196 protein-coding genes, 1 tRNA gene and 3 pseudogenes (2 of these 200 running past the window's edge) are annotated in these 229,809 nt (G+C 66.7%); 88 read left to right on the forward strand and 112 right to left on the reverse strand.

The annotated features are described in order from the left end of the window. Positions 1-1,013 carry the 3' portion of a catalase gene (locus ACL58G_RS00530; RefSeq protein WP_440964605.1) on the forward strand. The gene continues 442 nt to the left of window position 1, outside the view, so 1,013 of the gene's 1,455 nt are visible here — the last part of the coding sequence; its start codon lies beyond the left edge, outside the window; the stop codon is at positions 1,011-1,013. 3 nt (positions 1,014-1,016) lie between these two features. Here ACL58G_RS00530 and ACL58G_RS00535 read toward each other — a convergent pair whose 3' ends face one another. Continuing rightward, positions 1,017-1,712 (reverse strand): alpha/beta fold hydrolase, encoded by a 696-nt coding sequence (locus ACL58G_RS00535; protein WP_413386455.1) that lies wholly within the window; start codon positions 1,710-1,712, stop codon positions 1,017-1,019. A 135-nt stretch (positions 1,713-1,847) separates the two neighbouring features. Here ACL58G_RS00535 and ACL58G_RS00540 point away from each other — a divergent pair, with 135 nt between their 5' ends. From ACL58G_RS00540 to ACL58G_RS00570, 7 genes and pseudogenes are all read left to right on the forward strand, one after another. After that, positions 1,848-3,554, forward strand: a complete 1,707-nt coding sequence (locus ACL58G_RS00540) for a methyl-accepting chemotaxis protein (RefSeq protein ID WP_440964606.1) — start codon at positions 1,848-1,850, stop codon at positions 3,552-3,554. A gap of 78 nt (positions 3,555-3,632) precedes the next feature. Further along, on the forward strand, positions 3,633-4,118 hold the full coding sequence (locus tag ACL58G_RS00545; protein WP_056129259.1) for an acyl-CoA thioesterase: 486 nt from the start codon (positions 3,633-3,635) through the stop codon (positions 4,116-4,118). Positions 4,119-4,154: 36 nt separating this feature from the next. Continuing rightward, a tRNA-Phe gene (locus ACL58G_RS00550) sits at positions 4,155-4,230 on the forward strand. Between the two features lie 67 nt (positions 4,231-4,297). Next, positions 4,298-4,642 (forward strand): zinc ribbon domain-containing protein YjdM, encoded by a 345-nt coding sequence (locus ACL58G_RS00555; protein ID WP_440964607.1) that lies wholly within the window; start codon positions 4,298-4,300, stop codon positions 4,640-4,642. Positions 4,643-4,747: 105 nt separating this feature from the next. Then, on the forward strand, positions 4,748-6,427 hold the full coding sequence (locus ACL58G_RS00560) for a GH39 family glycosyl hydrolase (protein ID WP_440964608.1): 1,680 nt from the start codon (positions 4,748-4,750) through the stop codon (positions 6,425-6,427). A gap of 253 nt (positions 6,428-6,680) precedes the next feature. Next, positions 6,681-6,971, forward strand: a pseudogene (locus ACL58G_RS00565) (lipid A hydroxylase LpxO); the annotation flags it as partial. Between the two features lie 64 nt (positions 6,972-7,035). Continuing rightward, a complete protein-coding gene (locus ACL58G_RS00570; RefSeq protein ID WP_440964609.1) occupies positions 7,036-7,767 on the forward strand; it encodes an HAD family hydrolase in 732 nt (243 codons plus the stop codon). On the opposite strand, the gene ACL58G_RS00575 is transcribed toward ACL58G_RS00570, so the two are convergent. Together ACL58G_RS00575 and ACL58G_RS00580 are read right to left on the reverse strand one after the other, a co-directional pair. Next, positions 7,736-8,203 (reverse strand): hypothetical protein, encoded by a 468-nt coding sequence (locus ACL58G_RS00575; RefSeq protein WP_440964610.1) that lies wholly within the window; start codon positions 8,201-8,203, stop codon positions 7,736-7,738. The two genes, ACL58G_RS00570 and ACL58G_RS00575, sit on opposite strands and share 32 nt — an antisense overlap. After that, complete coding sequence (locus ACL58G_RS00580) at positions 8,196-9,356, reverse strand: MGDG synthase family glycosyltransferase (RefSeq protein WP_440967932.1); 1,161 nt, start codon at positions 9,354-9,356, stop codon at positions 8,196-8,198. Before ACL58G_RS00580 ends, ACL58G_RS00575 begins: the two co-directional genes overlap by 8 nt. Before the next feature lie 129 nt (positions 9,357-9,485). Between ACL58G_RS00580 and ACL58G_RS00585 the strand changes: the two genes are divergently transcribed. Then, positions 9,486-9,926: a hypothetical protein gene (locus ACL58G_RS00585; RefSeq protein ID WP_413386447.1), complete on the forward strand. Its 441-nt coding sequence runs from the start codon at positions 9,486-9,488 to the stop codon at positions 9,924-9,926. A 95-nt stretch (positions 9,927-10,021) separates the two neighbouring features. Here ACL58G_RS00585 and ACL58G_RS00590 read toward each other — a convergent pair whose 3' ends face one another. Together ACL58G_RS00590 and ACL58G_RS00595 are read right to left on the reverse strand one after the other, a co-directional pair. After that, a complete protein-coding gene (locus ACL58G_RS00590; protein WP_440964611.1) occupies positions 10,022-13,174 on the reverse strand; it encodes a S8 family serine peptidase in 3,153 nt (1,050 codons plus the stop codon). 18 nt (positions 13,175-13,192) lie between these two features. Then, the gene (locus tag ACL58G_RS00595) at positions 13,193-13,975 is read right to left on the reverse strand and encodes an NF038120 family PEP-CTERM protein (RefSeq protein WP_440964612.1); all 783 of its coding nucleotides are present in this window, start codon (positions 13,973-13,975) and stop codon (positions 13,193-13,195) included. A gap of 494 nt (positions 13,976-14,469) precedes the next feature. Here ACL58G_RS00595 and ACL58G_RS00600 point away from each other — a divergent pair, with 494 nt between their 5' ends. After that, on the forward strand, positions 14,470-16,950 hold the full coding sequence (locus tag ACL58G_RS00600; RefSeq protein ID WP_440964613.1) for an O-linked N-acetylglucosamine transferase, SPINDLY family protein: 2,481 nt from the start codon (positions 14,470-14,472) through the stop codon (positions 16,948-16,950). Here the strand turns inward: ACL58G_RS00600 and ACL58G_RS00605 are convergent, their stop codons facing one another. Continuing rightward, positions 16,951-17,535 carry a GNAT family N-acetyltransferase gene (locus ACL58G_RS00605; protein WP_440964614.1) on the reverse strand — a complete coding sequence of 195 codons (585 nt, stop codon included), beginning with the start codon at positions 17,533-17,535 and terminating at the stop codon, positions 16,951-16,953. A 224-nt stretch (positions 17,536-17,759) separates the two neighbouring features. On the opposite strand from ACL58G_RS00605, the gene ACL58G_RS00610 reads away from it, so the two are divergent. Genes ACL58G_RS00610 through ACL58G_RS00655 form a run of 10 tightly spaced genes read left to right on the forward strand, consistent with a single transcriptional unit; the run spans position 17,760 to position 27,218 of the window. Then, a complete protein-coding gene (locus ACL58G_RS00610; protein WP_440964615.1) occupies positions 17,760-19,064 on the forward strand; it encodes a bifunctional glycosyltransferase/class I SAM-dependent methyltransferase in 1,305 nt (434 codons plus the stop codon). Between the two features lie 23 nt (positions 19,065-19,087). Further along, positions 19,088-19,984 (forward strand): WxcM-like domain-containing protein, encoded by an 897-nt coding sequence (locus ACL58G_RS00615; RefSeq protein WP_413386435.1) that lies wholly within the window; start codon positions 19,088-19,090, stop codon positions 19,982-19,984. Further along, on the forward strand, positions 19,981-21,090 hold the full coding sequence (locus tag ACL58G_RS00620) for a DegT/DnrJ/EryC1/StrS family aminotransferase (protein WP_440964616.1): 1,110 nt from the start codon (positions 19,981-19,983) through the stop codon (positions 21,088-21,090). Before ACL58G_RS00615 ends, ACL58G_RS00620 begins: the two co-directional genes overlap by 4 nt. A 51-nt stretch (positions 21,091-21,141) precedes the next feature. Continuing rightward, on the forward strand, positions 21,142-22,020 hold the full coding sequence (locus ACL58G_RS00625; protein ID WP_440964617.1) for a glycosyltransferase family 2 protein: 879 nt from the start codon (positions 21,142-21,144) through the stop codon (positions 22,018-22,020). Next, positions 22,017-22,781 (forward strand): hypothetical protein, encoded by a 765-nt coding sequence (locus tag ACL58G_RS00630; RefSeq protein ID WP_440964618.1) that lies wholly within the window; start codon positions 22,017-22,019, stop codon positions 22,779-22,781. Before ACL58G_RS00625 ends, ACL58G_RS00630 begins: the two co-directional genes overlap by 4 nt. Positions 22,782-22,798: 17 nt before the next feature. Further along, a complete protein-coding gene (gene rfbF / locus ACL58G_RS00635; RefSeq protein ID WP_056129205.1) occupies positions 22,799-23,572 on the forward strand; it encodes a glucose-1-phosphate cytidylyltransferase in 774 nt (257 codons plus the stop codon). After that, positions 23,533-24,675, forward strand: a complete 1,143-nt coding sequence (gene rfbG, locus ACL58G_RS00640) for a CDP-glucose 4,6-dehydratase (RefSeq protein ID WP_413386427.1) — start codon at positions 23,533-23,535, stop codon at positions 24,673-24,675. Before rfbF ends, rfbG begins: the two co-directional genes overlap by 40 nt. Next, positions 24,663-25,079: a polysaccharide biosynthesis C-terminal domain-containing protein gene (locus ACL58G_RS00645; protein WP_440964619.1), complete on the forward strand. Its 417-nt coding sequence runs from the start codon at positions 24,663-24,665 to the stop codon at positions 25,077-25,079. The genes rfbG and ACL58G_RS00645 overlap by 13 nt, the downstream gene beginning before the upstream one ends. Further along, on the forward strand, positions 25,076-25,954 hold the full coding sequence (locus tag ACL58G_RS00650) for an SDR family oxidoreductase (protein ID WP_440964620.1): 879 nt from the start codon (positions 25,076-25,078) through the stop codon (positions 25,952-25,954). The genes ACL58G_RS00645 and ACL58G_RS00650 overlap by 4 nt, the downstream gene beginning before the upstream one ends. Position 25,955: 1 nt before the next feature. Further along, entirely contained in the window at positions 25,956-27,218 is a 1,263-nt protein-coding gene (locus ACL58G_RS00655; protein WP_413339411.1) for a protoporphyrinogen/coproporphyrinogen oxidase, read from the forward strand. Between the two features lie 24 nt (positions 27,219-27,242). Here ACL58G_RS00655 and ACL58G_RS00660 read toward each other — a convergent pair whose 3' ends face one another. The 3 genes from ACL58G_RS00660 to ACL58G_RS00670 form a co-directional block, all read right to left on the reverse strand. Next, positions 27,243-28,574 carry an HlyD family type I secretion periplasmic adaptor subunit gene (locus ACL58G_RS00660; RefSeq protein WP_440964621.1) on the reverse strand — a complete coding sequence of 444 codons (1,332 nt, stop codon included), beginning with the start codon at positions 28,572-28,574 and terminating at the stop codon, positions 27,243-27,245. Further along, on the reverse strand, positions 28,571-30,679 hold the full coding sequence (locus tag ACL58G_RS00665) for a peptidase domain-containing ABC transporter (RefSeq protein WP_440964622.1): 2,109 nt from the start codon (positions 30,677-30,679) through the stop codon (positions 28,571-28,573). The genes ACL58G_RS00660 and ACL58G_RS00665 overlap by 4 nt, the downstream gene beginning before the upstream one ends. A 236-nt stretch (positions 30,680-30,915) precedes the next feature. After that, positions 30,916-38,370 carry a beta strand repeat-containing protein gene (locus tag ACL58G_RS00670; protein WP_440964623.1) on the reverse strand — a complete coding sequence of 2,485 codons (7,455 nt, stop codon included), beginning with the start codon at positions 38,368-38,370 and terminating at the stop codon, positions 30,916-30,918. Positions 38,371-38,806: 436 nt separating this feature from the next. Here ACL58G_RS00670 and ACL58G_RS00675 point away from each other — a divergent pair, with 436 nt between their 5' ends. Both ACL58G_RS00675 and ACL58G_RS00680 read left to right on the forward strand, forming a co-directional pair. Next, the gene (locus ACL58G_RS00675; RefSeq protein ID WP_440964624.1) at positions 38,807-39,376 is read left to right on the forward strand and encodes a lipocalin family protein; all 570 of its coding nucleotides are present in this window, start codon (positions 38,807-38,809) and stop codon (positions 39,374-39,376) included. A gap of 93 nt (positions 39,377-39,469) precedes the next feature. Next, the gene (locus tag ACL58G_RS00680) at positions 39,470-40,375 is read left to right on the forward strand and encodes a helix-turn-helix domain-containing protein (RefSeq protein ID WP_413386413.1); all 906 of its coding nucleotides are present in this window, start codon (positions 39,470-39,472) and stop codon (positions 40,373-40,375) included. 303 nt (positions 40,376-40,678) lie between these two features. On the opposite strand, the gene ACL58G_RS00685 is transcribed toward ACL58G_RS00680, so the two are convergent. The 3 genes from ACL58G_RS00685 to ACL58G_RS00695 all read right to left on the reverse strand — a co-directional run bounded on the left by ACL58G_RS00685 (position 40,679) and on the right by ACL58G_RS00695 (position 42,886). After that, on the reverse strand, positions 40,679-41,227 hold the full coding sequence (locus ACL58G_RS00685; RefSeq protein ID WP_440964625.1) for a DUF2058 domain-containing protein: 549 nt from the start codon (positions 41,225-41,227) through the stop codon (positions 40,679-40,681). A gap of 70 nt (positions 41,228-41,297) precedes the next feature. Next, the gene (locus ACL58G_RS00690) at positions 41,298-42,461 is read right to left on the reverse strand and encodes an extracellular catalytic domain type 1 short-chain-length polyhydroxyalkanoate depolymerase (RefSeq protein WP_440964626.1); all 1,164 of its coding nucleotides are present in this window, start codon (positions 42,459-42,461) and stop codon (positions 41,298-41,300) included. An 8-nt stretch (positions 42,462-42,469) separates the two neighbouring features. Next, a complete protein-coding gene (locus ACL58G_RS00695) occupies positions 42,470-42,886 on the reverse strand; it encodes a CopG family transcriptional regulator (protein WP_413346532.1) in 417 nt (138 codons plus the stop codon). A gap of 175 nt (positions 42,887-43,061) precedes the next feature. Here ACL58G_RS00695 and infA point away from each other — a divergent pair, with 175 nt between their 5' ends. After that, positions 43,062-43,325, forward strand: a complete 264-nt coding sequence (gene infA, locus ACL58G_RS00700) for a translation initiation factor IF-1 (RefSeq protein ID WP_413345493.1) — start codon at positions 43,062-43,064, stop codon at positions 43,323-43,325. 2 nt (positions 43,326-43,327) lie between these two features. On the opposite strand, the gene ACL58G_RS00705 is transcribed toward infA, so the two are convergent. The 4 genes from ACL58G_RS00705 to ACL58G_RS00720 form a co-directional block, all read right to left on the reverse strand. After that, complete coding sequence (locus ACL58G_RS00705) at positions 43,328-44,614, reverse strand: MFS transporter (RefSeq protein ID WP_440964627.1); 1,287 nt, start codon at positions 44,612-44,614, stop codon at positions 43,328-43,330. Continuing rightward, on the reverse strand, positions 44,607-46,979 hold the full coding sequence (locus tag ACL58G_RS00710; protein WP_440964628.1) for a family 20 glycosylhydrolase: 2,373 nt from the start codon (positions 46,977-46,979) through the stop codon (positions 44,607-44,609). Before ACL58G_RS00710 ends, ACL58G_RS00705 begins: the two co-directional genes overlap by 8 nt. A 41-nt stretch (positions 46,980-47,020) precedes the next feature. Beyond that, on the reverse strand, positions 47,021-49,654 hold the full coding sequence (locus ACL58G_RS00715) for a TonB-dependent receptor (protein WP_440964629.1): 2,634 nt from the start codon (positions 49,652-49,654) through the stop codon (positions 47,021-47,023). A gap of 132 nt (positions 49,655-49,786) precedes the next feature. Continuing rightward, positions 49,787-49,987, reverse strand: a complete 201-nt coding sequence (locus tag ACL58G_RS00720) for a DUF2905 domain-containing protein (RefSeq protein WP_371765055.1) — start codon at positions 49,985-49,987, stop codon at positions 49,787-49,789. 115 nt (positions 49,988-50,102) lie between these two features. Between ACL58G_RS00720 and ACL58G_RS00725 the strand changes: the two genes are divergently transcribed. Further along, the gene (locus ACL58G_RS00725; RefSeq protein WP_440964630.1) at positions 50,103-50,570 is read left to right on the forward strand and encodes a host attachment protein; all 468 of its coding nucleotides are present in this window, start codon (positions 50,103-50,105) and stop codon (positions 50,568-50,570) included. 1 nt (position 50,571) lies between these two features. On the opposite strand, the gene ACL58G_RS00730 is transcribed toward ACL58G_RS00725, so the two are convergent. Together ACL58G_RS00730 and ACL58G_RS00735 are read right to left on the reverse strand one after the other, a co-directional pair. Continuing rightward, complete coding sequence (locus ACL58G_RS00730) at positions 50,572-52,179, reverse strand: methyl-accepting chemotaxis protein (RefSeq protein ID WP_440964631.1); 1,608 nt, start codon at positions 52,177-52,179, stop codon at positions 50,572-50,574. A 260-nt stretch (positions 52,180-52,439) separates the two neighbouring features. Next, positions 52,440-54,077, reverse strand: a complete 1,638-nt coding sequence (locus ACL58G_RS00735) for a methyl-accepting chemotaxis protein (protein WP_440964632.1) — start codon at positions 54,075-54,077, stop codon at positions 52,440-52,442. 265 nt (positions 54,078-54,342) lie between these two features. On the opposite strand from ACL58G_RS00735, the gene ACL58G_RS00740 reads away from it, so the two are divergent. The 3 genes from ACL58G_RS00740 to uvsE all read left to right on the forward strand — a co-directional run bounded on the left by ACL58G_RS00740 (position 54,343) and on the right by uvsE (position 58,997). Continuing rightward, positions 54,343-55,545, forward strand: a complete 1,203-nt coding sequence (locus ACL58G_RS00740; RefSeq protein WP_440964633.1) for an ABC transporter substrate-binding protein — start codon at positions 54,343-54,345, stop codon at positions 55,543-55,545. Position 55,546: 1 nt separating this feature from the next. Beyond that, positions 55,547-58,006, forward strand: coding sequence for an ATP-binding protein (locus tag ACL58G_RS00745; RefSeq protein WP_440964634.1), 2,460 nt, complete (start codon positions 55,547-55,549; stop codon positions 58,004-58,006). A gap of 85 nt (positions 58,007-58,091) precedes the next feature. Beyond that, entirely contained in the window at positions 58,092-58,997 is a 906-nt protein-coding gene (gene uvsE, locus ACL58G_RS00750) for a UV DNA damage repair endonuclease UvsE (RefSeq protein WP_440964635.1), read from the forward strand. A 148-nt stretch (positions 58,998-59,145) separates the two neighbouring features. Here uvsE and ACL58G_RS00755 read toward each other — a convergent pair whose 3' ends face one another. Continuing rightward, a complete protein-coding gene (locus ACL58G_RS00755) occupies positions 59,146-60,135 on the reverse strand; it encodes an aldo/keto reductase (RefSeq protein ID WP_440964636.1) in 990 nt (329 codons plus the stop codon). Between the two features lie 202 nt (positions 60,136-60,337). Between ACL58G_RS00755 and ACL58G_RS00760 the strand changes: the two genes are divergently transcribed. After that, the gene (locus ACL58G_RS00760; protein ID WP_440964637.1) at positions 60,338-61,267 is read left to right on the forward strand and encodes a bestrophin family protein; all 930 of its coding nucleotides are present in this window, start codon (positions 60,338-60,340) and stop codon (positions 61,265-61,267) included. Between the two features lie 29 nt (positions 61,268-61,296). Further along, positions 61,297-62,799, forward strand: a complete 1,503-nt coding sequence (locus ACL58G_RS00765; protein WP_440964638.1) for an acetyl-CoA hydrolase/transferase family protein — start codon at positions 61,297-61,299, stop codon at positions 62,797-62,799. A gap of 4 nt (positions 62,800-62,803) precedes the next feature. Here ACL58G_RS00765 and ACL58G_RS00770 read toward each other — a convergent pair whose 3' ends face one another. From ACL58G_RS00770 to ACL58G_RS00780, 3 genes are all read right to left on the reverse strand, one after another. After that, a complete protein-coding gene (locus ACL58G_RS00770) occupies positions 62,804-64,771 on the reverse strand; it encodes a sialate O-acetylesterase (RefSeq protein WP_440964639.1) in 1,968 nt (655 codons plus the stop codon). Between the two features lie 139 nt (positions 64,772-64,910). Next, entirely contained in the window at positions 64,911-65,573 is a 663-nt protein-coding gene (locus ACL58G_RS00775) for a hypothetical protein (protein ID WP_413386381.1), read from the reverse strand. Positions 65,574-65,704: 131 nt separating this feature from the next. After that, entirely contained in the window at positions 65,705-66,904 is a 1,200-nt protein-coding gene (locus ACL58G_RS00780) for a serine hydrolase domain-containing protein (protein ID WP_440964640.1), read from the reverse strand. A 115-nt stretch (positions 66,905-67,019) separates the two neighbouring features. On the opposite strand from ACL58G_RS00780, the gene ACL58G_RS00785 reads away from it, so the two are divergent. Both ACL58G_RS00785 and ACL58G_RS00790 read left to right on the forward strand, forming a co-directional pair. Continuing rightward, positions 67,020-68,036, forward strand: coding sequence for an LLM class flavin-dependent oxidoreductase (locus ACL58G_RS00785; RefSeq protein WP_440964641.1), 1,017 nt, complete (start codon positions 67,020-67,022; stop codon positions 68,034-68,036). Between the two features lie 58 nt (positions 68,037-68,094). Further along, a complete protein-coding gene (locus ACL58G_RS00790) occupies positions 68,095-68,367 on the forward strand; it encodes a hypothetical protein (RefSeq protein WP_413386375.1) in 273 nt (90 codons plus the stop codon). A 130-nt stretch (positions 68,368-68,497) separates the two neighbouring features. On the opposite strand, the gene ACL58G_RS00795 is transcribed toward ACL58G_RS00790, so the two are convergent. Next, the gene (locus tag ACL58G_RS00795) at positions 68,498-69,088 is read right to left on the reverse strand and encodes an isochorismatase family protein (protein WP_440964642.1); all 591 of its coding nucleotides are present in this window, start codon (positions 69,086-69,088) and stop codon (positions 68,498-68,500) included. A gap of 81 nt (positions 69,089-69,169) precedes the next feature. Here ACL58G_RS00795 and ACL58G_RS00800 point away from each other — a divergent pair, with 81 nt between their 5' ends. Then, the gene (locus tag ACL58G_RS00800; RefSeq protein ID WP_440964643.1) at positions 69,170-70,831 is read left to right on the forward strand and encodes a M1 family metallopeptidase; all 1,662 of its coding nucleotides are present in this window, start codon (positions 69,170-69,172) and stop codon (positions 70,829-70,831) included. Positions 70,832-70,875: 44 nt separating this feature from the next. Here ACL58G_RS00800 and ACL58G_RS00805 read toward each other — a convergent pair whose 3' ends face one another. Beyond that, positions 70,876-73,635: a M16 family metallopeptidase gene (locus tag ACL58G_RS00805; RefSeq protein WP_440964644.1), complete on the reverse strand. Its 2,760-nt coding sequence runs from the start codon at positions 73,633-73,635 to the stop codon at positions 70,876-70,878. 155 nt (positions 73,636-73,790) lie between these two features. Between ACL58G_RS00805 and ACL58G_RS00810 the strand changes: the two genes are divergently transcribed. From ACL58G_RS00810 to ACL58G_RS00910, 21 genes are all read left to right on the forward strand, one after another. Beyond that, positions 73,791-74,354, forward strand: coding sequence for a DUF882 domain-containing protein (locus tag ACL58G_RS00810; protein WP_413338866.1), 564 nt, complete (start codon positions 73,791-73,793; stop codon positions 74,352-74,354). A gap of 2 nt (positions 74,355-74,356) precedes the next feature. Beyond that, a complete protein-coding gene (locus tag ACL58G_RS00815; RefSeq protein WP_440964645.1) occupies positions 74,357-75,169 on the forward strand; it encodes a hypothetical protein in 813 nt (270 codons plus the stop codon). Then, complete coding sequence (locus ACL58G_RS00820; RefSeq protein ID WP_440964646.1) at positions 75,166-75,480, forward strand: hypothetical protein; 315 nt, start codon at positions 75,166-75,168, stop codon at positions 75,478-75,480. Before ACL58G_RS00815 ends, ACL58G_RS00820 begins: the two co-directional genes overlap by 4 nt. A 66-nt stretch (positions 75,481-75,546) precedes the next feature. Continuing rightward, on the forward strand, positions 75,547-76,281 hold the full coding sequence (locus ACL58G_RS00825) for a GntR family transcriptional regulator (RefSeq protein WP_413386361.1): 735 nt from the start codon (positions 75,547-75,549) through the stop codon (positions 76,279-76,281). Positions 76,282-76,524: 243 nt separating this feature from the next. Further along, the gene (locus ACL58G_RS00830; RefSeq protein WP_440964647.1) at positions 76,525-78,261 is read left to right on the forward strand and encodes a fumarate reductase/succinate dehydrogenase flavoprotein subunit; all 1,737 of its coding nucleotides are present in this window, start codon (positions 76,525-76,527) and stop codon (positions 78,259-78,261) included. 147 nt (positions 78,262-78,408) lie between these two features. Beyond that, the gene (locus ACL58G_RS00835; RefSeq protein WP_056448502.1) at positions 78,409-78,642 is read left to right on the forward strand and encodes a 4Fe-4S dicluster domain-containing protein; all 234 of its coding nucleotides are present in this window, start codon (positions 78,409-78,411) and stop codon (positions 78,640-78,642) included. 14 nt (positions 78,643-78,656) lie between these two features. Further along, positions 78,657-79,607: a HEAT repeat domain-containing protein gene (locus ACL58G_RS00840; protein ID WP_440964648.1), complete on the forward strand. Its 951-nt coding sequence runs from the start codon at positions 78,657-78,659 to the stop codon at positions 79,605-79,607. Further along, entirely contained in the window at positions 79,604-79,933 is a 330-nt protein-coding gene (gene fdxA, locus ACL58G_RS00845) for a ferredoxin FdxA (protein WP_440964649.1), read from the forward strand. The genes ACL58G_RS00840 and fdxA overlap by 4 nt, the downstream gene beginning before the upstream one ends. A gap of 53 nt (positions 79,934-79,986) precedes the next feature. Further along, complete coding sequence (locus ACL58G_RS00850) at positions 79,987-81,402, forward strand: ABC transporter substrate-binding protein (protein ID WP_440964650.1); 1,416 nt, start codon at positions 79,987-79,989, stop codon at positions 81,400-81,402. A 2-nt stretch (positions 81,403-81,404) separates the two neighbouring features. Beyond that, positions 81,405-82,349, forward strand: coding sequence for an ABC transporter permease (locus tag ACL58G_RS00855; protein ID WP_440964651.1), 945 nt, complete (start codon positions 81,405-81,407; stop codon positions 82,347-82,349). Further along, positions 82,346-83,218 carry an ABC transporter ATP-binding protein gene (locus tag ACL58G_RS00860; protein ID WP_440964652.1) on the forward strand — a complete coding sequence of 291 codons (873 nt, stop codon included), beginning with the start codon at positions 82,346-82,348 and terminating at the stop codon, positions 83,216-83,218. Before ACL58G_RS00855 ends, ACL58G_RS00860 begins: the two co-directional genes overlap by 4 nt. Next, complete coding sequence (locus ACL58G_RS00865; protein ID WP_413338888.1) at positions 83,208-83,558, forward strand: DUF971 domain-containing protein; 351 nt, start codon at positions 83,208-83,210, stop codon at positions 83,556-83,558. The genes ACL58G_RS00860 and ACL58G_RS00865 overlap by 11 nt, the downstream gene beginning before the upstream one ends. After that, positions 83,551-84,324: a ferredoxin--NADP reductase gene (locus tag ACL58G_RS00870; RefSeq protein ID WP_413386349.1), complete on the forward strand. Its 774-nt coding sequence runs from the start codon at positions 83,551-83,553 to the stop codon at positions 84,322-84,324. Before ACL58G_RS00865 ends, ACL58G_RS00870 begins: the two co-directional genes overlap by 8 nt. Positions 84,325-84,335: 11 nt before the next feature. After that, positions 84,336-85,085 carry an electron transfer flavoprotein subunit beta/FixA family protein gene (locus ACL58G_RS00875; RefSeq protein WP_413386347.1) on the forward strand — a complete coding sequence of 250 codons (750 nt, stop codon included), beginning with the start codon at positions 84,336-84,338 and terminating at the stop codon, positions 85,083-85,085. 17 nt (positions 85,086-85,102) lie between these two features. Continuing rightward, a complete protein-coding gene (locus ACL58G_RS00880; RefSeq protein WP_440964653.1) occupies positions 85,103-86,068 on the forward strand; it encodes an electron transfer flavoprotein subunit alpha/FixB family protein in 966 nt (321 codons plus the stop codon). A gap of 13 nt (positions 86,069-86,081) precedes the next feature. Further along, positions 86,082-86,834: a sulfite exporter TauE/SafE family protein gene (locus ACL58G_RS00885; protein WP_440964654.1), complete on the forward strand. Its 753-nt coding sequence runs from the start codon at positions 86,082-86,084 to the stop codon at positions 86,832-86,834. 43 nt (positions 86,835-86,877) lie between these two features. Next, on the forward strand, positions 86,878-88,179 hold the full coding sequence (locus ACL58G_RS00890; protein WP_440964655.1) for a M20/M25/M40 family metallo-hydrolase: 1,302 nt from the start codon (positions 86,878-86,880) through the stop codon (positions 88,177-88,179). A 55-nt stretch (positions 88,180-88,234) separates the two neighbouring features. Next, a complete protein-coding gene (locus ACL58G_RS00895; protein ID WP_413344604.1) occupies positions 88,235-88,678 on the forward strand; it encodes a thioesterase family protein in 444 nt (147 codons plus the stop codon). 64 nt (positions 88,679-88,742) lie between these two features. After that, the gene (locus tag ACL58G_RS00900) at positions 88,743-89,318 is read left to right on the forward strand and encodes an RNA polymerase sigma factor (RefSeq protein ID WP_440964656.1); all 576 of its coding nucleotides are present in this window, start codon (positions 88,743-88,745) and stop codon (positions 89,316-89,318) included. Between the two features lie 13 nt (positions 89,319-89,331). Beyond that, positions 89,332-89,814 (forward strand): hypothetical protein, encoded by a 483-nt coding sequence (locus ACL58G_RS00905; protein WP_413386336.1) that lies wholly within the window; start codon positions 89,332-89,334, stop codon positions 89,812-89,814. A 13-nt stretch (positions 89,815-89,827) separates the two neighbouring features. After that, the gene (locus ACL58G_RS00910) at positions 89,828-90,832 is read left to right on the forward strand and encodes a hypothetical protein (protein WP_440964657.1); all 1,005 of its coding nucleotides are present in this window, start codon (positions 89,828-89,830) and stop codon (positions 90,830-90,832) included. 13 nt (positions 90,833-90,845) lie between these two features. Here ACL58G_RS00910 and ACL58G_RS00915 read toward each other — a convergent pair whose 3' ends face one another. Beyond that, a complete protein-coding gene (locus tag ACL58G_RS00915) occupies positions 90,846-91,331 on the reverse strand; it encodes a DUF3016 domain-containing protein (protein WP_082577578.1) in 486 nt (161 codons plus the stop codon). Positions 91,332-91,525: 194 nt separating this feature from the next. Between ACL58G_RS00915 and ACL58G_RS00920 the strand changes: the two genes are divergently transcribed. From ACL58G_RS00920 to ACL58G_RS00930, 3 genes are all read left to right on the forward strand, one after another. Further along, entirely contained in the window at positions 91,526-92,263 is a 738-nt protein-coding gene (locus tag ACL58G_RS00920; RefSeq protein ID WP_440964658.1) for a DNA-formamidopyrimidine glycosylase family protein, read from the forward strand. Positions 92,264-92,409: 146 nt separating this feature from the next. After that, positions 92,410-93,915, forward strand: a complete 1,506-nt coding sequence (locus tag ACL58G_RS00925) for an HD domain-containing phosphohydrolase (protein ID WP_413343832.1) — start codon at positions 92,410-92,412, stop codon at positions 93,913-93,915. Between the two features lie 88 nt (positions 93,916-94,003). Next, the gene (locus ACL58G_RS00930) at positions 94,004-96,208 is read left to right on the forward strand and encodes an ATP-binding protein (RefSeq protein WP_440964659.1); all 2,205 of its coding nucleotides are present in this window, start codon (positions 94,004-94,006) and stop codon (positions 96,206-96,208) included. Positions 96,209-96,211: 3 nt separating this feature from the next. On the opposite strand, the gene ACL58G_RS00935 is transcribed toward ACL58G_RS00930, so the two are convergent. Continuing rightward, a complete protein-coding gene (locus ACL58G_RS00935; protein WP_413386328.1) occupies positions 96,212-96,544 on the reverse strand; it encodes a hypothetical protein in 333 nt (110 codons plus the stop codon). Positions 96,545-96,756: 212 nt separating this feature from the next. Here ACL58G_RS00935 and ACL58G_RS00940 point away from each other — a divergent pair, with 212 nt between their 5' ends. Together ACL58G_RS00940 and ACL58G_RS00945 are read left to right on the forward strand one after the other, a co-directional pair. Then, positions 96,757-97,149, forward strand: coding sequence for a PPC domain-containing DNA-binding protein (locus tag ACL58G_RS00940; RefSeq protein ID WP_091664613.1), 393 nt, complete (start codon positions 96,757-96,759; stop codon positions 97,147-97,149). 72 nt (positions 97,150-97,221) lie between these two features. Then, on the forward strand, positions 97,222-99,030 hold the full coding sequence (locus tag ACL58G_RS00945; RefSeq protein ID WP_440964660.1) for an ABC transporter ATP-binding protein/permease: 1,809 nt from the start codon (positions 97,222-97,224) through the stop codon (positions 99,028-99,030). A 3-nt stretch (positions 99,031-99,033) separates the two neighbouring features. Here the strand turns inward: ACL58G_RS00945 and ACL58G_RS00950 are convergent, their stop codons facing one another. Next, positions 99,034-100,434 carry a PLP-dependent aminotransferase family protein gene (locus ACL58G_RS00950; RefSeq protein ID WP_440964661.1) on the reverse strand — a complete coding sequence of 467 codons (1,401 nt, stop codon included), beginning with the start codon at positions 100,432-100,434 and terminating at the stop codon, positions 99,034-99,036. A gap of 71 nt (positions 100,435-100,505) precedes the next feature. On the opposite strand from ACL58G_RS00950, the gene ACL58G_RS00955 reads away from it, so the two are divergent. Beyond that, positions 100,506-100,742, forward strand: coding sequence for a hypothetical protein (locus ACL58G_RS00955; RefSeq protein ID WP_413338781.1), 237 nt, complete (start codon positions 100,506-100,508; stop codon positions 100,740-100,742). Positions 100,743-100,799: 57 nt separating this feature from the next. Then, positions 100,800-101,912 carry a DegT/DnrJ/EryC1/StrS family aminotransferase gene (locus ACL58G_RS00960; RefSeq protein WP_440964662.1) on the forward strand — a complete coding sequence of 371 codons (1,113 nt, stop codon included), beginning with the start codon at positions 100,800-100,802 and terminating at the stop codon, positions 101,910-101,912. Here ACL58G_RS00960 and ACL58G_RS00965 read toward each other — a convergent pair whose 3' ends face one another. The 10 genes from ACL58G_RS00965 to ACL58G_RS01010 all read right to left on the reverse strand — a co-directional run bounded on the left by ACL58G_RS00965 (position 101,913) and on the right by ACL58G_RS01010 (position 113,327). Continuing rightward, a complete protein-coding gene (locus ACL58G_RS00965; RefSeq protein ID WP_413386323.1) occupies positions 101,913-103,868 on the reverse strand; it encodes a GAF domain-containing sensor histidine kinase in 1,956 nt (651 codons plus the stop codon). A gap of 183 nt (positions 103,869-104,051) precedes the next feature. Continuing rightward, entirely contained in the window at positions 104,052-104,543 is a 492-nt protein-coding gene (locus tag ACL58G_RS00970) for a hypothetical protein (RefSeq protein ID WP_413386322.1), read from the reverse strand. An 87-nt stretch (positions 104,544-104,630) separates the two neighbouring features. Continuing rightward, positions 104,631-104,810, reverse strand: a complete 180-nt coding sequence (locus tag ACL58G_RS00975; RefSeq protein ID WP_440964663.1) for a hypothetical protein — start codon at positions 104,808-104,810, stop codon at positions 104,631-104,633. 85 nt (positions 104,811-104,895) lie between these two features. Continuing rightward, positions 104,896-106,122 (reverse strand): glycolate oxidase subunit GlcF, encoded by a 1,227-nt coding sequence (glcF, locus tag ACL58G_RS00980; RefSeq protein WP_440964664.1) that lies wholly within the window; start codon positions 106,120-106,122, stop codon positions 104,896-104,898. A gap of 2 nt (positions 106,123-106,124) precedes the next feature. Beyond that, entirely contained in the window at positions 106,125-107,183 is a 1,059-nt protein-coding gene (gene glcE, locus ACL58G_RS00985; RefSeq protein WP_440964665.1) for a glycolate oxidase subunit GlcE, read from the reverse strand. 2 nt (positions 107,184-107,185) lie between these two features. Then, positions 107,186-108,685, reverse strand: coding sequence for an FAD-linked oxidase C-terminal domain-containing protein (locus ACL58G_RS00990; RefSeq protein WP_440964667.1), 1,500 nt, complete (start codon positions 108,683-108,685; stop codon positions 107,186-107,188). After that, positions 108,682-110,349: an L-lactate permease gene (locus tag ACL58G_RS00995; protein WP_440964669.1), complete on the reverse strand. Its 1,668-nt coding sequence runs from the start codon at positions 110,347-110,349 to the stop codon at positions 108,682-108,684. Before ACL58G_RS00995 ends, ACL58G_RS00990 begins: the two co-directional genes overlap by 4 nt. Before the next feature lie 106 nt (positions 110,350-110,455). Next, positions 110,456-111,901, reverse strand: a complete 1,446-nt coding sequence (locus ACL58G_RS01000) for a LutB/LldF family L-lactate oxidation iron-sulfur protein (protein WP_440964670.1) — start codon at positions 111,899-111,901, stop codon at positions 110,456-110,458. After that, entirely contained in the window at positions 111,898-112,575 is a 678-nt protein-coding gene (locus tag ACL58G_RS01005) for a LutC/YkgG family protein (protein ID WP_440964672.1), read from the reverse strand. Before ACL58G_RS01005 ends, ACL58G_RS01000 begins: the two co-directional genes overlap by 4 nt. Then, positions 112,572-113,327: a (Fe-S)-binding protein gene (locus ACL58G_RS01010; protein WP_413386314.1), complete on the reverse strand. Its 756-nt coding sequence runs from the start codon at positions 113,325-113,327 to the stop codon at positions 112,572-112,574. Before ACL58G_RS01010 ends, ACL58G_RS01005 begins: the two co-directional genes overlap by 4 nt. A 100-nt stretch (positions 113,328-113,427) precedes the next feature. On the opposite strand from ACL58G_RS01010, the gene ACL58G_RS01015 reads away from it, so the two are divergent. Further along, entirely contained in the window at positions 113,428-114,120 is a 693-nt protein-coding gene (locus ACL58G_RS01015; protein ID WP_413342197.1) for a FadR/GntR family transcriptional regulator, read from the forward strand. A gap of 145 nt (positions 114,121-114,265) precedes the next feature. After that, the gene (locus tag ACL58G_RS01020) at positions 114,266-114,637 is read left to right on the forward strand and encodes a hypothetical protein (RefSeq protein WP_413386313.1); all 372 of its coding nucleotides are present in this window, start codon (positions 114,266-114,268) and stop codon (positions 114,635-114,637) included. Positions 114,638-114,691: 54 nt separating this feature from the next. Here ACL58G_RS01020 and ACL58G_RS01025 read toward each other — a convergent pair whose 3' ends face one another. Together ACL58G_RS01025 and queC are read right to left on the reverse strand one after the other, a co-directional pair. Then, the gene (locus ACL58G_RS01025) at positions 114,692-115,435 is read right to left on the reverse strand and encodes a metallophosphoesterase family protein (RefSeq protein ID WP_440964674.1); all 744 of its coding nucleotides are present in this window, start codon (positions 115,433-115,435) and stop codon (positions 114,692-114,694) included. Between the two features lies 1 nt (position 115,436). Then, a complete protein-coding gene (gene queC, locus ACL58G_RS01030; protein ID WP_413386311.1) occupies positions 115,437-116,150 on the reverse strand; it encodes a 7-cyano-7-deazaguanine synthase QueC in 714 nt (237 codons plus the stop codon). Between the two features lie 94 nt (positions 116,151-116,244). Between queC and ACL58G_RS01035 the strand changes: the two genes are divergently transcribed. Together ACL58G_RS01035 and ACL58G_RS01040 are read left to right on the forward strand one after the other, a co-directional pair. Continuing rightward, positions 116,245-118,125 carry an autotransporter assembly complex protein TamA gene (locus tag ACL58G_RS01035; RefSeq protein ID WP_440964676.1) on the forward strand — a complete coding sequence of 627 codons (1,881 nt, stop codon included), beginning with the start codon at positions 116,245-116,247 and terminating at the stop codon, positions 118,123-118,125. Next, a complete protein-coding gene (locus tag ACL58G_RS01040) occupies positions 118,125-122,597 on the forward strand; it encodes a translocation/assembly module TamB domain-containing protein (RefSeq protein WP_440964678.1) in 4,473 nt (1,490 codons plus the stop codon). The genes ACL58G_RS01035 and ACL58G_RS01040 overlap by 1 nt, the downstream gene beginning before the upstream one ends. A 73-nt stretch (positions 122,598-122,670) precedes the next feature. Here the strand turns inward: ACL58G_RS01040 and ACL58G_RS01045 are convergent, their stop codons facing one another. From ACL58G_RS01045 to ACL58G_RS01060, 4 genes are all read right to left on the reverse strand, one after another. Beyond that, positions 122,671-123,093, reverse strand: a complete 423-nt coding sequence (locus ACL58G_RS01045) for a DUF1801 domain-containing protein (protein WP_440964680.1) — start codon at positions 123,091-123,093, stop codon at positions 122,671-122,673. Between the two features lie 15 nt (positions 123,094-123,108). Continuing rightward, on the reverse strand, positions 123,109-123,522 hold the full coding sequence (locus ACL58G_RS01050) for an SRPBCC family protein (protein WP_056126802.1): 414 nt from the start codon (positions 123,520-123,522) through the stop codon (positions 123,109-123,111). Beyond that, the gene (locus tag ACL58G_RS01055; protein ID WP_025511203.1) at positions 123,519-123,842 is read right to left on the reverse strand and encodes an ArsR/SmtB family transcription factor; all 324 of its coding nucleotides are present in this window, start codon (positions 123,840-123,842) and stop codon (positions 123,519-123,521) included. Before ACL58G_RS01055 ends, ACL58G_RS01050 begins: the two co-directional genes overlap by 4 nt. Positions 123,843-123,911: 69 nt before the next feature. Further along, positions 123,912-124,895, reverse strand: a complete 984-nt coding sequence (locus tag ACL58G_RS01060) for a quinone oxidoreductase family protein (RefSeq protein ID WP_440964683.1) — start codon at positions 124,893-124,895, stop codon at positions 123,912-123,914. Positions 124,896-124,972: 77 nt separating this feature from the next. Here ACL58G_RS01060 and ACL58G_RS01065 point away from each other — a divergent pair, with 77 nt between their 5' ends. Next, positions 124,973-125,854 (forward strand): LysR family transcriptional regulator, encoded by an 882-nt coding sequence (locus tag ACL58G_RS01065; protein WP_440964685.1) that lies wholly within the window; start codon positions 124,973-124,975, stop codon positions 125,852-125,854. Here the strand turns inward: ACL58G_RS01065 and ACL58G_RS01070 are convergent. Continuing rightward, a complete protein-coding gene (locus ACL58G_RS01070) occupies positions 125,851-126,039 on the reverse strand; it encodes a hypothetical protein (protein ID WP_413341096.1) in 189 nt (62 codons plus the stop codon). The genes ACL58G_RS01065 and ACL58G_RS01070 overlap by 4 nt on opposite strands. Positions 126,040-126,143: 104 nt before the next feature. On the opposite strand from ACL58G_RS01070, the gene ACL58G_RS01075 reads away from it, so the two are divergent. From ACL58G_RS01075 to ACL58G_RS01085, 3 genes are all read left to right on the forward strand, one after another. Further along, on the forward strand, positions 126,144-126,647 hold the full coding sequence (locus ACL58G_RS01075; protein WP_413341097.1) for a hypothetical protein: 504 nt from the start codon (positions 126,144-126,146) through the stop codon (positions 126,645-126,647). Positions 126,648-126,657: 10 nt separating this feature from the next. Continuing rightward, entirely contained in the window at positions 126,658-127,170 is a 513-nt protein-coding gene (locus ACL58G_RS01080) for a hypothetical protein (protein ID WP_413341098.1), read from the forward strand. A gap of 112 nt (positions 127,171-127,282) precedes the next feature. Then, entirely contained in the window at positions 127,283-128,269 is a 987-nt protein-coding gene (locus tag ACL58G_RS01085) for a DUF535 family protein (protein WP_440964687.1), read from the forward strand. Positions 128,270-128,277: 8 nt separating this feature from the next. On the opposite strand, the gene ACL58G_RS01090 is transcribed toward ACL58G_RS01085, so the two are convergent. The 3 genes from ACL58G_RS01090 to ACL58G_RS01100 are packed head-to-tail and all read right to left on the reverse strand — an operon-like array spanning position 128,278 to position 133,195. Then, positions 128,278-131,106, reverse strand: a complete 2,829-nt coding sequence (locus ACL58G_RS01090; RefSeq protein WP_440964688.1) for an ATP-binding protein — start codon at positions 131,104-131,106, stop codon at positions 128,278-128,280. A gap of 9 nt (positions 131,107-131,115) precedes the next feature. Further along, complete coding sequence (locus ACL58G_RS01095) at positions 131,116-131,817, reverse strand: hypothetical protein (RefSeq protein ID WP_413341104.1); 702 nt, start codon at positions 131,815-131,817, stop codon at positions 131,116-131,118. Then, positions 131,810-133,195 carry a hypothetical protein gene (locus tag ACL58G_RS01100; RefSeq protein ID WP_440964690.1) on the reverse strand — a complete coding sequence of 462 codons (1,386 nt, stop codon included), beginning with the start codon at positions 133,193-133,195 and terminating at the stop codon, positions 131,810-131,812. The genes ACL58G_RS01095 and ACL58G_RS01100 overlap by 8 nt, the downstream gene beginning before the upstream one ends. 249 nt (positions 133,196-133,444) lie before the next feature. Between ACL58G_RS01100 and ACL58G_RS01105 the strand changes: the two genes are divergently transcribed. Together ACL58G_RS01105 and ACL58G_RS01110 are read left to right on the forward strand one after the other, a co-directional pair. Beyond that, entirely contained in the window at positions 133,445-133,888 is a 444-nt protein-coding gene (locus tag ACL58G_RS01105) for a hypothetical protein (protein ID WP_440964692.1), read from the forward strand. A 104-nt stretch (positions 133,889-133,992) separates the two neighbouring features. Next, complete coding sequence (locus ACL58G_RS01110) at positions 133,993-135,096, forward strand: AI-2E family transporter (RefSeq protein WP_413386298.1); 1,104 nt, start codon at positions 133,993-133,995, stop codon at positions 135,094-135,096. Positions 135,097-135,113: 17 nt separating this feature from the next. On the opposite strand, the pseudogene pdxR (ACL58G_RS01115) reads toward ACL58G_RS01110, so the two are convergent. Next, positions 135,114-136,550 (reverse strand): annotated as a pseudogene (gene pdxR, locus ACL58G_RS01115) (MocR-like pyridoxine biosynthesis transcription factor PdxR); the annotation flags it as partial. Positions 136,551-136,639: 89 nt separating this feature from the next. Between pdxR (ACL58G_RS01115) and ACL58G_RS01120 the strand changes: the two are divergent. Further along, on the forward strand, positions 136,640-137,278 hold the full coding sequence (locus tag ACL58G_RS01120) for a pyridoxamine 5'-phosphate oxidase family protein (RefSeq protein ID WP_440964694.1): 639 nt from the start codon (positions 136,640-136,642) through the stop codon (positions 137,276-137,278). On the opposite strand, the gene ACL58G_RS01125 is transcribed toward ACL58G_RS01120, so the two are convergent. Further along, complete coding sequence (locus ACL58G_RS01125; RefSeq protein WP_440964696.1) at positions 137,268-138,026, reverse strand: DUF3108 domain-containing protein; 759 nt, start codon at positions 138,024-138,026, stop codon at positions 137,268-137,270. The two genes, ACL58G_RS01120 and ACL58G_RS01125, sit on opposite strands and share 11 nt — an antisense overlap. 3 nt (positions 138,027-138,029) lie before the next feature. Then, complete coding sequence (locus ACL58G_RS01130; protein ID WP_440964697.1) at positions 138,030-139,181, reverse strand: DUF3108 domain-containing protein; 1,152 nt, start codon at positions 139,179-139,181, stop codon at positions 138,030-138,032. A gap of 126 nt (positions 139,182-139,307) precedes the next feature. On the opposite strand from ACL58G_RS01130, the gene ACL58G_RS01135 reads away from it, so the two are divergent. After that, positions 139,308-140,087: a PhaM family polyhydroxyalkanoate granule multifunctional regulatory protein gene (locus tag ACL58G_RS01135; RefSeq protein WP_440964699.1), complete on the forward strand. Its 780-nt coding sequence runs from the start codon at positions 139,308-139,310 to the stop codon at positions 140,085-140,087. A 15-nt stretch (positions 140,088-140,102) separates the two neighbouring features. Here ACL58G_RS01135 and ACL58G_RS01140 read toward each other — a convergent pair whose 3' ends face one another. The 6 genes from ACL58G_RS01140 to ACL58G_RS01165 form a co-directional block, all read right to left on the reverse strand. Continuing rightward, positions 140,103-142,205 carry a molybdopterin cofactor-binding domain-containing protein gene (locus ACL58G_RS01140; protein ID WP_440964701.1) on the reverse strand — a complete coding sequence of 701 codons (2,103 nt, stop codon included), beginning with the start codon at positions 142,203-142,205 and terminating at the stop codon, positions 140,103-140,105. Between the two features lie 96 nt (positions 142,206-142,301). Then, the gene (locus ACL58G_RS01145; RefSeq protein WP_413386291.1) at positions 142,302-142,919 is read right to left on the reverse strand and encodes a CPBP family glutamic-type intramembrane protease; all 618 of its coding nucleotides are present in this window, start codon (positions 142,917-142,919) and stop codon (positions 142,302-142,304) included. A 114-nt stretch (positions 142,920-143,033) separates the two neighbouring features. After that, positions 143,034-144,701, reverse strand: coding sequence for a tetratricopeptide repeat protein (locus tag ACL58G_RS01150; RefSeq protein ID WP_440964704.1), 1,668 nt, complete (start codon positions 144,699-144,701; stop codon positions 143,034-143,036). After that, the gene (locus tag ACL58G_RS01155) at positions 144,698-145,408 is read right to left on the reverse strand and encodes a sensor histidine kinase (protein ID WP_371765122.1); all 711 of its coding nucleotides are present in this window, start codon (positions 145,406-145,408) and stop codon (positions 144,698-144,700) included. Before ACL58G_RS01155 ends, ACL58G_RS01150 begins: the two co-directional genes overlap by 4 nt. Positions 145,409-145,478: 70 nt before the next feature. Beyond that, a complete protein-coding gene (gene mnmC / locus ACL58G_RS01160) occupies positions 145,479-147,140 on the reverse strand; it encodes an FAD-dependent 5-carboxymethylaminomethyl-2-thiouridine(34) oxidoreductase MnmC (RefSeq protein ID WP_440964706.1) in 1,662 nt (553 codons plus the stop codon). Positions 147,141-147,144: 4 nt separating this feature from the next. Beyond that, entirely contained in the window at positions 147,145-147,708 is a 564-nt protein-coding gene (locus tag ACL58G_RS01165) for a DNA-3-methyladenine glycosylase I (protein ID WP_413386288.1), read from the reverse strand. 68 nt (positions 147,709-147,776) lie between these two features. Here ACL58G_RS01165 and ACL58G_RS01170 point away from each other — a divergent pair, with 68 nt between their 5' ends. The 5 genes and pseudogenes from ACL58G_RS01170 (at position 147,777) to ACL58G_RS01190 (ending at position 152,136) form a co-directional block, all read left to right on the forward strand. Continuing rightward, the gene (locus tag ACL58G_RS01170; RefSeq protein WP_440964708.1) at positions 147,777-148,787 is read left to right on the forward strand and encodes a serine/threonine-protein kinase; all 1,011 of its coding nucleotides are present in this window, start codon (positions 147,777-147,779) and stop codon (positions 148,785-148,787) included. Further along, positions 148,784-149,296, forward strand: a pseudogene (locus tag ACL58G_RS01175) (GAF domain-containing protein); the annotation flags it as partial. The gene ACL58G_RS01170 and the pseudogene ACL58G_RS01175, both read left to right, overlap by 4 nt. 106 nt (positions 149,297-149,402) lie before the next feature. After that, on the forward strand, positions 149,403-149,939 hold the full coding sequence (locus ACL58G_RS01180) for a hypothetical protein (protein WP_440964710.1): 537 nt from the start codon (positions 149,403-149,405) through the stop codon (positions 149,937-149,939). Positions 149,940-150,004: 65 nt separating this feature from the next. Next, positions 150,005-150,829, forward strand: coding sequence for a PP2C family protein-serine/threonine phosphatase (locus ACL58G_RS01185; protein WP_440964712.1), 825 nt, complete (start codon positions 150,005-150,007; stop codon positions 150,827-150,829). A 119-nt stretch (positions 150,830-150,948) separates the two neighbouring features. Next, entirely contained in the window at positions 150,949-152,136 is a 1,188-nt protein-coding gene (locus ACL58G_RS01190; protein ID WP_440964714.1) for a PEP-CTERM sorting domain-containing protein, read from the forward strand. A gap of 9 nt (positions 152,137-152,145) precedes the next feature. On the opposite strand, the gene arr is transcribed toward ACL58G_RS01190, so the two are convergent. After that, on the reverse strand, positions 152,146-152,601 hold the full coding sequence (gene arr / locus ACL58G_RS01195; RefSeq protein ID WP_413337776.1) for an NAD(+)--rifampin ADP-ribosyltransferase: 456 nt from the start codon (positions 152,599-152,601) through the stop codon (positions 152,146-152,148). A 384-nt stretch (positions 152,602-152,985) separates the two neighbouring features. Between arr and ACL58G_RS01200 the strand changes: the two genes are divergently transcribed. Further along, a complete protein-coding gene (locus ACL58G_RS01200; RefSeq protein ID WP_440964715.1) occupies positions 152,986-153,645 on the forward strand; it encodes a glutathione S-transferase family protein in 660 nt (219 codons plus the stop codon). 19 nt (positions 153,646-153,664) lie between these two features. Here ACL58G_RS01200 and ACL58G_RS01205 read toward each other — a convergent pair whose 3' ends face one another. Together ACL58G_RS01205 and ACL58G_RS01210 are read right to left on the reverse strand one after the other, a co-directional pair. After that, positions 153,665-154,585 carry an MBL fold metallo-hydrolase gene (locus ACL58G_RS01205; RefSeq protein WP_413337778.1) on the reverse strand — a complete coding sequence of 307 codons (921 nt, stop codon included), beginning with the start codon at positions 154,583-154,585 and terminating at the stop codon, positions 153,665-153,667. A 115-nt stretch (positions 154,586-154,700) separates the two neighbouring features. Beyond that, the gene (locus ACL58G_RS01210; protein ID WP_440964717.1) at positions 154,701-156,614 is read right to left on the reverse strand and encodes a glycoside hydrolase family 2 protein; all 1,914 of its coding nucleotides are present in this window, start codon (positions 156,612-156,614) and stop codon (positions 154,701-154,703) included. 163 nt (positions 156,615-156,777) lie between these two features. On the opposite strand from ACL58G_RS01210, the gene ACL58G_RS01215 reads away from it, so the two are divergent. The 3 genes from ACL58G_RS01215 (at position 156,778) to ACL58G_RS01225 (ending at position 161,266) form a co-directional block, all read left to right on the forward strand. Next, complete coding sequence (locus tag ACL58G_RS01215; RefSeq protein WP_440964719.1) at positions 156,778-158,052, forward strand: putative Na+/H+ antiporter; 1,275 nt, start codon at positions 156,778-156,780, stop codon at positions 158,050-158,052. Between the two features lie 23 nt (positions 158,053-158,075). Next, entirely contained in the window at positions 158,076-159,551 is a 1,476-nt protein-coding gene (locus ACL58G_RS01220; RefSeq protein WP_440964721.1) for an alanine/glycine:cation symporter family protein, read from the forward strand. Positions 159,552-159,649: 98 nt separating this feature from the next. Then, on the forward strand, positions 159,650-161,266 hold the full coding sequence (locus ACL58G_RS01225) for an ATP-binding protein (RefSeq protein WP_440964723.1): 1,617 nt from the start codon (positions 159,650-159,652) through the stop codon (positions 161,264-161,266). On the opposite strand, the gene ACL58G_RS01230 is transcribed toward ACL58G_RS01225, so the two are convergent. Next, positions 161,241-162,707, reverse strand: a complete 1,467-nt coding sequence (locus ACL58G_RS01230) for an FAD-binding oxidoreductase (protein ID WP_413386278.1) — start codon at positions 162,705-162,707, stop codon at positions 161,241-161,243. The genes ACL58G_RS01225 and ACL58G_RS01230 overlap by 26 nt on opposite strands. 169 nt (positions 162,708-162,876) lie before the next feature. Between ACL58G_RS01230 and ACL58G_RS01235 the strand changes: the two genes are divergently transcribed. Further along, positions 162,877-164,010, forward strand: a complete 1,134-nt coding sequence (locus tag ACL58G_RS01235; protein WP_440964724.1) for a choice-of-anchor Q domain-containing protein — start codon at positions 162,877-162,879, stop codon at positions 164,008-164,010. A gap of 9 nt (positions 164,011-164,019) precedes the next feature. Here the strand turns inward: ACL58G_RS01235 and ACL58G_RS01240 are convergent, their stop codons facing one another. From ACL58G_RS01240 to ACL58G_RS01370, 27 genes are all read right to left on the reverse strand, one after another. Next, on the reverse strand, positions 164,020-164,529 hold the full coding sequence (locus tag ACL58G_RS01240) for a nuclear transport factor 2 family protein (protein WP_413386276.1): 510 nt from the start codon (positions 164,527-164,529) through the stop codon (positions 164,020-164,022). A 25-nt stretch (positions 164,530-164,554) separates the two neighbouring features. After that, positions 164,555-165,193, reverse strand: a complete 639-nt coding sequence (locus ACL58G_RS01245; protein WP_413386275.1) for a DUF3313 family protein — start codon at positions 165,191-165,193, stop codon at positions 164,555-164,557. Between the two features lie 97 nt (positions 165,194-165,290). Then, on the reverse strand, positions 165,291-165,908 hold the full coding sequence (tagF, locus tag ACL58G_RS01250) for a type VI secretion system-associated protein TagF (protein ID WP_440964727.1): 618 nt from the start codon (positions 165,906-165,908) through the stop codon (positions 165,291-165,293). Continuing rightward, positions 165,905-169,429, reverse strand: a complete 3,525-nt coding sequence (tssM, locus tag ACL58G_RS01255; RefSeq protein ID WP_413386273.1) for a type VI secretion system membrane subunit TssM — start codon at positions 169,427-169,429, stop codon at positions 165,905-165,907. Before tssM ends, tagF begins: the two co-directional genes overlap by 4 nt. A 19-nt stretch (positions 169,430-169,448) precedes the next feature. Continuing rightward, complete coding sequence (locus ACL58G_RS01260) at positions 169,449-170,756, reverse strand: DotU family type VI secretion system protein (RefSeq protein ID WP_413386272.1); 1,308 nt, start codon at positions 170,754-170,756, stop codon at positions 169,449-169,451. Positions 170,757-170,777: 21 nt separating this feature from the next. Continuing rightward, positions 170,778-172,109 carry a type VI secretion system baseplate subunit TssK gene (gene tssK, locus ACL58G_RS01265; protein WP_413386271.1) on the reverse strand — a complete coding sequence of 444 codons (1,332 nt, stop codon included), beginning with the start codon at positions 172,107-172,109 and terminating at the stop codon, positions 170,778-170,780. A gap of 36 nt (positions 172,110-172,145) precedes the next feature. Further along, positions 172,146-173,633: a type VI secretion system-associated FHA domain protein TagH gene (gene tagH, locus ACL58G_RS01270; protein ID WP_440964730.1), complete on the reverse strand. Its 1,488-nt coding sequence runs from the start codon at positions 173,631-173,633 to the stop codon at positions 172,146-172,148. Between the two features lie 44 nt (positions 173,634-173,677). Then, positions 173,678-175,153 (reverse strand): serine/threonine-protein kinase, encoded by a 1,476-nt coding sequence (locus tag ACL58G_RS01275; protein ID WP_440964732.1) that lies wholly within the window; start codon positions 175,151-175,153, stop codon positions 173,678-173,680. Between the two features lie 14 nt (positions 175,154-175,167). After that, complete coding sequence (locus ACL58G_RS01280; RefSeq protein ID WP_413338463.1) at positions 175,168-176,046, reverse strand: c-type heme family protein; 879 nt, start codon at positions 176,044-176,046, stop codon at positions 175,168-175,170. Positions 176,047-176,083: 37 nt separating this feature from the next. Next, positions 176,084-176,908: a hypothetical protein gene (locus tag ACL58G_RS01285; protein WP_440964734.1), complete on the reverse strand. Its 825-nt coding sequence runs from the start codon at positions 176,906-176,908 to the stop codon at positions 176,084-176,086. A 7-nt stretch (positions 176,909-176,915) separates the two neighbouring features. Then, positions 176,916-178,886, reverse strand: coding sequence for a type VI secretion system Vgr family protein (locus tag ACL58G_RS01290; RefSeq protein WP_440964735.1), 1,971 nt, complete (start codon positions 178,884-178,886; stop codon positions 176,916-176,918). A gap of 19 nt (positions 178,887-178,905) precedes the next feature. Then, on the reverse strand, positions 178,906-179,295 hold the full coding sequence (locus tag ACL58G_RS01295) for a DUF4280 domain-containing protein (protein WP_056126754.1): 390 nt from the start codon (positions 179,293-179,295) through the stop codon (positions 178,906-178,908). Positions 179,296-179,305: 10 nt separating this feature from the next. Then, a complete protein-coding gene (locus ACL58G_RS01300) occupies positions 179,306-180,307 on the reverse strand; it encodes a hypothetical protein (RefSeq protein ID WP_440964737.1) in 1,002 nt (333 codons plus the stop codon). 33 nt (positions 180,308-180,340) lie between these two features. Further along, positions 180,341-181,351, reverse strand: a complete 1,011-nt coding sequence (locus ACL58G_RS01305; protein ID WP_413386264.1) for a hypothetical protein — start codon at positions 181,349-181,351, stop codon at positions 180,341-180,343. Positions 181,352-181,398: 47 nt separating this feature from the next. Beyond that, positions 181,399-184,101, reverse strand: a complete 2,703-nt coding sequence (tssH, locus tag ACL58G_RS01310) for a type VI secretion system ATPase TssH (protein ID WP_440964740.1) — start codon at positions 184,099-184,101, stop codon at positions 181,399-181,401. A gap of 19 nt (positions 184,102-184,120) precedes the next feature. Further along, on the reverse strand, positions 184,121-185,128 hold the full coding sequence (gene tssG, locus ACL58G_RS01315; protein WP_413386262.1) for a type VI secretion system baseplate subunit TssG: 1,008 nt from the start codon (positions 185,126-185,128) through the stop codon (positions 184,121-184,123). Then, the gene (tssF, locus tag ACL58G_RS01320) at positions 185,113-187,008 is read right to left on the reverse strand and encodes a type VI secretion system baseplate subunit TssF (protein WP_440964741.1); all 1,896 of its coding nucleotides are present in this window, start codon (positions 187,006-187,008) and stop codon (positions 185,113-185,115) included. Before tssF ends, tssG begins: the two co-directional genes overlap by 16 nt. Next, positions 187,005-187,511, reverse strand: a complete 507-nt coding sequence (gene tssE / locus ACL58G_RS01325) for a type VI secretion system baseplate subunit TssE (protein ID WP_413386260.1) — start codon at positions 187,509-187,511, stop codon at positions 187,005-187,007. Before tssE ends, tssF begins: the two co-directional genes overlap by 4 nt. Then, positions 187,504-188,283, reverse strand: coding sequence for a type VI secretion system accessory protein TagJ (locus ACL58G_RS01330; RefSeq protein WP_440964742.1), 780 nt, complete (start codon positions 188,281-188,283; stop codon positions 187,504-187,506). The genes tssE and ACL58G_RS01330 overlap by 8 nt, the downstream gene beginning before the upstream one ends. Before the next feature lie 171 nt (positions 188,284-188,454). Then, complete coding sequence (locus ACL58G_RS01335; protein WP_413386258.1) at positions 188,455-188,946, reverse strand: Hcp family type VI secretion system effector; 492 nt, start codon at positions 188,944-188,946, stop codon at positions 188,455-188,457. 73 nt (positions 188,947-189,019) lie between these two features. Then, complete coding sequence (gene tssC / locus ACL58G_RS01340) at positions 189,020-190,507, reverse strand: type VI secretion system contractile sheath large subunit (RefSeq protein ID WP_371765161.1); 1,488 nt, start codon at positions 190,505-190,507, stop codon at positions 189,020-189,022. 19 nt (positions 190,508-190,526) lie between these two features. Then, entirely contained in the window at positions 190,527-191,027 is a 501-nt protein-coding gene (tssB, locus tag ACL58G_RS01345; RefSeq protein WP_371765162.1) for a type VI secretion system contractile sheath small subunit, read from the reverse strand. Between the two features lie 37 nt (positions 191,028-191,064). Then, positions 191,065-192,126: a type VI secretion system protein TssA gene (gene tssA, locus ACL58G_RS01350; RefSeq protein WP_440964745.1), complete on the reverse strand. Its 1,062-nt coding sequence runs from the start codon at positions 192,124-192,126 to the stop codon at positions 191,065-191,067. A gap of 306 nt (positions 192,127-192,432) precedes the next feature. Next, positions 192,433-192,777 (reverse strand): hypothetical protein, encoded by a 345-nt coding sequence (locus ACL58G_RS01355; RefSeq protein WP_440964747.1) that lies wholly within the window; start codon positions 192,775-192,777, stop codon positions 192,433-192,435. Then, the gene (gene ctaD, locus ACL58G_RS01360) at positions 192,777-195,254 is read right to left on the reverse strand and encodes a cytochrome c oxidase subunit I (protein ID WP_440964748.1); all 2,478 of its coding nucleotides are present in this window, start codon (positions 195,252-195,254) and stop codon (positions 192,777-192,779) included. The genes ACL58G_RS01355 and ctaD overlap by 1 nt, the downstream gene beginning before the upstream one ends. Next, positions 195,251-196,180 carry a cytochrome c oxidase subunit II gene (locus tag ACL58G_RS01365; protein ID WP_440964750.1) on the reverse strand — a complete coding sequence of 310 codons (930 nt, stop codon included), beginning with the start codon at positions 196,178-196,180 and terminating at the stop codon, positions 195,251-195,253. Before ACL58G_RS01365 ends, ctaD begins: the two co-directional genes overlap by 4 nt. Next, on the reverse strand, positions 196,177-196,566 hold the full coding sequence (locus ACL58G_RS01370) for a c-type cytochrome (RefSeq protein ID WP_440964751.1): 390 nt from the start codon (positions 196,564-196,566) through the stop codon (positions 196,177-196,179). The genes ACL58G_RS01365 and ACL58G_RS01370 overlap by 4 nt, the downstream gene beginning before the upstream one ends. A gap of 83 nt (positions 196,567-196,649) precedes the next feature. Between ACL58G_RS01370 and ACL58G_RS01375 the strand changes: the two genes are divergently transcribed. Next, the gene (locus ACL58G_RS01375) at positions 196,650-197,189 is read left to right on the forward strand and encodes a c-type cytochrome (protein WP_413386251.1); all 540 of its coding nucleotides are present in this window, start codon (positions 196,650-196,652) and stop codon (positions 197,187-197,189) included. Then, positions 197,186-197,554, forward strand: a complete 369-nt coding sequence (locus ACL58G_RS01380) for a c-type cytochrome (protein ID WP_413386250.1) — start codon at positions 197,186-197,188, stop codon at positions 197,552-197,554. The genes ACL58G_RS01375 and ACL58G_RS01380 overlap by 4 nt, the downstream gene beginning before the upstream one ends. Before the next feature lie 27 nt (positions 197,555-197,581). Here the strand turns inward: ACL58G_RS01380 and pdxR (ACL58G_RS01385) are convergent, their stop codons facing one another. Continuing rightward, positions 197,582-199,057, reverse strand: coding sequence for a MocR-like pyridoxine biosynthesis transcription factor PdxR (gene pdxR, locus ACL58G_RS01385; protein ID WP_440964753.1), 1,476 nt, complete (start codon positions 199,055-199,057; stop codon positions 197,582-197,584). A 102-nt stretch (positions 199,058-199,159) separates the two neighbouring features. Here pdxR (ACL58G_RS01385) and ACL58G_RS01390 point away from each other — a divergent pair, with 102 nt between their 5' ends. Together ACL58G_RS01390 and ACL58G_RS01395 are read left to right on the forward strand one after the other, a co-directional pair. Beyond that, on the forward strand, positions 199,160-199,624 hold the full coding sequence (locus ACL58G_RS01390) for an OsmC family protein (RefSeq protein WP_440964754.1): 465 nt from the start codon (positions 199,160-199,162) through the stop codon (positions 199,622-199,624). Further along, positions 199,624-200,199, forward strand: coding sequence for an FMN-binding negative transcriptional regulator (locus ACL58G_RS01395; RefSeq protein WP_440964755.1), 576 nt, complete (start codon positions 199,624-199,626; stop codon positions 200,197-200,199). The genes ACL58G_RS01390 and ACL58G_RS01395 overlap by 1 nt, the downstream gene beginning before the upstream one ends. Before the next feature lie 24 nt (positions 200,200-200,223). Here the strand turns inward: ACL58G_RS01395 and ACL58G_RS01400 are convergent, their stop codons facing one another. The 3 genes from ACL58G_RS01400 to ACL58G_RS01410 form a co-directional block, all read right to left on the reverse strand. Beyond that, on the reverse strand, positions 200,224-200,997 hold the full coding sequence (locus ACL58G_RS01400) for a DUF4142 domain-containing protein (RefSeq protein ID WP_440964757.1): 774 nt from the start codon (positions 200,995-200,997) through the stop codon (positions 200,224-200,226). Positions 200,998-201,331: 334 nt separating this feature from the next. Continuing rightward, positions 201,332-202,522 carry an IS4 family transposase gene (locus tag ACL58G_RS01405; RefSeq protein WP_440964759.1) on the reverse strand — a complete coding sequence of 397 codons (1,191 nt, stop codon included), beginning with the start codon at positions 202,520-202,522 and terminating at the stop codon, positions 201,332-201,334. 167 nt (positions 202,523-202,689) lie between these two features. Next, the gene (locus ACL58G_RS01410) at positions 202,690-204,333 is read right to left on the reverse strand and encodes an acid phosphatase (RefSeq protein WP_413386244.1); all 1,644 of its coding nucleotides are present in this window, start codon (positions 204,331-204,333) and stop codon (positions 202,690-202,692) included. 199 nt (positions 204,334-204,532) lie between these two features. Between ACL58G_RS01410 and ACL58G_RS01415 the strand changes: the two genes are divergently transcribed. After that, the gene (locus tag ACL58G_RS01415; protein ID WP_440964761.1) at positions 204,533-205,915 is read left to right on the forward strand and encodes a S41 family peptidase; all 1,383 of its coding nucleotides are present in this window, start codon (positions 204,533-204,535) and stop codon (positions 205,913-205,915) included. A 112-nt stretch (positions 205,916-206,027) separates the two neighbouring features. Here ACL58G_RS01415 and ACL58G_RS01420 read toward each other — a convergent pair whose 3' ends face one another. Then, positions 206,028-207,548, reverse strand: a complete 1,521-nt coding sequence (locus ACL58G_RS01420; RefSeq protein ID WP_440964763.1) for a CYTH and CHAD domain-containing protein — start codon at positions 207,546-207,548, stop codon at positions 206,028-206,030. A 201-nt stretch (positions 207,549-207,749) separates the two neighbouring features. On the opposite strand from ACL58G_RS01420, the gene ACL58G_RS01425 reads away from it, so the two are divergent. Then, positions 207,750-208,046, forward strand: coding sequence for a hypothetical protein (locus ACL58G_RS01425; RefSeq protein WP_440964765.1), 297 nt, complete (start codon positions 207,750-207,752; stop codon positions 208,044-208,046). Positions 208,047-208,067: 21 nt separating this feature from the next. Here the strand turns inward: ACL58G_RS01425 and ACL58G_RS01430 are convergent, their stop codons facing one another. The 20 genes from ACL58G_RS01430 to ssuD all read right to left on the reverse strand — a co-directional run. Further along, positions 208,068-209,006, reverse strand: coding sequence for a hydroxymethylglutaryl-CoA lyase (locus tag ACL58G_RS01430; RefSeq protein WP_440964766.1), 939 nt, complete (start codon positions 209,004-209,006; stop codon positions 208,068-208,070). After that, entirely contained in the window at positions 209,003-210,214 is a 1,212-nt protein-coding gene (locus tag ACL58G_RS01435) for a CaiB/BaiF CoA transferase family protein (protein ID WP_440964768.1), read from the reverse strand. The genes ACL58G_RS01430 and ACL58G_RS01435 overlap by 4 nt, the downstream gene beginning before the upstream one ends. Before the next feature lie 16 nt (positions 210,215-210,230). Continuing rightward, positions 210,231-211,508, reverse strand: coding sequence for an MFS transporter (locus ACL58G_RS01440; RefSeq protein WP_440967934.1), 1,278 nt, complete (start codon positions 211,506-211,508; stop codon positions 210,231-210,233). Between the two features lie 192 nt (positions 211,509-211,700). Then, a complete protein-coding gene (locus ACL58G_RS01445) occupies positions 211,701-212,597 on the reverse strand; it encodes a LysR substrate-binding domain-containing protein (protein WP_056126732.1) in 897 nt (298 codons plus the stop codon). A gap of 242 nt (positions 212,598-212,839) precedes the next feature. Beyond that, complete coding sequence (locus ACL58G_RS01450) at positions 212,840-213,763, reverse strand: hypothetical protein (protein WP_440964770.1); 924 nt, start codon at positions 213,761-213,763, stop codon at positions 212,840-212,842. A gap of 20 nt (positions 213,764-213,783) precedes the next feature. Then, positions 213,784-215,691, reverse strand: coding sequence for an ORC-CDC6 family AAA ATPase (locus tag ACL58G_RS01455; RefSeq protein WP_440964771.1), 1,908 nt, complete (start codon positions 215,689-215,691; stop codon positions 213,784-213,786). Then, positions 215,688-216,941, reverse strand: coding sequence for a metallophosphoesterase family protein (locus ACL58G_RS01460; RefSeq protein WP_440964772.1), 1,254 nt, complete (start codon positions 216,939-216,941; stop codon positions 215,688-215,690). The genes ACL58G_RS01455 and ACL58G_RS01460 overlap by 4 nt, the downstream gene beginning before the upstream one ends. 26 nt (positions 216,942-216,967) lie before the next feature. Next, positions 216,968-217,777 (reverse strand): DNA adenine methylase, encoded by an 810-nt coding sequence (locus tag ACL58G_RS01465; protein ID WP_440964774.1) that lies wholly within the window; start codon positions 217,775-217,777, stop codon positions 216,968-216,970. A gap of 127 nt (positions 217,778-217,904) precedes the next feature. After that, positions 217,905-218,678: an enoyl-CoA hydratase gene (locus ACL58G_RS01470; RefSeq protein WP_440964776.1), complete on the reverse strand. Its 774-nt coding sequence runs from the start codon at positions 218,676-218,678 to the stop codon at positions 217,905-217,907. A gap of 72 nt (positions 218,679-218,750) precedes the next feature. Continuing rightward, a complete protein-coding gene (locus tag ACL58G_RS01475; protein WP_440964778.1) occupies positions 218,751-219,947 on the reverse strand; it encodes an acetyl-CoA C-acyltransferase in 1,197 nt (398 codons plus the stop codon). Positions 219,948-219,975: 28 nt separating this feature from the next. After that, positions 219,976-222,393: a 3-hydroxyacyl-CoA dehydrogenase/enoyl-CoA hydratase family protein gene (locus tag ACL58G_RS01480; RefSeq protein ID WP_440964780.1), complete on the reverse strand. Its 2,418-nt coding sequence runs from the start codon at positions 222,391-222,393 to the stop codon at positions 219,976-219,978. A gap of 71 nt (positions 222,394-222,464) precedes the next feature. Further along, the gene (locus ACL58G_RS01485) at positions 222,465-224,255 is read right to left on the reverse strand and encodes an acyl-CoA dehydrogenase C-terminal domain-containing protein (protein WP_413340883.1); all 1,791 of its coding nucleotides are present in this window, start codon (positions 224,253-224,255) and stop codon (positions 222,465-222,467) included. Positions 224,256-224,290: 35 nt separating this feature from the next. Continuing rightward, positions 224,291-224,920 (reverse strand): TetR/AcrR family transcriptional regulator, encoded by a 630-nt coding sequence (locus tag ACL58G_RS01490; protein ID WP_413340892.1) that lies wholly within the window; start codon positions 224,918-224,920, stop codon positions 224,291-224,293. Positions 224,921-225,191: 271 nt separating this feature from the next. After that, positions 225,192-225,575: an RNA-binding S4 domain-containing protein gene (locus ACL58G_RS01495; RefSeq protein WP_413340884.1), complete on the reverse strand. Its 384-nt coding sequence runs from the start codon at positions 225,573-225,575 to the stop codon at positions 225,192-225,194. Between the two features lie 12 nt (positions 225,576-225,587). Further along, positions 225,588-226,748, reverse strand: a complete 1,161-nt coding sequence (clsB, locus tag ACL58G_RS01500; protein WP_440964782.1) for a cardiolipin synthase ClsB — start codon at positions 226,746-226,748, stop codon at positions 225,588-225,590. A 2-nt stretch (positions 226,749-226,750) separates the two neighbouring features. Beyond that, positions 226,751-227,578, reverse strand: a complete 828-nt coding sequence (locus tag ACL58G_RS01505; protein WP_440964783.1) for an endonuclease/exonuclease/phosphatase family protein — start codon at positions 227,576-227,578, stop codon at positions 226,751-226,753. Between the two features lie 107 nt (positions 227,579-227,685). After that, complete coding sequence (locus ACL58G_RS01510) at positions 227,686-227,877, reverse strand: hypothetical protein (RefSeq protein WP_413340889.1); 192 nt, start codon at positions 227,875-227,877, stop codon at positions 227,686-227,688. A 202-nt stretch (positions 227,878-228,079) separates the two neighbouring features. Further along, positions 228,080-228,820 (reverse strand): ATP-binding cassette domain-containing protein, encoded by a 741-nt coding sequence (locus ACL58G_RS01515; protein ID WP_440964785.1) that lies wholly within the window; start codon positions 228,818-228,820, stop codon positions 228,080-228,082. A 6-nt stretch (positions 228,821-228,826) separates the two neighbouring features. Further along, positions 228,827-229,645: an aliphatic sulfonate ABC transporter permease SsuC gene (ssuC, locus tag ACL58G_RS01520; RefSeq protein WP_440967937.1), complete on the reverse strand. Its 819-nt coding sequence runs from the start codon at positions 229,643-229,645 to the stop codon at positions 228,827-228,829. Next, on the reverse strand, positions 229,645-229,809 hold the final stretch of the coding sequence (ssuD, locus tag ACL58G_RS01525) for an FMNH2-dependent alkanesulfonate monooxygenase (RefSeq protein WP_440964786.1). Its footprint extends 987 nt past the window's final position; the window shows 165 of its 1,152 coding nt (coding positions 988-1,152); its start codon lies off the right edge, out of view; the stop codon is at positions 229,645-229,647. The genes ssuC and ssuD overlap by 1 nt, the downstream gene beginning before the upstream one ends.

Genomic DNA, 229,809 nt, shown 5'->3' on the forward strand with positions numbered 1-229,809 from the left:
ATCCGCAGACGAACCTGAAATCCGCACAGAACGTATGGGACTTCTGGAGCAAGGCGCCGGAGAGCCTGCACCAGGTGACGATCCTGTTCTCGGACCGCGGCACGCCGGACGGCTACCGCCACATGGACGGCTTCGGCAGCCACACCTACAGCCTGATCAACGACGCGGGCGAGCGCGTGTGGGTCAAGTGGCACTTCAAGACGCTGCAGGGCATCAAGAACCTGACGGCGGCGGAAGCCCAGCGCCTGGCCGGCGTCGACCCGGACTATGCGCAGCGCGACCTGTTCAACGCGATCGCAACAGGCGACTACCCGCGCTGGAGCGTGGAAATCCAGGTGATGGACGACGCCCGGCGCGCCGCCTGGGAAGCGCAGACCGGCTGGGATGCGTTCGACCTGACCAAGGTGTGGCCGCAGGGCGAATTCCCGCGCATCCCCGTCGGCATCCTGGAACTGAACCGCAATCCGGACAACTACCACGCCGACGTCGAGCAGGCCGCCCTGTCGCCGTCGAACATCGTGCCGGGCCTGGGCTACAGCCCGGACAAGATGCTGCAGGCACGCCTGTTCGCCTACCACGACGCCCAGCTGTACCGCGTCGGCACGAACCATCAGCACCTGCCGGTGAACCGTCCGCGCTGCCCGTTCCACAACCAGCAGCGCGACGGCGCGATGGCCGTCGCGAACGGCGGCGCGGCGCCGAACTACGATCCGGTGCATGCGGACGTCCCGGCCGTCGGCGGCTTCGGCCACGGCGACGCCGGCTGGCCGGTGGAAGGCAACGCGGGCCGCTACGACACCCGCGCCACCGACGACCACTTCACGCAGGCGGGCAACCTGTTCCGCCTGCTCACGGAAGAAGGCAAGCGCAACCTGATCGCCAACATCGCCGGGTCCCTGTCCAATGCGGACGCCGCCACGCAGGATCGCCAGATCGGGCATTTCCTGAAAGCCGACACGGCGTACGGCCAGGGCGTGGCGGACGCGATCCGCGCGCTGCGGAACCCGGCGTAAGCGTCAGCCTTCCGCCTGCGCGGCCAGCCAGGGCACGATGACGTCGAGCAGGCGCTGCGGCGCCTCGAGCGGGATCATATGCCCCGTGTCCGCGATGACGGCCAGCGTCGCGCCGGGAATGGCGGCCGTCATCTCCTGCGCTTCCGCCAGGCTGCGCAGCTGGTCGTTTTCCGCCGCCACGACGAGCGTCGGGCAGCGGATCTCGCTTGACCGTTCGAGGTCGCCCGGCCGGTCCAGCAGCGACTGGCGCCGGAACACGTCGCCGCCGAGGCGCATGCCCATCGCGCGGATCCGCTCGATCAGCGCGTCGTTGTCGCGCTGCTTCGGGTGCAGCGACGTGGCGACGGCCGTGCGACTGAGGCCGCTGAAGGCGATGGACGGCGCCGCGTTGCCGATCGCGCCCTTGCGCTGCTGCAGCGCGGCCGTGTCGCCGCGGGTGGACGTCGAGATCAGCACGAGCGCGCGCACGCGCTCCGGCGCCCGGCGTGCGATCGCGCGCGCGACGTAGCCGCCCATCGAAAAACCCACGAGCAGGAAAGTCGGCGGCGCTGTCGCGAGGACGCGGTGCGCCATCGCCTCGACCGACGTGTCGTGGCGCAGGTCGGCATGGACGACGGGACCGAAGCGCGCCAGCGCCGGCACCATGTCGTCCCATAACGTTTCATCGGCCATGAAGCCGGGAACAAGAAGGATAGCCATGCCGCCATCCTAGCCGATTTCACCCGCGCCGGATGGGCATGCCATCTATCCGGCACTGTCCTGAGTCGCCTCAAGGCGGACCGGCCCCGTTGCGATTTTCATTGACTCTTGTTGCCTGGAAACCCAAGGAGTCTTATGAAATCCATCGCCACCATCAGCGTGCGCAACCAGCTCAGGTTCGCGTTCGCCGTCGTCATCGTGCTGTCGTTCCTCGCGACGGCCATCGCCATCTGGCGCCTGCAGGTCCTGTCGGACGACACCCAGGCGCTCACGCAGCGTCCGCTCGTCAAGGAGCGGCTGATTTCCGGCTGGCTGCTGAACACGTCGGTCGCCGCCAAGCGCACCGGGGCCATCGCCCGCTCCGCCGATCCGGAACTCGCGACGTACTACGCCGCCGAAACGCAGGATTCGACGACGCGCACCACCGCGCTGCAGAAGCAGGTCGGCGACCTGCTCGGCACGCCGGAAGAACGCGCCGTGTTCGAGCGGATCGGCACGGCGCGCCAGCGCTACATCGTCACGCGCGACCGCGTGATGGGGCTCAAGAAGGCGGGCAACGATGCCGAGGCCCGCAAGGTCTTCGACGACGAATTCGTGCCCGCCGTGACCGCATACCTCGGCCAGGTCAAGGCGCTGCTGGAGCTGCAGCAGAAAGAGATCGATACCCGCGTCGCCATCGTGCTCGCGTCCGCGGACCGCAGCAGCCACGTCCTCACCGCGCTGTGCCTCGCCACGCTCGTCTTCAGCATCGTCGCCGGCACGTTGTGCGCGCGCGTCCTGTTCCGGCGCCTGGGCGGCGAGCCGGCCCGCGCCGCGCAGGTGGCGGCCGAGATCGCGGGCGGCAACCTGTGCGTGGCCGTGCCGGTGGTCGCCGGCGACAAGGACAGCCTGATGGCCGCCCTCGAGCGCATGCGCGCGAGCCTCGCCGGCATCGTCGCGGACGTGCGCGCGGGCACCGGCACGATCGTCGCCGCCGCCACGACGATGGCCGGCGAGGCGCAGGACCTGTCGCACCGCACGGAAAGCCAGGCGCAGGCGCTGGAAGAGACGGCGTCGTCGATGGAAGAACTGACGCAGGCGGTCGGCCAGAACGCGACGAGCGCCGAGGAAGCCAACCGCATGGCCGGCGACGCCGCGCGCGTGGCGCAGCAGGGCGGCGCGATGGTCGGGCAACTGGTCGACACGATGGGCGCGATCAACGCGTCGTCCGCGCGCATCGTCGACATCATCGCCGTCATCGACGGCATCGCCTTCCAGACCAATATCCTGGCCCTGAACGCCGCGGTGGAAGCTGCGCGCGCCGGCGAGCAGGGGCGCGGCTTCGCCGTCGTCGCCGCCGAGGTGCGTGCCCTCGCCCAGCGCTCGGGCGCCGCCGCGAAGGAGATCAAGGACCTGATCGACGCCTCCACCCAGCGCGTGGCCGACGGCGCGACCCTGGCGGGGCAAGCCGGCCAGACGATGCGCGACATCGTCGACAGCATCGGCCGCGTCACCGGCATCATGAACGAGATCGTCGCCTCCAGCCGCGAACAGGCCAGCGGGATCGGCCAGGTCAACCAGGCCATCGTGCAGATGGACGGCGTGACGCAGCAGAACGCGGCCCTCGTCGAGGAATCGGCGGCCGCGACGCGGGCGATGCATGAACAGGCGCAGGCGCTGGCCGGGCTGGTGGAAGTGTTCCGGGTCCAGGCGAAGTCCCAGGCGGCGCCGAAACCGGCGCTGCCGCCGGCACGCCACGCGGCGCCCGCCGCCGCGCCCGCGCCCGCGGCCCGGCCGGCACGGAAACCCGCCACCGTCCGCAAGACCCCTGCCACGGTGGAGGCGGACTGGGAAGAGTTCTGACCAAAGGATAGGGGTTGTTGCCGCAACCGGGTTTCTCAGGCAACATCCTCCCTATTCTTCATCTTTACGCTCGACGCCATGAACCTGCCCGCCCACCAACTCACCATGACGGTCCTGATGACGCCGGATACCGCGAACTTTTCCGGTAACGTGCACGGCGGGAACATCCTGAAACTGCTCGACCAGGTGGCCTACGCCTGCGCCAGCCGCTATGCCGGCACCTATGTCGTGACGATGAGCGTCGACCAGGTGACGTTCCGCCAGCCCATCCACGTGGGCGAGCTGGTGACGTTCCTGGCCGCCGTGAACTACACGGGCCGCACGTCGATGGAAATCGGCATCAAGGTCGTGGCCGAGGACATCCGCACGCAGCAGGTGCGCCATGTGAACAGCTGCTTCTTCACGATGGTGGCCGTGGGTGACGACAAGCAGCCCGTCCCCGTGCCGCCGCTGCGCCCGTTCGGGCCGGACGAGCTGCGCCGCCACAAGGAAGCGAAGGCCCGCAAGGAGCTGCGCCTGGCACTCGACCGCCAGCATGAGGAACGTGCCGCGGCAAAAAATTAGGGTTTTTTGTTAACCCGTGCTATACTGCGCCGCCTTGGCCTGGTAGCTCAGTTGGTAGAGCAGAGGATTGAAAATCCTTGTGTCGGTGGTTCGATTCCGCCCCGGGCCACCAAGAATTCCAGCAACGCCAACCCCCGCGGTTGGCGTTTTGCATTCCACTGTCCCTTTCGCACACTGCCATGACGACCTTGCCTCCCTGCCCCACCTGCGGTTCCGCGCTGACCTACGAAGACGGCATGGGCAACTACGTCTGCCCGGAATGCGCGCACGAATGGCCCGTCAAGGCCGACGCGGCGGCGGAAGAGACGGCCCGCGTGTGGCGCGATGCGGCCGGCAACGTGCTGCAGGACGGCGACACCGTCACCGTCATCAAGGACCTGAAACTGAAGGGCGGCGGCGGCGTCGTCAAGCAGGGCACCAAGGTCAAGAACATCCGCCTCGTCGACGGCGACCACGACATCGACTGCAAGATCGACGGCTTCGGCGCGATGAGCCTGAAGTCGGAATTTGTCCGCAAGAGCTGAGCGGGCGATATCCGATCCGGTATCGACACCGGAAAAACCGTCATTGGACGGCCATCGTGGATCGGCCTAGCATCATCCCATCGGACCGATCCCACGAGAACAACAATGAAGAGACACCTCGCCGCCCTCCTCCTCGCGGCCTGCGCGCCGCTGCACGCCGCCGAACCTTCCACGCCACAGCCGGTCAGGCTGGCCATCGACGCCACGCAGGCCAAGGGCCCCATGACGCCCATCTGGGCCTGGTTCGGCTACGACGAACCGAACTACACGACGGCGCCCAACGGTAAAAAGCTGCTGAGCGACATCGCCGCGCTGAGCCCCGTCCCCGTGTACGTCCGCGCGCACAACCTCATGACGTCGGGCGACGGCAGCTACGCGCTCAAGTGGGGCTCGACGAACATGTACACCGAAGACAAGGACGGCAAGCCGGTCTACGACTGGACCATCATCGACGGCATCTTCGACACGTACATCGAACGCGGCATGAAGCCGCTGGCGCAGATCGGCTTCATGCCGGAAGCGCTGTCGCAGCGCCCGCAGCCCTACCGCCACCACTGGAAGCCGGGCACGCCCTACAAGGAGATCATGACGGGCTGGGCCACGCCGCCGAAGGATTACGCCAAGTGGTCCGAGCTGGTCTACCAGTGGGTGAAGCACAGCGTGGCGCGCTACGGGCAGAAGGAAGTCGAGAGCTGGTACTGGGAAGTGTGGAACGAGCCGGACGGCCTGTACCTGATCGCGCCGGACACGAAGCGCGAGTACTTCAAGATGTACGATTACGCCGCCGATGCCGTGAAACGCGCGCTGCCGACGGCGCGCATCGGCGGCCCGCACACGGCCGGCGCGGGCCGCTTCATGGACGACTTCCTGCAGCACTGCCTGCACGAGACCAATTACGCGACCGGCAAGACCGGTACGCCGCTGGACTTCGTCGCGTTCCACGCCAAGGGCGCGCCGAAGGTCGTCGACGGCATCGTGCGGATGGGCATGGACGCGCACTTCCGCCACCTCGACGAAGGCTTCGCGCTCGTCGAAAAATATCCGGAACTGAAAAACATCCCCGTCATCATCGGCGAATCCGATCCGGAAGGCTGCGCCGCCTGCGGCATGCAGACCAACCCGGAAAACGCCTACCGCAACGGCACGCTGTACGCCAGCTACACGGCCGCGTCGATCGCGCGCGAGTACGACCTGGCCGCACGGCGCGGCGTGAACCTGATCGGCGCGGTGAACTGGTCGTTCGAATTCGAAGACCAGCCGTGGTTCGCGGGCTTCCGCGACCTGGCGACCAACGGCGTCAACAAGCCGGTGCTGAACGTGTTCCGCATGCTCGGCAAGATGCGCGGCGAGCGCGTGGCGGTGACGGGCGACCGCGCCTACGACGCGGCCCGCATCCAGGCCGCCGGCGTGCGCGGCGCGCGCACCGACATCGATGCACTGGCGGCGAAGGACGCGCACAGCGTGTCCGTCCTGGTCTGGAATTACCACGACGACGACATCATCGACGCCGGCTCGCCCGTCGAACTGCGGATCGCCGGCATTCCCGCCAAACGGGTGCAAATGCGCCACTACCGCATCGACCAGGAGCACAGCAATTCGTACGCCGCGTGGAAGCGCATGGGCTCGCCCGCGCATCCGACGCCGGCGCAGGTGGCGGCGCTGCAGAAGGCGAGCGAACTCGCGGAGCTCGCGCCCGCGTCGACGCTGCAGACGACGGACGGCACGGCGACGGTCAGGATGCAGTTGCCGAGGCAGGCGGTGTCGCTGGTGACGCTGACTTACTGAATCACCGGCGCGGGACGGTGGGCACAGCGTCGGATCGCGCCCGCCGTGTCCGTAACACGCGCTCGCGTACAGCGCCGTCGTCGACACGGCGAAACAATCGAATGACGCCACCTTGGCCGTACGAGCAGAACGCCCAGCTCAGGATTGCGCGTGTCGATCGCGCGCCTTCTCACTGCGGAGTCCGCCGATGCCGCTGGATCGTCCTGCTGCTGTTCGTCGCCAGCGCGGTGGTCGCGCACCTGCGCGGCCGCGTGCGGCCAACCGGACGGTGCACGACCGCATCATCCTGTTCTGCGACGTCGAACGGCCGCTGAAATACCGCTGGGCGCAGGCCGTCAGCCGCGCGGTTGGCGGCTTCATCCTGCGCGCGTCGGCGGCGCCGAACGAGACCGGCGACCGCACGGGCGGCCTGAACCGCGCCTTCCGCTACCTGTACGCGCTGCGCCGGTTCGGCAAGCGGTGGAAAGCCTGGAGCCGCACCGTCTACTACGCCTTCAAATGGTTCCTGTTCGGCGCGCTCGCGTTCGTGCTGTTCTGGCGCTGATCCGTCATACGCCGGTAACATGCTGGCGAGTATGATGAGGCAACGGAATCCGGCCACGACGCACATGTACAAATCCAGGAAACGCCTGCTGATCCTCGACGCGGACGGCACCACCATCGACGCCTTTTCCGCCATCGAAGCGGCCTTTTCGCGGCACGGGCTGGACATCGGCGACGAAGCCCGGTTCCAGAAGCGCCACAACCTGTTCAAGTACCTGGGCGGGCTGAAGGAATTCCCGTCGATCATCAAGAAGAATTTGCGCAAGAACAGCCGGGCCAGGCTCGTCGACAGCCTCACGGAGGTCTATCGCCAGGAAGCGACGATGTACGAAGGGATTCCCGACCTCGTGCGGGAACTGGTCGCCGCACCGGACGTCGTCGTCGGCATGGTCACGCGCAACATCACGAACGAGCCGCTGGAGACGCTGCGCCAGCTGTTCCAGCGCCACGACATCGACATCAATGCGCTCGACTTCCTCGTCCACATCCCGCTCTCGGAAAAGAAGACGAGCCAGTTCCGCGCGATCCGCGAACAATTCGGCATCAATCCGGCGCGCGCCTACGTGTGCGGCGACGAGCACAAGGATTTCACTGCCGCGATCGGCTCGGGCATGCACCCGTTCATGGTGTCGTACGGCTTCGAGGACTACGACCGGCTCACGGAGAAATTCGAGATTCCCCACGAGCTGATCTCGCGTACGTCCGGCGAACTGTGCCAGCGCATCCGTCATGCGCTCGACCTGGGCAAGGGCCGAGGCGGACCGGTCAGTACGCGTACCAGAGCAGCAGCGCGCTGACGACGCCGAACATCCAGTAATCGACGGGCGCGCCCGCGAACCAGCGCTTGTGCCAGGGAACCAGTTCGCGCTTGAAGCGGCGCCAGCCGAAAGCAGGATTGACGACGAACCACAGCCAGTCCTCGACGATCCAGAACAGCATCACGGCGCCCAGCGCGCGTGCTTCCAGCTGCAACGACCACTGGCCCATGAAGGCCAGCGGGAAGTGAAAAATGACGCCGATGAAGGAAAACATCCACGCGTGGTAGCCGGTCAACGCGCGGCCGCCCCAGAAGATGTCGAGCAGCGGATGCTCTTCGATGCGCCAGGTGGGCAGGTTCGCGGCCCAGCCGGCCTCGCCTTCGATCTCGACTTCGACGCGGGCAAAAAAATAAGCGGCAACGACGATGGCGGCCAGCGTCGCGACGAACTGGCCGGCATGGGAAAGTTCAAACACAGGCATCGATGGGTTCGGTCTGCTTCAGGATGGCCGCCAGCACGGCGCTCGCGGCATGGGGACGGCCCAGCGCGAGGGCGCGGGTACGCATGGTGTCGAGTTCGGCCGGATGGGCCATCAGGTAGCGCACGCGGTATTCCAGCGACGGCGCATCGAACGCTTTCATCGCGGCGCCATGTTCGAGCAGGAAATTGGCATTGCGTTCTTCTTGCCCGGGAATCGATGCATTCACGATCATGGGCAGGCCCAGCGCCAGGCACTCCGCCGTCGTGGCGCCGCCCGGCTTCGTGATGGCCACGTCGGCGCAGGCCATCAGGCGCTCGACCTTGTCCGTAAAACCCTGCGGCACGAGCCGGCCCGGGTACGCGGCCGCCAGGCGTTGCAACGCCGCCAGTTCCGCGGCATTGCGGCCCGCCAGCGCGATCAACTGGAAATTGCCGGGGATCGCCAGCAGGCGCTGCGCCAGCGTGGACAGGCCGCCCAGCCCCGCGCCGCCGCCCATCAACAGGAAGGTCATGCGGCCGGGATCGATGCCGAGTTCGCGTGCACACGCGGTGCGGTCCGGCCGGCACATAAAAGCCGGCATGACCGGGATGCCGGTGACGTGGATGCCGTCGCGCGCGATGCCGTGTTTTTCCATCAGGAACGCCACTTCGTCGTTGCCCGCGCAATAGCCGGCCATGTGCCGGTGCACCCACATGCGGTGCAGGTCGAAGTCCGTCACCTGCACCCACACGGGGCAGCGCAGCATGCCATCGGCAACCTCGCGCGACAGGATCTCGGCCGGCAGGAAATGCGTGCAGACGATGGCATCCGGGCGCAGCTCGGCGATTTTCGCCAGCAGCGGCGCGCAGTCGCGCCGTTCGATGCGGCGCCGCAGCCGGTGCGCCCAGCCGTCCGGCGCGGCCGTGTTGGTGGTGTCGTAGACCCAGCTCCACACGGCGGGCGCGCGCCGCACGAGCGTGATGTAGAGGTCGGCGTAGACCTGGCGCAGGCGCGGCGTCGCGTAGGCCGTCGCGTCCAGGTGGATGACCTCGGCGATGCCGGGGACGGCGCACGCGGCGGCACGGATCGCCTCGGCCGCGCGCGTATGGCCGGCGCCCGCCGGCACGCTCAGCACGAGGATGCGCTTGCCCGCCCTGCCTTCGTCCATCCAACGCCCACCCATCGCGCTCGCCTCGCCGTGCATATTGATGAGGGCAATGTAGCGGTTGAATATGACGGTGCCGTGACGACGCGTGCGCCTCTTGCCAAGCGCGGCGGTGCACGCGATCATGGGCCCATGAACCCGCTCAACCTACCCCGCACCCTTGCCCGCGTGGCCGGCCTGGCCCTATTGCTCGCGAGCAGCGCCTGCCGCAGCGATGCGCCGCAGGTCCCCTCCACCGCCACGGGCAGCGCGCCCCTGCTGGCACGCATCGAGGCCGAGCGCGGCGCTGCCGCCTGCGACACGGACGATCAATGCCACACGATCGGCGTGGGCCACAAGGCCTGCGGCGGTCCCGAGCGCTACCTCGCGTGGTCTAGCAAGAACAACGACGGCACGCGCCTGCGCGCGCTCGTGGCCGAACACGCGGCCGCGCGCCAGGCCGAGGACAGCAAGAAAGGCATGATGTCGACCTGCTCCGTCGTCCCCGATCCGGGCGCGACGTGCGCCGCCGGCCAGTGCGTGCTGCGCGCCACGAACAACGGTCCCGGCGGGATGGCACCCGTCGCCCGCTGATACTTCATCACGAACGACAAAGGCCGCGGCATGCACCGCGGCCTTTGTCTTTCGGGCCGCTTGTGGCGGCCCATAGTCGAGCTGTAACCCGACGATTACTCGACCTTCGCCTGCTTGTTGCCGGCGTTCTGGAACAGCGGGATCGGATCCGTCGTGTCGACTTCGACGATCGTCGTGCCGACCGTGGCGCCGCCGGTCACGTAGGCGACCGAACCCAGGTGACGCTTGCCGGTCGCGAGACCGGACCACGACAGCGCCACCGATGCCGTGCCGCCCAGGGCGACCTGGGACGGTGCGACGGCCCTGAAGTTGCCGCCGGTGACGCCCGGGCTCAGCACCCAGGTCGACAGCTTGTACGTGGCGCTGCCACCGACCGGATCGTAGCCGACGACGCACACCTTGTACTCGCCTGCCGGCGGGTTGGCCAGCGTGACCATTTCGTTGGCCGTCTGGCCGCCGCTGGTGCCGACGACGGTCGTGCCGCGTGCCACCACCAGGTCCAGGTCGGACAGGCCGTTGCCGGTGCCGACCGTGTCGCTGTCGTACAGCGCGAAGCGGGCGGTCGTCGTGCCGGCCGGGATGGTGACGGTATGCACGTTCACGCCCGTGCCGCCGCCGCCCGTGCAGACGCTGTTGGCCGTGTTCGTCGCCGTGACGACCGTCGAGCTGAACTCGGTGGCCGGGATCAGGCCGGCCTTGGCGAGGGACAGCGAGCCGGCGTAGCCGGTACCGATGGTGACGACCTTGGTGCCGGACGTCGCTTCGCTCTGCACCGTGGCCGGCACGGCGATCGTCGAGGCGCGCGCCGTCAGCGGGCTGCGCACGGTGTGCGTGCCGTCGCTCCAGGTCAGCTTGCCGTACACCCACGTGTTCATCGGCGCGCTGGTGCGGGTCAGCTTGACGGTGTACGTGGCGCTGGCGCCCGGCGCCAGGTTCAGCGTGGCCGGCTGCACGTCGACCGAGTAGCCAGGCAGCGTGGTGCTGACGTTGTACGTCGCCGCGCTGCCGCCCACGTTCTTCACCGTGCGGGTCAGCGTCTGGATGCCCAGCACGTTGGCGGCCGTCAGCGACGGCAGGTTCAGGTTGTACGGCTGGATCGAGCCGACGGCGGGGCAGGTGCCCGGGCTGAACACGTTGGTGATGCCGAGGCCGCACAGGAAGCGCGCGTAGTCGATCGTCGCCAGGTCGTACACGAGGCCCGGATCGACGGCGACGGACGGCGCCACATGGCCGGCGCCCTGGCCCCACGGCAGCGTGCCGGTCGTGCGGGCCGTGCTGTCCCACGACACCGGACCGTTCAGGCCGTCGTTGAAGGTGTCGTACGCGGTCGTCATCAGGGCCGACTTGATCATCGCCGGGCTCCAGTCCGGATGGCGCTGTTTCAGCAGCGCGGCGATGCCGGCCACGTGCGGCGACGCCATCGAGGTGCCGGTGTAGAACGCGAAGTCCTTCGACGGCGCCGGTGCGCCCGCGGCGACCGCGTCGCGCTGGGCCTTGGTCAGGTCGGCGCTGACGGCCGCCAGGATGTCCGTGCCCGGCGCGGTCACGTCCGGCTTCATGATGTTGGCGTTGGCCACGTTCGGGCCGCGCGACGAGCTGCTGTTCATCTGCGGTGCCACGATGTTCGGATCGACGATGCCGCGCAGGTTGTTCAGCGCCGCGGTGGCGCCCGGGGTCGAGGCATAGTAATCCTTGACCTTCTGGCCGTCCGCGGCCGTGATGTGCACGGTCGAGATCGAGTGCGCCTGGTTCAGGATCGTCGCCGCGCTGGTCGGCGTGTTGGCGATGATGACGCCGACGGCGCCGGCCGTCTTGCCGTTCGCGCTCTTGTTGACGAGCACGTTGCTGCCGCGGTCGCAGACGAGGATCTTGCCCGTCACCTTGGCCGGGTCGAGGTACGTGGTCGGACCGTCGGCCGGCCCGAAGCACAGGTTCAGGCTCGGGTCGGCCGGATCGACGCCCGCCAGGCCGGCATCCTTGGCGAGGATCAGCGGCGACGACGGCGTGTTGGCATTGCCGGACGCGCCGGTGACGGTCACGCCGTTGCCCAGCGCGACGTCGCCCGCATAGGTGCGGTTGTGCGTCGAGTTGCCAACGGTGGTGAGCCACGGGCTGATGTGGGCGACCGGTGCCGTCGCCGGACCGGAGTTGCCGGCCGATGCCGCCACGAACACGCCCGCCGCGGCCGCGCCGAGGAAGGCGACTTCGGTCGGTTCGTTGAACGCGCCGCCGCCGGCGTTCGGGCCGATCGAGAAGTTGATGACGTTCACGCCATCCTTCACCGCCTGTTCGATCGCGGCCACGCTGTTCGAGGTGGCGCAGCCGTTCAGGCCGGTGCCGCCGTCGGTCCAGCAGACTTTATAGGCGGCGATGCGGGCGCGCGGCGCCATGCCGGTGATCTTGCCGAGGGACACGCCGCTGGCACTGGCATTCACGTGCGCGTTGCCGCCGGCCGTGCTGGCCGTGTGGTCGCCGTGGCCGCCGTGGCCTTCCGCGCCGGCAACCGAGTCGCGCGCCGACAAAAATTCGGTCCAGTGCAAGGTCTGCGTCGGCTGCTTGAAGTAGCGCGCGCCGATCAGCTTGTTGTTGCAATCGGTGACGGCGAAGCCTTCGCCGACCTGGCAGATGCCCTTCCAGGATGCCGGCGGGGCATCGTAGGCGAGCTTGGTGCCGTCGCGGCTCGGATTGCCGTTCGCGTCGACGCGGTCGGCGAAGCTGTCGTGCTCCGGCCAGATGCCGCCGTCGACGATACCGATGATGATGCCTTCGCCGGCCTTGTCCTGGCCGCCGAGCTGGTCCCACAGGCCGCCCGGTTTATCGAGGCCGAGGAACGTCGGGGTATAGCTCGTGTCGAGCTGCAGGATCGAGTCGGCCGAGATGCTGGCGACGCCCGGGTTCTTCTTCAGCGCGCGGACCTCGGCGTCGGTCAGCATGGCCGAGAAGCCGTTGAAGACGACCTTGTATTCGTTGGTGACCTGGGCCTTGTTGACGGTGGACAGGACATCCGCCTGCTTCGTCTCCAGGTAGGTGATGTAGTTCTGGACGCTCGTCGCGTCGACGTTCAGGCGCTGGCCGGTGGCCGGCTTGGTCGCCGTCAGGCCGCTGACGCCGCCGTCATAGGTGGCGACCGGCTTGTCGGCCAGCTGGACGATGTACGAGCGGCGGACTTCGCCGTCGGCATAGGCGTGGGTGGCCGCCGCGACGGTCAGCGCGAACAGGACGGCCGAAGTGATGGGACGCAGTTTCATGGTCGATACCTCGGCGGCTTAAGCGTTGTTGGACGAAGGAGCGGATTTGCGGCGGCGCCCCAGGAGCGCGCCCATGCCCAGGCCGATCAGCGCGAGGCTGCCCGGCTCCGGCACTTCGGCCAGTGCGAGGTTGTCGATGGCGAACTGCGCCTGGTAGATCGACGGATCGGAATTGTCGGCCGCGACGGTGCAGCCGCCGATGCCGTCGAACAGGCAGGCGTGGATCGTCAGGCTGGTCAGCTCGGCGTAGCCGAAGCCGGCCGGCAGCGTGGCGGTGTCGAACAGTGGGTTGCCATTGTTGTCGAGGCCCGGGAAGTCGAGCGCGTAGCCGAGCGTGCCGCCGTTCGCGAACGTGCCGGTCAGCAGCAGTTGGCCATACGAGAAATTCGGCAGGCCGCCGAACGGGGCGACGAAACCGAAGTCGAGGCGACGCAGACTGAACTTGCCGCCGTCGTCCTTCTTGATCGTGACGCCGCCGTCGTTCAGGCCCAGGTAGGAATGGCTCGTGTTGTTGGTCGGACAGCCGCCCAGCCAGCAGGAGGTCGGGTCCATGCCATTGACGAGCAGGCCGACGACGCCGCTCGTGCCGCCGTGATTGTCGATGGCTTGCAGCGTGTAGCCGGCCTCGCCGAGCGTGTCGCCGTCCACGTAGATGCCGTCGGGGCTCAGGGATTCGAAGTTCACCACGGATGCCATGGCAGGTGCCGTGCCCAGCAGTGCAAGCGCGGCGGCTGCACCCAGGACCAGTTTGTTCAGCCCGGATTGGGCAGGGGAAACGCAAGAAGTCGGATTGGTTGTCATGTCTCTCGCCTTGAAATGGAAGCACCGATGGGTATCGGGCCTACGTGTTTTTTTACCAACTACACGACTTTCAAATGTAGCAAGAAAACAATATTTATTCGTAAAAAATTATCCGAATTAACTATTGTGCTCAATGTTTGATATTGAACAAAATTTGGATTTCCCTATGAAAACAGCGATGTCGAAACGCAAGAAATTGTCGTTTTTTAATTACAATTCATTGCAAATAGAAAAATTGCTAGACATGCATTTTTTCTTGTGCTAACTCTTTTACAATGTATCCACTTGGAAATAGATTCCATATGTGCAACTGGATGTGGATACGCCTTTGCCAAGAACCATTTCAGTCCTTGCAAATGTTCATGCTTGATTGAAAACTTGGGTACAAACGGTTGATACCAGTTGGTTGCTCACGGGCCACAAACGTTCGCTGGAGACACTCCGACAGAGTATGATGACGCTTCCCCGAAGCAGACTCGAGAGACCTATCCAGGATGAATGTTCCCGCGCACACCGATGCTTTGTTCCGTCAGGCCGAACGCGGCGTGCTGCCGCTCGGTGAACTGTTCCAGGGTGCGCAGACGCTGGTCGAACTGGGCATGCAGCAGGAAGCCATCCGGTTGTACGCCACCTGGATCGAGCACACGGCCTCCCCGGCCGCGTATGCCGCCTGCTTCAACCTCGCCGTCGCGCGCGGCAACGTGGGCGACGATGCGGGCGCCGCCCGCGATTACCTGAAGGCGATCGAACTCGCCCCCGGCTTCGTCGAGGCGCGCCTGAATCTCGGCACGCTGTACGAGCGCATGAACCGGCCCGATGACGCGCTCGCCGCATGGCAAGGCATCCTCGCCGACATCCCGGACCTGGCCGCGAAACCGGCGCTGCACGTGCAGGCCCTGAACAACCTGGGCCGCCTGTGCGAGATCCGCAAGCGCCTGCCGGAAGCGCTGGACTATCTCACGCGCAGCCTCGAACTCGACCCGGACCAGCCCAAGGTCATCACCCACTGGGTGCACCTGCGCCAGAAGCTGTGCGTGTGGCCCGTCTACGAAGCGTTCGGCGCCGTCACGGTGGCAGAACTGCGCCGCCACACGTCGGCCCTCGCGATGCTGGGCGCGTCGCCGGATCCGGCCGAGCAGCTGGCCGCGTCGCTCAACTTCGTCGAGCGCAAGGTGCATGCGGCGCCCGAGCAGCTGGCGCCGCCCGAGGGCTATGCCCACAGGCGCATCCGCATCGGCTACCTGTCGTCCGACCTGTGCTCGCACGCGGTGTCGATCCTGACGGCCGAACTGTACGAGCTGCACGACCGCGCGCGCGTCGAGGTCTACGCGTTTTCCTGGAGCCGTGAAGACAATTCGCCGCTGCGCGCGCGCGTGGTCGGCGCGATGGACCACTACATCCGCATCGACCGCATGACGGACGAGGAAGCGGCGCGCTGCATCCGCTCGCACGAGATCGACATCCTCGTCGACCTGCACGGCCTCACGCTGGGCGCGCGCGCCGACATCCTCGGCTGGCGTCCCGCGCCCGTGCAGCTGACGTGGCTGGGCTTTCCCGGCCCGACGGCGGTACCCGGCATCGACTACGTGGTGGCCGACGACTTCGTGCTCCCGCCGGCGCTGGAACCGCATTTCACGGAACGGCCGCTGCGCATGCCGCACACGTTCCAGATCAACGACCGCCGCCGCGCCATCGGCCCCACGCCCACGCGCGCCGCGAACGGCCTGCCGGAAGGCGCGTTCGTGTTCTGCTCCTTCAACAGCAATTTCAAGGTCACGCCCGAGGTGTTCGACAGCTGGATGCGCATCCTGACGCAGGTGCCGGACAGCGTGCTGTGGATGGTGGCCGACAGCGACGCCACCCGCGCCAACCTCGTGCGCGAGGCCGAGGCGCGCGGCGTGGCAGGCAGCCGCCTGCTGTTCGCGGGGCGCGTGGCGCCGGCCGATTACCTGGCCCGCTTCCGCCTGGCCGACCTGTTCCTCGACACGAATCCGTTCAACGGCGGCACCACCGCGAGCGACGCCCTGTGGGCCGGCCTCCCGGTGCTGACGTGGGCCGGCCAGACCTTCTGCTCGCGCATGGCGGGCAGCCTGCTGCGCGCGGTCGGCCTGCCGGAACTCGTCACGCACGCGCTGGAAGACTACGAGGCGCTGGCCATCGCCCTCGGCAACGACCGCCCGCGCATGGACGCGCTGCGCGCGCGCCTCGCGGCCAACCGCGACGCGAGCCCGCTGTTCGACACGCCGCGCTTCGTGCGCGACTACGAAGACCTGCTGGCCACCGTCGTCCGGCGCCCGGCCGGCGTCGACCCCGTGGACGAGCCGACCATCGCCCGCCTGCAGGAAGTGCCGGCCCCCGCGCAACTGACCTTGCAGCAGGAGAGCATGCTGTCGCTGCTGCGTCCCGGCATGCACAGCATCGTCGAAGTGGGCGGCGCGACCCTGGCCCAGGCCTGGCGCGCACGCGCACCGAACTCGCACTATATCGCCATCAGCGCCGCCGGCGGCGCCGCCGGCGACTGGAGCACCGCCGCCATCGAGCGCGACGCCGAACAACTGACCGACGCCGACTGGCAGCAGCTGGCCGCCGCGCAGTGCTGGCTGTTCCCGGAGACGCTGGAACGCCTGCGCGACCCGTGGGCCTTCCTCGCGCGCCTGCGCCGCCAGGCGCTCGGCCCGGTGGAGCTGGTCGCATGCGTCAACAACGGCCAGCATTGGCTGCTGCAGACGCTGCTCGCCGCCGGCAACATGCCGGACCGGCGCAACCTGCACCTGTTCACGCGCGCAGCGCTCGCGGCGCTGCTGGCCGAACACGGCTTCACGCTCATCGCCATGACGACGGTGAACGCGCAACAGCCGCCGCCGGCCGTGCTGGACGCGATCCGCGCCCTGGCCGCGGCCAGCGGCGCCGATCCCGAACTGGCCGTGCAGGACGCCCTGCCCTACCAATACCTGGTGCGCGCCATCGCCGCCTGATCAGTCGAGCCGCACGACGTCGATCGGGTCCGGCAGGAAGCGGGCATAACGCCCCATCGACGCGACGATGGCATCGTGCGCCAGTTCGAAGCGGTACTCGACGTCGTCTTCCGCCACCCGTTGCGCGCCGAAGCGCTCGTGGAACGTCCAGACGCTGCGATTGTCCTTGCGGACCTCGAAATGCGCATTGCGAAAGCCGAGATGGTCGAGCGCATACCGGTAGACGATCAGCGCCGATTCGATCCCCACATAGGTAGGAGCACCGTCGGCGACGATCCAGCTCCCCCACGAAAAGCTGTCGCCGACGGCGTTGTATAGCCGCACGGTGCCGACCGGCTGGCCGGCACCGCCCGCCTCGTCCTTCAGGCAGATGATGAAATAAGCCTGGCTGCCGTCCGTCTTGTAGCGCTCGATCCAGGCGGCCTGCCTGGCCACGTCGGCGTCGACCGCCGACAGGTACGCCGCCTTTTTGGGATCGAGCCGCAACGACAGGATATAGGCCGCATCGGCGACCTCGACCTCGCGCAGCACGAGCTTGTTGCCGACCAGGCGGGCGGCGGGTTGGATGGTTGGTTGCGCGCTCATGACTCCCCGTATGAACTTGATGGACGAAGGCATGATTACACACAACAATCGCCATAGGAATGACATGGTTGCAATCAAATTGCCCTTCTGAAAACCAATCGCAAAATTGTGCCAACTATTGGTTGCTCACGGGCCACAAAATTTCGCTGGGAACAGGTCAACAGAGTATGATTACGCTTCCTTTGCGACCGGCAGGACGACGTTCGGCCTCTTCGAAACACACCATGCAAACGAATCAAATTCCCGTCATCACGGTGTCGTACAACTCGCCCGACCTGATCGAGGCGCTGCTGCGCACCTTCCGCCAGTTCTATTCGAACAAAGTGTACGTGATCGACGGCTCGCGTCCCGAGGTCGCGACGCAGATCGGTGCCATCGCCGCACGTTTCCCGGACGTCGAGTTCATCCCGTTCGGCTACAACATCCACCACGGTCCCGGCATGACCTGGGCCGTGCACAACCTGAACCTGCAAGGCCAGGCGCTGTTCCTCGATTCGGACGTCGAGATCGTCAAGGACGGCTTCCTCGAAACCCTGCAGGCCGAGCTGGAGCCGGGCATGTGGGGCGTCGGCAGCACCCAGCGCGTCAACGAGCGCGGGTACGACGAGCCTGACGACGGGCCCATCCACTACCTGCACCCGGCCTGCATGCTGGTCAACCTGGACGTGATGCGTCAATGGCCGCTGCCGATCAAGCACGGCGCGCCGAACATCCAGACGATGCTGGCGCTGAACCACAGCGGCAACGCCCACCTGTACAAGCACGTGCAATGGGTCCGCGAAGATTTCGAAGGCCGCACGACGCCGCACTACATCAAGCACCCGTGGCAGGGTACGGTCAAGCGCACGGGCGGCTACCACTACGACATGCCGGCGCCCGACGGCAGCGTCGATCCGTATCTGCTGCATTTCGTGCCCACCGACGCCGCCAAGGTGATCGACGTCGGCTGCGGCAACGGCCTGTTCGCCAAGGCCTACCGCGCCCGCCATCCGATCTGCCAGTACCTCGGCGTGGAACTCGATCCGCAACTGGCCGACCAGGCACGTCCGCATTGCGATTTCGTGTTCAACATGGACATCACGAAGCCGACCAGGCAGTTCGACACCTACGCGGCCGGCGCCGATTGCTGGATTCTCGGCGACGTGCTGACCAGCCTGCCCGATCCGTGGGCCCTGCTGCGCGACATCCGCCGCCGGAGCGCGCCGGGCACCCGCGTCGTCGTCTCGGTGCGCAACGCCCAACACTGGAGCGTGCAGGCCCGTCTCGCCGTCGGCGACCTGCATTACCGCGACGAGACGCCCGTGCGCCCGCACGACCTGCGCCTGTTCACGCGCGCCACCTTGCTCGACCTGCTGCGCCAGACCGGCTTCGAACTGGCCACCGGCTCGCCCGAGGTGCGCGACGAGCCGGCGCGCGAGCAGTGGCTGCCGGCGATCCGGGCGCTCGCCGCGGCCGGCGGCAACGATCCGGAGCAGGCGGCGCAGGACGCGCTGGCGTGGCAGTATGTGTGCGTCGCGACGCTCGTCTGAATCCAAACATGCAGGAGAATTCCATGTCCCGTTCCCTCTCCGCCCACGTCCATGACGGCGCCACCGTCGCCGCCGATGCGCAACTGGGCGACTTCGTCGTGGTCTACGCCGGCGCCGCGATCGGCGCCGGCTGCCGCGTGCGCGGCTTCACCCAGGTCTGGCCCGGCGTGCGGCTGCACGAGGGCGTCGACCTCGGTCCGGGCGTCACCATCGAGGCACCGGACGGGGACGGCAGCGACGTCGTGATCGGCGCCGGCACCCGCATCGGCGCCGGCGCCCTGCTGCACCGGGGCGTGCGCATCGGCCAGGGCGCCGAAGTCGTGGCCGGGGCCGTGGTCACCCATAACGTGCCGCCGTACGCGATCGTGGCCGGCGCGCCGGCACGCGTGGTCAACTACGTGCAGCAGGCCGAACGCAAGCCGGCGGCCGAGTGGCACACCATCACCACGCCGCCAAAAACGCCGTCGGCCGTGCGCCTCGGCGTCGGCGACGTGACGCTACACCGCTTCAAATACGTCGGCGATCCGCGCGGCGACCTGTCGGTCGGCGAGTTCATGCGTGAAATCCCGTTCATGCCGAAACGCTACTTCCTGGTCATGAACGTCCCCAACGACAAGACCCGCGGCGAACACGCGCACTACAAGTGCCACCAGTTCCTGGTCTGCGTGAAAGGCAGCTGTTCGGTGGTCGTCGACGACGTGGCATCCCGCTGCGAAGTGCGCCTCGACGCGCCGGACATCGGCCTGTACCTGCCGCCGATGACCTGGGGCATCCAGTACAAGTATTCGAGCGACGCCGTGATGATGGTGTTCGCGTCGGATTATTACGAAGCGGAAGACTACATCCGCGACTATGACGAATTCGTCGCCGCCAAACGCCGCATGGGCGACAGCGGCGCCCTTCCTGTGGAGCACGCATGAGTATTCCCTTCCTCGACCTGAAGGCCATCAACCTCGAGCAGGAAGACGCCATCGAACAGGCCATGCGGCGCGTGCTGCGGTCCGGCTGGTACGTCCTCGGCAAGGAAGTGGAAGCGTTCGAGCAAGCCTATGCCGCCTGGTGCGGTACGCGCCATGCCATCGGCGTGGCCAACGGGCTGGATGCGATCTTCCTCGTGCTCAAGGCATGGGGGGTAGGCCCGGGCGATGAAGTCATCGTTCCCAGCAATACCTATATCGCCACCTGGCTGGCCGCCTCGCATTGCGGCGCCACGCCGGTCCCGGTGGAGCCGGTGGCGGGCACGTACAACCTCGATCCGGCCCGCGTGGAAGCGGCCATCACGGCGCGTACCAGGGCCATCGTGCCGGTCCACCTGTACGGCCAGTGCGCCGACATGGCGCCGCTGATGGACATCGCACGCCGTCACAACCTGAAGGTCGTCGAGGACGGCGCCCAGGCGCACGGCGCGCGCTACCGCGGCCGGCGCGCTGGTACGCTGGGGCACGCCGCCGCGTTCAGCTTCTATCCCGGCAAGAACCTGGGCGCGCTGGGCGACGGCGGCGCGATCACGACCGACGACGACGCACTGGCACGGCAACTGCGCGCGCTGCGCAACTACGGCTCCCAGAAGAAATACCACAACGAATCCATCGGCTTCAATTCGCGCCTGGACGAGCTGCAGGCGGCGATCCTGTCGGCCAAGTTGCCCGTGCTGGACGACCAGAACGCCCGGCGGCGCGCGCTGGCGGCGATCTACGATGCCGAGCTGGCCGGCATCCCCGGCCTCGTCCTTCCCGTCGTGCCCGAGTGGGCCGAACCGGTGTGGCACCTGTACGTCGTGCGCCATGCACAGCGCGACGCGCTGGCCAAGGGGCTGGCCGAGGCCGGCATCGGCACGCTGGTGCATTACCCGATCGCACCGCACCTGCAGCCCGCCTACACCGATCTCGGCATGACCGAGGGCCGGTTCCCGATCGCCGAGGCCATCCATCGCGAGGTGCTCAGCCTCCCGATGGGGCCGACGATGACGGCGGCGCAGGCGGTCGAGGTCGCGCAGGCGGTACGGCGCATCGCCGCGGCGCTGTGAACGGCGCCATCGCGTACTTTTTCTCACGAACGACAACGAACTCCGATCTCCATGACGCTTCCCAAAGTCAGCATCGTCATCCCGTCGTACAAGCCGGAGCACTTCGAACAATGCCTGCGCTCGGCCGTCGGCCAGACCTACCCGAATATCGAAATCCTCGTCAGCGACAATTGCCCGACCGAGCAAATCCGCGATATCTGCGCACGCTTTCCCGAAGTAATCTACCAGCGCTGCTCGGTGATCCGCGGCGATAACATCCACGCCGCCTTCTTCTCGGGCAAGGGCACGTACATCAAGCCGCTGTTCGACGACGACATCCTGCATCCGTTCTGCGTCGAGCGCATGGTGGCCGCGATGACTGCGCATCCGCGCGTGCAGATGACGTTCTCGGCCTCGCAGGTCATCGACGCCAACAACCTGCGCGTCGAAACCCGCCGTGCGTTCGAGGCCAGCGGTTCGATGACGGGCCTGGAACTGCACCGCAGCATGGTCCTCGGCATGCGTAATTTCGTCGGCGAATTCTCCACGGTGATGTTCACCCGTCAGAAGCTGTGGGAAATCGGCCACCACCGGCTGTTCGCGCTGGCCGGCCACGACTGCACCCGCGGGCTGTCCGACGTGTCCGCGTACTGCAACCTGGTCGAAGGCGGCGACGTGTTCTACCTCGACGAGGAACTGAGCTACTTCCGCCGCGATCCGCGCCTGCAGTCGGAATCGAATCCGGCCGTGAACAAGAATTTCGGCTACTGCTTCTCCGACTACTTCGACCTGCTGCTCGCGTCGCATCGCCTGGGCGTCGTCGGCACGCAGGAGCTGCTGGACAAGCGCGACCAGGTGCACACCGCCTACCTGCAGCTGCGCGGGGTCTTCTTCCAGGTCGAGGAAGCCTGGCAGCGCTACGCCGCCTACACGGAGAGCCTGACCGCATGACGTCCCTGCCCCCCTTCTACTGCATCAGCCACAAGGACCCGGGCTGGCCCCTGCCGCCGTTCCTGACGCTCGTCGGCACCGGCGGCTATGTGCCGGAGCGCGGCATCGGCATGAGCGTGCACGCGCCGCAGCTGGCCTTCAAGAACATGAAGCTGGGCGAATACGCGGCCCTCTTCATGATCCGCCGCCTGCTGGAAGAAGCGCACGCCGACGGCTTCGTCGGCGTCTGCCATTACCGCCGCTACGCCCTGGTCGCCGAGATCGGCGAGCTGCGCGGTTTCAACTACCACGCGCACCCGAGCGAGCTGCGGGACCTGCCCATCGAAGCTTTCATCGGCGACGGCACGACCCCGATCATCTCGGCGCCCATCAATTTTCCCGGCACGGTCATGCAGCAGTACTCGGCGAACGCGGTCGGGCGCGACCTGCTGATGTTCTTCGGCGACGCGGTCGACTGCGGCGTGATCGACAGCGACGAGGCGATCAACTTCCTGTCCGGCACCAGCTTCATCACGGCGGGCAACGTGGGCTACATGCCGGTCGCGTGGTTCGTCGAGACGATGCGCCAGCTCGAAGAGGTGGTGGCGCGTTTCGCCCACAACCATTACGTCCGGCGCGAAGGCTACGAAGAACGTACGATGGGATTGTGCTGCGAACGCCTGCATGGCCTGCTGCTGCGCAAGAAGGCATTGGAATACGGTGCGGACAAGGTGATCACGCGTCCCCTGACGGTGCTGACCGAGACCGGTCGGCTGAACTGAAACGGCAAGGAGATCGGATGAAAGCAGTCATCCTCGCGGGCGGCCTCGGCACCCGCATCAGCGAAGAAACCTCGGTCAAACCGAAACCGATGGTGGAGATCGGCGGCAAGCCCATCCTCTGGCACATCATGAAGGGCTATTCCACGCACGGCGTGAACGATTTCGTGATCTGCTGCGGCTACAAGGGCTACGTGATCAAGGAGTACTTCGCCAACTATTTCCTGCACACGTCCGACGTCACGTTCGACATGCAGAACAACCGCATGGAAGTGCACACGCGCAGCGCCGAGCCATGGAAGGTGACCCTGGTGGACACCGGCGACGACACCTTGACGGGCGGCCGCCTGAAGCGCGTGCGCGACTACGTGCGCGACGAAGAGGCGTTCTGCTTCACCTACGGCGACGGCGTCTCGAACGTGAACGTCACGGAACTGATCGATTTCCACCGCGCCCACGGCAAGCTGGCCACGCTGACGTCCGTCCAGCCGCCGGGCCGCTTCGGCGCCCTCAACCTGCAGGGCGACGAGATCACCAGCTTCCAGGAAAAACCGCAGGGCGACGGCGCCTGGATCAACGGCGGCTTCTTCGTGCTCTCGCCGCAGGCCATCGACTACATCGACGGCGACGCCACCACGTGGGAGAAGCAGCCGATGGAAGGACTGGCGCGCGACGGCCAGATGCGGGCCTTCTTCCACCACGATTTCTGGCAGCCGATGGACACCTTGCGCGACAAGATGCACCTCGAAGAGCTGTGGAAATCCGGCCGCGCGCCCTGGAAGACCTGGGAGTGATCATGTTCGGCGACATCTACCGCAACAAGAAGGTCCTGGTCACGGGCCATACGGGCTTCAAGGGTTCCTGGCTCGTCATGTGGCTGCTCAAGCTGGGCGCGCGCGTCGCCGGCCTGTCCGACGGCATCCCGACCCAGCCCTCGATCTTCGAGGAGACCGGCCTGGCCGGGCATATCGAGCACCACCTGGGCGACGTGCGCGACCTGGCCGCCGTCCGGCGGGTCCTCGCCGATTTCCAGCCCGACTTCGTGTTCCACCTGGCCGCGCAGCCGATCGTCTCGACGTCGTACAGCGATCCCGTGGACACGATCACGACCAACGTCATCGGCACCACCAACGTGCTGGAAGCCCTGCGCCTGCACGACCGTCCCTGCGTCGCCGTGATGATCACGTCCGACAAGTGCTACGAGAACGTGGAGTGGCTGTGGGGCTACCGCGAGACCGACCATATCGGCGGGCGCGACATCTACAGCGGCTCGAAGGGCGCGGCCGAGGTGGTCATCCACGCCTACTACTGGTCGTTCTTCCGCGCGCCCGATTGCAAGGTGAGGCTGGCCAGCGGCCGCGCGGGCAACGTGATCGGCGGCGGCGACTGGGCCAAGGACCGCATCGTCGTCGACTGCATGCGCAACTGGTCGGAAGGCCGCAAGGTCGAGATCCGCAGCCCGCAGGCCACGCGGCCATGGCAGCACGTGCTGGAGCCGCTGTCGGGCTATCTCGCGCTGGGCGCGGCGCTGCACGAACGCCCGGAACTGTCGGGCGAAGCGTTCAACTTCGGACCGCGCGCGGAACAGAACCGCACCGTGCTGGAGCTGCTGGGCGACCTGTCGCGCCACTGGCAGTTCGCGAGTCCCGAACAGGCGTACGAGGTCACCGGCAATATCCCGTTCCACGAGGCGGGGCTGCTCAAGCTGAACTGCGACAAGGCCCTGTTCCACCTGCGCTGGGAAGCGAACCTGAACTACGAGACCTGCGTGCGCCTCGTCAGCGAATGGTATTACCGCTACTACCGCGAGCAGGCCGACATGCACGCGCTGACGCTCGCCCAGATCGGCGAATACGAAGCGCTGGCCGCGGCGCGGGGGCTGGCATGGACGCGCTGACGCCCTGCACGCTCACGCCGCTGGCGCGTATCGCCCACCCCAAAGGCGACGTGTACCACGCGATGAAGGCGACCGACCCGGGCTTCGCCGGCTTCGGCGAGGTCTATTTCACCACCGTTCATCCGGGCGTGACGAAAGGCTGGAAGCGGCATACGCGCATGACCATGAACCTCGTCGTCGTCGCGGGCAGCGTCACGTTCCACCTGCACGATGCCGGCACCGGCCGCACGGCCTCGCACACGCTGGGCGACGCCAGCTACGGCAGGCTCACGGTGCCGCCGGGCTGGTGGATGGCGTTCACCGGCACCGGCGACGGGACGAACCTGGTCTGCAACATGGCCAGCATCCCGCACGATCCGGCCGAGGCAGTCAACGTCGACCTGGCCGCGTACCCGCTCGCATGAAGATCCTGCTGACCGGCGCCCGCGGCCTCCTGGGAACGGCCATCGGCAAGGCGGCCGCCGCGCGCGGCTGGCACTGCGCGCCGCTGGCACGTCCCGCGCTGCCGGACGCCCCGGCCTACCTGCCCGCCGAACTCGCCGCCGGCTGGGATCTCGTGATCCATGCCGCCGCCAACACGAACGTCGAGCAGTGCGAGCTCGACCCGTCCACCTGCTACCGCGACAACCTGCTGCTGACCGAACTGATCGCCACCGCCTGCGCGCGCGCCGGCACGAAGCTGCTGTTCGTCTCCAGCACCGGCGTGTACGGCGCCCACGGCACCGCGCCCTGGCGCGAATACGACGCCGTGCGGCCGACCACGCACCACCACCGCAGCAAGGCGCTGGCCGAGGAACGCGTGCTGGCGGCGAGCCCGGACAACCTCGTCGTCCGCACCGGCTGGCTGTTCGGCGGCGCGCCGGACATCCCGAAGAATTTCGTCGCCCGCCGCATCGACGAGGCCCGCGCCGCGCTGGCGAACGGCGCGACGATGCGTTCGAACGTCCAGCAGCGGGGCGTGCCCTGCTTCAGCGGCGACGTCGCGGCGCGCATGCTCGACCTGGGCGCGAGCGGCCTCGCGGGCGTCTTCAATTGCGTGAACGGCGGCTCGGCGTCGCGCCACGAGTACGTGCAGGCGATCGTGCGCCTGGCCGGCTTCGACCTCGAGGTCGGTTCCGCCGACGCCGCATCGTTCAACCGCAAGGCCAACGTCTCGGACAACGAAATGGCGGACAACTGGAAATGCGACCAGCTGGGCTGGCCGGCCATGCGCGACTGGCGTGCCGCCCTCGCCGCCTATCTCGAGGGCGAACTCGCCCCTTACCTCGCAGCGAACTGACATGGAAACCATCGATATCGTCATCCTGGGCGCGGGCATCGCGGGCCTGGGCGCCGCGCTGCGCGCGCGCGAATTGAACCGCCAGGCCGTCGTCTTCGAGGCGCGCGACCGCGCCGGCGGCCTGCTCGACAACTTCACGGTCGACGGCTTCCGTTTCGACCACGCCGTGCACCTGTCGTTCGCGAACGAACCGGAAGTGCGCGCGATCTTCGACCGCACGCCGTATCTCACGCACCCGGCCGATTCGTATTGCTGGGATGACGGCTACTGGCTCAAGCACCCGGTGCAGAACAACCTGTATCCGCTGCCGCCGGAACAGCGCGTGGCCCTGATCAAGTCCTTCCTCGCGCGTCCCGACACGCTCGCGCACGACGATTACGAAAGCTGGCTGCGCCACCAGTACGGCGACGCGATCGCCGAGCGGTACCCGCTGCGCTACACGCAGAAATACTGGGCGGTGCCGGCCCGCGCATTGTCCACGACGTGGATCGGCAACCGCATGCGCCGCGCGGAACTGGACGAGATCCTGTTCGGCGCCCTGACGGGCGATACGCCGAACACGTATTACACCAAGGAGATGCGCTACCCCGTCGCGGGGGGCTACAAGGCGTTCATCCAGCCGCTGCTCGATGCCGCCGAGATCCGCACGGGCCATGCCGCGACAGGCATCGACACCGCGGCGCGCACCGTGACGTTCGCGAACGGCGCGACGGTGCGTTACCGGCAGCTCGTCAGCACGCTGCCGCTGCCCGTGCTCGTGCGCCTGGCCGGCGACGTCCCGGACGACGTGCGCGCGGCCGGCGCCGGCCTGCACGCCACGTCGATCGACCTGGTCTCCGTCGGGTTCGACAAGCCGCTCGTGAAGGACCTGTGGTTCTACATCTACGACGAGGACATCGCCGCCAGCCGCGCCTATTCGCCGTCCGTGAAATCGCCGGACAACGCGCCGCCCGGCTGCAGCTCGCTCCAGTTCGAGATCTACAACTACGACACGGGCAGCGCCCATGCGCCCGACGCGCTCAAGGAGAACACGGTCTACGCGCTGCGCAAGATGGGCATCGCGACGGCGGACGACATCGTCGTGCTCGACCATCGCCGCCTCGCCTACGGCAACGTCATCTTCGAGCAGGGAATGGAAGAACGGCGCGCCCGCGTGCGCGCCTGGGCGGGCGCGGCGGGCATTGCCACGTGCGGCCGGTTCGGCGAGTGGGATTATTTGTGGAGCAACCAGTCGCTCCTGAGCGGCTACCGCGCCCTGCCTTGAGGACAGGCGCGCGGCGCCGGGCGGTCACGGCTCCCGGATCGCTTCGTCCAGCCCCTTCGTCAGGGGCCACAGCAGATACGACAACACGGTCCGCTTGCCGACCACGATCTCCGCGGTCAGGGTCATGCCCGGCAGCAGGCGCGCGTGCGGGTCCATGTTCTTCAGCTTCCCGCCGCCCAGGTCGATGCGGCTCACGTAGTAGGCATCCGTGCCCGATTCCGCGTTCGCCGTGTCGCGCTTGAACGCGTCCTCGGACAGGGTGCGCACCTTGGCTTCCAGGGTGCCGTGCTTCTGGAACGGGAACGCGTCGAGCTTGATGTGGGCGACGTCGCCCGGCTTCACGTGGCCGACGTCGAGCGAATCGATCTGCACTTCGGCGTCCAGCGCGGTCCCCAGCGGCACGAGCGTGAACATCTTTTCGGCGGCCTGCGCGACGGAACCCTGCGACAGCTTGGCGATGTCCTGCACCATGGCGTCGGCCGGCGCGGTCAGGATCACCTTGTCGCGGCGCAGCGTGCCCTTCTTGATCTGCTCGGCCGTCGCGTCGCGCTCGCGCGTGAGGTTCAGCAGGTCTTCCATGATCTTCTGGCGCCAGCCGTTCACGAACGCGCGCTTCTCCGCCTCCAGGCCGGCCAGCGCGCGGCGGATCTCCGGTTCCTGGTTCTTCGCGAGCGTGTAGTCGCGCTCCACTTCCATGCGCTTGTTGCGTGCGTCCAGCAGGTTGACCTTGGCGCCGAATTTCTGGTCGACGAGGCGTTCCTGCATCGTCTCCACCTCGCGCAGCGATTTCGTCCTGTCGCCCAGCACCTGCTGGTCGCGCACGTTCGTGTCGAGCGAGGCGCGCGTCTTGGCGATGTTCTCGTCCAGGCGCGCCATCTGCGCGGCGAAGTTGGCGCGGCGTTCTCCCGCCAGCTTGTCCTGCAGTTGCGTGTCGGCCGACACCTTGCCCGTCTCGGCCGGGTTCCCGCGGCCGGCCAGTTCGGCCTCGAGGCGTTTCACCTGCGTGTCCAGGCTGTCGAACTTCAGGCGGAGTTGCGCCTGGTCGGCGTCGGCGTCCGTCGGGTCCAGGGTGGCGAGGCGCTCGCCCTTCTTGACGACCTGGCCGATGCGCACGTCGATCGAGCGGATGATCGACGTCTCGATCGGCTGCACGACGATATTCGACAACGGGGTAGTCAGCCTGCCCTGCGCCTTCACCACCTCGTCGATCTCGGCGAGGCTGGCCCAGCCGAGGAAGCACACGAGCATCGCCGCCAGTGCGTGCACGGTGATGCGCGCGTACGGCGGCAGCGGACGGCGCTCGATCTCGTCGGCGTCCGGCAGGAACTCGATGTCGGTCGGATCGAGCGCGGTCACAGATGACTTGTTTGCTGGTTCCATAATTGAATGTAAGTAGAGCAGCGCGTCAGGAGTTCTTGATGGCGGCCCGCGTCCATCAGCTGGCCGCGCTGCATGACCAGGATCGAATCGGCGTTGACGAGCGTCGACAGGCGGTGCGACACCATGATCACGGTGCGGCCGACGGCGATGCGCGACAGGTTGTTGATGAAGATCGCTTCGCTTTCCGGGTCGAGCGCGCTCGCGGCTTCGTCCAGCACGAGGATGCGCGGCTTGGCCAGCAGCGCTCTAGCGATCGACAGGCGCTGTTTCTGGCCGCCGGACAGGTTCGACGCATTCTCTTCCAGCATCGTGTCGTAGCCCTGCGGCATGCGCTCGATGAATTCGTCGGCGCCGGCAGCACGTGCCGCCTCGACGATGTCCTCGAAGCTGGCCTCGGGCATCGTCGCGGCGATGTTCTCGCGCACCGTGCCGTGGAACAGGAAGTTCTCCTGCAGGACGACGCCCACCTGGCGGCGCAGGTGCGGCAGGTCGATCTCGCGGGCGTCGTAGCCGTCGAAGCGGACGAGGCCCTCCTGGATGCGGTACAGGCCGTGGATGACCTTCGTGATCGTCGTCTTGCCCGAGCCGCTGCGGCCCACGATGCCGATCACGCTGCCTTCCTTGATCTCGAAGGTGGCGCGGTCGAGCGCGTTGTTCTGCGCGCCGGGATAGCGGAACACGACGCCGTCGAACGTGATGTTGCCGCGCAGTTCGGGACGCAGGCCGCCGGTGCGGCCTTCCGGCGCGCGGTTCATGACTTCGCCCAGCATGCGGATCGACAGCGCCGTTTCCTGGTATTCGTTGACGAGGCCCACCAGGGCGATCAGCGGCCCGCTGACGCGGCCGGACAGCATCTGGAAGGCGATCAGGGCGCCGACGGACAGCGTCTGGTCGAACACGTCCTGGGCGCCGATGACGATGATCACGACGGGCAGCAGCTTGCCGAGGAAGTCGGTGATGGCATTGCCCGTGATGGAGATCTGGCCCACGCGGAAGTGCTGGTTCAGCGCATTGGCCGAGCGCTGGTCCCAGGCGCGGCGCTGCATCGGCTCGATGGCCAGCGCCTTCACCGTGCGCATGCCGTGGATCGTTTCCACCATCAGCGCCTGGCGCTGGCCCTCGGCCGTGTACAGGTCATTCAGGCGGCGCTGGAACGTGGGCACGAGCACCGCGACGATGCCGCTGATGAGCAGCGTAAACAGCAGCACGATCATCGCCAGCTTGACGGAATAGCTGAACAGGATCGGCAGCAGGATGAACAGCGCGGTCAGGTCGAGCGCCGTGAAGAACATGCGGCCCGTGAGGAAGCCGCGGATCTTTTCCATCTGCTGCATGTGGCGCACGACCACGCCCGCGGACGTGGTCTCGAAATAATCGATGGGCAGCGACAGCAGGTGCGCGAACGTGCGCCGCGTGAGGCGGATGTCGATCTTGTTCGTGGCCCACAGCGTCAGGATCTGGCGCATGAAGCCGAACGTGGATTCGAACAGCAGCGCGATGCCGATGCCGGCCGCCAGCACCCACAGGGTCGAGACGCTATGGTGCACGAGCACCTTGTCGATCACGAGCTGGAAGAAGATCGGCGACGCGAGACCGAGGATGTTCATGGCCATCGCGGCGATGGCGATGTCGCGGAACGCGGCCTTTTGCTGCAGGATCTCGGGAATGAACCAGCGCAGGCCGAACGGCTGGCGCGTGTCGGACAGCTTCGACGTGCGCTTGAGGAACAGGACTTCGCCGCTCCACAGCGACTGGAATGCGGCCGGATCGAGCATCTTGACGGTCCCGAGGTCGCCGAGCGGATCGAGCACCGCGAGCACGCCGCCATCGTCGCTGCGCGCGCCCACGACGATCATGCTGTTGCCGTCTTTCAGGCGCGCGAGCAGCGGGAACACGCCCTTCTGCCCCAGCAGCTTGTCGACCGTCAGCTGGCGCAGCTTGGCCTTCAACCCGATGCTCGAGGCCATCCCCAGCAGCATGGACGACGAGGGCTCCTCCGCGTTCAACGCGTAGTCGTGGATCAGGCGCTCTGGATTCACTTGCAGGCCGTGATGCTGCGCGATGGCAGTCAGGCATTGCAAAGTTGTATGAGGGAATTTGTCGGCCATTAGGGAACTAATAGAAGCGAAGTGCGGCAGACCGAGAGATTACCTTGTTGTTGACCAGAATTGTTGCTGAACAGCACTGTGTTACGCCCCTTATTCTTGGTTTGTCGCAATTTGGACGCAAAAAAAGGCAAGACCGATAACGGTCTTGCCTTTTTGCTGTCAAAGCGGGGCCGGCGCGAACCGGCCCCATGCTAGCGCATTACCGCTCTTTATTTGCGGCTGCCGGTGGTGAGGAAGCCCGAGTCGTGCGGCGTCGTCACCGACTTGGCCAGCGATTCGGCCGTCGACGTCATCGCCGCGTTCGCACCGCTCACCTTGTTGCCGTTGGCGTCGAACTGCTTCATCACGTCGACCATCGTGCCGACCGAAGCCAGCAGGCCGGTCTGCGCGCCCGCCAGGTTCGGCAGGGTCAGGCCGCCGGCCGCCACGCCCGCATCGCCGGCGTTGAAGGCCGTCATCGCCTGGACCATGCTGCCGACCTTGCTGCTCAGCGAGGTCGCGGTCGCCGCGGCTTCCGCGGCCGACTTGTCGGTCGTGAACCACACGTCGCCCGTGGCGGCCGTGGAGCCGTCGGTCTTCGTGAAGGTCGACTGCATGCCGATCCAGTTGCCGTTGTCCTTGGCCGCGGTCTTGTCGCCGTTGACGTTGATGCTTGCCACGTTCAGCGACGCCAGGCTCTTCAGCTCGCCCGATTCGCTGACGCCGTCGCCGTTCGCATCGACCCACACCTTCAGGTTGCTGTAAGCAGCATCCTTCGAGTCGATCACGCCGTCGCCGTTCGCGTCCAGCTGGGCCAGTGCTTCGTAGCCGTTGGAGGCGTTCTGGCCGCTCGCCAGCTTCGTCGACGTACCGAACAGCTCGCTACCGTCGTCGATCGAACCGTTGCCGTTGCGATCCAGTGCCAGCAGGCCGTCGGTCGCATCCGCCCAGCCCGTCGTGACCTTGCTGCCGGTCGCGAACAGGTCGAACTGCACGCCCTGGGCGATGCTCTTCGTGTGGATGCCGTCGCCGTTCAGGTCCAGCACGATCGGGCTGCCGACCTTGAGCTGCTGGATCTGTGCCGTCGTCATCGCGCCCACCTGGGCCGACGTCAGCGCATGCACCTGGCCGGTCGTCAGCGCGGCGACCTGCGTCGTCGTCAGACCGTTCTGGATCTGGTTCGTCGTCAGTGCCTGGATCTGGTTCGTCTTCAGCACGGCGATGTCGCGGGTTTCGAGCGTCGAGATCTGGCTGGTCGTCAGCGACGACAACTGGCCGGTCGTCAGCGCCTGCACCTGGCTGGTGGACAGCGCGACGATCTGGTTCGTCGTCAGGCCGTTTGCCACCTGGCTCGTCGTCAGCGCGCCGATCTGCGCCGTCGTCAGCGAGGACAGCTGGTTCGTCGACAGGCCGGCCGAGATCTGCGCGGTGGTCAGCGCCGAGATCTGGCTGGTCTTCAGCGCGATCAGGTCGCGGGTCTCCAGCGCGGCGACCTGGTTCGTCGTCAGCGCGCCCAGCTGGGCCGTCGTCAGGGCGGCGGCATCGGCCGACGTCAGGGCGACGATCTGGTTCGTCGTCAGGCCTGCCTGCACCTGGGTCGTCGTCAGCGCGGCGATCTGGTTCGTCTTCAACGCGGCGACGTCGGCGGTTTCCATCGCGGCGACCTGGTTCGTCGTCAGCGCGGCGACCTGGGCCGTCGTCAGCGCGCTGGCCTGGACCGTCGTCAGCGCGACGATCTGGTTCGTCGTCAGGCCTGCCTGCACCTGGCTGGTCGTCAGGGCAGCGATCTGGGCGGTCGTCAGCGAAGCCAGTTGCGAGGTCTTCAGACCGGCCGAGATCTGGTTCGTCGACAGTGCCTGGACCTGGTTGGTCTTCAGCGCGGCGAGGTCGGCGGTTTCCATCGCAGCCACCTGGTTCGTGGTCAGGTTACCGACCTGGGCCGTCGTCAGCGCGGCAGCCTGGGACGTCGTCAGCGCGACGATCTGGTTCGTCGTCAGGCCTGCCGAGATCTGGTTCGTCGTCAGCGCGGCGATCTGGCTCGTCTTGAACGCGGCGAGGTCACGGGTTTCCAGCGCGGCGACCTGGTTCGTGCTCAAGGCGACGGTCTGCGCGGTGGTCAGCGCGCCAGCCTGGGCCGTGGTCAGGGCGACGATCTGGTTCGTCGTCAGGCCCGCGGACACCTGGTTCGTCGACAGCGCGGCGATCTGGGCCGTCGTCATCGACGACAGCTGGTTCGTCGTCAGGCCGGCCGAGATCTGGTTCGTCGTCAGCGCCTGCACCTGGCTCGTCTTGAACGCGGCGAGGTCGGCGGTTTGCAGCGCGGCGACCTGGTTGGTCGTCAGCGCGGCGGTCTGGCCGTTGGTCAGTGCGGCGGCCTGGGCCGTGGTCAGGGCGACGATCTGGTTCGTCGTCAGGCCGGCGGACACCTGGTTCGTCGTCAGGGCGGCGATCTGGGCCGTCGTCATGGCGGCCACGTCACGGGTCTCCAGCGCGGCGACCTGGTTGGTCGTCAGGTTGGAAGCCTGTGCGGTCGTCAGGGCGGCAGCCTGGGCCGTCGTCAGGGCGACGATCTGGTTCGTCGTCAGGCCAGCCGACACCTGGTTCGTCGTCAGCGCGGCGATCTGGGCGGTCGTCATCGACGACAGCTGGTTCGTCGACAGGCCGGCCGAGATCTGGTTCGTCGTCAGCGCGGCAACCTGGTTCGTCCTGAACGCGGCGAGGTCGGCGGTCTGCAGCGCGGCAACCTGGTTCGTGGTCAGCGCGGCGGTCTGGTTCGTCGTCAGCGCGCCAGCCTGGGACGTGGTCAGGGCAACGATCTGGTTCGTCGTCAGGCCTGCGGACACCTGGTTCGTCGTCAGCGCGGCGATCTGGTTCGTCTTCAGCGACGCGAGGTCGGCCGTTTCCATCGCGGCGACCTGGTTCGTCGTCAGCGCGCCGACCTGGCCGGTCGTCAGGGCACCCGCCTGGTTCGTGGTCAGGGCGACGATCTGGTTCGTCGTCAGGCCTGCCGACACCTGGGCGGTCGTCAGCGCGGCGATCTGCGCGGTCGTCAGCGAGGAGAACTGCGCCGTCGACAGGCCGGCCGAGATCTGGTTCGTCGTCAGCGCGGCAACCTGGCTCGTCTTGAACGCGGCAAGGTCGACGGTCTGCAGCGCGGCAACCTGGTTCGTGGTCAGCGCGGCGGTCTGCGCGTTCGTCAGTGCGCCTGCCTGGGACGTGGTCAGGGCGACGATCTGGTTCGTCGTCAGGCCTGCCGACACCTGGTTCGTCGTCAGCGCGGCGATCTGGTTCGTCTTCATGGCGGCCAGGTCGGCCGTTTCGATCGCGGCAACCTGGTTCGTCGTCAGCGCGCCGACCTGGCCGGTCGTCAGGGCACCCGCCTGGTTCGTGGTCAGGGCAACGATCTGGTTCGTCGTCAGGCCAGCCGAGACCTGGGCGGTCGTCAGCGCGGCGATCTGCGCGGTCGTCATCGACGCCAACTGGTTCGTCGTGAGGCCTGCCGAGATCTGGTTCGTCGTCAGCGCGGTAACCTGGCTCGTCTTGAACGCGGCGAGGTCGGCGGTCTGCAGCGCGGCAACCTGGTTCGTGGTCAGCGCGGCGGTCTGCGCGTTCGTCAGTGCGCCTGCCTGGGACGTGGTCAGGGCGACGATCTGGTTCGTCGTCAGGCCAGCCGACACCTGGGCCGTGGTCAGCGCGGCGATCTGGGCGGTCGTCATCGACGCCAGCTGGTTCGTCGTCAGGCCGGCCGAGATCTGGTTGGTCGTCAGCGCGGCAACCTGGTTCGTCTTGAACGCAGCGAGGTCGGCGGTCTGCAGTGCGGCAACCTGGTTCGTGGTCAGGTTGGCGGTCTGCGCGGTGGTCAGCGCGCCTGCCTGGGCCGTGGTCAGGGCGACGATCTGGTTCGTCGTCAGGCCGGCGGACACCTGGTTCGTCGTCAGCGCGGCGATCTGGGCCGTCGTCATGGCGGCCACGTCACGGGTCTCCAGCGCGGCGACCTGGTTGGTCGTCAGGTTGGAAGCCTGTGCGGTCGTCAGGGCGGCAGCCTGGGCCGTCGTCAGGGCGACGATCTGGTTCGTCGTCAGGCCAGCCGACACCTGGGCGGTCGTCAGCGCGGCGATCTGGGCGGTCGTCATCGACGACAGCTGGTTCGTCGACAGGCCGGCCGAGATCTGGTTCGTCGTCAGCGCGGCAATCTGGTTCGTCCTGAACGCGGCGAGGTCGGCGGTCTGCAGCGCGGCAACCTGGTTCGTGGTCAGCGCGGCGGTCTGGCCGGTCGTCAGCGCGCCTGCCTGGGACGTGGTCAGGGCAACGATCTGGTTCGTCGTCAGGCCTGCGGACACCTGGTTCGTCGTCAGCGCGGCGATCTGGTTCGTCTTCAGCGACGCGAGGTCGGCCGTTTCGATCGCGGCGACCTGGTTCGTCGTCAGCGCGCCGACCTGGCCGGTCGTCAGGGCACCCGCCTGGTTCGTGGTCAGGGCGACGATCTGGTTCGTCGTCAGGCCAGCGGACACCTGGGCGGTCGTCAGCGCGGCGATCTGCGCGGTCGTCAGCGAGGAGAACTGCGCCGTCGACAGGCCGGCCGAGATCTGGTTCGTGGTCAGCGCGGCAACCTGGCTCGTCTTGAACGCGGCAAGGTCGACGGTCTGCAGCGCGGCAACCTGGTTCGTGGTCAGCGCGGCGGTCTGCGCGTTCGTCAGTGCGCCTGCCTGGGACGTGGTCAGGGCGACGATCTGGTTCGTCGTCAGGCCTGCCGACACCTGGTTCGTCGTCAGCGCGGCGATCTGGTTCGTCTTCATGGCGGCCAGGTCGGCCGTTTCGATCGCGGCAACCTGGTTCGTCGTCAGGGCGCCGACTTGGCCGGTCGTCAGGGCACCTGCCTGGTTCGTGGTCAGGGCGACGATCTGGTTCGTCGTCAGGCCAGCCGAGACCTGGGCGGTCGTCAGCGCGGCGATCTGGGCCGTCGTCATCGACGACAGTTGTGCCGTGGTCAGGCCGGCCGAGATCTGGTTCGTCGTCAGCGCGGCAACCTGGCTCGTCTTGAACGCGGCGAGGTCGACGGTCTGCAGTGCGGCAACCTGGTTCGTGGTCAGCGCGGCGGTCTGCGCGGTCGTCAGTGCGCCTGCCTGGTTCGTGGTCAGGGCGACGATCTGGTTCGTCGTCAGGCCTGCGGACACCTGGGCCGTGGTCAGCGCGGCGATCTGCGCGGTCGTCATCGACGCCAGCTGGTTCGTCGTCAGGCCGGCCGAGATCTGGTTCGTCGTCAGCACGGCAACCTGGTTCGTCTTGAACGCAGCGAGGTCGGCGGTCTGCAGTGCGGCAACCTGGTTGGTCGTCAGCGCGGCGGTCTGCGCGGTCGTCAGCGCGCCAGCCTGCGAGGTGGTCAGCGCGACGATCTGGTTCGTCGTCAGGCCGGCGGACACCTGGTTCGTCGTCAGCGCGGCGATCTGGTTCGTCTTCATGGCGGCCAGGTCGGCCGTCTCGATCGCGGCGACCTGGTTCGTCGTCAGCGCGCCCATCTGGCCGGTCGTCAGGGCGCCTGCCTGGTTCGTGGTCAGGGCGACGATCTGGTTCGTCGTCAGGCCTGCGGCCACCTGGCTCGTCGTCAGTGCGGCGATCTGGGCCGTCGTCATCGACGACAGTTGTGCCGTGGTCAGGCCGGCCGAGATCTGGTTCGTCGTCAGCGCGGCGACCTGGTTCGTCTTGAACGCGGCGAGGTCGGCGGTTTGCAGGGCTGCAACCTGGTTCGTCGTCAGCGCGGCGGTCTGCGCGGCCGTCAGCGCGCCCGCCTGCGAGGTGGTCAGGGCGACGATCTGGTTCGTCGTCAGGCCGGCCGACACCTGGTTCGTCGTCAGCGCGGCGATCTGGTTCGTCTTCATCGCGGCCAGGTCGGCCGTCTCGATCGCGGCGACCTGGTTCGTCGTCAGTGCGCCCATCTGGCCGGTCGTCAGGGCACCCGCCTGGTTCGTGGTCAGGGCGACGATCTGGTTCGTCGTCAGGCCGGCGGCCACCTGGCTCGTCGTCAGCGCGGCGATCTGGGCCGTCGTCATCGACGACAGTTGTGCCGTGGTCAGGCCGGCCGAGATCTGGTTCGTCGTCAGCGCGGCGACCTGGCTCGTCTTGAACGCGGCGAGGTCACGGGTTTCCAGCGCGGCTACCTGGTTCGTGCTCAAGGCGACGGTCTGCGCGGTGGTCAGCGCGCCAGCCTGGGCCGTGGTCAGGGCGACGATCTGGTTCGTCGTCAGGCCCGCGGACACCTGGTTCGTCGACAGCGCGGCGATCTGGGCCGTCGTCATCGACGACAGCTGGTTCGTCGTCAGGCCGGCCGAGATCTGGTTCGTCGTCAGCGCCTGCACCTGGCTCGTCTTGAACGCGGCGAGGTCGCGGGTTTCCAGCGCGGCGACCTGGTTCGTCGTCAGCGCGGCGGTCTGGCCGTTGGTCAGTGCGGCGGCTTGGGCCGTGGTCAGGGCGACGATCTGGTTCGTCGTCAGGCCGGCGGACACCTGGTTCGTCGTCAGCGCGGCGATCTGGCTCGTCTTCATGGCGGCCAGGTCGGCCGTCTGCAGCGCGGCGACCTGGTTCGTGGTCAGCGCGGCGGTCTGGGCCGTCGTCAGGGCACCTGCCTGGTTCGTGGTCAGGGCGACGATCTGGTTCGTCGTCAGGCCAGCGGACACCTGGTTCGTCGACAGCGCAGCGATCTGGGCCGTCGTCATCGAGGACAGCTGGTTCGTCGTCAGGCCGGCCGAGATCTGGTTCGTCGTCAGGGCGGCAACCTGGCTCGTCTTGAATGCGGCGAGGTCACGCGTTTCCAGCGCGGCGACCTGGTTCGTCGTCAGCGCGGCGGACTGCGCGGTCGTCAGCGCGCCTGCCTGCGAGGTGGTCAGCGCGACGATCTGGTTCGTCGTCAGGCCGGCCGACACCTGGTTCGTCGACAGCGCGGCGATCTGGTTCGTCTTCATGGCGGCCAGGTCGGCCGTTTCGATCGCGGCGACCTGGTTCGTCGTCAGCGCGCCCATCTGGCCGGTCGTCAGCGCGCCTGCCTGAGCCGTGGTCAGGGCAACGATCTGGTTCGTCGTCAGGCCAGCGGACACCTGGGCGGTCGTCAGCGCGGCGATCTGCGTGGTCACCATCGACGCCAGCTGGTTCGTGGACAGGCCGGCCGAGATCTGGTTCGTGGTCAGCGCGGCAACCTGGCTCGTCTTGAACGCGGCGAGGTCGGCGGTCTGCAGTGCGGCAACCTGGTTCGTGGTCAGCGCGGCGGTCTGCGCGGTGCTCAGTGCGCCTGCCTGGGACGTGGTCAGGGCGACGATCTGGTTCGTCGTCAGGCCAGCCGACACCTGGTTCGTCGTCAGCGCGGCGATCTGGTTCGTCTTCATGGCGGCCAGGTCGGCCGTTTCGATCGCGGCGACCTGGTTCGTCGTCAGGGCGCCGACCTGGCCGGTCGTCAGGGCGCCCGCCTGGTTCGTCGTCAGGGCGGCAATCTGCGTGGTCGTGAGGCCGGCCGAGATCTGGGTCGTGGTCAGGACAGCCAGGTCACGGGTTTCGATGGCCTGCAATTGGTTGGTCGTCAACGCACCAAGCTGCGTCGTCGAAAACGCAGTCAAGTCGGAGGTCGCGAGAGCGACGATTTGGGAAGTAGTCAGCGCCTGTATCTGGGCGGTGCTCATTCCGGTGATAACTGATGCCATGGTCGATGAACCTTTAATATATTGAACGTTGTCCGAATGATCGCCGCCCGATGCGCGATATCAGTAAAAGACTATTTCCCTAAGGATACATTTTATTGGTGCGCTTACGAATGCTTTACGGCAACAAACCGGCCAACTTGAGGCATTTTCGGTTGTTTTTTCTCCACAACGCTCTCTCAACCACGCTTTTTATCCCTTCGATAATTCATCCGGATCGGCTTTTCCAGCCAAGCGGCGCTTGACGTTTCTTGCGTTGCCGTTAGGAAATTGCTTTCGGCAGAAGTGAAAGGCGACGGCCGGACGGCTGCCATTAAGTCCGCAGAGAAACTTTCTTGCAATTCAATGTAGTTGCAAGATTGCCAATCGTTTGGCGACGGGCGACGGTTCGGGCGAGGTTGTCGTACGATAGACACAGTCCCGTTCAACCACGTATCCCATGCTCCCGAATACTCGCCTGATCCTCTTGCTGCTCGGCCTGCTCGGCGCCAGTGCGACGCTGCTCGCCGCCGAGCGCGGCGCCCGTTCCGCGCCCGTGACGCCGGTGCCCAGCCTCGATGTGCCGCGCTACATGGGCGCGTGGTATGAAATTGCAAAATACCCGAACAGGTTTCAGAAACAATGTGCCAGCAACACGACGGCGCATTACAGCCTGCAGCCGGACAAGACCGTGCAAGTCATCAACCGCTGCCGCCGCGCGGACGGCACCATCGACGAGGCGGTGGGCACGGCGCGCCAGCTGGGCGGCCCCATGTCGCCCACGCTGAAGGTCCGGTTCGCGCCGGCCTGGCTGTCGTTCCTGCCGATGGTGTGGGGCGACTACTGGGTGATCGACCTCGATCCGAACTACCAGCTGGCCGCCGTCAGCGATCCGGGGCGGGAGTATTTGTGGATCCTGGCGCGCACCCCGACCGTGTCGCGCCAGGCGTACGGCGCCCTGCTCGAGCGGCTGGAGCGGCAGGGGTTCGACCTGAGCAAGCTGGAGATGACGCCCCAGGCGGCGTACTGACAACACTCGGCGGCCGCGCCGGCGCCAAACGCTTGCCAACGGCGTGTTATTTACGGAAACTAGTTATTTCAATTTTGCAAATGACTGCCGTTGATGCCGAAGACCGCCGCGCGCGTGTCGCGCCTGTATGAAGTGATGGACCTGATGCTGGACTCGGTCGGCGATCCGCTCGCACTGAAATCGCTGGCGGCGTCGGCCAGTTATTCGTCGTTCCACTTCGACCGCATCTTCCGCGAGCTGACGGGTTTCTCGGCCGTCGAATACCAGCGCAAGCGCCGCCTGCGCCGCGCCGCCCACCTGCTGCGTCACGAGCCGGACGTGCCCATCGTGCGCATCGCCCAGGATTGCGGCTTCCCGTCGAACGCGGCGTTCGCCAAGGCGTTCAGGCAGCAGTTCGCGATGTCGGCCAAGGCGTGGCGCGAAGGGGGATGGCGCGATTACATGGACCAGCAGGTCGGCCGCGAGAGCGACGTCAGCTTCTTCGTGGCCGAGCCGGACGACCTGGAAGCGATCCTGGCGCCGTACTGCCCGCCCGAACCGGGCACGGTCGCCGCGCGCATCGCCGTGCGCAACCTGCCGGCGCTGACCTTGCGCTACCAGCGCTTCTTCGGCCAGTCCGGCGCGGCGCTGTCGTTCGCCTGCCACGACTTCATCCAGGAGCGCGAGACGGCCGACGGCCTGCCCGCCAGCACCCCGTGGTACGGCGTGTTCGACGAAGACCCGGGTTTTACGGGCGAACGGGAATACTGCTACGACTTCGGGTGCGCGGACGATACCGTGCTCGATCCCGGCCTGGGATTACGCGTCCTGCCGGCCGGCACCTACGCCTGCCTCGACTTCGACGACGAATGGCCGCGCTTCCGCTCCATGTACGAGGACTGGCTCGACAAGCAGGCCGTCTGGCGCCTGGACAGCACCCGGCCGCACATCCAGAAGGTCGAACGCACGCCGGAGGGCCGCTGGCGCGGCTGGCTGGCGCTCCCGGTCAAGAAACGCTGATCGACTGGTCGGGTGGGCACCCCGTGCCCACGCGTAGCGCATGCGCCTTGCCAGCGCCGCGCGTGGGCGGAGGCCGCCCACCCAACCTTGACGTCTTCGTAGAGTGGGCACCCCGTGCCCACGCGTAGCGTTTGCGGCTTGCCAGCGCCGCGCGTGGGCGGAGGCCGCCCACCCTACCAGTCGAAGCCGCGCGTGGGCGGAGGCCGCCCACCCAACCTTGACGTCTTCGTAGGGTGGGCACCCCGTGCCCACGCGTAGCGCATGCGCCTTGCCAGCGCCGCGCGTGGGCGGAGGCCGCCCACCCTACCAGTCGAAGTCGTCGGGGATCTTGAAGTCCTTGTAGGGATCGTCCTCGCCTTCCGCGACGGCTTCGGCGGCTTTATTCACGCGCACGACGCGCTCCGGCGCCCGTTCCGCGATCTTGTCCGCGATCACGCGCGGCACCAGCTCGAAGCCGCCCGCGTGGGCAACGATCGACAGACGGCCGGCCACCAAGTGGTCGCGCACGGCCGCGGAGACGTGGATACGCTCGATCTTCGTGCCGATCGTGAAGTTGTAGACGACGTCCAGGCTGCCCTTGCCCTTGGGCTGGCGATTCACCTGGATCATCTGCGTGATCTGCGCCTCGACGGCCTTCGCGGCGGCGGCCGCGTCGCGTTGAGCGTTCAGGGCGCGGGCACGCTCGGCCTGCTGGCGCTGGGCCTCGAGCACCGCCTCCTTCGTCTCGTTGACGCTCGTGACGCCCGTGCGGCGCTCGATCTTCTGCTGCTTGGCTTTTTCCTGGTTGACGACCTTGACCTTCTTCTTGTCGACCAGCCCGGCCTTCATCAGCTGCTCCTGCAGGGAAACCATCCTTGACTCCATCAACGAACGTGGGAATCCTCCAGCATAGCAAACCTGACGGCTTCGCAACAGCGGTCGATCAGCCCGCCGGCTGGGCCAGGAAGAAGCGCAGCATCTCGGCCGACGCATTCGGCCCGGACGCATCCGTGTACGAGCCGGCCGGATCGCCGCCCGCCCAGGCGTGACCGGCACCGTGCACGACCCAATGTTCCGCCACCGCGCGGCCGTCGTCGTCCAGCGCCGTCGTGCGCGTGTGGCCGCGGCCCGAACCGGCCGTGCCGCGCTCCTCGATCTCGCGCACGGTCCCCTCGCCCAGGAACTGGCGGACCAGCACCTCGCCGTTGGAGGGATGGACGACGGCGTCCTGGTCGCCATGGAACACGATCAGCGGCACGCGGCGGCGCAGCGTCCGGCTCGCGCCGTGCAGGTGCTTGCCCTTCATCGCGTTCAGCCCCGACATCAGGTCGCGCGCGGCGCCGACCGGCAGGCCGGAATGCACGCCGACAGCCGCATACAGCTCGGGATACGCGGCGCCCATGACGGCCGCCATCGCGCCGCCCGCCGACAGGCCGGCCACGTAGACGCGGCGCGGGTCGGCGCCGTATTCGTCCACGATCTTGCGCGTCATGCCGGCGAGCACGGACGGCTCGCCCTGCTCGCGCGCCTGGTGCGCGGCGTCGAACCAGTTCCAGCAATTCGAACTGTTGGCGCCGCGCTCCTGGTCCGGGTACAGCACCAGGCAACCGTGTTCTTCCGCGAGCCGGTTCATCGCGGTGCCGGCCGCGAAATCGGCGGCGTGCTGCTGGCAGCCGTGCAGCATGACGACGAGCGGCCGCGGCCCGGATGCGGCTTTCTCCGGCACATACAGGCGGTAGCGGCGCGTGCCCGCTGCGTTGCTGAACGAGCCTTCGAGAAATTGACCAGGTGCGTCAGGCGTCACCGGTCGCGGACTCTTCCGCAAGCCGTCGAAACGCGCACGCCAGTCGCCGGACGGCGAGGTGCCCTTCGCGGTGGCCGGACGGCGCAGCCAGTCCGGCACGCCGTTCAGGTCGGCGAATGGCGCACGCGCGCCCGGTTGCTCGGCAAAAGGCGGCGTGAACGGCGTACCCGCTTGCGCCCCCGGCATCAGCCCGGCGGTGCGCAGCGCGTCCTGGATCAGCGCGGTGGCCGCGGCCGGGTCCTTGCCCTGGCCCGAGCGCACGGCGCCCAGGATGTTTTCAACAAATTGTTCATATGGTTTCATGGTGTTCCTCAGGAATGGATGCGGTCCGCGAGCGCGGACTTGACGGCGGCCGGCGCGAAAAATGCGCCGAGCACCTGGATGGAGGCGATCGCCGCACGCGCCAGCTCGGGCGTGACGTCGTCGTCGATGGTGGCGAGGCCCAGCACGTGGATGTCGAGCTGCTCGCCGGCGGCGACGCCCGCTTCCAGTTCCGCCTTCGTGTAGCGCTGCATGCCCATCACGAAGCGCTTGCGCGTGACGGTCTGGCGGATCGCTTCGCCGTGCTGCTGCAACTGGTTGCGGATGGCCGTGCGGACGAAATCGGTACGGTTCGTATAAAAACCTTCCGCCACGAGCAGGTCCATCTGCGCCAGGTCGACGAGGCCCAGGTTGATGGTGACCTTGTCCGTGTCGGGAAATTTGGGTTTGGTGTCGACGAGCTTCATGGTGTCTCCGCAGTGTTTATACGCCCATTATACTCCAACCGGAGTATGAACGGAGTATAACTGCGAATCATCGAAGTGCGGTATAATATTCCTTCCGGATATAAAGCCGGCCCACTCCTTCCCTCCCACCCCCACGCCCGGCACCCGCCGCGCGCCCCGCCCCCAAGGACCCCCAATGGCCAAAGAAGAACTCATCGAAATGGACGGCATCGTCCAGGAAATCCTGCCGGACTCGCGCTTTCGCGTCGACCTGGACAATGGACACAAACTGATCGCTTACACGTCGGGCAAGATGCGCCAGCACCATATCCGCATCCTCGCGGGCGACCGCGTGACGCTGGAGATGTCCGCGTACGACCTGAGCAAGGGTCGCATCACGTTCCGCCATATCGAGAAGCGCAACGCGCCACCGGCGCGCCGTCCGGCCTACCGCCGCTGACGTCAGTCCTGCGCGGCCGGCGCCATGTTCACGAACCGCGTGAGTACGAGCACCGGCAGCGCCGACAACACCACCCACAGGAAGAAGTGACGGTAGCCCAGCGCATGCTGGATGTCGCCGCTGACCACCTTCGACAGCACGAAGCCCAGCTGCATGAACCCGGACCCCAGCGCGTAGTGCGCGGTCTGGTAGCGGCCGGGCGCGATCACCTGCATGATGAACAGGATCATGCCCACGAAGCCGAACCCGTAGCCGAACATCTCGGTCGACAACGCCGCCATGACGAGGCCCAGGTGCGACGGTTGCGCCGCGCTCAGGTACCAGAACACGAGGTTCGGCACGTTCATCGCGAGGATCAGCACGAGCATCGCGCGCTTCAGGCCCACGCGCGCCGTGAACCAGCCGCCAAGGATGCTGCCGACCAGGAAGGCCGCCGTGCCGGCCGTGCCGTAGATGGCGCCCACTTCCTGCGTCGACAGGCCAAGGCCGCCGGCCGCACGCGCATCGCGCAGGAACAGCGGGCCGATCGTCTGCACCTGCCCTTCCGCGAGACGGAACAGCAGGATGAACACGATGCCCATCCAGATGCCCGGCTTGGCGAAGAATGCGCGCACGACGTCCACCAATACGTCCACGCTGCCACGCATCGACGCGCCGGCGCCCGTCCTCACGGTCTCGGGCAACGCCCACACGTGATACAGCCCGAGCCCCGCCAGCAAGGCGCCCAGCACCCCGAACACGGTGGCCCACGCGGCCGGGGGACCGATGCGCTGTTCGAGGAAACCGGCCAGGATCACGAGCCCGCCCAGCGACAGGAACTTGGCACCGTTGAAGAACGCGCCCTGCCAGCCGGCGTACGCGCATTGCTGGCGCTCGGACAGGTTCGCGATATATAGACCGTCGGCCGCGATGTCGTGCGTGCTGGACGCGAACGACACGATGGCCAGCAGCCCGATCGCCAGCCCGAACCACGCGGGCAGCTGCAGCGCGAGGGCCAGCGCCGCGAGCGCGATGCCGCCCGTGACCTGCAGCACGACGACGACCCGCTTCTTGCTCGGCGCGAGTTCCAGGAATGGACTCCACAATGCCTTGAACACCCACGCGAGGCCGAGGACGCCGGTCCAGCGTGCGATCTGCTCGTTGGGCACGCCCATGCTCTTGAACATCAGCCCCGCCACGAGGGCGACGCTGAAGAACGGCAGGCCCTGCGCGAGGTACAGCGTGGGCACCCACGCGAGCGGGTGCCGGTGCGCCTGGGGTGTCAGGTGGTCGGGACGGATGCTATCCATGGGAATCCAGTGCGATGACGACGGTTGCGCTCTTGCGGCCGCGCGTGTCGAAGGTGGCGACCTTGAACACGGCGGCGCCCTGCCCTGCCGCCACCGGTCCGGTGTAGCGCGGGCTGGCGGCATCGGGCTCGCTGCCGTCCAGAGTGTAATGCAGCGCGAGGCCCGGCAGGGCCACGTTCGCGTAAAACGTCCGGCCATCGGCGACGGCGCCCGGCGGCGGCAACCGGTAGCCGTAGGCCAGCGGCGCGCGGTCGAGTCGTGCCAGCTCGCGCTGGCCGAGGCGGTTGGCGAATTCGTTCCACGCGTCGTCCATGGCGCGTGTACGCGCCCCGGCATCGTCGATCGCGCACCAGCCGGGATCCGGCGCCCACGCCCGCTCCGCCAGCGCCACGAGGCGCGGCGCGGCCAGGTATTCGATGCGGTCGCGCGAGCGGGCATTCTCTCCCCACAGCTGTCCCTGCAGGCCATTGACGCGGCGCCGGCCCGCGGCCGTCAGGCGCGTCATCGCGGCCAGCCGCCCGGGCGGCACGCTTCTCCCCATCGGGTCGGCGGCCGCGCTGACGATCATGTCCAGCGGGCAGAAGCCAAACGCATGGCGCGTCTCCACGAAGCCGGCCCAGTAATAACCCGGCTCCTGCGGATCCTTCGCATACGCGAGGTCGAAATACAGGTTCGCGGCATTCGCCAGCACGACGTCGTAGCCCGCATTGGCGAGTCGGTACGCGACGTCTTCCTTGCCCGAGCCCCACGCGTTGTTCCATGCATAGACCTGGAAACCGGGGCCGCCGTCCTCGTACACGAGCGCCGTCTCTTCCCAGCCCGCGAACGCGAGGCCGTGGCGCGCGAGGATCGCGCGGCAGCGGTCGACGAAATCCGCCTGCAGCTGCGCGATACGGGTCCAGCCGCGCTCGCGCATCAGCGCCCGGCACCGCGGCGAGCCTTCCCACGCGCCCAGCGGCACCTCGTCGCCGCCCGTGTGGATCGTCCTGAGCGGCACGCCGGCCTCGCGGTACAGCGCCGCGACGTGGGCGACGACGGTGTCGATGAAGCGGTCGACGGACGGCAGCGCGATGCAGATCACGTTGTCGCGCCACAGCTGCACGGATTCGTAGACGGAGACATCGTACGGGTCGCTCAACAGGTAGCGCTCCGCGCCTTCGATATCGCCCTGCGCGCGCAGGCGGTCGTGGCGCGCGCGCATCGCCAGCACGGCCGCGCGCGCGTGGCCCGGCATGTTGAATTCCGGGATCACCTCGATGTGGCGTGCGTGCGCATGGCGCAGGATGCCGATGAAGTCGTCCGCGTCGTAATAGCCGGTGCCGGACGATGTGTCCACGTTCGCGCCCGAGCCAAAGGATGGCGGCAGGGTGTGGCCGCAGGCCGCGCCCCGTTTGCCGCCGATCTCCGTCAGCTCCGGCAGCGCGTCGATCCGCAAGCGCCAGCCTTCGTCGTCCGTCAGGTGCAGGTGCAACCGGTTCAGTTTATAGCGCGCCATGCAGTCGAGCAGGCGCTTGACGGTCGCCACCGATGCGAAATGGCGCGCCACGTCGAGCATCATGCCGCGGTAGCCGAAGCGCGGCGCATCGAGCACGCGGCCGCACGGCAGACAGCCGTCCGCATCCAGCAACTGGGCCAGTGTCTGGATGCCGTTGAACACGCCGTGCGCGCCGGCGCCGCGCACGAGGATCGTGTCGGGGCCGATGTCGAGGCGGTAGGCCTCCGGCCCGTCCGCAGCCACGCTGCCGATCTCCAGCAGGATGCGCGCGCCGTCGTCCTCCGGCAGGTCGTCCAGCAGCGCGCGCAGCAACGCCGCTTCGCCGACCAGCGCGGCGCCGGCCATGATCTCGCTGGACGCCGACAACCGACTGCGCACCGCCGTGAACCGGGCCGAGACGGGCGTCGGCGTGATGCGCCCGACGTCGTCATCCGGCAGCAGGCGCAGGCCGCTGTTCTCGCGCCAGCGCCAGGCCGCGTCGGCCGGCGGCAGCACGTCGCGCGCATGGCGCTGGAGCTGTTCCGGCCGCGCGAACGGCGCGACGTCCGCGTCGCCCAGGTCGACCGTGCGCCCGTCCGCTTCGACGAGATAGAAGCCGAGCGGCGCGTCCGTCAGGCTGATGGCCCAGAACTGCGCCTCGTAGCGCACGTCCAGCATCTCGCCGGGCTGCCACGGCGACGGCGCCGTGCGGCGCAGCGCGAACAGGTCGCCGTTCACGTGCTCCAGGTCGAAGCCCGCGCTCACGCTGCCGGCCAGCACGCGCCGGCACGCGTTGAAGTACACGGTCCATCCCGCCGCGATCGGCGCGCCCGACACGTTGGTGAGCGTCAGGCGCGCCGCGAACACGTCGTCCGCGACGAGGTTGGACACGCACGCCCACGTCACGACGACCCTCTCCCTTGGCGACACGATCAGAGCTTGCCGCGCAGGCCGAGGTAGAAGGTGCGGCCGTTCGAGTAGAACGCGCGCGGCTGGTCCTTGTTCTCGGCGTACATCTTGATCGTCTCGTTGGTGAGGTTCAGCGCGTCGAACGTGACCGTCAGGTGCTCGTTGATCTTGAAGTTCACCGAGGCCGCCAGCGACGGCATCGAGTCCACGTGCTGGCTCGCGCCGCGGTCGACGCCCGCCTTGTACGAGGAGCGGTAGCTGTACGCGAGGCGCGCGGAGAAACGGTCGTTCTCGTAGTAGCCCGTCACGTTGTACGTGTTCTTCGACGCGTTGAGCATCTCGCCGCCGCCATCCAGTTCGCCGTCCGCCCACGTGTAGTTGGTGAGCAGGCCGAAGTTGTTCCACAACGGCTGCTGCCAGGAGAGCTCGATGCCCTTGTTGGTGGCGCTCGTGTTGTACGGCGACGTGATCTGGTAGTCCGTGAACGCGCCGCGCTTGTTGTTGTAGTAGCTGCCGGTGCTCGTGCCCTGCGCGACGATGGAGCTGAAATCCATGTAGAACAGGCCCGCCGACAGCATCGCCTTCGGCATGTAGTACCACTCGGCCGACAGGTCGTAGTTGACGGAGCGGATCGGGTCCAGCTTGACGTTGCCGCCGCTGCCCGACAGCGCATCGTCGTTCAGCGACACGGAGCCGCCCAGCGCGCTGTAGTCGGGACGCGCCATCGTCTTGGCGATGCCGGCGCGGACGACGAGATCCTGGCGCACGTCGAACTTCACGTTCGCGCTCGGCAGGTAGTCGCGGTATTTGCGCTCATACGTCGTCGGCGTGTACGGACCGAACGCGGAACCCGTGACCGGATTCTGGCCGCCCGGCAGGTTCACGACGGTCGTCTGGCGCGTCTCGACGGCGCGCAGGCCGAAGTTGCCGCTCCAGTTGTCGCCGCCGATGTCGGCCATGCCGTAGACGGCCGCCGTCTTCTCGCCCACCTTGAATTCGTCGAGCCAGTTGTGGCGCAACGTGAAGTCCAGCAGGCGGTTGCCCGGCACCGCGCCCCAGGCGCCGAGGGCGGCACCGCTGTACTTGAAGTAGTTGTTGAAGACGCTCCCGCCGAGGTCCGAGCCGAAGTCGCCCGGGTACATCTCGCCGTTCCACACCGGACCCGGATTGCTGAAGCCGTTCGGACCCGGGCGCGTTTCCAGCGGGTGCTCGGCGGTGCGCTTGTGGTCCGTCCAGCGCGCGCCGAAGCGGACGCCCTGCAGCCACGGGTTGTCGCGCACGCGCCAGGTGCCGTCGACCTGCGCATACTTTTCCTTGTCCACCGACTGCGCCTCGCCGCCGCCCGCCCACGCCGTCGATCCCGGCTTCGTCGTGTTCCCGCCCGGGTAGCTGACGGTCGCCGGCGTCATGCCGTTCAGCGCGTACATCATGCCGCCGTCGACGTTGTTCTGGTAGTAGACGTCGCCGTGGTCCCAGCCGATGCCGTGCGTACGGCCGATCTTGCCCGTGAAGCTCAGGTCCTCGTTGACGCGCCAGCGGCCGTTCAGGTCGATGTACCACGATTCGCCGCCCGCATCCGGACGGTAGATGTTGTCGACCTCGCCCGAGTTGCTGGAGAACGTCGCGCCGACGAGCGTGCCGTTGCGGATCACGGGGCGCGCCGGGATCAGGTTCGCGCTGTTGATCGAATTCGCGGGCGCGGCCAGCCAATTGGTGTTCTGGTGCGGCGCGCTCAGTTTCGAATAGAAGCCGTTCAGGTCGACGCCGATGTCGCGCGTGGGTTTCGCCTCGATGTCGAAGGCGCCGCCTTCACGCTTCTTCTTTTGCTCGAAGAATGCGGCGCCGATGAAGGTCGGGACCTTCACGCCGGAAAGCGCAGGATTCGCGATGGCGGCGGCGCTCGTCGCGCTGATCGGCGTGTAGCCGAGGATCTCCTGGCCGTCGCGGCGCACGCTCTGCTTTTCCGAAAAGCCCTGCAGCAGCACGCCGAACGTATTGGTCGCGTTCTTCCAGCTCACGAGGGCCGACACCTGCGGCTCGGTCTTTTTCGCGAGGTCGTTGTAGTTGGCCTGCACGGACGCTTCCACCGTCAGGGGCTGGCGGAAGTCGAGCGGACGGCGCGTGATCACGTTGATGGCGCCCGATACGCCGCCTTCGACGAGATCGGCGGTGGCACTCTTCTGCACGACGATGGAACCGACGAGTTCCGAGGGCAGCAGCGAAAAGCTCGACGAGCGGCCCACGTTGCCGCCGTACTGGTTCAGAACGAACCAGTCGCCCGTGCTGATCGCGTGGCCGTTGAACAGCGTCTGCTGCAGGCTGGGGCTCGTGCCGCGCAGGCTGACGCGGTCGTTCTCGCCGAAGCCGCCCTCGCCGCCCGCGGACGATTGCGTGTTCACGCCCGGCAGGCGCTGGATCGCGTCGGCCACGTTCTTGTCGGGCATCTTGCCGATGTCCTCGGCCGTCACCACCTCGACGACGGCGTCCGCGTTGCGCTTCTGGCGCAGCGACTGTTCCAGTGCCGCGCGCACGCCCGTCACGATCACGGTCTGCGCGTCCGGCGTGCCGCCGTCCTGTGCGCGCGCCTGTGCCGCGATGCCCATTACCAATATCGTCACCGCGCCCGCGATCGCGGTCCGTCCCATCGACTGTCTCATGTGCTCTCCCAAAACTGTGGTAATCAAAGAACCTTGCCAGTTTCGAATTCGTGGACGCTGCAGCGTCTCTCGTCTTCGTATGGGGCGCATTGTCTCGTTGAAATTCCGACCGTGTTTGTCAAATCTTGCTAATCAGCGGCGGAAGAACCACAGCACGATCGAGACGACGATCGAGATGACGAGGCAGGTAACGATGGGGAAGTTGAAGGAGAAACCTTCGCGGACGACGTGGATGTCGCCGGGGAGGCGGCCGAACGGGAACCGGCGCAGCCAGGGCCAGAGGAGCCCTGCGGCGAGCAGCACGAGACCGAGAACGATGAGGAGTTTTTGCATGGCGCCAGTCTAGCGTACCTCGTGAAAATCCTGGTTGCGCTAGACTTCCCCTCAGCCTGTATGGCCCCGGTGGGGCCTACACCTTCAAGTTTATTTTTGGAAAAAGGGGGAAAGCATGCCTACCACCTGGATCGTATCCGCCGACGCGGGCCGCGCCCGCATCTTCGCCGAATCGGACCCCAAGCAGCCTTACATCGAAGTCGAGGACATGGTCAGCGCCAACGCGCGCCTGCGCGCCATCGACATCAACACCGACCGGCTCGGTCCGACCTCGGCCGGCCAGAGCATCCACAACACGGGCGGCGCCACGCCGAACAAGCAGTACCAGCCGGCGCAGACGCCGGAACAGCACGACGCCGAGTTCTTTGCGAAGGACATCTGCAACTACCTGCTGAAGGGCTGGCAGGACCAACGGTTCCAGAAACTGGAACTGGTGGCCGAGCCGAAGTTCCTCGGCGTGCTGCGCGGCCAGCTGGACAACCAGCTCAAGCCGCTCGTCGACCTGGAACTGAACAAGGACTACAGCCACTTCAACGCGCACCAGCTGCGCGAACAGCTGCAGGCGCAGAAGGCCAAGTTCTGATTCACGCCCGCGCCAGTGCCGGACGCGGCTGAGCGTCCGCTACCGGCCGCGCGGCCTGCGCCGGCCGCGCGGCCACACGGAACACGCCGACCGACGCCGCCAGGCGCTGCGCCTGTTTGTGCATCGTGCCGGCCGCCGCGGCGGCTTCCTCGACCAGCGTGGCGTTCTGCTGCGTGACCTGGTCCATCTGCGCCACCGCGACGTTGATCTGGCCGATGCCGGCCGTCTGTTCGGCGCTGGCCGACGTGATCTCGCCCATGATGTCCGTCACGCGGCGCACGCTGTCGACGATCTCGCGCATCGTCGCGCCGGCCTGCCCCACGAGGCGTCCACCCGTCTCCACGCGCTCGACCGAACTCTCGATGAGTCCCTTGATCTCCTTCGCCGCGCCGGCCGAGCGCTGGGCGAGGTTGCGCACCTCGGACGCCACGACGGCGAACCCGCGGCCCTGCTCGCCCGCGCGCGCCGCTTCCACGGCCGCGTTCAGCGCCAGGATGTTGGTCTGGAACGCGATCCCGTCGATGACGCCGATGATCTCCGCGATGCGGCGCGACGCGTCGCTGATCTCGCCCATCGTGCCGACCACGCCGTCGATCACGGCGCCGCCGCGTTCGGCCACACCTTTCGCCGCTTCCGCCAGCGCATTCGCCTGGCGCGCGTTGTCCGCGTTGTGCTTCACGGCCGACGTCAGTTCTTCCATCGACGCGGCCGTCTCTTCCAGCGACGACGCCTGCTGCTCGGTGCGCGCCGACAGGTCCTGGTTGCCGGCCGCGATCTGGCGCGAGGCCGTCGCGATCGTATCGGTGCCGCCGCGGACTTCGCCGACGATGTCCGCCAGCGATGCGTTCATGGCGCGCAGCGCGCCGAGCAGCTCGCCGATCTCGTCGTTACGCTCGATGTGTACGGTTTGCGTGAGATCGCCGGCCGCCACGCTGCGTGCCACGCGCAAGGCTTCGGCCAGCGATGCGCCGATGCCGCGGATCAGCCATGCGGCGACGCAGGCACCGGCGAGCGCGCCGATGACGACCAGCGCGATCGAGAGATTGCGCGTGCGTTCGTAGCGTGCCAGCGCGGCGTCGTATTGCGCTTTCGCCACGTCCAGCTGCAACTGCACGAGCGCCTGCATGTTCTTTTGCGCCGCCAGATAGCGCGACGCCAGCGGCCCCTTGACGAGCCTCCGGACCTCGTCCGCATCGTTGGCACGCAGCGCGGCCATGGTCGGCTTGAGGCCTTCCCGGACGAACGTCAGGCGGCTCTCGATGAACGTCCGCGCCAGGACTTGTTCTTCCGGCGTCAGGTAGGTTGCCTTGTACCGGTCCCACAGCGTACTGATTTTCCGGATGCGTGCTTCGACTTCCGCGATCACGGGACCGTTGTCCGGCTCGGCCGCCAGTGCGGCACTCGACAGGGCGTTCTGGTTCTGCTGCATCAGCGACAAGATATGGCTGAGCTGGCTGAGGGGTACCAGCCGGTCGTTGTAGACGGTACCCAGCGCGGCATTCGTGGCGCCCTGGTTGACGAGGCCGACGACGCCGACGACGATGGAAACCGCACTCAACAGTACGGCCAGGAAGATGAGACGAGTCTTGATACTGAGATGTTTGAACATGGCAATGGCAGGCAAAAGCGACTGTCTGTAAGTATGGTGGCGCTACCAAACTGTAGAGCAGTTCAGAGGCCACCGGTACTCACTTGTTGCCATCTATCCACAAAATCACGTGATCTTCATCCATCTGCACCGAATTGGAGCCAATATCCCTATTTCAGCGCAGCAATACGCACCATCATGGCGCAAAATACACACCCGTAAACGGCAACGCCCGCCGCTGCCGGAAGGCAGAGCGGCGGGCGCGAGGCCAGCGTTGTCGCTTAAAAACCCTTGGCGCCGGCGGCTGTCGGGCGACGTGTGGCAAGTGCCGGCTGCGGCCGGGACGGCGCACGGGATGCGGCCGCGACCGCGTGGTCCAGCTTGAACACGCTGACCGCCTCGGCCAGGCTGCGCGCCTGTTCCTGCATGGATTCGGTGGCCGCGGCGGCCTCCTCGACCAATGCCGCGTTCTGCTGCGTCACCTGGTCCATCTGCTGGATCGCGGCGCCGACCTGTTCGATGCCGGCGCTCTGCTCGCCCGACGCGGCCGAGATCTCGGCCATGATGTCCGAGACGCGGCGCACGCTGGCGACGACTTCCTGGATCGTCGTGCCGGCCTCGCCCACCAGGCGCGAACCGGCGGCGACCTTCTCGACGGAGTCGCCGATGAGTTCCTTGATCTCCTTCGCCGCCGCGGCCGAGCGCTGGGCCAGCGTACGCACCTCGCTCGCGACGACGGCGAAGCCGCGGCCCTGCTCGCCCGCGCGCGCCGCTTCCACGGCCGCGTTCAGGGCCAGGATATTCGTCTGGAACGCGATGCCGTCGATGACGCCGATGATGTCGACGATCTTCCTGGACGACGCGTCGATCGCGCCCATCGTGTCGACCACCTGCGCGACGACGTCGCCGCCACGCACGGCCACGCTCGATGCCGACGCGGCCATCTGGTTGCCCTGCCGGGCATTCTCCGCGTTCTGGCGCACGGTGCCCGTCAATTCTTCCATCGACGCCGCGCTTTCCTCCAGCGCGCTGGCCTGCTCCTCGGTGCGCGCCGACAGGTCGTGGTTGCCGGTGGCCACTTCGACGGCGGCGGTGGCGATGGTGTCGGCGCCGCTGCGCACGCGCGTCACCAGCGCGTTCAGGTTCGCGTTCATCGTCTGCAGCGCGATCATCAGTTCGCCCGTCTCGTCGCGGCTCGCGACGTCGATGCGCGCCGTCAGGTCGCCCTGCGCGACGGCGTTGGCGACGGTGACCGCGCGACGCAGCGGGCCGGTGATGCTGCGCGCAAGCCACCACGCCAGCGCCGCGCCCAGCAGCACGACCGCGATGCCGACGCCCAGCAGCAGCAGGCGCCCGCTCGCCGCGATGCCCTCGACGCGCGCCTTGGCGTCGTCGAAGCCCTGCTTCTGGTGCTCGGCCAGGTCGGCCGCCGCCGCTTCGTACGCCGCAAGCGCCGGATTCATGCCGGCATCGGCCGCGCGCTCGATGGCGGCCGCGTCGACGGTGCCGCTTTCCTTGAGTGCGAACAGCTTCTTGCGCGCCGCCGTGTACGTCTTGCGCCGCTCGTTGAGGGTCGCGAACAACCGCTTCCCTTCCTTGCTCGCAACGAGGCGCTGCAATTGTTCGTCGATGCGGTTGATCTCTTCGCTGTTCGCCTTCATCCTGACGTTGATCCGCTCCTGATCCTGCGCATCCACCGCACGCAGGCGCGCTTCGGTCAGTGCACGGTTGATGCGGGTACTGGCCAGCCAGCGGTCGGCCAGGCGGGTCTTGCTGATCGACGCGTCCATGTCCGCGGTCGCGTCGACCACCTGCTGCAGGCGCAGCACGCCGACCACGGTCAGCATGGCCGACAGTGCAAGCACGGCGGCGAACGCGAGGCCGAGCCGGGCCCCGATTTTGAGATTCTGGATATGCATGTGCACCTCGACGGAAAACGGTAAAGCGGCGGATGCGCGCGGCGGGTCGTGGCGGCGGGCCGGCGCGGTGAAAGGGCGAGGATGGGGCCCGCACGTGCCGCGCCTGCGTGGGCGGGGCCGTGTCACGATTTAATGATACACGCCATATTTATCCACGGAACATTAAGTTGCGACACCGCAACGCTATTTCGTCGCAGAATGAGGTAAAGCCTGCCGCTAAAACGTTAGAATCCCAGATTCCGCTCTGTCACATCAGCGATTGCCAATGTCCGCATCCAATTACCCTTCGTCGTCCCGCCGCCGGTTCCTCGCTGCCCTGCCGTTGTCCGGGCTGCTGACGACGGCCCGCGCGGCCGCGCCGCAGCCCGTACTGCTGGGGATCGACGGCGAATTCGGACTGGACAATTCGACATCGGCCCAGGCCGTCGAACTGGGCATGCGCGCGGCCATCGCCGAGATCAACGCGGCGGGCGGCGTGCTGCACGGCCGGCCTTTGCAGGTCGTGACGAAAGATCATCGGTCGATCCCGGCGCGCGGCATCCGCAACATCCAGGAATTCGCGGCGATGCCCGATCTCGTGGCGGTGTTCGGCGGCCGCTTCAGCCCCGTCGTCATCGAGGAACTGCCGACCCTTCGGTCGACGCACACCTTGTTCATGGCGCCGTGGTCGTCGGCCGACATCATCGTCGACAACGAGATGCGTCCGAACTACGTGTACCGCCTGTCGCTGCGCGATTCGCTGGCCATGCCGAAGCTGCTGCAGACGGCGCACCGGCGCGGCCTCGGCCGCATCGGCCTGCTGCTGACCAACACGTCCTGGGGCCGCAGCAATGCCCAGGCGGCGGCCCGCGCGGCCGAGAAGCTGCCCGCGCTGAAGCTCGTCGGCACCTCGTGGTACAACTGGCGCGACACGAGCCTCGTCGACAACTACCAGCACCTGCGCGCGGCCGGCGCCCAGGCCATCGTCCTCGTCGCCAACGACGACGAGGCGGCGATCCTCGTGCGCGAAGTGGCCGCGCTGCCGAAAGCGCAACGCCTGCCGATCCTGAGCCACTGGGGCGTGACCGGCGGCGAATTCGCGGCCCAGGCGGGACCGGCGCTGCAGCAGGTCGACTTTTCCGTGATCCAGACCTTCAGCTTCTTCCGCGCCGACCCGGCGCGCGTCAAGCGCTTCCTCGCCAGCGCGGCGCAGGTGTCGAAGGTGCGCCGCATCGAGGACATCAAGGGTCCCGTGGGCGCTGCGCACGCCTACGACCTCACGCACATCCTGGCGCTCGCGATCGACCGCGCCGGCAGCACCGACCGCAAGGCCGTGCGCGACGCGCTCGAGCGGCTCGGCACGGTCCGCGGCCTCGTCAAGACGTATGCGCCGCCGTTCACGCCGGCCCGCCACGAAGCGCTCGGCCCGGACGACCTGCTGCTGGCGCGCTACCGCGCGGACGGCGTCCTGGTGCCGGCGGATGACTGACATGATCGACGCCTCCGCCCCGGCCAGCCTGGCGCGCCGCTTCGCGAACGCGGCCGCGATCCTGACGGCGGCGGCCGTGCTGCTCATCGCCGGCGTCTCGTTCTGGCTGATCGACCACCAGCGCGCGCAGGCCAACGCCCTGCTGCAGGAGCGCGAGGTCGCATTCCACGCCACGACCGTCGGCCACAACCTGGAAGCGGTCGTCACGCGCCTGCACGAAGTGGGGGCGAGCCCGATCCTGGCCACGGCGCTCGTCGACAGCGCCGGCAAGGAAACCTACCTGACGCCGTTCCTGCACGGCCTGCGCCAGATGAACGGCATTCCGCTGCGCCTGCTGTTCACGGATTTCGAGGGCAAGGAAATCGCGGACAACGGCGTGCCCGGCTTCACGAACGCCGACATGGCGTGGCTGCGCGCGCGTCTGGAAAACGGCGACGAACGGGCCATCTTGCAGACCGGTCCCGACGGCGGGGAGCTGCTCGGCGTCGTGCTGCTGCGCTACCAGCGCACGCGCACGCCGGAAGGCGCCCTGGTGTACAAGGTACGGCTGGCCGACCTGAAGCCCACGTCCTGGGCCGTGCTCGCGCCCGCATCCGCGGACAAGCCGGCGAGACCGCACGAGATCGCGGCACCCGTGCCGCTGCCGCCGCGCCTGGCCCACGTGGGCCTCGTGCTGCGCGAGGACGAGCGCCGCCTGCCGCTGCCGCTCGAGACGTCGGGGCCGCAGTACCTCCTGATCCTGGTCGTCGCCTGCCTGCTCGCGCTGGTGGTGTTCATCCTCGCGGCGCGGCTGGCGCACGGCCTCACGCGCGACCTGCGCCGCCTCGAGACGTTCTCCGCCAGCCTGGGCGACGACATCGGCACCCAGCGCGCGCCGCTCGAGGGCTCGCGCGAAGTCGTCAGCCTGGCGCGCGCGCTCAACCGCATGCTCGACCGCCTGTACGAACAGCGCGCGCACCTGGAGGAAGAACGCCGCAAGTTCCTGCAGCTCGCGAACAACATCCCGCAACTCGTGTGGATGGCCGACCCGGAAGGCAACATCGTCTGGTTCAACGACCGCTGGCATGAATTCACGGGCAGCCCGCCGGGGACCACCGGCGCCGACGAGTGGCACCGCTACCACGACCCCGAAGTGCTGCCGCAGGTGATGCGGCGCTGGAAGGAAGCCCTCGCCAGCGGCAACATGGCGCAGATGACCTTCCCGCTGCGCGGCGCCGACGGCCGCTACCGCAGCTTCTTCACGTCGGTGGCGCCGCTGCGCGACGAGGCCGGCCAGATCGTCCAGTGGTTCGGCACCTGCACCGACGTCACCCCGCTGGAACGGGCGGAACGCGCCGTGCGCTACAGCGAGGAGCGCCTGCAGCAGGGCCTTGTCGCCGCCCGCATGGCCGTGTGGGAGCGCGATCCGCACAGCGGCCAGGTCACCTTCTCGGCCAACCTGCACAGCGTGTTCGGCAAGAACTGGCACAACATCGCCGAACTGCAGAAGCTCGTCCATCCGGACGACCGCAAGCCCCTGCGCGACACGGTCGAACAGGCCATCCGCGCCGGCGGCGAATACCGCGCCACGCCGCGCGTGCGCCGCGCCGACGACGGCCGGCTCGCCTGGATCGACATGCGCGGCCGCCTCGGCCTCGGCGCCGACGGTCGCAGCACCGTCGTGCACGTCGTCGCGATCGACATCACGGAGCGCAAGCGCGCGGAAGAAGCGCTGCAGCTCGCGGACCGGCGCAAGGACGAATTCCTCGCCATGCTGGCGCACGAACTGCGCAACCCGCTGGCGCCGATCTCCAGCGCGGCCGACATGCTGCGCCTGGCCTATGCGGGCGAGCCGCGCGTGAAGCAGATCAGCGACATCATCGCGCGCCAGGTCGCGCACATGCGCCACATCGTGAACGACCTGCTGGACGTCTCGCGCGTCACGCGCGGCCTCGTCGCCGTGGCCAGGCGGCCGATCGACCTGCGCCGCGTCGTCGCGGAGGCCTCCGAACAGGTCCGCCCGCTCGTCGACGCGCGCCGCCACCGCCTCGACGTCGCGCTCGGCGCAGCGCCCGTGATGGTGGACGGCGACCACACGCGCCTCGTGCAGGTGGTCGCGAACCTGCTGACCAACGCGGCCAAGTACACGCCGGAGGGCGGCCATATCGAGGTCGAACTGGAAGCCGCCGACGGCCAGGCTTTCCTGGCCGTGCGCGACAACGGCAACGGCATCGGCCCCGACCTGCTGCCGGTCGTGTTCGACCTGTTCACGCAAGCCTCGCGCACGCTCGACCGCGCCCAGGGCGGCCTGGGCCTGGGCCTCGCCCTGGTGCGCAAGCTCGTCGAACTGCACGGCGGCCAGGTCGACGCCGCCAGCGCCGGCCCGGGGCGCGGCAGCACGTTCACAGTGACGCTGCCTTTGCTGGACGTCAAACCGGGGTCAGAGCCCGTTTTTGAGAAATTGCCCGAAACCGGGCTCTGACCCCGGTGTTTCTGCGCCGCATTGGTTTGACGGCATGGGTGGATCGGGGGACCATGGCGCCAACGTCAACGCTCCCGCTTCGTCCATGCCCGTCTCGTCCCCGCCCCTGCTCGGCCTGGTCTGCATCACCGTCTCGAAGGACATCCGCTACCGCACCGTCACGCGCAAGCGCCTGCTGGAGCAGTCGGACGACGGCCAGCGCAAGCTGCTCGACGCCATCTACCGCGACAACCTGCAGACGCTGGACGGTGCGCTGCACTACTGCCGCCGCAACGGCATCCACCTGTACCGCATTCCGTCGTCGATCTTCCCGTTCTTCGACGAGGACATCGGCCGCGCCGTGATGCAGCCCCTCGCGCCCGCGCTCGCGCGCACGGGCCGGCGCGCGACGGAACTCGGCCTGCGCCTCGTGATGCATCCGGACCAGTTCGTCGTGCTCAGTTCCGACTCGCCCGGCGTCGTCGCCAACAGCGTCAAGATCCTGCAGATGCACGCCGACATCATGGACCTGATGGAGCAACCGCGCTCGCCGTGGGCGCTGCTCGAGATCCACGGCGGCAAGGCAAACCGCAGCGACGCGCTCGTCGAGCGCATCCATGCGCTGCCCGACGCGATCCGCCTGCGCCTGTGCCTGGAGAACGATGAATACGCGTACGGCGCGGACGAGATCCACGCCGTGTGCATGCGCGCCGGCGTGCCGATGGTGTTCGACGCGCACCACCACATCGTGCACGACAAGCTGGCCAGCTACGACGACCCGAGCGTGGCCGCGATGCTCGCCGCGGCACGCGCGACGTGGCCCGTGCCGGCGCACCAGGTCGTGCACATCTCGAACGGGCGCGACGGGTTCAACGATCGCCAGCACGCGGACCTGATCACGACGATGCCGGCGGCGTATGGGGAGGCGCCGTGGATCGAGATCGAGGCGAAGCTGAAGGAAGAGGCGATTGGTGGATTAAGGGATTGGATGGCGCAAGTAAGTTGCCCCTAAAACCGTCGTCCCCGCGCAGGCGGGGACCCAAGTTAGCATGCGTTTCGACTGCTCATAAAATTGGATCCCCGCCTGCGCGGGGATGACGTTGTTTTGCGTTTCGGGTTGTATTGCGTTTCGGGTCGTTTTGCGTTTCGCGCTGTTCCGCTTAGCGGTTGACCGCCCCCATCGCCCCTTCCGGATACCGCGTCCCCACCGCCGCCCCGCGCGGAAAGATCGCTTCCAGCTCCGTCAACTGCGCCGGCCCGAGGTCGATGTCGACGGCATCCACGTTCTCGTCGAGGTAGTTGCGGCGCTTGGTGCCGGGAATCGGCACGATGTCCGGCCCCTGCGCCAGCACCCACGCGAGCGCCAGCTGGCCCGGCGTGCAGCCCGCCGCGCGCGCCAGTTCGCGCACCTTGTCGACGAGCGCGATGTTCTGCGCGAAGTTCGCGCCCTGGAAACGCGGGCTGTTGCGGCGGTAGTCGTCCGGCGCGAAATCGTCCGGCGTACGGATCTCGCCCGTGAGGAAGCCGCGGCCCAGCGGACTGTATGGCACGAAGCCGATGCCGTGGCGGCGGCACGCGTCGAGCACGCCATCCTCGGGATCGCGCGTCCACAACGAGTACTCGCTTTGCAGCGCCGTCACCGGATGCACCTTCACGGCGCGCTCGATCGTCTGTACGGACGCCTCGGACAAGCCCACGTAGCGCACCTTCCCGGCGCGGACGAGGTCCGCCAACGCGCCCATCGTGTCCTCGATGGGCGTGGCCGGGTCCACGCGGTGCTGGTAGTACAGGTCGATCGTGTCGATGCCGAGCCGCTTGAGGCTTCCCTCGCAGGCGGCGCGTACGTACTCGGGGCGGCCGGAGACGCCGAAATCGCCCGGATTCTCGGGTGTTCGCTTGACGCCGAACTTGGTGGCGATGACGAGTCCCGCGCGCCGCCCGCGGATCGCGCGGCCCAGCAAGACCTCGTTCGTGTGCGGGCCGTACATGTCGGCCGTGTCGAACAGCGTGACGCCCAGGTCGATGGCGCGCTGGATCGTCGCGATGGATTCGGCGTCGTCGCGGTTGGCGTAGAAATCGCTCATGCCCATGCAGCCCAGGCCGATGGCCGAGACGTGCAATCCTTCATTGCCCAGCTGACGTGTCTTCATGATGGTCTCCGGTGCGATCGATGGGCGTGACGATAGCCGTTTCGCGGCGACGGCGGCACACGACAGGTTTATGATCATGCAAGCATTCACATCGTTCATGACGGACATGGGAAATGTGAATTGGGAGTTTCCGAGTGCGAAGTCCAGAATGGACGACCATGCTTCTCATGCACACCATGGATGACCGGGCCTGGAGGCGGACATGATCGTCCGCGACCGCCCATCGGCCCTGCGGCTGTTCTTCATCATGCGCGGTTCGATCCTGCCGCGCATCTGGATGCACCTCGCCGTCAGTACGCTGCTGGCGGTGATCGTCACCTGGACCGACGGCCAGTTCGGCCACCACAAGCTGCATTTCACGACGACGCCGTTCACGCTGATGGGGCTTCCCCTCGCGATCTTCCTCGGCTTCCGTAACAACGCGGCCTACGACCGCTACTGGGAAGGCCGCAAGCAGTGGGGGGAACTGATACTGCGCAGCCGCAGCCTCGCGCGCCAGTGCCTGTCGCTCGTCGCGCCCGGCCATCCGGCCGCGGACGATCCCCACCTGCGCATCATTCGCCGCGCGATCGCGTATGCGCACGCGCTGCGCCACCGGCTGCGCGGCGACACCGACGGCAATGCCGACGTCGCGCCATGGATCGCACCAGCCGAATGGGAACGCGTGCGCACGCAATCGAACGTCCCGTACGCGCTGATGCTGGAGATGGGCGCCGACCTCGGAGAATGCCTGCGCACGGGCCGCCTGGACGCCTGCCTCGCGCCAGCCATCGATGCGAGCTTCTCGGCGATGACGGCGGTGGCCGCATCCTGCGAACGTATTCGCGGCACGCCGATCCCGTTTTCGTACACCCTGCTGCTGCACCGCACGGCGTACCTGTATTGCTTCCTGCTGCCGTTCGGCCTCGTGGACACGATCGGCTACCTGACGCCCCTCGTCTCCGCCATCGTGGCCTACACCTTCTTCGGCCTGGACGCCCTCGGCGACGAGCTCGAGGAACCGTTCCGCGCCTCCGACAACGGCCTGCCGCTCGAGGCCCTGTGCCGCACGATCGAGATCGACCTGCGCACCGCCCTGGGCGACCGCGACCTGCCTCCCCCGCTGCTGCCGGAGAACTACCGGCTCAGCTAGTTCCATCCCGAAGTCGACCCGAGAAAGACATGAAGACAGAATACCTGGACCGTATCCGCTGCGCCGCGCTGCGCGGCCGCGTCACCAGTGCGCACGACGCCGCGCGCTGGATCAAGGACGGCATGACCGTCGGCATGAGCGGCTTCACCCGCGCCGGCGACGTCAAGCTCGTGCCGGCCGCGCTGGCCGAGCGGGCCCGCACGGAGCCTTTGAAGATCACGCTGATGACGGGCGCCTCGCTCGGCAACGACACCGACAAACGCCTCACCGAAGCGGGCGCGCTGGCGCGCCGCATGCCGTTCCAGGTGGACCCCGTGCTGCGCGCGGCGATCAACCGCGGCGAGGTGATGTACATCGACCAGCACCTGTCCGAGACCGTCGAACAGCTGCGCAGCCGCCACATCGCGCCGGTCGACGTGGCCATCGTGGAAGCGGTGGCGATCACGGAAGACGGCGCCGTCGTGCCCACGACCTCCGTCGGCAACAGCGCCAGCTTCGCGATCCTGGCCGACAAGGTGATCGTCGAGATCAACCTCGCCCAGCCGGCCGGCCTGGAAGGCCTGCACGACATCTGGATTCCGAAGAAGCGCCCGTTGCGCGAACCGATCCCGATCATGTCGGCGGACGACCGCGCCGGCACGCCGTGGATCGCCATCCCGCCCGAGAAGATCGTCGCGATCGTGTTGTCCGACCAGCCGGATTCGACGTCGTCCGTGCTGCCGGCCGATCGCGAGACGGCCGCCATCGCGGGCCACCTGATCCGCTTCTTCGAACGGGAAATCGAGGCGGGCCGCCTGGCGAGGGAACTGCTGCCGCTGCAGGCCGGCATCGGCACGATCGCCAACGCGGTGCTGGCAGGCTTTGCCGACAGCCCGTTCGACCGCCTGACGATGTATTCGGAAGTGCTGCAGGATTCGACGTTCGACCTGTTCGACGCGGGCAAGCTGGATTTCGCGTCCGGCTCGTCGATCACGCTGTCGCCGGAAAAGAGCCGGCAGGTGTTCCGCGACTTCGACCGCTACCGCGACAAGCTCGTGCTGCGTCCGCAGGAAGTGTCCAACCACCCGGAAGTGATTCGCCGCCTCGGCATCATCGCCATCAACACGGCCCTGGAAGCGGACATCTACGGGAACATCAATTCGACGCACGTGCTGGGCACGCACATGATGAACGGGATCGGTGGCTCGGGCGACTTCGCGCGCAACGCCTACCTGTCGATCTTCGCGACCAAGGCCACGGCCAAGGGCGGCAAGGTGTCGTCGATCGTGCCGATGGTGACGCACGTCGACCACACGGAGCACGACGTCGACATCATCGTCACGGAACTGGGCCTCGCCGACCTGCGCGGCCTCGCGCCACGCGAACGGGCCGAGGTCATCATCGAACAGTGCACGGCCGAACCGTACAAATCGATGCTGCGCGCGTACGTGCGGGAAGCGCAGCGGCGCGGCGGCCAGACGCCGCACGTGCTGGAGCAGGCGTACGCGTGGCACGCCCGCTACAGCGAGACGGGCTCGATGCTCGAACCCTGAACCTTCAGCGCACCTCCAGCTGGAACGGCGCGGCCGGCAGGTCGTCCGCGCCGAACAGGTTCACGAACGGCGCGTCGGCCCACGCGTAGCGCACGCGCGTGACGTCCGGCGTGCCGGCGCCGGGCAGGACGATGCTGTCACTCTCCTTGCCGGCCACGCGCGCCTCCGCGTAACGGCACACCGTGCCCGCGCACACCTCGAACGCGTTGGCGCGGTCGGACGAATACGTCGCCAGGCCGCCGCCCGTGTCCTTGAACGTCACGACGATGTCGCCGCCCTTGCGCTGCGCCGACACGGCCGTCGGGCTGCCGGGGATCGTCTTCTCGCCATACGCGACGGCGCGGGCCGCGCGCGCGAGGCGTTCGCCGACGACCGTCTTCTGGGTCGGGTGGATGTCGAAACGGTCGCCCACGTCGATCGTGACGGCCAGGCCCGCGTGCGGGTCGTTCGCCACCGCGGCCGCCTGCGCGTCGCGCAGTTCGGCCCAGCCGGACTGGCCCGGCGTTTTCGCCGGCGAACCGTACGACGTCAGTTGCACGACGAAGAACGGGAGCGTAGGCTGGCCGAAGCGCTGGCGCCAGTCGCGCATCAACAGCGGCAACAAGGTGCGGTATTCCTGCGCCGCGCCGGCGTTCGATTCGCCCTGGTACCACGCGGCCAGCTTGAATTTATAGCCGACCAGCGGCGCGATCATGCCGTTGTACAGCGTGGTCAGGCTCGTCGGCACGGACCACGGCGCCGGCGGCACCGACTGGCCTTTCATGGCGCCGCCGCGCTGGACCTTCCACGCGGCCGGCAGCGGGATCGCCTGGCCGTCCGCGAGACCGATGCTGCGCTTGTCCACCGGCCCGGACAGGCCGCCGCCCTGCCCGCCGCTCAGCACGCGCATCGCGATCACGTTGCGGCCCGGCTTGAACACGCCGGCCGGCACATCGTAGTCGCGCCACATCCATCCCGTGCTGATGCCGCCCACGCGCACGCCGTTGACCCACGTCGTGTCGTAGGTGTCGACGGGGCCCAGGCGCACCGCGTTCGCGGCCTTGGCCTGCGCTTCCGTCAGGGTGACCGTCGTGCGGTACCACGCGACGCCGTCGAAGTCCTTGAAGCCGGCCACGCCGCTGTCCTTCCACGATCCGGTCGGCGTGACGGTGGGCCACGCGCTGTCGTCGAAGTCCGGGGCGATCCACGCACGCTGCGCGGCGGCCGCCGGGTCGTGCGCCGTCCACCAGGCCTCGTTGCGGGCATCCTCGGCGCGCATGCCGGCAGCCGGATCGGCGCCGTACTGTTTGACGGCGTCGACGCCGGCCGTGTAGTCGCTCACGGTGCGCAGCGACTCCCCGCCGATCCAGCCCTGGATCGTCGTGCCGCCCCAGCTGGCGTTGACGAAGCCGACCGGTACCTTGTAGCTGCCCTGCAGCGAGCGCGCCATGTAGTAGCAGACGGCGGACGCATCGCCGATGGTCTCCGGTCCCGCGATCTTCCACGCGACCGGGCCCTTGAGCTCATCCTGCGGCGCCGCCGTGCTGTTCTTTTCCACGTTCAGGAAGCGGATCCTGTCGTTGGCCGCCATCATCGTCGTCGACCACGCGTTGGTCGAATTGTGCACGGCGAATTCCATGTTCGACTGGCCCGAGCACAGGTAGACGTCGCCGACCAGGATGTCGGCGCGGCTGACGCTCTGGCCGCCCGCGGCGACCGTGAGCGTGTAGGGTCCGCCCGCCGGCTGCGGCGGCAGTTGCGCCTTCCATTTGCCGCGCGCATCCGCGGTGCCGGTCACGGTACGTCCGCCCAGGGTGACGCTCACCTTGCTGCCGGCGCCGGCCGTGCCCCACACGGCAATCGGCTGGTCGCGCTGCAGGACCGCGTGGTCGGCAAAAATACGGGCCAGGCCCAGGTCGGCCGCCTGCCCCGGCAGGCAGGCGCTTGCCGCCGCGAGCGCCAGCAGGCGTGCGGCCATCTTCGTAGTCTCCATCGAATCTCCTCGTCGTTAGTGGCGCAGATGTTTGCGCTTTTCATTTTTTCTTAATAAATGATGTTATACCAACAGCGAGGCGAAGGCAGCAAAAAAAACGCCAGCCCGCAGGCTGGCGCTTCATTGCGGAGCGGAGCGGTCAGTAGCCGCGGCTGCCCGTGCCCTGGCTGCCACTGGTGGTGCTGGAACTGGTGCCGGTGCCCGCCGCGCCCGTGCCGGTCGCGCTGGTGCCCGTGCCCGAACCGGAGCCCGTGCCGCTCATGCCGCTCGAACCGGACAGGCCGGTGCCGCTGGCGCCGGTGCTGCCGCTCATGCCGCTGGTGCCGGACGAGCCGGAACCGGTGGTGCCGGTTGCGCCGCTCGAACCCGAGGAGCCGGTGCCGGTGCCGGTCGGCGGCGTGGTCGTGCCGCTGCCCGTGCCCATGCTGCCGCCGGTGCCGGTACCCGTGCCGCCCGACGTGCCGCTGCCGCCGCTGGTGCCGGTGCCGGTGCCGGTGCCGGTGCCGGTGCCGGTGCCCATGCTACCCGACGAACCCGAGGTGCCCTGGGTATCCTGGCTGCCGCTCGACGACGAACCGCTGCTGGAGGAACCGCCGCTGCCGCTCGAACCGCTGCTCGAGCTGCTCTTCTTATGATGTTTTTTCTTCGTGTGTTTCTTGGTGGCCGAGCTGCCCGACGTCGACTGATCCTGCGCGGTCGCGCTGCTGCCCGTCGACGAACCGGTCTGCGCCTGCGCGTTGACCGTACCGAACATCGCCACCGTGACGGCAGCACCCAGCAAGCCCTTCAGTAACTTATTCATTTTCATATCGCTCTCCTCAGAGAATGGATTTGGGGCAAAAAAAACTCTGCAATATCAAGAAGATACTGTGGAGGCGGAGTTTAAAGAGATCGCCGTGAAGGGTGCGCGCGTTAGCCTCGCGGAAACAAAAATCAGTACGCCCCGGCCGCCTGCGCCGCAAGCGTGCCCATCCGCGTGTACAGGTCGAGGATGTTGCTCTTGTCGTCCGGATAAACGCGGTTCGACAGGAACACGTAGAACGACTTCGACTGCGGATCGACCCACAGGATGCAGCCCGTGAAGCCGGTGTGGCCATAGCTGCCGACCGGGTACACGGTGCCGCGCGGGCGCTTCGCGTACGGCGAGTCGATGTCCATGCCGAGGCCGCGCCTGGCCAGGCCGGGAGGCGATTGCACGGTCGTCAGCAGGCGGACGCTGTCCGGGCCCAGGATGCGCACGCCGTCCAGCACCCCGCCCGCCAGCAGCATGCGGGCGTAGCGCGCCACGTCGCCGACGGTCGTGAATACGCCGGCCGAGCCCGCCACACCGCCCATGCGGCGCACCGTCGGGTCGTGCACGACGCCGCGCAGGAGTTCGCCCGGCGCGAGGTCGCCATGCGCGCCTTTCCCGTCCGCGCTGCCGACCTGGGTCGGCGCGATCGTCTCGACGTCGGCCCGGCGCAGCGGCAGGTAACCCGTGTTGCGCATCCCCAGCGGCGCGTAGATGTGCGACTGCGCGTAATCGTCCAGCGGCGTGCCCGTGACCTTTTCGACGACCTGGCCCAGCAGCACGTAATTGACGTCGGAATAGCGGAAGAACGTACCGGGCGGGTGCGTAACAACCTGGGCACACGCGAGCTGGTGCGCGGCCACGCGGCCTTTCCATGCAGGGACGGCCGGCAGCCCGGCGGGCAAGCCCGAACTGTGCGTGAGCAATTGCCGGATCGTGATCGTTTCCTTGCCGCCGGTCCCGCATTCGGGGAAGTATTTGACGAGCTTGTCGTCGAGCCCGATGCGTCCCTGCTCGGCCAGGATCAGCACGGACGGCGCCGTCGCCAGCACTTTCGTCAGCGACGCGGCATCGAAGGTGGTCGCCGTCGTGACCGGCGCCGCATCCGGTTCATAGGTCAGGCGGCCGTAGGCGCGTTCGTAGACGGCGTCCTCGTGCTCCAGGTGGAACACGGCGCCCGGCAACTTGTGCGCGTCGATGGCGCCCTCGATGGCGGCGTCGATCTGGGGAAAGCGGCGCACGTCCAGCCGGGGGACATCGGCCGCGGGCACGCTCGGTACACGGGCAGGCAAGGTGCAGCCGGCAGCGAGCACGGCGATGCAGGGAAGCAGGTAAATACGCATGTTGAGCAAACGGAGATGCCGTGGAGACATTGTTCAACAGGCCATCATATGCCGTTCCGGACCGTGGCGCACGCGAAAAATTCGATCGGCGTATCATGGGGCGATGAATGCACCAATGATTCCTTTCTCGATACTCGACCTCGCCCCGATCACCGAAGGCAGCGACGCTGCCGAATCGTTCCGCCGCTCGCTCGACCTCGCGCAGCACGGCGAACGCTGGGGTTACCACCGCTTCTGGCTCGCCGAACACCACGGCATGCCGGGCATCGCCAGCGCGGCGACGGCGGTGCTGATCGCCCACGTGGGCAACGGCACCTCCACCATCCGCCTCGGCGCCGGCGGCATCATGCTGCCGAACCATTCCCCGCTCGTCATCGCCGAACAGTTCGGCACGCTCGAATCGCTGTTCCCGGGCCGCATCGACCTGGGCCTCGGTCGCGCGCCCGGTTCCGACCACGCGACGGCCCGCGCGCTGCGCCGCAATCTCGCGTCCGACGCGGACGAATTCCCGCAGGACGTCGTGGAACTGATGGATTATTTCGCGGACGCCCCGCGCCGCCACGTGCGCGCCGTGCCCGGCGCCGGCCTCAAGGTGCCCGTGTGGATCCTCGGCTCCAGCCTGTTCGGCGCGCAGCTGGCGGCAATGCTGGGCCTGCCGTACGCGTTCGCGTCGCACTTCGCGCCGCAGATGATGATGCAGGCCATCGAGATCTACCGCGCCAGCTTCCGCCCCTCGGCCCAGCTCGACAAGCCGTACGTGATGCTCGGCTTTAACGTGTTCGCCGCCGAGACGGATGCGGAAGCCCAATGGCGCGCGACGTCCATGCAGCAGGCGTTCGTCAACCTGCGCAGCGGCCATCCGACGCGTTTGAAACCGCCCGTCGAAGGTTATCTCGACCTGCTCGGCCCGGGGGAGCGCGGCATGCTCGACGGCGTGCTGTCGTGCTCGGCGATCGGCTCGCCCGAGACCGTCGAACGGCAGCTCAGGGACTTCATCGCGCGCACGGGCGCGGACGAGCTGATGATCACGTCGCAGATCTACGACCACGCGGCGCGATTGCGCTCGTACGAGATCGCGGCGGAGATCCGGCGCAACGGTGATCTGGCGAACATTCAACCGGCGCGGCCTTAGTCACACTTGTCATCCATGGACGGCACCTGGCCGTTGATTGCATAACCATGGAGGACCTATGAACACTCGACTGATCGCCGCAACCCTGATGCTCTCGCTCGCCTCGACGGGCGCCGCCTATGCCAAACCCAGCTGCGCGAAAGGCGCCATCGTCGGCGGCGTCGGCGGCCACGTGGCGGGCAAGCACGGCTTGCTGGGCGCTGCCGCCGGCTGCGCCATCGGCCACCACATGGCCAAGAAGCAGGAGAAGGAGCAGCAGCGGCAGGCGCAGGCGCAAGCGCAAGCACGGCAGCAGGCCGCCGACAGCCAGCAGCCGGCACCGCGCAAATAAGCTGGCTCGTCGTTCCCGGCATTGCCGGAAACGACTTCCCGCGCAGGCGGGAACCCAAGTTTGTCGGCAGATCGCGAAAATTGGGTCCCCGCCTTCGCGGGGACGACGTATGTGCGCTAACCAATCGACATCAAGCGTCCCCCGTCCCTGCCTGCAACGCGTCGATCACATGACGCGTCGAGCGCACCTTGCCCATGACGGGAAAGATGTGCCCGCAGGCGAACTCGTGCGCGTCCGCCGCCATGCTGCTCATCGCATCCTCGACGAAGACGAGCTCGTAGCCGCGGTCGAATGCGGCGCGCGCCGTCGACTCGACGCCGAAGTTGGTGGCGATGCCGCCCAGGATAATGGTCTTGATGTGGCGCCGGCGCAGCAGCTGGTCCAGTTCCGTGCCGTAGAACGCGCCCCACTGGCGCTTCGTCACGACGATGTCCTGCGCCTGCACCTGCGCGTCCGGCGCCAGCAGCGACGCGTCCGGCGGCGGCGCGGGCGTGCCGGGTTTGCGCAGCGGCGCATCGGCCGGGGGCAGCTGCAACTGGTCGACGAGCACGCGCACGAAGATCACCATGCCGCTGCGGTCGCGCATTTCGCCCGACAGCAGCACGCAATTGCCCACCACCTGCTCGGCCGTGTACGGGGCCAGGTCGCGTTTCACATTACTGTTCTGCAAATCGATCAGCACCAGGGCGGTGCGGCCGATATCGATGTCCAGGTCGCTCATGTAAGATCCTCCTCGCCGCGCAGTATCCGCCGGCAGGCGATTTGGTGGCGCCAGTTTCCGCTGTGCTAAATTCCCGGCATCATGCAAAGAACCGCCATCGCCGCCTTGTGCGCCCTGCTGGCAGGCTGCGCCAGCCAGCCCGCCCTCACCGCCTACACCGTCAACTCGGGCGCGCAGCGTAGTAGCGCGCAGCAGGCGCTGTCGTTCGACCACGCCGACCTGAGCCTGCGCGTCGACCCGGACAGCCGCAGCCTGCGCGGCGACGCGACGCTCACGTTCAGCACCGGGGCGCCGCTGGACAGCATCGAGCTCGACCTGGACCGCAACCTGCCCATCGACGCGATCACGGTCGACGGCCAGCCGCTCGCGGCCGACCGGTGGCGCAACCCGGACGGCAAGCTGGCGATCGATCTGCCGCGGCGCCTGGAGCCGGGCCGCCAGATCAAGGTGCGCGTGACCTACCACGGCGAACCGCACGTGGCGAAACGGGCGCCATGGGACGGCGGCTTCGTGTGGGCGCGCACGCCGGACGGCAAGCCGTGGGTCGCGAGCGCCGTCGAAGGCGAAGGCTGCGACCTGTTCTGGCCCTGCATCGACCATCCGATGGGCAAGCCGAAGGTCGTCGACGAACACATCACCGTGCCCGCGCCACTCGTGGCCGCGGGCAATGGCGTGGCCACGGGCATGACGGAAGCGAACGGCTGGCGCACATGGCACTGGCGCGCAAAGAACCCGAGCACGTACGGCATCGCCATCAACGTGGGGCCGTACGACGTGCTGTCCGGCGAATACCGCAGCCGCTACGGCAATACGATCCCGCTGCGGTTCTGGTACCTGCCGCAGAACAAGGCGCATGCGCAAGACCTGTTCTCGGAATTCCCGAAGATGCTGGATTTCTTCGAATCGACGATCGGTCCCTACCCGTTCGCCGACGAGAAAATGGGTGTCGTCGAAACGCCGCACAAGGGCATGGAGCACCAGACCATCAATGCCTACGGCAACAAATACGTCAAGACGCCATACGGCTACGACGACCTGCTGCAACACGAATTCGCCCACGAATGGTTCGGCAACCAGCTCACGAATGCCGACTGGGACGACATGTGGCTGCACGAGGGCCTCGCCTCCTACATGCAGCCGCTGTACATGCAATACCTGCACGGCGACCAGGAATATTTCGCCGCGCTGATGCAGCAACGCGCGGGCATCCGCAACAAGGCGCCGCTCGTGTCGGGCAAGCACAAGCGCGAGGAAGACGTCTACGACCTCAAGCGCGGCGGTCCCGGCGGCGACATTTATGCGAAAGGCTCGCTCGTGTTGCACACGTTGCGCGGCCTGATCGGCGACGACGCCTTTTTCCGCGCCGTGCGCGAACTCGTGTACGGCACACCCGACCCGCGCCCGGGGAATTTCTCGCCGCGCTATGCGACGACGCCGGACTTCATCGCCATCGTCCAGCGCGCGAGCGGACGGGACCTCGGCTGGTTCTTCCAGGCCTATATGTACCAGGCCGCGCTGCCCGAGCTCGTGGCCGCGCGCCGCGGCGACACGCTGGACCTCGCGTGGAAGACGGCCGCCAACACGCCGTTCCCGATGCCGCTCGACGTGCGCGTGGACGGGCGCACCGTCACCCTGCCGATGGCGGACGGCCACGGCAGCATCGCGCTGCCGCCGCACGCGACGGTCACGTTCGATCCGCATTCGAAGATCCTGCGGCGCGAGAAGCGGTTCGAAGGCAGGTAGGGTGGGCACCATGTGCCCGCGCGGATGTTCGCATCAAGCATGCGTCACGGCACCTCCTTGCCGTCCACGTCGATCCGGCGCACTTGCCCCAGGTTCAACGCGCGGATCGGCGCCTCGATCTTGCCCATGTCGCCGACGACGATCCACACCGGCTGCCGCGGCAGCACGACGCGCGCCGCCAGCGAATTCAACTGCGCGGGCGTGACGGCCAGCGCCGTCGCCGTGTACGTGTTGTAGTAATCCTCGGGCAAGCCGTATTGCAGGATCGTCGCGTAGGCATTGCTGAGCTGGCTGACCGTCTCGAACGAACCGGGCAGGCCCAGCGTCTCGTTCGCCTGCGCATCCTGCAGTTCGCGCGGCGTGACGGGACGTGCGCTGCCCAGCTCGGCATATTGGCGCGCCAGTTCGCGCAGCGCATCGGCCGTCTTGTCGGTCTGGACCGGTGAATCGCTGACCAGGATGCGCTGCCCGCGCGCCGCGACGAGCGACGAGCCGACGCCGTACGACCAGTGTTTATCTTCCCGCAGATCCATGTTCAGGCGCGAACTGAACGTGCCGCCGAACACGTCGTTGAGCAGGTTCAGCGCGACGGCATCCGGCGTGTTGCGCGGCGGCGCCAGCTGGGCGCCCACGATATTGCTCTGCAGCGCACCGGGACGGTCGATCAGGTAGATCGTCGTGCCGGCCGGCTGGTCGACCTTGGCGATCTCGTGCGCCGGCAGGGTGCCGGCCTTCCACGCGCCGAACGCGCGTTCCAGCAGCGGCGCCAGTTCGGCCAGGGTCGTGTCGCCGACGACGAGCAGGGTCGCATTGTTCGGCTTGAACCACGTGCCGTGATAGCCCACGAGATCGGCGCGCGTCATGCGGGAGACCGCGGCTTCCGTGCCGGTACCGGTCAGCGGCAGGGAATACGGATGGCCGGGGCCGTACAGCAGCGGCGGCAGCACGCGCAAGGCCATCAGGCGCGGCACCGTCTGCTCGCGCTGGATCGCGGCCAGCCGCGTCTTGCGCACGCGTTCGAAGTCGGCCTGCGGAAAGGCCGGACGCAACGCGAGGTCGGCGTACAGGCCCAGCGCCTGCGCCAGCGTGGGCTTGAGCACGTTCATGTTGACGAACGCGCCGTCCAGGTTGATCGACGTGCCGAACGAGGCGCCCAGCGCTTCCAGTTCGCGGCTGATCTGCAAGGCGCTGCGCGACGTCGTCCCCTCTTCCAGCATGCGCAAGGTGAGGCTCGCGAGGCCGGGCAGCGCCTGCGAATCGGACGCGAAGCCGCCACCGAGCATCAGCGACAGGTTGATCACGGGCGCGCCGTGGCGCTCGGCCAGCACGACGTTCATGCCATTGGACAGCGTCGTCTTCTGCATGGGCGGCAGGGTCAAGGTTTCCGGATGGCCGGCCGGCGGGCCCTTGCTGCGGTCCACCGTGGACGCCCCCGCCGCGAGCCCGGTCGGGAATGGATCGACTTCCAGCACGTAGTCGCCGTCGGCCAGCCAGTCGAGCATGGCCTTGCGCACCGCCGCCGGCGTCGCGTCCTTGATGCGCTGCAAATAGAGCTTGTAGCAGTCCGGATTGCCCGTGTACGTGGCGCAGCGCGCCAGCACGTCGCTCTTGCCGCCGAAGCCGCCCACGCGCTCGACGGCGCGCGCGTGCTGCGCGAGGATCGTCGTCTGCGCGAGACGCAGTTCGGCCGCCGTCGGGCCGGTCTTCATCAGCGCGCGCAATTCCTCGTCGGCCAGGGTTTCCATGCGCGCGACGTCGGCCGCAGGCGCCCCCGGCTTCGCGGTCAGGTTGATGCCGAACTGGCCGGCGATTTCGTTCGAATCGTTGCCGGTGCCGACCGACGTCGCCAACTGTTCCTTGACGACGAGGCGCTGGTACAACCGCGACGTCTTGCCCCCGCCCAGCACCTGCGCGGCGAGGTCGAGCAGCGGTTCTTCGGGCGTGTCGGCGCCCGGCACGTTCCACAGGCGATAGATGCGCGCCTGCGGCACGCGGTCCTGGACCTGGCCCCGGTGCGTGCCGCTGCGCTTCGCGACCCACGCCTGCTGGTGGGCCTGCGGCGGGCCCGGAGGAATATCGCCGTAGTATTTTTCGACCTTTTCGCGGGCCTGCTGCGGCGTGATGTCGCCGGCCAGCACGAGCACCACGTTGTTCGGGCCGTAGTGCCCTTTGAACCAGTCGGTGACGTCCGTCATCGACGCGGCATCGAGGTCGGCCATGGCTCCGATCACGGTCCATGAATACGGGTGGTTGGCCGGCCACGTGTTCTCCGTGACGACCTGCTCGACGATGCCGTACGGCTGGTTCTCGCGCTGGCGCTTTTCGTTCTGGACGACGCCCCGCTGCAGGTCGAGTTTCTTCTGGTCGAGCACACCCAGCAGATGACCCATGCGGTCGCTCTCGGCGAACAGCGCATAGTCGAGCATGGACGTGGGGACCGTCTCGAAGTAATTCGTGCGGTCCTTGTTCGTCGTGCCGTTCAGGTCCGTCGCGCCAATGCCTTCCAGTGCCGACAGGAAGGTCTTGTCGAAGTTGGCGCTGCCGGAAAACATGAGGTGTTCGAACAGGTGCGCAAAGCCGGTCTTGCCGGGCTTCTCGTTCTTGGAACCCACGTGATACCACGTGTTGACGGCCACGACGGGCGATTTATGGTCTTCGTGCACGATCACCGTCAGGCCGTTCTTCAGAACAAATTTCGTGTACGGAATATCGGGGATGGGGATGTCGACGCCGGCATCGCGTGCGGGCGCCGGCGCGGCCAGGGCCAGCATCAAGACAAACGATGACACAAGGGCAAAGCGCATGCTGGGTCTCCTCACGTGGATGATCGGCCGCGCTCATTCTAAGAAATATTGCCCAGGCTTGTCGTCCTGGACTGACAAGCGGGCCGGACACCGTCCGCTGCAAGAATCATGCATGGGGCGTATCATTGAGGCTGGCAATCACCAAGGAGAAGCTCATGAATCAACGACGCTCTTTCCTCAAAAGTTCCGCCGTCCTCGCATCGGTGCTCGGTGCCCCCGCCATCCGGACCAGCGCCAAGACCCTGCCGGATGCGCCCGTCTCCCCTGTCGCGCCGAACGAGCGCATCGTGCGCCTGTACAACACGCACACGGGCGAAAGCCTGCGCACCATTTTCTGGGCCGAAGGCGAATTCATTCCCGAAGCCTTGCAGGACATTAATAAACTGCTGCGCGATCACCGCAACAACAAGATCTCGGCCATCGATCCGAAACTGCTCGTCTTGCTGGACCGCATCAGCGCCCAGTACGGCAGCCACCCGACCGTGCACGTGATCTCGGGTTATCGCTCGCCGGAAACGAACGAGATGCTGCACGAAAAGACGGGCGGCGTGGCGAAGCACAGCCTGCACATGGAAGGCAAGGCCATCGACGTGCGCATCCCCGGCCAGGACCTGGCCAAGCTGCACAAGATCGTGATGGCGCAGAAGGCGGGCGGGGTCGGCTATTACCCGGACTCGCAGTTCGTGCACATGGACGTCGGCCGCGTGCGGTACTGGTGACCATGCACCGGGCCGTCGCGTGGGCGTTGTCGACGCTGCTGGGCGCATCCGCGGCGGGGCTGGCGCACGCCCAGGCGGCGCCCGACGGCCAAGGCATCCAGACGGTCACCGTCACGTACACGCGCGACCCCGTCGACAAGTCCTACCGCAAAATGATCCGCGGCATGGAGCGGTTCCAGCGCGAGCATGCGCTGGCGCCGCAGGCCACGTTGCGCTTCCGGCTGCTGCCCCGGTCGCCGACCGTCGACATGCACGGCATCACCCTGCGCGTCATCGGCGACCACATCGCGGTGCCCGTCCCCGTCGCGCCCGACAACAGTTTTACGCTGCCGCGCAACGAACAGGCGCTGAAAGAGGATGCGGCCGTCGTCGCCAACCGCAAGACGACGAGCATGACGTGGCGCGCGCAAGTCATGACGCCCGGCCTGCCGCCCGGCACGCGCCGGCTGGGCGACTTGCGCCTCGAGTGTCTCGTCGGCATGGAAGCCGGGCTCGTGTCGAACAGTTCGCCGCTGTTCGGTTGGATCTCGAACGCTCTCACGAGTCCCGAACAGGTGTGCAACAGTCCCGATGGCAATTTCCTCTTCTTCACAGAGCGCCCCGTGTTCGCCGTGACCCTGCGCGCGGGCGAGCGCACGGAAATCCTGCCGTTCCGCTTCCTGTACGCGGGCGGCGAACAGACGCGCGACATGCTGCCGTTCTGCGACTGCCAGGTGCTGCTCGACCGCACGTACTACGCGCCGATCTGGGACCGCAGCTGGCCGGACGACACGCTCGTCAGCTTCGCCACCATGGACGACGAGGCGGCGCCATGAACCTGCGCCCCATCCTGCTGGTCACCGCCCTGCTGTCCGGTTGCGCCGCGCGCGCGCCGGAGGAACCCGGCACGAGCGTGGCCGAGTCCCGCTTCGACCAGCTCGTCGTCCCCGGCCGCACGACGCGTGCCGAGCTGCTGGCCACGTTCGGGCCCACGAAGACGATCGTCTTCGATTCCGGCATGGAGACGTGGTTGTACACCGCCCCGGCGGCCGGCGGGCACACGGAACTGGTGCTGCTGCTGGGCCGTGATGGCATCGTGCGCAAGATGCGCAAGCGGCCCCCGTATCCGACCGATCCCGCGCCCTGACGGCGAGGTACCGGCCGTGCAGGCTCGCTATATAATGGGCCGTCCCCATTGCGTTGCGCGGCCGCCTTGAAAATCCAACTCCCACGTTCGTCGACCGTCCCGTTGTACACCCAGATCAAGGAAGCGATCCGCGCCAAGATCATCGACGGCACCTACGTCGGGCACCAGCAACTGCCGTCGGAAAACGAGATGATCGCGGCGTTCGGCGTCAGCCGCATCACGGTGCGGCAGGCGGTGAACGACTTGCAGAAGGAAGGCTTGCTGTTCAAGGTACACGGCAAGGGCACCTTCGTCGCCTTGCCCAACGTCTCCCAGGAGTTGACGCACCTGCAGGGCTTCGGCGAAGCGATGCACCGTCTCGGCCATGAAACCTTCTCGGACGTATTCGGCCTGGAAACCGTCAAGGCGTCCGGCATCGCCCACGCCAAGCTGCAGATCGAAGACGGCAGCCCGGTGACGGAGGTCCGGCGCGTACGCTATTTGAACAGGGAGCCGGTCTCGATCGACTACTCCTGGGTCAGGCATGACGTGGGGTCGCGTCTCACCGAGAGAAACCTGCGCGAGAAAGACCTGTTTTTCCTGCTCGAAAACGAGTTGCACCAGCGGCTCCATTCCGCCGACGTGGAAATCGATGCGACGTCGGCGACGAACGACGTTGCGACTCGCCTGAAGGTCGCGCCGGGCGCGCCGATCCTGCGCATCGAGCGCCTGACCTACGCGCAGGGCGAAAAACCGCTCGTGTTCGAATACCTGCATTACCGCGCCGAGACCTTCAAATACAAGATGAAGGTATTGCGCTAGTAACGCCGACATATCGCACAGGCCACGCGTGGGCACGGGGTGCCCACCCTACGCCCTGTTTTGGCCGTCCCCTCCCCACAACGGCCACCTGCCGCACCGCACGCGCACCGTTCCTGATCATTCTTCCCTCCCGATCCCGCGAAACACGGGGAATTCGACTGGCACGCAATTTGCACAACTCGTTATTACGAGTTATGACGAGGTGCGCACGGTGCCGCAAGGCGACTTTACTGAAAGGGTGACATGAAAACCATTGAACTGGAATACGACCTGGTAATCGTTGGCGGCGGTACGGGCGGGCCGATGGCCGCGGTGAAAGCCAAGGAAAAGAATCCGAAGTTGCGCGTGCTGGTGCTGGAAAAGGCCAACGTCAAGCGCAGCGGCGCCATCTCCATGGGCATGGACGGGTTGAACAACGCGGTCATTCCCGGCCATGCGACGCCGGAACAGTATACGAAGGAGATCACGGTCGCGAACGACGGCATCGTCGACCAGAAAGGCGTGTACGCCTATGCGAGCAACAGCTACGCGATGATCGAGGAGCTCGATCGCTGGGGCGTCAAGTTCGAGAAGGACGAAACGGGCGACTACGCCGTGCGCAAGGTGCACCACCTCGGCAGCTACGTCCTGCCGATGCCGGAAGGGCACCACATGAAGAAGGTGCTGTACCGCCAGCTGAAGCGCCAGCGCGTCGACATCACCAACCGCGTGGTCGCCACGCGCCTGATCACGGGCGTGAACGGCGAGATCGCCGGCGTCATGGGCTTCGATTGCCGCACCGCCGACTTTTACGTGATCAAGGCAAAGGCGGTCGTGCTGTGCACGGGCGCGGCGGGGCGGCTCGGCCTGCCCGCGTCCGGCTATATGTTCGGCACGTACGAGAACCCGACCAACAGCGGCGAAGGCCACGTCATGGCCTATCACGCCGGCGCGGAACTGACGAACCTGGAATGCTTCCAGGTCAATCCGCTGATCAAGGATTACAACGGCCCCGCGTGCGCCTACGTCACCGGCCCGTTCGGCGGCTTCACCGCGAACTCCACCGGCGCGCGCTTCATCGAATGCGACTACTGGAGCGGCCAGATGATGCTGGAGTTCTACAACGAGCTGGAAGGCGGCCGCGGTCCGGTGTTCCTGAAACTCGATCACCTGGCGGAGGAAACGATCGCGGAGATCGAGCACATCCTGCACACCAACGAACGCCCGAGCCGCGGCCGCTTCCACGAACGGCGCGGCAACGACTACCGCCAGAAGGCGATCGAGATGCACATCTCGGAAATCGGCTTTTGCAGTGGCCACAGCGCCTCCGGCATCTGGACCAACGAAAAAGGCGAGTGCTCCCTCCCCGGCCTGTACGCGGCAGGCGATTGCGCCAGCATCCCGCACAACTACATGCTCGGGGCCTTCGTGTACGGCAAATTCTGCGGCGAGAACGCGGCCGACTACATCGCCGGCAAGTCTGCGACCGTGATCAACACCGACATGGTGGAAGCGGAGCGCCGGCGCATCATGGCGCCGCTGGCGCGCAGCGAGGGCCTGACGCCGTTCCAGGTCGAGTACAAGACGCGCCGCATCGTGAACGATTACCTGCAGCCGCCAAAGGTCACGCGCAAGATGGAAATCGCGCTCGAACGCTTTGGCGAGATCAAGGACGACCTCGATGAACTCGGCGCCGTCAACCCGCACGAGCTGATGCGGGCGATGGAGGCGCACACGATCCGCGACTGCGCGGAACTCGCGGCGCGTTCTTCCCTGTTTCGCAAGGAAAGCCGCTGGGGCCTGTACCACCTGTGCGTGGATCACCCCGAGAAGGACGACGAGAACTGGTTCTGCCACACCAATGTCAGCAAGGGCGCGGACGGGAAGACGGTCTTCCGCAAGCGCGAGATCGAGCCCTACATCGTCGAACTGAATGCCGAAGAAAAAGCCGCCTACCAGCGCCTGCGCGTGGCCGGCACCAAAACCGCCATCGCGGTATAACCGGGCGCCTCGAAAAACCGTCGCGAGCGGCAGCAATGCTGTTCGAGAAGCGCAGCTGTACGAGCAGTACAGCGAGCATCGCAGAACGGCAGTGCAACGCGCAGCAGGTTTTTCGACGTGCCCTAACCGAACCGGAAAGGAAAGAACATGACCATCGCAACCACCCGCACGCAAGCCCCGGTCGTCGTCGACCAGTCGAAGTGCATCGCCGAGAAAGGCTGCACCGTATGCGTCGACGTCTGCCCCCTGGACGTGCTGGCGATCGACATCGTCTCCAACAAGGCGTTCATGAAGTTCGATGAATGCTGGTACTGCATGCCGTGCGAACAGGACTGCCCGACCGGCGCCGTGCACGTCAACATCCCCTATCTCGTGCGCTGAGGAGGGAGGGTCCCATGATGGCAACCACACTCCACGAACGGCTGCACAGCAGCGACCCGGGCGTGCGCCGCGTCGCGGTGCTGGATCTCCCCTACTCCGACGAGGAAGACGACATCGTGCCGCTGCTCGTCGCCGCGCTGGCCGACCCCGACGCGAGCGTGCGGCTGGAAGCGGCCAGGGCGATCGAAGGCTACGAAGATCCCGAAGTGCTGGAAGCGCTCGTGCCGCTGCTGAAGGATACCGACCCGGACGTGCGGCGCGCGGCGGCGACCACGCTGGCCGAGCTGAAGGAACCGGCGTCGGCACCGTACCTGCTGCCCTACCTGGGCGACGAAGAAGCCTCGGTCCGGGTCGCCGCCCTGCACGCGATCCGCGCCCTGCGCGTGGACGCGGCCTTCGAACCCGCGCTGCGGGCACTGGGCGACGTCGATGCCGGCGTGCGGCGCGAAGCGGTGGGCGTGCTCGGCTACCTGAAAAAGCCGGAAGCGATCGGCGCGCTGACGAATGCGGCGGCCAACGACCCGGACCAGGAAGTGCGCCGCATCGCCGTGGGTGCGCTCGGTTACGCGTCGGAAGTCAGCATCCAGCCGACGCTCAGCCGCGTCCTCGCCGATCCGGCCTGGCAGGTGCGCGAGGAAGCGGCGACGACGATGGGCAAGCTCGGGCTGGCGCTCGGCGTGCCGGACCTGGTGCGCGCGATGGACGACGAGTTCTGGCAGGTACGGGTAAAAGCGGCGCGCAGCCTCGGCAAGCTGAAGGCGAAGGCCGCGGTGCAGGCGCTGTGCGAAGCGTTGCGGCATCCGATGAGCAACCTGCGCAAGGAAGCCGTCATCGCGCTGGGCGAGATCGGCGACACGCGCGCCATCGTCCACCTGGAAGCGGCGCTGAAGGATGTGGACTCGGACGTGCGCAAGCTCTCGAAGCTGGCGCTGACCACCATACAACTGAACGGAGGGGCGGCATGACACACGTCGTCGGCGAATCGTGCATCGGCTGCAAGTACACCGACTGCGTCTCGGTGTGCCCGGTCGAGTGCTTCCATGAAGGCCCGAATTTCCTCGTGATCGATCCGGAAGTCTGCATCGACTGCGGCGTGTGCGTGGCGGAATGCCCCGTCGAGGCGATCTACGACGAAAAGGACCTGCCGGACGGGCAAAAGGACTATGTCGCGCTGAACGCCAGGCTGGCGGCCAGCTGGCCGCTGATCACGCAATCGACTGAACCGCTGCCGGAGGCCGACGCATGGGCGTCCCGGCAGGACAAGCGCGACCAGCTGGTGGAGGTGGCCTAGCAACGTGGGCCGCGTCGTTTTTCATCCTGTGACTCATTCTGGAAGGATTCAACATGACACTTCGGTTCCTCATCCGTATTGCCGCGCTCTCCGCCGCTGTCCTGTTCGCGCCGGTATTGCAGGCGAAAGAGGTCGTCACGATCGGCATCGGCACGCAGAACACCACCACCAACACCGTCACCGGCGGCATCGTCATCAAGGAGCTGGGCCTGCTCGACAAATACCTGCCGAAGACCGGCAGGTACGCCAACATCGATTTCAGGGTCGACTGGCAGAACTTCACCTCCGGCCCGCCCGTCACCAACGGCATGATGGCCAACAAGATCCAGATCGGCATGATGGGCGACTACCCGCTGCTGGTGAACGGCGCCAACGGCCAGCAAAGCAGGGGCAACGAAACGCAGCTGGTCGCCGTGATCGCCTATAACGCCTTCGGCGCCGGCAACGGCGTGGTGGTCAACAAGGACAGCCCGTATTACCAGCTGGCCGACCTGAAGGGCAAGAACGTGTCCGTGCCGTTCGGCTCGGCGGCGCACGGCATGCTGCTGCAGGCGATGCAGGCGCGCGGCTGGCCGGACGATTTCTGGAACCTCGTCAGCCAGACGCCGGAAATCGGCACCAGCAACCTGCGCGAAAAGAAGATCGACGGCCACGCCGATTTCGTCCCCTTCGGCGAGCTGCTGCCGTACCGGGGCTTCGCCCGCAAGATCTTCGACGGCGCCCAGACCGGGATTCCGACCTTCCACGGCATCGTCGTGCGCAAGGATTTTGCGGACAAGTATCCGGAAGTCGTCGTCGCCTACATCCGCGCCATGATGGATGCCGACGACTGGGTCCGCAAGAACCCGCGGCTGGCCGCCGAGAAGATCGCCGCATGGACCAGGATCGAGAAAGAGGTCGTCTACATCTTCCTCGGCCCCGACGGCATCCACACGCTGGACCCGACGATCAAGCCCCTGCTCGTGAACTCGGTCAAGACCAGCTACGGCGTGCTGCAAAAGCTGGGCAAGGTGAAGGAATTCAATGTCGATGCGTGGGTCAACGAAAGCTATCTGCGCGCGGCCTTCAAACAGCGCGGCCTCGACTACGACGCGCAGAAGCGCACCTTGGCCAACTACGACATCCAGGGCAAGGACCCGGTCTGCGGCAAGGCGGTGACGCGTCCGAAGGAAGCGGGTGAGATCTGGATCGAGGGCGGCGACATCGTGCCCCTCAGCTCTCCGGCCTGCACCTTCATGGGGATCAAAAAGTACCAGGACGCTGGCAAGAAAATTGCTGTGGTCTATTTATTCGATCAAGGACTCGGCATCAAGGTATTTGCCGACAGAGCCTTCTATGCGGTCAACGGCACCGGCGCGAAACTCGATGTCGTGCCGTTCCTGCTGAAGAAGGACGCGGAGACCAGCGCAGCAAAATCCGGAGGCACCGTCGCAACCTACGAGCAAGTGCTCGCCAAGATGGAGAAATGATCATGGCTCTGATGGACCGTCACCCAATCGCACCGCCGCCAGCGGCGCCGCCGCCCCACCCCGCCGCTGCCAAGCCGATACGGCAGCCCAGGCTGGAAGCCATCGAAGGCGGTGCGGGCAGCGCGCCCGCACCGGACATCCCGTTCTCGCTGAAGCGCTGGCTGGAGTCGGGCGTCGGCGCGGCGCTGCTCGGCACCCTGTCGATCGGCGCCGTGCTGCTGGCCTGGCATCTGGCGACCTATTACAAGCTCGACGTCTACATCCGCTTCGGGAACATCCCGACGCCGGTGGATGTGTGGCACAGCATCCTCGACGTCACGCGTTCGGACAAATACGCGATCAACATCGGGATCAGCGTGCGGCGCGTGCTGCTCGGCTTTTCCGGCGCGGCGCTCGTCGGCACGCTCCTCGGGGTCATGGTCGGCCGCTACCGGATCTTCCGTTCGCTGGCGCTGCCGGCGATGGAATTGTTCCGTCCGATCCCCGCGATCGCCTGGGTGCCGATGGCCATCATGCTGTGGCCCAGCAACGAGGTCAGCATTGCGTTCATCACGTTCCTGGGGGCGTTCTTCCCCATCCTGATCAACACCATCCACGGGGTGGAGAGCGTCGACGGCGTGCTGCTGCGCGCCGCGCACAGTCTCGGTGCGAAAGAGAAGGATGTGATCCTGTATGTCGTGATCCCCGGCGCACTCCCGCATATCTTCACGGGCCTTGCGGTCGGCATGGGCGTCGCGTGGGTGTCGCTGATTGCGGCGGAAATGATTTCCGGCCAATTCGGCATCGGCTACTTCACCTGGGAAGCGTATTCGCTGATTTCGTATCCCGACATCGCGCTCGGCATGATCACGATCGGCGTGCTCGGCCTCTTGTGCAGCAAGGCGATCGACCTGTGTTCCAGGCTCGCCATGCCGTGGACGGGCGCGGCGGCGGGAGCGGGAAAATGAGTGCGCCCTCCATGAACGGCCAGGGCGGCCATATCGAGGTGCGCGACCTCGACATCAGTTTCAGGGCGCGCGGCGCGACCGTGCAAGCCGTCAAGTCGGTATCGCTGGACGTGCGGCCGGGCGAATTCGTGTCGCTGATCGGTCCCTCCGGCTGCGGCAAATCCACCTTGATGAACGCGGTCGCCGGTTTCACCGCGGCCGACAGGGGCGCGCTGACCCTGGATGGCCGGCCCATCACCGGGCCCGGTTCGGACCGCGGCGTCGTGTTCCAGCAGTATTCGCTGTTCCCGTGGATGACGGTACGCAAGAACGTCGAGTTCGGACTGAAGATGAAGGACGTGCCGCCGGCGCAGCGCGAGACGCAGGCGCGCACCCTGCTCGGCCTCGCCGGTTTGCTGGCCTTTGAAAACCATTATCCGGCGCAGCTGTCGGGCGGGATGAAGCAACGCGTCGGTATCGTGCGCGCGCTGGCGACCAGTCCGCAGGTGCTGCTGATGGACGAACCGTTCGGCGCGCTCGATTCGCAGACCCGCTCCGTCATGCAGGAGATCCTGACGAACATGTGGCAACGGCTGCGCCTGTCCGTGCTGTTCATCACGCACGACATCGACGAAGCGATCTTCCTGTCCGACCGCATCTATGTGATGACGGCCAGGCCGGGGCGGATCAAGGCCGACATCAGGGTCCCGCTGCCGCGCCCCCGCACGCCGGACATGATGGACACGCCGGAATTCGCGGGGCTGGTCCGCGCGATCAAGAAGCTGATCCGCGAAGAGAGCCTGGCGGCGATGGGCGGTGAATTGCGCGATGGCGGTTATGCCGGACTCAGCACGGAAATCGGACCGGAGGGGGTGGCCAATGTCCTTTGACGAAGCGGCCTGGCCCGACGCCATCACCCTGAACGGCAAGGCGCGCGCACTGGAGCTGGCGTGGAGCGGCAGGCATGCAGTGTTGTCGTACCGCGCGTTGCGCCGTTCCTGCCGCTGCAGCGTATGCGAGCAGATGCGCAGGTCGACGTGCAGCGTCCTGCCCGTTGCCGCCGACGTGGTCCTGCTGAAGATCGAACCAGTGGGCGCGACGGCCATGCAACTGGTTTTCTCGGATGGCCACGCGCGGGGGATCTATCCCTGGACGTATCTCAAACAGATGGCATTCGGCCCGACGGACGGGCTTCCCGAATCTTTGACGAAAGGATGGCGTGATGAGTAATTTCTACGAGGCGGAGGTGTTGTCCGTGCGTCATTGGACGGACCGCCTGTTTTCCTTTACCACGACACGCGAATCGAGCTTCCGCTACCAGAGCGGGCAGTTCGCGATGATCGGACTCGAAGTGGACGGCCGGCCGCTGATGCGTGCCTACAGCATGGTCAGCCCGCATTACGAAGAACGGCTCGAATTCCTCAGCATCAAGGTGCCGGATGGTCCCCTGACCTCGCGCCTGCAGGACATCCAGGTCGGCGATTCGATCCTGGTCGGCCGCAAGGCGTCCGGCACGCTGCTGAGCCAGAACCTGTTGCCGGGCAAGCACCTGTACCTGCTCGGCACGGGCACCGGCCTGGCGCCGTTCATGAGCATCGTGCAGGACCCCGACATCTACGACCGGTTCGACAAGGTGATCCTCGTGCACGGCTGCCGCCACGTCAACGAACTCGCGTACCAGGAACGCATCGCGGCCGACCTGCCGAACCACGAATTCCTGGGCGACCTGGTGGCCGACCGTTTGATCTATTACCCGACCGTCACCCGCGAGCCGTTCGAAAACCAGGGGCGCATTCCCGACCTGCTGCAAAGCGCACGGTTCTACGCCAGGCTCGGCCTGCCGCCGCTGGACATCGCCCACGACCGCTTCATGCTGTGCGGCAGTCCCGCCATGCTGAAGGACACCGTGGAGGTGCTTGCCGGCCATGGTCTGAAGGAAGGCAACATGAGCCATCCCGGCCATTACGTCATCGAGCGCGCATTCGTCGACAAGTGAAAGGAACCGACATGAAGATCATGGTCCCGGTGAAACGGGTGGTCGATGCGAACGTCAAGGTGCGCGTGAAGCCGGACCGCTCCGGTGTCGACCTGGCCAACGTGAAAATGGCCATCAATCCCTTCGACGAGATCGCCGTGGAGGAAGCCGTGCGGCTGAAGGAAGCGGGCCACGCGGCGGAAGTCGTCGCGGTGTCCTGCGGCGTCGACGCCTGCCAGGATGTGCTGCGCACCGCGCTGGCCGCCGGTGCCGACCGCGCCATCCTGGTGCGGTCGGACGCGGCGTTGCAGCCGCTCGCCGTCGCCAGGCTGCTGGCCGCGATCGCCAGGCGCGAAGTCCCGCAACTCGTCATCCTGGGCAAGCAGGCCATCGACGACGATTGCAACCAGACCGGCCAGATGCTGGCGGCCATGCTGGGCTGGCCGCAGGCCACGTTCGCATCGTCAGTGCGGGTCGAGGGCGGCGGCCTGGCGGTCGCGCGCGACGTCGATGGCGGCATCGAAACCGTGCACCTGGCGCTGCCGGCCGTCGTGACGGCGGACCTGCGCCTGAACGAACCGCGCTTCGTCAGCCTGCCCAACCTGATGAAGTCGAAAAAGAAGCGGCTGGACGTGGTGCCCGCCGAAACCCTCGGCGCCGATCTCTCCCCGCGCTGGAGGACGCTGGCCGTCGACCCGCCCCCGCAACGCCAACCCGGTGTGCGCGTGCAGGATGCGGCCGAACTGGTCCGCCGTTTGCGGCACGAAGCAAACGTCATTTAATCATTCGAGGAGCCATCATGACGGTACTGGTCATCGCTGAACACGACAACGTTTCACTGCATGCCGCCACGCGCCACGCGGTCGGCGCGGCCCGCCTGTGCGGCGGCGACGTGCACCTGCTCGTCGCGGGCCACGATTGCGCCCCCGCGGCGCGCGCGGCGAGCCGCGTTGCCGGCGTGGCGAAGGTGTGGCTCGCCTCGGCCCCGCAGCTTGCGCACGGTCTCGCGGAAAACGTCGCCGCCCAGGCGCTGGAACTGCTGGCGCAGGAGCCTTGTACCCACGTGCTGGCCGCCGCCGGCACGTTCGGCAAGAGCGTCATGCCGCGCATCGCGGCCGGACTGGATGCGGGGCAGATCTCGGACATCACGCGCGTGGTCGCGCCCGACATCTTCGAGCGCCCCATCTACGCGGGCAACGCGATCGCGACCGTGCAGGCGCTGGACGCCATCAAGGTGCTGACCGTGCGCGCCACCAGTTTCGACGCCGCGCCCCTGGGCGATGCCGAGGCGGTCATCGAGGACATGACGCTGGTGGAGGATGCCGGCACGGCGCGCGTCGTCGCGGTCGAGCGGACGGTGTCGGGACGGGCGGAGCTGACCGCGGCGCGCGTCGTGGTCGCGGGCGGGCGCGGCCTCGGTTCCGCCGCCGGTTTCGGCACGCTGGAGCCGCTGGCGGACGCGCTGGGCGCCGCGATCGGCGCGTCGCGCGCGGCGGTCGACGCCGGCTTTGCCAGCAACACATTGCAGATCGGCCAGACCGGCAAGGTGGTCGCGCCCGCGCTGTACATCGCGGTCGGCATTTCGGGGGCCATCCAGCACCTGGCCGGCATCGGTGACGCGAAGGTCATCGTGGCCATCAACAAGGATGCGGAAGCGCCGATCTTCGGCGTGGCGGATTACGGCATCGTCGGCGACCTGTTCGACGTCGTGCCTGCGCTCGTCACCGCATTGCAGGAGGACGAGCAGAAACAGCTGGCCGCCTAGGGGATCGGGCACCATGCTGACACATGCCGGCCTCGTACTGGTCTCCATTGCCATCGGCGTCCTGATCGGCGCGGCCGGCGTCGGCGGTTTTTTCATGCCGCCCGCACTGATGCTGCTGATGAACATGGACATCCACCAGGGCATGGCGTTGTCCCTGTTCACTTTCATCTTTACCGGCGCAGCGGGCGCGCTCTACTTCCACAGGAAAGGCAGTCTGGACTGGACGCTGGTGCGGCCGGTGTGCGTCGGCGCGGCGGCGACGGGCTATGCCGGCGCATGGACCGGCCATCATCTCGCCACCGCGTCGCTGTCGACGGCGCTGGCCGCCGTGATCCTCGTCGTCGGCATGACCATGTCGGGCGCCGGCGGCCAGGCGGTGCTTGCCTTGCCGGCGGACCCGCGTCAGCGCCGGCTGATCCTGGCGGCGATCGGCGCCCTCACGGGGTTCTTTTCCGGTCTCACCGGCATCGGCGGGCAGGTGCTGTCCGTGCCGCTGATGGTCTTGTGCGGCTATCCCGTGCTGACCGCGATCGGCGTCGGGCAGATGCTGCAAACCATCGGCGCGTTGTCCGGTTCGCTCGCGAACCTGCATTACGCCAGCATCGACTATGGCCTGGCCGCCTTCATTGTCGTGTTCGAAATTGCCGGGGTACTGGCCGGCGCCATCCTCATCCACCGTCTCGACGGCGCGCTCGTCAAGCGCGTGGTCGGCGGACTGTGCATGGTGGCCGGATGCGGGTTCATCCTGCGCAGCTTGCAGGCCTGAATCGGTGTACAGTTGAGCATCTTTGTTTTTGGAAAAAATAACGATGCGCAAGATCACCGGGGCGCTGCTGGCGCTGACAGCACTGGCGTGCGTACAGACGGCGCGGGCCGACGGGCTCGACCCGACCGAGCAGCAAATCGTCGTGGAGATCAAGGCGCATGCGCCGCAAGCGCTCGCCCTGCTCGAGCAGAGCGTCCTCATCAACAGCGGCACGATGAATACCCGCGGCGTGCGCGACGTGGGCGCGCTGTTCCGCAAAGAGTTCGACGCGCTCGGCTTTACCACGCGCTGGATCGAGCTGCCGCCCGAGATGCGCCGCGCCGGCCACCTCGTCGCCACGCGCGACGGCAGCCGCGGCAAGCGCCTGCTGCTGCTCGGCCACCTCGACACCGTGTTCGAGCCCGGTTCCGACGTGCCCATGTGGAAGCGCGATGGCGACAAGGTCCGCGGCCAGGGCGTGTCGGACATGAAGGGCGGCGACGTGATCGTCATCGAAGCCCTGCGCGCGCTGCACCGCGTGGGCGCCCTCGACGGCACGCGCATCGCCGTCATGTTCACGGGCGACGAGGAAGAAGCGGGGAATCCGAAGAGCGTGTCGCGCGGCGACATGGTGGAGCTCGCCAGGCGCAGCGACGTCGCCCTCAGCTTCGAGGGCAGCATCCTCGACAAGAATGGCCAGGCGACCGCCACCGTGGGCCGGCGCGCGACGGCCACGTGGGAGCTGGACGTCAAGGCGCGCCAGGGCCATTCGATGGCCGTGTTCGGCGCCAACGGCTATGGCGCCGTGTACGAGACGGCGCGCATCCTGGACGCCTTCCGCCAGCAGGTGACCGAGCCGGGCCTCACGTTCAATCCGGGCGTGATCCTGGGCGGCACCGAGGTCGCGTTCAACGAGGCCAACTCGCGCGGGACCGCATTCGGCAAGACCAACGTGATCGCCAACACGGCCACCGTGAAGGCCGACCTGCGCTACCTGGACTACCCGCAACGCGACCGCGCACAGGCACGCATGCGCGCCATCGTCGCGCAGAACCTGCCCGGCACCAGCGCCACCATCACGTTCCACGATTCGTATCCGCCGATGGCCGTGACACCCGGCAACCTGAAAGTGCTGGACCTGTATTCGCGCGCCAGCCAGGATGCCGGGCTTGGGACGATCGCGCCCTTGCCGGCGGAAGCGCGCGGCGCGGGCGACATCCAGTTCGTGGCGCCGCTCCTCGACAGCCTCGACGGCCTCGGCGCGAGCGGCAACGGCGCCCACTCGCCGAACGAAGACCTGGACGTGGGCTCGATCGAACGGAGTGCCGTGCGCGCGGCATTGCTGATCTATCGTTTGACGCGTTGACGCTCGTCGAATTTCTTCAACCGGACACGCTACCCGAACCGGGTAATATGCACACATGGCACGACTGATACTTACCTTCCCCGAAGACCAGTACTACTACACGACCTTGCTGACGGTGCGCGTCACCGACATCAATGCCGGCAACCACCTGGGCAACGACTCGATGATCTCGATGATCTCCGAGGCACGGGCCCGCTTCCTGTTCGAATACGGCGTCTCGGAAACGGAAGGCGACGGCACGGGCATCATCGTGACGGACCTCGCGACGACCTACCGCGCCGAAGCGCATGCGCGCGACCAGCTGCTGTTCGAAGTGGGCGTCATGGACTTCAATAAATATGGTGGCGACATCATCTTCCGGGTCACCCGTCCCAAGGACAAGACCCTCATCGCGATGGCCAAGCAGGGCTTCGTCTTCTTCAATTACAAGACGAGCCAGGTCGTCGCCATGCCGGAAGACTTCCGCGGCAAGTTCGACCGGGTGAACTGGATCGACTGAACGCGCGCGAAATAGCTGGAACTTTCTCCCCCTCCCGCTGGAATATGGGTAAAGACAATGACCCATGACCACACCAACCACTGACACCGACCTGCTGCGCCAAACGCGCAGCGGCGCCGCCGACGCCTTCGCGGCCTTGTACCGGCGCCACCAGGGTCCGCTGTACCGCTTCGCGCTGCTGCGCTGCGGCTCGGCGGACACGGCCGCCGACGTGGTCCAGGAAACGTTCATGGGCCTGCTGACGGATCGGTTCCGCTTCGATCCGCTGCGCGGACAGCTGCAGCACTTCCTGTTCGGCGTGGCGCGCAACCTGATCCTGAAAAACGAGACGGCACACCAGCGCCACGTGGTGCTGGAGGGCGGCGACGACGGCGACGACGAGTTGCCGGACGACGCGGCCTGTCCGCTGGCGCGCCTGCTGGACAACGAGGCCGCCGAGGAAGTGCGGCGCGCGCTGGCGCTGCTGGCCCCGCACTACCGCGACGCCGTCATCCTGTACGAGATGCACGACTTGTCGTACGCCGAGATCGCCGACATCTGCCAGGTCGACATCGGCACCGTGCGTTCGCGCCTGTCGCGCGGCCGGGCGGCGCTCGCGAAGCGCCTGGCCGGCTGGCGCGCCACGGCCGGCGCAGCATGAAAGGATAGTCATCATGGACATTCGAAACACGACGGACCGCGATCCCCTGCTCGACGCCCTGCGCGCGGAGGTGGGACGGCTGGACGCCCCGCGCGGCGTCGAGAAGGCATTGCTGCAGGCGTTCGCGAAACTGCACCCGCCGAAGCGCCGCTGGTATCACAGGCTGGCCGTGCGTCCCTTGGCGCTGGCCGGGAGCGTCGTGGCCGGGGCGCTCGTGCTGGCGTTCGCCGTGCGGGCGCCGCACCCGGTCGAGGACGGCCGCGCCGGCGCGCTCGTCGCGCTCGACGGCAACGGCGTGTTCATCGCACTGGATTCGGCCGAGCGCATCGCCGCGGAACCGGCGCCGCGCATGGTCGCCACCGACGTGCCGCGCACGAGCCTGGCCGCGCTGGGCGTGCCGCTGACGCCGGAAAACGCGGGCGATTCCGTCCGGGCCGAGATGCTCGTCGCGGCCGACGGCCAGCCGCTTGCCCTGCGCCTGAGCGCGCTTCAATGACAAAGAGGATGCCATGACCACCAAACATGTTGTGATCGCCGCCCTGCTGGCCGGCCTGTTCGCCCCGGCGCTGGCCGAGGATACCCAGGGCCGCGCGTCCGACGGCGCCGTGACGTTTCACTTCGATAAGATGGAGTTCGATGCGCGCAGCGGTGCCGCCGTGATGCGCTCGAACATCGTCAAAAGCGCACCCTACAGTGCGCAGATGGTGACGGAGTTCGCGCAGGCGCTACCCGACGGCAACCAGATCGCCACGCGCCGCACCACGATGACGTACCGCGACAGCGCCGGCCGCACCCGCCAGGAAATCCGCGACGACAAGGGCGACGTCGTCACCGTCACGATCAACGATCCGGTGAGCGGCACGAACCTGGTCCTGCACCCGCGGAACCGCACGGCCGTCAGGATCAATCCGGGAGCCACGGCGCGCGCCGCGGCCGATGCGGCGCGGGCGAAAGTCGACCAGATACGCAAGGACGGCACGCTGCCCGCCGGCAGCGAGGAGATCATCGTCAAGCGCGTGCAGGGCATCGACGACGCCGAACGGCAGCGCGTCCAGCGCGACGTGCGCATCCAGGTCTCGAGGGCGTTGGCGGAGAGCGGCACGGCGCAGCGCGACGCGCAGATGCGGGTGGCGCCGCTGATGAACGGCGCGTTCGCCGACGTCAAATGGTCGACGAAGGCGACGACGAAGGACCTGGGCACGCGCGATTTCGGCGGCATCAAGGCCGAGGGCAGGCTGCGCAGCTACGAGATCCCGGCCGGGGCGATCGGCAACCGCAACGCGATCGTCGTGTCGGACGAGACGTGGACGGCGCCCGACCTGCAGGTGACGGTCTACACGAAGCACAGCGACCCGCGCAGCGGCGACGTCGTGTTCCGGCTCGAGAACATCAAGCGCGAGGAACCCGCGCCCGCGCTGTTCACCGTGCCGGCCGACTACACGGTGCGCGAAGCGGGCGGCCGCTGGCGCGACAAGGCAGGCCGCGCGGAGAAGTCAACGAACGCCGCTCCCTGAGCGGCGCGAAGCCTCAGCGCCGCTTCTTCTGGATCGGGGCGATGGTCTTGTCGAACCAGTCGTCGATCATCTGCTTCTCGTAGCGATACGGCTCCGAATCGAAGTAGTGGCTGAACGTCTGCTGGTAATTCATGTCCTGCAGCTGCGACTGGCCGCTCTTGATCACCTGCCCGTTCTGCTCGATCGCATAATTCAGCTCCATGCGCGGCCAGTCCGCGCGGCCGGTCATCACGCGCAGGTCGCGGCCCAGCCGGGTACTCGGAATGAGGCGGCCGGCCGGGTCGAAATCCGTGATCTCGATGCGCAGGTCCTCGCCCGGCGGCAGGTTCGCGCCCAGCTTCACGAAGTGGTCGGTGATCTGGTCCAGCATCTCCTTGCGCTCCCAGCCCGGGAACGGCAGGTCGTGGAAATTCTCGGGGTGCACCCACGTGACGTTGACCGCGGCCGACGCACTGCCTGCTGCCAGCGCCAGCAGGCCCGCCAGGGCCATCGTTTTCATGAACGCTTTCATGATGTTCTTCCTTTCGTCGTCGAATACAGCATCTGTTAATACCTCATTCTTATACGCCGGTTTCCATGCCGGGTCCGTTATCGATTCGTCTTAGTTTGTATCGAAATGTTAGTCCGCGCACAGGTGTCCCGGGCTCTTGCACAGCACAATCCAGAACGGGACAACGCAAGCGGGGAAGCATCATGCCGGAAGGCCCGTCGCTGGTCATCTTGAAAGAGCAGACGGCCCCGTTCGTGGGCCAGGAAATCGTGCGTGCCGAGGGCAATACCTGGGCCATCGACACGGCGCGCCTCATCGGCCAGCCCGTCGTCGCGCTGCGCACGTGGGGCAAGCATTTCCTCATCCAGGTGCCGACGATGGTCGTGCGCATCCATTTTCTCCTGTTCGGCACGTACCGCGTGAACGAACGGCGCGACAAGCCGCCGCGCCTGTCGCTCGGCTTCGCGGACGGCGGCGAGCTCAACTTCTACGCCTGCTCGGTCAAGGAGATCGACTGCGACATCGACGCGTACTACGACTGGGCCGCGGACGTCATGTCGGATGCATGGGATCCGGCGTTGGCGCGCAAGAAGCTCAGGGGCGCACCCGACACGCTCGCCTGCGACGCCCTGCTCGACCAGGACATCTTCGCCGGCGTCGGCAACATCATCAAGAACGAGGTGCTGTTCCGCATCCGGATCGATCCCCGGTCCAGGGTCGGCGCGCTGCCGCCGGCCAAGCTGCGCGCCCTCGTGCAGGAAGCGCGCCAGTACAGCTTCGACTTCCTCGAGTGGAAAAAAGCGTTCACACTCAAGAAACACTGGCTCGCGCACAACCAGAAAATCTGCCCCCGCTGCCATATCCCTTTTCACAAGGCGAATCTCGGCAAGACGAACCGCCGCAGCTTCTGGTGCGAGCGCTGCCAGAAGCTGCATGAATAAGGCGGAAACGATAGGGAAACGACACGTTGCGACATTGTGACTTTTTGCACTGCGTCATTAATATTTCTTGTTGTTAATGGTCACTGCTCATACTACAATCATTTCGGACCGTGCTGCCTTACCTCAAAACCTCGTGAGATCGTCAAATGTCCTTCCTGTCATCCGCCGCGCCGAAGCTTGCACCATGGAAAGTACTGCTCGTCGACGACGAACCGGACATCCATGACATCACCAAGCTGACGCTGTCCCGTTTCCGCCTCGACGGCCGCAGCCTCTCGTTCCTGCACGCCTACAGCGGCGCCGAGGCGAAGGACATCCTGGCGCGCGAGAAGGACGTCGCGCTGGTGTTCCTCGACGTCGTCATGGAGCGCGAGGACAGCGGCCTGGAAGTGGCGCGCTGGATGCGCCAGGAGCTGGACAACCAGTTCACCCGCATCGTGCTGCGCACGGGCCAGCCGGGCCAGGCGCCCGAGGAACGCGTGATCGTCGACTACGACATCAACGACTACAAGGAAAAGACGGAACTCGACCGCACCAAGCTGTTCACGACGACGTTCGCCGCCCTGCGCGCCTACCGCGACATCATGAAAGTCGAGGACGCCCGCCGCGTCCAGCAGAATTACCGCGAAGGCCTGGAGCGCGTGATCTCCGCGTCCACCCATCTGTTCAGGCAGCGCAACCTGAAGGATTTCGCCAGCGGCCTGCTGCAGCAGGTCGTCGCCCTGCTGCGCCTGGAGCAGAGCATGCTGCTGCGCGTGACCGGCGCCAGCGTGATCACCGGCGAGAGCCAGTACGAAATCCTCGCGCGCATCGGCGACGTCGGCGACCACGACATCGGCCCGGAACTGATCGCCCAGCTGGACGAGGCACGCCACAACCGCATCTCCAAGCTGCATGGCGACACTTATGTCGGCTACTTCCCGAACAGCAGCGGCAAGGCGTCTCTGCTCGTGCTCAAGGGCGTGGAAGAAATCGACGAGATCGATGTTCAATTGCTCGACGTCTTTTGCTCGGGCGTCGCCATCGCCTTCGACAACATCCTGCTGAACCAGGAAATCACGGACACCCAGGCCGAGCTGATCCTGCGCCTGGGCGACGTCGTCGAATCGCGCTCGAACGAAGCCGGCAACCACGTGCGCCGCATGGCCCAGGTGTGTCATCTGCTGGCCCAGGAATCGGGCATGTCCGACGACGAGACGGCCGTGCTGATGCATGCGGCGCCGATGCACGACGTGGGCAAGATCGCGACGCCGGACGCCGTCCTGTTGAAACCGGGGCGCCTCACGCCCGAGGAATGGGACATCATGAAGCAGCACCCGACCATCGGCCTGCAGATCCTCGACGGCTCGCAGCGCCCGATCCTGAAGGCGGCCGCCGTGATCGCCCACCAGCACCACGAGAAATGGGACGGCAGCGGTTATCCGCAGGGCCTGCAGGGCGAAGACATCCACCCGTATGCCCGCATCGTGGCCGTGGCCGACGTGTTCGATGCCCTCACGCACGAGCGCGTGTACAAGAAAGCGTGGCCGATCGACCAGGTGCGCGACTACCTGCGCGACGTGGCGGGCCAGCACCTCGATCCGCACTACGTCGACATCCTCATCAGGAACCTCGACAAGGCCACCGAGATCAACGAGCGCTGGCCGGACTGAAATCGATATCGCGGACCGGGACAAGGGAGGCAGAGTCAGGTAGTATGCAGAGCTTCGCGGCAATACTGTCCCGACCGCCATCCGGCCCATGCGTATCCGAACCCGACTGCTGCTCCTGATCCTGGCCATCCTGGTCCCTGCCCTCCTCGCGGCGGTCCTGGCCGTCGGGTATGTCTATCAGGAAGAGCGGCGCGCCCAGGAAACGAGCGTCAAGGAAGCGGTGCGCGCCTTCACCCTCCTCGTCGACAACGAACTGGAGATCAGGGAAGGCATCCTGCGCACGCTGGCGAATTCCCCCGCGCTGGCCCGCGGCGATCTCGAGACCTTCTATCACCACGCCCATTCGGTGGCGCCGCGCGGCGAGACGGCGATCCTGCTGCTCGACCGGGACGGCCACCAGCTGCTCAACACGCGGGTCGCGCCGGGCGCGCCGCTGCCGCCCGGCCGCGCGTCGAACCTCGACGCGCTGATGCAACGGGACGGCGCCGACCGCACCCTCGTCTCCGACCTGTTCGTCTCCTCGATCAGCCAGCGCCATGCGGTCGCCATCCAGGTGCCGGTGCACGTGGACGGCACCCTGCGCTACTTCCTCGCCATGAGCATGAACGCCGCCCAGCTGCAGGCGCTGCTGGGTGAACAGCGCTTCCCGCCCGACTGGCAGGCCGCCATCGTCGACCGCACCGGCCGGCTGATCGCGCGCTCGATCGACCCGGACCAGTACCGGGGCCGCTCGGTCAGCGAGGTGGCGCAGGCCCAGTTCGCCGCCCACCGCGAAGGCGTGTTCTCGAACAGGAACCTGGCCGGCATTCCCGTGCAGGCCTTCTTCAGCACCGTGCCCTCGTCGAACTGGAAAGTCCTCGTCAGCATTCCGACGGAAGACCTGCGCCGCGTGCCCCTGCATGCGGCGGCCTTCCTGGCGGCCATCATGGCCGTCATGCTCGTGCTGGCATCGGTGGCCGCGCGCTGGTTCGCGCGCCGCGCCGCGATCCCGATCGAATACCTGGGCCGCAGCGCCGCGGACCTGGGCGCCGGCCGCGAAGTGCATTACCGGCCGCAGGGCATCGTCGAGATCGACGCCGTGGCGCAGCGCATGGCCGACGCGAGCCGCCAGATCCTGACCGCGCAGGCCGACCTGGAGCAGCGCGTGGCCGAAGCCGTGGCGGCCAGCGAGCGCGCCCAGAGCGCCCTCGTGCGCGGCCAGAAGCTGGAAGCCCTCGGCCGCCTCACGGGCGGCATCGCGCACGAATTCAACAACCTGCTGCAGACGCTGACGACCGCGCTGCAGCTCGCGTCCCTGACGGCGAACCAGCCCAAGGTGCTGAGCCTGATCGACACATGCAAGCGCACCGTCAGCCGCGCCACCGCGCTGACGACCCGCCTGGGGTCGTTCGGCCGCGTGCAGGATGCGCGCCTGCTGACGGTCGACCCGGGCGAGCAGGTGCGCGGTTCCGTCCAGCTGCTGCGCGGCGTGCTGCGCCAGGGCACGCGCATGGAAGTGCATTGCGAGGACGACCTGTGGCCCGTCACCGTCGACCCCGTGCAATTCGACCTGGCCCTGTTGAACCTGGCGATCAATGCGCGCGACGCCATGCCGGACGGCGGCCGGCTCGGCGTCGGCGTGCGCAACTGCACCCTCGAGCCGACCATGGAACGCACGGGCGGCGACTACGTGTCCGTGAGCGTGACGGACACGGGCATCGGCATGCCGCCCGACGTGCAGGCGCGCGCGCTCGACCCGTTCTTCACGACGAAACCACCGGGCCAGGGCTCCGGCCTCGGGCTGCCCCAGGCCTACGCATTCGCCACGCAGTCGCGCGGCTGGCTGACCCTGGCGAGCACGGTCGGCGCCGGCACCACCATCGAGATCTACCTGCCGCGCTCGCTGCAACCGTTGTCGGCCACGGCGGCGCGCACCGACAGCCAGGCGCCGGGGCACGGCAGCGGGCGCGTGCTGTTCGTCGAAGACGATCCGCTCGTGCGCGAAGCGGTCGTGCGCGGCCTGGAAGACTGCGGCTTCGACGTGATGGTGGCGCCGGACGGCGACAAGGCGCTCGCCATGCTCGACGCCGGCCTCGACGCCGACGTCGTGTTTTCCGACATCGTCATGCCCGGCAAGGTCAGCGGCATCGACCTGGCCGGCATCCTGCACGAGCGCCGCCCCGGCCTGCCGGTCGTCCTCGCCACGGGCTACACCGACCAGCGCGCCGTCATCCCGGGCGTGCAGGTCCTCGCCAAACCGTACGAGATCGACCAGCTGGTCGAACTGCTGGCCAACCTCTCCGGCAACCGCTGACCTTTACAGTGTCAGCGTGACCTGCTCGCCGGCCACGGCGACCGTGCATCTGGTCGCGCCCGCCGTACGGCCCGGTGCCGTGCTGCAGTCGGCGCTGACCCGCTTGCCCTGCCAGGTGCCGTCGAACTTGCCGTCGCCGTGCAACAGCGACACGTGGTCGTCGATGACCTTGTCGCCGTTGACGAAGATGCGCACGCCGGAGGCGTCGATCAGCGCGCCCTGGATATCCAGCTTGCCGTCGCGGCTCGTGTAGTGATTTCCGGTTACCGGCGACAGCGCCGCGCAGCCGGACATTGTGACGACCAGCGCGGCCGCGATCATGAACTTTGTTGACATTTTTGTGTAATCTCCGCTTATCTGCGCGGTTCTCTTCAGGAAACCTTGGAATCATAACCGTATTTACTGAAAGATTAATATTCAAAAATTGCAATAAGCATGCTTTTTTTTGCAATGCAAACTGGATGTTTATACGCGTATTGCAATTTCCACATAGAAACTATTGGTTGCAGACAGGCTGGCGTAGAATGGCCCGCATCAAGGAGACCACCATGCAGACTCTGCCCCTGAGAATCGGCGCCGGCCAGGACCTGCGCGCCGTGCTCGACGCCCTCGTGGCGCAACACCATGTGGACGCCGCGTTCGTCCTGCAAGGCATCGGCAGCCTGTCGGTCGCCCGGTTGCGCTTCGCGGGCCGGCCGGAATTCACGGAACTGCGCGGCGACCTGGAAATCCTCACGCTGGGCGGATCGTTGTCGCCGGACGGCCCGCACCTGCACGCGAGCGTGGCCGACGACGGCGGCCGCGTCATCGGCGGCCACCTCGGCCCCGGCTGCATCGTGCGCACGACGGCCGAGGTGCTCGTCGCGCTGCTGCCGCGCCACCGCTTCCGCCGCGAATTCGATCCGGCCACGGGGTTCGACGAGTTGTTCGTGAAGGCCTAATGTCCGTTTCCGCACTGAACGATCCGGTGCGCGGCCGTAGTCTGGCGGTAAATACTTCCGCAGAGACCGATCATGACCACGCACATTCCGGACGAAGATCCGACCCAGCCCAAGCCCGCCCCCCTGTCGCTCGCCGCGTGGAAGCACTTCGTCAACGTCGCCAGGCCCTACTGGCTGGGCGATGAAAAAGGCAGGGCCTGGACCCTGCTGCTGCTGTTGATCGTGCTGATGCTGGTCGATACCAAGCTCGCGGTCATGCTGAACAACCAGACCGGAGAATTGACGTCGGCGCTGGCCGGCAAGGACGCCGGCCGCTTCTGGGCCTCGGTGCGCGCCTGCCTGTTCATCCTCGCGTTCGCCGTGCCGACCTACGCCTTTTACTACTACATGCGCGACGTGTTCGCGAACCAGTGGCGGCGCTGGCTCACCGGCCGCTTCCTCGACGGCTACCTGCAGGACCGCAAATACTATGCGCTGGGCGCCGGCAACGAGATCGACAACCCCGACCAGCGCATCAGCGAGGACATCAACACGTTCACGGGCCGGTCGATCAACTTCCTGCTGATTTTCCTCGGCTCGGCCATGCAGCTGGTCGCCTTCAGCACCGTGCTGTGGTCGATCTCGCACCTGCTCGTCGCCGTACTCGTGGCCTATGCGGTGATGGGCAATATCGTCGCCCTGTACTTCTTCGGCAGTCCGCTGATCCAGCTGAATTTCTGGCAGTTGCGGCGCGAGGCCGACTTCCGCTTCAGCCTGATGCGCCTGCGCGAGAATGCCGAGTCGATCGCGTTCTACCGGGGTGAAGCGCAGGAGCGCACGCACATCGACAGCCGCTTCGACAAGGTCATCCGCAACTTTGCGCGGCTGATCAGGAAACAGCGCGCGCTGAATTTCTTCCAGCGCACGTTCAGCCAGCTCACCGTGGTGCTGCCCTACGTGCTGCTGGCCGGCGGCGTGCTGTCGGGCGAGCTGGAAGTGGGCGCCGCGACGCGCGCCGCCGGCGCCTTTACGGCCGTGCTCGGCGCGGTGGGCGTCATCGTCGACAACTTCGAGAGCCTCAGCCGTTTCGTGGCCGGCATCGGCCGCCTGCAAGCCCTGTCCAACCTCGTGCTGCCCGGTGCGCAGCCTGCCGCCGAAGACCGGCACCCGCGCATCGCGATGCGGCCCGGCACGCACTTCGCGCTGGAAGCCGTGACCTTGCATCCGCCGCAATCGGACCGCGTTCTCATCAAGGAACTGAGCCTCGTGCTGAAGCCCGGCGACGCTTTGTTGATCACCGGCGCCAGCGGCTGCGGCAAGAGCTCGCTGCTGCGCGCGATCGCGGGGCTGTGGCGCACGGGCAGCGGCACGATCCAGCATCCGCCGCTGGAAGACGTGTTCTTCCTGCCGCAGCAGCCGTATCTGCAGCCCGGCACCCTGCGCAGCCAGCTCATCTATCCCAGCGTGCACCGCGACCTGAGCGACGAGCAGCTGCTCGACATCCTGCAACAGGTGCACCTGCCCGCACTGGCCGACCGCGTGGGCGGCCTCGATGCCGTGCACGACTGGAGCAAGCTGCTGTCGGTCGGCGAGCAGCAGCGTCTCGCCTTCGGCCGCGTGCTGGTGCACGCGCCGCGGATCGTCATCCTGGACGAGGCGACGAGCGCGCTCGACAGCGCCAATGAAACCGCGCTGTACGCGCGCCTGCGCGCCAGCGGCGCGACCCTCGTCAGCATCGCCCACCGCGAAGCCGTGCTGCGTCACCACACGCACGTGCTGAAGCTGGCGGGCGACGGGTCGTGGGAAGTCAGCGAAGCCGGCGGATTCGAGTTCGACCAGCCCGTGGCCGACGCCGGGCCGGCACCGGTGCGGCCAGCGGCCGTCGCGACGTTCGTCGGCTAGGCTTCACACCACGGCGGCGCCGGCCGGCTCGGGCCGCCGCGCAAGCAGGTGGGACAGCCGTTGCAGCCCCGCCTGCAAGCGTCCGCGGTCCTGGATGCTGCCCAGGGAGATCCGGATGGCATTCGCCGACCCGGCGCCGGTTGCGAATGCCTCCGCCGGCGTGACCGCGATGCCCTCGCGGTCGGCCGCACGCGCCAGCTGCGCGGCGGTCCAGTACGCCGGCAACTCGAGCCATACATGCAGGCCGTCTCCGGCCCCGCTGTACCGCCCCGCCAGGATATCGCGGGCCATCCGGTGGCGCAGGCGGGCCTCGTTGCGGACGCCTTCCATCAACCGGTCCGCCGAACCGTCGAGGATCCACTGCGTGGCCAGTGCCGCCGTCAGTGGCGCGACCATCAGCGCAAATGACCTGAGTGCGGCCAGGAACCGTTCGCGTACGCTCGGGTCGCGTACGAGCACGAAGGCGACCCGCAAGCCGGGCGTCAGGCATTTCGACAGGGTCGAGATGTAGACCACGTGGTCCGGGGCAAACGTGGCAACGGGTGGCGGCGGGGCGGCGGCAAGGCGCCAGTACGGATCGTCCTCGACGATGCGGACATCGCAGCGCTGCGCGATCCCGGCGAGCGCCTTGCGCCGGCGTTCCGGCATGGTGACGGCGGTCGGGTTCTGCAAGGTCGGATTGAGGTAGACCAGCCCGGGCTTGTGCCGGCGGCACGCCCCCTCGAGCATCTCCGGCACCATCCCGTGCCGGTCCGCTTCCACCGCGATGACCTGCCGGCCGAACTGGGTCGCCGCGGCCAGCAGGCCGGGATACGTCGTCGGCTCCGCCAGGATGACATCGCCGGGCGCCGTCAGCGCGAGGATCAACGCGGCGATCGCCGCCTGCGCACCCGGACAGACGACGACGTGCCCCGCATCCGGATGGCCGAACATCGGTGCGAGCCACGTGGCGCCGGCCTTGCGGTCGGAGTCGCTCCCGCCGCCCAGGTGGTAAGTCATCAGCGCTGTGTTATCGGCCCGCATCAGGACTTGCGACAGCCCCTGTTTCAACATGTCGTCGAAGTCCACGCCATCCGGCGGCGGCGGGGTGTTCATGCTCAGGTCGAGGACAGCGGTCAATTCGACTTTCGGCGCCGCGACGTACGTGCCGCGGGCGCCGCGGCCCTCCAGCAGGTTGCGGCGCCTCGCTTCGTCGTAGGCGCGCGTGACCGTCGTCAGGTCGACGTCCAGCTGTGCCGCCAGCCGGCGCTGCGGAGGCAGCCGGTCGCCCGGCCTCAGCGAACCGTCCGCCACCGCCGCCTGCAACGCCTCCGCAATCTGCAGGAAACGCGGCCCGCCATGCGCGGCCAGGCGCGGCAACCAGGTGGCCAAATCGTCATCTTGTATGGCTTTCAACTGGGACATTTTGTCTCGATGTATGGAGATTGCTTTTGCGTAGTATGTGGGTATTCGACGATGGTTCAAACACAAAAATCATGGAATGGATCCCGGTAGTCTTCGTTGTGTTCAAGTTTCTCGTGCTAGCCACGGGGATGTTCTTCGCCATCAAGTGGCATTACGACCAGGGGAAGAAGGGAAAAGTGCAAGAGCGGCGCGCGGTGCTGCGCGCGAGCGGCAAGGTGGCCGCACTCTTCGTGGTGATACTCGTGGGCCTCGGGCTCGTCACCTTCGCCCTTGCCAGGGTGCTCGGCCTGGACCTGGGCTACCCGTGATGCCGCCCCGCCGCGCAGACTAGAATACCTGTCCGACAACGCACCCGAAGGACGCCCATGACCCTGCTGAACTTTTCCCAACCGGCGCTCGACGACGCCACCCTCGCCGCCGTGACCGACACGATGAAGACCGGCTGGATCGCCAGCGGCCCGCGCGTCCTGGCATTCGAGCGCGCGCTGTCCGGGACCTTTGGCGGCCGCCCCACGCGCACGCTGACGTCGGCCACGGGCGCGATGGAACTGGCGCTGCTGGCGTGCGGCATTGGTTCCGGCGACGAGGTGATCACGTCCACGCAAAGCTTCTTCTCGACGATGAACATGATCGTCAAGGTCGGCGCCCGCCCCGTGTTCGTCGACTGCGACCTCGTCACGCGCGCGATCGACCTCGACCAGGTGGCGGCCGCCATCACGCCGCGCACCAAGGCGATCGTGCCCACGCACTTCCCCGGCGCCCTGGGCGACATGGACGCGCTGTACGCGCTGGCCCGGCGCCACGGCCTGCGGGTGATCGAGGACGCGGCCCTCGTGCAGGGCTCGACGTGGAAGGGACAGCCCATCGGCAGCTTCGGCGACATCGCCACGTTCTCGTTCCACCCGAATAAAAACATGACGACGATCGAGGGCGGCGCCATCGTCGTGCCCGACGACGAGACTGCAAAGCGCATCGAGGTGCTGCGCTTCCACGGCATCGAGCGCCTGGCGGACGATACGCGCGACGTCGCGGTCGCGAGCGGCAAGTACAACATGTCGGACGTGTCGGCCGCGATCGGCCTCGCCCAGCTCGCGCAACTGCCCGCCTTCCTGGCGCAGCGCCAGCGGCTGGCCGAGCGCTATTTCGACGTGTTCCCGGACATCGACGGCGCCGTGCTGCCGCCGCGCGGCGTGCCGGGCCAGAGCTGGAACATGTTCTGCGTGCTGCTGCCGTACGAAGCGCTCGGCACGACGCGGCAACGCTTCCGCGCCGCACTGCGCGAACGGGAGATCGCGACGGGCCTGTCGTACGAACCGTCGCACCTGACGACGCTCGGCCGCAGCCTCGGCTGGCGCGAAGGCCAGTTCCCGAACGCGGAACGGATCGGCCGGGAGACCGTCACGATCCCCCTGCACTGCGGGATGACCGAAGCCGACGTGGACCGCGTGTGCGCGGCCATCGCCGACAGTTTGACCTGATCAGGCAGCCTTCAGCCCGGGCCGGGCGGTCTTGCGCGGAAAGCGCAGGTGGTAGCGCAGGCCCTGCCCCGGGCTGCTGTCCACGCGCAGCGAGCCTTGCAGCACGTTCGTCGCGAGGTTGTACAGGATGTGGCCACCGAGGCCGCTGCCGCCGCTGCCGCGCTTCGTCGTGAAGAACGGGTCGAACAGCTTGGCGAGCGTCTCCGCATCCATGCCCACGCCGTCGTCGGCGTAGTCGAACACGACGTGGTCGCCGTCGAGCGCCGCGTGGAGCGTGATGTGGCCGGGCTGGTCGCGCTCGAAGCCGTGCATCAGTGAGTTGACGACCATGTTGGTGACGATCTGCGACACCGCGCCCGGAAAACTCTCCAGCAGCAGGTCCTTCGGGCAGTCGACCGCGACTTCCAGCGGCCGGCCCTTCAGCTTCGGCTGCAGCGACAGCAGCACTTCGTTCAAATACGTGCCGAGATTGAAGGTGCGGATATCGTCCGAGGACTGGTCCACCGCGACCTGCTTGAAACTGCGCACGAGGGCCGCGGCGCGCTGCGTGTTGGTGGTCAGGATGCGCAGGGACTGGTCGACGATGTCGAAGAACGCCTCCAGGCTGTCCTGGGTCATGTCCCCCGCCGCCAGCTCCTCGCGCGTGAGCTTGAGTTCCTGCACGAGGTGGCTCGTGGCCGTCACGCAGATGCCCAGCGGCGTGTTGATCTCGTGCGCGACGCCGGCCACCATCTGGCCCAGCGACGCGAGTTTTTCCTTGCGCACCAGTTCCGTCTGCGCTTCCTGCAACTGGTGCAGCGCCTGTTCGAGCGCGGCGTTCTGCTGTTCCAGGCGCTCCTTGGCCTTGCGGATGGCGCGGTCGGCCTGCATGCGCGCGATCGCCACCGCCACGTGGCTGGAGATGAAGGCCATCAGGTCCAGGTCCGCCTTCGTGTAGACGACGGTCGGGTCATAGCTCTGCACGACCAGCACGCCGTACGCCTTGTCGTTGACGAGCATCGGCGCGCCGATCCAGCTCGCGATGTCCGTGCTCCCCAGCGGGTGCTTCACCCTGCCCGCCGCATGCAGGCGCGCGAAGCTGCCGGCGTCGTGGAGCTGCGCCTGCTTCGTCTGCAGCACGTACGACACCATGCCCATCCCGAACGGGAAGCGCTGCTGCGGCGGCACGTCGTCCTTTTCGTCGGCAAAGTACGGGATGCTGATCTCGCCCGTGTCCGGATGCGTGAGCGCGATGATGAAGTTCTTCGCCATCATCAGTTCGCCGATGATGGCGTGCAGGCTGGCCGCCAGCACGTCGGTCTCGATGGCGGAGGCCGACAGGTCCGCGATCTGGTACAGCGCATGCTGCACCTGTTCCGCGCGGCGGCGCTCGGCCACCTCGCGCGCCAGCGCGCGCGTGCGCTCCTGCACGGCGCGCTCGAGCCGGTCCATGCTCTGCAGGCCCTGCAGCGCGTTCGACACGTGGTTGGCGATCAGCGCGAACAGCGCCTGGTCTTCCTCGCTGTACGTGTACTCGGGCAGGTAGCTCTGGATGACGATGGCGCCCACGGCCTCGTGCTGCTGGTCGAGCAGCGGGCAACCCATCCAGTGCTCGGCGATGCTGCCCGTGCCCCAGACGCCGCCATTCTCGCGCGCCCGCATTTCGTCGCCCGTCACCACGAGGGGCTGCTTGTTGAGCATGACCCACGCCGTCGGCGATTCGTCGGGCGACGCCAGCGTCACACGCTCGTCGGGGCCCGGCCCGGCGTCGCGCGAGTCGACGAAATAGACGAACCGGACTGTGTCGTCTTCCCGCTCGGCCAACGTGACGTAGAAGTTCTCCGCATACATGATGCGGCCCAGCGCGCGGTGCACGGCGCCGATGAACTCGGTGACGTCGGTACAGCTGGCGGACAGGTGCCCGATGCCCAGCAGCATGGCCTGGACCGTTTCCAGGCGGGCGAGACGGTCTTCCATCGATTCCCCTTGTCGAACAAAAAGTTACGCTCGGGAAATCTTATCAGCTCACGCCCGGGTTGCGGAGATTGCGTCGCCAAAAACCACAAAGTTCCGTGGGCTCGGGGAGCCCACGCTACGACGGCGATACATACGTAGGGTGGGCACGCCGTGCCCACGCGTGACGTTCGCCACGTGTGGCGGCTACCGCGGGGCGCGGAAGTCGTTCTCGACCCACGTCGACGCCGACGCCGGCGACAACTTGAAATCGGGACGCACGCGCACCTGCGCCACGCGCTCGCCCATCTCGTCGAACGCGCTCAGCAGCGCATACGGATTGTCCTCGTCCGGGACGATGTCCAGCGTCACCTTCAGCTCGCCGTCGGCGGTCGAGACGACGGTGCTCTTGTGCAATTGCGCGTGCAGCTGCTGCTCGTGGCGGCGGATCACTTCGGACGCCGTCTTGACGAGCGTGTGGAAAGCCGGCGTATCGAGCGGCTTCGGGTTTTTCTTGTCGCGGCCCATGGTCCAGGGGCCGACGAGGGCCGGCTCGGATTCGCCGTCCTTGTACATGGCCACGGCCCAGCCGTCGTCGTCTTCGTTCTTGATGACGCGTGCGGTCCAGCCGTTGCCCTGCCACAGACGGGGCTCCTGCACGGGAGCATCATCGTCGTGGTCTGGGAAGTCGTCGTTCATTCTTGCTTTCTCGGTCGTGCGGGCATGCGCCCAGAAGCAAGATCATAGGCGTTCGCGGCGCACTGGACAAGCGCCGCTTCCGTACCGCTAGATGATGCGCAGGTCGGGGCCGCGGGGCGGCACGATGGGTGGGCCGGGCGGCGTGCTGCGCGGGTCGATCGCCGGCGAGGGGATCTGGCTCTTGAACGGATTGATGATGATCGGTGGAATCGCCGGCGGTGCCGAGGGCGGATTCTTGTGGCCGGCGGCGTACGGGATACACTGCATGGAAAGCCTCCTGCAAACAGAGCAGGCTGTCAGTATAGACCTCGAGTCCAGCATTGCAAGGCTTGATTTCCGGCCACTTTTTGCCCTACTGCAGCGCGCGGTCGAGCAGTTCGACCCAGTGCTCCACCGGCACGTCCGTCCCCGACTGCAGGTGCGTGATGCAGCCGATGTTGGCGGACACGATGCGCTCCGGCGCCGTCGCTTCCAGCCGCGCCAGCTTGTCGTCGCGCAGCCGCAGCGACACCTCCTTGTGCAGCACCGAATACGTGCCGGCCGAGCCGCAGCACAGGTGGCTGTCCGCGCACAGCCGCACGTCGACGCCCGCCGCGCGCAGCAGGTCCTCGACCTTGCCGCGGATTTTCTGGCCATGCTGCAAGGTGCACGGCGGGTGGTACGCGACCCGCTCGCCCTTCTCCCGCGTTCCGAGCTTCGCCCGCAGCTTGGCCTCGAACTCGGGCAGCACTTCGCTGACGTCCTTCGCCGCGGCCGAGACGCGCGCCGCCTTGTCGGCATATGCCGGATCGCCGGCCAGCGCATGGCCGTATTCCTTGATCATCGCGCCGCAGCCGGACGCGTTGATCAGGATGGTGTCGATGCCCTGCTCCAGATACGGCCACCACGCGTCGATATTGCGGCGCATGTCGGCGCGGCCGCCATCCGCATCGTTCATGTGCCAGCGGATGGCGCCGCAGCAGCCGGCCCGGCTGGCCGCGACGATCTGCACGCCGACGGCATCGAACACGCGCGCCGTCGCCGCGTTGATGTTCGGCGACATCGCCGGCTGCACGCAGCCTTCCAGGAACAGCATCTTGTGCGCGTGCCCGGTGCGCGGCCACACGCCCGCGCTTCGCCGCGCGGGCACCTTGTCCTTCAACGCCTGCGGCAGCAGCGGCCGCACCGCCTGCCCCGCCTTCATGGCCGGCGTGAACAGCCAGCGGCGCGGCAGGGTTTCCTTCAGCAGCGTGCGCAGCATGCGCTGGCGCGCGGGCCGCGCGACCTGCTGCTCGACGACGCGCCGGCCGATGTCGGCCAGCCGCCCGTACTGCACGCCGGACGGACAGGTCGATTCGCAGTTGCGGCACGTGAGGCAGTGGTCCAGGTGCGCCTGGGTTTTATCGGTCGCGGGCCGGCCTTCGAGCACCTGCTTGATCAGGTAGATGCGGCCGCGCGGGCCTTCCAGCTCGTCGCCGGACAGTTGATAGGTCGGGCACGTGGCGGTACAGAAGCCGCAATGCACGCATTTGCGCAGAATCGCGTCGGCCTCGTCGCCGTCGCGCGTGCCCCGGATGAAATCGGCGAGATTGGTTTGCACGGCTAGAAATCCTTGTACATGCGGCCGCGGTTGAACACCCCGGCCGGGTCGAACACATTTTTGAGTTGGTGGTGGATCGCGAGGACCGCGGGCGCCAGCGGCTGGAACACCCCGACACTCCCATCGCCGCCGCGGAACAGCGTCGCGTGGCCGCCGGCCTTGCCCGCGGCCGCGCGCACCGTGGCCGCATCGGCATCGGTGCGGAGCCAGCGCTGCGCCCCGCCCCATTCGATCAGTTGCGGTCCTTGCAGCGCCAGCGGCGGCGCAACCGTCGGCAGGGACAGGCGCCACATGCTGTCGGCGTCCGCGAAGAACGCGCCGTCATGCTCGCGCAGCGCGCGCCACCAGCCGTCGGCATCGTCCAGCAGTTCGCCACCGATGCGCTTGCGCGCCGCGTCGACGGCCGACCGCGCGCCGGACAGGCGCACCGTCAGCACGCCGTCGTGCCAGCTGGAGGCGGAGACCGGCAACGGCTGGCCGCCCCATTCGTTCAGCCGGCGCAGCGCCTCGTCCTCGTTCATGTGCAGCCGCACCGTGCATTCGGCGACGGGCTGCGGCAGCACCTTCAGCGACACCTCGGCGATCAGGCCGAACACGCCCAGCGATCCGGCCAGCAGGCGCGACACGTCGTAGCCCGCCACGTTCTTCATCACCTTGCCGCCGAAGTGCAGCGTCTCTCCCTTCCCGTCCACCAGCACGGCGCCGAGCACGAAATCGCGCACGGCGCCCGCGGCCCGGCGGCGCGGTCCGGACAAGCCGGCGGCCACGGTGCCGCCGATCGTCGCGCCGGGACCGAAGTGCGGCGGCTCGAACGCGAGCATCTGGCCGTGCTGCGCCAGATGCGCCTCGATCTCGGCCAGCGGCGTGCCGCAGCGGGCCGTGATCACGAGTTCGGTCGGCTCATAGTCCGTGATGCCGCGATACGTCGTCGTGTCGAGCACCGTGCCCTGCACGTCCTGCCCGTACCAGTCCTTGCTGCCGCCGCCGCGGATGCGCAGCGGAGTCTTGGTGCCGGTGGCGTGACCGATCCTGTCGGCGAAATCTTGTCGCGTCGTATCCATGGTTAAAAACGCGGCAGGTTGGAAAACGGCATCCGCCCGTGGCGCACGTGCATGCGGCCGTATTCGGCGCAGCGGTGCAGGGTCGGAATCGCCTTGTCGGGATTGAGGATGCCGGCCGGATCGAAGGCGCGTTTGACGGCCAGGAACGCATCCAGCTCGGCGCGCGAGAACTGCACGCACATCGAATTGATCTTCTCGATGCCGACGCCATGTTCTCCCGTGATCGTGCCGCCCACCTCGACGCACAGTTCGAGGATGTCGGCGCCGAACTGCTCCGCGCGGTGGAATTCGCCCGGCACGTTCGCGTCGAACATGATCAGCGGGTGCAGGTTGCCGTCGCCGGCGTGGAACACGTTCGCGCAGCGCAGGCCATACTTCTGTTCCATGGCCTCGATCCGCTGCAGCACGTGGGCGAGGTGCTTGCGCGGGATCGTGCCGTCCATGCAGTAATAGTCCGGCGAGATGCGGCCGACGGCCGGGAACGCGTTCTTGCGGCCGGACCAGAAACGCAGGCGTTCCGCCTCGTCCCGCGACACGGCCAGCGCCGTCGCGCCGCACTCGCTCAGCACTTCGCTCATGCGCGCGATCTCTTCCTCGACTTCCTCGGCGATGCCGTCGGATTCGCACAGCAGCACGGCGGCGGCCCGCGTGTCGTAGCCGGCATGCACGAATTCCTCCGCGACCTGCGTCGACAGCCGGTCCATCATCTCCAGGCCGGCCGGGATGATGCCGGCCGCGATCACGTTGGCGACCGCGTCGCCGGCCTTCACGATGTCGTCGAACGACGCCATCACGACGCGCGCCACGCGCGGCTTCGGCACCAGTTTCACCGTCACCTCGGTCACGACGCCGAGCATGCCTTCCGACCCGATGGCGACCGCGAGCAGGTCGAGGCCCGGCGCGTCCAGCGCCTCGCTGCCCAGTTCGACGATCTCGCCCTCGGTCGTCACCATCCGCACGCGCAGCACGTTGTGCACGGTGAGACCGTATTTCAGGCAGTGCACGCCGCCGGAGTTCTCGGCGACGTTGCCGCCGATCGTGCACGCGATCTGCGACGACGGATCGGGCGCGTAATACAGCCCGTGCGGCGCGGCCGCTTCCGAGATCGCGAGATTGCGCACGCCCGGCTGCACGACGGCCGTGCGGGCGTACGGATCGAGTTTCACGATCCGGTTCAGCCGCGCCGTCGACAGCACGACACCGCCGGCGATCGGCATTGCGCCGCCGGACAGGCCGGTGCCGGCACCGCGCGGCACGATCGGCAGGTTCAATTGCCGGCACACGGCGATGGCGGCCATGATCTGCGCCTCGTTCTCGGGCAGCAGCACGATCAGCGGCATCTGGCGGTAGGCGGCGAGGCCGTCGCATTCGTACGGGCGCGTTTCCTCGGGGTCGGAGCGCACGCAGCGGTCCGGCAGGACGGCCAGAAGCGCGGCCAGCGGCGCGGCTGCGGCCTCGCGCTGGCTGACGGCCCGGGTTTCGGGAGAGACGGGAGCATTCATCGGATCACCAGCAACGTGAACGGCCACACATACGCCTGCAGCGTGACCATGACACCGACCAGCACGGCCAGTGCGAGAGAGTGGAAGAAGACGAAGCGCAGGATGTCGCCTTCGTGGTTGATCCAGCGCGTGGCCGTGGAGGCGACGACGATGGACTGGGCATCGATCATCTTGCCCATGACGCCGCCGGAACTGTTCGCGGCGCCCATCAGGTTCGGGGCCAGGCCCAGCTGCTCCGCCGCCACCTTCTGCATGCCGCCGAACAGCACGTTCGACGCGGTGTCGGAACCCGTCATCGCCACGCCGAGCCAGCCCATGAGGGTGCCGAAGAACGGGTACAGCGCGCCCGTGTTGGCGAAGGCGAGGCCCAGGGTCGTGTCGGTGCCGGAGTAGCGCGTGAGCGTGCCCAGGGCCAGCATCAGCACGATGGTCAGCAGCGAGTAGCGCACGAGCCACAGCGTGCGGAAGAACGTGCGCACGATCGCTTTGATGCTGTAGTGCATGAACAGCGCGCCGGCGATGGCCGACAACAGGATGCCGGTGCCCGTCGCCGACAGCAGGTTGAACACGTAGATCGCGGATTCCGGCTCGGCGTGCGGCACCACTGGCGGCACGCGCATCACCAGGTTATGCAGGCCATCCATCGGGAACTTCGGCGCGAACAGCGTGTTGAAATACGCCTTCACCGGCGGCAGGCCCCAGATGAAGACGAACACGGTCAGGATGAGCCACGGCGTCCAGGCGCGCACGATCTCCGCCCGCGTGTACCGTTCGGCGCTCTCGGCGCTCTTGGTACGATGAGGCGCGGTCTCCGCCTCGCGGTCCTTCAGGCTGGCCGACGTCCACACGGTCTTCGGCTGCCACACGCGCAGGAACAGGATCAGCGACGCCATCGACACGAGGGCCGCGATGATGTCCACCAGTTCCGGGCCGATGAAGTTCGACACGAGGAATTGCGGGATCGCGAACGACAGGCCCGTCACGAGGATCGCGGGCCAGATGTCCCACATCGCCTTGCGGCCGGCGAACGCCCAGATCAGCCAGAACGGCACGAGCAGCGAGAAGAACGGCAGCTGGCGGCCGATCATCGCCGTGACTTCCATCAGGTCGTAGCCGTGCACCTTGGCCAAGGTGATCACGGGCGAACCGAGCGCGCCGAAGGCGACCGGCGCCGTGTTCGCGATCAGCGACAGGCCGGACGCGGCCAGCGGCGAGAACCCGAGCCCGATCAGGATGCCGGCCGTGACCGCGACCGGCGTGCCGAAGCCCGCCGCGCCCTCGAAGAATGCGCCGAAGCAGAACGCGATCAGCAGCAGTTGCAGGCGGCGGTCGTTCGTGATGCCGGACAGCGAGGCCTGCAGCACCTTGAAGCTGCCGTTCTGTTCGCACAACTGCTGCAGGAAGATGATGTTCAGGACGATCCAGCCGATGGGCAGCAGGCCCGTGAAACCGCCCAGCAGCGCGGCCTTGCCGGCCATCGCGGCCGGCATCGAGTAGGCGAAGACGGCCACGCAGAACGCCGCGGCGAGGCCGAGCGCGGCCGCGATGTGCGCCTTGATGTGGAAGAAGCCGAGCGCGGCGAGCATCACCACCACGGGGATCGCGGCCAGCAGGGTCGATAGGGCCATGCTGCCGAACGGATCATAAACCTGTTGCCATACCATCTACGTCTCCTTGATTGATTGAATTCTTATCGTTGGGTGGGCACCCGTGCCCACGCGTGACGTTCGCGCGATGCCCGCGTTACGCGTGGGCACAGGAGTGCCCACCCTACGTTTTCTGATTTCTGTCGCGCAGCAGGTCGGCCAGGCTGCGCGGCGCCGGTTCGAGGGGGGTTCGATACTTCGTCCAGCCCAGTTGGTCCTTCGGTGCCAGCACACGCAGCCGCGTGGCCGCCCAGCGGAACATGCGGTACACGCCGGGCCGGCCGAACGCGCCGCGCCAGAAGCGCCAGACGAGGCGCTCGCCGCGGCTGTACCTGGCGCCCTGCCCGCGCAGCGGATGTTCGACCTCGGCGTCGGGATTGCGGTTCGCTTCCGTGCGCAGGCGCACGAGCAGTTGCGGGATCGGGATGCGCACGGGGCAGACGTCGCCGCACGCGCCGCACAGGCTCGAGGCCGTGGCCAGATCCGCCGTCGACTCCAGGCCCAGCAGGTGCGGCGACAGGATCGCGCCGATCGGCCCCGGATACGTCGTGCCGTACGCATGGCCGCCGATGCGGCCGTAGACGGGGCAATGGTTCATGCACGCGCCGCAGCGGATGCATTGCAGCGTGGCCCGCAGCTCCTCGTCGGCATAGGCCTGGGTGCGGCCGTTGTCGAGCAGGACGAGGTGCAGTTCGCGCGGGCCGTCCAGCTCACCGGCGCGGCGCGGGCCCGAGATCAAATTGAAATACGTGGTGACGGCCTGCCCCGTCGCGGAGCGCGTCAGCAGGCTCGCGAGCGGCACGATGTGCTCCAGCTTTTCCACGACCTTCTCGATGCCCATGATGGCGATGTGCACGTCCGGCACGGTGGTCGACAGGCGGCCGTTGCCCTCGTTCTCGACGAGCCACAGGGTGCCCGTGTCGGCCGCGGCGAAGTTCACGCCGGACAGGCCGATGTCGGCCTCGACGAACGCATTGCGCAACGTATGGCGTCCGGTCTGGATCAGGCGGTCGACGTCTTCCGTGTATTCCGTGTCCGGAATGTGCTCGGCGAACAGCGCGCCGATGTCGGCGCGGGTCTTGTGAATCGCCGGCATCACGATGTGCGACGGCTTTTCGCCCGCCAGCTGGACGATGTATTCGCCCATGTCCGACTCCAGGCACTTGATGCCGCGCGCCTCGAGGTAGTGATTCAGCTCGATCTCCTCGCTCGCCATCGACTTGCCCTTGACGATGCTCCGCGCGCCGCGCGCGGTGGCGATGCCGTGGATGATCGCATTCGCTTCCTCGGGCGATGCCGCCCAGTGGACCGTCGCGCCGGCCGCCGTCAGCTTCGCTTCCAGCCGTTCCAGCAGCGCGGGCAGTTTTGCAAGTGCGTTCTTGCGCACCGCTTCGCCGAGGTCGCGCAGGCGCTGGAGCTCGTCGTCGTCGCCGAACTGGCTGCGGCGCTTGTCCTGCAGGAAGGTCATCGCGCCCTTGAAACTCTGGCGCAGCTGGGCATCGTCCAGCGCCGCGCGGCTGCGTGCGTGGAAATCCCGGGACGGGACGAACTGCAAGGGGGACGTGGTCATGCGCTCTCCCCGGTGACGATGACGACCCACGTCCAGCGCGGACCGTGCGCGCCGAAGGCCAGGGTCTGCTGGATGTCGGATGTGCGGGATGGCCCCGTCGCGAGCACGAGATTGGTCGGCATGCCGTCCTGCCAGCGCTCCGCGTGCAGCGCCTGGTGCAGGTCGGCGTGCAGGGTGTGCGCGTGGACGAGTGCGATGTGCAGCGGCGGCACCAGCGACACGGTGCGCGGAGACGCCGCATCCGGCGCCAGCACCAGCGTGCCGGTGGCGGCGATGCCGGAACGGGCGACGGTGAAGCCGGCATCGACGGTGCCGAACAGTTCTCCTTTCCAGTCTTCCAGCGGACGGTCGAAGGCGAGCGCTTCGACGCTCGGCGGCAGCGCGGCACGCAGGGCGCGGCCTTCAGCGCTCGCGCTGTCGACGAGGATGCGGCGCACGCCCGCGTCGGCGATGCGTTGCGCTAGCAGCGCGGGCCATTCGTCGGCCCGGGCGCACCACGCCTGCGCGCGCACGGCCTCCAGCGCGGCCTGCATGCGCTGAGCGAGAACGTGTGGCGACGCGGCGCCGCGGCGCGCGTCGAAATGGGCGTCGATGCGGTGTTCGAGATCGTGGGTGTCCGCACCGTGCGGAGCGGCCGCGCGCAGGCGGCCCAGGATGCGGTCGCGTGCGCTCATGCCTGTTCTCCCGCGCCACCAATTCGGCGCCACAAGAAGCTGGCCAGATGCTCGACGGCGAGCGGCGCGCCCTGGTGCTGCGCGGCGTGGCCGATGTTGAGCAGGCAGGCGCAATCGGCCGACACGACGCGGCGGCAGCCCGTCGCGCGCATGGACGCGACCTTGTCCGTGACCATGGCGCCGGAAATGTCCGCGTGCTTGATCGAGAACGAGCCGCCGAAACCGCAGCATTCGGATTCGCGCTCGTGCTCCACGCGCGTGACGCCGGGCACCGCGTCGACCAGCGCCACGCCATGGGCCCGCGTGCCCATCTCGCGCCGCGCGGAACAGGAGGTGTGCAGGACGACCTCCTCCGGCACCACGGGCGCCCCGGCCGGCAGCTTCCACTCCAGGACGTGCAGCAGGAAGGCGCCGAACTCGACCACGCGTGCCGCCACGGCCCGCGCCTGCGCTTCGACGATGGGGTCGGCGCGGAACAGCTCGGGCCAGTGCTTGCGCATCATGCCCGCGCACGAGCCGGAGGGGACGATGATGGGCCAGGGTTCGGGAAACAGGTCCAGCTGGGCGCGCGCGACGGCCCGGGCCTCGTCCGGGTTACCGCTGCTCCAGGCGGGCTGTCCGCAGCAGCTCTGGCCGCGCGGGTAGTGGACGGTGACGCCGGCCGCTTCCAGCACGCGCACGGCGTCGAGCCCGGCCTGCGGCATGAACAGGTCGATCACACACGTACCGAACAGATACACGTTGCGAGTCATGCAATGTCTCCAAAAGGGATTGTGTTTTTTCTTTTAGTTGTCAGATCTTTCCAGTATTCTCAGGGCATCACAAACTGGTTGGGCCAGAGCAGGAGAAGTCGTGGGACAGGTCAAGTCGGTCACCAGCAAACTTGAAGAGGCATTGCTTGAAGGCACTTTCCCGGCCAACTCGAAGCTGCCGTCGGAGCGCGAGCTGGCCGAGCGTTACGGGGTGTCGCGCAACACGGTGCGCGAGGCGATCCAGCAACTGGGGGCGCGGGGACTCGTGCGCATCCGGCCGCGCAGCGGCGTGTTCGTGTCGGACCAGTTGCGCACGGGCGCGACGTCGCCGTGGGGCCAACTGATCGCCGACAGCCCCGCGCGGCGCGAAGACATCCTGGAATTCCGGCGCGTGCTGGAAGGCGCCACCGCCTATTTCGCCGCCCTGCGCGGCACGGACGACGACCTGGAACGCATCCGCGGCGCGATGGCGCGGCTCGACCAGGCGCGCCGGGACAGCAACCATGCCGCCGAATCGCGCATCGACGTCGAACTGCACGAGGCGATCGCCCAGGCCTCGGGCAACAGCATGTTCCTGCACCTGCACAGCAGCGTCACGAAGATGATGCGCGAGCACATCATCCGCAACGTCGACGGCTTGCGCGAGCTGAATCAATCGGTGTCGGAAATCCTGGCGCTGCAGCACCGCACGATCTGCGACGCGATCTGCGCGCGGCGCCCGGAAGAAGCGCGCACGGCGATGCAGACGCACATCGACTACGTGCGCAGCCGGTTCGACGCGGACGAGGGATAACCGACGCTGGTTGGGCCAGCGCCGTTCGTCAGCCTTTGCAACGCTCCGGCCCCCGAAACATGCAGTTTGTCGCAGTCAGATGGAGCGCATCGGGACGTATGGATACAGTACGACCATCCGATCAACGACACCCCGAGAACCCATCATGAAAAAGACTGCCGCCATCATCATCCTGTTCCTGTTCGCCCTGCTCGTCTGGAACGTCTTCACGTTCGGCGACAGCGTCGTCACGATCGGCGACGAGGACATCGGCGGGCCGCTGGGCGCCGTGCTGGCGACGGTCTTCGCGGGCGGCGGCATGCTGCTGGCCGGATTGATCATGCTGTTCGTGGGCGCCGTGCTCGCCGTGGTGTTCGCCGGCGTGGGCGTCCTGGTCATCGGCGCCCTGGCCCTGGGTGCCTGCGTGCTGGCCCTGCTGATTTCGCCGCTGCTGCTGCCGCTGCTGGTGCCGCTGGCGATCGTGTGGTTCTTCGTGAGCCGCTCGCGCAAGCACCGCATCATGCAGCAGCCAGTCTAACTGGTAGGGTGGGCACCCCGTGCCCACGCGTGACGTTTGCCACGTGTTGGCGTTTCAAATTCCTTCCACCAACCGCATCGCGAACACGATCGGCAACCCGGCCGCGATCACCTTCCGCGCGGCCGCGCCGTGGTCATACGGCACCCTGAAATACTGGATTTCGCGCGCGGCATCGTCGAACACCGCATAGCACGCCGCGTTGTTCTGGTCGCGCGGCTGGCCCACGGCGCCGGGCAGCACGAGGTACTGGTGCTGCGGCTGCAGCGGGATCACCTCCCCGGCCTGCGGCACGTGCCGGCCCATGCGGCCGTCGTCGGCACGGCGGTACAGCGCGGGCGCATGCACATGGCCGGAAAACACGATGCGGCTGCCGCTGGCGCGGATGCTGCGCTCGGCCTCCTCGGTCCCAGTCACGTATTCCCACCGCTCGGGCGCATGCGCGCTCGCATGCACGAAGCACGCGTTGCCGTGTCGTTGGACGAGGGGCAGCGCGGCCAGGAACGCCAGCTGCCCGGCTTCCAGCTGGCCGCCCGTCCAGGCGATGACTTCGCGCGCTTCCGCATGCATGCGCGGATTCAACGGCCGCGTGACGGCAACATCGTGATTGCCCTGCACCGCGACGGCGCCCCGCGCAACGTACTCCATCACGGTGCGCACGACCCAGGCCGGATCGGCGCCGTAGCCGACGAAGTCGCCCGTGAACGCGTACTGGTCGACGTGCTGGCGTTCCGCGTGCGCGAGGCAGGCTTCCACCGCCTCGCGGTTCGCGTGCAGGTCGGTCAGCAGGGCGAGGCGCATGTCAGCTACCCAGGCGCTCCCGCGCGTACTGCTCGTAGCCGCGTGCACGCAGCTCGCACGCCGGGCACTTGCCGCAGCCATGGCCCCACGCGTGCGCGGCGCCCCGTTCGCCCAGGTAGCAGGTGTGGGTGTCGAAGCGGATCAGGTCGACGAGCGCCTCGCCGCCGCACTGCTCCGCCAGTTGCCACGTCTGCTTCTTGTCGATCCACATCAGCGGCGTCTCGACCTTCAGGCGCGTGGCCATGCCCAGGTTCAGCGCGACCTGCAGCGCCTTCATCGTGTCGTCGCGGCAGTCCGGGTAGCCGGAGAAATCCGTCTCGCACATGCCGCCCACGAGCACAGTCAGGCCGCGGCGGTACGCCACGGTCGCGGCCACCGTCATGAACAGCAGGTTGCGGCCGGGAACGAAGGTGTTCGGCAAGCCGTTGGCCTGCATCTGGATCTCGACGTTGCTGGTCAGCGCCGTGTCGGAAATGCGCGAGATCAGCGACAGGTCGATCAAATGATCCTCGCCGAGGCGTTGGTCCCAGGTGGCCGACAGCGCGCGCATCTTCGCGAGCACGGGCGCGCGCACGTCGAGTTCGATCGCATGGCGCTGGCCGTAGTCGAAGCCGATGGTTTCCACGTGCGCGTAGCGTTGCAGCGCCCATGCGAGACAGGTGGTGGAATCCTGTCCTCCGCTGAACAGGACGAGGGCGGTATCGGGTTGGTGCATGATGGGTTCCTGTAATGACGTCGTCGCTGAGTCGTCCGCCATCTTATTTGACAATCAGTTAAGATGTGCCCGGCAAATTGACGAATGGAGCGACATGATTTCCGCACGACCCGACCCATGCACGGCGATGGCGCCGGCGCGACCACGAATTTTGGCACAAATCGTGCTGGCCGTGAACGCGCTGTGTGTCGTCCCGGTCGCGGCCGCGCAGGATCAGCCTCCCCCCGAAGCACCCTCTCGAGCCATCGACTACGACGTGCGCATCGACGCGCCGCGCCAGCTGCGCGACCTGCTGGAAAACAACCTCGACCTGATGCGCTGGCGCGGCAACCCGCGCCTCGACATGGAGCAGCTGCTGCGCCTCGTACGCACGACGCCCGAGCAGATCAAGACCCTCGTCGCCACCGAAGGCTATTACACGCCGAAGGTGTCCGCCGACCTCGACACGTCGGGCGCCAAGCCGCGCGCGCTCGTCGACGTCGAACCGGGCGAGCCGGTCGTCGTGGGCGACGTCGACATCGAGTTGCGCGGCTTCGTCCCGTTCGACAAGGGCAGCGCCCCGATCGACGCGGCCGCCCTCCGTAACCGCTGGACCCTCCCCGTCGGCGCGCGCTTCCGCACGGCGGACTGGGAAGCGGCCAAGCGCGGCCTCGTGCGCCAGGTGGCGCAATCGCGCTTCCCGCGCGCGCAACTGCTCGATTCTTCCGCCACCGTCGATCCGGACACGCACCGCGCACTGCTGAAGGTCGTCATCGACAGCGGCCCGGACGCGCGCTTCGGCGGACTCAAGATCGAGGGCCTGCAGCGCTATCCGGCCAGCGTGATCACGAACCTGAACACGATCCGCCCCGGCGACGAATACAACGAGGCTGTGCTGCAGGCGCTGCAGGGCCGCCTGCAGGACACGGGTTATTTCGCCAGCGTGGAAGTGAGCGCCGACATGTCGTCCGTGATCGCGTCGCAAGTGCGGGACCTCAAGGAAAACGAGGGCGCGACGCCGCAGCCGCCGTCCGGGCCCGCGACGTTGCCCGTCCTTGTGCGCGTCACCGAAAACAAACGCAAGAACGTGGCGCTCGGCGTCGGTTTCTCGACCAACACGGGCGCCCGCACGCAGGCCGAGTACGACGACCTGAACGTGTTCGGCAAGCGCATGAAGAGCAACGTGCTGTACGAACAGAAGCACCAGGCCGCGAAGGCCGAGTTCTACCTGCCGACGACGACGGGCGGCTACAACAACAGCTTCGGCGCCGGCTACGACCGCCTCGACGCCAACGGCCAGATCACGCGCACGACGAGCATCCACGCCAAGCGCGCGTGGGGTTCGCCGCTGCTGGAAAAGACGCTCACGCTGGAAGCGCTGACGGAACAGGTGACCATCGACGACCTGCCGACCACGCGTGTAAAAAGCGTGCCGCTGACGTTCTCGATCACCAGGCGGAAGCTGGACAGCCTCGTGCAGCCGTCGCGCGGCTATATCGTCAACGCGCAGGTCGGCGGCGCCTTCCTGCCCGTGCTGACGGACGAGAAATTCGTGCGCGTCTACACACGCGGCCTCGTCTACAAGCCGGTCGGCGAGTCCGGGACGCTGATCATGCGCGGCGAATTCGGCGCGGTCGGCTCCAAGGACAAGAACGGCGTGCCGTCGACATTCCTGTTCCGCGCCGGCGGCGACCAGTCCGTGCGCGGCTACGGCTACCAGCAGCTGGGCGTGCCGGTCGGGTCCGCCATCACGGGCGGCCGCTACCTGCTCACCGGCAGCGCCGAATACGATTACTGGTTCAAGCCGCCGTGGGGCGCGGCCGTGTTCTACGACGTCGGCAACGCGGGCGACAATTTTCATGACCTGAAACCGAAGGTCGGCTACGGCGTCGGCGCGCGCTGGCGCAGCCCCGTCGGCCCGATCAACGTCGACGTCGCCTACGGCAAGGCGGTCCATAAAGTCCGCCTGCATTTCTCACTGGGATTCACGTTCTGATGGAAGCCGATCAACAAACGCCCCAAACCCCGGCGCCAGTGCGCCGCTGGCCGCGCCGCGTCGGCATCGGCGTGGTCGTCGTCGGCGTCGTGCTGGGCGGCGCCGTCTGGTACCTGGGCCGCGAGACCACCCTGCAAATGATCGCCCAGCGCGTCGCCAACGCGAGCGGCGGCAAGCTGACCCTGTCCGGCGTCTCCGGTTCGCTGTACGGCCACATGCACATCGGCCACGTCGTGTTCCGCAGCGAGACGTCCGTGACGACCGCGGACGACATCGACATCGACTGGAAGCCCTGGCAATACCTGTCGCGCGGCGTGGAGATCGACAAGCTGTACGCGCGCGTGGTGCGCGTGGAAACGCTGAAGGAATCGACGGAACCGACGACGATGCCCACGCGCCTCGCGCCGCCCTTCAAGATCGCGGTGGAGGATGCGCGCCTGGCGAAAGCCATCTTCGTGAACAAGGGCGCGACGACGGAAATCGACGACATCCGCGTGCGCGTGCACGGCGACAAGGCGCAGTGGAAGCTCGACTACGCGTCCGCGAACACGCCCTGGGGCCAGGTCGCGGCCAAGGGCGGCATCGCGAACACGCTGCCGTATAAACTCGATGCGGATGCGAGCCTGACGCAGTCGCAGCCCGCAGCGCCAGCGCAGACCGAGGCGCCGCCGAGCCTGGGCGCGCAGCTGAAACTGCACGCGTCGGGCGACCTGCAAAAGACCGTCATCGACGCCACCGGCCAGGCCGCGCGCGCGCAGGGCAAGGCGCAGATCGTGATGTCTCCGTTCGCGGACATCCCGCTGCAGGCGTTCACGCTCGACGCGCACAACATCGACCCCGGGTTCTTCAGCCCGACGCTGCCGAGCGCGGACCTGAACCTGGCCGTGGCCGTGCGCCTCGACCCGAATCGCAACATCGCCGGCACCGTCAACCTGACGAACGACGGCGCCGTCGGCACGCTCGACCAGCAACGCCTGCCGCTGCGGGCGATGCGCGGCCAGCTGGGTGGCAGCCTGACGTCCATGCGCATCACCGACGTGCTGATCGACGTGGGCAGCGCCGGCCGCTTCACGGGCAGCGGCAGCGTGCAGCGCGGTCCGGACGAACAAGGCCTCGGCACGGCCGAATTCGCGCTGCACACGGACCGCTTCGACCTGCACGACGTCTACGGCAGCATGAAGCCGACGCAGATCGCGGGCGACATCAAGGTCGCCAACACGAAGGACACGCAGACGCTGGACGTGAACCTGTCGGACGCGGGCCTGCGCCTCGCCGCCCAGGCCGCGCTGGCCGACAACGTGCTCACCGTGCGCGATGCGCGCCTGACCGCGGGCAAGAGCAGCGTGCGGATCACGGGCAATGCGAACCTCAAGGACAGCAAGCCGTTCAAGGCGAATGCGGTGGTGAGCCGCTTCAACCCGGCCGACTTCGGCAAGTTCCCGCAGGCGGACATCAATGCCGAGATCAACGCGGCCGGCGCGCTCGCCCCGCAGTGGAAGGTCGCGGCCGATTTCGCCGTGCGTCCGAGCCGGCTGTTCGACCAGCCGCTGTCCGGCCGCGGCAAGCTGGACGCGGATGCCACGCACGTGCACGACGTCGATGCGACGCTGGCGCTGGGCCAGAACACGGTCGACTTGCGCGGTGCGTTCGGCAAGCCGGGAGAACGACTGACGTGGAAGGTCGACGGCAAGCAGCTCTCGGCGCTGCGCGGCGATTTGTATGGCGCCGTGCTCGCGAGCGGCGTCGTCACCGGCACGATGGAAGCGCCGCGCACGACGTTCGAGGTCGACGCCCGCAACCTCGGCTGGGTGCCGCGCGAACGGAAAAACGACAATGGTTCCGTGCATGCGAGCGGCGAGGCCTGGCTGTCCGGCAAAGAAGGCGCGCGCAGCGTCGAACTCACGGCCAAGGGCGACATGCAGCGCCTGAACCCGGCCGCCTTCGGCTCGCCGCTGGCCGGCAGCATCAACGGCGGCTTCACCGCCAGCGGCCGCACGGGCGCGAACATGGGCGGCGCCGTCGACCTGGCGCTGCAGGATTCCACCTTGTCGAAATCGCCGCTGTGGGGCCACGCCAGGCTTGCGGCGGACAAGCGCCATGTGTCGAACGCCGACGTCGACCTGCACCTGGGCGGCAACGTCGTCGCCGCGAAGGGCGCGTTCGGCAGCGGGCGCGATACGCTGAACTGGCGCATCGACGCGCCGCAGCTGGCCGCGCTGGGCCCGGACTTCGGCGGCGCGCTGCGCGGGTCCGGCACCTTGTCCGGCACGATGGACATGCCGTCGCTGACGGCCGCCATCGAGGGCCAGAACATCCGCGCGATGGGCACGCAGTCGGTCAAGGCACTGAAGGCCACGGCGAACCTGGGCGCGGGCCGCGGTGCCGCCGATCCGCTCGCGCTCGACGTGTCGGTGACGGATTACGCGAGCACGACGACGGACAAGCTGGGCAACGTCGGCGAAACGAAGATCGCGTCCGCGCGCCTGACGTCGACGGGCACGCGCGGCGCGCACACGATCCAGGCCGCGGCACGCGGCGACAGCTTCGACGCCGCGCTGGCCGTGCACGGCGGCCTGACGGGCAATACATGGAACGGCACGGTCGACGCGCTGAAGAACAGCGGGCGCTACGCCATGACGCTGGCCGCGCCCACGCCGCTGCGCATCGCCGGTGCGCCCGGCAGCGGCCTCGCGGGCCTCGCGAAACCGGAGCAGATCGCGCTCAGCGGCGCGACGATCCGGCTGCCCGCCGGTTCCGTCACGATCGACTCGCTGGCCAAGATCGGCCCGCGCTGGAACACGCGCGGCAGCGCCACCGGGGTGCCGATGAACTATCTGGCGCAGGCGTCGGACGCGATGCGCCAGAACGTGCGCGGCGACCTGACGCTCGGCGCGCAATGGGCGATCGACCTGCGCGCGCCCACTGCGGCCGGCGCCGTGCCGCAGCTCGCGGGCAGCGTGCACGTGTTCCGCGAAAAGGGAGATTTGATCGCGGGCGACATCTCGCCGATCGCGCTGGGCCTGCGCCAACTGGACTTGCGCGCGGACGTCGCCGGCGGCGCGCTGCGCAGCCGGTTCGCGCTGGACGGCACGCGCATCGGCACGGCCAATGTGGACGCCACCGCGCAGTTGCTGCAGGGCCGCGTCGACAACGACAGCCCCTTGAAACTGACGGCCAATGCGAGCCTCGCGTCGCTGTCGTGGGTATCGCCGCTGCTCGGCCAGCCGGGCCTGGAAGTGGACGGCGCGCTGCGCCTCGCGATCAACGGCACGGGCACCGTCGGCGCGCCGACCCTGAACGGCAATATCGAAGGCGACGGCCTCGCCGTGCGCTGGCCGGACCAGGGCGTCCGCCTGCGCAACGGCCAGCTGCGTGCCCAGCTCGCGGGCGACCAGCTGCAGCTGCAGCGCCTGACCCTGGAAGGCAACAGCGGCCACGCGACGGCGGACGGCTTCGTGCGCTTTGCCGGCGGCGAAGCGACGATGAACCTGAAACTCGTCGCGGACAAGCTGGAAGCGCTGTCGCGCCCGGACCGAACCGTCGTCCTCAGCGGCCAGGCCAGCGTCGTGCGCGACGCGCACCAGTTCCGGGTCGAAGGCAACTTCAAGGCCGACCGCGCGCTCGTCGAACTGGCGCCGCAGGACCGGCCGACGATCTCGGACGACGTCATCGTCCTGGGCCGCGGCAATGCGGCACCGACGACGGCGAAGAAGGAAGGCGCGGTCCCGCTGACGATCGACCTGACGGCCGACCTGGGCGACGACTTCCACCTGCGCGGCATGGGCGCCGACGCCTACCTGACCGGCAGCGTGCACGTGCTGAAGGTGGGCGACCGCCCGCCCCGCGTCAACGGCACCGTGCGCACCGCCAACGGCACGTATGCCGCTTACGGCCAGCGCCTGGCGATCGAGCGCGGCGTGATCACGTTCAGCGGCCCGTACGACAACCCGTCGCTGGACATCCTCGCGGTGCGCAAGCGTCCCGACGGCGAGCAGCTGAACGAGACGAACGTGGAAGCGGGCGTGCAGGTGCGCGGCACGGCGCTGGCGCCGACGGCGAAGCTCGTGTCGACGCCGAACGTGTCCGACAGCGACAAGCTCTCGTGGCTCGTGCTGGGCCACGGCATGGAAGCGACGACGGGCAGCGAGGCCGACGTCCTGAGCGCTGCGGCGGGCGCCCTGCTGGGCGGCAAAGGCGGCACGGGCGGGATCACGAGCAAGCTGGCGAACTCGCTGGGCGTGGACGAACTGGGCGTGCGCCAGGGCGCGGGCCAGGCGTCCGGCCTGGAAAACACGGTGGTCACGGTCGGCAAGCGCATCTCGTCGCGCCTGTACCTGAGCTTCGAACAGGGCGCCGCGACCGCATCGAGCGTCGTGCGGGTGCGCTACAAGATCAACCCGCGCATCACCCTGCAGCTGCAGACCGGGACCAACACGGCGCTGGACGTGCTGTACTCCTGGGCGTTCGACTGATCTGGTGGGCACGGGGTGCCCACCCTACGGTCCGCTCGACGTAGGGTGGGCTCCCCGAGCCCACGATGATCAGTTACGCGGCAGCGGCCTTCGAGCGCTTCGGCTTCGCCTTGGCCGCATTGAGCGCCGCCGCGGCGCGGATGAGCGCACGGAACGCGGCCGGGTCCAGCTCTTCGCCTTCGTGGATGTCGATCGCGCGCCGGGCGTTGCCGTCCAGGCTCGAGTTGAACAGGCCGGACGGGTCCTCCAGCGATGCGCCCTTCAGGAAGGTCAGCTTCACGTGCGACTTGTACGACTCGCCCGTGCAGAGAATGCCGCCGCTGGACCATACGGGCGTCCCCATCCACTTCCATTCTTCCACGACGCCGGGCACCGCTTCGTGGATCAGCGCGCGCACCCGGGCCAGCGCCGCACCGCGCCAGTCACCCAGGTCGGCGATGCGGCGGTCGATCAGTGCGGACGCCGGCAGGTCCGTGGATGCATTCTCCTGCTTCATGTCGCCTCCTTTGGTTCAGTCGTCGAGCTTCGCCAACACCTCGTCGAGGGCGGCCGTGAATTTGTTCCAGCCGTACTTCGCACCATTGTAGGCCGCATCCTGGCCGGGCTGGAAGCCGGTCTGCTCCATTTTCAGGTGCGTGCCCGCGCCGGCCGGGGTCAGGGTCCAGGTGACGACGCTGTCCAGGCCCATCGCGGCCCACGTGTACGACAGCGAACGGTTCGGTTCGATCTCCAGCACCTCGCAGTCGACGGCGCCCCAGTCGGCGCTGAGCTTGAAGCGGTGATGCAGGGCGGGCACGAAATCGTTCTTCATGAGCCACGCTTCGATCAGGTGCGGCTGCGTGAGTGCGCGCCAGAGCTTTTCCGGCGGATGCGCGAATTCGCGTTCGACGGTGACGGTGCGCGTGTGGAGCGAGGTATCGTTCATTGGTCCATCCTTTTCAAGAGGTCTTCCAGGTCATCGAACCGGCTCTCCCAGAACCGGGCCATTTGATTCGTCCAGTCGGCCAGCGGCGCCAATGCCTGCAGCTGGGCGGTGTAGTGCGTCTGGCGTCCTTCATGCCGGTCGCGCACGAGCCCCGCCTGCTTCAACAGCCCCAGGTGCTTGGACACGGCCGGCTGCGAGATGCCGGCCCGGGCCGTGAGGGCCCCGACCGTCTGCTCGCCGTCGCGGCACAGCGATTCGAAAATGGCGCGCCGCGTGGGGTCGCCGAGTGTCCGGAAAAGAATATCGTGGGTGTCTGTCATGGCAATCAATAACCGGCTGGCTATGAATCAAATCATAACCAAGCGGTTATTGGTTGGTCAAGCACTTTTTTAGCGCGGCCTCAGCAGCACCGCGCCGCTCGTCTGCCCCGCCTCCAGCGCGGCATGTGCCTCGGCCGCGCGCGCCAGCGGCAGGTCCAGCCCGACCGGCACGCGCAGGCCCGCCGCCAGCCGCGCCAGCGTGGCCTGCGCGCCTTCCTGGTACAGGCCGGGAATCGTCATGAACTGCATCACGCTCGGCCGCGCAAACGCGATGCCGCGCGGTTTGCCGATCTGCAGCAGGTCGACCGGTTCCATGCTGCCGCCGGCCTGGCCCACGCTGGCCGCCATGCCGTAGGGGCGCACGGCGTCGAAGGTGCGCAGCAGGGTCGCGCCGCCGATGCCGTCGATCGCGAAGTCGACGCCGCGCCCGCCGCTGAACTCGCGCGCCGCCGCGACGAAGTCCTCGTCGCGGTACAGGACGACGCGTTCGGCGCCGTGCGCGAGCGCCAGCGCGGCCTTGTCGCGGTTGCCGGCCGTGCCGATGACGCGCGCGCCGAGCGCACTCGCCCACTGCGTCAGCACGAGCCCGAGACCGCCGGCGGCCGCGTGCACGAGGACCGTATCGCCAGGACGGAGCGGGCGCACGTGCGCGAACAGCATGTGCGCCGTCAGGCCGCGCAGCAGGCCGCCGGCGACGGCATCCAGGGAGACGGCGTCCGGCACCGCGACGAGGCGATTGGCCGGCACGTTGCGCACCGCCGCGTAGCCGCCGAGCAGTCCCGTGTACGCGACGCGCTGGCCCGGTTCGAAGCCGGTCACGCCGGGGCCGAGCGCCTCGACGACGCCGGCGCCTTCGACTCCGGGCGTGGCCGGCAGTTGCGGCAGCGGATAGGTGCCGTTGCGGTGATACACGTCGAGGAAGTTCACGCCGATGGCCAGCTGGCGCACCCGCACCTCGCCGGCCGCCGGCGGCGCGACGGCGAGCCGCCCGGTTTCCAGTTGGTCCGCGCCGCCCTGGCGGTGGATGCGCACGTGTTCGATCAATTCGTCCATGTCATTCTCCTGTTGATGGAAGCCCCATGGTAGATTGATCAAAAATCGTCCGAAATCCCAAAAAATCGCCTTTGACCGTGCAAAAATCGATAAGTCAACCACTCGACTGGGACGACATCCGCTACTTCGTCGAACTGGCCCGCCAGGGCAAGCTGAGCGCGACGGCGCGCGTGCTGGACGTCGAGCATTCGACCGTCGCGCGCCGCATCGGCATGCTCGAGACGAGACTGGGGGTGCGCCTGTTCGACCGGTTGCCGAAGCACTGGGCGCTGACCATGGAAGGCGAGGAATTATTGACGCAGGCGCGCCGGGTGGAAGACGAAGCGATGGCCTTCGCGCGCGCCGGCGCGGGTGCGTCCGCCCTGCGCGGCGTCGTGCGGCTGTCCGCGCCGCCCACGTTCGCGAGCAGCTTCCTCGTGCCGCACCTGGGCGCGCTGCGCGCGCGCTGGCCCGCGCTCACGCTGGAAATCATCGGCGAAATCCGCCAGGCCGACCTGTACCGGCGAGAGGCCGACCTCGCGCTGCGCATGGCGCGTCCCGGGCAGCCGGGACTGGCCGCGCGACCGCTGGCGCAGATGGGTTACGGACTGTATGCGGCGCCCGGCTGGTTCGAGCGTCCGCCCGACGAATGGGAGTTCATCGGGTATGGCGAAGCGATGAAGGACACGCCGCAGCAGGCCTGGCTCGCGAAATTCGCTGCCGGACGCGCGTACGCGTTCTGGACCAATGACGCGGCCGCGATGGTGGCCGCGTGCCGCGCCGGCCTCGGCGTCGCCGTGCTGCCGCACTTCCTCGGCCGCGGCGATCCGCTGCTGGTGCTGCACCCGGACCACGGCCACGTGCTGAGCCGCCCGCTGTGGCTGGCGGTGCATCCGGACGTGCGCCGCTCGCCGCGCGTGACGTTGATGGCGGACCTGCTGGCCGACCTGCTGCAGGAACACGCGGCGCGGCTGGCCTAGTGGAACGTTACGCTCGGGTTCGGATCGACCGGCGGCTCGTCGTTCTGCGGCGTGCGGATGGGCGGCTGGTGCGGGTCGGCGGGCTCGAACGGGTCGGGCGGCGGTTCCTCGATGGGTGCGGGATCGGGCGCCCGGTGCGCGTGCTGCCCGATCGTATGCCGCCTCGCGGTCAGGTCTGGGATCATGTGAGGCTCCTGCTAAAGATGCCAAAACATTACCATGGGCAGCGGTTTGCCGACGCGCGCCTGGATTACAATGGCGGATTCGACAGAAAATTCCGAGGAATCCCATGTTGCCGACTCCCGTCGTTGCCGCCGTGCTCGCGCCCTTCGTGCTGTGGCGCATGGTCAGCCGCATCAAGCGCCTGACGACCCGCCAGCGTTCGAAGACGTGGCGCCACCGCACGACGCTCGTGTTCTTCCCGATCCTGCTGCTGCTCCTGACCGCCGTCAGCATCAAGACGAACCCGTTCGCCCTCGCGGGCCTCGCGGCCGGGCTGCCGGTCGGCGCCGTGCTGGGCCGCATCGCGATCGGCAGGACGCGCTTCGAACAGGTCGGCGACGATTTCTTTTTCACCCCGCACGCGCCGATCGGCATCGCGGTGGCCCTGCTGTTCATGGCCCGCATGGCCTGGCGCGCGTACGAGTTTTTCGCGCTGGGCTCGCTTGCCCACCACGAGTTCGTGTCGAGCCCGCTGACCCTCGTCATCTTCGGCGTACTGGCCGGCTATTACATGAGCTACGCGTTCGGCCTGCTGTCCTGGCGCAAGCGCACCGCCCCCGTCTCACCTTGAGTTTTAACGCATGAGTCTTACCACCCTCGCCCTGATCGCCCTCGTTCCCCTGCTGATCTGGCGCATTCATTCGCGCCTGAAACACCAGATGACCCGGCAGCGCTCGATCCTATCGCGCCACTACACGGGCCTGTTCGTCTTCGTCGTCATGATCCTCATCCCGGCATCGGAACTCGGCGACCGCCCGTTCCAGCTGGCCGCGCTGGCCGCCGGCGCCATCGGCGGCATCGCGCTGGGCAGCTACGGCCTGCGCCGCACCCGCTTCGAAGACACGCCCGAAGGCTATTTCTTCACGCCGCCGTCGCGCATGGGCATCCTCGTCGCCATGCTGCTGGTGGCGCGCGTGGTCTACCTCGGCATCGAGATCTACATGAACCAGGGCAGCAGCCGCCCGAACCCGCGCTTCACGGACAGCCCCATCACGATGCTGTGCCTGGGCTTGACGGCCGCGTATTTCGCCACGTTCTCCGCGGCCCTGATGCGCTGGCGCCAGCGCATGCGCAAGGAAATCGGCGACGCTTGATTCGCTTGATGCAGCCCAATGCGTCATGCATAGCCCTGCGGAGAATGGCCGCAGGGGCTATTTGATGTATTGACAACCGTGTCGTGGCTCCAGTCGTTTGCCTGGAGCACGCATGGTATTTTCCCTCCTCACCCGCCACTGGCTGGCCCGGCGCCACTACCCGTTCGCGTCCTGGGCAGCCTGCATCATGCGCAGCCTGCGCGTGCTGCTGTTCCGCCGTGCCCACGTGGAATTGCTGGCGATGGACGTCTACCGCAACTACGTGACGCAGGTGCACGACGACGTGTTCCACCACCTGAGCCACCGCAACTATCTCGCCAGAGGGCTGTCGCTGCGCCAGCGCGTACGCTGCGTGCTGACGCATTACCGCTTCGAGGACGCCATGTTCGACACCGCCTACAAGCACGCCGTCTACCGCGACGGCGGACTCGTGCTGTGGCAGCACGAGGCGGACGGCAGCAAGGTCGAGATCCGCCTCGGCATGGCGCAGCGCCTGAACGCGGAAGGCGACCTCACCCTGACCCTGCTGGCAAACGGCAGGCGTGTCCACCGCCTGTCGTTCAGCTGGGTCGACGAGCGCTTCGCCGGCCTGGCCGGGCTCGGCGCGGCCGGCATCCTGCCGTTCATCGCCCGCAACCAGGGGCACCGTGCCGACGAGGCCGACGCCGTCGATGCGTTCCGGCGCGCCTTCCCGCCAGACTCCCCGCTGGTCACGACACCCGTTTTTTTCTGCTGCGCCGCGCTGCAGGGCATCGCGCAGGCGCTGGGCATGGACCACGTGGTGGCCGTCAAGTCGGCCTGGCATTGCGCCTGGCTGCCTTCCGGCGACAAGCATTTCGCCACGGCCTATGACAGCGTATGGCGCAGCCTCGGCGGCACCGACATGCCGGGCCGCGCGTGGTGCATCGCCCTGCCGTTCGAGGCCAGGCCGCTGGCGGCGATACCGTCCAGGCACCGCAAGCGCGCGGCGCGGCGACGCGCGTACTGGCAGGGCATCGGCGACGCGGCACGCGAGGCGCTGTCGCGCCATCTGACGGCGCAGGCATACAAGCAAAACGGCCGGCGTCCCCAGGAACGCCGGCCGCTGCAGCCATCATGACAATGCGGTCAGGCCGCCTGCGCTTCTTCCCCTTCGCGCCGTCGCTGCAGCACGAAGATGGGCTGCGCCCATTGCGTGTCCTTCTTCTTCTTGCTCGTGATGAGCGTGAGATCGGAAGGATCGTAGACGTCCGTGTTGTGCGTCAGCGGCGTCGTCATCAGGTATTGCGCGTCGGTGTTTTTCAGGAACTCGCCGACCAGCTGGATGTTGCGGATGTCCAGGTGGGCGAACGGCTCGTCGATGAACACGAAGCCGCCGGAACCCTCTTCCGATTTCAGCAGGCCGATCAGCAGCACGAGCGATTTCATGACCTGCTGGCCGCCCGACGCCTCGCCGTCGTTCATGCCGATCTGGCCCTTGCCGTCGAACTTGAAGCGCACGTGCAGGCCCGCTTGCGCCAGTTGCACGTCGTCGTTCTCCAGGCGGACCGGGTCGACCGACACGTCGATGTTCGCCAGCTCGCCCAGTTCGCGGATGTTCTTCGAATAGGTCTTGATCGTGTAGCGCAGGCGTTCGATGTAGGCGCCGCGCGCATTGTCCGTCGCCTCGATCGCGCGGTTGTTCTGGTAGCGGCGTTCTTCCGTCTCCACCTGGCGGCCGGACAGCTGGTCGTTCAGGCGCGCGTACTGGTCGATGACGGTCGGGTCCTGTTCCCAGTCCGCGCGCGCGAGCGACGCGTCGAGGGAGTTCATGCGCAGCTTGACCTGGTGCGCGTTCTGGTGCGTCGCGACGAGGGCCGCACGCTGCTGCGCGCTGCGCCACGACTTCGGCACGTGGCGCCACGACCGGCGCAACGTCAGCAGCTCGCGCGCATGCTCGCTGCGCTGCTCGATCACGCGGCGGTTGTTCAGGCGCATGCCCGCTTCCGCTTCCGACAGCGCCATGCGGGCGTTCTGCCAGACGGTGTCGGCGCGCGTGCGCGTGACGGTCGCGTTCTTGATCAGGACCTGCAGCTCGCCCAGGCGCGCCCCCACCTGCAGGCGCTCGGCCTTCAGCGGTTCCAGCGCACGCGTGGCTTCTTCGAATTCGGCCTGGCGCGCCGACAGCTCCTTCGCGGCGTCCACGCCGGCGATGCGCACGCGCAGCGCGGACACTTCCGCCGCCAGCTTGCTGATCGCGAGCGTCAACGTGTCTTCCTGCGCTTCCAGCGCCGGCAGCGAGCGCTGGATGGCTTCCAGGCGCTGCGTCTTGCCGGCCGCACCGAAACGGTAGCGCGACGGCTCGACGAACAGCGAGCGGCCGCCGCGCCGTTCCCTGTGATACGCGTCCGGCGTGATCCATTCGTCGGCGTCGCTCTTGAAACCGTCGTCGACGGAATCCACGCGCTCGATGCGTTCCAGCTGGTCGATCAGCCAGGACGGCGCCTTCGAGCTGAAACGCACGACGGACAGCAAGGTATCGTCCTTGACAACGGGCGCATCGACGCAGTCCGGCACGATGAAGTGGCGATAGCGCTCCTTCTCCGCCAGTTTATAGGCGGCCGACGCATCCTTCGCGCGCTCCAGCAGCACGACGGATGCGTAGCCACCGAGCACACCCTCGACGGCGCCTTGCCACTTCGGATCCGTCACTTCGACGATGTCCGACAGCATGGCGTGCGGGATGCCCGCATCGCGCAGCGCGCGGCGCATCTGGCGCTGGGCTTCCGGCTCCGGCATCGTCGTCTTGCCCTGCAGCGCAGAGATGGTCGCCAGCTCGCCCGCGATTTTCGTCGCCAGCGCTTCGCGTTCGGCCTTCTTCTTCGCGAGTTCCGCTTCCTTCGCTTCGAGCTGCGTCGCGACTTCCGCGATGTCCGCGCCGGCATCCGCCGCCAGTTTATTCAGGCGTTCCTTCTGCTCGAGCAGGCTTTCCAGCGGCTTCAGTTTCGCGTTCACCTGCGTCAGGCGCGTCGCGAGTTCGTTCGCTTCCTGTTCGAGCTTCACCTCCTGCTGCTGCGCTTCGGTCAGCGCGCGCTGCTGGGCGGCGAGTGCGTTGCGCTTTTCCGTCAGCAGGCTGTCGGCCTGCATCAGCGGCTTCTTCGCCTCGCGCAGCGCGCGGCTCACGTTCGCGGCCTTTTCGCGCGCTTCGTGGTATTCCAGGCTCGGCAGCACTTCCTCGACGAGGGCGCGGCGTTCCTTTTGCAGGTCTTCCCACTGGTGGTAGTTCGCAACGCGCAGGCGCAGGCCTTCGAGGTTGATGCGCGACGTCTCCAGCTCGGCCTCGAAGCGCTTCAGCTCCGACTCGGTGTCGCGCTGGTGGCGCTTCGCCTCGTCGTACGCGTCCAGCACTTCCTTGTCGCCGAACACCTGGAACACGAGGTCCAGCAGCTGGCGCGGCGCGTATTCGCACAGTTTATCGGTCTCGCCCTGCTCCAGCGCGAGCACCTTCGACATCGCGGGCGACAGGCCGGCCGACGCGAGGCGCTTGCGGTAGTTCTCGACGCCGAGCCAGTCGGTGGCTTCCGTCACTTCCTCGATCTGGATGTTCCCCGGCCGCATGAGGTACTGGCGCTTCCAGTCGCCGCCGTTCTTCTGCACCTGGCAGAACAGCGTGACTTCGTCGTCGCTGAAGAAGCCGCTATGCCGGAACGGGCGGTTCGACAGCTGGCGGCCGGACGGTTTGTTGTCGACGACGGCGCGCAGCCAGGCACTCTGCTGGCCCGAATGGCGCGCGTAGTGTTTATAGGTCCGGCCCATGGAGCAATCGAGGCCGAACAGCGTGCGCAGCGCGTCGAGCAGCGTCGTCTTGCCGGAGCCGTTCTGGCCGGCGATGGTGATGATCTTGGCGTCGAGCGGGATGTTCTTGATGCGCTGCCAGTAGTCCCAGTGGACCAGCTCGAGGGATTTAATGTGGAACATGCGTGCCTCTTAAGCTTGTGGCGTTTCGGTGTCGACCGGTTCGTCGTTCGCGGCTTCGCTGACGTGACGGCGCGGTGCGGCCGCCACCGGTGCGCGCTTGAACACGTCGGCCAGCGCGCCGTTGATGATGCGTTCCTTCAGCACGTCGGTATCCATCAGGAGGTCCAGCAGCGGACCTTCCAGGATCACGTCGCCGCGGCGCTCGATGAAGCCGAGCTTCGACAACAGGCCCAGGTTCATGTCCATGCGGGTCTTCTTGCCCAGCTTCTCGCCGAAGTCCGCGAGCAGCGTCGTGTACGAGATGCCGATCGACGTATCTTCCGCGCGCGGGATCGGGTTGTCCTTGTCGAACATGTCGGACTGGTCGATGTCGATGGCCTGGTGCGTTTCCTGGCGCTGGCGCTTGGGCAGGATGATCTGCGCCCACAGCACGACGAGCAGCGCCACGCCGTCGCGCGTGAGGCCGAAGTTATTGTTCTGCCAGATGTCCTTGGCGCCGAAGATCTTCGGTTCGACGTTACGGTGCAGGGCCAGCGTGACGTGGTCCGCGTACACGTTGTCGAGAAGCTTCAGGCCGCATTCGAGCAGGCGCTTGTCGATCTCGGCGCGGAACTGGTCGTCGGACAGCGCGCGCTTGACCATCTTGTCGTCGCGGCGCAGGGTCTGGTGCGTGAGCAGTCGCGCGATCAGGATTTGGGCGTCGTCATTCATCTTGCGTCTTGCTTTCCGGGGTGCTCGGTAGATCGAGATTCAGTGAGAGGGTCGCGCGCGAGATGGCCGCGATGTGCGGGTCGTCCAGCGGGATCATTTCGTCGGCCGAATCGAAGCGCACCGGCAGGCGCGCCAGTTCGGCGGTCGGGCCCTGCAGGTTGGCCTCGGCCGGATCGCCCAGCAGCGGCAGCAGCGAGGCGCGGTACGATGCGACGGCAAAGCTGGCCGGCAGCAGCGATTCCTGGATCGGCACGCTCTTCGGTGCCCCCTCCGCCATGATGGGGAAGTTGTCCAGGTTGGCGAAATCGGCAAGGCGGCGGATCCAGTCGTCCAGTTCCGCCTGCATCGCCGGGTTGTCGTTGATCGTCATGGCCGCGTCCTCGCCGTTCGGCAGGCCGCCCGGCGCCATGGGCGCGACGCGTTCCATCATGAGTTCCGTCTCGGCCACGTCGATCATCTCGGCCGGCGTCGTGAACAGCGGGACGACCGGGCGGTCGATCGCGTCCTCGGCCAGGCTGGCGAGGTCGTCGTGCGCCAGCAGCCAGCGCTTGATGTCCGTCGTCGACAGGCCCGACTGGCCCAGGTGCACGCGCTGGCGCTCGATCTGGTTCAGCGCGCGCGAGAACATCCCCTGCATGTTCAGGAGCTGCGACTGGGCGCGGCCGATCGCCTGCGCGGCGCGGTGCGTGGCGGAGTCGGCGCGCTCGTCGGACGTGATGGCGCGCAGGATCACGGAGCCCTTCTCGACCCAGTCGCACGCCATGTGCCACTTCGCCTGCGACGCGCGCAGGCGGAATTCGGAACCGGACGCGATCGCGTCGCGGAATTCCTCGTGCAGCTCGACGAGGCGGCCCAGCAAATGCTTCAGCTGGTCGACGGTGATGCCGCCGACGGCCTGCGCACCGGCCACCTGCGACAGCAGGAAGCCCATCTCGGCCTCGTCCTCTTCCGGCTTGCCGAGGGCGAGCAAGGTGTCGAGCGCGGCCAGCACGTTGCGCGCGAGCGGCGTGATGCGGTAGACGGCGGCCGGGTTGTCCCACGCGAGCAGGCCGTGCGTACGCAGGCGGCCCAGCACCGTTTCCAGGCTTTCGGGGATCAGGTAGGCGAACTTCGTGTTGATGTCGGCGCGCGAGAAGGCGGAATCCATCGCGTCGGACGCGAGCTCGCGCAGCACGAGCAGGCGCACGATGACGCCGTCCTGCGAGCCGTGGAACAGCGCGGTGAACGCCTGCAGCATGGGCTGCGCACGCTTGAGGTGATATACCTGCTCGATCTCGTCCGGCGCCACTCCCTCCTGGAAGTGCGTCTGCAGCGGGTCGAGCTCATCGAGCGCTGGGATTTGGGAGTCGGCGGCGGTTGCTGCCAGGTTGTCGATCATCGTAAGGCTTACCAGTCTGCTGTCGCGCGCGGCCTTCTGGACCACGGGCGCGGGGGCGTCAGTATAACAGTTAAGGCTTGGCAACTAATACGGAACGCCCGCGTACGGTTCACAACTGGTGAATATGCAACGGAATCGAAGCGCCGCTTGACTTGTCAACATTGCAACATCAGGCGCGCGCCCCTCTGATCCCGACAGCGCGATAATGAACGTTGCGATATTTACATCATATTCATGAGGAGGAATGCCATGCAACGCACACTTGCGGCCGCGGTTGTGTCCACCTTCCTGGCCGCCTGCCTGACCCCGGCCGCCGTCCTGGCGGCGCCACTCACCCCGAAGCAGCAGAACGGCATCAACTACGTCAACGGCGGCGTCGGCGAGGAAGAGCAGGCCGCCATGAAGGCCCAGCGCGCCGACTACAACCTGCTGCTGACCTTTGCCACCAAGCAGAGCGGTGCCTACCGCTCCGACGTCCAGCTCGATATCTCGGATGCCAAGGGTGCCAACCTGGTGACCGCGGCGAATACGGGGCCGATGTTCTTTGCCAGACTGCCGGCGGGCACGTATCGGATCAGCGCGGCGGCGGAGGGCAAAACCTTCAAACGGACCGTCAAGGTGGGGAATGCGCCCAAGGAGATCGTGCTGCATTGGGAAAATGACAATCCGGACGACCCAGGGCCGCAAGAGTAGATTGCACAAGGTGCGCCGGTGCAGGTCAGGCGGCGCCTTGCGCGCGTCCGCGGCGCCGGCACATCCATTATGATGAGGCACATCCAGTTCACGTTGCCCCATCCATGACGCAATCGACGCCGCCTTCGTCCCTTCCCCCCTCCCCGCAGACGCCATCCTATTCGCTGCCGCAAAAGGTCTTCCTCTGGTTGCTCGTGGTGGTGACGATCGCCTTCGGCTGGATCCTGCTGCCCTATTCGGGCGCCATCTTCTGGGGCGTCGTGCTGGCGATCCTGTTCGCGCCGCTGCACAACCGCATGCTGGCGGCCACCGGACGCAAGGCGAACGTCGCCGCCCTGCTCACGCTGCTGACGATCGTCGTCATCGTCATCCTGCCGGTGTCGCTGGTGACGATGTCGCTGGTGAACCAGGCGCTCGGCATCTACAAGCAGGTCGGCACCGGGCACATCGACGTCGGCCGCTACTTCAGCCAGATCGTCGGCGCGCTGCCGCAGTGGGCCGTCAGCCTGCTCGACCGCTACGACCTGTTGAGCCTCGCCACGCTGCAGCAAAAGCTGTCGGCGGGCGCGGCCAGGTTCAGCCAGATCGCCGCCGTGCACGCCATCGACTTCGGGCGTAACACGATGGACTTCCTGATCAGCCTGGGCATCATGCTCTACCTGCTGTTCTTTTTGCTGCGCGACGGCCGCATGCTGGGCGCGCGCATCAAGGCGGCCGTGCCGCTGAGCCGCCGCTACAAGAGCCGCCTGTTCGAGAATTTCACGACCGTCATCCGCGCCACCGTCAAGGGCAACGTGCTGGTCGCGATCGCGCAGGGCATGCTGGGCGGCGTCGCGTTCTGGTTCCTGGGCATCCAGGCGCCGCTGCTGTGGGGCACTGTGATGGCCGTGCTGTCGCTGCTGCCGGCGATCGGCGCCGCGCTGGTCTGGGCGCCGGTCGCCATCTACCTGCTGGTGAGCGGATCGACGTGGGAAGGCATCGGCCTGATCGGCTGGGGCATCGTCGTCATCGGCCTGGTGGACAACATCCTGCGTCCGCTCCTGGTCGGCAAGGACACCAAGCTGCCCGACTACCTCGTGCTGCTATCGACGATCGGTGGCATGGCATTGTTCGGCCTGAACGGCTTCGTGATCGGGCCGGTCGTGGCGGCGCTGTTCGTCGCATGCTGGGAATTGTTCGGCTCGGCCGAGGAATTCCACGTCGACTGATTGCTCGCGATGGGCAGGATGACACCGGCCAGCCGCGCAACCAGCGCATCGATCCGCTCGGCCGGCACCTGCGCGTAACCGAGCATCAGCCCATTTACCGGCGGCCCGCCCGGCACCGCATGGGCCGACAACGCATTCACGACGATCCCCTGCGCCCGCGCGCGACGCACGATCTCCACGTCCGCAATGCCATCGGCGGGCAGGCGCAGGGCGAGGTGCATGCCGGCCGAAGCGCCTTCGATGACGGCATGATCGCCCACGTGCCGCCCGAGCGCCTCCACCAGCGCATCCCGGCGCTGCCGATACAACCGCCGCATCCGCCGCAAATGCAGCGCGAACTCCCCGCTGCGTAAAAACTCCGCCAGCGCCAGCTGCTCCGCCGTCCGCCCCGCCGCTGCCGACTGCGCGCGCATGACGGCCAGTGGCGGCGCCAGCCCGGCCGGCACGACGACGAACCCGATGCGCAGCGCCGGAAACATCGTCTTGCTGAACGTGCCGCAGTACAGCACGGGCGCATCCGCCACGAGGCCCTGCATCGCCGCCAGCGGCGGGCCTTCGTGGCGGAATTCGCTGTCGTAGTCGTCCTCGACGATCAGCGCGCCGGCCGCACGCGCGCCGTCGATCAGTGCGAGGCGCCGCGCCGCCGACGTCACCACGCCGATGGGGTACTGGTGCGACGGCGTCGTGTAGATCAGCTTCGGGCGGCGCGCGCTCCAGTCGTGAAGAGACGGCGCCATGCCCTCCCCGTCCACGGCGATGCCCTCGACGATCAGGCCCGCACCCCGGAACGCGGCCAGCGCGCCGCCGTAGCCGGGGCTCTCGATCCAGGCGATATCGCCAGCGTCCGCGCACGCGTGGGCGCACAGGTCGAGGCTCGCCTGCGTGCCGTCCGTGATGAAGACCTGGCCCGGCTCGCACACGACGCCGCGCGACGCGCGCAGGTAGTCCGCGATTGCCGTGCGCAGCGCCGGCTCGCCGGCCGGGTCGCCGTAGTTCAGCTGGTCCGCGGACAGGCCCCTCCATGCGCGGTCCAGCAGGCGGCGCCACTGTGCCAGCGGGAATGCACGCAGGTCGGGCACGCCGGGCGTGAACGGCAGCGCGACACTGGCCGTGCCGTTCACGGTCCGCAGGTCCTGCGCGCGGCGCGCAAGGCCCGCCTGCGGCACGCCGGCGCTGCGCCGGCGCGGCGCGGGGGCGATGCCCGCGACCACGGTGCCGCGCCGGTCCGGGATGACGAAGCCTTCGCACGCCAGCTGCTCGTACGCGTACAGCACCGTGTTGCGGGCGATGCCCAGCTCCTGCGCCAGCGCGCGCGTCGCAAGCAGGCGCGTGCCGGCGGCCAGCGTGCCGTCGCGGATCGCGGCGCGCAGGCATTCGTGCAGCAGGCGCTGGCGCGGCCAGGCGTGATGCGCGTGGTCGCGGCCGAAGGCGTCCAGCAGCAGCGAATAATCCATCGTGGCTCCATGAAATAGCGCGCCCCTGGATCTGTTGCTGGGGCCAACTTGACCATTATAGTGCGGCTTCCATTCACCGCATCGAGGCCATGAATACCGCTCCCTCCACCCGCACCCAGGTCAAGCGCATCGCGCGCAACGCATCCTACGACCCCGCCCTGCTGCACGCCATCGTCGATGCCGCCTACGTCTGCCACATCGCCTTCGCCGACGCGCACGGCACGCACTGCATCCCCACCGCCTGCTGGCGCAGCGGCGACTACCTGTACATCCACGGGTCGAACGGCAGCCGCATGCTGCAGCGCCTGACGGAGCAGGATTGCTGCGTGACGATCACGCACGTGGATGGCCTCGTGCTCGCGCGCTCCGCCTTCAATCACTCGATGAATTACCGCAGCGCGATGGTCTACGGCCGCTTCGAGGTCGTCGGCGAATCCGCCAAGCGCGACGCACTGGCCGACTTCATGGAACACCTGGCGCCGGGCCGGCAGGCAGGGATCCGTCCGGGGAACGACAAGGAATTCGCGGCGACGACCGTGATGCGCATTGCACTGGCCGAAGCCGCGTGCAAGGTGCGTACGGGTCCGCCGAACGACGACGAGGAGGACATGCACATCGCCGCGTGGGCCGGCGTGCTGCCGCTCGCACAGGCGCGCGGAACGCCGGTGCCGGACGCGCATTGCGCGGCCGCGGCGCCGGCCTACGTAAAGGACTGGGCTACTTCTTGACGATGCGTTCGAGCGTCTGCTCGACGTAGTCGCGGTCGTTGTCGGTGAAGCGCAGCTTGACCGGATACCACTCGTGGCCGGGCGCCAGCCAGATGTCGAGCGACTGGTCCCTGGAACCCGGCGGCGGCGCGCGCATCACGTGCACGGCATCCACTTCGCCCAGCGACGCGCCGGCCTGCACCTTCTCGCGGCCCACGACGCGGAACGTCCACGGGTCCGCATCGCGCGGGCCGATGACGAAGAACTGCCATTCCGATCCCGGCTTGAACTTGTCCTTCGCGGCGCGCGCGACCGCCACCAGTTGCCACGAGACGGACACGCGGTCCTGCTCGCCACCCTTGATCGGATACGTCTTGTCGCCGTCGCTGAAGGTGATGGTCTTGCCGTCGCGGTCGAAGGTGGCCGTCGTCGGATCCTTGCGGAAGCGCTTGTCGTAGTACTCCGTCGGTGCGAGGCCCCAGTTGTCGACGATGCCCGTGCTGCGGTTTTCCGTCAGCTTGCCCAGCAGCGCCACGCGCGACTCGGCGCTGATCGTGTATTTGCTGTCGTTGGCGCGCCAGGTGAGCGTCGCATCGCCGCTCAGGTTGAAGCCGCGCTGGCGCGCGCCGATGGAATAGGTCAGGTCGGCCGACGGCGGCAGGTCGAACGGGCGCTTGATGGCCGGATGTTCTTCCGCCGCGACCGCCTGGCCGCCCAGCACGGTCATCAATACTGCCCCTGCGCCTGCCGTCTTCAAAACATTTTTCATATATCAGCTTCCTGCTTGTTGAATCACGATTTTGCTCGCGGTCTGGGTCGTCACCGCCCCACTCGCCTCGACGTTGCGGATCTGTACCGGATACCAGCCATAGGCCGGCGCCAGCCAGAGTTCCAGGCGCGAATTGTACGAGCCGGGTTTCGGTGGACGCACGAAGTGCCACGTGGCGATGCGGCCCAGCGGCGTGTCGAGCTGTTCCTGTCCGGCCACCGTGAAGGTGAAAACGCTTGCGTCGCGGTCTTCGCCGACAAGGATGTCGATATTTCCCGACAATTGTTTCGAATCACCGCGCGCGATGGCCGCCAACTGCAGCGGCACGCTGGCTTTATCCTGCGCGCCCGGCACGAGCGGATACTTCGCGCCGGATGCCGAAAACGTCAGCGTGCCCTCCCGGCGATTGAAATGCGTCGCCGTCATGGCGCGTCCGCGCCGCTTCTCCGTCATCAAGGAGGGGACGAATCCTTCGTCTCCAACCGTGCCCTCGCTCGTGAGGGTGAGCAGGTTCACGTGCGCAAACACGACGCGGATGCCGGCCTCGATCTTCACGCGGTAGCTGGACGGCGTCACCCGCCAGGACAGCAGCGCGTTGCCGCTCCACTTCGTGCCGTTCGCGTCCGTGCGCGCGACGTCGAGCGTGATGTCGGCCGAAGGCGGCATGTCGACCTTGTAACGGCGCGCTTCGGGCGCGGCCGGCTGGGGCTTCGGTGCCGCTTCCTGCTGGACCTGCGTCTGGGGCGCCGCGTCCTGTGTCGTGGATTGTACGGGGTCCGCACCGGCGGCGGCGCCACCCTGCCCCGTTTGCTGTCCCGCCGCATCGGACGCCGCGAGACCGTCCGATTCCGGCGTCAACGCCCCATCGGAACGACCGGGCGGCGGCGCGGCGGGCACCACGGGCTCCGGATCGATCTCGGGCAACGGCGGCGGCTCCAGCGCCGGCTGCGGTGGCGGCACGGGCGGCAGCGGGCGCGGCTGCGGTGCCTCGACCAGCTCGGCCGTCAGGGGCGCGCGTCCCGTGCGGGCGGACGGGTCGGGCACCTGGCCCGTCTGGCGCACGAACCAGACGAACACGAGCACATGCAACAGGACCGTGAGCGCGCCCAGCGCCAGTTGCCGGCGGCGTCGGGTCGTGGCGTATGCGGGGCTCATCCGCCTAGTGTAGCCGGTCCGCCCGCGCACTGCCGGCCTGTGCGTCCAACCATCGCATCCAACCATATCTATGTCGGCTCTTATTTATCTGTTACGCTAGCGGCCACCAACCAGGGAGAGACCACCATGCTGAAACCCTCCGCACCCGCCATGCCAGGCGTGACGGACACGCTGGAATTCGTCAAGAACCTGTGGGGATCCATGCAGATCCCCGGCACCGGTATGCAAGGCATACCCGGCATGCCGGGGATGGCTGGCATCGCCGCACCGCCGATGTCGACCGAAGACCTGGACAAGCGCATCGCCGACCTCAAGGCGGTCGAGTCCTGGCTGAACCTGAACCTGTCCATGCTGCGCGGGACCATCCAGGCCCTCGAAGTGCAGCGCGGCACGCTGATGACGCTGAAGACGATGGGTGCCTCGATGGCCGAAGCGATGCGCCAGTCCGGCGTCAGCGCGGAAAAGATGGCATCCATGCCGTTCTCGCCCTTCTTCGGGGGGCAGGGCCAGGCGGGCGCCGCTGCCAAGCCGGCAACGCCGGCCGCGAAGACGGATGCGCCCAAGGCGCCGGCTGCCGCCGCGGCAGGCAGCGGCGGCACGGCTCAGCCGGGCACGGCCGCGCCGCAGGCCGCCGGCGCAGCGGACGCGCCGGGCAACCCGGCGGCGGCGGCGATGCCGGCTGCCGTCGCGTGGTGGAACATGCTGCAGGAACAATTTACGCAGGCCGTCGCCAACGCGATGACGCCGAGCGCCGCCGCGCCGGCAGCGCCCGCGAAGGAGGCAGGCGGGGCGCCGAAAGCGGAAGCGCCCAAGGACGCGCCGAAGGTGCAGCCGCCTGCGCCGAACAGCGGCAACGGCAGCAACGGCAAGACGCGGACCAGCCGGTCGAAGACCGACAAGACCTGACGTCCACCCCGGCCGTCAGCCGAGCTCGAACGGCAGCTTGCGCAAGCGCTTGCCCGTGAGCTGGAAGATGGCGTTGGCGAAAGCCGGCGCCAGCGGCGGCAGGCCCGGCTCGCCCATGCCGGTGGGCGGCTCGGTGGACGGCACGATGCATACGTCCACATGCGGCATGTCCGGCATGCGCGCCACCGTGTAGTCGTTGAAATTCCCCTGCTCGACGACGCCGTCCTTGAACGTGATGGCGGCGCCGGGCAACGTGGTGCCGAGGGCGGCCAGCACGGCGCCCTGCACCTGCGCCTCGATCGACAGCGGATTGACGGCCAGGTTGCAATGCACGCCAGCCGTGACCTTGTGCAGCTTCGGCACGCCATTCTCGACCGACGCCTCGACCACGTAGGCCACCACGCTGCCGGACATGCCGTGCACGGCCACGCCCCAGGCACGGCCCTCGGCCAGCCGCTTCTTGCCGTAGCCGGACTTCTGCACGGCCAGGTCGAGCGCCGCCAGGTGGCGTGGGCGTTTATCACCCAGCAGCTTGCGGCGGTACGCGACCGGGTCGGCGCCGGCCGCGTGCGCCACTTCGTCCACCAGCGTCTCCATGACGAACGCCGTGTGATTCGACGCCGACCCGCGCCACCACAGCACCGGCACGTTCGCCTTCGGATGATGCACCGTCAGCTTTACCGGCAACGCATACGCCTCGGCGATGCCCTCGGTCGTCGTGGAATCCACGCCGTTCTTGATGAGCACCGATTCGAACGGCGTGCCCGCGCTGATCGCCTGGCCGACGATCACATGGTTCCACGCGACGACGTCGCCGTTCCCATCGAGCCCGATGTCGACCTTGTGCACGTGCGCCGGGCGATAGTAGCCGCCCTTGATGTCGTCCTCGCGGCTCCAGATGATTTTCACGGGGCCGCGCCCGTACGCCTTCGCGACGTTGACCGCTTCGACCAGGTCGTCCGACGTGGTCACGCCGCGGCGGCCGAATCCGCCGCCGGACATCATCGTGTGCAACGTGACCTGCGTGAGCTTGAGCCCCGCCGCGGCCGCGACGGCGGTCTGGTCGAAGGTCTGGAACTGCACGCCCGCCCACACCGAGCAGCGATCCGCGTGGAGGTCGACCACGCAGTTCACCGGTTCCATCGGCGCGTGCGCGAGATAGGGGAATTCGTAGACGGCCGAGATCGAGGCCGGCGCCAGCGCCGGCGCGGCGGCAAGCGCGCGGTAATCGCGCAGTTGGCGGCCCGAATCGAGCTTGTCGACGGCGTCCGTATCCCAGTCGATGACGAGCGCATCGCGCCCCTGCTGCGCCTGCCAGTACCCATCCGCGATCACGGCCACGCCACGACCGCCGCTGCCGGCCGCCACCTCGACCACGTCCACCACGCCCTGGATCGCGCGCGCCCTGGCGGCATCGAGACTGCGCACCCGGGCGCCGAACACGGGCGGACGCGCGACCACGGCCACCTTCATGCCGGGCAGGGAAAAATCGATGCCGAACTGCTGCCGGCCGCTCGACTTGGCGCGCGCATCCAGGCGTCCGGTCGGCTTGCCGATGCGCTGGAAATCCTTCGCGTCCTTCAGCTTGACGGTCGCCGGCACCGGCAGCTTCATGGCCGCATCGGCCAACGCGCCGTAGCGCGCCTTGCGGCCGCCGGGGCCGATGACCGTGCCCGCCGACGTGGTGCACGACGCCGGCGCGACCTGCCACTGCTCGGCCGCGGCGGCGATCAGCATCGCGCGGGCGCGCGCGCCGGTCTCGCGGTAATGCGTGAACGAGTGCGCCACGGAGATGGAACTGCCCGTCATCTGGATGCCGAACAGCGGATCCTTGTAGGCGTCGCCGGCCGGCGCCAGTTCGGCGCGCACGCGCGACCAGTCGGCGTCGAGCTCCTCGGCGATCAGCATCGGCAGCGCCGTGTGGACGCCCTGGCCGAATTCGAGCCGGTCGACCATCACGGTGACGGTGTCGTCGGGCGCGATGTGCAGGAAGGCGTTCGGTGCCGGTGCGGCTGCGCGGCCGGGGACAGGCAGCATAAAGCCGAGCACGAGCCCGCCGGCGGACTTGAGGAAGCCGCGGCGGGTCACCGCCGCGTGGGTGGTCCGTTCGATGCGCACGTCGCTCTCCGCTGTAATCAAAGGCAAATTTTCACACGGCGGGCAGTGCCGCCGGGATTATGATTTTCACTAGACCGTGTAGCGAATTACGCCACGTCAGTCAAACAACAACCAACTAGAATTGAAAATTGCGTGGAAGGCCATTGCAGAGAACAATCCATAACGCAGGCGAAAGTAACTCAGGACAACTCCCGTAATCATCTGCGAAGAGACGACGAACACTGTCAGGCACCCAAGCCAACCATTGGTGGTCGCAATCGTAAAATTGCCAAGGTGAGCAAGGCCAAACGCAACCGCATTCCCCCACACGATCAGGCGATATCGAGTCAGGAAGGCACGTCCTCGCGCCATGCGTAGAGAAAATTTTCTCGCATCATCGAGGTGTCGCCGGCGAACGTGATCGACGAACATCACAGCCGCAACAACGCCAAGCAGGACGAGCGAGACCTGCCAGCTCCCAATGAAAAGGGGTATCAGCACAGGCTGCACCGCGAGTGTCGCGGTCGCACTGCGCAGGCCAGCCCGAAAGACCAGTTCCTCGAGCAGTGGGGCGACCACCACCGACGCAAACGCCATGCGGGTGCCCGACCAATCCAGCGTCGATGTCACGCCGAGCAGCTTGGTCAGCCCAAGCAGTATCGGTGAAAGCACGATCGCAAACGACACCAGATATGCAAGCAATATGACCGCCAGGCGCCAGATCAGACCGGACATGCCGACGTCGGCAGGGTGCCGACGTGTTGGACGCCAACAGAAACGTGCCAACTGACTCAATTCGGCACGAATCTTCGGCGTCCATTCGCTGGTAACGGAGCGCGCACCCGACAACTACACCACCTCGTCGACCACGCCACTCTCCGCCACCGGCTGCAGCTGCGCCAACTGCTCCATCAACTGCGCGAAGCGCTGCTGCCCCGGCAGCAGGCGGTCGACGTGGTGCAGCACCTCGTACGCTTCGCTCGATAACGCGGTGTCGTAGCCGTGCTGCTGCATGTGCGAGACGAGGATCTGGGCCGCGTTGAACAGGATGCGCTGGTTGTTGGGCACCTTCTTGCGTGCCTGGCGCATCCACTCGACGGCGTCCTTCAGCTTGCCCGTCTTCCACAGCAGCACGCCCTGGTTCATCAGGTCCGTGGCTTCCTTCTTGGAGGCGCGGATGAACTCCAGGCCCTCGTCGCCGAGGCGCGCCTTGTCGAAGATCTTCTGCACTTCGTCGAGCAGCAGCGGATTGTCGTGGTTGTTGCGGATGACGTAGCACAGCAGCTCCACCGGCGCATCCTTCACGCCCACCGCGAACAGCAGCGTGGCCAGTTCCAGGCAGGTCGGAATGTCGGGCCGGTCCTCCGTCGCGTTCAGCAGCGCTTCCAGCTCGTCGCCGGCCTTGCGCGCGCGCCGGTAGTCGCCGCTCTCGTGGTAGACGAGACCCTCGGTGATCTTGGAACGCAGCGCGATGTCCGGATGGTCGGCGGCGAACTCGCGCTGGACCTGCAGCAGCAGCCGCAGCGCTTCCTTCGCATCGTTCTTCTGGCCGCACACGCGCGCCAGCCCGAGGTAGGCGTCGGGTGTCTTCATGATGGAATACTCGCCGATCAGGATGCACTTGCGGAAGGCCTGCTCCGCCATCTGCACGTTGCCCACCTTGAGCGCCACGTTGCCGAGATTGCGCTGGCGCGGCACGGAATTCGGCGACAGTTTTGCCGCGCGCTCGAGGATCGCGCACGCCTCGTCCAGCTTGCCCAGGTTCTGATAGGTCAGCGCGAGCTGGTCGTACGCGTCGATGTAATAGCGGTTCTCCGCGATCACGCTCTGGAAGGCTTGCCGCGCCTGTTCGAATTCGCCGTTGGCCATGCGGATCTTGGCGATGCCGGCGCGCGCCCACTGGTATTCGCGCTGCTCCAGCACGCGCTCGTACACTTCGCGCGCCTTCACCGGCTCGCCGCTCTTTTCCATCAGCTTGGCCTTCATGCGCAGCAGGTCGATCTCGTGCGCCTTGTGGCCTACGATGGCGGCATCGCACAGGCGCGCCGCGCGCAGGTAGTCCTTCTCCGCATAGGCCTGGTCGATGAGGCGGAAGACCTGCTTCTTGTGCCACACGCGATTGAGCCGCGTGAGCAGCACGCCTTCCGTGATCGGCTTGATCAGGTAGGCGTCCGGCTGGTGCTCGGCCGCGCCCATCACCGATTCCACGCTCTTTTCGGCCGACACCATCAGCCACACGGTGCTCGGGTTGACGAGGTTGCGCACGCGCGCTTCCTCCAGCACCTGCTGGCCGTTCTTGCCGTCGCCCAGGTTGTAGTCGCACAGGACGACGTCGTAGCGGATGCGCGCCAGCAGGCCCATCGCCTCGCCGCCGGACGAGGCCTGGTCGATGTTCTTCGCGCCCAGGCTGCGCAGGGCTTCGCGCAGCAGCTGGCGCACGCCGACGAAGTCGTCGACGACGAGGTAATTCTTGTCGGCCCAGTCGATTTCGTTGACGGCCTTGGCGGAAGCGTTCATGGCAGGTTCAGGATGAAGCAGCCGCCGCCGTAGCGGCCGCCGTTTTCCAGGCGGAGCGTGCCGCGCCGCTCGCGGTGCTGGTGCATGCGCGCGACTTCGCTGGAAAAATACAGGCCCAGGCCCGCGCTGTTGGTCAGGAAGTTCATGCCGCCCGCCGTTTCGCGGGTGGCGATCGCGCCGGCCTTCAGCAGCGCCGGCGGATAACCGGGGCCGTTGTCTTCCACGCGCAGTTCGAGCCAGTTGTCGTCGGTGACGCGGATCGCCAGGCGCACCGTGTCGCAGGTGTAGTGGATGGCGTTGTTGATCGCATGCGACAGCACGCCCACGATCAGGTCTTCGTCGAAGTGCCAGACGAGATCCGCGTCGTAATCGAGTTCCAGCTTCAGGCCGCGCGACTTCAGCAGCACGCGCTCCAGCGCCACCACCTGGTCGACCAGCTGGCCCAGCTCGAGCGGCTGCACGTCGAACGGGTACGCGGGCGTGCCCACCTGCTTGTACAGCGCGAGCAGCTGCATCAGGTTGTCGTTCAGGCGCTTCGTCTGGTACAGCATGTGCGCCATCTGCGGGTACGCCGATTCCGTCTGCGGGGAGGCGTCGACAAGAAGCCGCTCCAGCGTCCCGGACAGGACGCTGATCGAATTCTTCATGTCATGCGCGGTCGAGGCGAGAAACAGCGACAGTTCGGGCGCGTCGGGGGTGTCGTCCATGGCTGGATCAGGTGTGAAATGTTGCTTGGCACACATTATACCTTTGAAACTTTCGGTTGCCCGAAAGAAATCAATTTTCAGGCTGCGGACCCCGCGGCGCGCGGCGTGCGCGCAACACGAAGCGGGCCGGATCGAGCGCGTCGACCAGGCTGGACTCCAATGGCAGCGGCTCGCCTTCGATCTGGGCGGCGAGCAGTTCGGCCGCCAGACCGGCCCAGATCAGGCCGCGCGACGCATAGCCGAGCAGTCCGTACAGTCCCGGATGGCGCGGCACGTCGCGCAGGCGCTCGGTGGTGCCGGCGGCGGCGAAATCCGGCAGGCGGCCGACGAGCGGCAGGCGGTCCGGCGCCACGCAACGAAAACCCACGCGCCCCGCCAGCGGCGCATCCGCCGCCGCATGCGGATCGGACAGCAGGCCGCGCAGGCGCTCCAGGTTTTCCGCGTGGCTCTCGGGCGACAGCGCGGGATTCGGATCGGCGTCGTAGGTCGCGCCGGCGCTGCACACGCCCCCGGACGGCGGCGTCAGATACGCCTCGCGGCACAGCACGACGGGCAGTTTCGGCACCATGTCGGCCGGCACGTGCGACACCTGCCCGCGCAGCATCGTCAATGGCAGCGGCGCGGCCTGCGGCACCTGCGCGGCGCCGGCGCCGTTGGCCAGGATCAGGTTCGGCGCCCGCGCGACCACGATGCCGTGCTCGTTCGTCAGGTGCCACTGCTCGCCGTCGCGTTCGATGCGCACGTCGCCCACGCCGAATTTGCGCTCCAGGCGCCCGCCGCACGCATCCAGCATCGCCGCGCACACGCTGCCGGGCCGCGCCCAGCCGGCGCCGCGGAACAGCCAGCCGCCGTCCGGCGCCGGCAGGCCGCCGAGCAGCGCTTCCGCCTCCGGGCGTTCGAGCCACTCGGCGAAATCGGGCGGCAGCGACGTATCGGCGGCGATGGCGCGCTGCACGTCCGCGTGGCCGGCGTCGCGCGCCAGCTGCAGCACGCCGCATTTGTCGCCCTCGATGGCGCGGCCGATGCCGCCCAGGCGCTCCCAGTGGCGCAGCGCGTACAGGTAGGCGGCGCGCGTCAGGCGCGTGGGCACGTTGTCGTCCTTCGACAGCAGCGGCATGAAGATGCCTGCGCGGTTGCCCGACGCTTCCATCGCGGGCTGCGGCTGGCGGTCGACGACCGTCACCTGCCAGCCGCGCGCACACAGGCGCTCGGCCGCGGCGGAACCGGCGATGCCGGCACCCAGCACGATCGCGCGGCGTTCGGGCGCCGGCGGTGCGGGCGGCCGTGGCTTGCGGCTGGCGAAGCGCGCGTGGCGGCCATCCGCGTCGAACACGAAGCCCTGCGCCGCCAGTGCGGCGACCTGGTCTTGCGTGAGGCCTTGCGCCTGCAGCGTGGCGTCCTGCGCGGCCACGCGCGCGACGTGGCGCGCGAAGTCCGAGCCTGCGTGTTCGATGTCGTGCAGGCGGAACATGTCGACGCGCGCCGTCAGCTGGGCCAGCGCGTCCGTCAGCGGTGCGCTGATCAGGTCCAGCGTGACGCCCGGCTCCGCCTGCGGCATGCGGTGGAAGCCCGGCAGCAGGTGGTCGCACAGGGCGACGATATGAAGATTGGGAGAACGGTGCGGATCGGTGCGCCAGACGTCCGTCACGACGCGGACCGCGGCGCCGTCGCCGTAATGCGAATCGAAGACGGTATAGCGGGCCCGGGTGCACCAGCAGGCACGGTAGTCCATGACATCACCTCCGGCGGCGGCACAGGCAGGCACGGTCGTGATCGTCGACCATGCCGATGCCCTGCATGTAGGCATACACGATGGTCGAGCCGACGAACTTGAAGCTCCGCCTGGCCAGGTCTTTCGAGATGCGGTCGGACAGCTCGGTACGGGCCGGCCGCGCGCCGTCTGGCCAGTCGTTGACGATGGGCTTGCCGTCCACGAAGGCCCACAGGTAGTCGTCGAGGGTCAAGCCCTGTTCGCGCAGGCGCAGGTACGCTTGCGCATTGTTGATGGCGGCCGCGACCTTCAGGCGGTTGCGCACGATGCCGGGATTCGCGAGCAGTTCCGCGACCTTGGCATCGTCGTAGTTCGCGATCTTGTCCGCGTCCCAGCCGTCGAAGGCGAGGCGGTAGTTGTCGCGTTTGTTCAGGATCGTTTCCCACGACAGCCCGGCCTGCGCGCCTTCGAGGTTGAGCATTTCGAACAGCGTCGTCTCGTCGTGGCAGGGTACGCCCCACTCGTGGTCGTGATAAGCGATGTAGCGTGGGTTGGCCATGTTGGCCCAGGTGCAGCGGGTGTCGTTCATACATCAAGTATAAACCCGCGGCGCCGATTTTCATTGTCGGCATGGTAATTTGATTTACACTTGCGCCCATGAACCAACCGACGCAGCTAGGCAGATACCGGATCGTGCGCGTGCTCGGACGCGGCGCCATGGGCGAGGTCTATGAAGGCCTCGATCCGCGCCTGGACCGCAGCGTCGCGATCAAGGTCATCTCCACCGCCTGCGATGCCGATCCGGAGCTGCACGCGTCGTATTCGGCCCGCTTCATCCGCGAGGCGCAGGCCGTCGCGCGGCTGAACCATCCGCACATCGTCGGCCTGTACGACTTCGGCGAGGAAGACGGCGTCGCCTACATGGTGATGGAACTGGTGCGCGGCGAAGAGCTGGCGGCCTACTTCGACATGACCCAGGACTTCCACCTCGAGTTCACGCTCGAGGATGCCGTGCGCATGACGTGCGAGCTGCTCGACGCCCTCGGCTACGCGCACCGCAACGGCGTGATCCACCGCGACATCAAGCCGGCCAACGTGATGCTGAGCCACGACCTCTCCGTGAAACTGACGGACTTCGGCGTCGCCCACATGGCCGCGCTGAACGCGGCGGTACAGGATGCCGACGGCGCGGAGATGGTCGGCACGCCCAGTTTCATGGCGCCCGAACAGATCACGGGCCAGGCCGTCGGCCCGCAGTCGGACATCTTCGCCGTCGGGATCATCCTGTACCAGTTTCTCACCAACGAGCGGCCGTTCCGCGGCGCCGGCATGTTCGCGGTGCAGCAGAAGATCCTGCACGACCACCCCGTCCCGCCGACCCTGCTGAATCCCCTGCTCGGCCCGGCCTTCGACCGCGTCCTGATGCGCGCCCTCGCCAAGCGGCCGGAACATCGCTACCCCAGCGCCGAAGCGTTCCGCGACGATCTGCGGCGCGCGCTCGACGGCGACACGCTCGCATCACCGCTGTTTCCCGACCTGTGGCGTCCGCTGGACACGGTCACGCCCCGCTCCCCGTCCGATGTCGTGCGCCAGGTGCCGGACGATGTGGATGCGACCCGTGTCGAAGACGCCGACGCGACGCGTCTCGCGCCCATGACCCGGCCATGAGCGACGCGACCATCGTGGCGAACGGCGACTTCTTCCGCCGCCTGCAGCAGCTCACGACGCGCATCCACGCCACGCGCAACGTCGACGAGATCATGCTCGACCTGTCCGAGGGCATCTGCACGCTGTTCGGCGCGGACCGCCTGACGATCTACACGGTCGGCGAGGACAAGGCGAGCCTCGTCTCCAAGATCAAGACGGGGATGGCGTCGTTCCGCCAGCTGCGCCTGCCGATCTCCGCGCAGAGCGTGGCCGGCTATGCCGCGCTGGCGCGCCGGCTGCTCAACCTGAACGACGTCTACGATGCCGCCGAACTGCAGCGCTACGCGGCCGACCTGCGCTTCCAGCAGGGCGTCGACCGGCGCACGGGCTACCGCACGACGCAGATGCTGGTCGTCCCGATCATGCACGACAGCGAAGTCATCGGCGTCCTCCAGCTGATCAACAACCTGCGCGGCGGCCCGTTCGACAGCACGGTCGTCGAAGGCGCGCGCTACCTGTGCGACACGCTCGCCATCGCATTCGCCCAGCGCCGGCAGGAAACCGAGACGCGAGCGCACGGGCTTCGTCGGCGCGCTGGGATCCCGCGCGCTGGGACGCGAGCAGGTCGAGCAGGCGGTGGCACAGGCGCGCGCGCAGGGCCGCGACGTCGAGGACGTGCTGCTCGACGACTTCAAGGTGAAACTGCCCGTCGTCGGGCGCGCCCTCGCGGACCATTTCGCCGTGCCCTATCTCGCCTTCCACCCGGGGCGGCGCGTGCCGGCGGAACTCCTCGACGGCATGGACCGCGCGTCCGCCGAAGCGCGCCAGTGGCTGCCGGTGGAGCGCAACGAGCATGCGCTGTACGTCGTCTGCATCGACCCGGACAAAGTCAGGGCGGACAATGCCGTCGCCACGCTGTTCCCGCAGTCGCGCCCCGTGTTCTGCGTGACGACGCGGCGCGATTTCGCGGCGCTGCTCGACCAGTACTTCGGCCCGGTCGCGGCACCCGCGGCGCTGCCGCCCGAACGCGCGGACAGGCTGCTGGATACCGTCGCGGCACTCGTCGCGGGCAGCCACCGCGAGGGCCTGTCCGACCTGCGCATCGAGACGGCGCCGGGCGACAGGCCGGGCGAGATCCGCTTCACGGTCAGCGGCGTCCTGCGGCTGCCGTGAAAATCGCCAACCCTCCAGGGCAGCGTGCTAGCATGCCGCACCTGTATTGATATCCACCGCGTTCGATGAGCACCTGGAAGCAGCTAACCCCGAGCATCTACCACCGTCTCGCCTTCGGCAGCGCGTACGGATTGACCGACGTCGGCCTCGTACGCCAGTCCAACGAAGACAACTTCCTCATCGATCCCCTGCTCCGCCTGGTGGCCGTCGCAGATGGCATGGGCGGTCACGACGGCGGCGAAATCGCAGCCTGCCTGGCCCTGGAAACCGTGCGCGATGCGCTCGCCGCCGCCGCCCCGAAAAAATCCTCGCCCGGCGATGCGGCCGACCCGGACGCGACCTGGCAGGACGAACACATGCCCGCCGTCGTGGCCGTGCACGAAGCCGTCGACGCCGCCAATGCGCGCGTGTACGGCGCGAATCTGCAAGGCGGCCGCGGCGAAGGCAGCGGCATGGGCACCACGCTGACGGGCTTCTGGCAAAGCCTGCCGGGCGGCCCGCTCGTCATCTTCCACGTCGGCGACAGCCGCCTGTACCGCTACCGCGACGGCGAACTGGCCGTGCTCACGCGCGACCAGACGATGTACCAGCAGGCGCTGGAAGCGGGCGTTTCGGGCGACTTCCCGCCGCGTAACCTGCTGCTGCAGGCGATCGGCCCGACGGCCGCCATCGCGCCCGACGTCAAGGCATGCACATCCCATCCCGGCGATTTATACCTGCTGTGCAGCGACGGCTTGTACGGCAACACGCCGCACGCCGCCATCGAGCAGGTGCTGGCCGGCGCGCATGCGCAGGCGCTGGAGCACTGCTGCGCCGAGCTGATCGCCCTCGCCAAGGCGCATGGCAGCCGCGACAACATCACGGCCGTGCTGGCGCTCGTCGAGCGCTGAACGGCAAGTGTCGCTATTTACACTATGCAAATAGAATTTCTCTAGAATAATGTAGATTTGATACGAGGAAAGATGATACTCTGTAGGAGATCTCCTACTATCACTCTTACAAACCTCGTATGGACTACCGCAGCGCCTACATTCGCCGAAGCAGAAAGGGGTCGCGTCTGAAACAGCGCCTGGCCGCTGTCGGCGTGCTTGGCGTGGTGGCGTGCGCCGCGCTGTACGCGTACGCGATGCACGAGTCCACGGCGCCGACGGTGTCCGCGCAGGCGCATGCGCCGGCCGCCGCCGCGACGCCGGTGCCGGCCGTGCTGCGCACCGCGGCCCAGGTGGAGACGAAGAAGACGCGCCGCGTCTATCCGTATTCGATCGTGCCCGGCGGCGTCCTCGACCGCAAGGAACTCACGCATGCCATCGCCGTGGACCAGGTCGTGGCGGCGCATTACGCGGCATTCGAGGCAAGCAAGACCACCGTCAGGACCGTCGACAAGCCGCGCGCCGTGTACGTCTCGTACCGCAAGGGCGACAAGGTGTTCTGGACGGCGAAGAAACTCCAGCTGGCCAAAGGCGAAACGCTGCTGTCCGACGGCCAGAACGAGATCCGCACGCGCTGCGGCAACCGCATTTCCGACGTGCCCCAGCTGCCCGTCGAAGCCAAGGGACCCAGCGAGGAAGAACTCGATTCGTCCGTCGAAGAGGCCCAGCAGGACGAAGGCACCATGGAACAGGTCGGGTACGCGGCCGATACCAATCCGGCTGGCCACGGCTACCAGTTGCAGACCTTCGGAAACGGCGAGACGGCGCAGACCGGCGGCACGGCGCCCACGCGCACCAGCTTCGGCCTGAACGGCATCCCGGGTGCCGGCATGGGCCCCATCTGGGACGGCGGCGCCCTGCCGGTATCGCTGGCCAAGGTGTCGAGCGACACCGTGCAAACCGGTACCGACGGCGACCCGGGCACCGGCACGCCGGGCAACGACGGTTCCGGCGGTGGCAGCGATCCGGGCAAGACGGGCGGCACGACGCCTGACGGCACGACGGGCGGAACGTCGCCGGACGGAACATCGCCCGGCGCCGACGGCACGCAACCGACCACCGATCCCGGCACGAAAAACCCGACGATCCCCGGCACCCTGCTGCCGACGGACCAGCCTGGCCAAACCAACGATCCCGGCAAAGACCCAGGCAAAAACCCGACCAAACCGCACGGCGACGTGCCGGAACCGGGCACGCTGTGGCTGGCCGGCGCCGGCGTGGCCGCGCTGCTGGCGGCGCGCCGCGCGAAGAAACGGTCGCGCGACTGAGCCGGTGTTCTAGTCTTCGATCACGGCACGCCCCGCGCGCCGCAATTCTTCCAGGTGGTCGAGCATCTGCCGGATCACCTCCGGCGGGTGACCCTGCCAATCCGCCACTTCCCCGACGATCCTGAGCGGCGTCCGCGTGCGGTACGAGCGCGTGGGATTGCCGGGAAAGCGTTTATTCGTCAGGTTGGGATCGTCCTCGAACGTCCCCGTGGGTTCCACGATATACACATGCCCCCGTCCCTCGGCGCCGCCGAGCGCCGTCGCCAGTTCGGCCCCCCAGATCGCGGCCTCCATCGAGGCGCTGAAATACACGTTGTTGGAAACGCGGCCTTCCTCGAAATTGGAGGCGTGGCCCGGAATTAATACGTCGCCCGGCTGGAAACGGATTCTGGTGCCGTGGTAGAACGGGCCCGGGACGTTGTCGCAGGATTCGTGGGTAACGGGAGTCCAATCTTGATGATCCATACGGCCTCTTATTTCAACAACTTGATGTGCTTGACGAGGGCAGTCCGCTCATCGCCTTTGGGGCGATACGACTCGCCCGCGAGCATGTTACAGCGCCGCGCGTTGCTGGCCCATCTGCTGCGCGCAGGACACGTCGGCTGCCGACGGCGACGAGCAAGCCAGTGCGGCAAGCAAAAACGGCAGGTTGTTTATCAGGCGATTCATGCATGAAACCGGTAATGTCATTCTTCATCATACTGAAAGGATGAAGTCTCAGGTTCACGCTTGACCACTGAGATGACATTAGTATTGACGACAAATTACCACACCGGAGATACTGGACAACCCCCGAACAGTCCCGCAACCCGGGCTACCCTGCGCCGTGGGCAACGGCTGAGAACTCCCATGACGCTCGCACTCTACGGTCATCCTTTCTCGTCGTACACGCAAAAAGTGCTCGTCGCGCTGTACGAGAACGACACGCCTTTCGAGTTCCGCTGCCTCGGGCCGGACACGCCGCAGCACGCGGCGCAGTGGCTGCAACGCTGGCCGCTGCGCAAATTCCCGCTCCTCGTCGACGGCGCGCGCAACGTCGTCGAGACGAGCATCATCATCGAATACCTGCACCTGACGCATCCGGGGCCCGTGCGCCTGCTGCCGGACGATCCGCTCGCGGCGCTGGACGTGCGCTTCATGGACCGCTTCTTCGACCTGCACGTGATGAACATGGTCCAGCACGCGGTGAACGGCGCGCTGACGGGCGATGCGGCCAAACGCGCGGACGCCGTCGCGACGGCGACGGAAAAACTGGAACTCGCCTACGAATGGCTTGAAGGCTACCTGGCCGGGCGCACGTGGGCGGCCGGCGACACGTTCTCGCTCGCGGATTGCGCCGCCGCGCCCGCGCTGTTCTACGCGGACTGGACGCATCCGATCGGGCCGCAATACCCGACGCTGCGCGCCTACCGCGCGCGCCTGCTGGCGCGGCCGTCGTTTGCCCGCGCGGTGGACGAGGCGCGGCAGTACCGTCCCCTGTTCCCGCTGGGTGCGCCCGACCGCGACTGAGCGCGACCGAACGCCGGCGTCAGTAATCCCAGAACACCGGCACGTAGCGGTACGCGTCGCCATCCGCCATCACCCGCCCGATGGACGGGAACGGCAGGTGCGCCGCAACCAGCAGTCCGCCATCAATCATCAGCTCGCGGAACAGGCGGTCGCGCACCCTGGCCGCTTCTTCCGGATCGTGTTCGAAACCGTTCTGCCAGCCGGGATGCTCGAAGTTGACGGGAAAGACGGCATCGCCGGCGAACATCAGCCGCTTGCCGCCGGACGCCAGGTCGACCACGCAATGGCCGGGCGTATGGCCGCCGGTGCGCCGCGCCACCACGCCCGGCGCGACTTCGCGGCGCTCCTCGAAGACCTGCAGCCGGTCGCGGTATTCGTCGAGGAAGCGCGCGGCCGTCGAGCGCAGCACGGGCGGCACCGCGTCCGGCATGACCGTCAGCGAGAAATCGGGCGACGCCCAGAATTTCACTTCGGCGTCGGTCACGTGGATACGCACGTCCGGACGCAGTCTCTCCTTCACGCCGGGCGCCAGCAGTCCACCCACGTGATCCATGTGCATGTGGGTGATGACGATGTCCGTCACGGACGCGAGATCGATGCCGACGGCCTCCAGCCGCGCCGGGAACTGGCCGGCGCGCGGGAAGCCCGGGAACTGCGTGCCGACACCGGCATCGACGAGGATGGTCTGGTCGCCGCTGCGCACGACGAGCACGTTCAGCGGCCAGTCGAATTTGTCGGGCGGCAGGAACATGTGATCGAGCCAGTCCGCCAGCTCGGCCGGATCGGCGTTGGTCGCCATCGTCGTGGCGGGCAGCGGCAGCACGCCGTCGCTGACCACCATCACGTCGATGTCGCCGACCTTCAGTGCGTAACGGGACGGCACCAGTTCTTCGGGGCCGTGGCTGGCGGGGCGCAACGGGGTATCTACGGTAAGCATCATGGTCTCCTGAAAGAGGCCCGGGGATCGGGCATGGATGCATCGTAGAGACGAAGACCGCGGGCCAGAAGCCATGCGGGCGGGCGCACCGTGTTGCCCGCTACGCACCAAACGGCGATCAATGCGCGTACTTGCGCTGGACGTCGTCGTAGAACTGCTTCATGGTCCAGAACGCGAGCTTCTTCTTGCCGGCGTCCGTGACCAGGCCCTTGCGGTTCCAGAAGTCCTGGTAGTACGGATGCTGGCGGCGCGGCGAGCGGAAGTCGACGAGCACCCACGGCGTCATCCCGCGCAGGCCCGGGATCGCGGACAGCATCTTGAACTGGTTGCGGTACAGCGTGTCCTGGTATTCCTCGCTCCAGCGCGTGTCGGCGTCGGCGTGGTAGCCGCCCAGCGCCTCGGCGCCGAATTCCGTCACCACGACCGGCTTGTTGTAGCGGACGTCGAAGCGGTAATTCAGCATCTCCGCATTGCTCGCCCAGTACCAGCCGGCGTACTCGTTGAAGCTGGCGAGATCGAGATAATCCGCGAGCGGATCCTCCACCGTGATGTCGCTGCCCTTGCGGTGGATTTCCAGCGCGGCCGCGACGAGGCGCGTGTCGTCCAGCGACCGCGCCGTCTTGGCGAGATTGCTCATGAACGTATTGCGCGGGCCGCCGATCGGCGTCTCGTTCCCCACCGACCAGACGACGACGCTCGCGCGGTTCTTGTCGCGCGTGACGAGGTCCGTCAGCTGCGCGTGCGCGTTGACGTAGGTGTCGGGATTGGTCCACGAGATCGTCCAGTACACGGGCACTTCCGCCCACACCATCAGACCCATCTCGTCGGCCAGGCGGATCATCTCTTCGCTGTGCGGGTAATGCGCGAGCCGCACGTAGTTGCAGTTCATCTCCTTGGCCCACTGCAGCAGCATGCGCATGTCGCCGGCGCCGCGCGGACGGCCCGGGATCAGCGGATTCTCTTCATGCATCGAGATCCCGCGCAGGAACACGGACTTGCCGTTCAGGAGGATATCCTGGCCGCGCGTCTCGATGGTGCGGAAGCCGATGCGGTCGACGACCTTGTCGCCGCCGCCGGACAGCTCGACCGTGTACAGCTTCGGCTGCTCGGGCGACCAGTACGTCAGTTTATTCACCGGGAAGTTCAGCGCCGCGCGGCCGTTCGCATCGGTGCGCACGGTGGTCCTGATGCCCGCTTCGGGAATGCTGACGGTCACCTGCTGCGCCTTGCTGTCCCCCGCCATTTGAATGAAACCTTCGATGCGGCGGGCGTCGCCCTTCGCCAGCTGCACCTTGTAGTCGGCGATGTACGTGGCCGGCAGCTCGGCCAGCAGCACGTCGCGCGTGATGCCGCCGTAGTTCCACCAGTCCGTGTTCACGGTCGGGATCTCGTCCTGGTGGCGCGTGTTGTCGGCCTTGACGACGACGACGTTGCGGCCCTTCGCCAGCTTGTCCGTCACGTCGAACTGGAACGGCGTAAAGCCGCCCTTGTGCATGCCGAGTTTTTTACCGTTCAGGTAGACGTGCGCCTCGTAGTTGACGGCGCCGAAGTACAACGCGTAATGCTTGCCCGGCTTCGGGTCGGCCTGGAACGCCTGGCGCAGCCACACGGTGCCCTCGTACAGCTGCAGCTTTTCCGCCTGCGAGTTCCAGTCGCCCGGCACCTTCATCGTGGGCGCGTGGTCGAAGTCGTACTCGACCCACTCCGTCTTGTCCTTCGGCTTGCGGTCGTCGTAGAAGCCGCCCTTGCCGCTGTCCGACTGGTCGAACGGCATGTGGCGGTAGTCGTAGTAGCCGTTCTCGTACGGGTCGATGATGTAGCTCCAGCGGCCGTCCAGGCTCACATGGCTGCGGGCGTAGATGTTCTGCGTGGGCGCCATCAGGCTGTCGGCGTGGCTCGCTTTCGATGGCTGGCCGGCCAGTTGGACGTCGACAGAATCGGTGGAGTGCGCGGCAGCATGCGCGGCGCAGGCCACCAGCGTCAATACAGAGAATTGCAGCACGGCCGTCAGCCGGGCAAACGGGTGTGTCATGGTGTCTCCTGATGGTTATTCAGGGAATGGTAGCGCTGTCATCGCTCAGCTGCAAGATTTACAATCCGTGCGTTATACTCGTGGGATAAGGGGTGTTCACGCCATGTCGGCGTGACAGGTGTTACGCGCTGGTCGGGCCGCCACGCGGCCTTGTCACGACCCTATGCTTATACCCACGACCCTGCAAATGATCGGTGCCGCGCTGTTCGGCGTGGCCGTCCTCCACACCTTCTCCGTCAAGTATTTCGAGCGCCTCGCGCACACGCACCCGCGCCATGCCGGCATCTGGCACCTGCTCGGCGAAGTGGAAGTCGTGTTCGGATTCTGGGCGATGGTGCTGATGCTGTTCATGTTCGGCGTCGCCGGCCGCCACGAGTCCGTGGCCTACCTCGAGTCGCGCAACTTCACGGAGCCGATGTTCGTGTTCGCGATCATGGTCGTGGCGGGGAGCCGGCCGATCCTCGACTTCGCCCACCTGCTCGTGCGCACCGGCGCGCGCCTGCTGCCGCTGCCGCGGACGATGGCGCTGTGCTTCGTCGTGCTGTCCTTCGTGCCGCTGCTGGGCGCGTTCATCACCGAACCGGCCGCGATGACGCTGGCCGCCCTGCTGCTGCGCGACGGCGTGTTCGCCCGCAAAACGGGAGCACGTGATACGGGCCCGCGCCTGAAATACGCCATCCTCGGCGTCCTGTTCGTCAACGTCTCCATCGGTGGCACCCTGACGCCGTTCGCCGCGCCGCCCGTGCTGATGGTCGCGTCCATGTGGGGCTGGGACCTCGGCTTCATGCTTGCCACCTTCGGCTGGAAGTCCGCGCTGGCCGTCGTGACGAACACGATCCTGCTGCTCGTCGTGTTCCGGCGCTCCTTCCTCGCGCTGGGCGATGCGGCGGATGCGGTGGCCGATCCCGTGCCCCTGCCGGTCATCGCGATGCACCTGCTGTTCCTCGTGCTGATCGTCGTCTTCGCCCATCATCCGCAAGTCTTCATGGGCATCTTCCTGTTCTTCCTCGGCTTCACGGCCGCCTACCAGCGCTACCAGGACAACCTGATCCTGCGCGAGGCGCTGCTCGTCGCCTTCTTCCTGGCCGGCCTCGTCGTGCTCGGCGGCCTGCAGGCCTGGTGGCTCGCGCCGCTGCTGACCAGCATGAGCGCCGACGCCGTGTTCTTCGGCACCACCGCGCTCACGGCCATCACCGACAATGCCGCCCTCACCTACCTCGGCGCCCAGGTGCCCGGTCTCAGCCTCGCGTACAAGACCGCCCTCGTCGGCGGCGCGGTCGCGGGCGGCGGCCTGACCTTGATCGCCAACGCGCCCAACCCGGCCGGCGCCGCGATCCTGAGAGACAGCTTCCCCGACCGTGCGATCAGTCCCCTCGGGCTGCTCGCCGCCGCAACACCGCCCACGCTGATCGCGGTGGCGGCCCTGCACTTCCTCTGATCCCTGACCTGGAGACGCAAGCAATGAACGACCTGGTGAACGCCATCAACGGCATCGTATGGAGCCCGGCCCTGATCGCCCTGTGCCTGGGCGCCGGCCTGTATTTTTCGGTGCGCTCGCGCTTCCTGCAGTTGCGTCATCTACGGGAGATGGTGCGCCTCATGATGGAAGGGAAAAGCTCGGCCGAAGGCGTATCGTCGTTCCAGGCGCTGGCCATGACGCTGGCCGGCCGCGTCGGCACCGGCAACATCGCGGGCGTCGCGACGGCCATCACGTTCGGCGGCCCCGGTGCCGTGTTCTGGATGTGGGCCGTGGCCTTCCTGGGCGCGAGCTCCGCGTTCGTCGAGTCCACGCTCGGCCAGGTCTACAAGGAGCAAATCCACCGCGAGTTCCGCGGCGGGCCCGCGTTCTACATCGAGAAGGGCCTGGGCATGAAGTGGTATGCGTGGATCTTCGCCGTCGTCACCGTGTTCGCCACCGGCGTGCTGCTGCCGGGCGTGCAGGCGAATTCGATCGCGGAAGGCCTGCGCAACGCCACCGGCATCGACGCCAACGTCACCGCCGCGCTGCTCGCCATCGCCCTCGGCTTCATCATCTTCGGCGGCGTCAAGCGCATCGCCCACTTCGCCGAAATCGTCGTGCCGTTCATGGCGCTCGCGTACATCATCGTCGCCTGCGTCATCATCTTCCTGAACTGGCAGCAGCTGCCGGGCGTGCTCTCGCTGATCTTCAGCTCGGCCTTCGGCCTCGATGCCGGCTTCGGCGCCATCGTCGGCATGGCGATCCAGTGGGGCGTCAAGCGCGGCGTGTATTCGAACGAAGCGGGCCAGGGCACCGGACCGCACGCCTCGTCCGCCGCGGAAGTCAGCCATCCGGCCAAGCAGGGCCTCGTGCAAGGCTTCTCGGTCTACATCGACACGCTGTTCGTGTGCTCGGCGACGGCCTTCATGCTGCTGATCACCGGCCAGTACAACGTCGAAGGCCCGGACGGCACCGCGATCCACACGGGCGTCCACGGCGTCGCGTCGGGTCCGGGCTATGTGCAGACGGCGCTGGAAAACGTGATGCCGGGCTTCGGCTCGCTGTTCGTCGCCCTCGCCCTGCTGTTCTTCGCGTTCACGACGATCGTTGCCTATTACTACATCGCCGAAACCAATATCGCGTACATCAACCGCACCGTGCACCGCCCATGGATGACGCTCGTGCTCAAGGTCTGCATGATCGGCGCGACCGTGTACGGCTCGGTGAAGACGGCCGACGTGGCGTGGGCGCTGGGCGACCTGGGCGTCGGCCTGATGGCCTGGCTGAACATCGCCGCGATCCTGCTGCTGCGTAACGTGGCCTTCAAATGCCTGCGCGACTACGAAGCGCAGCGCGCGGCGGGCAAGGATCCCGAATTCGATCCGGCCGCGCTGGGCATCGAGCGCGCCGATTACTGGGTCAAGCGGGCTGCCGGCCGCCGCCAGCAAGACACGGAGACGGTCGCGGCCAAGGTGTGAACAGATCGTCATCGATTTGGCGCATGAGTGTGGCTATTTGTCCCAATGCGTCGAAACCATTTGTAATTACCGGGAGGAACCTGCAAGAATAAATTACCATGCCGAAACTAAATTTCTCCGAGAGAAAAACCGAAGAGCCAGCGCTCGCAGCGCTGGCGCAAGGATTACGTCGTCTCACCGCGGACGCCAGTGTGGAGACACTGCAGCAGGAAACGGTGGCCGTTGCGGTGTCGCTGTGCGGCGCCGAGCGCGGATACTGGGCGGCCGCCGGCGAGACGGCCTGTATTGGAGACACGACCTGCTTCGCGGTCGGCGACGGCATGGTCGTGCTGGAGCATGCGCCGGCAGTCGACGCCGCGCTGCTCGACATCCTCGCCACCGCGGCGTCCATCGCGCTGACGAACGCGGCCCTGCGGGAACAGAGCCGGCAAGACCGGTCGGCGACCGGACTGGCGTTCGAACACACGCTGCTGCACACCCTCGTCGACAACATCCCCTTCCGCATCTACGCCAAGGACCGGGACAGCCGGTTCCTGTTCGGGAATAACCGCATGGCCCGCCTGGCCGGCGTCGAGACGCCGCCGCAACTGATCGGCAAGACCGACTACGATTTCTTCCCGGCCGAGCTGGCGACCAAATACTTCGCCGACGAAAAGCAGGTCATGGATTCCGGCCAGTCGCTGTTCGATTACGAGGAATTGGTCGAGGACCAGGACACGGGCGAATTGGGCTGGACCGTGACGACCAAGGTGCTGCTGCGCGGCGCGGACGGCGCGGTGAACGGCATCGTCGGCATCGGCTACGACATCACGCAGCGCAAGCAAATGGAAGAGCGCCTGCGCGAGCGCACGCAGGAACTGGAAGAGGCCAATGCGCGGCTGGAAGCGGAGAAGGAACAGCAGCAGGTCCTGATCCGCAAGCTGAGCGACATGCAGGGCCAGCTGCTGCAGTCCGAAAAAATGGCCTCGATCGGCCTGCTGGCCGCCGGCGTCGCCCACGAGATCAACAATCCGCTCGCGTTCATCAGTTCGAATTTCGGCGCGCTCGAACGCGACGCGAAAGACATCCTGAAGCTCATCAGCGCATTCGAAGGTGTCGAAGGGCTGCTGCCGGGCGACGCGCGCGCGCCGGTCGCCTTCATGAAGGAAGACATCGGGCTGGACGACATCCGCCAGGACCTCGACGCGCTGTTCGCCGAATCGCGGGAAGGCCTGCAGCGTGTCAAACACATCGTGCAGAACCTGAAGGATTTCTCCCGGCCCGGCGGCACGGAAAAGGAAATGGCCGATCTCGAGCAGGGATTGGACAGCACCCTGAACGTGGCCTGGAACGAAATCAAGTACAAGGCGGACGTCGTCAAGGAATACGCCGGCGTCCCCGAGCTGTATTGCCTGCCCTCGCAGATCAACCAGGTCTTCCTGAACCTGCTCATCAACGCGGCCCACGCCATCGAGGGCAAGGGCACGATCATCGTGCGCACCGGCCATGACGAGAAGGTCGTCTGGGTCGAGATCGAGGACAACGGATGCGGGATCGCGCCGGCGCACCTCGATCACATCTTCGAACCCTTCTTCACGACGAAGCCCGTTGGCAAAGGGACCGGGCTCGGGCTGTCGATCGTGTACGGGATCGTGCAGGGGCATCAGGGCACGATTGGTGTGAAGAGCGAAGTGGGCAAGGGAACCGTGTTCAGGGTGGCGTTGCCGCGGACGTAGCCCAGCTGCGCCGCAACGCGCCCTGTTCGGCCGCGCCCCACAACACCTTGCCGGGGTTGAGGATGTTCTGCGGATCGAACACGCGCTTGATGGCCCGCATCAGTTCCACCGCGGGCAGCCCGGCTTCCTGCACCAGGAAATCCATCTTGTGCATGCCGATGCCGTGCTCGCCCGAGCACGTGCCGTCGAGGCGGATCGCACGGGCCACCAGCCGGGCGTTGAGCAGTTCCGCGCGTTCGCGCTGCTCGGGCTGGTGCGGATCGATCAGGTAGCCGAAATGGAAGTTGCCGTCGCCGACATGCCCGACCAGCGAATACGGCACGCCCATCTCGTCCGCTTCGCGCACCGACTCGAGCAGGCATTCCGCCAGGCGGCTGATCGGCACGCAGGTGTCGGTGCTGATCGCGCGGCAGCCGGGTAGCGAGGCGATGGCCGCGAAATAGGCATGGTGGCGCGCCGTCCAGAGCCGCGACCGCGCTTCGGGGTCGGTCGCCCAGGCAAACGCCGCGCCGCCGTGCTCCCCCGCCAGGGCCTCGACCGTTTCCGCCTGTTCGCGCACGGAAGCCGGCGTGCCGTGGAATTCCATCAACAGCATCGGTTCTTCGCGCAGATCCAGCTTGCTGTACCGGTTCACCATCCGCACGGTATTCGCGTCGATCAGCTCCATGCGCGCGATCGGAATGCCGGATTGGACGATGTCGATCGCGGCGCCCACCGCGTCGGCGATGCCCGGGAACGAGCACACGGCCGCCGACTGCGCTTCCGGCAGCGGATGCAGGCGCACGACGATCTCGGTGAACACGCCGAGCGTGCCTTCGCTGCCCACCATCAGCCGGGTCAGGTCGTAGCCCGCACTGCTCTTGCGCGCACGCGTCCCGGTATGCACGATCTCGCCCGCGGCCGTGACGACCTGCAGTGCGAGCACGTTCTCGCGCATCGTGCCGTAGCGTACGGCGTTGGTGCCGCTGGCACGGGTGGCGCACATGCCGCCGATCGACGCGTCCGCGCCCGGATCCACGGGGAAGAACAGCCCCGTGCCCTTGAGGGCCTGGTTCAGCTGCATCCGCGTCACACCCGGCTGCACGGTGGCCGTCATGTCCGCGGTATCGATGGCGAGCACGCGGTTCATGCGGCTCACGTCCAGGCTGATGCCGCCCCGTACCGCCAGCAGATGACCTTCCAGCGACGACCCCGCGCCGAACGGGATCACCGGCACCGCGTACCGGCCCGCCAACGCGAGCAGCGCCTGGACGTCCGCGACGTCCTCGGCGAACACCACCGCGTCCGGCGGATTCACGTCCACGAACGACGATTCGTCGCGGCCATGCTGTTCGCGCACCGCGGCGGCGGTCGAGCAACGGGGGCCGAAGCGGGCTTGCAGTTCGGCTAATAACGGTGTCGGCAGGCCCTGGTCCGGGGCTGGGGTCATACGGTCATTCATTCCAAATTCCTGGTGATGTTGGTGTGTTCAGAAAGATTGTCTCACTAGCCGGCGATTTCTTTCTTGAAGGATTGCTACGCCACAGAAATTTTTCGCCAAAAAAAGTGAACTTAGGAAGTTTCCCTGCCTCAAAGCTTACTCATTAACTTGCTGAACCAGGCTTCTCCCGATGAAAAAAACCACTGTTTTCGCTTCCAACATCCGTGCAAACGTTCTCCTGTCCTGCGGCGCCGTCGTGCTGCTCGCAGCGGCCCCGATGGCTTCCGCCGTCGCCAAGGATTTGTATGTCTCCACAACCGGCTCCGACTCGAACCCCGGAACGCAAACCGCGCCGGTGAAGTCGATCGCGCGTGCCGATGCGCTCGCAAGCGCCGGCACCGTCATCCACGTTGCCGCGGGCACGTATCGGGTCTCCGCGCCCGCGCTGGACAATGCCGGCATCAAGACGAGCAAGAGCGGTACCGCAACCGCCCGCATCAAGTTCGTCTCGGACGTGAAATGGGGCGCGAAGATCATCGTGTCGGGCACCGGCATCACGTGGGATTCGCGCGGCAGCTACGTCGATATCGACGGTTTCGACATCTCCGGCTCGGGCCGACACGGCATCCTGGCCGCCGGCGCGAACCTCACGATGACCAACAACTTCATCCATGACCTGACCATCAGCGGCGGTTGCAACGGCAGCGGCGGCGCGGCCATCGATACCTATGGCCCGGTCGGCGGTGTCGTCATCGACCGCAACGTGGTGCGCAACATCGGCGCTTCGATGATCGGCAAGTGCAATACCGTGCAGGGCATTTACATCGCGAACGCAAACAATGTCGTCACGAACAACCTCGTCTCGGGCGTTGCCATGGCCGGCATTCAACAATGGCACGGCGCGACCGCGTCGACGATCGTCAACAACACGGTCTTCCGCAGCAAGGACGGCATCCTGCTGGGCCAGGGCGATGCCGGCACGACCACGGGTTCGGCCAACAACTACGTTGCCAACAACGTCGTGTATGACAACACGACCTACGGCATCGTCGAACTGGGCAAAATGGCCGGTAACAACCGTTATGTGAACAACCTGGTGGCAAAAAGCGGCACCGCCATGCGCGTGGCGGGTAGCGTCAGCGGCACGATTTCGTCGGATCCGCTGTTCGTGGCCTACCAGGCCAACGGCACCGGCAACTATCGCCTGTCGAGCAGCTCGCCGGCGATCGACCGCGGTACGTCGACGTCGGCACCGCGAGTCGACCTGATGCTGGTGGCACGCCCCCGTGGCGCGGCCGTCGATATCGGCGCCTACGAGTTCTAAGACGGCTCTTTACTTCGCTGGCGCGGGCGCATCGACGTGCTCGTAACTGAAAATGCGTGAGATGCGCCACTGCTTCCCCTGCAAGAGCATCAGATGCGAAAAGTTCGCATGCCCCGCCAGCGTCTCGGGTGCGCCCGCAGGCCGCGCATAGAACCGGTGTTCGCCGGTGACGATCGCGCCATACAGCGTCTCGCCCTGGCGCATCGGGAAAAAGCGGATCGTTCCCGGCACGGCTTCACGACGCAATTTGACCGGCGCGCTCTTCATGCCGTCGTTCACCGCGGACAGCGCCTTCTTGCCGATTACCTTGCCGCCACGGTCGTGATAGAACTCGACATCCGACGCCAGCCAGGCGTTCATGCCATCCGGATCGGCGCGGTTATAGGCTTCCCAATAGGCCTTGTCGGCGGCCCGTGCGCCGGCATCCCATGCGGTATCGGCGGCCGGCTGGGCCAGCGCGGCGGTGGATGCCATGGCAAGCATGGCGATGGATGTCGATACGAAGCCGCGCATGAACATGAATCCTCCGGTAAGAATCCATGAATTATAGCTGTGCAGTATTCACGGGCGTTGTATCCCGCCACGCGCCATCGATACGCTCGATGCACGTCGTGATCGCGGCCTTGGCGTGACCGAGCACGGTATATGAGGCGAAGAATTCGGTGAGGACGTTGCCGTGATCGAAGCAGGTCGCCGCGCCAATGCGGCGGCCGGTGCTGTCGTCGACGGCTTCGAACTCCAGGCTCGCGCCGCCGGTTGTGACAGGACCGACCAGCAGCAGCGTCATCGCATTGACCATCCGATTGGGTGTTTGGAGTTCGGTCACCGCCACGCGCAGCCGTACCCGGCCTGCCGCGCCTGGCGCCGCCGGGATCTTGCTCACCTGACGATGCAGTTCGGCGTCGACATAATCCAGGACTTCGCGCTGCTGCGCGTCGTCGAGCCCTTCGATGCGGCCGGAACTTGTCTTGATCAACGGATGTTCCACCACGACTTCGGCGTACCGGCCCGGGTCGAAGCCGGGCTCGCGGAACATCAATACATGCTCGTATCGCGTCGGCGCAAGCGTCTCATACGTGTCGAGGAATCCCGAGCGCGTCATGCCGTTCGTCGCGCACCCGGAAAGCACCCCCGCTATGCACAGCAACAGTCCGCCGCGGATTGATGCGCTTTGCTTGTTCATGGATGGACTCCTCAATCAAACCGGATATACGGTTTGATAATTTTGCGCGTCCACCCTTGGCGGCAGTTGGGGCGCCTCAAGGGAACCACTCAACGGTTCAATGCCGGGTACCGTCCAACATCGCTGCAAATCCTTGCGCTCGCGGCATCCCGGCACACGTGAGCATCGTCGGTTCAACGCCCGGCGAACCCGCCGTCCACCACAGGCTATGGCCTTGCAACGCCGCCGCGGCGATACGCTCGCCCACGTTCTCGTCCAGCGCAAAACGCCATGTGCCATTCACCGGCACAGGCTGCGCATCCTTCGCCACCCCAGGCTCCGGCATGCCATCGAACTGCGCCAGCCCAAACGCCGGGTCCAGCGACGCCCGCGCCAACTCCTCGATCGCGTCATACCACGCCACATGCTTGTGAAACCAGTCCAGCAACGGCAGCGCACCGACAGCACCGATCATCAGCGGAAAGTAGCGCCCGACGCGATCCACGCTCGGCATCATCACGCCGCCCAATCCTTCCGGCCCAAGTACCCCGGGCGCAATCGCAAACCGCCATACCGGACTGGTGAGATAGTGATTGAGCCACTGATCCCCAAGCTGCTGCTGGCTCGCGTGAATGCACTGCTGCAGCCACGCATCCCAGGCCCCCACCAGCCCGTCCGGCAACCCGCGCGACACGAAGTCACCGAGCGTGGAGACCTTGCCGAAGTACCCGGTCACAGCTTGTCCACGCAGCGGAACTGTTCCAGCACGGCGCGGCGGAACGGGTTGACGACGCTGCTCGCGGTCAGTTCCAGCGCGGCCTTGCGGCCATCGGCATCGAACGTGACCTTGTAGCGCTCGCCCTGCGCCGTCGGTTCGACCGTCGCCTTGTCGAGCATGCGGAACCACGCCCACGGGCCTTCCGTGTGAAGCGAGCCATGCGCGCTCGCGGGCGTGACGTCGAGACGTACCTGCCCGCTGCCCTTCCCGCTCGGCAGCTGGAACGATGCCGGCGCCAGCGCGCCCGGCGCCGCGGTCAGCGCCTGGCCGTCGATGTCGAGCACGAACTTCGTGATGGCCGGGTCGAGCGCCACCGGCTTCAGGTCGAAGCGCATCGAGGCCTGGCGGCCGCCGTTCGCGAAGAACGCGTCGCGGATTTTTGCCGCGCGCTGGAATTCGTCGAGCGTGGATTGCGGGATGCCGAGCGTGCCGTCGTTCGCGGTCGCGCGCCAGCGCCATTGGGCGCCGCCCATGTCGACGTATTGCGCGAGGTTCTTCGCGAAGAAGTCGTCGATCAGGCCACCCGGCGCGAACATGCGGCCGAAGTCGTCGGCGGTGACGTCCTGCGCGGCGGACTTCACGATCGGGTAGCGACCCGCGACGGCCTGGCGGCAGAACTGCGCCGGGCCCGCGGTCCACAAGGCGTTCAGGCGTTCGCGTTCGCTGCCGGACGTGAGGCCCGCGCCGCCGTTGTCGATCGACTTCAGCATCGTTCCCAGCGGGGCCGGCTTGCCGTCCGCTTCCAGCTTCACTTTCGCGAGCGCGTCGCCCGGCGGCGGCGGTGCGCCCGTGCGCTTGGCGGCGGCGGCGCTGTCCAGGTAGACGGCGACGTCCTTCAGCATGCCCAGCGACTGGTCCAGCGGCGACGGCGTCCCCGTCGTCATCTTGTGCAGGTCTTCGAAGTGCGCGTCGACCGGATTCGCGGCCTTCACCGGTGCGGCGGGCGCGGCATCGTCCGTGCTGGCCATCGCGCTTTCCAGCTTCTTCTTGTAGGCGTCCAGCTTGCCCCTGACGGCGGCCGTGACCGATGCGGCCATGGGTGCCTTCGTGCCGCCCAGCGTCGTCTCCTTGCTGGCCGCGACGAGGAATTTACGCATCGGCGACTCCGCGCCGGACAGCAAATTGGTGATGCGCGCGCCCTGCTCCAGCGTGCCGAACGGACGCAGGCTCACGTCGGCCAGCAGCGCATCCCATTGCGCGATGTAGTCGTCGTAGTACAGGCGCAGCACGGCCTGGCGGACCTGGTCGCGGTTGCCGGCCTGCGTCGCTTCCTGCTGCGCGAGCACCCAGCGTTCCTTCTCGACGTCGTCGACGGCTTCGTTGCTCATCTCGAGGAATCGCGCGTAGCCGGCGGGCGAGTACATGCCGTTCACGCCGCGCGTGATCGGCTCTCCGCTCTTGCGGACGAAGACGTTCGCGGCCTCGCGTCCGCCCGCGCTGGCGGGGCTGAATTCCGGCAGCTTCTCGCGCATCAGCTGGCGCTTCAGGCGGTTGTAGACGCGCTGTTCGAGCGGCATGCGCGCCAGCGTCAATCGCGTATCGCTGATCAGTTGCGGATCCAGCCGCGGCATCGCCTGGCCGTCGCGGAAGTTTTCCATCAGCGCCAGCTCGTGCGCGGCCAGCGCTGCTTTTTGATCGTCGTTCGCGTCCTTCAGGTTGCGCGCATCGTCCAGCGCGGCCCACGCGGCGACGGATTCGGCGTCGAAGTGGCTCGCGTCGCCCAGCATCAGATAGACGCGCAGCACTTCGTACAGGTACTCGGGACTGTTGGCCGCGCTCCTGCGCAGCTGGTCTTCCATGCGCTGCTGCAGGCGCGGCAGCAGCGTGTCCTGCAGCACCTTGCGGTAGGCGATGCGCGCGGCCTCGCCCAGCTTGTCGCCCTGGTACAGGCCGAAGCGGTTCAACAGCGGCGCGCCCTTGTCGCGGTCGTCGTAGCCGCCCGGCAGCGTGCGCAAGGCGTCCAGCACGGGCAGCAGTTGCACCGTCGATCCCTGCGCGGGCAATGCCGCCACCTGCTTGGCGATGTCCGCCGATTTCGCTTCCATGTCGGCGACGTACGCGCGGTTGCGCACATAGCTCGTGATCATGCCGGCCCCCAGCAGTACGAAGGCGACGGCGATTGCCGCAACCGCGCCCCACTGGATCACGCGCCGGCGCTTCTCCAGCGCGTGGTTCACGCCGGCCAGTTCGGCCTCGGGGAAAATCACCTGCTGCAGCAGGTTCGTGATGAAGTAGCTGCGGCCGCTGGCGGCGTTCGGCGCCAGCGCTTGTCTCTCCAGGCCGAAGGACGCGGCCATCGCACTCATCACGCGGTCCAGCGGGCTGCCTTCCTGCGTGCCGCTGCTGAAGTACACGCCGCGCAGCAGCGCCTGGCGTTCGTAGCGGTTCGATGCGAACACGTCGTCCAGGAAGCGTTTCAACACGTCCTCGATGCCGGCGAACTGCTGCGGGAAGCTGTAGACGAGCGCGCGCTTGTGCGGATCGCGCTCCTGCTGCATGCGCGCCAGCACGCGTTCCTGCAGGCGCTGTTCCAGCTGTTCGAATTCGGCGGGGAACGCGGCAAGCGCGGCGTCGCCATCCATGCCGTCCTGCAGCGGGAACGTCATGCCCCACACCTGCGCGCGTTCCTCGCGGCCCAGCGCATCGAAGAATTCGACGAAGCCGCCCAGCAGGTCGCACTTCGTCACGAGCACGTAGACCGGAAAGCGCACGCCCAATTGATCATGCAGTTCCTTCAGGCGGTCGCGGATCGCTTGCGCATTTGCTCGACCTTCTGCTTCCGTGTCCTGCAGCAGGTCGCGTAGGGGCACGGTAACGATCACGCCGTTGATGGGACGGCGGCGGCGGTATTTTTTCAGCAGTTGCAGGAAGCCCGTCCATGCGGCCTTGTCGGCGCCGGCGTTGCTGTCCTGCGTCGTGTAGCGGCCGGCCGTATCGAGCAGCACGGCGTCGTCCGTGAACCACCAGTCGCAGTTGCGCGTGCCGCCCACGCCTTTGACGCCGCCTTTGCCCAGCGCGTCGGCGAGCGGGAATTTCAGGCCGGACTGCGTCAGCGCCGTCGTCTTGCCGCTGCCCGGCGCGCCGATGAACATGTACCACGGCAGCTGGTACAGGCCGCCCTTGCCGCCCGTCTTCGCCTTCTTCAGGATCGCGATGGCGTCCTGCATGCGCTTGTTCAGCTGCGCCACTTCGGCGGCGCCTTCCTCGGGTGCGGGCGCGGATTTCGCATCCTCGCCGGCCACGCTCTTCATCAGTTCGCGGTTGGCGCGCCACGCCTTGAACCAGCGCCAGCCCAGCCAGCCGGCCCACAGCGCGAAGACGATGAGGATGAACGTCCAGCGCACCGTCTCCGATGCGAACGGATAATGGCCGTCGTAGGACACCAACGGTAACTCGAACCAGATGACCAGCGCGAGCAGCAGCGCGCCCAGGAAGGCCAGCACGGCGGGCTTGATCAGCCAGGTGAAGAACTTTTTCATTGCGGTTGTCGTGTGGGTCTCAAGGTGCGGTGGCAGGCGTCAGCAGGACGATCTCCACGCGGCGGTTGCGCGAGCGGCCGGCCGGCGTGTCGTTCGACGCGAGCGGTTCGGAGTCGCCGCGGCCCTCCACGCTGTAGCGCGCTTCCGGGCCGGCGCGTTCGGCCAGCAGGTCGCGCACGGCGGTCGCGCGGGCCTTCGAGAGTTCGTAATTGGACGGGAAGCGCGCCGACAGGCCGGGTTTCGTATTGTCCGTGTGGCCCACGACGATCACCTTGCCGGGCACGGTCTTCAGCGCGTCGCCGATGCGGCCCAGCAGGCCGAGGTATGCCCCGGAGACGTCGCCGCTGCCCGATGCGAACACGCCGTCGCCGCGCAGGGTGACGACCGAGCGGTCGGCGCTGTCGACGACGGTGACGAGGCCTTGCGCGATTTCCGGTGCAAGGAAGCCGGCCAGGCGCGGCACGGCCGGTGCCGGAGCGGCAGGCGTCGCGACCGGCGGCGGCGCGGTCTTCAGCGACAGCAGGTTCGCGAACACCGGATCGGACGCATTGCCCAGGCGATGGCCGAGGAACAGCTGCAGCAGGATCAGGATGACCGCGGCGCCGGCGGCCATGATCCAGACGGGGACCATGCGCCACAGCGGCTCGCCCTTGCCGGTGGCGCCTTTCCAGTGCGGCGACAGCTCGGTTTCGACCGGCGTCTTCTGCTGCGCGATCAGCTGCTGCAGGCGTTCGCGCAGCGCGTCCAGCTGGCTGCGGCCGTTGTCGATGACGCGGTAGCGCCCTTCCAGGCCAAGCGCGAGGCACAGATACATCAGCTCCAGCGCATCGACGTTGTCCTTCGGCGCCTGCGACAGCTTCTGCAGGATCAGGAAGAACTTCTCGCCGCCGAACGCCTCGTTGTGGAACGCGACGAGCAGGCTGCGGCTGGCCCACACGCCGCCACCGCCCCACGGCGTCGACGAGATGGTCTCGTCCAGCAGGGTGCACAGCGAGTAACGCGCGGCCGCGATCTGGTCGTGGTTCACGTGCGCGGCCTTGGCGCTGGTCTCGAACGTCTTGATCGCCTGGATCAGCTGCATGCGCAGCGCTTCCACGTCCGGATGCGACGCCATGCGGCGCAGCGGCGGCACGAGGTCGAGCAGCGGATTCGCGGCGCGCACGAGCGGATTCAGGCCCACGCCGTGCAGTTGCGCCGGTGCGCCGGCGGATTGGGGACGCGGCGGCTCGGCAGCCGGCGGCTGGCTGGGGGCCGTGCGGCGCCCGCCGGGTGCGGGCACCAGCACGGTGCGGTCGGGGTCCTGCATGGGGTTCGTTGGATCGCTCAAGCGGTCCTCCTGCTCATTTGCTTATTTGCGGATGGCCCAGAACTCCATCTGCAGGCCCGGGTACTCGTTCGGGATGTGCATCGCGAAGCCGACGGAGTTCTGCAGCTGGGTCCAGTGCTCGCCCGCCTTGTCGAGTTCAAAATACGTGTAGCCGGCGTGGAACGGCAGCTGGCGCGGCGCCACGGGCAGCGCGCGCAGGGCGATGCCCGGCAGCTGCAGGTTGACCAGGTCGCGGATCTTTTCGATCGACCCGATCTTGACCATGGCCGGGAAGCCGCTGCGCACGGCTTCCGGCGGCATGTGCGCGTTCACCGCGAGCACGAACGTCGCGGTGCGCAGCAATTCCTTGTCCGGCACGACGGCGACGCGGATGCCGAACTGGCGCTCTTCCAGCGCGAGCGCGACGGCGCGCGGGTCGACGACGAGCGACAGCGCCGCGCGCACGTCCTCGATCAGCGGCGCGAAGCTTTCGTTCAGCCGGTCGTGACGGTACACGGGATACGTGGCGGCGCGCTTGTCCGGCCGGCTGAACGTCGACAGTTCGCCGGCCAGCTGGGCCAGTTCCGCATACAGCCGCTCCGGATGCAGGCCCGTCATGCCGGCCAGGTGGCCGAACAGCGGCAGGCTGCGGTTCAGGAGCTGCAGCATCAGGAAGTCCGCGATCTCGGCGGCGCCGGCGACGCCGGGCTGGCTCAAGCGTCCGGCCAGCGCCTGCGCACGCTGGCCCAGCAGGCCGACCAATTCATCGGCAAAGGCCGACAGGCGCGGCGCGACGCGGAAGTCCAGGCACGGCGGGCAGTACGCGGGATCGAGCACGACGCGGTTGTCCGGCCGGCGCTCGATCACGCGCGCGATGCCGAGGGTCGTGTACGCGTTGACGACATCCTTCTCCAGCGCGACGCGCAGGCGCAGGCTGCCCACCTGCATCAGCGCGCTGTTGTCCAGGCCATTGCTGTCCATCGCCTCGTAGTCGACGGGGCGGTGGCGCGCGAAGTTGTCGGGGCCCGGATCGTCGCCGGTCTCCGCGATGCCCATGCGGCGCAGCGGCAGCGCCAGCACGATCAGCGCGTCGCGCGCATCGTCGGGGATGTCGAGCGGCTCGGGCAGCGCGTCGTCCTGCGGCAGGTTCAGCGTGGTGCCGTCCGGGAGTACGGCGCTCGCCGCCAGCAGCGCGAGCTTGCCCTGGGCGAGCAGTTGTTCGTCGATGACCAACTTCGTGAAACCCCACGCGTAGGCGCGCACGCCCGCGACGCGTTGTTCGATCACGCTGTGCAGGTAGCGGTCGTGCTGTTGCAGGTGCTGGGGCTGCAGCAGCATGCCCTCCGACCAGATGACTTTACTATTCCAGGACATTCGTTGGCAGTGGTTGGAGTATCGGTTGATGGGAGGTCAGCGGCGCGCCTGGCGCAGCCGCGCGACCTGTTCCTCGTAGGCCTTGCCGAACGCTTCGCCGAACAGGCGATGGAAATCGCTGTCCGCCTCAACGGCCATTTGCGTGTACAGCTCGACCAATCGGTCCCACATCTTGGCCTTGCGGTTCGCCGCGAGCATCTTGTCCATCACGGTCGGCACCTGCAGCCGCGCCTCGATGGCGGCCGGGTCGAAGCGGGCGAGCACGCCTTCCAGCGCCGCGCGCATGCCGGCCATGATCGCCAGCTCGTGCGCCTTCAGGTCGTCGAACGCGTTGGCGAACGCGCGCGCCGGCTGCATATAGCCCGGCATCGTCCCGTTGATCATCTGCGTCAGCGCGCTGTCCGCGTCCGGGAAGAATTTCAGCGGATTGTTGGCGGCGGCCGAGATCATCGTCATGTCCAGGCGGCTCTCGCGCTTGGTCATGGCACGGCCCATCAGCACGCCCATCGTGCCGGCCGTCGCTTCGCGCAGCATGGCGCCGGCCAGTTCCGCGATCTCCTCGGCGCTGCGTTTCGTGTTCAGTTCGGAGAGACCCAGGCCGCGCATCAGGGCCTGGATCACCGGGTCGTCCGCGGCCGTGGCACCCGGAGCACGGGGTGCAGCCGGCACGGGCGGCGGTGGCGGCGGCGCGGGCATCACGGGCGGTGCCGTCACGGGCGGCGCGCTCGGTGCGAACGCGGTCGCTTCGGCCTGTTCGACCCGCAGCGGTGCCGGCGCGGACACCGGCGCCGGTGCTGCCTGCACACGCGGCGGCAGGAAGTCAGCCAGCGGATCGTAATCGTCCGGGATCGCGATCGCCGCTGCGGCCCGCGGCTGGGGCGCCGCAAAGCTCGGCACAGGCGCGGGCGCAGGCGGCGCCGCAAACGGCAACTGCTCCGGCGGCACGTGATCGCTCTCGGCACCGCGCCAGGCCGGCACGCTGGGCGCGGGCGCGGCGGCTGGCGCCGGACTGCCGAACAGATTCAGGCCGAGCGGATCGAAGCTCGGGTTCAGCGGATCGCCGCCCACGTCCAGGATGCCGGCATTCGCCAGCGAATCGTCCGGATTCATCGGCAGGTCGGGCGTGACCGGCGGTGGCGGTGGCGCAACCTGCAGCGGCGACGCGGGCAAAGGTGCAGGCGCTGCGGCCGGCATGAACGCCGTCGCCTCGCTCTCCACACTGACCAGCAATTGATAGTCGCCGATGGTGACGCGGTCGCCGTCTTCCAGCTGCACGGAGCGGCCGGTGCCGACGGGGCGGTCGTTGACGAGGCTCGGGTTGCTGCCGACGTCGACGAGCCAGAAGCCCTCGTCGCGGTATTCGACGCGCGCATGCAGGCGCGAGATGTACTTGCCGGGATCGTCGAGCACCAGGTCGTTGCCGGGCGCGCGGCCGATGGCGCCGCCCAGCTGGTCGAAGCGCCGCGTCAGCGCCTGGGCCGGCGCCGCGTTGCGGTACATGTAGACGCTCAGAGTGATGGGCATTGGGGTCCTGAAGGAATCGATCGATTATACAGTTGCATGGTGACTCAACTCCGCCCCACATCCTTCAAAAAGCGTGCCCGTTCCTGCGGGTCCGGCAGGTTTTCGGCCAGCAGCCGATAGAACTCGTCGGCATTGCCCGTCATCCTGGACGCGCGCTTGACCAGCACTTTCGCGATCGGGCCCACGTACACGGCCAGCTTCATCTGCGCCGCCTCCATCTGCTCGGGGCTCAGTTGCAGCAGCGTCGGCATGCCCGTCATCTGCGTCAGTTGCGTCTTCGGCGCACCGGCCTGGCTGCGGCCGCTCATCGTGGCCAGCGTGGACAGGCCGTGCTTCTTCTTGATCTCGCGGACGCTGTCCCGGAACTGCGTGCGGCCCGCATCGGAACCGATGTGCGGCAGCAGGCGGTTGCACAAATCGTCCAGGTCGGCGGCATCGCGCGCCGCGTTCTTGAGCACCAGTTTCGCGACGGGGCCGATCTGCGTCGACAGCGCCGTCTGCAGGTCCGGGGCCAGGCCGTGCAGCCACTCCGGCGCGCTGGTCAGGCTGGAGGCGCTGCCCGTCGCCGGCATGCTCTGCGACGCGCCGGTGGGATGCGCGGGCCGCGCCGGCTCGGGCGCGGCCGGGCGCTGGAACGCGAGCACGGTGCGCTCGTTGTCCTCGTCGGTGAGCGGCACGCCGCCCGTTTGCTGCATGTACGCGGCGTTCAGCGCGTCCAGGAAAGCCTGCGCGTTCGGGTAGCGGTCTTCGATGCGCTTGGCCATCGCCTTCCCGAGCACCGCGTCGAACGCGGGATTCAGCGACGGCTGGCGCTCGCTCGGGCGCGGCGGCATCTCGTGGATGATCTGGTGCATGACGGTCGACGCCGGCCCGCTGAACGGCCGCACGCCCGTCAGCATCTGGTACAGCACGATGCCGACGGCGAACAGGTCGGAGCGGCCGTCGACGGTCTCGCCCTTGAACTGTTCGGGCGACATGTAGCTGGGCGTGCCGATCACGGCACCCACTTGCGTCAGGGTCGACGACTCGATCTTGGCGATGCCGAAGTCAGTGATCTTGACCTGAGCGTCGCCCGTGATGAGGATGTTGGCGGGCTTGATGTCGCGGTGGACGACGCCGCGCGCATGCGCGTAGTCGAGCGCGCGCAGCAGCTGCGTGATGCAGGTGATGCTGGCCGCGAGGTCCATCGGCACGTCCTTGACGAGGAACGCATTGAGCGGCGTGCCGTCCACATATTCCATCGCGATGTACGTCGTGTCGGCGTACGCGCCGAAGTCGTACACGGCGACGATGTTCGGGTGCACGAGGCGCCCCGACGCCTGCGCTTCGTTGCGGAAGCGGGCGACGATGTCCTGTTCGTGCAGGCCGTCCTGCAGGCCGTCCAGCAGCTCGTGCCTGATCGTCTTGAGCGCGACCGTGCGCGCGATGTCGGCGTCGTACGCCTTGTAGACCACACCCATGGCGCCGCTGCCCAGCACGCCGTCGATGCGGTACTTGCCTATCCTGTCGATTGTTGCCATTGACTTTGTCCTGCTTACTCTTCCAGCATCTTCAGCGCGCTGTTCAGGCTCGTACGCATGCGGTTGAACGAGCGACCCAGGCCGCTGATCTCGTCATTGCCCTTGACGTCGAATTCGTCCGCCTCGAACTTGCCCATGCTGACGTCGTCCGCGACCGTCGCCAGGCGCTTGATGCGGCGCGTGACGAACAGGTGCACCATCACGTTGAGCGCGATGAAGACGGCGACGAACACGCCGAACAGCGACGCCATGAACGTCTTGAAAATCGAGTTGGCGCGCGCCAGCGGCACGGCCATCGGCACCGAGATCACCTGCGCGCCCACCACTTCGTTCAGCTTCCAGCCGAAGCCGTTGTTCGGGCCGTAGATGTCGACCATGGTCTTCGGCGCTTCGGCGGCCGTCGTGTGGCAGCCCAGGCAGACCGGATCCTTGATCTGCAGCGGGCGCGCGATGTACAGGCTGCGGCCCGTCGCGGTATCGCGTTCGCCGACGAATTCCTTCATGTCCGGCTTGTTGCGCAGCGTCTGCACCACGTCCACTTCCCAATCCGACGCCTTGTCGCGCAAATTGGTCGGGTTCAGCGTCGCTTCCTTGTACGAGAAGTCCGGGTACGACTTCAGGATCACGTTCAGGTTTTCGACGGCGGAATACGACGGCACCGACTGCGGGTGGAACTCGAACTTCATCTGGTTCTTCAGCAGCGGCTGGATCTGGCTCGCGGTGTAGCCGCGCACGCTCTTGGCCGCTTCCAGCAGCAGGCGGGCGTTCTGCACGGTTTCCTCGCGCGCGCTCTCCTTGAGCAGGCGGTCCGCGACGACGCCGGCGGCGAGGAAGCCGACGGCGAAGATCGACACGAACACCAGGTTGAATTTGGCGGCGATCGAAAGTTTCATGTTGTGTTCTCCTGATTGAATTCCTGGTGGCGCGGCGTCAGAACAATCCATTGTCCGAACGCCGGGCCGGGTGCAGCACCGGCTTCCAGTCCGGGCCCTGGCCGAGCGCGCGGTCGAGCTGCTTGCGGAAGTCCGGATCAAGCAGGCGCGGCTTGAACCGCGCCACGAAGCGCCTGCGCGCCGGCAGCGTCGACGCCAGCCAGTCGTCGACATCGGCATACGCGGCGTCGCGTTCCTTCACGGGGGCCACCTTGCCGGCATTCTTGACGCCGGGTACGCGCGCCAGGTGGTCGCGGAAGGCCAGCGGCATTGCGCTCACGAAGGCGCGCGGCGGGCGGCTCGTCACCAGTTGCCGCTTGTCGGCGTCGATGCCCGCGTATTGTTCGACGGCGAGTTTCAGTACCGTGCCGGCCCTGGAAACCTGCTGCTCGCCCTCTTCCGCGAACACGGCCTCCAGGCCGCCGCCTGCATGCACGATCGTGGAACCGGTCGGCACGGTCACCTGCAACGCGGGCGTGACGACCACGGCGCGGCGGCCTTTCGCATACACCTTGGCCCAGCCCTGCAGCAGTTCCAGCTCGACAGGCGAGTCGCCGTCCGCCGCCATGCTCGCGACGAGCACGCGGCTCTGCGGGCCCAGCGCGACGATCGCGTCCGCGCCCGCCTCGACCTGCGCGCCGGCGGCCTCCGTCTCGAGGATGTCGTCCTTCTGCACCGCGACGCCGCTGCCGGCCTTGTACACGGCCGCGCCGCGGATCAGGCGCACCGGCTGCTCGGCCAGGGTCAGCACGGCGCGCGGCTCCGCGGCCCGCAGGGCGGTGGCGACGAGCATCAGGCAGGCAAAAAGAAACCGGAATCGCATGGCAGCCTCAATTGATCTTCACGAGCGCGCCTTCGATGGTCATCACGGCACCCGACTTCACCTGCATCATCGCACCCGCCTTGATTTCCGTGTTCGCATCCGACTGCACGGCGATCTCCGGCGCCTTGATCGTGATCTTGGCCGCCTCGATCTTGATGCTGCTGCCGCCGACCTTCAGCTCGATCGACGTATTCGCCTCGATGACGATCTTGTTGCCGACCTTGACGCTCTGGTTGTTGTCGACCTTGCGCGTCTCGTCGTTCTTGACCGTCGTGGACAGGTTGTTGTCGATGGCGACGGTCTGGTCGTTCTTGACGTGCACCTTGCGGTCGTTGCCCACGTCGAGGCTCTGGTCGTTGGCGATCTCGATGGTCTGGTCGCCCTTGTCCGTCTTCTCGAAGCCGACCTTCAGCGTGTCGTTGTTCTTCACGACGCGGTTGAAATCCTTCTCGGCCTGCACGAAGATCTCTTCGCTGTCCTTCTTGTCCTCGAAGCGGATCTCGTTGAAGCCGTTGCCGCCCTTCGACGTGTTGGACTTGATCGTCGATTTCGTCTGGTCGGCCGGCAGCGTGTACGGCGGCATGCTGTCGCTGTTGTAGACGCAGCCCGTCACGAGCGGCCGGTCCGGGTCGCCCTCGAGGAAGCTGACGACGACTTCCATGCCGACGCGCGGCACGAACATCATGCCCCAGCCCTTGCCGGCCCAGCCCTGCTGCACGCGCACCCAGCACGAGCTGGTCTCGTCCGACTTGCCGTCGCGGTCCCAGTGGAACTGCACCTTGATGCGGCCGTACTTGTCGGTCCAGATCTCCTCGTTCGCCTTGCCGACCACCATCGCCGTCTGCGGCCCCTGCACGATGGGCTTGCGCGCCGTCGGCGGTGGACGGTAGCTGTGTTCCTTGCCGATCGCCACGAAACTGCATTCGAACCTGACGCCGTTGCCGCCCCCGTTGGAGCGATAGTCGACGCCGGTGATCGACGTCTCGGCCGACGTCACCAGGAACGTGCGGTTCTGGTCGTCGCGCGGATGGCCGGACAGCGAGAACAGCGCGCCCGTCGTCACGCCGCGCGCGCTCGCGGCGGCCTCGATCCGTTCGCCCTGCCCGTGCAATGCCTCCATGCGCGCGCGGGCGAAGCCGTCGCCGGTCGCGGTGACGTTGTAGCGGCCGGGATAATCGTAGTGTTCGTAGCTCTTCTGCCCGAACGGCGCGGGCACGCTGGCCTTGGCCACCAGGCCGCCGCTGAGGCTCGACGACGCCTTCTCGAAATCGAAATCGTCCAGCACCATCATGCTCGGCTGGATCTCGCCGCCCGGATGCAAGCGCGTTACCGCCTCTCCCAGTGCGTTGGACGTCATCTCCTCGTCGCAGAACGGGATGGTGTCGTAGCCGCTCACCGTATCGTGCGCACCGTAGCCGTCGGCCAGCACGATCGTGTGCTCGCCGTCCGCATGCGTGAAGTAGAAGTAGATGCCCTCTTCCTCCAGCAGGCGGCAGACGAAGTCGAAGTCGGACTCGCGGTACTGGACGCAGTATTCGCGCGACGCCGGCGTCATGGTCACCCGGCTCTCGTCCAGCGCGATCGCACCGTATTCCTCGATGACGTTCTTGACGATCGCGATTGCGTCCAGGCCCTGGAAGATGCGGCAATTGGTGCTGCGCGTCAGCAGCCACAGGGCCGGACGCACGATGGCGAGGTAGGACGGCAAACCGTCGCGCCAGCCCTGGTAGGCAAAGCGCGTGACGATGCCGTGGAAGTGCCGCTTGCCGCCCTGCGGCAGGTCGACGCTCACCGTCATGCCGGTGCCCAGGACGTCGGCGATCCCGATGTCGCCGCGCCTGGACGCCAGCTCGATGCGGAATTCCGACAGGCGTCCCAGCGCCTCGCTGCATTGCATGCTCTTGAACAGCAGCACGTCGCCGCCGAGGACACTGCTGACGGCGACTTCACGATTGGCTTGGGTAGGCAGGAGAGGCATTGCGCTGACAAAGGCTAGGTTAAGGAATCATGGTCTTGACGGTGCCGGCATTCGTGAAGCCGATCACGCCGCCCCAGTTGCACATGCACTTGGAGACGTTGTCGAGCGCCGGCATGTTGGCGATGAGGACCGTGGGCGCGCCGGGCACCCACGGCGCGGACGTCGCCGGCACGCACGGCATGGGCGTGAGCACGCCCAGCGCCGCGGCGGTGGCGGCGGCCACCGTCGGATTGGCCGGCGAGTTGCACACCCCGAACGGCATGATGTTCACGAGCGGGATGTGGTCCATGATGTTGGCGGCGGGCGGGCCCTCCGCGAGCACCTTGTTCTTCGGCAGGACGACGAGCGACGACGGTGCGGCACCGAACGTGCAGGTCATCATCGCACCCATGGACACCTGGTTGGGCATATGCTTTCTCTCACGCGATGGACAGGAAACTGACGTCCAGTTTTATCTTGTCGGTCCGGCCCTGCAGGACGTTGTCGAGATTGGTCGCCTGCGCGCCCTGGCATGCATCGCACATCGCGTTCTCCGACACCACCTTGTTCGTTTTCAGGCCGAGAATGGCGACGTCGATCGAGCTGACCGTATCCGCGACAAGGATCTGGCGCAGAAGCATGCCCAGCCGCTCGAACTGGAAAATCTCCATGTGTGTCTGGTCGCCTTCCTGCTTGCGCATCGTCTGGGCCGAATACGCCTTGTTATGCCGCATCATATTGCCCGTGAAGCTCACGACGCGCAGGATCTGGCCGAACGCGTTCGCGATATCCGCGACCATTACCCCGAGCAGGCACGAACCGCCCGAGTCGACGTCGAGGGTAAAGAATTTCTGGTCGGCCTGGATTTTATTCAGCTTCGAAAGCCGCTTGCTGGGCGGGACATGGCTCTCCTCATCGAGGTAGGCGAGGAAGCGTTGTTCTGCCGTTTGCAGGCCGCTCCAGTTTCTCGACGTATCCCCCGCCAGCCGGAACGCCGGATAACCACCACCGTGCGTGATGCTGGTGAGCGTGATTCCCGTCTCATGCAGCGAAGCCAGCGATTTTCCGGGCATGGGATTGGTATTGGCATAACGCGCCGCCGCAATTCCTTTTCCCAGCTCCTTGACCAGCAAGCGCACGAAATAGGACCGGCCCGTGTTGATGTTGCCAAACGTGGAAATGGCGTGACCATTGCAGTCATAGTCCCGCATGCTCCATCCCTTGGTCACGACCAGCCGGTGCACGAGCCACTCGGCCTCGGGACCGGACAATTGAACCTCCTCCGTGGGGTTGGCAGGGAGCGTCACGACGCCTCTCAGGCCGCGCCGTGCAAAGATCCATTCCCAGCCCTCCCCCTCGTAAACTGCCGAGACGAATTGGTGAAATTCCCACTCCTGGGCACAATCGTCGATGACTTTCTCGACCACGGTTAACAGGTTCATATCCAGGTCTCCAGATCAGGTGGCACGAACGAATCAGGGCAGACGCACGTCGAGCAGATCGAACACGACATCGATCGGCGTCGCGATGCCGCCGCCATCCTTCCCACCGCCATGCATGATGCCGATGATGTCGTTGTCGGCGTTGAACAACGCCGAGCCGGAATCGCCCGGAATCTGGAATTCCTCGCGCAACCCGGTGACCTTCACTTCCAGTTGGCTGGCGAAGTTGATGTCGCCGCCAAAACGCGCGTGCGGCACGGTCTTGTTCGCGGCGACGTCGACGATGCGTCCCGTCGTCACGCGCGAGGCCGTACCGCGTTTCCATACCTCGTCCCCGACGCGGACGACGCTGGAGCTCAGGCGCAGGGCCGTGCCTTCGGGCGTCCTGTTCGCAAAGAGGACGCCCGGTTCCAGATAGGCGACGGCGGCATCGATGCGGTGGTCGAGGATGCCGCGGTCATAGGTCGCGACCTTGTCGGAAACGCTGCCGCCGTTCCCTTTCGACGGCTGCAGGATGATGGGCTTGTCGGTGTTGGTGGACCCGAATTCGGCGCGCATCACGTGCTCGTTCCCGAGGATCATCGGCCGGTTCGTCCTGTTACACAGAACAAAGCAGGCAATGCTTCCAGGGCCGGCATGGTTGCCGCCGCTGATGCTCACGCCGATGAGCAGGGGACGGTGGCGGGCCAGGTCCGGCGGGCTTGGATTGGCCGGGTCGAGGCTCTTGATCAGTTTGTTCAGGCTCGACAGCACCTGGAACGACAGATCGCCTTTGTAATCGTTGACGATCTGCGTGAACGTACGGCGGTTGTCGGCCGGGATGAACAAGGCTTCGAGCAGGCCGATGGCCCGGATCAGGTCGCGAATCTCCTTCGTCGCTTCCTTTTTCATATGCAGGCTGTTGCTCAGCGCCGCCCGGGCCTGCGTCGACAATTTGCCGAGCTCCGTGTCCAGGCGTGTCAGCAAGACGTCCTTGTACGACGAGCTCGTCTTCTTGATCGTGGCCTTGATTTCCTTCAGTCGATCATCAGCGCTTTTATTCATGAGTGGTTTCCTTGTTATTGAAGATCCGCGTACCCGGTCCGGTCATGTCATGCGAAGGAATAAGAAAACTCGCCATCTGCCACGCCGACGGTGACACCGGCGATGCCCGCGCCGTCCATCATCCGGTTCAGGAACGCCCGGCTGATGTCCGGCAGCATGGTATTGGTCAGGATCGCATCGATCATGCGGCCGCCCGACTCGCTCTCGGTGCAGCGCGACACCACGAGCTTGACGACGTCGTCGCCGTACTCGAACGGGATCTTGTAGCGCGCTTCCACGCGCTTCTTGATGCGGTTCAGCTGCAGCTTGACGATCTGGCCCAGCATGTCGTCCGACAGCGGGTAGTACGGAATCGTCACGATGCGGCCCAGCAGCGCCGGCGGGAACACCTTCAGCAGCGGCGCACGCAGCGCGCTGGCCATGCCGTCCGGGTCCGGCATCAGGTCCGGGTCCTTGCACAGGCCCGCGATCAGGTCCGTGCCCGCGTTCGTCGTCAGGATGATCAGCGTGTTCTTGAAGTCGATGAAGCGGCCCTCGCCGTCTTCCATGAAGCCTTTATCAAAGACCTGGAAGAACATCTCGTGCACGTCCGGGTGCGCCTTTTCCACTTCGTCGAGCAGCACCACCGAGTATGGCCGGCGGCGCACGGCCTCCGTCAACACACCGCCTTCGCCGTACCCTACATAGCCCGGCGGCGCACCCTTCAGCGTGGACACCGTGTGCGCTTCCTGGTACTCGCTCATGTTGATGGTGATGAGATTCTGTTCGCCGCCGTACAGGGCCTCGGCCAGCGCCAGCGCCGTTTCCGTCTTGCCGACGCCGGACGTACCGGCCAGCATGAACACGCCGATCGGCTTGTTCGGATTGTCCAGGCCCGCGCGCGACGTCTGGATGCGCTTGGCGATCATTTCCATCGCGTGGTCCTGGCCGATCACGCGCTGGCTCAGCGTGGAAGCGATGTTGAGAATCGTCTCCATCTCGTTCTTCGCCATGCGGCCGACAGGGATGCCGGTCCAGTCGCCGACGACGGCCGCCACGGCCTGGTAGTCGACGGTCGGCAGGATCAGCGGGTTCTCGCCCTGCAGCGCGGCCAGCTTCGCCTGCACGGCTTGCAGCTGTTCCTTCAGCGCGGCGCGCCCGGAGTCGTTGGCAGCCGGTTCCGCGGCTGCCGTTTCGAGCTTCGACCCCGTACCCTCGACCGGCTGCGCACCGTCGCGCAGCTGCGCGCGCAGCGCCAGCAGTTCGTCGACGAGCGCGCGCTCGTCGTTCCAGCGCTGCTCCAGGCCCGCCAGGCGCTCCTTCTCGGCCGCCAGCGCAACCTCCGTCTCGTGGGCACGCGTGCCCACTTCGATGCCGATCGCGCCTTCGCGGCGGATGATGTCCATCTCGACGTTCAGCGCGTCGATGCGCTTGCGGCTGTCGTCCACCTCGGCCGGCGTCGCGTGCAGGCTCACGGCCACGCGCGCGCACGCCGTGTCGATCAGGCTCACGGATTTATCGGGCAGCTGGCGCGCCGGGATGTAGCGGTGCGACAGGCGCACGGCCGCTTCCAGCGCCTCGTCGAGGATCTGCACCTGGTGGTGCTTTTCCATCGTCGACGCCACGCCGCGCATCATGCGGATCGCCCGCTCCTCGCTCGGCTCGTCGACCTGGATGCTCTGGAAGCGGCGGGTCAGCGCCGGGTCCTTTTCGATGTGCTTCTTGTACTCGGCGAACGTGGTCGCGCCGATGGTGCGCAAGGTGCCGCGCGCCAGGGCCGGCTTGAGCAGATTGGCCGCATCGCCCGTGCCGGCCGCGCCGCCGGCGCCGACCAGCGTGTGGGTCTCGTCGATGAACAGGATGATGGGCTTCGCGCTGGCCTGCACTTCGTCGATGACGGAACGCAGGCGCTGCTCGAACTCGCCCTTCATGCTGGCGCCGGCCTGCAGCAGGCCCACGTCCAGCGCCAGCAGCTGCACCTCTTTCAGCGACGGCGGCACGTCGCCGCGCGCGATGCGCTGGGCAAAGCCTTCCACGACGGCCGTCTTGCCGACGCCGGCCTCGCCGATCATGATCGGGTTGTTCTGGCGGCGGCGCATCAGGATGTCGACCATCTGCCGGATCTCGTCGTCGCGGCCCACGATCGGGTCCATCTTGCCGCCTCTAGCCTGCTCGGTCAGGTCGACCGTGAATTTCTTCAGCGCTTCCTGCTTGCCCATCTGCGCAGGTGCGATTGCGCCCGACGCTTCGCCCGGTGCCGCGGTCTGGAAGCCGTCGCTGGCCGCCATCTTCGCTTCCGGCGAGTCCTTCAGCAAGGTGCCAAAACGGTCGGACAGGTCATCGGCCTTGATCCGCTCGAACTGGCGGCTGATCGCGTACAGCGCGTTGCGCAGGTTGGACGTCTTGAGCATGCCGAACACGAGGTGGCCGCTGCGCACCGACGATTCGCCGAACATCAGCGTGCCGAACACCCACGCGCGTTCCACCGTCTCTTCCAGCTGCGACGACAGGTCCGTCACCGACGTGGCGCCGCGCGGCAGGCGGTCCAGCGCGGCCGTCACGTCGCGCGCGAGCACGGCGGCGTCGAGTTCGTAGTGGCGGACGATGCGGTGCAGGTCCGAGTCCTGCAGCTGCAGGATCTGGTGCACCCAGTGGACCATCTCCACGTACGGATTGCCGCGCAGCTTGCAGAACACCGTGCTGCTTTCGATCGCGCGGTAGCACAGCGCGTTGAGTTTTCCAAACAGTGCGACACGGGAGATTTCGGCCATGTTCGTTCTTTCGCGTGGGTCAGCCCTGGCGGGCAGTCGGGTTGATCAAGAGTTGACGGGCATCGCGCGTGGCCGGGCCGCTCGCGAGGTAAGTGGTCCAGCCGAGGCGACGCGCGCCCAGCGTCAGCGGAGGAATCTCGGGGCGCTTGAGCACGAGGCGCACGTCCCAGTCGAGCACCGTGCCGGCGTAGCTCTTCACCCAGTCGACGACGCGCTTCATGCTGGCGCCGCCGGGCAGCATGCGCTCGTAGTCGGCGTAGTCGAGGGGGCCGATCACGAGCCGGAACTTGTGCTGGCAATCCCACACCTTCGTCCCCAGCACGGCGGACGTACCGAGACGGTTGCCGCGGTCTTCCATGCCGATGCGGGTCTGGCCGTCCAGCGGGATCTTCATCCAGTGGCCGACGAACTGCTCGAGTTCGACGGGCAGCTTGAAGTACGCGCGCAGGATCGTCACGAGGCCCGCGGCCGGGCGGCGCTGGTTGGCCATCAGGCCCGCGAAGTGCAGCTTGGCGAAGTCGCCGATCTCGTCGCGCCCGCGCAGGGCCGGCGCGCCGATACCGAACAGGCTGCCCACGTAATCGGCGAAGCGGTCGCTGTCCGGGCGGTCCAGGCTGACGGCCGGGTCGGCCGCGGCGCGCGCGCGGTAGAACAGCGATACCATCCGGTGGTGGAACACGTCGAGGAACGCGACCAGCGTGGGGTCGTTGTGGTTGCGGGCGCGGTCGCGCGCATACTCCGTCAGGTGCAGCGGCAGCGGACCGTTGGGGCCGAACAGGCCGACGAAGTTGACGGCCAGGCGCGCCTTCGCGTCGCCCATGGCGGGCGTGAATCCGGCCACGGCGCCGGGCTCGAAATTCAGCGACGGGTCGCGCCCGAAGCGCACGGCGTCGTCGCGCGGACGCAGCGATGCGCCGATGCGGGGCTTGTCCGGATGCGCGTTCTCCAGCAGGCGCAGGGCCTGGAAGAAGTCCAGCGCGGCGCCGGCGTCCTCGAGCTGGCGTTCGACGTCTACAGGATCGCGCATGCGCCCTCCGCCGCCTTCCAGCGCATGATCTCGCCGCGGCCGACGGTGCGCACGACGGTCTCGGTAAACGAATTGATCGACACGTATTGCGTGAAGAAGTGGCTGAGCACCCCGCCCAGCACGAATGCGCCGGCGCCTTCGAATGCGCCGTCGTCCATCGTCACCGTGATCTCCAGGCCGCGTCCGAACGTGATCGGTCCGGGCGCCGGCATGCGCCGCGTGATGGGTTTCGACGAGACCGAGCGCACGCCTTCGACCTGGCGCTGGCTCGCCGCGTCGAGCGGGTGGCAGTACAGCGCGAGCAGTTCGCGCAGGGCGCGCGCGCCCTGGTCCGGGTCGGTGTCCGCCAGCGACAGATAGTTCAGCGACAGCTGGTTGATCAGGCGCCACGCCATGCCGCCCTCGGCGAACGACGGGAAAGGCTGGCTCGGGCCGCCCAGCACGCGCACCGATTGCACCGGCCCGCCCTGCTCCAGGATGAAATCCGTCTTGCCGACGCCGAGCGACATCGTCAGCGGCAGGTCGCGGTTCGTGCACCACACGACGAGGCCGAGCTGGCGCAGGCTGTGGCGGTACGGCGCCTCCTGCGCGTCGACCAGGGTGATGAACATTTCGGAGCCAATGTACGACGAGCGCGGGCCACGCTGGCGCTGGCGTTGCGACAGCAGGCGCGGCTCGCGCCGGATCTGGTAGTAGGCCTGGCCCGCCACGGTCGCGGCGCCCAGGTCGCGCGCGCTGTACAGCGGGTGGAATTCCTGCTCGGCGTCGGTGCCGGTGCCGTAGCCGGTCACGCTCTCGACCTGGTGCACCTCGAAATCCATCGGGCGCGTGCGGTCGGGCAGCACGTGGTATTCGAACTGGTCGCCGGTCAGGTTGATGCGGTCGGCGCGGCGCTGGAACAGGTTCACCACGGGCGTGCAGTTCAGCGCGAAATTGCTGTGGTCGAGCGCCTGCTCCAGGCGCGCGTCGCCGCGCGACAGCAGCACGATGATCTCGAGCTCCTGCTCCGCGCAGGCGGCCACCGCGGTTTGCAGGCCCGCCAGCTCGACGAACAGGAAGCGCTGCGCGAACGCGAAGTATTCCTGCAGCAGGCGGTAGCCCTGGAAGCTGCGCTGGCCGCTGGGCAGCAGCGCGTCGTCCTCGGCGAAGCCGCGCGGGCGCAGCGCCGTCTTCGGCAGCAGCGTGTGGCGTCCGGCCGGACGGCTGCCCGGCATCACGAGGACGCCTTCGACGGCGCCCAGCAGCTTTTCGTAGATCTGGCCCGGCATCTCGTCGCTGCCGCGCAGGTGCAGCGCGAGGCGGTCGAGTCCCAGCTTCGCGAACGGCTGGCCGTTGGTCGTGCGCAGGCGCAGGCGCAGGCCCGCTTTGATCGAGCCCATGAGGTTCGCGGGCAATCGCGCGTCGACGCCGTCGATGCGGCCGCCGTGCGTGAAGAATTTCGCTTCGACGAGTTCGATCGGCCACAGCGTGACCTCGTGCGCCGTGCGGTATTCGCAGGCGGTGGCGTCATCCTTGCCCAGGACACTGCGCATGGCCGCGCCGCGCGGAATGCGGTAGCCCACGTTCAGCGCCGGGTTGGCGAGGTCGGGCTGCAGCTGCACGATCGCCATCGACGGCGTGGGCGCCAGGAAGTGCGGGTAGACGAGCTCCGACAGGTGCTGGGTGAAGCGCGGGAACTCGGCGTCGATCTTCATCTGCACGCGCGCCGCCATGAAGGCGAACCCCTCCAGCAGGCGCTCGACGTACGGGTCGGCGCACTCGAAGCCTTCCAGGCCGAGCCGGCCGGCGATCTTCGGGTACTGGACCGCGAACTCGCCGCCCATCTCGCGCAGGTGCTGCAGCTCCTGGCTATAGTAGCGAAGCAGGCGTGGGTTCGTCATGTCCGTGCGCCGGAAAATTCGGTGAGGCTGATCTGGGCAAGGTCGAGATCGAGCTCGGTCTTGAGGAACAGGCGCTCGGGATACGGTTGGGCCCACATGTCGGCCTGGATCTCGAACATGATCTTGCTGATCGAGTCCTGCTGCGGCATCACCTTCACCGACACGGACGAGCGGATCAGGCGCGGCTCGAAGTCCCAGATGGCCTGGCGGATCGCACGTTCCAGGTCGGCCGCGCTCATGTTCGCGAGCGATGCGCCGGACATGTCGGGCATGCCGTAGTTGAGGACGGAGTTCGCCAGGTGCGGCAGGCGCGGCACGTCGGAGACGGACAGCAGGTTGGTCGTGTTCAGCAGCCATGCGAGGTCGCGCAACACGCCTTCGCGCAGGCCGCGCACCGACAGCACGCGCCGTTCGCGCGACTCGACCTCCTGGTCGGGTTCATCGTCGGTGAGGCGGTCGAGCAGCGAAGGTTGCAGGCGCTCGCGCGGTGCCAGTTCAGCCATGGTCGACGCTATCGAATTCGATCAGGCGCGCGTCCATCAACGGGAAGTCGTCGTCGCCATTCGTGAACATGCGCTGGCCGACGGGATGCTCGCCCCGCCACTCGGTCTGGCGCGCCAGCTTGACCGCGTCGGCGGCCTCCGTGCTGCCCGGGTAGCGGGTCGGGACCAGGCCGACGGTCTGGGCGCCGTTGGACCACGTGAACGTCGCGGCCGTCCACACGGCGTCGCGCAGGTCCGCCGGCGGCTCGATCTCGATGCGCGCGATGCGCATGAACGGCACCCACACGTAGCGGCCGTTGACGACCGCTTCCAGTATGGGGCCCAGGCGGCCGTCGGCATCGGCCAGCCAGTCGAAGCGCGTGCCGTCGATCGTGCCGGGCGATGCGGGCGCGGCATCGAACGCGGCGGCGCGCAGGCTTGCCGCGGCAGCGGGATCGATGGCGTCCAGTTTCAGGGCTTCGGCCAGCTGGGCCATCCAGGGCTGCGGCTCGCCGAAGATCACGGGCGCGCGCAAGCCGGCAAAGATCTCGGCGCGCAGGGCTTCGCACTGGATCGCCTCGCGATACGTCTGCACCATCGGCAGCGCGCCTGCATCCAGTTCGCCCGCGACGTTCAGCTGCGTCAGGGCGCGGTTCCACTGGCCCAGCACGGACAGGAGCTGGAACAGGAACACGCGCAGTTTCGCGTCGCCACTCTTCTTGCGCACCGCATCCTGCAGCGCGGCGAGTGCGCCGGCCAGGTCTCCATCACGAATCAGCTGTTGCGCAAGCATTCGAAGCTCCCATCAAAAAATTCATCCAGCGGCCTTTCGGGGGCCTCGCAAAACCGTAACGAGCGGCGGCAGATTCAGCCGAGAAGCGCGGCTGTACAAGCGTACAGCGCGCATCGCAGGGCTGGGCGCCCCCGCTGAATCTGCAACGCGCAGCAGGTTTGGCGACGCCCCTTACACTGCCGCGTTCTCGGCGATGTTCCAGGCGAAGGTCTTGTCGCCGGCGACGGTGCCCTTGCTGTCCTGCGGGGTGTAGGCGAAGGTCACCTTGCCGAAGTTCAGCGTGACGTTCTCGGTCAGGCGGTCTTCGCCGCCGCTGCCGCCGGTCGAGATCGAGGTCACCAGCACTTCTTCCATGGTGATCAGGATGTACTTCTGCTGGCCTTCGCCGGCTTTACGCACCATCAGCACGGCCTTGTCGATGTGGGTACCCTTGGCCAGGGCGGTCATCAGCGCGTTGGACGAGCTGTCGATGTACTTGGTGAACGAGATGTCCTGGAAGTTGGCCTTGCCGGCGCCGCCGCCACCGCCCATGTGGGTGGTGCCGGACTGGCTCATGCCCCAGCTCCACGCCAGGATGTCGATGTCGCCCTTCGGACCCTGGACCTTGTCGCGCGACTCACCCTTGATCTTGTCGCCCATGTTGATGAACATATCCAATGCCATGTCTTATTCTCCTAGTTGGTTGTACTTCCGAATACGCGCGGGCACGCGGCCCGCGCGGGACTTCAAAAACGGTTCAAGCCTTTGCCGACGGCAGCTTCGACACGAGGCGCAGCGACACGGTCAGGCCTTCCAGCTGGTAGTGCGGACGCAGGAAGAACTTGGATGTGTAGTAGCCCGGGTTGCCTTCGACTTCTTCCAGCACCACTTCGGCCGCGGCCAGCGGTTTCTGGGCCTTCGTCGCTTCGCTGGAGCTGCCCGGATCGCCGTCCACGTACTGCATGATCCACTTGGTCAGCCAGCGCTCCATCTCGTCGCGTTCCTTGAACGAGCCGAGCTTGTCGCGCACGATGCACTTCAGGTAATGGGCGAAGCGGCAGGTCGCGAACAGGTACGGCAGGCGCGCGGCCAGGGCGGCGTTGGCGCTGGCGTCCGGGTCGTCGTACTCGGCCGGCTTGTGCAGCGACTGCGCGCCGATGAAGGCGGCGAAGTCCGTGTTTTTCTTGTGCACCAGCGGCATGAAGCCGTTGGCGGCCAGTTCCGCCTCGCGGCGGTCCGAGATCGCGATCTCGGTCGGGCACTGCATGTCGACGCCGCCGTCATCGGTCGGGAAGGCATGCACCGGCAGGCCTTCGACCGCGCCGCCGGACTCGATGCCGCGGATGCGCGAGCACCAGCCGTATTCCTTGAACGAACGGTTGATGTTGACGGCCATCGCGTAGGACGAGTTGGCCCACGTGTAGTTCTTGCTGCCTTCCGCGCTGGTGTCTTCCTCGAAGTCGAATTCCTCGACCGGGTTGCTCTTGGCGCCGTACGGCTGGCGCGCCAGGAAGCGCGGCATGGTCAGGCCGACGTAGCGCGAATCCTCGGACTCGCGGAACGAGCGCCATGCGGCGTGTTCCGGGGTCTGGAAGATCTTCGTCAGGTCGCGCGGGTTGGCCAGCTCGTTCCACGACTCCATCAGCATGACGGACGGCGCGGCGGCCGAGATGAACGGCGCGTGCGCGGCGGCGGCCACCTTGGCCATCGACGACAGCAGCTCGACGTCCGGCGCGCTGTTGTCGAAGTAGTAGTCGGCCACGATGGAACCGAACGGCTCGCCGCCGAACTGGCCGAATTCTTCCTCGTACATCTTCTTGAAGATCGGGCTCTGGTCCCAGGCCGTGCCCTTGAACTTCTTGAGCGTCTTGCCCAGGTCGTTCTTCGAGATGTTCATCACGCGGATCTTGAGCATCTCGTCGGTTTCGGTGTTGTTCACCAGGTAGTGCAGGCCGCGCCAGGCGCTTTCGACCTTCTGGAACTCCTCCGTGTGCATGATCAGGTTGACCTGCTCGGTGAGCTTCTTGTCGAGCGCGGCGATCAGGCTCTGGATCGTGCCCAGCACGTCGCTGGTGATCAGGTTGGTGCCGGCGAGCGCCTGCTCGGCCAGCGTGCGCACGGCAACTTCGACCGATTCCTTGGCCTTGTCGGATTGCGGCTTGAATTCCTTCTGCAGCAGCGCGCCGAAGTCGCTCATCTCGAGCGTACCGGACTCCTGCTGGCTTTGTGCTAACGCTTCGGACATTCTGTTCTCCCGTCTTTCTTTATTCGGTGGGCTTCGGTGCGGACGTCAGCGCCTGCATCAGCGCGGGTTCGGCGAGCAGCTTGGAGATCAGCTCTTCCGCGCCGGTCTTGCCGTCCATGTAGGTCATCAGGTTGGCCAGCTGGCCGCGTGCCTCGAGCAGCTTGTTCAGCGAATCCACCTTGCGCGCGACGGCGGCCGGGGTGAAGTCGTCCATGCTTTCGAAGGTCATGTCGACGGCCAGGTTGCCCTCGCCCGTCAGCGTGTTCGGCACCTGCACCGCGACGCGCGGCTTCATGGCCTTCAGGCGCTCGTCGAAGTTGTCGACGTCGATCTCGAGGAACTTGCGCTCCGCGACCGGTGCCAGCGGCTCGGCGGGCTGGCCCGACAGGTCGGCCAGGACGCCCATCACGAACGGCAGCTGCACCTTCTTCTCGGCGCCGTACACTTCGACGTCGTACTCGATCTGCACGCGCGGTGCGCGATTGCGTGCGATGAACTTCTGGCTACTTTCTTTGCCCACGTTTACTCCTCCTTGAATGAACTACCGGCCTGCTGATTCAATAATCGTCCGACCCGTTGGACTCGCCCGGCTGGGGTCCACGGATCACATACAACTGCTGCATGCTGTCGGGCGCGAGGTTCTCCATGACTTCCATGAAGCTCATCGGCGCGAGGCGCTTGGCCCGCTCCAGCAGCATCGGCACGGGGCTCGACGGCTCGTAGCGCTGGTAGTAGGCGAGAATCTTGTCGATCATGCGGATCACGTCGGCGCGGCTGGTCACGTCGCCCGTGATGGCCGCGGCGCGCGGCGCGGCCGTGCCGCCGCCCTGTGCCGCGACGCCGTCGTCATCGGGCGCGGCGTCCGAGGCTTCAGGCGCGGCTTGCGCACGGCTGGCCAGCAGGTCGGCCATGCGGCGCAGCTGGCGCGTCAACGGCGTGAGGTTCAATGACTGCGCACTGCCCACGTGATCGGCGAGCGCGGCTTCCAGGTTCACCACGCTGTCCAGCGCACCGTTGACGGCGCTGGTGGCGGCCTGCATCGCGTCGTCGGACACGTCGGCCAGCGCCGCGTCGATCGATTCGGGCGACAGCGCGGTCTGCCCGTCCGGCACGGGGGCCTCGCCGTGCGCCTGCTCCAGCACGCGCAGGGTCAGGGCCCCGAGGCCGGGCAGCATGACGAAGGCCGTCTCGCGCAGCTCGCGCAGGGTCGTCGCCGGGTCGGTCAACTGGGCCAGGCAGTTGAGGCGCAACGTGGGGTCGTTGTCGTCGTCCGGATCGAGTTCGGGATGGACACGGTCCCAGCGCTCGGTCACGAGGCGTTCGAGCAGGCGCGCGCCGTCGGCGAAGCCGGGCAGCGCATGCAGCGCCAGCAGCGCGCGCACGAGCGGCATCGCCACGCGCAGGTCGCGCGTGCGGCCGAGCAGCTCGAGGGCCTGCTTCTTGACTTGCTTCCATTCAGGGGGGACGGCGGGGACGATCGTGTCCCCATACTGGACTTCTGGCTTGCCGAGCGCACTCTGCTCGAGCTCCAGGAATGCGGGGTCATACTCGAGATTCGGTCCGCAAGGGGCGGTCTCCTCCAAATCCTCGAGCAGGACATCGACGTCGACAATACTCATGATTGTGCGCGTTCTTACTAGTTGTAGGACGTGTTTGAACTCGTCGTCACGGCACCGGGCCGCGCGCGGTTCTTATTTAGTGTGTTTCGTGAGGATTTTTCCCCTACGAACCGCGCACTATACGCCATTTAGCGGTCTCGTCGTTAACACGAAACCTAAATTTTTTTGCACTAATATTTGCCCAAAATGGTTGACAGCAGTTTCAGAACACGATCATTTTTTGGTACAGATGAGCCAAGTAAAAGGCCTTGGTTGCCTTTCATGGAACGATGCTTGTGTTCTTTGCAAGAGATGTCAATACGACATTCAGGCGCAGCCGGTGACCAGGAGTAGCGGCACGCCCGTCCACGCCACCGCCACGAGGGCCAGCACGGCCAGCACGAGGCGGGCCCAGTCGACCAGGCCGGCATCCTCGCGCCGTGGCACCTCGCGCGCGCGCCACGCGAGCCAAGCGCACGCGCCGATGGCGGCCAGCGTGACGGCACCCAGCAGCACGCGGTCCGGCCCGCCGGGACGCATGCCGGCCGGCGTGCACTGGGCCGCCGCGAGGCCATAGGCGAAGGCGAAGTGCAGGCTCCACACGAGCAGCGACAGCGTCCCCGCCAGCAGGCGGCGCCAGAACGGTTCGCGGGTGCGCGGCATCGTGGCCATCACGCCATCAGCAGCGGCACGAGCCGCACGACGAGCATCCCGGCGATGCCCTGCAACGTGGTCATGTGCCACACGAGCGCGATGGTGTCGAGCGATGCGCGGCTGCGCTCACCCAGCAGGCCGCACCACGCGCGCGCGGCGAGATACGGCGCCAGCACGGCGAGCGTCACGACGTGCAGGCCCTGGTAGGAGGCCAATGCCGCGACGGCCGCGGCCCATGCGGTGGCGGTCGGGTCCAGCCCGGCATCGAGCAGGCCGCCCACGTCGACCGCACATGACGCGAGCACGCAGCCCAACGCCGCCAGCACGAGCCACGGCAGGCGCCGCGTGCCGACGGCGAGCGTCGCGAACCACACGAGCAATGAGCCCAGCACCAGCAGGCCGGCGGATGTGAGCGCGAGGTCCTGCGACGGCAGCGTGGCGCCGGGCGGCGGGCACACCGTCAGGCGCATCGTCACGTGCACGTAGGCGAACGCGAAGCACGCGAAGATGCTGAGGTCGACGACGAGCATCACGATGGCGGCCCACCACGCGTGCGATGCCGTGCCGGTGGCGCCGACCGGTATCGACTCGCCGTGGCCGATGTCCACGTCGGCGACGGTGCTCGCGCGATCCGCCTGCCACATCCACCCGAGCACCGCCGCGATGGCCGCGATGCCGCAGATCCAGGCGATCATCGTCAGCTTCACGGTCAGCAGCAGGAAGAAGGCGGCCGTGCCGGCGGCGGCAATGAGCGGCAGCCAGCTGTCGCCGGGCAGGATCAGCACATAGCGCGGCGTCGCCGCGACGGGGCTCGTGGCGATGGTCTCGCGCGCGCCCGTCGCCGTGCGCGGCAGGTAGTGGCGGCCCGCCTCCACCTCGCGTACCAGTTCCGGACGGTCCCACAGCGGGTCGATGGAATCGATGCGCGGGATGCTGCGATTGCCGTAGTCCTCGGACGGCAGCCATTCGAGCGTGGGCGCATTCCACGGGTTGCCGACGGCGCGCTCCGGCCGGCGCAGCGACCGCCACGCATCCCACGCGAACGCCAGCACGCCGAGCGCGAACGTGAACGCGCCCACCGTCGACAGCATGTTCAGGCCATTCCACCCGAGGTCCGCCGCATACGTGTAGACGCGGCGCGGCATGCCGAGCAATCCCGTCACGTGCATCGGGAAGAACGCGACGTTGAAGCCGACGAACATCAGGCCGAACACCCAGCGCGCGAGCCCTTCCGACAAGCGGTTGCCGTTCACGAGCGGCAGCCAGTAGTACAGCGCGGCGAACACGGGGAACACCATCCCGCCGATCAGCACGTAGTGGAAGTGCGCGACGACGAAATACGTGTCGTGCACCTGCCAGTCGAACGGGATCACGGCGACCATCACGCCGGTCAGGCCGCCCAGTACGAAGATCGCCATGAAGCCGAGCAGGAACAGCGTGGGCGCGTTCGCTTCGACTTTTCCCTTCCACAGCGTGGCGATCCACGCGAACACCTGGATCGCGGTGGGCACCGCCACCGCCATGCTGGCCGCGGAAACAAAGCCCATTTCCAGCGTGCCGAGGCCCGCGGTGAACATGTGGTGCGCCCACAGGCCGAAGCTGAAGACGCCCACGCCGACGAGGGCCGCGATGATGGCGCGGCGCGCGACGAGCGGCGTGCCGGCAAGGGTCGGCACGATCGTCGACACCATGCCGGCGGCCGGCAGAAAGATGATGTAGACCTCGGGGTGGCCGAAGAACCAGAACAGGTGCTGCCACAACAGCGGATCGCCGCCGCGGTCGGCGATGAAGAACGGCCAGTCGAACGCGCGCTCCAGTTCCAGCAGCGCCGTGCCCGCGATCACGGCGGGAAACGCGAACACGATCATCACGCCCACGACCAGCATGGCCCACGCATACACGGGCATGCGTCCCAGGGTCATGCCCGGCGCGCGTGTAAACAGGATGCCGACGATCAGTTCGATGGCGCCGGCGATGGCGGAGATCTCGATGAAGCCGATGCCCAGCAGCCAGAAGTCGGCATTCAGGCCCGGCGAATATTTCAGGCCCGTGAGCGGCGGATACATGAACCAGCCGCCGTCCGGCGCGAGGCCGACGAACAGGGTGCAGAAGAACGCGAGGCCGCCGATGGCGTACGCCCAGAACGCGTACGCGGACAGGCGCGGGAACGGCAGGTCGCGCGCCCCCAGCATGTTCGGCAGCAGGTACACGGCGATGGCTTCCACGATCGGGATCGCGAACAGGAACATCATGACCGAGCCGTGCATCGTGAACACCTGGTTGTACGTCCCGGCGCCGAGGAAGCCGTTGTCCGGCACGGCCAGCTGCACGCGCATCAGGAGGCCCAGCACGCCGGCGAGGACGAAGAACAGCAGCGCCGTCCCGATGTACAGCAGGCCGATGTTCGTGTTGTTCACGGACGAGAAGAAGCGCCAGCCGCGCTGCGTGCGCCAGACGTCTTCCAACCGCGCGAGGTCGTCGTCCCGGGCCGTCATTGCAGGTGCTCGAGATAGGCTGCCAGCGCGCGCAGCGTGTCGCCGTCGGTGCCGGCGGCGGCGGGCATGAACACGCCCGGCTTGACGGCCTGCGGGTCCGCGATCCAGCCGGCCAGCGTGTTCTGGTGCGTGCGCAGCAGGCCCGCGCCGATATGCGCGCGGCTGCCGACGTGCGTCAGGTCGGGGCCGAGGCGCGCCGTCTCGGCCACGCCGCGGATCGTGTGGCACGCCTGGCAGCGCTGTTCGAGGAAGGCGGCGCGGCCCCGCTCCAGCAGCGCGCCCTGCGGTGCGCGGGCCGGCAGTGCCTGGCGCCGCAGCCAGTCGCGGAACGCGTCGGGCGCCAGCGCCACCACGTGCAGCGCCATGTTCGCGTGCTGGGCGCCGCAGAATTCCGCGCACTGGCCGCGGTAGACGCCGGGCCGGTCGGCACGCAACGTGAGGCCGGTGACGCGGCCGGGGATCATGTCGCGCTTGCCGGACAACGACGGCACCCACAGGCTGTGGATCACGTCGGCCGCGTTCAGGCCCACGTACACGGCCTGCCCGACGGGGATGTGGATCTCGTTGGCGGTGACGATCTCGCGTCCGCCGGCCGGATCGCGGTAGCGCACTTCCCACCACCACATGCGCGCCGTGACGGAGATCGACAGCGCGGCCTGCGAGCTTTGCGGAACCAGTTGCGCGCTGCGCCAGGTGCTCCACGCGAGCAGCGCCGACAGCACGAGCACGGGAAACGCGACGCCCGCCCCCGCGATCCACAGGCCGGGCCGCAGCGGCCGCGTGTTGTCGCGCAGGCTGAGCGCCATCAGCGCCATCACGGCGACGAAGATGACGGTCGCGGCCCCGAACAGGACCCACGCGAACTGGCTGATGACCGCGGCATCCGCGCCGGCCGGGTGCAGGACGGATTGCAGCGTCCCATTCATCGCAGGGTGTACAGGTATGCCGCCATGTGGCGCGCCTCCTGCTCGGTGAGCCCCACGTTCGGCATCGTCGTGCCGGGCTTGAGGGCGGGCGGATCGAGCAGCCAGGCCACGAGGCGCGGCGGCACGTTGGGGATGCCGCCGGCGATGTAGCTGAGGCGCCCGAATTTTTCCAGGTCCGGTCCGGCCGCGCCGCCCGCGCCCGGGACGTCCGGGATCTTGTGGCACGCGCCGCACTGGTATTGCGTGACCAGCTGCTTGCCGATCTTCGCGTCGCCGCCGATGTACGGCTTGCGGAAGTCGTCATCGCCACAGCCGGACAGCAGCCCTGCGCACGTCAATACGAGCGCGGCACAAGCGATGGAAGAGCGTGACAGGGAGGTTGGCACGGTTGAATCCACGACGTTGAGTTGGCTTTTATAATACCGGAGACGATGCATTTTTTTTAACACGATTCGTTTGGGACACTCGCATGCCCGCCACGCGCGCCCGCCTGATCATGATGACCATCATCGCTACCCTGCTGGGATCGGGGATGGCCGCCGCGCTCGCGGGCTTCGTCGTGCTGCGCGCCGGCTGGTACGACATCGGCGCCACCACGCAGCACTTCCCGTTCGTCTACGGCACGCTCGAACAAGCCATGCATTACTCGGTGCGGCGCCATGCGAAGAGCGTGGCCGAACCCGCGCTGGGCAACCACGAGCAGGTGCTGCGCGGCGCGGCCGTCTACCGCGACAACTGTGCCCAGTGCCACGGCGGTCCCGGCACGGCGCCCGGCAAGCATGGCCTGAGCATGCAGCCCGTGCCCGGTCCGCTGGTGGACGCCACGCGCCACTGGAAACCGCGCGAGCTGTACTGGATCACGCGGCACGGCATCAAGATGAGCGGCATGCCGGGCTGGGAATACCATCTGAGCGAGGACGAGCTGTGGTCCACGGTGGCGTTCATCATGCAGCTGCCCACGCAGAGCGCGGACGATTACCGGGCAATGACGGCGGAGGCGAAGAAATGAACCGGCTCGCGCTCGTCCTTGCCCTCGTACTCGCGGCGCTCCTGCAAGCCGGCTGCGGCGACGCGAACCGCGCCCCCGCCGGCCTGCGGGGCGACGCCGCGCGCGGCCGCATCGCCCTCGCGCAGTACGGCTGCCGCGCATGCCACATGATCCCCGGCGTGACCGGCTCGAAGGTCTGGGTGGGGCGGCCGCTCGAAGACATGGCGAAGCGCCCCATCATCGCCGGCACGCTGCCGAACAACCAGGCGAACCTCGTGCGCTGGATCCGCGATCCGCAGGCCATCGACCCGAAAACCGCAATGCCCGTGCTGGGCGTGTCCGAGCGCGATGCGATCGACATGAGCGCCTGGCTGCTTTCACACTGAAGCACGCGTGGGCACGGGGTGCCCACCTTACGCCCGTTCGATCGCGCGGGCCAGGTCGTCCACCCCGGCGCGGATCACGTCCGGCGTGAACGCCGAAAAGCCGAGCAGCAGCCCGGGATCGATGGCGCAGGCGGCACCCGCCTGCGGATTCGTGTAATAGCCCAGCGTGCGCACGTCCACGCCGACATCGCGGGCGTGCCGGGCGACCGTTTCCTCGTCCAGCCTCTCGGTGAAATGCACGCACAGGTCGAGGCCCGCGTCCGACGGGCCCTGGCGCAGCCGGCCCTTGAGGCGCGCATCGAGCGCATCGACGAGGGCTTGCCGGCGCTCGCCATACGCGTCGCGCGTGCGGCGGATGTGGCGCGCGAAGTGGCCGCCGGCGATGAAGTCGGCGAGCGTCGCCTGCGGCACGATGGGACTGTGGCGGTCGACGACGGCCTTTGCGCGCGCCAGCGCCGCGGCCAGCGCGGGCGGCGCCACGACGTAGCCCAGCCGCAGCGCGGGGAACAGCACCTTCGACAACGTGCCCACGTAGATCACGCAGCCCGCGCGGTCCATGCTTTGCAGCGACGCGAGGGGCGGCCCCGTGTGGCGGTATTCGCTGTCGTAATCGTCCTCGATGATCCACGCGCGGTTCGCCTCGGCCCAGCGCAGCAGTTCGAGACGGCGGCGCAGGCTCATGGTCACGCCCAGCGGCAGCTGGTGTGACGGCGTCGCGAACGCGAGGCGCGCATCGGGATAGTGCTTTGCCGCGTACGCGACGTCCATGCCCTCGGCGTCGACGGGCACCGGACAGACGCGCGCACCGGCCACGGTGAACGGCGCCACCGCGCCCTGGTAGCCGGGCGATTCGATCCACATCGCTTCGCCCGGCGCGAGCAGCAGCTGGGCCAGCAGGTACAGCGCCTGCTGCGAACCGGACGTGATCACGACCTGGTCCGGCGTGCACTGCACCCCGCGCGACGCCTTCAGGTAGGCGCACAGCAGCTCCCGTAGCGGCGCGTACCCGGCGCCGGGGCCGTAGCCGAGCGCGCCGGTCGAATGGCGCCAGTGGCGCGCTTCCAGCCGGCGCCAGACGTCGAACGGGAACAGGTCCAGGCCCGGCATGCTGGCGCGGAAGGCGCGCAGCGGCCCAGCGTGGTGCAGCACGCGCGCCATGCCGCCCGCGATGAGTTCTCCGCGCGCCGACAGCGGCCGCACCATCGGCGCCGCGGCGGCATCGCCCGCACGGGCACCGGCCGGCAGCGACGCGCTGACGAACGTGCCCTTCCCCACCGTGCCCTGCAGATAACCCTCGGCCATCAACTGCTCGTAGGCGGCGAGCACGGTCTGGCGCGACACGCTCAACAGGCCGCACAGGGTGCGCGTGGCGGGCAGGCGCACGCCGGCGGCGATTCGGCCGTCGAGGATCGCGTCCTTCAGGTGGACGTACAGCTGGCGGAACAGCGGTGCCGGGGAATCGCGCTCGAGCGTGGCGGCGGCGAGGATGTCGTGGACGTGCATGGCGGCGGGTGCGGATTGGTACGGTCATCTTGGCGTTAATTGGTCATTTGAGCAAGCCATCCTTGAACTTAAGATGACAGCTCGTTCGCACACGGAGAGATGATGAAACGATTCGAAGCCACCCTGGCCTGGCAGCGCGGCGACCAGGCCTTCACCGACCTGCGCTACAGCCGCGCGCACCGCTGGCGCTTCGACGGCGGGCTGGACGTGCCGGCCTCCTCGTCGCCCTTGTCCGTGCCCGTGCCATTGTCGGACCCGGCCGCCGTCGATCCCGAGGAAGCCCTCGTCGCGGCCGCCGCCAGCTGCCACATGCTGTTCTTCCTGTCGCTCGCGGCCACGCGCGGCTACGTGGTCGACCGCTACCTCGACCACGCCGTCGGCCTGCTCGATACCGGTCCGGACGGCCGCGCGGCCATCACCCGCATCGTGCTCGATCCCGTCATCGCGTTCGGCGGCGAGCGGCAGCCGGACCGCGCCGCGCTGGCCGAGCTGCATCACGAAGCGCATGCGCGCTGCTACATCGCCAATTCGCTGAAGGGAGACGTCGTCGTGGAAGGGTTCGAATAATGTACGTGCCGAGACAATTTGCCGTGGCCGACGAGGCCGACATGCTGGACCTGATCGCCGCCAATCCGCTGGGCGCGCTCGTGCGCCTCGGCGCCGGCGGGCTGGAAGGAGACCACATCCCGTTCGGGCTGGCGGCGCCCACCGACGCGGCGCCGCACGGCCTGCTGCGTGCCCACGTGGCACGCGCGAATCCGATCTGGCAGGCGGACGATGCGGCCGTGCTCGTGCTGTTCCAGGGCGCGTCCAGCTATGTGTCGCCGCTGCTGTACGACGTCGAGGCGGCCGGGGGACGCGTGGTGCCGACGTGGAATTACCAGGTCGTGCATGCGCACGGGCGGCTGCGTGCGATCGACGATCCGGCGTGGATCCTCGGCCAGATGACGCGGCTGACGGGACGCCACGAAGATGCGCGTGAAGGGTGGAAGGTGGAGGATGCGCCGCGCGAGTTCATCGACAAGGTCGTGCGGACGACCGTCGGCATCGAGATCGCCATCGAACGCCTCGAAGCGAAATTCAAGATGAGCCAGAACCGCACGCCCGAGGACCGGGCGCGCGTGCTGGCTGCGATGGGATAACGCAGGTAGTCCTTATTTGCCGGCTTATTTGCCCGACGTCGTACCGGTCTTGGCCATCGGCATCTGCTCGGCCGATTTGAGGTGTTGCGCGACGACCGGCTCGGTCTTGTCGACGAGGGCCTTCACTTCCGGATCCTTGGCCTTCTTCGACGCCGCCACCAGCTTGGCGTGGACAGTCTTGTGATCCTGGACGCCGGCCTGCTTCATGTAGGCCTTGTCGAAGGCGTCGCCGCTCATCTTTTCCAGCTTGGCGGCCATGGCCTTGTGCTTGGCGTCCGGCTCGGTCGGCAGGGTCACGCCGCGCGCCTGGGCCAGCGCCTTGACTTCGTTCAGGTTGGCGGTATGGTCGTCGATCATCTGCTGGGCGAACGCTTTCACTTCGCTGCTCTGGCTCTTGCTCTGGGCGAGCTTGCCACCCTCGACTTCGGCCATATTGGCCATTGCCATATCCTTGAGAATCTTCTCGTCGCCGGCGCTCAGCTTCGCGCCGGTGGCCGTACCCGCCGCCGACTGGCCAGCGCCGCTGGCGCCCATGCTCGAGGTGGCGCTCTGATTGGTCATGCCGGCCGCACCCGCCTGCTTGCCGCGGTTTTCCATGCCGGTGCTGTTGGTGTTGTCGATGGTGCCTTCGCGGGTGGTTTTACCCGACGTGTTCTGTTTGCCGGGCGTGCTGCTGGTGCCGGTCTGGCTCGGGGTCTGGCTGACCGCCGCCGTCTGGGCGTGTACGCCGACGGTGGCGAACATCGCTGCCACTGCCGAGACGGCCAGCAGCCCTTTCAAGGTGTTCTTGTTCTGCATGTTTCGCTCTCCTGAACTCTGTTATGAAGTTGGCGCCTGGCGGGGGCCGCAGTGCGCAAGCTCGTGTTGGAATGACAACGGCCGTGGCAAAGTGTATCGCCGCGTTTTCTTGAACAGCGCGCGTTAGCCAGCAGGAAAGTTTTATCGATATGCGAAGAATGAACGGCCTCAAATTCGGGGTCAGAGCACATTTCAGATCAATGTCCTGATATGCACGAGGCGCCGAATGCAGGTCCCGGCGTGCCCATCTGGACGGGCAGGCCGGCACCGTCGCCCTCAACAAGTTGCTGCCGAGATCGTGCCAAAAAATGGGCTCTGACCCTGACCCTTCCCCTCAAATTTTCACTACCTGCACCAGATTGATCAGTGTAAGTCGGGCGAGCTGGAAGGCTTGGCGATCCAACGGAGGTCGTACGCAATCGGCCAAATAATGACGTGCCAGGGTTAGTATTGAGAGCGTGGGCCCCGACTTCTTCGTGTTGCCGTAATTGATGTGGTAGCCAGCGCTTGCCGCCGCCAAGCCGATCAGCCAGAGGGCATAGCTGATCAATGCTCCGAGCACCAAGAGTACTTCCAGACGTTGGGGCGCGCGCGTTTGACTCTCTGATAATGCCGTTCCCCATTGAGCATTTTTTAAATCCCGGAAGGTCTGCTCGATCTGCATCCGGCCAGCGTAGATCTCCACTACCTGTTTCGCACTCAATGCTTCCAGGTCCGGGGAGACGGCGAGTAACCACGGTTCAACTTGAGCAGCCCTGTTTTTCTTGCTATTGGAGCTCGTCGTCTTCTTGCCGAAGCTGGTGCGATGATGGCGCCCTTGAGGTGCCTTTTTGTACAGCACCAGCTGACATGGCGTCGCGTTGGAGCGTGCGTACTCAAAACGGCCAAGACAGCGTGGCTTTGCTGTCGCTCCGGCATACCAGGTCTTGCAGCCGTCCCATTGTCCGGATCCTTCGGCACATACCATGTCACGATTCCGGATGCGCCCAACCCACGAAATGTGCATTCCCGTGGCCAGCTTGAACCACGTTGCCCGGAACCCGGCATCAGTGACCAGTATCGGCTGGCATTGATCGGGCAATAGCGAACATAACGTTTCGAGGAAGCGGCGGTGTACCTTCGAAGATCCCAGGTCGCATTCCGCATGCACCTCTTCGTAAAGAACCAAGGCACGTCCCTTGACGGTGACTGCGGCGCGCAAGAGATGCAAGCTTCCGTCAGGCACCAAATCGGACCAGTCGACACTAATGGCAATGTGCCGATGACCAGCCAGGACGGCTTCGTCCAGAGCACGAAAAATCGTTAGCCGCTCAGCCGGCAAATGACGATTACTCAGCAGACGATCACAGCACTTGATGCGATGACGAATGCTCGTCTTCGTGTCTAGACAGCGCCCCATCTTGACGACACCAAGCCCGCCGATTCTGCCGGCCTCTGCCACTTTCGCTATACAGCCGCGGCGCTTGGCATGGATCTCGGGACACTTCGTGTCCAATAGATTTTGTATGATGCGGTGTGCGTGCATGGTTGCTTCTCCTTCGCAGTTTGGACGCTACGAAAGAGAGGGCTAACACAGCCATGCATGCACCAGCTTTTTTCACCGGAAGCTAACAGCAACTCCGTCCACCTACAAGAAAAATATGTGGGGAAGGGTCAGGCTCTGACCCCGAATTGTCGACCCCGAATTGTCGATCAGCGGAAGCTCAGCGCCCCGGTCAGGTCGCCCGGCGGACGCGCCCCGCGCGCCGCGAACGCCGCGTTGCGTGCGGCCAGGCCTTCCAGCAGCGGCAGGCCGTGCAGGCGCGTGATGAAGCGCAGGATCGACGTCGTGTCGTAGAAATTGTGGTCGACGGCGCCCTTCTTCGCGTACGGCGAGATGACGATCGCGGGGATGCGCGAACCCGGCCCCCAGCGGTCGCCCTGCGGCGGCGCCACGTGGTCCCACCAGCCGCCGTTCTCGTCGAAGGTGACGACGACGACCATGTCCTTCCACTGCGGCGACTTCTTGAGGTGCTCGATCACGTTGGCCACGTGGGCATCGCCGGACTCCACGTCCGAATAGCCCGCGTGCAGGTTCAGGTTCCCCTGCGGCTTGTAGAACGTAACGGCCGGCAGCCTGCCGGCAATGGCGTCGGCGATGAATTTGTTCGAGATCGGGCTGTCGCCCATGCCGCCGTCGCGCAGGTGCTCGGCGCGCGCCGCGGTGCCCGGTCCGAACTGCCTGAAATAGTTGAACGGCTGGTGGTGGAACTGGAAGTTCGGCCGCTCGCCTTCGCCGCGGCCGTCCAGCGCCGCCTGCCACGCGCCCGCGTACCACGCCCAGCTGACGCCCTTTTCGGACAGCAGGTCGCCGATCGTTCGATACGTTTGCGGCGGCAGCACGGCCGGGTCTTGCGGATCGGCCAGGTGCGCATCGCCGCCCGGTGCCGGGCGCACCCAGCTCGGCTGGAACGGCGGCGCCATCGTGTTGACCGCGTAGCCGTCCGGCGTGATGGCGCCGTTGTTGACGAACTTCGGCTTGCCCTCCAGCGCGGACTTGGGCGAATCCGGCGCGAGCGCGAGACGGACGCCCGTCGGGCCGTCTTCCAGCACCGCGATCTTCTTCGCGGCCGGCGTGGACGCCGCATCGAAGAATTCCGGTACCCGGCCGCTGACCAGGAACTGGTGGTTCAGGTAGGAGCCGCCGAACGCGCCCATGAAAAAATTGTCGCACAGCGTGAATTGGCGCGCGATCTGCCACAGGCCCAGGTTCTTCGACGTCTCGCCATAATGCCCCATCGTCAGCGCGCCGTTGTCGCCCCACGCGACGAAGCCGTCGTTCTTGCCGCCGTTGATCTGCATCTGGTTCTGGTAAAACAGATGCCACAGGTCGCGCGTGACGATCGCTTCCGGCAGCGGCTTCCCGGCGGCATCCGTCAGCCTGAACGGCGCGTTGGGAAGATGCTGGATGTCGTCTTCCCTGATCAGGTAATCCGTGCCGCCGATGTTCTGGCGCGCGGGCACCATGCCGCCCCAGATCTTCGGCAGTTCCGGCAGGACGCTGCCGTCGCGGTCCTTCTGTGGGACGGCGTTCGCCGCCGGCAGCGGTTGCGCCAGGCCGGGGAAGTCCGCGAACAGGTTGTTGAAGCTGCGGTTCTCCAGGTAGATCACGACGACGTTCTTGACGTGCGCCTTCAGCTTGGCGTCCAGCGAGCCCGCGACCGGCTTCACCGCCTTGGCCGGCTTCGCTTCTGCGGCCGGCGGCGCGATCGACGCCGACAGGCCCACGGCGGCCGCGGCCTGGAAGATGCGGCGGCGCGCGGGGCTGGCGGGGTGGTCGTCGTCGTGATCCTGCATGGCGTTCTCCTGGGGCGCAAAGCATCGATTATCTGTTCTTTTTGCCATCAGGAAAAGAAAAAAGCCCGTCAATACGGGCAAAAACGACAGCGATCGCTTACAACTCCTTAACGCCGATTTACCCGCGCTCAGTTGCGCTTAACCGCGCTTAACATCCCGCCGGGCCAGAATCCGGCAACGAATCGACGAAAGGATCACCATGAAACGCACCGCGCTCGCCGTCCTCGGCGCCCTCTTCCTGGCCTGCGCGCCCCTCGCCCACGCCGACGACACGCCGGCCCCCACCGCGCGGCCGACGCTGAAACTGCCGCAAGCGCAGGTGGAACGGCTGCTGGAGGTCTACGCCCTGATCAAGCAGAACTATGTCGGCGAGGCGGACGACAACACGCTGTTCGACGGCGCCCTGTCCGGCATGCTGGCCGCGCTCGACGCGCACTCGCGCTACCTGGACAAGGACGCCATGCGCGACGTCGGGCGCGAGAACAGCGGCGAGTACGTGGGCATCGGCATCGAGGTCGAAGGCGACCGCAAGCAGTTGCGCGTGGTGTCCGCCACCGAAGGCTCGCCGGCCGAACGCGCGGGCGTCCGGCCAGGCGACGTGATCGTCTCGGTGGACGGCGCGCCCGTCGCCGCCATGGCGGGCGACGACGTCGCGCGGCGCATGCACGGCGCGCCGGGCACCGTGGTCGCCATCGGCATCGCGCGCCGCAACAAGGTCGAGACCCTGCGCATCACGCGCGCCGACCTGCACAACGACACGGTGCGCGTGAAGATGGCGGCGCCGGGCCTCGCGTGGATCCGCATCTCGGAATTCGGCGGCGCCACGGCGGCCGACCTCGCGGCGGCCCTGAAGAAACTGGACAACCCGCGCGGCCTGATTCTCGATCTGCGCAACGATCCGGGCGGCCTGGTGTCGACGGGCGTCGCGGTCGCGGGCGCGTTCCTGCAGCCGGGCACCGTGCTGTTCTCGGCGCGCGGACGCGAACCGGGCGCCAACGCCACCGTCACCGTCGACGAGCGCTACTACCGCCAGCAAGGCCAGCCCGACGTGCTGGCCGGCCTGCCCGCGTGGACCCGCACCGTGCCGCTGACGGTGCTCGTGAACGGCGCGTCCGCGTCGGCCGCGGAACTGGTCACGGGTGCCCTGCAGGACCAGCACCGCGCCACCGTCATCGGCACGCGCACGTTCGGCAAGGGTTCGATCCAGTCCGTCATCGGGCTGGACGCGGACAGCGGCATCAAGTTCACCGTGGCGCGCTACTTCACGCCGAACGGCCACGAGATCCAGGCGCGCGGCGTCACACCCGACATCGTCGTGACGCCCGCGGTGGCCGCCGACGACGACCTGTTGCTGCGCGAAGCCGACCTGGCAAAACACCTGCCCGCGACGCAGCCGCTCGACACGATGGCCGAAGCGAAGCGCGAACCGGTCGAGTCCACGCGCGCGTTCGGCACGCGCGACGACAAGGCCCTGCAGACCGCGGTGGCCGTCCTCACGCCGGAGGACAAGCGTTCGTCCACGCTCGCGGCCCTGCTGCGCCGCTGGAGCGGTGCGCCGCTGGCGGCGACCGCCGCGCCGTAACGATCACGTCACAATCCCGCGTCAAAATACGCATCGCTCCCAGGGAAGAGAGCACATGGCGGCTCGGCCGCCCTACCGGCGCCGGCGGTCGGGAAACATACCGGCACCAATTCTAGAAGCGTGCCTTGGCGCGCAGACTGTCCTTGACGTGACGGCGCGCGCGCGGCATCGCATCCAGCGCGCGCGCCGCCAGCACGCCTTCGATGAAGCCGAGCAGCCCCGCCTCCTGCGGCACGCGGTCACGCAGCTGGGCAACCAGCTCGCGTGCCACGAACGCATCGTTGATCTCGCCCAGCTCGTCCTGCATGCCGCTCAAGAGAGCGTGCCGTTTCGTCGCCTTGCGGTCGTGCGACAACGCGGAGAAGAACTCGCGCGCATAACGTTCCTTCTTGGCTGCGATGCGCACCTTGTGCAGGCACTCCGGCCGTTTCAGGTCGTAGCCGCGGGCGCGCTTGCGCACGCGCGCGGCCGCGTGCTGCACGAGCTGCGGCGCGGCCTTCGCGATCTTCTGTTCGAGCGGATCGGCCGGCAGCGCAGTATGGTGCCAGCCCTTGCCCGCGATCCAGCCGCCCAGCGCGAGCATCAGGGTCGTGTAGCGCGGGCTGCCGACGGCCGAGCGCACGCGCGCCCGATGACGCTCCGCCTCCTCGCGCGCGGCCGCTTCCACGCGCGCCAGCGACGGCTTCTGGTCCTCGGCCAGCGGCAGGCCGGGCAGCACGGATTCGAGGAACACGTCCCAGTTGCGCGCGTCGCCCAGTTCGCCGGCGAACCAGTCGATATCGGCCGCCAGCGGTTCCGGCAGCGTCACGAGCCCGTCGACCATGTCCTGGGCCGCGCGCAGGCGGCGCAGGCCGACGCGCATCTGGTGCAGGCTCTCGACGTCGCCCGCCAGCACGCCCCGTTCGTTGGCCTGCATCTGCTGCAGGCAGTTCTGCAGGATGCCGCCCAGCGCCTCGCCCAGCGTGGCCTTGCGCTTGAGCGTCACGGGCGTGGCCTTGACGGCGTGCGCCTTGTCATCGGTCGCCAGCGCATAGCCGCGCTCGGCCTTGCTGATGTTTTCGATGCGCACGGGCGTCGCCTCGTGCACCCGCTGCGCCAGTTCGTACAGGCAGGCCGGATCGCCATCCTTCACTTCCAGCTCCAGCTCGCGCACGGCCGTCTTGCGCTCGCCGTGCTGCAGTTCGCCCACGTCCAGCGCGCACTCGACGTGCGTGCCGTCCGGCAGGGCCAGCATCCACGTCGTGCGCTTCGTGCGGTTGACGAAGACCGGCTCGGGTGCAAGCTGCCGGCCGTCCAGGCTGTGCGCCAGGTCGGGCAACGCTTCGCGCAGCTGGCGGTCGAACAGGTCGTGGTCGGGCACCTCGGACGCAATCTCGGCTTCCAGCTCGGTTCTCCGGTGCAGGCCGGCCACGGCGCTGCCGCCGCCCTTCAGGGTCTGCACGTGACGCTCCCCGGCGCTGCGCACGCGCAGGGCGAAGCCATGCTTCCACAAGTCGAAGCCGCCAGTGTCGAAATAGCGGTCGACGTGTTCCTGGTCGCGCGGCTTCGACACGGCGTGCTCGCGCAGCACGGCGGATTTCTTCAACTGCGCGGCGCTCGTCGCGCCCACGGCCAGTTTGATTTCACATTCCATCGGTTTCTCCTGTCATCCCGTCCTCTTACTGTAGCGCATCGCCTTCGAGGTCGACACACGAATCGGCGCTCACGCACCCGCGTTGGACCAACCCCGCACGCAAGCACGCGTGATGCAGAACAGTCCGGCGCCGGCCGTGTACCGCTACCGTACGGAAGCTGTCCGGGCATTCATGCAGGCTGCATTTCCAGGGAGACAGATATGGCACGGTTCGGTGTCGAGGCGATCCGCTATTTCAGCCACGCGCGCGCTGCGCACGTGAGCACGGAATCGGCGACGCTGCAGTTCGGCTACCTCGACCTGGGCAAGCGCAAGACGCAGCGCGTGCTGGGGCCCGGCTACGTCGCGCACGTCGTCCTGCGCCACAAGACGGGACGCCAGGCGTATGTGCTGGCCGTGCGTGCGACGGAGCGGGCCTATCTCGACCTGCCCGTGTACGGCAGCGGGATCGTGGCCGGGCACGGGCGGACGGAGATCGCGCGCTGCGAAGTGAGCTGACAGACGCGCTGACCGGTGCGCTCAGGTGGCCGGCCGTGGGTGCAAGTCCAGCCTGCGGCCGGCCTTGACGATCTGGCTGGGCACCTCGTGGCCGACGAGGTCCTGCAGGCGGACCGCGGCCTGCAGCAGCCGGGCCAGGTCGACGCCGGTGTCGTAGCCCATCAGCTCGAGCGCATGCACGACCTCCTCCGTGCACACGTTGCCGGTGGCACCGGGCGCATACGGGCAGCCGCCGATGCCGCCGAGGGAGGCGTCGAAGCGGTCGGCACCCGCGTCGATGGCGGCCAGCACGTTCGCGATGCCCATGCCGCGCGTGTTGTGGAAGTGCAGCGTGAGTTCGATGCCGGGCCAGCGCGCGCGTACGGCTTCCGTCAGCGCGCGCACCTGGGTCGGATAGGCCATGCCGGTGGTGTCGCACAGCGTGATGCCGTGCACGCCGAGTTCGCCGACGAAGCGGGCGCACCAGTCCAGCACGTCCTGCTGCGGCACGTCGCCTTCCATCGGGCAGCCGAAGCTGCACGACAGCGACACGTTGACGGCGACGCCGTGGCGCCGCGCCAGTGCAGCCACGTCGGCCAGTCCGGCGAACGATTGTGCACGCGTCATGCGCAGGTTGGACAGGTTGTGGCTTTCGCTGGCCGACATGACGAGATTCATCTCACCCACGCCCGCCGCCACGGCACGCTCGGCCCCGCGCACGTTCGGCACGAGGGCGCTGTACACGACGCCCGGTGCGCGCGCGATGCCGGCGAACACGTCGGCCGCATCCGCGAGCACCGGCACGGCCTTCGGCGACACGAAGGAGCTGACTTCGAGCTTGGCGAGTCCCGCGCCCGACAGCAGGTCGGCCAGGGCGATCTTGTCGGCCGTCGGCACGAAGCGGCACTCGGCCTGCAGGCCGTCGCGCAGCCCGACTTCCTGGAGGCGGATGCGACGGCCGGCCCCGGTCCAGGCGCTCATGCGACCACCTTGCGCGCGCGCAGCGCCGCGATCTGGTCGTCGGTGAGGCCGATCTCGCGCAACACGGCATCCGTGTCCTCGCCCAGCCGCGGCGCGGCCGAGCGCACGCTGCCCGGCGTGCCCATCAGCTTCGGCACGATGCCCGGCACCTCGACCTCGTAGCCTTCTCTCGTCTGCTGCGTCAGGATCATGTCGCGGGCCCGGTAGTGCGGGTCTTCCGCGATGTCCTTCGCCGTGTAGACCTTGCCGGCCGGGACTTTCGCCGCGCCCAGCACGTCCAGGACGTTCGCCACGGTACGCTCGGCCGTCCATGTGCCGATGGCCGCATCGATCTCGTCCACGCGCGCGACGCGGCCCGCATTGTTCGCGAGGTCAGGCGCGTCGCCCAGGTCGGGCCGGCCGATCGCCTGCATCAGGCGTTTAAAAATGCTGTCGCCATTGCCGGCGACGAGCACGTAGCCGTCCACGCAGCGGTAGGCATTCGACGGGGCGATGCCCGGCAACGCGCTGCCGGCGGCCTCGCGCACGGCGCCGAACGCGCTGTATTCGGGGATCAGGCTTTCCATCACGTTGAACACGGCTTCGTGCAGCGCGACGTCGATCACCTGTCCTTTGCCGCCGTTGACCTTGCGGTGGTACAGCGCCGTCAGCACGCCGATGGTGCCGTGCAGCGCGGCCAGGGTGTCGCCGATCGAGATGCCGCAGCGTACCGGCACGCGGCCCGGCTCGCCGGTCAGGTGACGCAGGCCGCCCATCGCTTCGCCGATCGCGCCGAAGCCCGGCAGGTCGCGGTACGGCCCCGTCTGGCCGTAGCCGGAAATGCGCAGCATGACGAGACCCGGATTCAGTTCGGACAGGACGTCCCACCCCATGCCCCAGCTTTCCATCGTGCCGGGACGGAAGTTCTCGACGAGCACGTCGGCCTCGGCGATCAGCTTGCGCGCGACGTCCTGCCCTTCTTCGCTTCTCAGGTCGAGGGCGAGCGAGCGCTTGTTGCGCGACTGGACCTGCCACCAGACGGAGGTGCCGTCCTTCATCATGCGCCAGTTGCGCAGCGGGTCGCCCGTGCCCGGCGCCTCGATCTTGATCACGTCGGCGCCGAAATCGCCCAGCGTCTTGCCGGCGAACGGGCCGGCGATCAATTGTCCCATCTCGATCACGCGCACGCCCTGCAGGGCGTTGGCGGACATCGTGCCTGAAGCCGTCATGCTCATGTTGTCCTCGTCAGTTTGCAGATTGTTCGCGCTGGCGCAGCCGGTCGGGCAGGCCGAACGCCAGCACACCGGCGCAGGCCACGCCCAGCGCCGCGATCACGTACAGGGCGGGCGTCGTGCTGCCGGTGACGTCCTTGATGCGTCCGACCATCACCGGGCTGACGATGCCGCCCAGCTGTCCCAACGTATTGATCAGCGCGATGCCCCCCGCCGCGCCGGCACCCGTTACCAGTTTCGGCGGCAGTGCCCAGAACGCGGGGATCGACGCTACCACACCCGCGCCCATCACGGCCAGTGCCGCGACCAGCAGGCCGGGCTGGTGGTCGAACAGGCCGGCGCCGCAAAAGCCCACCGCGCCCAGCAGCACGAGGCCGATCACGAACTTCGTGCGCTCGCCGCTCGCATCCGACAGCCGGCCCACGGCCACCATCGCGATCGCACCGCACAGGTAGGGCACCGCCGTGAGCAGGCCGATGGTCGTCGGGCTCGTGGTGCCGGCGCTGCGGATCATGTGCGGCGCCCAGAAGTTCAGGCCATAGGAGCTCACCTGGATCAGGAAGTAGACGAGGCCCAGCGTGAAAAAGCCCGGCGTCTTGAGGGCGCCCAGCAGCGAGTGGCTGCCGATTCCCCGGTTCTGTTCGGCGATGCGCGCGGCCAGCAGCGCGCGTTCGTCGGGCGCGAGCCAGGACGCATCCTCGACGCGGTCCTTCAGCACGAGGACCACGATGGCGCCCAGCAGCACGCACGGCAGGCCGCCCACGAGGAACAGCCAGTGCCAGCCGGACATGCCCAGCACGCCGTCCAGGTGGGCCAGCACGAGGCCGGCGGCCGGCGCACCGACGAGGCCCGAGAATGCCGAGGCGAGGAACAACATCGAGGTGATGCGGCCGCGGTAGGCGGTCGGGAACCACAGCGTGAGGAAGTACAGCACGCCGGGCGCGAAGCCGGCCTCCATGGCGCCGATCAGGAAGCGCAGCACGTAGAACTGCCATTCGGTCTGCACCAGCGCCATCAGCGCGGTGGCGATGCCCCACGAGACCATGATGCGCGCGATCCAGCGCCGCGCGCCGACCTTGTACAGCATCATGTTGCTGGGGACTTCGAACAGGACGTAGCCGACCGAGAACAGGCCGGCGCCGAGGCCGTACGCCGTGTCGGACAGCGACAGGCTGCTCTGCAGCGCGAACTTGGCGAAGCTGATGTTGATGCGGTCGAAAAAGGCGAACAGGTAGCAGACCATGATGAGGGGCATGATGCGCCATGCCACCTTCGCCACGATCCGCGCCATGTCCGGTGCGGCGGCGTCGGCCGCGCCGGCCGGGGCGGAAAGAATCTTGCTCATTGTTGTCTCCGGATGGATAGTCGTCGAATGAAGCACGCTCTTGGTGGCGTGATGATGCGATTCTGGCAGCACGCCTCCGGACGCGGAATGACCAAGGTGTGAACCCCGCTTTCGCGTTTCGCGAAAGCTCGCCAGGTGTCAGGCCCCGGCGCCCAGATGGTCCACCAGCAGGCGTGCGTGGCGCGGCAGGGTTTCCAGGTCGCGCACGCCGATCAGGAGCTGGCGCCGCGCCCACGCATCCGTCAGCGGGATCTGGCGCAGGTTCAGCGAGCGCACGAGCGCGCGCACGGCGTCGGCCGGTAGCACCGCGACGCCCAGGCCGGCCGCCACCATCTGGCACATCGCATCGAAGCTGCGCACCTGGATGCGCACGCGCAGGCGCCGGCCCATCGCTTCCGTCTCAGCCTGCAGGCGCTGCGCCAGCGACGTGCCCTGCGACAGGCTGACGACGTCGAAGTCCGCCGCCTCCTCGAAGCCCAGGCTGCGCCGGCGCGCGAGCGCGTGGCCGGCCGGGACCACGAGCACGAGGCGGTCTTCGCGATAGGGCATCAGGTGCAGGCCGAGGGCCGGCGTGCGGTCGGCGAAGATGCCGATGTCGGCGCGGCCTTCCAGTACGCCCAGCACGATCTCGTTGCTGTTGAGCTCAGCGAGCTCGATCCGGATCGCCGGATTGGCCCTGGCAAACGCGGCGATGTCGGCCGGCAGGAACTGCGTGATCGCGGAGGTGTTCGCCCACAGGCGCGCCACGCCGACGATGCCGCTGGCGTGGTCGTGCAGCTCGGCCGCCAGCAGGTTGACGTCGCCGAGGATGCGCTGCGCGTGCCGCGCCAGCGCCAGGCCGGCCGCGGTGGGCGTGATGCCGCGCGAATGGCGCTCGAACAGCGCGGCGCCGACGGCGGCCTCCAGGTCGGAGATGCGCTTGCTCGCCGCCCCGACGGCCAGGTTGGCGAGCAGCGCGCCCTTGCTGATGCTGCCGGAGCGGACGACGTGGCTGAACAGGGAAAGCGAAACGAGGTCGAGACGGTGCAGGTTCATATCGACATGCAAGCGCGAAGGACAATCTGATCTGTTATGCATTCACGAAGCTGTTATGCGCTCACGAAGGTCTAGCGGATAACATCTGAGCCCAGATATTAGCGGCTTCCCTTTTTCGAAAATACGCGAACACATTAAACCAGGTGTGTGGATTGTATTAGTGCCACATCGCTGAACTACAGCATCTAAATTTAAGAGGACTAGTTGTAAATGCCGAAGATGACGGGTTAAATTTCATCATGTTAGTCCGAGCGATCAACTAGGCGGCAGGAAAAAATCACCCCATGGCCAGACGGCGAAGACGTGAGACCAATCGAATCGTCGTCACTATCCACATACCAAACTGCAGCCTTCTCAAATCGCATTGAAACCAATAACGCTATTGCAAAAAAAAGTTTTGGCCCAAATGGCAGCAATATTGGCCTCGCGCTTGGCGACAAACCTACAACCAGCGACATGAGCCGATAGTACGTATCTACAGGCTCAAGAACTTCGTAGTCAATAACGCTCTCACCTGCATTAATAAGTTGCTTATTATGGTTTTTTACCTGATGCAAAAATCGATGTTCGGGAGAGTTTGGAACAAAAACCCAACGATTCCGCGGTTCCAAATACTCAACGGCACCTATAGCTTTCCCCTTTTCATAACCGAGACTAACAATTACGTCAACGGGTAACGAAGGTAACGCTCCCCAACCGGAAAACTCCCGATGAACGGGTGCTAAACGTCGGATAGATGGGAAGGGCTGATCTGGCGGCCTCACATATCGTGCAAGTGAATATCCGATAGAGAGGTGCACCGTATGCTCCACACAAATAACTTTCAAACAAGCGAAAACTTTTGCCAGATTCACCCGGGAAAGCGAAGATACATCCACAAACACGCGGGGCACGAAATTTTTATTCGAAAAATTCTTTGTTTTTTCTCTTATGGCGTGACAAACATCATCAACATCTAAAACTTTGGCTGAATATCTTTTCTCGAACGACTCAATCCTCGATGTCTCCGCCTCATCACTTTTGACAGCCAAGACATCGGAAATTGTACGCCTCAATTGCGTCAAGACATAAGCCGACCGTAGGTCTGCACCAAAAGCAAAAACTCCCACGTCAAATAAAATTTGCGTGCTTTCTTCAGCAAGCTCAATTAATGAGCGCTGTGCCATATCACTTATATGTAGCGACATTAAAACAGACTCCCCTGCGCCGTCGGCGTCACTTTTTCGCTCTTCGACCGGGGTTTGCGATCGATGTTTGCCTTTTGGCCCAATTCAAGTGCCGCTTTGCTTTCCAAAATAGTGCTCAAACTTACATTTTTTGATTTTCTGACCGGAAGTTTATAACATGGAGAAAGTAGGTAAGAGAGCCGAAAGCGCTTTCCTCTTAGATTTCCAAACCCACCAATTCCATCTGCAGGCTCATAACAAACTATTGCACCGTGATTGAGAGCGATACGTAGACAATTTATCGTATCTTCATCAATTTTGGCGTCAACGGTAAACGATAACGGCGGATCTTCTTTAAAGTCATCCGTTACCAATCGATCAAAAAAATAATTTCCGATCCGAGTTAAAAGCTCAAATATTGGCTGGCTAGTCTGAATCTGATCGAATTGCTGGATTGCTGCCGTTCTCAGAACATTTGCGAATGTCCATCCAGTATCGGTCACGTGTCTATGCTGAACAGGAACAGGCAACGGAAGCTTGATGCCGCTTTCAACGTTAGCAAAGATTGCTGAGAGCATTCCAATTAACCAACGAGGATTACCTTCACTGATTGCAGCTATAGCACTCCACCCGCTATATGCTGATGCAAAGGCTTTTCGGCCGCGCTTTTTTCCCTCTCTGGCGCCACGATATGCATTACGAAATGCAACGATTGGGGCTATCTTCCTAATTACCGTTCCGTTAGGCGCCGAATCGGAAACGTTTAAATGTGGTAGCTTAATCTCTTTTCGCCTAAGAAATTCAGCAAACGAATGATCACGTTCCGCTAAAGCCAAAAATTCCTTAGCATATTGCTCAGATTTCTGACCAACTGGCGTAGCATTACTTTCTCGACCTTCTTCGTCGACGATAGCATAAGCCGATTTACCAAAAATTCTCTCGGGCTTGGAGCCCGCAAGACGCAAGTCGTTACTAGTTCTCGACATAAAGACTTTTTCGCAGAAGCCTTCAGCGACGCCTTTATCAGCATACCAAAGCTCCACCTGACGAAAGTCGTCCTTACCTGTCGGCGGCGTCGAAGTTTCAAGTGGGAGCAACGTATGAGGCCCACAGGGCGCAAGTGCGACTTTGAATAACAGCTTTGTCTTACCGGCACGCAGAGCTGTCAATACCATGGTTTGCAGATACGACGGCGCGACCTCGAATTCGTCAAGCAACAGAACCCAAATTCCATCGCTTTGATCAGCCGCTCTATCAAACGCAATAATCGCTTGGTTTACGCTCTCAATAAGCGGCAGGCCGATATATGGCATACTGTTGATAAGCTGTTCACGCGAGAGCGTGCCGCGTCCCATCAAGTTTGCGTTCTGGGCAATCTGCAGAGAGCGCTCTCCAAGCGCGTTCTGAATCGACAACAGAGTTGCGGACCGAACTTCAAGTTGCCAGAGACGGGCAATTTGTACAACTAAGTCTTGAACGACGTTTTGCGAAACCTCAACAGATCGGTAACCTTCTTTACCTGTATTTTGTTTAACGGGCTGCAAACGCAAAGACATTGCCGCAATCGTGGCACTTAACACATTCGTAACGAAAGCTGCCTCTGCCAGCATACCGAAAGATGCGTCGGTCATTCCATTTTTCATGGAATTGATCATTTCGCCCCAAGCGATATCAGCCGGAACATAAATACCTGTATAATTTAAAGCATTCCGAAACTCGTCAGCTTCTTTTCCTGGCCAAGCACGCATACCCTCAAGACTAAGCATTCGCAACAGGGTTGTTTTTCCGCTCCCGCGAGGACCAATCAATAAAGAGTTCCACTGACCGGCAAATTCATGAAATTTGGGTGAAGGAACAAACGAGCTCGCAACTTGGTCATAGCTCATAGCTTTTGCGTTAAAAGCCGCCAAAAACGATGCCGTAGTCATTTGATTCCTTGTGCGAGAAGTGACCAATAGCCGTTATCGCTTGCTTCCACAACTATGCCGTGAGAAATGGCCAAGCGCCGCTCTAGAATTTTCATCTCATCGGGCGTAAGGTATTTTAAATCTGGCATTTCTTGTACCGCTCGACCCCAAGTACAAGGAATAAGTTTGGAAATAGCAAGAGCGATGTCTTCAACATGTGCTCTTGGACCAAACCCGCATCCGTCATAAATTCCGTCCTTTTTTGGAACTGATCTCATCCATCCTACGCCCATATACCAGTCCCATGCCTCGACGGTTCCAACTAATCGGCCAGTAGCCGTCATATTTACATCAAGGCAATAAAACTGGTTTCGCATGCCATCAACAGACGTATCAAGTTGCATGCCCAGGCTGGAAGCGGCAAAGATTATTGGCGACGATGAAGTTCCCTTGCCATATGTAATTCTTCCATGATGTTTATGCCCGTGCACTACGAGCCATGATCCGTGCAACTCAAGATTTTTCATCAAGGTTTCGCCGTTCTCGATGAAGTCATGGCCACCTAAGCCATGCTCTGAATGAGGCTCAGGGGGATGATGGCAAACGAGGATGTTAATCTTGGGCGCGACTGAGAGGCTTAAGTCCTCAATTAGAGCTTCCTGAGCGGATCTTGGGAAACTTCCTCGCTCATATTGATATGCATCGGCTCCGTGCTCGCAGCAACTATTTAAAACAATGATCCTGTACTCTGCAGTTTCAAACAATGCAATTGAGTCACCAAAATATTTCGTGCGAAGAGTGCGGTTACCAATCGGTTTACCACCCCTTATTTCAACAACTGGATATGCCGGCTCCAATAGCTTCAGTGGCTCAAAAAGTCCTAATGACGCGGATAACTCCCTCGTGGGATTTAAGCCGACTTTTTCGGCCGTGCTACGGGACATAATATCGTGGTTCCCAGTGGCCGTTACCAAGGCTTTGCAGTTTAGCTGCAGGGCAAGTTCATTTAGTTCTTTCCACGCTGTAGCTAGCCCTACTCTATCTGCCCCATAAGTAATGTCGCCTACACACAGCAATACATCGGCATTTACTGAATCTTTTTCTAACAGATCCTTTAGATCCGACCATGGATTCTGTTGTGGCTTTGAATTTAAAAACTCCCCTTTAGGGCTAACAAGGATATGCGAAACTGCTGTACGAGCACCATCTTTCGACGTGTAAAAATGCGGATCGCCAATAACAGCAACTCGAATAGATTCTGAAGTTGTCATTTCAGACTCGTTTAGCCCTCAAGTTTTTATTCGTCAACTGACCATTCATAGTTCGACACAAGAATCTCATCAGCTTTACGGCGTTGATCTGCAAAGCCAGCCACACTGCGCGTTACAGATAAATTATAAAATTTCCACCCAGTCAACTTGCTTTTAATTCCTTCCGATGGAGAATATGAGAGCAGAACCTTTACCCCTCTCTCGGAAGCGGACCTAACAGCAGAAATTAGTCGATCTTCGTCATTCTCTCGAAATGAACCCGCTCCATATTCTCCTCTATCGCGCTTTTCACCCAGAGCATAAGGCGGATCCAAATAGAGAAAATCGCCGTCTCTTGTTTTCCCGACTAGTTTCTCAAAATCACCACAAGAAAGTTGAGCATGCTTCAGCTTGTTCGCGAAATCTCTAAAAACTGGAAACTCGGGAACTGAGAGCTTCCCGCTACCGCGAGGAACGTTGAAATGTCCGGAGCGATTTGTTCGATATACGCCGTTAAAGCAGAACCGATTTAGATATATAAAACGGGCAGCACGATCTAACGGTTTTAAAGAAGATGGCGATATAGAACGGATTTCATAATAAAAATCGGCATCTTGACTCATCGCAATTACGCGATTCCATACGGCGCGCGGATGTTCGCGCACTACTTGATATGCGTCTATTAAGTCCGCATTTAGATCGCCTAATAAGGCCTTGTCTGGTCCTAACCTTAAAAACAACACCCCGGATCCAAAAAACGGCTCAGCGTATCTCCGAAAGGTTTTTGGGGAGGCTTGTATGAGCAAGGGCAACAACTTGCGTTTGCTCCCTGCCCAGCGCAGTATTGGCTCAGCCACCTTCTCCCTCTTCAAAAATAACGTTACTTCTAGTGTTCATGACAAATCGCACTAGATGGCCAACCACGACCGTTGCACTCTATTATCGTTGAATTTTTATGGCTGAGAAAACTCTTTTGCGACTCCCTCAGTCGAACTTGCTGAAGTCCGGCTTGCGCTTCTCGAAGAACGCCGTGAAGGCTTCCTTGGCCTCCGCCCCGGTCAGCATCGCGCTGAACCGCTCGTTCTCGGCGGCGATGGTGTCCTTCACCAGCGCCGCACGCGAGCGCTTCATCAGGGCCTTGGTCGTGCGGATCGACGCCGCCGGCAGTTTCACGAGCTTGGCTGCCTGCCCCTGCGCGAACGCGAGCAGCTCGGCGGCCGGCAACACGCGCGCCACGATGCCCATCTCGAACGCTTCCTGCGCGCCGAAGGGTTCGCCCAGCATCAGCTTTTCGGCAGCGCGGGTGTAGCCCGCCGATTGCGCGACGAGCAGCGACGATGCGAACTCGGGGCACAGGCCCAGCTGCGAGAACGGCATCGAGAATTTCGCGTTATCGGCGCAGTAGACGAGGTCGCAGTGCATCAGCAGCGTGGTGCCGATGCCGACGGCGGCGCCGGCGACGGCCGCGACCACTGGCTTCGAGCAGCCTTCCAGCGCGCGCATGAACTGGAACACGGGGCGCGATTCGGTCATCGCGCCTTCGCCCACGTTGTGCAGGAAATCTTCCAGGTCGTTACCGGCCGTGAAGATCTCGGGCTTGCCCGTGATGAGGATCGCGCGGATGGCGGGGTCGGTGTCGGCTGCGCGCAGCGCGTCGGCCAGGATCGTGTACATGGCGCCCGTGATGGCGTTCTTGCGTTCGGGGCGATTGAATTCGAGGGTGAGGATGCCGTCGGCGGTGGTGCTCAGGATGTCCATTCAGTGTCTCCGTTGTATAAAAAAGGGCGCTGCGGTTGTGCCACAGCGCCCCTTCCGTTCACGTCGTGTGGATTACACGCGTTCGATGATGCCCGCCGCGCCCATGCCGGCGCCGACGCACATGGTGACCATGCCGTACTTCAGGTTGTTGCGGCGCAGGGCGTGGACGACGGTCGCGGCGCGGATCGCACCGGTCGCGCCCAGCGGGTGGCCGAGGGCGATCGCGCCGCCCATCGGGTTCACCTTGCTGGTGTCCAGGCCCAGGTCGCGGATGACGGCCAGTGCCTGTGCCGCGAAGGCTTCGTTCAGTTCGATCCAGTCCAGTTGGTCCTGGGTGATGCCGGCGGCGGCCAGCGCGGCCGGAATCGCGACCTTCGGACCGATGCCCATGATCTCCGGCGGCACGCCGCGCACGGCGAACGACGAGAACTTGGCCAGCGGGGTCAGGTTGTGTTCCTTCAGGATCTTCTCGCTGACGACGATCAGCGCACCGGCGCCGTCCGACATCTGCGACGACGTCGCGGCCGTCACGCTGCCCTTGGCGGCGAAGACGGGCTTCAGTTTCGCCATGCCTTCCATGCTGGCGTCGGCGCGCGGGCCTTCGTCCAGGTCGACGGTGCGGCGCTTGACCTTGATCTCGCCGGTCGCCAGGTCCGGCGTGCGGGTGACGATTTCCACCGGGGTGATCTCGTCCTTGAACAGGCCGGCCTGCTGGGCGGCGATGGCCTTGCGGTGCGATTCCAGGCCGAAGGCGTCCTGGTCTTCGCGGCTCACCTTCCACTGGGCGGCGACCTTCTCGGCCGTCAGGCCCATGCCGTACGCCAAGCCCACGTTCTCGTCCTTGAACGTCTCCATGTTGATCGACGGGTGGTGGCCCATCATCGGCACCATCGACATCGATTCGACGCCGCCGGCGATCATCACGTCGGCCTCGCCGACGCGGATGCGGTCCGCGGCCATGGCGAGGGCGGTGATGCCCGACGCGCAGTAACGGTTGACGGTCACGCCGCCGACGGTGTTCGGCAGGCCCGCCAGCACGACGGCGTTACGGGCCACGTTGAAGCCCTGCTCCGCTTCCGGGAACGAGCAGCCGACGATCGCGTCGACGATCAGCGCCGGGTCCAGGTTCGGCACGGCGGCCATCGCGCCGCGGATCGCGTGCACCAGCAGGTCGTCCGGACGGGTCTTGTTGAAGAAGCCGCGCGGCGCCTTGCCGATCGGGGTGCGGGTCGCTGCGACGATGTATGCGTCTTGAAGTTGTTTGCTCATGTCAGTAGTCCTTAGTGTCGCGCCGCGATCAGTTACGTACCGGTTTACCGTTTTGCATCATGCCCATGATGCGTTCCTGGGTCTTCGGATTGTTCAGCAGCGAGACGAATGCCTTGCGCTCCATGTCGAGCAGCCACTGCTCGGACACGACGCTGCCCTGGTCGATGTCGCCACCGGAGACGATCTCCGCGATCGTGTCGCCCAGCTGGTAGTCGTACGCGGAGATGAAGCCGCCGTCGCGCATGTTGACCAGCTGGCCGCGGATCGTGCCCCAGCCATAGCGGCCGGTGACGGTGACCGGGCGGCGCAGCGGTGCACGGTAGCCGGCGTCGAACATCGAGCGCGCGGTGACCTTCGCCACGTGCAGCAGTTCGTACGGGTTGAAGACGATGATGTCGTCGTCCTTCAGGTAGCCCATCGCCTTCGCTTCCAGGGCCGATTTCGACACCTGCGCGGTGGCCGCGTTGGTGAAGCCGGTCTTCAGGAATTGCAGGATGTCGTTGCCCTTCGATTCATTGGCCGCGCGCACCGCCGCTTCCTTCAGGCCGCCGCCGGCCGGCACCAGGCCGACACCCACTTCCACGAGGCCGATGTACGACTCGATCGAGGCCACGCGCTTCGATGCGTGCAGCGCCATTTCGCAGCCGCCGCCCAGGGCGAGACCCGCCACCGCGGCCACGACCGGGATGTTCGAGTATTTCATCGCCATGAACGTGTCCTGCAGTTCCTTGACGATCGGGTCCATCGCTTTCGCGCCGCCCGCCATGAAGGCCGGCAGGGCCGATTGCAGGTCGGCGCCGGCCGAGAACGCGCCGCCGTCGGCCGCATCGGTATTCCAGATCACGATGCCCTTGAAGCCCTTCTCGGCTTCGGCCAGCGCGCGCTGGATGCCCTTGATGACGCCGTCGCCGATCACGTGCATCTTCGTCTTCAGCGAGATGACCAGCACGTCGTCGCCCGAGTGCCACAGGCGCACGGAATCGTCCTCGAACACGGTGGTGCCGGCGGTCTTCGGATCCTGGCCGCCCGCGCCCACGACCGGTGCGCGGAACTGCTGGCGCTGATAGACCGGCAGGTCCGAGCGCGGCACGTACGCGTTCTTCGTGACGGAGTACGAACCTTCCGGCGTGTGCACGCCCTTCTCCGCGACCGGTGCGCTGAACACCCATGCCGGCAGCGGTGCATCGGTCAGGGCCTTGCCTGCTTCGATGTCTTCCTTGACCCACTGGGCGATGGTGTTCCAGCCGGCGGCCTGCCACGTCTCGAACGGGCCGACGCTCCAGCCGAAGCCCCAGCGCATCGCGAAGTCCACGTCGCGCGCGTTGTCGGCGATCGAATCCAGGTGGAACGCGATGTAGTGGAAGGCGTCGCGGAAGATCGCCCACAGGAACTGCGCCTGCGGGTTGGTCGATTCGCGCATCGCCTTGAATTTCTTGACCGGGTCCTTCTCTTTCAGGATGCGTGCGACGATGTCGGCCGCCTTGGCGCCGCCCGGCACGTATTCGCCCGTCGCGGTATCCAGGCGCAGGATGTCCTTGCCGACTTTCTTGTAGAAGCCGGCGCCCGTCTTCTGGCCCAGCGCGCCCTTCTCGATCAGCTTGGCCAGCACGTCCGGCGTCTTGTACACGCCGAAGAACGGGTCGTCCCGCAGGTTGTCCTGCATCGTCTTGATGACGTGGCCCATCGTGTCCAGGCCGACGACGTCCGCCGTGCGGAACGTGCCCGACTTGGCGCGGCCCAGCTTGGCGCCGGTCAGGTCGTCGACGACGTCGACGCTCAAACCGAACTTCTCGGCTTCATGGATCGTGGCCAGCATGCCGAAGATGCCGACGCGGTTGGCGATGAAGTTCGGCGTGTCTTTCGCACGCACGACGCCCTTGCCCAGGACCGAGGTCAGGAAGGTCTCGAGCTGGTCGAGGATTTCCGGCTTCGTCGCGGCGGTCGGGATCAGTTCGACCAGGTGCATGTAGCGCGGCGGGTTGAAGAAGTGCACGCCGCAGAAGCGCGACTTCAGTTCGGCGTCGAAACCTTCTGCCAGCTTCTCGATCGACAGGCCCGACGTGTTCGACGCGAAGATCGCGTTCGCGCCGATGTGCGGAGCGACCTTCTTGTACAGGTCGTGCTTCCAGTCCATGCGCTCGGCGATGGCTTCGATGATCAGGTCGCAGCCGGCCAGCACGTCGAGGTTGTCCTCGTAGTTGGCGACTTCGATCAGTGCGGCATCTTCCTTGTTGCCCAGCGGTGCCGGCGACAGTTTTTTCAGGTTCTCGATGGCCTTCAGAACGATGGAGTTCTTATTAGACGGACCGCCGGAGCTTTGCTCCGGCTTAGCCGGCAGGTCGAACAGCACGACCGGGACCTTGGCGTTGACGCAGTGCGCAGCGATCTGCGCGCCCATCACGCCGGCGCCCAGCACGGCGACTTTCTTGACGATGAAATTGGTCATCTCTCGTAATCCTTAGTTAGGTCGTCGTCCCCGCTTTCGCGGGAACGACGGGTAGATTTGATGGTGCGTGTTTAAAACAGGTCGGCGTCCAGCGCCATCAGGTTCGACGAACCCGAACGTGCCTGGCGGATCAGCATCGCGGTTTCCGGGTACAGGCGGGCGAAGTAGAAGCGTGCGGTCGCCAGTTTCGATTCGTAGAACTTGTCGCCCGAATCCTTCTTGGCCAGCGCGATCTTCGCCATCTGCGCGAAGAAGTACGAGAACACCATGTGGCCCACGACGCGCAGGTAAGGCACGGCGGCGGCGCCCACTTCGTCCTGGTTCTGGAAGGCCTTCATGCCGATTTCCATCGTCAGCTTGCCGACCTTCTCGCCCAGTTCGCCCAGCGGGCTCACGAATTCGGACATCTGCTCGTCCAGGCCGTTGTCTTCGACGAATGCCTTGATCTTTTCGCCGAAGGCGCGCAGCTTGGCGCCGTTGTCCATCAGGATCTTACGGCCCAGCAGGTCCAGCGATTGCACGGTGTTCGTGCCTTCGTAGATCATGTTGATGCGGGCGTCGCGCACGTACTGCTCCATGCCCCACTCGGCGATGTAGCCGTGGCCGCCGTAGACCTGCATCGCTTCCGACGTGGCGATCCAGCCGTTGTCGGTGATGAACGCCTTCACGACCGGAGTCAGCAGCGCGACTTCGTCGGCGGCTTCCTTGCGGACGGCTTCGTCCGGGTGGTTCAGTTCACGGTCGATCTGCAGCGCGACGTACGACGTCAGGGCGCGCGCGCCTTCGGCGTATGCCTTCGCGGTCAGCAGCATGCGGCGCACGTCCGGGTGGACGATGATCGGGTCGGCCGGCTTGTCCGGTGCCTTCGGGCCCGACAGGCTGCGCATCTGGATGCGGTCTTTCGCATAGACCAGCGCGTTCTGGTACGCGACTTCGGTCAGGCCCAGCGACTGCATGCCGACGCCCAGGCGGGCGGCATTCATGAACACGAACATCGCGTTCAGGCCCTTGTGCGGCTGGCCGATCAGCGTGCCGATGGCGCCGTCCAGGTTCATCTGGCAGGTCGAGTTGCCGTGGATGCCCATCTTTTCTTCGATGGCGCCGCAGGTGATGCCGTTGCGCGCGCCGACCGAACCGTCGGCGTTCGGCAGGAACTTCGGCACGAGGAACAGCGAGATGCCTTTCGAGCCTTCCGGCGCGTCCGGCAGGCGGGCCAGCACCAGGTGGACGATGTTTTCCGACATGTCGTGCTCGCCGGCGGAAATGAAGATCTTCGAGCCGGTGATGCTGTAGGTGCCGTCGGCCTGCGGTTCGGCCTTCGTGCGCAGCAGGCCTAGGTCGGTGCCGCAGTGCGCTTCGGTCAGGCACATCGTGCCGGTCCACTCGCCCGAGACGAGCTTCGGCAGGTAGAACTTCTTCTGGTCGTCGGTGCCGTGTTCCTTCAGGCACTCGTACGCGCCGTGCGACAGGCCCGGGTACATGGTCCATGCCTGGTTCGAGGAGTTCAGCATCTCGTAGAACGAGTTGTTCAGCGAGACCGGCAGGCCCTGGCCGCCGTATTCCGGATCGCAGGCCAGCGCAGCCCAGCCGCCTTCCACGTACTGCTTGTAGGCTTCCTTGAAACCCTTGGGCGTGGTGACGGTCTTGGTGGCGGCGTCGTAGTGGCAGCCTTCGCGGTCGCCGCTGTGGTTCAGCGGGAACAGCACTTCCTGCGTGAATTTCGCGCCTTCTTCCAGCACCTGGTTGATGATGTCGGCGTCGATCTCCTGGTACGCCGGCAGGTTCTTGAATTCTTCGGTGACGTTGAGGAACTCGTGCAGAACGAACTGCATATCACGAAGTGGCGCGACGTACTGACCCATGGTTGTTCTCCTGACAGGTGAATATTTTGTGTGAATTACTGGGCGCTGGCGGTATCCGCCTGGCTGTTTTGCTTGTTGGGATTGCGGTAATCTTCGACCAGGCGCGCGAAGCCGCGGTGCGCGCGGTCGACGGTGCCCGGGATGCGCAGGAAGCGCGCATCGTGGTGCACCGCCAGCACGAGGCCATACATCTCGTACACGAGTTGCTCGGGGTCGGTGCCCGGCTTCAGGTCGCCGCAGTCGATCGCCTGTTGCGCGCAACGCAGCAGGGCGCCCTGCCACGTGCGGACCATGGCGACGAGTTCTTCGCGGATCGGGCCCGGGCGGTCGTCGTATTCGACGGCGCCACTGATATAGATGCAGCCGGACGCGATCTCGACCGAGACGCGCTTGAGCCAGCGATTGAACATCGCCTCCAGGCGCGGCAGGCCGCGGGCTTCCTTCAGGCTGGGGAAGAAGACTTCCTGCTCGAAGCGGCGGTGGTACAGCTTGAGCACGTCGATCTGCAGGTCTTCGCGCGACCCGAAGTGCGCGAACACGCCCGATTTGCTCATATTCATGCGGTCGGCCAGCAGGCCGATCGTCAGGCCTTCCAGACCGTCGCGGCTGGCGAGCTCGAGCGCAACATCGAGAATGGCGGCCCGCGTCATCTCGCCCTTGCGCATGCTCATCGATTTAGCTGTCGTATTAATAATTGCCTCGCGTAAGTCGGAAGCTCGATAACCCTACTGCGCGTTGCAGCTTCGCCCTGCGATGCTCGCTGTACTGCTCGTACAGCTGCGCTTCTCGGGCTGCGCGCCCCGGCCAATCTGCTGCCGCTCGCTACGGGTTCTCGAGGTTCCTTTTCTCTAGTCGAAAAAATCCGAACGCTCGTACTATTATCTACCAGCCGTGAAATGTCAAACGGGAACTTAGAGGCGACGTTCTAGTGTGTTGTCAGCCGCCCGCACGGGTGATGGCGCGGCGGTCGCGCTTGGTCGGGCGGCCCTTGATCGTGCTGCCCGGTTCGGGGAACAAACGGCGTGCTTCCTGATCGTTTTCCCTACGGACGATACTCTCTTCCGTCTCGCGGTACAACGCCTGGGCGACGGGTGCCGGCCCCCGCTTGTCGGACAGGCCCAGCACGACCACCTCCCAGCGGTTCGAACCGTTGTCGACGAAAATCTTATCATCGACCTTGACGGAGCGGGCGGGTTTGACGGGTTCGCCGCCGATCCGCACGCGGCCCCGGTCGACCGCATCCGCCGCCAGCGAGCGCGTTTTAAAAAAGCGCGCGGCCCACAGCCATTTGTCGATCCTTACGTTGTCATTCTCTGTCATAGCGTCTTTCCATCATGCGTAGCCGATCGCGACGACCCGCATGGTCAATTTATAGAGAAGATAGGCCATTTCGTGGCCGCAGCGGCGCACCCAACCGAGTTGCCGCAGATCATCCAGGCACACCTCCACGCCATCGGCCACGCCCCGCTCGATCTGGCGGGCCAGCGTACCGGCGAACTGCGCGTCGCGCACGACGACGTTCGCTTCCTGGTTGACGAACAGCGACAGCCCGTCGCAGTTGCTGGAGCCCACCGTGGCCCAGTTGTCGTCCACGACGCAGACCTTCGCGTGCAGCTGCGTCTTGCGGTATTCGACGATGCGTACCCCGGCCGCCAGCAGCTGCGGGTAGAACGACGACGCGACGGCATCCTGCATGCGGAATTCGCCCACGCCGATCATCAGGCAGACGTCGACGCCGCGCCGCGCGGCCTGGCACAGCGCGTCGCGGAACTTGCGGCCCGGCGCGAAATACGGTGTGGCCATCAGCACCCGCTTGCGTGCGCGGCCGATCGCCTGCAGGTAGGCACGCTGAATCGTGCGGCGGTTGCGCAGGTTGTCGCGCACGACGAACGCCGCGCGCATCGGGTGGTCGCCCAGCGCGGCCGGCTGTTTGCGCATTTCCCGGAACAAATTGATCCGTCGGACGAGCGGCAGGTGACCGGCCCGCGTCCACTGGGCCTGGGCTTCGCGGTGGATTTCCGCGACGAGCGGCCCCTGCACGCGCACGGCGAAATCCCAGCGGGGTGCCGGCAGCGGCGCGTGCGGCTCGTAGTCGTGCAGGTTGTCGTCGTTCGTGTTGATGCCGCCGACGAACGCGACTTCACGGTCCATGACGGCGATCTTGCGGTGGCTGCGCGCGGCACCGCGCTTGAACCACGGATTGAACATCCGATAATGCACGCAGACCGCGCAGAATTCCTCTTTCAGCCGCAAGGCGACGCCGTTGCCGGTGCCGAACCAGTCGGCCAGCACGCGGACCTTGACGCCGCGCTGCGCCGCACGGATCAGCGCGTCGGTGACGGCGCGCGCCGTGTCGTCCTCGGCATAGATATACGTCTCGTACAGGATCTCATGTTTGGCCGCGTCGATGGCGGCCAGCAGCGCCGGGAAATAAGTGCTGCCGCTTTCGAGGAGAGTAACGTCGTTGTTGGCTACATACGTAACGGTGCGCATCGCTATGCCAGCTGCAGGTTGGCCACGATCGGTGCGTGGTCCGACAGGCGCGCCCACTGCGGGCCGTGCAGCACTTCGGCCTGCTCGACCTTGAAGCCGCGCACATAGATCCGGTCGAGCCGGAACCAGGGCAGCGCGGCAGGAAACGTCCGCGCCGGCACCAGGCGTTTTTCGCGCCCGGCCGCATTGCGCACGATATCACCGATCCGCGCGCCGAACCGCGCCGGCCGCTCCAGTTCATCGAATACCTCAACGACGCCCAGCTTCAGCCGCAGGCAATCGCTCAGGGTATTGCGCCAGTCGTTGAAGTCGCCGGCGATGATCACGGGCTCGTCCGGACGTGCGGAGTCCTGCACGCACTGGACCAGCGCGTCGGTCTGGCGCCGGCGGCTGACTTCGAACAGGCCCAGGTGCACGACGTAGCAGTGGACGTTGCCGGACGGCGTCTCCAGCACGCAATGCAGGATGCCGCGCTGTTCGTAGGCGTGGTCGGAGACGTCGTGGTTGTTCTGGTTCGAGATCGGAAAACCGGACAGCAACGCGTTGCCGTGATGGCCGTGGTCGTACACGGCATTCATGCCATAGGCGGCATGCAGGTTTTCACCCGCAAAGAACTCGTGCTGGGCCTTCTCGGGCCAGTGGTGATGGGGAGTGCGTACCTTCTCGCCATAGCGGGCCTGGTAGCGGTCGTGCCGGCCCTGCACCTCCTGCAGGAACACGACGTCCGCATCGAAGGCACCGATGGCTTTTTTCAGCGCCAACACGCGCGGCGTACTACGGAAGGAAGAGACGCCCTTGTGGATGTTGTAGGTCGCAACACGGATTTTCATGGGAACATTGTAACCCCATCAGTCCGTGCCTTTCCGGGGCGGGGAGCGCAATCGTGCGCCGGTGGCGCCTTCCCCGGCTTCTGGCCAGGAAAGGCGTTGGGGACTGCTCAGGGGGCGACGGCGCGCATGTAATCGCCGTTCGGCAGAGGACGCGCTTCCGGTGGGATGACGGGCTCGCGGTAGACCGGGTTGGTGCGCAACGGGCCCATCAGGCGGAGACCGCTCAATAGCTCGATGCACAGGTAATCGTTATCGACGCCAACGTCCTTGACCTTCTGCTCGTGTCTGCGTTCGCTCATGATTCCTCCCTTTGTTGGACATTGCTAAATTGAAAAGTCGCCAGAAACGACTTGTGGAACTTAATGAAATCATTTCTAGCTGTCAAACAAGCGATTGTATTGTGTGCATCAAATTTTAGGAAATTTAATTCCGTTTGCACAATGGAGAAAAGCTGCCAGATGCAACAATCGAGCAGAATTGATCACGCTAAAACTCTCACAATCACGCAGATTGATGAGTTTGCAGCACCCGATCCAGCACGTTCTGCTCCAACCCACCGAACTCCACGCTGCCCCGCGCGCGCGGCCGCGCCAGGCCAACGTCGAGGTCGAGAGCCAGCCGCCCCTGCTCGATCAACAGGATGCGATCGGCCAGCACCACGGCTTCCTGCACGTCATGCGTGACGAGTACGGCCGTGAAGCCGCGCGCCGTCCACAGCGATTCGATCAACTGCTGCATCTCGATGCGCGTGAGCGCGTCGAGTGCCCCGAGCGGCTCGTCCAGCAACAGCAGCTGCGGTTCATGCACGAGCGCGCGCGCCAGGGCCACGCGCTGGCGCTGGCCGCCGGACAGCGCGGCCGGCCAGTCGTCCGCGCGATCGAGCAGGCCGACGCTCCGCAGCGCCGCACGAGCCCGCTCCGCGCCATCCTTCAGGCCCAGCGCCACGTTCTGCAGCACGGTCTTCCATGGCAGCAGGCGTGCATCCTGGAACATCATCCGCGTTTCAGGCTTCTGTCCGCCACCGCCGATTTTGACCTGACCGGCGTCCGGAAGTTCCAGCCCGGCGATCGCACGCAGCAAGGTGCTCTTGCCGCATCCGCTGCGGCCCACGATGGCGACGAATTCGCCCGGTTCGATCCTGAGGTTGACGGCATCGAGCACGGTGCGCCCGGCATAGCGTTTGGTCAGGCTGCGCACGTCGAGCTGCGCACCCGCCCGGTAGTCTTGAATGTCTTTTGGCATGAAGGATCAGCGGTAAGCGGGATTCCAGCGCAGGAAGCGGCGTTCCAGGCCGCGCGCCGCCAGGTCGGCAGCCTTGCCCAGCAGGGCGTACAGCAGCACGCCGACCAGCACGACGTCCGTCTGCAGGAATTCGCGCGCGTTCATCGTCATGTAGCCGATGCCGGCCTGCGCGGAAATGGTTTCGGCGACGATCAGGAGCACCCAGACGAGGCCCAGTGAGAAGCGCACGCCGACGAGGATCGACGGCAGCGCACCGGGCAGGATCACGTCGCGGTACAGGGCCCAGCCGGACAGGCCGTAGCTGCGCGCCATCTCGATCAGCCCCGCGTCGACCGAGCGGATGCCGTGGAAGGTATTCAGGTAGACGGGGAAGAAGACGCCCACGGACAGCAGGAACAGCTTCGCGGCTTCGTCGATGCCGAACCACAGGATCACGAGCGGGATCAGCGCGAGCGCCGGGATGTTGCGCACCATTTGCACGGTCGTGTCGAGCAGCGTCGCGGCGCGCCGGCTGCTGCCGTTGAGCAGGCCGAGCGCGAGGCCCAGCGCGGCGCCGAGCCCGAAGCCGGCCGCCGCGCGCCACAGGCTCACGCGCAGATGCGTCCACAGCTCGCCGGACCCGGCCAGGTCGCCGAACGCCTTCGCCACGGCCAGCGGCTCGGGCAGGATGCGCGTCGACAGCAGGCCGGTGCGCGACGCGGCCTGCCACGCCACGATCAGGAAGACCGGCAGCGCCCACGGCGCCAGCGGGGCGAGCAGGCGTTTCAGGGACGCGGATCCGCCGGGCCGCGCGGACGCCGGCAGCGTCTGGACCGCGGGCCGCATCACGCCACCTTCTTCGGCAGGATATCGACGGCCATCACTTCGCCGAACGGGCCGGTAATGGAATGCTCGCCGTGCTCCTTGCCTTTGCCGAGCAGGGGGAACACGAGTTCCGCGAAGCGGTACGACTCTTCCAGGTGCGGGTAGCCGGACAGGATGAATGTCTC

It is taken from the genome of Massilia sp. GER05 (assembly GCF_052056005.1).
Lineage (GTDB): Bacteria > Pseudomonadota > Gammaproteobacteria > Burkholderiales > Burkholderiaceae_D > Telluria > Telluria orientalis.

Coding starts and splice junctions, on each gene's coding strand:
- ACL58G_RS01040 (WP_440964678.1), top strand. CDS start 118,125: ATGGAAGCCGATCAACAAACGCCCCAAACCCCGGCGCCAGTGCGCCGC.
- pdxR (WP_440964753.1), bottom strand. CDS start 199,057: ATGCACGTCCACGACATCCTCGCCGCCGCCACGCTCGAGCGCGATTCC.
- ACL58G_RS00785 (WP_440964641.1), top strand. CDS start 67,020: ATGATTCCTTTCTCGATACTCGACCTCGCCCCGATCACCGAAGGCAGC.
- ACL58G_RS01375 (WP_413386251.1), top strand. CDS start 196,650: ATGCCCGCCACGCGCGCCCGCCTGATCATGATGACCATCATCGCTACC.
- ACL58G_RS00930 (WP_440964659.1), top strand. CDS start 94,004: ATGCGTATCCGAACCCGACTGCTGCTCCTGATCCTGGCCATCCTGGTC.
- ACL58G_RS00960 (WP_440964662.1), top strand. CDS start 100,800: ATGACCCTGCTGAACTTTTCCCAACCGGCGCTCGACGACGCCACCCTC.
- ACL58G_RS01440 (WP_440967934.1), bottom strand. CDS start 211,508: ATGGCGCGGATCGTGGCGAAGGTGGCATGGCGCATCATGCCCCTCATC.
- ACL58G_RS01165 (WP_413386288.1), bottom strand. CDS start 147,708: ATGAACGACACCCGCTGCACCTGGGCCAACATGGCCAACCCACGCTAC.
- ACL58G_RS01145 (WP_413386291.1), bottom strand. CDS start 142,919: ATGTCCGGTCTGATCTGGCGCCTGGCGGTCATATTGCTTGCATATCTG.
- ACL58G_RS00670 (WP_440964623.1), bottom strand. CDS start 38,370: ATGGCATCAGTTATCACCGGAATGAGCACCGCCCAGATACAGGCGCTG.
- ACL58G_RS01495 (WP_413340884.1), bottom strand. CDS start 225,575: ATGACAGAGAATGACAACGTAAGGATCGACAAATGGCTGTGGGCCGCG.
- ACL58G_RS00540 (WP_440964606.1), top strand. CDS start 1,848: ATGAAATCCATCGCCACCATCAGCGTGCGCAACCAGCTCAGGTTCGCG.
- ACL58G_RS01205 (WP_413337778.1), bottom strand. CDS start 154,585: ATGATGCTTACCGTAGATACCCCGTTGCGCCCCGCCAGCCACGGCCCC.
- ACL58G_RS01425 (WP_440964765.1), top strand. CDS start 207,750: ATGGCACGGTTCGGTGTCGAGGCGATCCGCTATTTCAGCCACGCGCGC.
- ACL58G_RS00685 (WP_440964625.1), bottom strand. CDS start 41,227: ATGGTTTCCCTGCAGGAGCAGCTGATGAAGGCCGGGCTGGTCGACAAG.
- ACL58G_RS01380 (WP_413386250.1), top strand. CDS start 197,186: ATGAACCGGCTCGCGCTCGTCCTTGCCCTCGTACTCGCGGCGCTCCTG.
- ACL58G_RS01035 (WP_440964676.1), top strand. CDS start 116,245: ATGATTTCCGCACGACCCGACCCATGCACGGCGATGGCGCCGGCGCGA.
- ACL58G_RS00965 (WP_413386323.1), bottom strand. CDS start 103,868: ATGGAAGACCGTCTCGCCCGCCTGGAAACGGTCCAGGCCATGCTGCTG.
- ACL58G_RS01275 (WP_440964732.1), bottom strand. CDS start 175,153: ATGGCAACAATCGACAGGATAGGCAAGTACCGCATCGACGGCGTGCTG.
- ACL58G_RS01475 (WP_440964778.1), bottom strand. CDS start 219,947: ATGAGCAAACAACTTCAAGACGCATACATCGTCGCAGCGACCCGCACC.
- ACL58G_RS01000 (WP_440964670.1), bottom strand. CDS start 111,901: ATGACCACGTCCCCCTTGCAGTTCGTCCCGTCCCGGGATTTCCACGCA.
- ACL58G_RS00630 (WP_440964618.1), top strand. CDS start 22,017: ATGACGTCCCTGCCCCCCTTCTACTGCATCAGCCACAAGGACCCGGGC.
- ACL58G_RS00740 (WP_440964633.1), top strand. CDS start 54,343: ATGTCCGCATCCAATTACCCTTCGTCGTCCCGCCGCCGGTTCCTCGCT.
- ACL58G_RS01010 (WP_413386314.1), bottom strand. CDS start 113,327: ATGACTCGCAACGTGTATCTGTTCGGTACGTGTGTGATCGACCTGTTC.
- ACL58G_RS00745 (WP_440964634.1), top strand. CDS start 55,547: ATGATCGACGCCTCCGCCCCGGCCAGCCTGGCGCGCCGCTTCGCGAAC.
- ACL58G_RS00695 (WP_413346532.1), bottom strand. CDS start 42,886: ATGAAGCTCGTCGACACCAAACCCAAATTTCCCGACACGGACAAGGTC.
- ACL58G_RS01505 (WP_440964783.1), bottom strand. CDS start 227,578: ATGAAAATCCGTGTTGCGACCTACAACATCCACAAGGGCGTCTCTTCC.
- ACL58G_RS00860 (WP_440964652.1), top strand. CDS start 82,346: ATGAGTGCGCCCTCCATGAACGGCCAGGGCGGCCATATCGAGGTGCGC.
- ACL58G_RS00805 (WP_440964644.1), bottom strand. CDS start 73,635: ATGCGCTTTGCCCTTGTGTCATCGTTTGTCTTGATGCTGGCCCTGGCC.
- ACL58G_RS00560 (WP_440964608.1), top strand. CDS start 4,748: ATGAAGAGACACCTCGCCGCCCTCCTCCTCGCGGCCTGCGCGCCGCTG.
- fdxA (WP_440964649.1), top strand. CDS start 79,604: ATGACACACGTCGTCGGCGAATCGTGCATCGGCTGCAAGTACACCGAC.
- ACL58G_RS00970 (WP_413386322.1), bottom strand. CDS start 104,543: ATGAACGACGACTTCCCAGACCACGACGATGATGCTCCCGTGCAGGAG.
- ACL58G_RS00595 (WP_440964612.1), bottom strand. CDS start 13,975: ATGACAACCAATCCGACTTCTTGCGTTTCCCCTGCCCAATCCGGGCTG.
- tssF (WP_440964741.1), bottom strand. CDS start 187,008: ATGACGAACCCACGCCTGCTTCGCTACTATAGCCAGGAGCTGCAGCAC.
- ACL58G_RS01220 (WP_440964721.1), top strand. CDS start 158,076: ATGAACGACCTGGTGAACGCCATCAACGGCATCGTATGGAGCCCGGCC.
- ACL58G_RS00655 (WP_413339411.1), top strand. CDS start 25,956: ATGGAAACCATCGATATCGTCATCCTGGGCGCGGGCATCGCGGGCCTG.
- ACL58G_RS01070 (WP_413341096.1), bottom strand. CDS start 126,039: ATGATCCCAGACCTGACCGCGAGGCGGCATACGATCGGGCAGCACGCG.
- ACL58G_RS00915 (WP_082577578.1), bottom strand. CDS start 91,331: ATGAAAACGATGGCCCTGGCGGGCCTGCTGGCGCTGGCAGCAGGCAGT.
- tssC (WP_371765161.1), bottom strand. CDS start 190,507: ATGTCCGAAGCGTTAGCACAAAGCCAGCAGGAGTCCGGTACGCTCGAG.
- ACL58G_RS00935 (WP_413386328.1), bottom strand. CDS start 96,544: ATGTCAACAAAGTTCATGATCGCGGCCGCGCTGGTCGTCACAATGTCC.
- ACL58G_RS00555 (WP_440964607.1), top strand. CDS start 4,298: ATGACGACCTTGCCTCCCTGCCCCACCTGCGGTTCCGCGCTGACCTAC.
- ACL58G_RS00835 (WP_056448502.1), top strand. CDS start 78,409: ATGACCATCGCAACCACCCGCACGCAAGCCCCGGTCGTCGTCGACCAG.
- tssA (WP_440964745.1), bottom strand. CDS start 192,126: ATGAGTATTGTCGACGTCGATGTCCTGCTCGAGGATTTGGAGGAGACC.
- ACL58G_RS00545 (WP_056129259.1), top strand. CDS start 3,633: ATGAACCTGCCCGCCCACCAACTCACCATGACGGTCCTGATGACGCCG.
- ACL58G_RS00995 (WP_440964669.1), bottom strand. CDS start 110,349: ATGGTATGGCAACAGGTTTATGATCCGTTCGGCAGCATGGCCCTATCG.
- ACL58G_RS00775 (WP_413386381.1), bottom strand. CDS start 65,573: ATGAATAAGTTACTGAAGGGCTTGCTGGGTGCTGCCGTCACGGTGGCG.
- ACL58G_RS01100 (WP_440964690.1), bottom strand. CDS start 133,195: ATGATCGACAACCTGGCAGCAACCGCCGCCGACTCCCAAATCCCAGCG.
- tssG (WP_413386262.1), bottom strand. CDS start 185,128: ATGCGCGATCCTGTAGACGTCGAACGCCAGCTCGAGGACGCCGGCGCC.
- ACL58G_RS00675 (WP_440964624.1), top strand. CDS start 38,807: ATGCTCCCGAATACTCGCCTGATCCTCTTGCTGCTCGGCCTGCTCGGC.
- glcE (WP_440964665.1), bottom strand. CDS start 107,183: ATGGATACGACGCGACAAGATTTCGCCGACAGGATCGGTCACGCCACC.
- ACL58G_RS01150 (WP_440964704.1), bottom strand. CDS start 144,701: ATGAACGCTTCCGCCAAGGCCGTCAACGAAATCGACTGGGCCGACAAG.
- ACL58G_RS01305 (WP_413386264.1), bottom strand. CDS start 181,351: ATGAATAAAAGCGCTGATGATCGACTGAAGGAAATCAAGGCCACGATC.
- ACL58G_RS01450 (WP_440964770.1), bottom strand. CDS start 213,763: ATGGCACAGCGCTCATTAATTGAGCTTGCTGAAGAAAGCACGCAAATT.
- ACL58G_RS00650 (WP_440964620.1), top strand. CDS start 25,076: ATGAAGATCCTGCTGACCGGCGCCCGCGGCCTCCTGGGAACGGCCATC.
- ACL58G_RS01240 (WP_413386276.1), bottom strand. CDS start 164,529: ATGTTCATGCGCGGCTTCGTATCGACATCCATCGCCATGCTTGCCATG.
- ACL58G_RS00945 (WP_440964660.1), top strand. CDS start 97,222: ATGACCACGCACATTCCGGACGAAGATCCGACCCAGCCCAAGCCCGCC.
- ACL58G_RS00910 (WP_440964657.1), top strand. CDS start 89,828: ATGACCACCAAACATGTTGTGATCGCCGCCCTGCTGGCCGGCCTGTTC.
- ACL58G_RS01510 (WP_413340889.1), bottom strand. CDS start 227,877: ATGAGCGAACGCAGACACGAGCAGAAGGTCAAGGACGTTGGCGTCGAT.
- ACL58G_RS00680 (WP_413386413.1), top strand. CDS start 39,470: ATGCCGAAGACCGCCGCGCGCGTGTCGCGCCTGTATGAAGTGATGGAC.
- ACL58G_RS00770 (WP_440964639.1), bottom strand. CDS start 64,771: ATGGAGACTACGAAGATGGCCGCACGCCTGCTGGCGCTCGCGGCGGCA.
- ACL58G_RS01285 (WP_440964734.1), bottom strand. CDS start 176,908: ATGCGATTCCGGTTTCTTTTTGCCTGCCTGATGCTCGTCGCCACCGCC.
- ACL58G_RS01080 (WP_413341098.1), top strand. CDS start 126,658: ATGAGTCTTACCACCCTCGCCCTGATCGCCCTCGTTCCCCTGCTGATC.
- ACL58G_RS01200 (WP_440964715.1), top strand. CDS start 152,986: ATGACGCTCGCACTCTACGGTCATCCTTTCTCGTCGTACACGCAAAAA.
- ACL58G_RS01075 (WP_413341097.1), top strand. CDS start 126,144: ATGTTGCCGACTCCCGTCGTTGCCGCCGTGCTCGCGCCCTTCGTGCTG.
- ACL58G_RS01050 (WP_056126802.1), bottom strand. CDS start 123,522: ATGAACGATACCTCGCTCCACACGCGCACCGTCACCGTCGAACGCGAA.
- ACL58G_RS01215 (WP_440964719.1), top strand. CDS start 156,778: ATGCTTATACCCACGACCCTGCAAATGATCGGTGCCGCGCTGTTCGGC.
- ACL58G_RS00855 (WP_440964651.1), top strand. CDS start 81,405: ATGGCTCTGATGGACCGTCACCCAATCGCACCGCCGCCAGCGGCGCCG.
- ACL58G_RS01235 (WP_440964724.1), top strand. CDS start 162,877: ATGAAAAAAACCACTGTTTTCGCTTCCAACATCCGTGCAAACGTTCTC.
- ACL58G_RS00795 (WP_440964642.1), bottom strand. CDS start 69,088: ATGAGCGACCTGGACATCGATATCGGCCGCACCGCCCTGGTGCTGATC.
- queC (WP_413386311.1), bottom strand. CDS start 116,150: ATGCACCAACCCGATACCGCCCTCGTCCTGTTCAGCGGAGGACAGGAT.
- ACL58G_RS00765 (WP_440964638.1), top strand. CDS start 61,297: ATGAAGACAGAATACCTGGACCGTATCCGCTGCGCCGCGCTGCGCGGC.
- ctaD (WP_440964748.1), bottom strand. CDS start 195,254: ATGACGGCCCGGGACGACGACCTCGCGCGGTTGGAAGACGTCTGGCGC.
- ACL58G_RS00580 (WP_440967932.1), bottom strand. CDS start 9,356: ATGGACGAAGGCAGGGCGGGCAAGCGCATCCTCGTGCTGAGCGTGCCG.
- ACL58G_RS01455 (WP_440964771.1), bottom strand. CDS start 215,691: ATGACTACGGCATCGTTTTTGGCGGCTTTTAACGCAAAAGCTATGAGC.
- ACL58G_RS01490 (WP_413340892.1), bottom strand. CDS start 224,920: ATGCGCAAGGGCGAGATGACGCGGGCCGCCATTCTCGATGTTGCGCTC.
- ACL58G_RS01025 (WP_440964674.1), bottom strand. CDS start 115,435: ATGCGCCTCGCCCTGCTGACCGACCTGCACGCGAACCGCGAGGCGGTG.
- ACL58G_RS00790 (WP_413386375.1), top strand. CDS start 68,095: ATGAACACTCGACTGATCGCCGCAACCCTGATGCTCTCGCTCGCCTCG.
- ACL58G_RS00620 (WP_440964616.1), top strand. CDS start 19,981: ATGAGTATTCCCTTCCTCGACCTGAAGGCCATCAACCTCGAGCAGGAA.
- ACL58G_RS01420 (WP_440964763.1), bottom strand. CDS start 207,548: ATGGAATGTGAAATCAAACTGGCCGTGGGCGCGACGAGCGCCGCGCAG.
- ACL58G_RS00850 (WP_440964650.1), top strand. CDS start 79,987: ATGACACTTCGGTTCCTCATCCGTATTGCCGCGCTCTCCGCCGCTGTC.
- ACL58G_RS00880 (WP_440964653.1), top strand. CDS start 85,103: ATGACGGTACTGGTCATCGCTGAACACGACAACGTTTCACTGCATGCC.
- ACL58G_RS01005 (WP_440964672.1), bottom strand. CDS start 112,575: ATGAGCGCACGCGACCGCATCCTGGGCCGCCTGCGCGCGGCCGCTCCG.
- ACL58G_RS00975 (WP_440964663.1), bottom strand. CDS start 104,810: ATGCAGTGTATCCCGTACGCCGCCGGCCACAAGAATCCGCCCTCGGCA.
- ACL58G_RS00755 (WP_440964636.1), bottom strand. CDS start 60,135: ATGAAGACACGTCAGCTGGGCAATGAAGGATTGCACGTCTCGGCCATC.
- ACL58G_RS00840 (WP_440964648.1), top strand. CDS start 78,657: ATGATGGCAACCACACTCCACGAACGGCTGCACAGCAGCGACCCGGGC.
- ACL58G_RS01415 (WP_440964761.1), top strand. CDS start 204,533: ATGAAACGCACCGCGCTCGCCGTCCTCGGCGCCCTCTTCCTGGCCTGC.
- rfbF (WP_056129205.1), top strand. CDS start 22,799: ATGAAAGCAGTCATCCTCGCGGGCGGCCTCGGCACCCGCATCAGCGAA.
- ACL58G_RS00950 (WP_440964661.1), bottom strand. CDS start 100,434: ATGTCCCAGTTGAAAGCCATACAAGATGACGATTTGGCCACCTGGTTG.
- ACL58G_RS01470 (WP_440964776.1), bottom strand. CDS start 218,678: ATGGACATCCTGAGCACCACCGCCGACGGCATCCTCACCCTCGAATTC.
- ACL58G_RS00940 (WP_091664613.1), top strand. CDS start 96,757: ATGCAGACTCTGCCCCTGAGAATCGGCGCCGGCCAGGACCTGCGCGCC.
- ACL58G_RS01155 (WP_371765122.1), bottom strand. CDS start 145,408: ATGGACGACACCCCCGACGCGCCCGAACTGTCGCTGTTTCTCGCCTCG.
- clsB (WP_440964782.1), bottom strand. CDS start 226,748: ATGCGCACCGTTACGTATGTAGCCAACAACGACGTTACTCTCCTCGAA.
- ACL58G_RS01410 (WP_413386244.1), bottom strand. CDS start 204,333: ATGCAGGATCACGACGACGACCACCCCGCCAGCCCCGCGCGCCGCCGC.
- ACL58G_RS00535 (WP_413386455.1), bottom strand. CDS start 1,712: ATGGCTATCCTTCTTGTTCCCGGCTTCATGGCCGATGAAACGTTATGG.
- tagH (WP_440964730.1), bottom strand. CDS start 173,633: ATGCCCATCACTCTGAGCGTCTACATGTACCGCAACGCGGCGCCGGCC.
- ACL58G_RS01290 (WP_440964735.1), bottom strand. CDS start 178,886: ATGCCTCTCCTGCCTACCCAAGCCAATCGTGAAGTCGCCGTCAGCAGT.
- ACL58G_RS00900 (WP_440964656.1), top strand. CDS start 88,743: ATGACCACACCAACCACTGACACCGACCTGCTGCGCCAAACGCGCAGC.
- ACL58G_RS01355 (WP_440964747.1), bottom strand. CDS start 192,777: ATGGCCACGATGCCGCGCACCCGCGAACCGTTCTGGCGCCGCCTGCTG.
- ACL58G_RS00865 (WP_413338888.1), top strand. CDS start 83,208: ATGTCCTTTGACGAAGCGGCCTGGCCCGACGCCATCACCCTGAACGGC.
- ACL58G_RS01085 (WP_440964687.1), top strand. CDS start 127,283: ATGGTATTTTCCCTCCTCACCCGCCACTGGCTGGCCCGGCGCCACTAC.
- ACL58G_RS01060 (WP_440964683.1), bottom strand. CDS start 124,895: ATGGACGAATTGATCGAACACGTGCGCATCCACCGCCAGGGCGGCGCG.
- ACL58G_RS01400 (WP_440964757.1), bottom strand. CDS start 200,997: ATGCAGAACAAGAACACCTTGAAAGGGCTGCTGGCCGTCTCGGCAGTG.
- ACL58G_RS01335 (WP_413386258.1), bottom strand. CDS start 188,946: ATGGCATTGGATATGTTCATCAACATGGGCGACAAGATCAAGGGTGAG.
- ACL58G_RS01185 (WP_440964712.1), top strand. CDS start 150,005: ATGAGCACCTGGAAGCAGCTAACCCCGAGCATCTACCACCGTCTCGCC.
- ACL58G_RS01460 (WP_440964772.1), bottom strand. CDS start 216,941: ATGACAACTTCAGAATCTATTCGAGTTGCTGTTATTGGCGATCCGCAT.
- ACL58G_RS00815 (WP_440964645.1), top strand. CDS start 74,357: ATGCACCGGGCCGTCGCGTGGGCGTTGTCGACGCTGCTGGGCGCATCC.
- ACL58G_RS00870 (WP_413386349.1), top strand. CDS start 83,551: ATGAGTAATTTCTACGAGGCGGAGGTGTTGTCCGTGCGTCATTGGACG.
- ACL58G_RS00610 (WP_440964615.1), top strand. CDS start 17,760: ATGCAAACGAATCAAATTCCCGTCATCACGGTGTCGTACAACTCGCCC.
- ACL58G_RS00645 (WP_440964619.1), top strand. CDS start 24,663: ATGGACGCGCTGACGCCCTGCACGCTCACGCCGCTGGCGCGTATCGCC.
- ACL58G_RS00905 (WP_413386336.1), top strand. CDS start 89,332: ATGGACATTCGAAACACGACGGACCGCGATCCCCTGCTCGACGCCCTG.
- ACL58G_RS01445 (WP_056126732.1), bottom strand. CDS start 212,597: ATGAACCTGCACCGTCTCGACCTCGTTTCGCTTTCCCTGTTCAGCCAC.
- ACL58G_RS01435 (WP_440964768.1), bottom strand. CDS start 210,214: ATGACGGCTTCAGGCACGATGTCCGCCAACGCCCTGCAGGGCGTGCGC.
- ssuC (WP_440967937.1), bottom strand. CDS start 229,645: ATGCGGCCCGCGGTCCAGACGCTGCCGGCGTCCGCGCGGCCCGGCGGA.
- ACL58G_RS01515 (WP_440964785.1), bottom strand. CDS start 228,820: ATGCCAAAAGACATTCAAGACTACCGGGCGGGTGCGCAGCTCGACGTG.
- ACL58G_RS00955 (WP_413338781.1), top strand. CDS start 100,506: ATGGAATGGATCCCGGTAGTCTTCGTTGTGTTCAAGTTTCTCGTGCTA.
- ACL58G_RS01405 (WP_440964759.1), bottom strand. CDS start 202,522: ATGCACGCACACCGCATCATACAAAATCTATTGGACACGAAGTGTCCC.
- ACL58G_RS00830 (WP_440964647.1), top strand. CDS start 76,525: ATGAAAACCATTGAACTGGAATACGACCTGGTAATCGTTGGCGGCGGT.
- ACL58G_RS01190 (WP_440964714.1), top strand. CDS start 150,949: ATGGACTACCGCAGCGCCTACATTCGCCGAAGCAGAAAGGGGTCGCGT.
- ACL58G_RS01330 (WP_440964742.1), bottom strand. CDS start 188,283: ATGCTTGCGCAACAGCTGATTCGTGATGGAGACCTGGCCGGCGCACTC.
- ACL58G_RS00760 (WP_440964637.1), top strand. CDS start 60,338: ATGATCGTCCGCGACCGCCCATCGGCCCTGCGGCTGTTCTTCATCATG.
- tssK (WP_413386271.1), bottom strand. CDS start 172,109: ATGTCCTGGAATAGTAAAGTCATCTGGTCGGAGGGCATGCTGCTGCAG.
- ACL58G_RS00730 (WP_440964631.1), bottom strand. CDS start 52,179: ATGTTCAAACATCTCAGTATCAAGACTCGTCTCATCTTCCTGGCCGTA.
- ACL58G_RS00690 (WP_440964626.1), bottom strand. CDS start 42,461: ATGAAACCATATGAACAATTTGTTGAAAACATCCTGGGCGCCGTGCGC.
- ACL58G_RS01045 (WP_440964680.1), bottom strand. CDS start 123,093: ATGAAGCAGGAGAATGCATCCACGGACCTGCCGGCGTCCGCACTGATC.
- ACL58G_RS01135 (WP_440964699.1), top strand. CDS start 139,308: ATGCTGAAACCCTCCGCACCCGCCATGCCAGGCGTGACGGACACGCTG.
- ACL58G_RS00570 (WP_440964609.1), top strand. CDS start 7,036: ATGTACAAATCCAGGAAACGCCTGCTGATCCTCGACGCGGACGGCACC.
- ACL58G_RS01230 (WP_413386278.1), bottom strand. CDS start 162,707: ATGAATGACCGTATGACCCCAGCCCCGGACCAGGGCCTGCCGACACCG.
- ACL58G_RS01295 (WP_056126754.1), bottom strand. CDS start 179,295: ATGCCCAACCAGGTGTCCATGGGTGCGATGATGACCTGCACGTTCGGT.
- ACL58G_RS00735 (WP_440964632.1), bottom strand. CDS start 54,077: ATGCATATCCAGAATCTCAAAATCGGGGCCCGGCTCGGCCTCGCGTTC.
- mnmC (WP_440964706.1), bottom strand. CDS start 147,140: ATGGACTACCGTGCCTGCTGGTGCACCCGGGCCCGCTATACCGTCTTC.
- ACL58G_RS00605 (WP_440964614.1), bottom strand. CDS start 17,535: ATGAGCGCGCAACCAACCATCCAACCCGCCGCCCGCCTGGTCGGCAAC.
- ACL58G_RS01055 (WP_025511203.1), bottom strand. CDS start 123,842: ATGACAGACACCCACGATATTCTTTTCCGGACACTCGGCGACCCCACG.
- ACL58G_RS00895 (WP_413344604.1), top strand. CDS start 88,235: ATGGCACGACTGATACTTACCTTCCCCGAAGACCAGTACTACTACACG.
- ACL58G_RS01300 (WP_440964737.1), bottom strand. CDS start 180,307: ATGAACCTGTTAACCGTGGTCGAGAAAGTCATCGACGATTGTGCCCAG.
- ACL58G_RS00810 (WP_413338866.1), top strand. CDS start 73,791: ATGAATCAACGACGCTCTTTCCTCAAAAGTTCCGCCGTCCTCGCATCG.
- ACL58G_RS00715 (WP_440964629.1), bottom strand. CDS start 49,654: ATGAGACAGTCGATGGGACGGACCGCGATCGCGGGCGCGGTGACGATA.
- ACL58G_RS01365 (WP_440964750.1), bottom strand. CDS start 196,180: ATGAATGGGACGCTGCAATCCGTCCTGCACCCGGCCGGCGCGGATGCC.
- ACL58G_RS00925 (WP_413343832.1), top strand. CDS start 92,410: ATGTCCTTCCTGTCATCCGCCGCGCCGAAGCTTGCACCATGGAAAGTA.
- ACL58G_RS01395 (WP_440964755.1), top strand. CDS start 199,624: ATGTACGTGCCGAGACAATTTGCCGTGGCCGACGAGGCCGACATGCTG.
- ACL58G_RS01090 (WP_440964688.1), bottom strand. CDS start 131,106: ATGTTCCACATTAAATCCCTCGAGCTGGTCCACTGGGACTACTGGCAG.
- ACL58G_RS01480 (WP_440964780.1), bottom strand. CDS start 222,393: ATGACCAATTTCATCGTCAAGAAAGTCGCCGTGCTGGGCGCCGGCGTG.
- ACL58G_RS01280 (WP_413338463.1), bottom strand. CDS start 176,046: ATGAAACTTTCGATCGCCGCCAAATTCAACCTGGTGTTCGTGTCGATC.
- ACL58G_RS01110 (WP_413386298.1), top strand. CDS start 133,993: ATGACGCAATCGACGCCGCCTTCGTCCCTTCCCCCCTCCCCGCAGACG.
- ACL58G_RS01130 (WP_440964697.1), bottom strand. CDS start 139,181: ATGAGCCCCGCATACGCCACGACCCGACGCCGCCGGCAACTGGCGCTG.
- tssH (WP_440964740.1), bottom strand. CDS start 184,101: ATGGCCGAAATCTCCCGTGTCGCACTGTTTGGAAAACTCAACGCGCTG.
- ACL58G_RS00990 (WP_440964667.1), bottom strand. CDS start 108,685: ATGAATGCTCCCGTCTCTCCCGAAACCCGGGCCGTCAGCCAGCGCGAG.
- tssM (WP_413386273.1), bottom strand. CDS start 169,429: ATGAAAAAGTTCTTCACCTGGCTGATCAAGCCCGCCGTGCTGGCCTTC.
- infA (WP_413345493.1), top strand. CDS start 43,062: ATGGCCAAAGAAGAACTCATCGAAATGGACGGCATCGTCCAGGAAATC.
- ACL58G_RS00590 (WP_440964611.1), bottom strand. CDS start 13,174: ATGAAACTGCGTCCCATCACTTCGGCCGTCCTGTTCGCGCTGACCGTC.
- uvsE (WP_440964635.1), top strand. CDS start 58,092: ATGCCCGTCTCGTCCCCGCCCCTGCTCGGCCTGGTCTGCATCACCGTC.
- ACL58G_RS00890 (WP_440964655.1), top strand. CDS start 86,878: ATGCGCAAGATCACCGGGGCGCTGCTGGCGCTGACAGCACTGGCGTGC.
- ACL58G_RS00585 (WP_413386447.1), top strand. CDS start 9,486: ATGAACCCGCTCAACCTACCCCGCACCCTTGCCCGCGTGGCCGGCCTG.
- ACL58G_RS01105 (WP_440964692.1), top strand. CDS start 133,445: ATGCAACGCACACTTGCGGCCGCGGTTGTGTCCACCTTCCTGGCCGCC.
- ACL58G_RS01225 (WP_440964723.1), top strand. CDS start 159,650: ATGCCGAAACTAAATTTCTCCGAGAGAAAAACCGAAGAGCCAGCGCTC.
- ACL58G_RS01430 (WP_440964766.1), bottom strand. CDS start 209,006: ATGAGCGCCTGGACCGGGGCCGGCCGTCGCATCCGCCTCCAGGAAGTC.
- ACL58G_RS01245 (WP_413386275.1), bottom strand. CDS start 165,193: ATGAACAAGCAAAGCGCATCAATCCGCGGCGGACTGTTGCTGTGCATA.
- ACL58G_RS00875 (WP_413386347.1), top strand. CDS start 84,336: ATGAAGATCATGGTCCCGGTGAAACGGGTGGTCGATGCGAACGTCAAG.
- ACL58G_RS01170 (WP_440964708.1), top strand. CDS start 147,777: ATGAACCAACCGACGCAGCTAGGCAGATACCGGATCGTGCGCGTGCTC.
- tssE (WP_413386260.1), bottom strand. CDS start 187,511: ATGGCTGAACTGGCACCGCGCGAGCGCCTGCAACCTTCGCTGCTCGAC.
- ACL58G_RS01120 (WP_440964694.1), top strand. CDS start 136,640: ATGAATACCGCTCCCTCCACCCGCACCCAGGTCAAGCGCATCGCGCGC.
- ACL58G_RS00780 (WP_440964640.1), bottom strand. CDS start 66,904: ATGCGTATTTACCTGCTTCCCTGCATCGCCGTGCTCGCTGCCGGCTGC.
- ACL58G_RS00725 (WP_440964630.1), top strand. CDS start 50,103: ATGCCTACCACCTGGATCGTATCCGCCGACGCGGGCCGCGCCCGCATC.
- ACL58G_RS01095 (WP_413341104.1), bottom strand. CDS start 131,817: ATGAATGACGACGCCCAAATCCTGATCGCGCGACTGCTCACGCACCAG.
- ACL58G_RS00800 (WP_440964643.1), top strand. CDS start 69,170: ATGCAAAGAACCGCCATCGCCGCCTTGTGCGCCCTGCTGGCAGGCTGC.
- ACL58G_RS00885 (WP_440964654.1), top strand. CDS start 86,082: ATGCTGACACATGCCGGCCTCGTACTGGTCTCCATTGCCATCGGCGTC.
- ACL58G_RS01485 (WP_413340883.1), bottom strand. CDS start 224,255: ATGGGTCAGTACGTCGCGCCACTTCGTGATATGCAGTTCGTTCTGCAC.
- ACL58G_RS00720 (WP_371765055.1), bottom strand. CDS start 49,987: ATGCAAAAACTCCTCATCGTTCTCGGTCTCGTGCTGCTCGCCGCAGGG.
- ACL58G_RS00600 (WP_440964613.1), top strand. CDS start 14,470: ATGAATGTTCCCGCGCACACCGATGCTTTGTTCCGTCAGGCCGAACGC.
- ACL58G_RS00820 (WP_440964646.1), top strand. CDS start 75,166: ATGAACCTGCGCCCCATCCTGCTGGTCACCGCCCTGCTGTCCGGTTGC.
- arr (WP_413337776.1), bottom strand. CDS start 152,601: ATGGATCATCAAGATTGGACTCCCGTTACCCACGAATCCTGCGACAAC.
- ACL58G_RS01125 (WP_440964696.1), bottom strand. CDS start 138,026: ATGAAAAATGTTTTGAAGACGGCAGGCGCAGGGGCAGTATTGATGACC.
- ACL58G_RS01210 (WP_440964717.1), bottom strand. CDS start 156,614: ATGACACACCCGTTTGCCCGGCTGACGGCCGTGCTGCAATTCTCTGTA.
- ACL58G_RS00920 (WP_440964658.1), top strand. CDS start 91,526: ATGCCGGAAGGCCCGTCGCTGGTCATCTTGAAAGAGCAGACGGCCCCG.
- ACL58G_RS00705 (WP_440964627.1), bottom strand. CDS start 44,614: ATGGATAGCATCCGTCCCGACCACCTGACACCCCAGGCGCACCGGCAC.
- ACL58G_RS00615 (WP_413386435.1), top strand. CDS start 19,088: ATGTCCCGTTCCCTCTCCGCCCACGTCCATGACGGCGCCACCGTCGCC.
- ACL58G_RS01020 (WP_413386313.1), top strand. CDS start 114,266: ATGAAAAAGACTGCCGCCATCATCATCCTGTTCCTGTTCGCCCTGCTC.
- ACL58G_RS00625 (WP_440964617.1), top strand. CDS start 21,142: ATGACGCTTCCCAAAGTCAGCATCGTCATCCCGTCGTACAAGCCGGAG.
- ACL58G_RS01390 (WP_440964754.1), top strand. CDS start 199,160: ATGAAACGATTCGAAGCCACCCTGGCCTGGCAGCGCGGCGACCAGGCC.